The sequence below is a fragment of the Acinetobacter sp. LoGeW2-3 genome (assembly GCF_002688565.1).
Lineage (GTDB): Bacteria > Pseudomonadota > Gammaproteobacteria > Pseudomonadales > Moraxellaceae > Acinetobacter.
Window position 1 is genome coordinate 1,903,158 of record NZ_CP024011.1, and the last position, 227,171, is coordinate 2,130,328.

At 42.9% G+C, this 227,171-nt stretch carries 235 protein-coding genes, 10 tRNA genes, 1 other RNA gene and 1 riboswitch (2 of these 247 cut by a window edge); of the genes, 136 read left to right on the forward strand and 110 right to left on the reverse strand.

The features are described 5' to 3' along the window. From lipB to rpoD, 3 genes are all read right to left on the reverse strand, one after another. Window positions 1–657, reverse strand: the 5' portion of a protein-coding gene (lipB, locus tag BS636_RS09105; protein WP_099338465.1) for a lipoyl(octanoyl) transferase LipB. Its footprint begins 3 nt before the window's first position; the window shows 657 of its 660 coding nt (coding positions 1–657); it begins with the start codon at window positions 655–657; its stop codon lies off the left edge, out of view. Between the two features lie 157 nt (window positions 658–814). Next, the gene (locus BS636_RS09110) at window positions 815–1,102 is read right to left on the reverse strand and encodes a YbeD family protein (RefSeq protein WP_099338466.1); all 288 of its coding nucleotides are present in this window, start codon (window positions 1,100–1,102) and stop codon (window positions 815–817) included. A gap of 110 nt (window positions 1,103–1,212) precedes the next feature. Then, window positions 1,213–3,099, reverse strand: a complete 1,887-nt coding sequence (rpoD, locus tag BS636_RS09115; RefSeq protein ID WP_099338467.1) for an RNA polymerase sigma factor RpoD — start codon at window positions 3,097–3,099, stop codon at window positions 1,213–1,215. Between the two features lie 398 nt (window positions 3,100–3,497). Between rpoD and BS636_RS09120 the strand changes: the two genes are divergently transcribed. Together BS636_RS09120 and BS636_RS09125 are read left to right on the forward strand one after the other, a co-directional pair. Continuing rightward, window positions 3,498–3,704, forward strand: a complete 207-nt coding sequence (locus tag BS636_RS09120; protein WP_004814888.1) for a PA3496 family putative envelope integrity protein — start codon at window positions 3,498–3,500, stop codon at window positions 3,702–3,704. Window positions 3,705–3,776: 72 nt separating this feature from the next. Then, the gene (locus tag BS636_RS09125) at window positions 3,777–4,301 is read left to right on the forward strand and encodes a YecA family protein (RefSeq protein WP_099338468.1); all 525 of its coding nucleotides are present in this window, start codon (window positions 3,777–3,779) and stop codon (window positions 4,299–4,301) included. Between the two features lie 80 nt (window positions 4,302–4,381). On the opposite strand, the gene BS636_RS09130 is transcribed toward BS636_RS09125, so the two are convergent. From BS636_RS09130 to BS636_RS09150, 5 genes are all read right to left on the reverse strand, one after another. Beyond that, window positions 4,382–4,819 (reverse strand): ABZJ_00895 family protein, encoded by a 438-nt coding sequence (locus BS636_RS09130; protein WP_099338469.1) that lies wholly within the window; start codon window positions 4,817–4,819, stop codon window positions 4,382–4,384. Window positions 4,820–5,002: 183 nt separating this feature from the next. Then, complete coding sequence (locus BS636_RS09135) at window positions 5,003–5,425, reverse strand: ABZJ_00895 family protein (protein WP_099338470.1); 423 nt, start codon at window positions 5,423–5,425, stop codon at window positions 5,003–5,005. A gap of 29 nt (window positions 5,426–5,454) precedes the next feature. Further along, window positions 5,455–6,072 carry a DedA family protein gene (locus tag BS636_RS09140; RefSeq protein WP_099338471.1) on the reverse strand — a complete coding sequence of 206 codons (618 nt, stop codon included), beginning with the start codon at window positions 6,070–6,072 and terminating at the stop codon, window positions 5,455–5,457. Window positions 6,073–6,169: 97 nt separating this feature from the next. Next, complete coding sequence (locus BS636_RS09145) at window positions 6,170–6,448, reverse strand: FUSC family protein (RefSeq protein WP_099338472.1); 279 nt, start codon at window positions 6,446–6,448, stop codon at window positions 6,170–6,172. A gap of 207 nt (window positions 6,449–6,655) precedes the next feature. Further along, window positions 6,656–7,588, reverse strand: coding sequence for a rhodanese-related sulfurtransferase (locus BS636_RS09150; RefSeq protein WP_099338473.1), 933 nt, complete (start codon window positions 7,586–7,588; stop codon window positions 6,656–6,658). Window positions 7,589–7,776: 188 nt separating this feature from the next. Here BS636_RS09150 and BS636_RS09155 point away from each other — a divergent pair, with 188 nt between their 5' ends. Continuing rightward, window positions 7,777–8,265 carry a DUF1289 domain-containing protein gene (locus tag BS636_RS09155; protein WP_099338474.1) on the forward strand — a complete coding sequence of 163 codons (489 nt, stop codon included), beginning with the start codon at window positions 7,777–7,779 and terminating at the stop codon, window positions 8,263–8,265. Window positions 8,266–8,308: 43 nt separating this feature from the next. After that, entirely contained in the window at window positions 8,309–8,920 is a 612-nt protein-coding gene (locus BS636_RS09160) for a LysE family translocator (protein WP_099338475.1), read from the forward strand. Between the two features lie 59 nt (window positions 8,921–8,979). On the opposite strand, the gene ribB is transcribed toward BS636_RS09160, so the two are convergent. Next, window positions 8,980–9,639: a 3,4-dihydroxy-2-butanone-4-phosphate synthase gene (gene ribB / locus BS636_RS09165; protein WP_099338476.1), complete on the reverse strand. Its 660-nt coding sequence runs from the start codon at window positions 9,637–9,639 to the stop codon at window positions 8,980–8,982. Between the two features lie 106 nt (window positions 9,640–9,745). Further along, window positions 9,746–9,900: riboswitch (FMN riboswitch) on the reverse strand. 170 nt (window positions 9,901–10,070) lie between these two features. On the opposite strand from ribB, the gene BS636_RS09170 reads away from it, so the two are divergent. Further along, window positions 10,071–11,876, forward strand: coding sequence for a DUF2157 domain-containing protein (locus tag BS636_RS09170; protein WP_099338477.1), 1,806 nt, complete (start codon window positions 10,071–10,073; stop codon window positions 11,874–11,876). Beyond that, window positions 11,873–12,457 (forward strand): GDYXXLXY domain-containing protein, encoded by a 585-nt coding sequence (locus BS636_RS09175; protein WP_099338478.1) that lies wholly within the window; start codon window positions 11,873–11,875, stop codon window positions 12,455–12,457. The genes BS636_RS09170 and BS636_RS09175 overlap by 4 nt, the downstream gene beginning before the upstream one ends. A 72-nt stretch (window positions 12,458–12,529) precedes the next feature. Here BS636_RS09175 and panD read toward each other — a convergent pair whose 3' ends face one another. From panD to BS636_RS09230, 11 genes are all read right to left on the reverse strand, one after another. Next, window positions 12,530–12,910 (reverse strand): aspartate 1-decarboxylase, encoded by a 381-nt coding sequence (panD, locus tag BS636_RS09180; protein ID WP_099338479.1) that lies wholly within the window; start codon window positions 12,908–12,910, stop codon window positions 12,530–12,532. 143 nt (window positions 12,911–13,053) lie between these two features. Continuing rightward, entirely contained in the window at window positions 13,054–13,635 is a 582-nt protein-coding gene (gene pth, locus BS636_RS09185; protein WP_099338480.1) for an aminoacyl-tRNA hydrolase, read from the reverse strand. 19 nt (window positions 13,636–13,654) lie between these two features. Further along, complete coding sequence (gene rplY / locus BS636_RS09190) at window positions 13,655–13,951, reverse strand: 50S ribosomal protein L25 (RefSeq protein WP_099338481.1); 297 nt, start codon at window positions 13,949–13,951, stop codon at window positions 13,655–13,657. 99 nt (window positions 13,952–14,050) lie between these two features. Beyond that, the gene (locus tag BS636_RS09195; protein WP_099338482.1) at window positions 14,051–15,004 is read right to left on the reverse strand and encodes a ribose-phosphate pyrophosphokinase; all 954 of its coding nucleotides are present in this window, start codon (window positions 15,002–15,004) and stop codon (window positions 14,051–14,053) included. Window positions 15,005–15,040: 36 nt separating this feature from the next. Further along, window positions 15,041–15,115: transfer RNA gene (locus BS636_RS09200), tRNA-Gln, on the reverse strand. A gap of 91 nt (window positions 15,116–15,206) precedes the next feature. After that, a tRNA-Gln gene (locus BS636_RS09205) sits at window positions 15,207–15,281 on the reverse strand. Between the two features lie 18 nt (window positions 15,282–15,299). Next, window positions 15,300–15,374, reverse strand: a tRNA-Gln gene (locus tag BS636_RS09210). 26 nt (window positions 15,375–15,400) lie between these two features. Then, window positions 15,401–15,475 (reverse strand) — tRNA-Gln (locus tag BS636_RS09215). Then, window positions 15,474–16,304, reverse strand: coding sequence for a 4-(cytidine 5'-diphospho)-2-C-methyl-D-erythritol kinase (gene ispE, locus BS636_RS09220; protein ID WP_099338483.1), 831 nt, complete (start codon window positions 16,302–16,304; stop codon window positions 15,474–15,476). The genes BS636_RS09215 and ispE overlap by 2 nt, the downstream gene beginning before the upstream one ends. Before the next feature lie 22 nt (window positions 16,305–16,326). Then, window positions 16,327–16,908: a lipoprotein insertase outer membrane protein LolB gene (lolB, locus tag BS636_RS09225; RefSeq protein ID WP_099338484.1), complete on the reverse strand. Its 582-nt coding sequence runs from the start codon at window positions 16,906–16,908 to the stop codon at window positions 16,327–16,329. Window positions 16,909–16,915: 7 nt separating this feature from the next. Then, window positions 16,916–18,628, reverse strand: a complete 1,713-nt coding sequence (locus BS636_RS09230; protein ID WP_099339639.1) for a tetratricopeptide repeat protein — start codon at window positions 18,626–18,628, stop codon at window positions 16,916–16,918. 79 nt (window positions 18,629–18,707) lie between these two features. Here BS636_RS09230 and hemA point away from each other — a divergent pair, with 79 nt between their 5' ends. Next, complete coding sequence (hemA, locus tag BS636_RS09235; RefSeq protein ID WP_099338485.1) at window positions 18,708–19,991, forward strand: glutamyl-tRNA reductase; 1,284 nt, start codon at window positions 18,708–18,710, stop codon at window positions 19,989–19,991. A gap of 70 nt (window positions 19,992–20,061) precedes the next feature. Here hemA and BS636_RS09240 read toward each other — a convergent pair whose 3' ends face one another. Both BS636_RS09240 and BS636_RS09245 read right to left on the reverse strand, forming a co-directional pair. Beyond that, window positions 20,062–21,996, reverse strand: a complete 1,935-nt coding sequence (locus BS636_RS09240; RefSeq protein ID WP_099338486.1) for a DNA primase — start codon at window positions 21,994–21,996, stop codon at window positions 20,062–20,064. Window positions 21,997–22,212: 216 nt separating this feature from the next. Continuing rightward, window positions 22,213–23,202 (reverse strand): outer membrane protein assembly factor BamD, encoded by a 990-nt coding sequence (locus BS636_RS09245; protein WP_099338487.1) that lies wholly within the window; start codon window positions 23,200–23,202, stop codon window positions 22,213–22,215. A gap of 71 nt (window positions 23,203–23,273) precedes the next feature. Between BS636_RS09245 and rluD the strand changes: the two genes are divergently transcribed. Genes rluD through BS636_RS09260 form a run of 3 tightly spaced genes read left to right on the forward strand, consistent with a single transcriptional unit; the run spans window position 23,274 to window position 25,699 of the window. Then, window positions 23,274–24,326, forward strand: a complete 1,053-nt coding sequence (gene rluD, locus BS636_RS09250) for a 23S rRNA pseudouridine(1911/1915/1917) synthase RluD (RefSeq protein ID WP_099338488.1) — start codon at window positions 23,274–23,276, stop codon at window positions 24,324–24,326. Between the two features lie 40 nt (window positions 24,327–24,366). Further along, window positions 24,367–25,107, forward strand: a complete 741-nt coding sequence (gene pgeF, locus BS636_RS09255; RefSeq protein WP_099338489.1) for a peptidoglycan editing factor PgeF — start codon at window positions 24,367–24,369, stop codon at window positions 25,105–25,107. 40 nt (window positions 25,108–25,147) lie between these two features. Then, complete coding sequence (locus tag BS636_RS09260) at window positions 25,148–25,699, forward strand: flavodoxin family protein (RefSeq protein ID WP_099338490.1); 552 nt, start codon at window positions 25,148–25,150, stop codon at window positions 25,697–25,699. A 65-nt stretch (window positions 25,700–25,764) separates the two neighbouring features. Here BS636_RS09260 and smpB read toward each other — a convergent pair whose 3' ends face one another. Next, window positions 25,765–26,244, reverse strand: coding sequence for an SsrA-binding protein SmpB (gene smpB / locus BS636_RS09265; RefSeq protein WP_004891982.1), 480 nt, complete (start codon window positions 26,242–26,244; stop codon window positions 25,765–25,767). Window positions 26,245–26,382: 138 nt separating this feature from the next. Here smpB and coaD point away from each other — a divergent pair, with 138 nt between their 5' ends. From coaD to BS636_RS09290, 5 genes are all read left to right on the forward strand, one after another. Beyond that, window positions 26,383–26,874 carry a pantetheine-phosphate adenylyltransferase gene (gene coaD, locus BS636_RS09270; protein WP_099338491.1) on the forward strand — a complete coding sequence of 164 codons (492 nt, stop codon included), beginning with the start codon at window positions 26,383–26,385 and terminating at the stop codon, window positions 26,872–26,874. A gap of 1 nt (window position 26,875) precedes the next feature. Next, window positions 26,876–27,139, forward strand: a complete 264-nt coding sequence (locus tag BS636_RS09275) for a YfhL family 4Fe-4S dicluster ferredoxin (protein ID WP_099338492.1) — start codon at window positions 26,876–26,878, stop codon at window positions 27,137–27,139. A gap of 26 nt (window positions 27,140–27,165) precedes the next feature. Further along, an RNA gene (gene rnpB, locus BS636_RS09280) (RNase P RNA component class A) lies at window positions 27,166–27,543 on the forward strand. A 72-nt stretch (window positions 27,544–27,615) separates the two neighbouring features. Next, window positions 27,616–27,692 (forward strand) — tRNA-Met (locus tag BS636_RS09285). Window positions 27,693–27,791: 99 nt separating this feature from the next. Next, window positions 27,792–29,204 carry a KAP family P-loop NTPase fold protein gene (locus tag BS636_RS09290; RefSeq protein WP_099338493.1) on the forward strand — a complete coding sequence of 471 codons (1,413 nt, stop codon included), beginning with the start codon at window positions 27,792–27,794 and terminating at the stop codon, window positions 29,202–29,204. On the opposite strand, the gene BS636_RS09295 is transcribed toward BS636_RS09290, so the two are convergent. The 4 genes from BS636_RS09295 to carA all read right to left on the reverse strand — a co-directional run bounded on the left by BS636_RS09295 (window position 29,183) and on the right by carA (window position 35,022). Beyond that, complete coding sequence (locus tag BS636_RS09295; protein WP_099338494.1) at window positions 29,183–29,821, reverse strand: CatB-related O-acetyltransferase; 639 nt, start codon at window positions 29,819–29,821, stop codon at window positions 29,183–29,185. The genes BS636_RS09290 and BS636_RS09295 overlap by 22 nt on opposite strands. 240 nt (window positions 29,822–30,061) lie before the next feature. Next, entirely contained in the window at window positions 30,062–30,538 is a 477-nt protein-coding gene (greA, locus tag BS636_RS09300) for a transcription elongation factor GreA (protein WP_099338495.1), read from the reverse strand. A gap of 97 nt (window positions 30,539–30,635) precedes the next feature. Next, complete coding sequence (gene carB / locus BS636_RS09305; RefSeq protein ID WP_099338496.1) at window positions 30,636–33,866, reverse strand: carbamoyl-phosphate synthase large subunit; 3,231 nt, start codon at window positions 33,864–33,866, stop codon at window positions 30,636–30,638. Between the two features lie 13 nt (window positions 33,867–33,879). Continuing rightward, on the reverse strand, window positions 33,880–35,022 hold the full coding sequence (gene carA / locus BS636_RS09310) for a glutamine-hydrolyzing carbamoyl-phosphate synthase small subunit (protein WP_099338497.1): 1,143 nt from the start codon (window positions 35,020–35,022) through the stop codon (window positions 33,880–33,882). Between the two features lie 309 nt (window positions 35,023–35,331). Between carA and BS636_RS09315 the strand changes: the two genes are divergently transcribed. Together BS636_RS09315 and BS636_RS09320 are read left to right on the forward strand one after the other, a co-directional pair. Then, window positions 35,332–35,826, forward strand: a complete 495-nt coding sequence (locus BS636_RS09315) for a hypothetical protein (RefSeq protein ID WP_099338498.1) — start codon at window positions 35,332–35,334, stop codon at window positions 35,824–35,826. Window positions 35,827–35,924: 98 nt separating this feature from the next. Continuing rightward, the gene (locus BS636_RS09320; protein ID WP_099338499.1) at window positions 35,925–36,161 is read left to right on the forward strand and encodes a hypothetical protein; all 237 of its coding nucleotides are present in this window, start codon (window positions 35,925–35,927) and stop codon (window positions 36,159–36,161) included. Window positions 36,162–36,261: 100 nt separating this feature from the next. Here the strand turns inward: BS636_RS09320 and BS636_RS09325 are convergent, their stop codons facing one another. Continuing rightward, on the reverse strand, window positions 36,262–36,801 hold the full coding sequence (locus tag BS636_RS09325) for a DOMON-like domain-containing protein (protein WP_099338500.1): 540 nt from the start codon (window positions 36,799–36,801) through the stop codon (window positions 36,262–36,264). Between the two features lie 11 nt (window positions 36,802–36,812). Next, entirely contained in the window at window positions 36,813–37,136 is a 324-nt protein-coding gene (yhbY, locus tag BS636_RS09330) for a ribosome assembly RNA-binding protein YhbY (protein ID WP_099338501.1), read from the reverse strand. 196 nt (window positions 37,137–37,332) lie between these two features. Between yhbY and rlmE the strand changes: the two genes are divergently transcribed. The 5 genes from rlmE (at window position 37,333) to BS636_RS09355 (ending at window position 42,072) form a co-directional block, all read left to right on the forward strand. Beyond that, a complete protein-coding gene (rlmE, locus tag BS636_RS09335; protein WP_099338502.1) occupies window positions 37,333–37,983 on the forward strand; it encodes a 23S rRNA (uridine(2552)-2'-O)-methyltransferase RlmE in 651 nt (216 codons plus the stop codon). Window positions 37,984–38,113: 130 nt separating this feature from the next. Continuing rightward, complete coding sequence (ftsH, locus tag BS636_RS09340) at window positions 38,114–40,003, forward strand: ATP-dependent zinc metalloprotease FtsH (RefSeq protein WP_099339640.1); 1,890 nt, start codon at window positions 38,114–38,116, stop codon at window positions 40,001–40,003. A 107-nt stretch (window positions 40,004–40,110) separates the two neighbouring features. Then, window positions 40,111–40,722 carry a GNAT family N-acetyltransferase gene (locus tag BS636_RS09345; protein ID WP_099338503.1) on the forward strand — a complete coding sequence of 204 codons (612 nt, stop codon included), beginning with the start codon at window positions 40,111–40,113 and terminating at the stop codon, window positions 40,720–40,722. 76 nt (window positions 40,723–40,798) lie between these two features. Next, window positions 40,799–41,653 carry a dihydropteroate synthase gene (gene folP, locus BS636_RS09350; RefSeq protein ID WP_099338504.1) on the forward strand — a complete coding sequence of 285 codons (855 nt, stop codon included), beginning with the start codon at window positions 40,799–40,801 and terminating at the stop codon, window positions 41,651–41,653. A 104-nt stretch (window positions 41,654–41,757) separates the two neighbouring features. Continuing rightward, on the forward strand, window positions 41,758–42,072 hold the full coding sequence (locus BS636_RS09355; protein WP_099338505.1) for a DUF5713 family protein: 315 nt from the start codon (window positions 41,758–41,760) through the stop codon (window positions 42,070–42,072). A gap of 29 nt (window positions 42,073–42,101) precedes the next feature. Here the strand turns inward: BS636_RS09355 and BS636_RS09360 are convergent, their stop codons facing one another. The 3 genes from BS636_RS09360 to BS636_RS09370 all read right to left on the reverse strand — a co-directional run bounded on the left by BS636_RS09360 (window position 42,102) and on the right by BS636_RS09370 (window position 43,841). Continuing rightward, the gene (locus BS636_RS09360) at window positions 42,102–42,791 is read right to left on the reverse strand and encodes a hypothetical protein (protein ID WP_099338506.1); all 690 of its coding nucleotides are present in this window, start codon (window positions 42,789–42,791) and stop codon (window positions 42,102–42,104) included. Between the two features lie 92 nt (window positions 42,792–42,883). Further along, window positions 42,884–42,969: transfer RNA gene (locus BS636_RS09365), tRNA-Leu, on the reverse strand. 146 nt (window positions 42,970–43,115) lie between these two features. Next, entirely contained in the window at window positions 43,116–43,841 is a 726-nt protein-coding gene (locus BS636_RS09370; RefSeq protein WP_099338507.1) for a hypothetical protein, read from the reverse strand. Between the two features lie 174 nt (window positions 43,842–44,015). Between BS636_RS09370 and BS636_RS09375 the strand changes: the two genes are divergently transcribed. Beyond that, window positions 44,016–44,522 carry a hypothetical protein gene (locus tag BS636_RS09375; protein WP_099338508.1) on the forward strand — a complete coding sequence of 169 codons (507 nt, stop codon included), beginning with the start codon at window positions 44,016–44,018 and terminating at the stop codon, window positions 44,520–44,522. A 38-nt stretch (window positions 44,523–44,560) separates the two neighbouring features. On the opposite strand, the gene BS636_RS09380 is transcribed toward BS636_RS09375, so the two are convergent. From BS636_RS09380 to BS636_RS09390, 3 genes are all read right to left on the reverse strand, one after another. Further along, entirely contained in the window at window positions 44,561–44,839 is a 279-nt protein-coding gene (locus BS636_RS09380) for a hypothetical protein (RefSeq protein ID WP_099338509.1), read from the reverse strand. Window positions 44,840–44,885: 46 nt separating this feature from the next. Then, the gene (locus BS636_RS09385; protein ID WP_099338510.1) at window positions 44,886–46,211 is read right to left on the reverse strand and encodes a hemolysin family protein; all 1,326 of its coding nucleotides are present in this window, start codon (window positions 46,209–46,211) and stop codon (window positions 44,886–44,888) included. 127 nt (window positions 46,212–46,338) lie between these two features. Further along, on the reverse strand, window positions 46,339–47,328 hold the full coding sequence (locus BS636_RS09390; RefSeq protein WP_004814962.1) for a LysR family transcriptional regulator: 990 nt from the start codon (window positions 47,326–47,328) through the stop codon (window positions 46,339–46,341). 675 nt (window positions 47,329–48,003) lie between these two features. Here BS636_RS09390 and BS636_RS09395 point away from each other — a divergent pair. Beyond that, window positions 48,004–49,605 carry an isocitrate lyase gene (locus BS636_RS09395; RefSeq protein WP_099338511.1) on the forward strand — a complete coding sequence of 534 codons (1,602 nt, stop codon included), beginning with the start codon at window positions 48,004–48,006 and terminating at the stop codon, window positions 49,603–49,605. 61 nt (window positions 49,606–49,666) lie between these two features. On the opposite strand, the gene BS636_RS09400 is transcribed toward BS636_RS09395, so the two are convergent. Then, window positions 49,667–50,047 (reverse strand): diacylglycerol kinase, encoded by a 381-nt coding sequence (locus BS636_RS09400; protein ID WP_099338512.1) that lies wholly within the window; start codon window positions 50,045–50,047, stop codon window positions 49,667–49,669. Between the two features lie 274 nt (window positions 50,048–50,321). On the opposite strand from BS636_RS09400, the gene BS636_RS09405 reads away from it, so the two are divergent. The 3 genes from BS636_RS09405 (at window position 50,322) to BS636_RS09415 (ending at window position 55,557) form a co-directional block, all read left to right on the forward strand. Then, window positions 50,322–53,423, forward strand: coding sequence for a multidrug efflux RND transporter permease subunit (locus BS636_RS09405; RefSeq protein WP_099338513.1), 3,102 nt, complete (start codon window positions 50,322–50,324; stop codon window positions 53,421–53,423). A gap of 130 nt (window positions 53,424–53,553) precedes the next feature. Beyond that, window positions 53,554–54,882: a magnesium transporter gene (mgtE, locus tag BS636_RS09410; protein ID WP_099338514.1), complete on the forward strand. Its 1,329-nt coding sequence runs from the start codon at window positions 53,554–53,556 to the stop codon at window positions 54,880–54,882. An 81-nt stretch (window positions 54,883–54,963) separates the two neighbouring features. Next, window positions 54,964–55,557 (forward strand): DUF4112 domain-containing protein, encoded by a 594-nt coding sequence (locus tag BS636_RS09415; protein WP_099338515.1) that lies wholly within the window; start codon window positions 54,964–54,966, stop codon window positions 55,555–55,557. Window positions 55,558–55,626: 69 nt separating this feature from the next. Here the strand turns inward: BS636_RS09415 and htpX are convergent, their stop codons facing one another. Together htpX and BS636_RS09425 are read right to left on the reverse strand one after the other, a co-directional pair. After that, window positions 55,627–56,532, reverse strand: a complete 906-nt coding sequence (gene htpX, locus BS636_RS09420; RefSeq protein WP_099338516.1) for a protease HtpX — start codon at window positions 56,530–56,532, stop codon at window positions 55,627–55,629. A 173-nt stretch (window positions 56,533–56,705) separates the two neighbouring features. Further along, on the reverse strand, window positions 56,706–57,512 hold the full coding sequence (locus tag BS636_RS09425) for a lytic transglycosylase domain-containing protein (protein ID WP_171266006.1): 807 nt from the start codon (window positions 57,510–57,512) through the stop codon (window positions 56,706–56,708). A 559-nt stretch (window positions 57,513–58,071) separates the two neighbouring features. On the opposite strand from BS636_RS09425, the gene ttcA reads away from it, so the two are divergent. Together ttcA and BS636_RS09435 are read left to right on the forward strand one after the other, a co-directional pair. Further along, window positions 58,072–58,998 (forward strand): tRNA 2-thiocytidine(32) synthetase TtcA, encoded by a 927-nt coding sequence (gene ttcA, locus BS636_RS09430; RefSeq protein WP_099338518.1) that lies wholly within the window; start codon window positions 58,072–58,074, stop codon window positions 58,996–58,998. Between the two features lie 226 nt (window positions 58,999–59,224). Further along, entirely contained in the window at window positions 59,225–59,608 is a 384-nt protein-coding gene (locus BS636_RS09435; RefSeq protein WP_099338519.1) for an SCP2 sterol-binding domain-containing protein, read from the forward strand. Window positions 59,609–59,671: 63 nt separating this feature from the next. Here the strand turns inward: BS636_RS09435 and BS636_RS09440 are convergent, their stop codons facing one another. Then, window positions 59,672–60,787: a transglycosylase SLT domain-containing protein gene (locus BS636_RS09440; protein ID WP_099338520.1), complete on the reverse strand. Its 1,116-nt coding sequence runs from the start codon at window positions 60,785–60,787 to the stop codon at window positions 59,672–59,674. A gap of 367 nt (window positions 60,788–61,154) precedes the next feature. On the opposite strand from BS636_RS09440, the gene greB reads away from it, so the two are divergent. From greB to BS636_RS09455, 3 genes are all read left to right on the forward strand, one after another. Further along, on the forward strand, window positions 61,155–61,649 hold the full coding sequence (gene greB, locus BS636_RS09445; protein WP_099338521.1) for a transcription elongation factor GreB: 495 nt from the start codon (window positions 61,155–61,157) through the stop codon (window positions 61,647–61,649). 88 nt (window positions 61,650–61,737) lie between these two features. Further along, window positions 61,738–61,828 (forward strand) — tRNA-Ser (locus BS636_RS09450). Between the two features lie 239 nt (window positions 61,829–62,067). Then, window positions 62,068–62,158, forward strand: a tRNA-Ser gene (locus BS636_RS09455). Window positions 62,159–62,194: 36 nt separating this feature from the next. Here the strand turns inward: BS636_RS09455 and BS636_RS09460 are convergent. Next, a complete protein-coding gene (locus BS636_RS09460) occupies window positions 62,195–63,154 on the reverse strand; it encodes a LysR substrate-binding domain-containing protein (RefSeq protein ID WP_099338522.1) in 960 nt (319 codons plus the stop codon). 240 nt (window positions 63,155–63,394) lie between these two features. Here BS636_RS09460 and BS636_RS09465 point away from each other — a divergent pair, with 240 nt between their 5' ends. From BS636_RS09465 to epmA, 5 genes are all read left to right on the forward strand, one after another. Beyond that, on the forward strand, window positions 63,395–64,618 hold the full coding sequence (locus BS636_RS09465) for an acyl-CoA dehydrogenase (RefSeq protein ID WP_099338523.1): 1,224 nt from the start codon (window positions 63,395–63,397) through the stop codon (window positions 64,616–64,618). Window positions 64,619–64,849: 231 nt separating this feature from the next. Further along, entirely contained in the window at window positions 64,850–66,274 is a 1,425-nt protein-coding gene (locus BS636_RS09470; protein WP_099338524.1) for an MFS transporter, read from the forward strand. Between the two features lie 53 nt (window positions 66,275–66,327). Then, entirely contained in the window at window positions 66,328–67,566 is a 1,239-nt protein-coding gene (locus BS636_RS09475) for a CaiB/BaiF CoA transferase family protein (protein ID WP_099338525.1), read from the forward strand. A gap of 134 nt (window positions 67,567–67,700) precedes the next feature. Then, the gene (locus BS636_RS09480) at window positions 67,701–68,768 is read left to right on the forward strand and encodes a 4-phosphoerythronate dehydrogenase (protein WP_099338526.1); all 1,068 of its coding nucleotides are present in this window, start codon (window positions 67,701–67,703) and stop codon (window positions 68,766–68,768) included. Next, a complete protein-coding gene (gene epmA / locus BS636_RS09485) occupies window positions 68,765–69,739 on the forward strand; it encodes an EF-P lysine aminoacylase EpmA (RefSeq protein ID WP_099338527.1) in 975 nt (324 codons plus the stop codon). Before BS636_RS09480 ends, epmA begins: the two co-directional genes overlap by 4 nt. A 41-nt stretch (window positions 69,740–69,780) precedes the next feature. On the opposite strand, the gene BS636_RS09490 is transcribed toward epmA, so the two are convergent. The 7 genes from BS636_RS09490 to ahcY all read right to left on the reverse strand — a co-directional run bounded on the left by BS636_RS09490 (window position 69,781) and on the right by ahcY (window position 80,375). Next, window positions 69,781–70,221 carry a GNAT family N-acetyltransferase gene (locus BS636_RS09490; protein ID WP_099338528.1) on the reverse strand — a complete coding sequence of 147 codons (441 nt, stop codon included), beginning with the start codon at window positions 70,219–70,221 and terminating at the stop codon, window positions 69,781–69,783. A 160-nt stretch (window positions 70,222–70,381) separates the two neighbouring features. Continuing rightward, window positions 70,382–71,614, reverse strand: coding sequence for a multifunctional CCA addition/repair protein (locus BS636_RS09495; RefSeq protein WP_099338529.1), 1,233 nt, complete (start codon window positions 71,612–71,614; stop codon window positions 70,382–70,384). An 83-nt stretch (window positions 71,615–71,697) separates the two neighbouring features. Next, window positions 71,698–73,977 carry an NADP-dependent malic enzyme gene (locus BS636_RS09500; protein ID WP_099338530.1) on the reverse strand — a complete coding sequence of 760 codons (2,280 nt, stop codon included), beginning with the start codon at window positions 73,975–73,977 and terminating at the stop codon, window positions 71,698–71,700. Window positions 73,978–74,115: 138 nt separating this feature from the next. Next, complete coding sequence (locus BS636_RS09505) at window positions 74,116–76,992, reverse strand: EAL domain-containing protein (RefSeq protein WP_099338531.1); 2,877 nt, start codon at window positions 76,990–76,992, stop codon at window positions 74,116–74,118. Between the two features lie 194 nt (window positions 76,993–77,186). Next, window positions 77,187–77,897, reverse strand: a complete 711-nt coding sequence (locus tag BS636_RS09510; RefSeq protein WP_099338532.1) for a 16S rRNA (uracil(1498)-N(3))-methyltransferase — start codon at window positions 77,895–77,897, stop codon at window positions 77,187–77,189. Window positions 77,898–77,930: 33 nt separating this feature from the next. After that, window positions 77,931–78,767: a methylenetetrahydrofolate reductase [NAD(P)H] gene (gene metF, locus BS636_RS09515; RefSeq protein ID WP_099338533.1), complete on the reverse strand. Its 837-nt coding sequence runs from the start codon at window positions 78,765–78,767 to the stop codon at window positions 77,931–77,933. Between the two features lie 225 nt (window positions 78,768–78,992). Then, window positions 78,993–80,375 carry an adenosylhomocysteinase gene (gene ahcY, locus BS636_RS09520; protein ID WP_099338534.1) on the reverse strand — a complete coding sequence of 461 codons (1,383 nt, stop codon included), beginning with the start codon at window positions 80,373–80,375 and terminating at the stop codon, window positions 78,993–78,995. Between the two features lie 322 nt (window positions 80,376–80,697). Between ahcY and BS636_RS09525 the strand changes: the two genes are divergently transcribed. Beyond that, window positions 80,698–81,285, forward strand: coding sequence for a hypothetical protein (locus tag BS636_RS09525; protein WP_099338535.1), 588 nt, complete (start codon window positions 80,698–80,700; stop codon window positions 81,283–81,285). Window positions 81,286–81,316: 31 nt separating this feature from the next. Here the strand turns inward: BS636_RS09525 and BS636_RS09530 are convergent, their stop codons facing one another. The 3 genes from BS636_RS09530 to radA all read right to left on the reverse strand — a co-directional run bounded on the left by BS636_RS09530 (window position 81,317) and on the right by radA (window position 84,601). Further along, window positions 81,317–81,841, reverse strand: a complete 525-nt coding sequence (locus tag BS636_RS09530; RefSeq protein ID WP_099338536.1) for a tetratricopeptide repeat protein — start codon at window positions 81,839–81,841, stop codon at window positions 81,317–81,319. Window positions 81,842–82,082: 241 nt separating this feature from the next. Continuing rightward, on the reverse strand, window positions 82,083–83,093 hold the full coding sequence (locus BS636_RS09535) for a Tim44 domain-containing protein (protein ID WP_099338537.1): 1,011 nt from the start codon (window positions 83,091–83,093) through the stop codon (window positions 82,083–82,085). A 122-nt stretch (window positions 83,094–83,215) separates the two neighbouring features. Next, window positions 83,216–84,601: a DNA repair protein RadA gene (gene radA / locus BS636_RS09540; RefSeq protein WP_004815011.1), complete on the reverse strand. Its 1,386-nt coding sequence runs from the start codon at window positions 84,599–84,601 to the stop codon at window positions 83,216–83,218. A 187-nt stretch (window positions 84,602–84,788) separates the two neighbouring features. Between radA and BS636_RS09545 the strand changes: the two genes are divergently transcribed. Next, entirely contained in the window at window positions 84,789–85,217 is a 429-nt protein-coding gene (locus tag BS636_RS09545; RefSeq protein WP_099338538.1) for a hypothetical protein, read from the forward strand. 75 nt (window positions 85,218–85,292) lie between these two features. Here BS636_RS09545 and BS636_RS09550 read toward each other — a convergent pair whose 3' ends face one another. Beyond that, window positions 85,293–86,639 carry an alanine/glycine:cation symporter family protein gene (locus BS636_RS09550; protein WP_004815015.1) on the reverse strand — a complete coding sequence of 449 codons (1,347 nt, stop codon included), beginning with the start codon at window positions 86,637–86,639 and terminating at the stop codon, window positions 85,293–85,295. Between the two features lie 322 nt (window positions 86,640–86,961). Between BS636_RS09550 and BS636_RS09555 the strand changes: the two genes are divergently transcribed. The 7 genes from BS636_RS09555 (at window position 86,962) to BS636_RS09585 (ending at window position 93,065) form a co-directional block, all read left to right on the forward strand. Further along, window positions 86,962–88,365 carry an amino acid permease gene (locus BS636_RS09555; RefSeq protein WP_099338539.1) on the forward strand — a complete coding sequence of 468 codons (1,404 nt, stop codon included), beginning with the start codon at window positions 86,962–86,964 and terminating at the stop codon, window positions 88,363–88,365. 132 nt (window positions 88,366–88,497) lie between these two features. Continuing rightward, a complete protein-coding gene (gene lptM, locus BS636_RS09560; protein WP_099339641.1) occupies window positions 88,498–88,731 on the forward strand; it encodes an LPS translocon maturation chaperone LptM in 234 nt (77 codons plus the stop codon). A 24-nt stretch (window positions 88,732–88,755) separates the two neighbouring features. After that, entirely contained in the window at window positions 88,756–90,000 is a 1,245-nt protein-coding gene (gene lysA, locus BS636_RS09565) for a diaminopimelate decarboxylase (protein ID WP_099338540.1), read from the forward strand. Between the two features lie 12 nt (window positions 90,001–90,012). Continuing rightward, window positions 90,013–90,858 carry a diaminopimelate epimerase gene (gene dapF / locus BS636_RS09570; RefSeq protein ID WP_099338541.1) on the forward strand — a complete coding sequence of 282 codons (846 nt, stop codon included), beginning with the start codon at window positions 90,013–90,015 and terminating at the stop codon, window positions 90,856–90,858. An 88-nt stretch (window positions 90,859–90,946) separates the two neighbouring features. Then, complete coding sequence (locus tag BS636_RS09575; protein ID WP_099339642.1) at window positions 90,947–91,573, forward strand: alpha/beta fold hydrolase; 627 nt, start codon at window positions 90,947–90,949, stop codon at window positions 91,571–91,573. Continuing rightward, complete coding sequence (locus BS636_RS09580) at window positions 91,560–92,483, forward strand: tyrosine-type recombinase/integrase (protein WP_171266007.1); 924 nt, start codon at window positions 91,560–91,562, stop codon at window positions 92,481–92,483. Before BS636_RS09575 ends, BS636_RS09580 begins: the two co-directional genes overlap by 14 nt. A gap of 201 nt (window positions 92,484–92,684) precedes the next feature. After that, entirely contained in the window at window positions 92,685–93,065 is a 381-nt protein-coding gene (locus BS636_RS09585; RefSeq protein WP_099338543.1) for a hypothetical protein, read from the forward strand. Between the two features lie 55 nt (window positions 93,066–93,120). Here the strand turns inward: BS636_RS09585 and BS636_RS09590 are convergent, their stop codons facing one another. Next, a complete protein-coding gene (locus BS636_RS09590) occupies window positions 93,121–93,615 on the reverse strand; it encodes an Lrp/AsnC family transcriptional regulator (RefSeq protein WP_004815034.1) in 495 nt (164 codons plus the stop codon). 113 nt (window positions 93,616–93,728) lie between these two features. Between BS636_RS09590 and BS636_RS09595 the strand changes: the two genes are divergently transcribed. The 6 genes from BS636_RS09595 to BS636_RS09620 all read left to right on the forward strand — a co-directional run bounded on the left by BS636_RS09595 (window position 93,729) and on the right by BS636_RS09620 (window position 101,096). Beyond that, window positions 93,729–94,334 carry a LysE family translocator gene (locus tag BS636_RS09595; RefSeq protein ID WP_099338544.1) on the forward strand — a complete coding sequence of 202 codons (606 nt, stop codon included), beginning with the start codon at window positions 93,729–93,731 and terminating at the stop codon, window positions 94,332–94,334. Window positions 94,335–94,858: 524 nt separating this feature from the next. Then, window positions 94,859–95,611: an electron transfer flavoprotein subunit beta/FixA family protein gene (locus tag BS636_RS09600; protein ID WP_099338545.1), complete on the forward strand. Its 753-nt coding sequence runs from the start codon at window positions 94,859–94,861 to the stop codon at window positions 95,609–95,611. Between the two features lie 18 nt (window positions 95,612–95,629). Continuing rightward, window positions 95,630–96,562, forward strand: a complete 933-nt coding sequence (locus tag BS636_RS09605) for an electron transfer flavoprotein subunit alpha/FixB family protein (protein ID WP_099338546.1) — start codon at window positions 95,630–95,632, stop codon at window positions 96,560–96,562. A gap of 108 nt (window positions 96,563–96,670) precedes the next feature. Next, window positions 96,671–97,045 carry a hypothetical protein gene (locus BS636_RS09610; RefSeq protein ID WP_099338547.1) on the forward strand — a complete coding sequence of 125 codons (375 nt, stop codon included), beginning with the start codon at window positions 96,671–96,673 and terminating at the stop codon, window positions 97,043–97,045. Between the two features lie 588 nt (window positions 97,046–97,633). Next, on the forward strand, window positions 97,634–100,609 hold the full coding sequence (gene gyrA / locus BS636_RS09615) for a DNA gyrase subunit A (RefSeq protein ID WP_099338548.1): 2,976 nt from the start codon (window positions 97,634–97,636) through the stop codon (window positions 100,607–100,609). A 67-nt stretch (window positions 100,610–100,676) separates the two neighbouring features. Beyond that, window positions 100,677–101,096: a DUF4878 domain-containing protein gene (locus BS636_RS09620; RefSeq protein ID WP_171266081.1), complete on the forward strand. Its 420-nt coding sequence runs from the start codon at window positions 100,677–100,679 to the stop codon at window positions 101,094–101,096. A 25-nt stretch (window positions 101,097–101,121) separates the two neighbouring features. Here the strand turns inward: BS636_RS09620 and BS636_RS09625 are convergent, their stop codons facing one another. The 4 genes from BS636_RS09625 to BS636_RS09640 are packed head-to-tail and all read right to left on the reverse strand — an operon-like array spanning window position 101,122 to window position 105,903. Beyond that, window positions 101,122–102,216, reverse strand: a complete 1,095-nt coding sequence (locus tag BS636_RS09625; RefSeq protein ID WP_099338550.1) for an ABC transporter permease — start codon at window positions 102,214–102,216, stop codon at window positions 101,122–101,124. Then, complete coding sequence (locus tag BS636_RS09630; RefSeq protein WP_099338551.1) at window positions 102,213–103,343, reverse strand: ABC transporter permease; 1,131 nt, start codon at window positions 103,341–103,343, stop codon at window positions 102,213–102,215. Before BS636_RS09630 ends, BS636_RS09625 begins: the two co-directional genes overlap by 4 nt. Further along, window positions 103,343–104,428 (reverse strand): HlyD family secretion protein, encoded by a 1,086-nt coding sequence (locus BS636_RS09635; protein ID WP_099338552.1) that lies wholly within the window; start codon window positions 104,426–104,428, stop codon window positions 103,343–103,345. The genes BS636_RS09630 and BS636_RS09635 overlap by 1 nt, the downstream gene beginning before the upstream one ends. 11 nt (window positions 104,429–104,439) lie before the next feature. Continuing rightward, on the reverse strand, window positions 104,440–105,903 hold the full coding sequence (locus BS636_RS09640) for a TolC family protein (protein WP_099338553.1): 1,464 nt from the start codon (window positions 105,901–105,903) through the stop codon (window positions 104,440–104,442). Between the two features lie 460 nt (window positions 105,904–106,363). Here BS636_RS09640 and serC point away from each other — a divergent pair, with 460 nt between their 5' ends. Further along, window positions 106,364–107,446 (forward strand): 3-phosphoserine/phosphohydroxythreonine transaminase, encoded by a 1,083-nt coding sequence (gene serC / locus BS636_RS09645; protein ID WP_099338554.1) that lies wholly within the window; start codon window positions 106,364–106,366, stop codon window positions 107,444–107,446. Between the two features lie 608 nt (window positions 107,447–108,054). On the opposite strand, the gene BS636_RS09650 is transcribed toward serC, so the two are convergent. Continuing rightward, window positions 108,055–108,984, reverse strand: coding sequence for a hypothetical protein (locus tag BS636_RS09650; protein ID WP_099338555.1), 930 nt, complete (start codon window positions 108,982–108,984; stop codon window positions 108,055–108,057). Window positions 108,985–109,213: 229 nt separating this feature from the next. Between BS636_RS09650 and BS636_RS09655 the strand changes: the two genes are divergently transcribed. Beyond that, on the forward strand, window positions 109,214–109,717 hold the full coding sequence (locus BS636_RS09655; RefSeq protein WP_163165409.1) for a YaiI/YqxD family protein: 504 nt from the start codon (window positions 109,214–109,216) through the stop codon (window positions 109,715–109,717). 15 nt (window positions 109,718–109,732) lie between these two features. After that, window positions 109,733–110,635 (forward strand): DMT family transporter, encoded by a 903-nt coding sequence (locus tag BS636_RS09660; protein WP_099338556.1) that lies wholly within the window; start codon window positions 109,733–109,735, stop codon window positions 110,633–110,635. A gap of 10 nt (window positions 110,636–110,645) precedes the next feature. Here the strand turns inward: BS636_RS09660 and BS636_RS09665 are convergent, their stop codons facing one another. Beyond that, the gene (locus BS636_RS09665; RefSeq protein ID WP_048882442.1) at window positions 110,646–111,212 is read right to left on the reverse strand and encodes a PilZ domain-containing protein; all 567 of its coding nucleotides are present in this window, start codon (window positions 111,210–111,212) and stop codon (window positions 110,646–110,648) included. A 26-nt stretch (window positions 111,213–111,238) separates the two neighbouring features. On the opposite strand from BS636_RS09665, the gene BS636_RS09670 reads away from it, so the two are divergent. The 3 genes from BS636_RS09670 (at window position 111,239) to BS636_RS09680 (ending at window position 115,699) form a co-directional block, all read left to right on the forward strand. Beyond that, window positions 111,239–112,474 (forward strand): lipoprotein-releasing ABC transporter permease subunit, encoded by a 1,236-nt coding sequence (locus BS636_RS09670; protein ID WP_004815071.1) that lies wholly within the window; start codon window positions 111,239–111,241, stop codon window positions 112,472–112,474. Further along, window positions 112,467–113,150, forward strand: a complete 684-nt coding sequence (gene lolD, locus BS636_RS09675; RefSeq protein WP_099338557.1) for a lipoprotein-releasing ABC transporter ATP-binding protein LolD — start codon at window positions 112,467–112,469, stop codon at window positions 113,148–113,150. The genes BS636_RS09670 and lolD overlap by 8 nt, the downstream gene beginning before the upstream one ends. Window positions 113,151–113,245: 95 nt before the next feature. Further along, window positions 113,246–115,699 (forward strand): DNA internalization-related competence protein ComEC/Rec2, encoded by a 2,454-nt coding sequence (locus BS636_RS09680; RefSeq protein ID WP_099338558.1) that lies wholly within the window; start codon window positions 113,246–113,248, stop codon window positions 115,697–115,699. On the opposite strand, the gene BS636_RS09685 is transcribed toward BS636_RS09680, so the two are convergent. Further along, complete coding sequence (locus BS636_RS09685) at window positions 115,686–116,693, reverse strand: lysophospholipid acyltransferase family protein (RefSeq protein WP_099338559.1); 1,008 nt, start codon at window positions 116,691–116,693, stop codon at window positions 115,686–115,688. The two genes, BS636_RS09680 and BS636_RS09685, sit on opposite strands and share 14 nt — an antisense overlap. Window positions 116,694–116,819: 126 nt before the next feature. On the opposite strand from BS636_RS09685, the gene sppA reads away from it, so the two are divergent. Further along, window positions 116,820–117,842, forward strand: a complete 1,023-nt coding sequence (sppA, locus tag BS636_RS09690; RefSeq protein WP_099338560.1) for a signal peptide peptidase SppA — start codon at window positions 116,820–116,822, stop codon at window positions 117,840–117,842. Next, window positions 117,839–118,639 (forward strand): alpha/beta fold hydrolase, encoded by an 801-nt coding sequence (locus BS636_RS09695; protein WP_099338561.1) that lies wholly within the window; start codon window positions 117,839–117,841, stop codon window positions 118,637–118,639. Before sppA ends, BS636_RS09695 begins: the two co-directional genes overlap by 4 nt. Window positions 118,640–118,702: 63 nt before the next feature. On the opposite strand, the gene purN is transcribed toward BS636_RS09695, so the two are convergent. Both purN and purM read right to left on the reverse strand, forming a co-directional pair. Beyond that, window positions 118,703–119,332, reverse strand: coding sequence for a phosphoribosylglycinamide formyltransferase (purN, locus tag BS636_RS09700; RefSeq protein WP_099338562.1), 630 nt, complete (start codon window positions 119,330–119,332; stop codon window positions 118,703–118,705). A 4-nt stretch (window positions 119,333–119,336) separates the two neighbouring features. Beyond that, window positions 119,337–120,407, reverse strand: a complete 1,071-nt coding sequence (gene purM, locus BS636_RS09705; RefSeq protein ID WP_099338563.1) for a phosphoribosylformylglycinamidine cyclo-ligase — start codon at window positions 120,405–120,407, stop codon at window positions 119,337–119,339. Window positions 120,408–120,541: 134 nt separating this feature from the next. On the opposite strand from purM, the gene cxpE reads away from it, so the two are divergent. The 4 genes from cxpE to BS636_RS09725 all read left to right on the forward strand — a co-directional run bounded on the left by cxpE (window position 120,542) and on the right by BS636_RS09725 (window position 126,830). Continuing rightward, entirely contained in the window at window positions 120,542–121,774 is a 1,233-nt protein-coding gene (gene cxpE / locus BS636_RS09710; protein WP_099338564.1) for a chloramphenicol efflux transporter CxpE, read from the forward strand. A 2-nt stretch (window positions 121,775–121,776) separates the two neighbouring features. Further along, window positions 121,777–122,481, forward strand: coding sequence for a DnaA regulatory inactivator Hda (gene hda / locus BS636_RS09715; RefSeq protein WP_099338565.1), 705 nt, complete (start codon window positions 121,777–121,779; stop codon window positions 122,479–122,481). Window positions 122,482–122,596: 115 nt separating this feature from the next. Then, a complete protein-coding gene (rbtA, locus tag BS636_RS09720; RefSeq protein WP_099338566.1) occupies window positions 122,597–124,390 on the forward strand; it encodes a rhombotarget A in 1,794 nt (597 codons plus the stop codon). Between the two features lie 10 nt (window positions 124,391–124,400). Further along, on the forward strand, window positions 124,401–126,830 hold the full coding sequence (locus BS636_RS09725; protein ID WP_099338567.1) for a CSLREA domain-containing protein: 2,430 nt from the start codon (window positions 124,401–124,403) through the stop codon (window positions 126,828–126,830). A gap of 91 nt (window positions 126,831–126,921) precedes the next feature. Here the strand turns inward: BS636_RS09725 and BS636_RS09730 are convergent, their stop codons facing one another. The 5 genes from BS636_RS09730 to BS636_RS09750 form a co-directional block, all read right to left on the reverse strand. Next, on the reverse strand, window positions 126,922–127,320 hold the full coding sequence (locus BS636_RS09730; protein ID WP_099338568.1) for a DUF3106 domain-containing protein: 399 nt from the start codon (window positions 127,318–127,320) through the stop codon (window positions 126,922–126,924). Continuing rightward, window positions 127,310–127,627, reverse strand: coding sequence for a hypothetical protein (locus BS636_RS09735; protein ID WP_099338569.1), 318 nt, complete (start codon window positions 127,625–127,627; stop codon window positions 127,310–127,312). Before BS636_RS09735 ends, BS636_RS09730 begins: the two co-directional genes overlap by 11 nt. After that, window positions 127,624–128,238: an RNA polymerase sigma factor gene (locus BS636_RS09740; RefSeq protein WP_099338570.1), complete on the reverse strand. Its 615-nt coding sequence runs from the start codon at window positions 128,236–128,238 to the stop codon at window positions 127,624–127,626. The genes BS636_RS09735 and BS636_RS09740 overlap by 4 nt, the downstream gene beginning before the upstream one ends. A 168-nt stretch (window positions 128,239–128,406) precedes the next feature. Next, window positions 128,407–129,183, reverse strand: a complete 777-nt coding sequence (locus BS636_RS09745) for a TrmH family RNA methyltransferase (RefSeq protein ID WP_099338571.1) — start codon at window positions 129,181–129,183, stop codon at window positions 128,407–128,409. A gap of 50 nt (window positions 129,184–129,233) precedes the next feature. Continuing rightward, window positions 129,234–130,208 (reverse strand): class 1 fructose-bisphosphatase, encoded by a 975-nt coding sequence (locus tag BS636_RS09750; protein ID WP_099338572.1) that lies wholly within the window; start codon window positions 130,206–130,208, stop codon window positions 129,234–129,236. Window positions 130,209–130,389: 181 nt separating this feature from the next. Here BS636_RS09750 and BS636_RS09755 point away from each other — a divergent pair, with 181 nt between their 5' ends. Next, window positions 130,390–130,575 (forward strand): NF038105 family protein, encoded by a 186-nt coding sequence (locus BS636_RS09755; RefSeq protein ID WP_099338573.1) that lies wholly within the window; start codon window positions 130,390–130,392, stop codon window positions 130,573–130,575. A 78-nt stretch (window positions 130,576–130,653) separates the two neighbouring features. Here BS636_RS09755 and pal read toward each other — a convergent pair whose 3' ends face one another. From pal to BS636_RS09810, 11 genes are all read right to left on the reverse strand, one after another. Then, a complete protein-coding gene (pal, locus tag BS636_RS09760; protein ID WP_099338574.1) occupies window positions 130,654–131,226 on the reverse strand; it encodes a peptidoglycan-associated lipoprotein Pal in 573 nt (190 codons plus the stop codon). Window positions 131,227–131,266: 40 nt separating this feature from the next. Next, complete coding sequence (gene tolB, locus BS636_RS09765; RefSeq protein WP_171266082.1) at window positions 131,267–132,550, reverse strand: Tol-Pal system beta propeller repeat protein TolB; 1,284 nt, start codon at window positions 132,548–132,550, stop codon at window positions 131,267–131,269. A 204-nt stretch (window positions 132,551–132,754) separates the two neighbouring features. Continuing rightward, window positions 132,755–134,035 (reverse strand): cell envelope integrity protein TolA, encoded by a 1,281-nt coding sequence (gene tolA, locus BS636_RS09770; protein ID WP_099338576.1) that lies wholly within the window; start codon window positions 134,033–134,035, stop codon window positions 132,755–132,757. A 3-nt stretch (window positions 134,036–134,038) separates the two neighbouring features. After that, window positions 134,039–134,491, reverse strand: coding sequence for a protein TolR (tolR, locus tag BS636_RS09775; protein WP_099338577.1), 453 nt, complete (start codon window positions 134,489–134,491; stop codon window positions 134,039–134,041). Continuing rightward, window positions 134,491–135,189: a protein TolQ gene (tolQ, locus tag BS636_RS09780; protein WP_099338578.1), complete on the reverse strand. Its 699-nt coding sequence runs from the start codon at window positions 135,187–135,189 to the stop codon at window positions 134,491–134,493. Before tolQ ends, tolR begins: the two co-directional genes overlap by 1 nt. Before the next feature lie 27 nt (window positions 135,190–135,216). After that, on the reverse strand, window positions 135,217–135,624 hold the full coding sequence (gene ybgC, locus BS636_RS09785) for a tol-pal system-associated acyl-CoA thioesterase (protein WP_099338579.1): 408 nt from the start codon (window positions 135,622–135,624) through the stop codon (window positions 135,217–135,219). Window positions 135,625–135,848: 224 nt separating this feature from the next. Next, window positions 135,849–136,244 (reverse strand): hypothetical protein, encoded by a 396-nt coding sequence (locus BS636_RS09790; protein WP_099338580.1) that lies wholly within the window; start codon window positions 136,242–136,244, stop codon window positions 135,849–135,851. Window positions 136,245–136,724: 480 nt separating this feature from the next. Further along, on the reverse strand, window positions 136,725–137,114 hold the full coding sequence (locus tag BS636_RS09795; RefSeq protein ID WP_099338581.1) for a hypothetical protein: 390 nt from the start codon (window positions 137,112–137,114) through the stop codon (window positions 136,725–136,727). A gap of 49 nt (window positions 137,115–137,163) precedes the next feature. Next, a complete protein-coding gene (ruvB, locus tag BS636_RS09800) occupies window positions 137,164–138,171 on the reverse strand; it encodes a Holliday junction branch migration DNA helicase RuvB (RefSeq protein ID WP_099338582.1) in 1,008 nt (335 codons plus the stop codon). 222 nt (window positions 138,172–138,393) lie between these two features. Further along, complete coding sequence (gene ruvA / locus BS636_RS09805; RefSeq protein ID WP_099338583.1) at window positions 138,394–138,996, reverse strand: Holliday junction branch migration protein RuvA; 603 nt, start codon at window positions 138,994–138,996, stop codon at window positions 138,394–138,396. A gap of 117 nt (window positions 138,997–139,113) precedes the next feature. After that, window positions 139,114–140,454: a deoxyguanosinetriphosphate triphosphohydrolase gene (locus BS636_RS09810; RefSeq protein ID WP_099338584.1), complete on the reverse strand. Its 1,341-nt coding sequence runs from the start codon at window positions 140,452–140,454 to the stop codon at window positions 139,114–139,116. A gap of 506 nt (window positions 140,455–140,960) precedes the next feature. Between BS636_RS09810 and purL the strand changes: the two genes are divergently transcribed. The 3 genes from purL (at window position 140,961) to BS636_RS09825 (ending at window position 146,056) form a co-directional block, all read left to right on the forward strand. Next, the gene (gene purL, locus BS636_RS09820) at window positions 140,961–144,794 is read left to right on the forward strand and encodes a phosphoribosylformylglycinamidine synthase (protein ID WP_099338586.1); all 3,834 of its coding nucleotides are present in this window, start codon (window positions 140,961–140,963) and stop codon (window positions 144,792–144,794) included. A gap of 313 nt (window positions 144,795–145,107) precedes the next feature. Beyond that, window positions 145,108–145,233 carry a KGW motif small protein gene (locus tag BS636_RS16560; RefSeq protein ID WP_322871759.1) on the forward strand — a complete coding sequence of 42 codons (126 nt, stop codon included), beginning with the start codon at window positions 145,108–145,110 and terminating at the stop codon, window positions 145,231–145,233. 319 nt (window positions 145,234–145,552) lie between these two features. Next, window positions 145,553–146,056 (forward strand): hypothetical protein, encoded by a 504-nt coding sequence (locus BS636_RS09825; protein ID WP_099338587.1) that lies wholly within the window; start codon window positions 145,553–145,555, stop codon window positions 146,054–146,056. 32 nt (window positions 146,057–146,088) lie between these two features. Here BS636_RS09825 and BS636_RS09830 read toward each other — a convergent pair whose 3' ends face one another. Next, complete coding sequence (locus BS636_RS09830) at window positions 146,089–147,831, reverse strand: FAD-dependent monooxygenase (protein ID WP_099338588.1); 1,743 nt, start codon at window positions 147,829–147,831, stop codon at window positions 146,089–146,091. 171 nt (window positions 147,832–148,002) lie between these two features. Here BS636_RS09830 and BS636_RS09835 point away from each other — a divergent pair, with 171 nt between their 5' ends. From BS636_RS09835 to BS636_RS09845, 3 genes are all read left to right on the forward strand, one after another. Beyond that, entirely contained in the window at window positions 148,003–148,884 is an 882-nt protein-coding gene (locus tag BS636_RS09835; protein ID WP_099338589.1) for a LysR substrate-binding domain-containing protein, read from the forward strand. A 17-nt stretch (window positions 148,885–148,901) separates the two neighbouring features. Further along, on the forward strand, window positions 148,902–149,219 hold the full coding sequence (locus BS636_RS09840) for an NGG1p interacting factor NIF3 (protein WP_099338590.1): 318 nt from the start codon (window positions 148,902–148,904) through the stop codon (window positions 149,217–149,219). A gap of 148 nt (window positions 149,220–149,367) precedes the next feature. Continuing rightward, on the forward strand, window positions 149,368–150,837 hold the full coding sequence (locus BS636_RS09845) for a carotenoid oxygenase family protein (RefSeq protein WP_099338591.1): 1,470 nt from the start codon (window positions 149,368–149,370) through the stop codon (window positions 150,835–150,837). A gap of 239 nt (window positions 150,838–151,076) precedes the next feature. Here the strand turns inward: BS636_RS09845 and BS636_RS09850 are convergent, their stop codons facing one another. After that, on the reverse strand, window positions 151,077–151,871 hold the full coding sequence (locus BS636_RS09850) for a nitroreductase family protein (RefSeq protein WP_099338592.1): 795 nt from the start codon (window positions 151,869–151,871) through the stop codon (window positions 151,077–151,079). A gap of 73 nt (window positions 151,872–151,944) precedes the next feature. Continuing rightward, complete coding sequence (locus BS636_RS09855) at window positions 151,945–152,745, reverse strand: enoyl-CoA hydratase (RefSeq protein WP_099338593.1); 801 nt, start codon at window positions 152,743–152,745, stop codon at window positions 151,945–151,947. A 101-nt stretch (window positions 152,746–152,846) separates the two neighbouring features. Between BS636_RS09855 and BS636_RS09860 the strand changes: the two genes are divergently transcribed. Both BS636_RS09860 and BS636_RS09865 read left to right on the forward strand, forming a co-directional pair. Continuing rightward, window positions 152,847–153,416 (forward strand): nicotinate-nicotinamide nucleotide adenylyltransferase, encoded by a 570-nt coding sequence (locus BS636_RS09860; protein WP_099338594.1) that lies wholly within the window; start codon window positions 152,847–152,849, stop codon window positions 153,414–153,416. A gap of 47 nt (window positions 153,417–153,463) precedes the next feature. Beyond that, a complete protein-coding gene (locus BS636_RS09865) occupies window positions 153,464–154,024 on the forward strand; it encodes a YceI family protein (RefSeq protein WP_099339643.1) in 561 nt (186 codons plus the stop codon). 35 nt (window positions 154,025–154,059) lie between these two features. On the opposite strand, the gene BS636_RS09870 is transcribed toward BS636_RS09865, so the two are convergent. Further along, window positions 154,060–154,965, reverse strand: a complete 906-nt coding sequence (locus BS636_RS09870; protein ID WP_099338595.1) for a LysR family transcriptional regulator ArgP — start codon at window positions 154,963–154,965, stop codon at window positions 154,060–154,062. Window positions 154,966–155,073: 108 nt separating this feature from the next. Here BS636_RS09870 and BS636_RS09875 point away from each other — a divergent pair, with 108 nt between their 5' ends. Continuing rightward, window positions 155,074–155,679, forward strand: coding sequence for a LysE/ArgO family amino acid transporter (locus tag BS636_RS09875; protein ID WP_099338596.1), 606 nt, complete (start codon window positions 155,074–155,076; stop codon window positions 155,677–155,679). Between the two features lie 49 nt (window positions 155,680–155,728). Here BS636_RS09875 and BS636_RS09880 read toward each other — a convergent pair whose 3' ends face one another. The 5 genes from BS636_RS09880 to dapD all read right to left on the reverse strand — a co-directional run bounded on the left by BS636_RS09880 (window position 155,729) and on the right by dapD (window position 159,049). Next, window positions 155,729–156,187, reverse strand: coding sequence for a peroxiredoxin (locus BS636_RS09880; RefSeq protein WP_099338597.1), 459 nt, complete (start codon window positions 156,185–156,187; stop codon window positions 155,729–155,731). 82 nt (window positions 156,188–156,269) lie between these two features. Then, a complete protein-coding gene (locus BS636_RS09885; RefSeq protein ID WP_099338598.1) occupies window positions 156,270–156,677 on the reverse strand; it encodes a hypothetical protein in 408 nt (135 codons plus the stop codon). A 16-nt stretch (window positions 156,678–156,693) separates the two neighbouring features. Beyond that, window positions 156,694–157,362: a 7-cyano-7-deazaguanine synthase QueC gene (gene queC / locus BS636_RS09890; protein WP_099338599.1), complete on the reverse strand. Its 669-nt coding sequence runs from the start codon at window positions 157,360–157,362 to the stop codon at window positions 156,694–156,696. 30 nt (window positions 157,363–157,392) lie between these two features. After that, window positions 157,393–158,103, reverse strand: coding sequence for a 7-carboxy-7-deazaguanine synthase QueE (queE, locus tag BS636_RS09895; protein WP_099338600.1), 711 nt, complete (start codon window positions 158,101–158,103; stop codon window positions 157,393–157,395). Window positions 158,104–158,227: 124 nt separating this feature from the next. Beyond that, window positions 158,228–159,049, reverse strand: coding sequence for a 2,3,4,5-tetrahydropyridine-2,6-dicarboxylate N-succinyltransferase (dapD, locus tag BS636_RS09900; protein ID WP_099338601.1), 822 nt, complete (start codon window positions 159,047–159,049; stop codon window positions 158,228–158,230). A gap of 378 nt (window positions 159,050–159,427) precedes the next feature. Here dapD and carO point away from each other — a divergent pair, with 378 nt between their 5' ends. Then, on the forward strand, window positions 159,428–160,153 hold the full coding sequence (carO, locus tag BS636_RS09905; protein ID WP_099338602.1) for an ornithine uptake porin CarO: 726 nt from the start codon (window positions 159,428–159,430) through the stop codon (window positions 160,151–160,153). A gap of 309 nt (window positions 160,154–160,462) precedes the next feature. Here carO and BS636_RS09910 read toward each other — a convergent pair whose 3' ends face one another. From BS636_RS09910 to BS636_RS09940, 7 genes are all read right to left on the reverse strand, one after another. Continuing rightward, window positions 160,463–161,386: a CysB family HTH-type transcriptional regulator gene (locus BS636_RS09910; RefSeq protein ID WP_099338603.1), complete on the reverse strand. Its 924-nt coding sequence runs from the start codon at window positions 161,384–161,386 to the stop codon at window positions 160,463–160,465. 56 nt (window positions 161,387–161,442) lie between these two features. Continuing rightward, window positions 161,443–162,504: a sulfate/molybdate ABC transporter ATP-binding protein gene (locus BS636_RS09915; protein ID WP_099338604.1), complete on the reverse strand. Its 1,062-nt coding sequence runs from the start codon at window positions 162,502–162,504 to the stop codon at window positions 161,443–161,445. 11 nt (window positions 162,505–162,515) lie between these two features. Next, window positions 162,516–163,409: a sulfate ABC transporter permease subunit CysW gene (gene cysW, locus BS636_RS09920; RefSeq protein ID WP_099338605.1), complete on the reverse strand. Its 894-nt coding sequence runs from the start codon at window positions 163,407–163,409 to the stop codon at window positions 162,516–162,518. Further along, window positions 163,406–164,239, reverse strand: a complete 834-nt coding sequence (cysT, locus tag BS636_RS09925) for a sulfate ABC transporter permease subunit CysT (protein WP_099338606.1) — start codon at window positions 164,237–164,239, stop codon at window positions 163,406–163,408. The genes cysW and cysT overlap by 4 nt, the downstream gene beginning before the upstream one ends. An 86-nt stretch (window positions 164,240–164,325) precedes the next feature. Further along, a complete protein-coding gene (locus BS636_RS09930) occupies window positions 164,326–164,931 on the reverse strand; it encodes an RBBP9/YdeN family alpha/beta hydrolase (RefSeq protein WP_099338607.1) in 606 nt (201 codons plus the stop codon). Window positions 164,932–164,962: 31 nt separating this feature from the next. Beyond that, window positions 164,963–165,976, reverse strand: a complete 1,014-nt coding sequence (locus tag BS636_RS09935; protein ID WP_099338608.1) for a sulfate ABC transporter substrate-binding protein — start codon at window positions 165,974–165,976, stop codon at window positions 164,963–164,965. 177 nt (window positions 165,977–166,153) lie between these two features. Further along, window positions 166,154–167,161 carry a sulfate ABC transporter substrate-binding protein gene (locus BS636_RS09940; RefSeq protein ID WP_099338609.1) on the reverse strand — a complete coding sequence of 336 codons (1,008 nt, stop codon included), beginning with the start codon at window positions 167,159–167,161 and terminating at the stop codon, window positions 166,154–166,156. A 160-nt stretch (window positions 167,162–167,321) separates the two neighbouring features. On the opposite strand from BS636_RS09940, the gene pabC reads away from it, so the two are divergent. From pabC to BS636_RS09970, 6 genes are all read left to right on the forward strand, one after another. Then, entirely contained in the window at window positions 167,322–168,134 is an 813-nt protein-coding gene (pabC, locus tag BS636_RS09945) for an aminodeoxychorismate lyase (RefSeq protein WP_099338610.1), read from the forward strand. Between the two features lie 3 nt (window positions 168,135–168,137). Next, the gene (mltG, locus tag BS636_RS09950) at window positions 168,138–169,190 is read left to right on the forward strand and encodes an endolytic transglycosylase MltG (RefSeq protein WP_099338611.1); all 1,053 of its coding nucleotides are present in this window, start codon (window positions 168,138–168,140) and stop codon (window positions 169,188–169,190) included. Window positions 169,191–169,199: 9 nt separating this feature from the next. Continuing rightward, window positions 169,200–169,805 carry a dTMP kinase gene (gene tmk / locus BS636_RS09955; RefSeq protein WP_099338612.1) on the forward strand — a complete coding sequence of 202 codons (606 nt, stop codon included), beginning with the start codon at window positions 169,200–169,202 and terminating at the stop codon, window positions 169,803–169,805. 70 nt (window positions 169,806–169,875) lie between these two features. Then, window positions 169,876–170,298: a PaaI family thioesterase gene (locus BS636_RS09960; protein ID WP_099338613.1), complete on the forward strand. Its 423-nt coding sequence runs from the start codon at window positions 169,876–169,878 to the stop codon at window positions 170,296–170,298. 168 nt (window positions 170,299–170,466) lie between these two features. After that, window positions 170,467–171,432, forward strand: coding sequence for a hypothetical protein (locus BS636_RS09965; protein ID WP_099338614.1), 966 nt, complete (start codon window positions 170,467–170,469; stop codon window positions 171,430–171,432). A gap of 11 nt (window positions 171,433–171,443) precedes the next feature. After that, window positions 171,444–172,313, forward strand: coding sequence for a histone deacetylase (locus BS636_RS09970; RefSeq protein ID WP_099338615.1), 870 nt, complete (start codon window positions 171,444–171,446; stop codon window positions 172,311–172,313). A 40-nt stretch (window positions 172,314–172,353) separates the two neighbouring features. Here BS636_RS09970 and nadB read toward each other — a convergent pair whose 3' ends face one another. Then, window positions 172,354–173,997, reverse strand: coding sequence for an L-aspartate oxidase (gene nadB / locus BS636_RS09975; RefSeq protein WP_171266083.1), 1,644 nt, complete (start codon window positions 173,995–173,997; stop codon window positions 172,354–172,356). 229 nt (window positions 173,998–174,226) lie between these two features. On the opposite strand from nadB, the gene BS636_RS09980 reads away from it, so the two are divergent. The 11 genes from BS636_RS09980 to BS636_RS10030 all read left to right on the forward strand — a co-directional run bounded on the left by BS636_RS09980 (window position 174,227) and on the right by BS636_RS10030 (window position 183,508). Then, window positions 174,227–175,612, forward strand: a complete 1,386-nt coding sequence (locus tag BS636_RS09980) for a Do family serine endopeptidase (RefSeq protein ID WP_099338617.1) — start codon at window positions 174,227–174,229, stop codon at window positions 175,610–175,612. Between the two features lie 120 nt (window positions 175,613–175,732). Next, complete coding sequence (locus tag BS636_RS09985) at window positions 175,733–176,188, forward strand: acyl-CoA thioesterase (protein ID WP_416202895.1); 456 nt, start codon at window positions 175,733–175,735, stop codon at window positions 176,186–176,188. A gap of 225 nt (window positions 176,189–176,413) precedes the next feature. Further along, on the forward strand, window positions 176,414–178,231 hold the full coding sequence (gene lepA, locus BS636_RS09990) for a translation elongation factor 4 (protein WP_099338618.1): 1,818 nt from the start codon (window positions 176,414–176,416) through the stop codon (window positions 178,229–178,231). An 18-nt stretch (window positions 178,232–178,249) separates the two neighbouring features. Beyond that, window positions 178,250–179,077, forward strand: coding sequence for a signal peptidase I (gene lepB / locus BS636_RS09995; RefSeq protein ID WP_099338619.1), 828 nt, complete (start codon window positions 178,250–178,252; stop codon window positions 179,075–179,077). Window positions 179,078–179,104: 27 nt separating this feature from the next. Next, window positions 179,105–179,476 (forward strand): DUF4845 domain-containing protein, encoded by a 372-nt coding sequence (locus BS636_RS10000; protein WP_099338620.1) that lies wholly within the window; start codon window positions 179,105–179,107, stop codon window positions 179,474–179,476. Next, window positions 179,448–180,146: a ribonuclease III gene (rnc, locus tag BS636_RS10005; RefSeq protein WP_099338621.1), complete on the forward strand. Its 699-nt coding sequence runs from the start codon at window positions 179,448–179,450 to the stop codon at window positions 180,144–180,146. Before BS636_RS10000 ends, rnc begins: the two co-directional genes overlap by 29 nt. Continuing rightward, window positions 180,146–181,174 carry a GTPase Era gene (gene era / locus BS636_RS10010; protein ID WP_099338622.1) on the forward strand — a complete coding sequence of 343 codons (1,029 nt, stop codon included), beginning with the start codon at window positions 180,146–180,148 and terminating at the stop codon, window positions 181,172–181,174. Before rnc ends, era begins: the two co-directional genes overlap by 1 nt. A 17-nt stretch (window positions 181,175–181,191) precedes the next feature. Continuing rightward, window positions 181,192–181,380: an NF038104 family lipoprotein gene (locus BS636_RS10015; RefSeq protein WP_099338623.1), complete on the forward strand. Its 189-nt coding sequence runs from the start codon at window positions 181,192–181,194 to the stop codon at window positions 181,378–181,380. Between the two features lie 11 nt (window positions 181,381–181,391). Beyond that, window positions 181,392–182,102, forward strand: coding sequence for a DNA repair protein RecO (gene recO / locus BS636_RS10020; protein WP_099338624.1), 711 nt, complete (start codon window positions 181,392–181,394; stop codon window positions 182,100–182,102). Window positions 182,103–182,115: 13 nt separating this feature from the next. Beyond that, window positions 182,116–182,841 (forward strand): pyridoxine 5'-phosphate synthase, encoded by a 726-nt coding sequence (gene pdxJ / locus BS636_RS10025; RefSeq protein ID WP_099338625.1) that lies wholly within the window; start codon window positions 182,116–182,118, stop codon window positions 182,839–182,841. A gap of 13 nt (window positions 182,842–182,854) precedes the next feature. Continuing rightward, window positions 182,855–183,508 (forward strand): tRNA-(ms[2]io[6]A)-hydroxylase, encoded by a 654-nt coding sequence (locus BS636_RS10030; protein WP_099338626.1) that lies wholly within the window; start codon window positions 182,855–182,857, stop codon window positions 183,506–183,508. Between the two features lie 352 nt (window positions 183,509–183,860). Here the strand turns inward: BS636_RS10030 and BS636_RS10035 are convergent. Next, window positions 183,861–183,936: transfer RNA gene (locus BS636_RS10035), tRNA-Asn, on the reverse strand. A gap of 236 nt (window positions 183,937–184,172) precedes the next feature. Between BS636_RS10035 and BS636_RS10040 the strand changes: the two genes are divergently transcribed. After that, window positions 184,173–184,616 carry a hypothetical protein gene (locus BS636_RS10040; RefSeq protein WP_099338627.1) on the forward strand — a complete coding sequence of 148 codons (444 nt, stop codon included), beginning with the start codon at window positions 184,173–184,175 and terminating at the stop codon, window positions 184,614–184,616. 22 nt (window positions 184,617–184,638) lie between these two features. Here the strand turns inward: BS636_RS10040 and BS636_RS10045 are convergent, their stop codons facing one another. Next, complete coding sequence (locus tag BS636_RS10045; protein WP_099338628.1) at window positions 184,639–185,070, reverse strand: PaaI family thioesterase; 432 nt, start codon at window positions 185,068–185,070, stop codon at window positions 184,639–184,641. Window positions 185,071–185,223: 153 nt separating this feature from the next. On the opposite strand from BS636_RS10045, the gene BS636_RS10050 reads away from it, so the two are divergent. Continuing rightward, window positions 185,224–185,634, forward strand: coding sequence for a GFA family protein (locus tag BS636_RS10050; RefSeq protein WP_099338629.1), 411 nt, complete (start codon window positions 185,224–185,226; stop codon window positions 185,632–185,634). Window positions 185,635–185,760: 126 nt separating this feature from the next. Here BS636_RS10050 and BS636_RS10055 read toward each other — a convergent pair whose 3' ends face one another. Together BS636_RS10055 and map are read right to left on the reverse strand one after the other, a co-directional pair. Beyond that, window positions 185,761–186,996 (reverse strand): pyridoxal phosphate-dependent aminotransferase, encoded by a 1,236-nt coding sequence (locus tag BS636_RS10055; RefSeq protein ID WP_099338630.1) that lies wholly within the window; start codon window positions 186,994–186,996, stop codon window positions 185,761–185,763. Between the two features lie 254 nt (window positions 186,997–187,250). Continuing rightward, window positions 187,251–188,078: a type I methionyl aminopeptidase gene (map, locus tag BS636_RS10060; protein WP_099338631.1), complete on the reverse strand. Its 828-nt coding sequence runs from the start codon at window positions 188,076–188,078 to the stop codon at window positions 187,251–187,253. A 208-nt stretch (window positions 188,079–188,286) separates the two neighbouring features. On the opposite strand from map, the gene rpsB reads away from it, so the two are divergent. The 3 genes from rpsB (at window position 188,287) to BS636_RS10075 (ending at window position 190,638) form a co-directional block, all read left to right on the forward strand. Further along, complete coding sequence (gene rpsB / locus BS636_RS10065) at window positions 188,287–189,033, forward strand: 30S ribosomal protein S2 (RefSeq protein WP_004892292.1); 747 nt, start codon at window positions 188,287–188,289, stop codon at window positions 189,031–189,033. Window positions 189,034–189,174: 141 nt separating this feature from the next. Next, on the forward strand, window positions 189,175–190,050 hold the full coding sequence (tsf, locus tag BS636_RS10070; RefSeq protein ID WP_099338632.1) for a translation elongation factor Ts: 876 nt from the start codon (window positions 189,175–189,177) through the stop codon (window positions 190,048–190,050). A gap of 78 nt (window positions 190,051–190,128) precedes the next feature. Then, entirely contained in the window at window positions 190,129–190,638 is a 510-nt protein-coding gene (locus BS636_RS10075) for a DUF3465 domain-containing protein (RefSeq protein WP_099338633.1), read from the forward strand. Between the two features lie 33 nt (window positions 190,639–190,671). Here the strand turns inward: BS636_RS10075 and BS636_RS10080 are convergent, their stop codons facing one another. From BS636_RS10080 to BS636_RS10110, 7 genes are all read right to left on the reverse strand, one after another. After that, entirely contained in the window at window positions 190,672–191,127 is a 456-nt protein-coding gene (locus tag BS636_RS10080; RefSeq protein WP_099338634.1) for a DUF962 domain-containing protein, read from the reverse strand. A gap of 230 nt (window positions 191,128–191,357) precedes the next feature. Beyond that, on the reverse strand, window positions 191,358–191,969 hold the full coding sequence (locus tag BS636_RS10085; protein WP_099338635.1) for a septal ring lytic transglycosylase RlpA family protein: 612 nt from the start codon (window positions 191,967–191,969) through the stop codon (window positions 191,358–191,360). Window positions 191,970–192,257: 288 nt separating this feature from the next. Beyond that, on the reverse strand, window positions 192,258–193,259 hold the full coding sequence (gene mltB, locus BS636_RS10090; protein ID WP_099338636.1) for a lytic murein transglycosylase B: 1,002 nt from the start codon (window positions 193,257–193,259) through the stop codon (window positions 192,258–192,260). A gap of 295 nt (window positions 193,260–193,554) precedes the next feature. Next, entirely contained in the window at window positions 193,555–194,205 is a 651-nt protein-coding gene (locus tag BS636_RS10095) for a hypothetical protein (protein WP_099338637.1), read from the reverse strand. 19 nt (window positions 194,206–194,224) lie between these two features. Further along, the gene (gene queF / locus BS636_RS10100) at window positions 194,225–195,040 is read right to left on the reverse strand and encodes an NADPH-dependent 7-cyano-7-deazaguanine reductase QueF (protein ID WP_099338638.1); all 816 of its coding nucleotides are present in this window, start codon (window positions 195,038–195,040) and stop codon (window positions 194,225–194,227) included. Beyond that, entirely contained in the window at window positions 195,040–195,813 is a 774-nt protein-coding gene (locus BS636_RS10105; RefSeq protein ID WP_099338639.1) for an ABC transporter permease, read from the reverse strand. Before BS636_RS10105 ends, queF begins: the two co-directional genes overlap by 1 nt. Further along, window positions 195,810–196,745, reverse strand: coding sequence for an ABC transporter ATP-binding protein (locus BS636_RS10110; protein ID WP_099338640.1), 936 nt, complete (start codon window positions 196,743–196,745; stop codon window positions 195,810–195,812). The genes BS636_RS10105 and BS636_RS10110 overlap by 4 nt, the downstream gene beginning before the upstream one ends. Window positions 196,746–196,934: 189 nt before the next feature. On the opposite strand from BS636_RS10110, the gene BS636_RS10115 reads away from it, so the two are divergent. Next, window positions 196,935–197,010, forward strand: a tRNA-Arg gene (locus BS636_RS10115). A 657-nt stretch (window positions 197,011–197,667) separates the two neighbouring features. Beyond that, the gene (locus BS636_RS16565) at window positions 197,668–197,799 is read left to right on the forward strand and encodes a hypothetical protein (RefSeq protein WP_265735282.1); all 132 of its coding nucleotides are present in this window, start codon (window positions 197,668–197,670) and stop codon (window positions 197,797–197,799) included. Between the two features lie 79 nt (window positions 197,800–197,878). On the opposite strand, the gene BS636_RS10120 is transcribed toward BS636_RS16565, so the two are convergent. Both BS636_RS10120 and BS636_RS10125 read right to left on the reverse strand, forming a co-directional pair. Then, window positions 197,879–198,940, reverse strand: coding sequence for a phage portal protein (locus tag BS636_RS10120; protein ID WP_099338641.1), 1,062 nt, complete (start codon window positions 198,938–198,940; stop codon window positions 197,879–197,881). Further along, on the reverse strand, window positions 198,937–200,706 hold the full coding sequence (locus BS636_RS10125; RefSeq protein ID WP_099339645.1) for a terminase large subunit domain-containing protein: 1,770 nt from the start codon (window positions 200,704–200,706) through the stop codon (window positions 198,937–198,939). The genes BS636_RS10120 and BS636_RS10125 overlap by 4 nt, the downstream gene beginning before the upstream one ends. A gap of 185 nt (window positions 200,707–200,891) precedes the next feature. Here BS636_RS10125 and BS636_RS10130 point away from each other — a divergent pair, with 185 nt between their 5' ends. The 29 genes from BS636_RS10130 (at window position 200,892) to BS636_RS10265 (ending at window position 219,944) form a co-directional block, all read left to right on the forward strand. Further along, entirely contained in the window at window positions 200,892–201,740 is an 849-nt protein-coding gene (locus BS636_RS10130) for a GPO family capsid scaffolding protein (RefSeq protein ID WP_099338642.1), read from the forward strand. A gap of 43 nt (window positions 201,741–201,783) precedes the next feature. Beyond that, window positions 201,784–202,788, forward strand: coding sequence for a phage major capsid protein, P2 family (locus tag BS636_RS10135; RefSeq protein ID WP_099338643.1), 1,005 nt, complete (start codon window positions 201,784–201,786; stop codon window positions 202,786–202,788). A 4-nt stretch (window positions 202,789–202,792) separates the two neighbouring features. Next, window positions 202,793–203,629, forward strand: a complete 837-nt coding sequence (gpM, locus tag BS636_RS10140) for a phage terminase small subunit (protein ID WP_099338644.1) — start codon at window positions 202,793–202,795, stop codon at window positions 203,627–203,629. 120 nt (window positions 203,630–203,749) lie between these two features. Further along, a complete protein-coding gene (locus tag BS636_RS10145; RefSeq protein ID WP_099338645.1) occupies window positions 203,750–204,199 on the forward strand; it encodes a head completion/stabilization protein in 450 nt (149 codons plus the stop codon). After that, window positions 204,196–204,360, forward strand: coding sequence for a hypothetical protein (locus tag BS636_RS16295; RefSeq protein WP_171266009.1), 165 nt, complete (start codon window positions 204,196–204,198; stop codon window positions 204,358–204,360). The genes BS636_RS10145 and BS636_RS16295 overlap by 4 nt, the downstream gene beginning before the upstream one ends. Before the next feature lies 1 nt (window position 204,361). Continuing rightward, window positions 204,362–204,595 carry a hypothetical protein gene (locus BS636_RS10150; protein ID WP_099338646.1) on the forward strand — a complete coding sequence of 78 codons (234 nt, stop codon included), beginning with the start codon at window positions 204,362–204,364 and terminating at the stop codon, window positions 204,593–204,595. Window positions 204,596–204,600: 5 nt separating this feature from the next. Next, on the forward strand, window positions 204,601–204,813 hold the full coding sequence (locus BS636_RS10155; protein ID WP_099338647.1) for a tail protein X: 213 nt from the start codon (window positions 204,601–204,603) through the stop codon (window positions 204,811–204,813). Window positions 204,814–204,817: 4 nt separating this feature from the next. Next, complete coding sequence (locus BS636_RS10160; protein ID WP_099338648.1) at window positions 204,818–205,186, forward strand: putative holin; 369 nt, start codon at window positions 204,818–204,820, stop codon at window positions 205,184–205,186. After that, window positions 205,183–205,452, forward strand: a complete 270-nt coding sequence (locus BS636_RS10165) for a phage holin family protein (RefSeq protein ID WP_099338649.1) — start codon at window positions 205,183–205,185, stop codon at window positions 205,450–205,452. The genes BS636_RS10160 and BS636_RS10165 overlap by 4 nt, the downstream gene beginning before the upstream one ends. After that, window positions 205,449–206,303, forward strand: a complete 855-nt coding sequence (locus BS636_RS10170; protein ID WP_099338650.1) for an N-acetylmuramidase domain-containing protein — start codon at window positions 205,449–205,451, stop codon at window positions 206,301–206,303. The genes BS636_RS10165 and BS636_RS10170 overlap by 4 nt, the downstream gene beginning before the upstream one ends. Continuing rightward, complete coding sequence (locus BS636_RS10175) at window positions 206,300–206,722, forward strand: DUF2570 family protein (RefSeq protein ID WP_099338651.1); 423 nt, start codon at window positions 206,300–206,302, stop codon at window positions 206,720–206,722. The genes BS636_RS10170 and BS636_RS10175 overlap by 4 nt, the downstream gene beginning before the upstream one ends. Continuing rightward, window positions 206,634–206,858 carry an Rz1-like lysis system protein LysC gene (gene lysC, locus BS636_RS16630; protein ID WP_099338652.1) on the forward strand — a complete coding sequence of 75 codons (225 nt, stop codon included), beginning with the start codon at window positions 206,634–206,636 and terminating at the stop codon, window positions 206,856–206,858. The genes BS636_RS10175 and lysC overlap by 89 nt, the downstream gene beginning before the upstream one ends. Then, window positions 206,842–207,345 (forward strand): phage tail protein, encoded by a 504-nt coding sequence (locus tag BS636_RS10185; protein ID WP_099338653.1) that lies wholly within the window; start codon window positions 206,842–206,844, stop codon window positions 207,343–207,345. The genes lysC and BS636_RS10185 overlap by 17 nt, the downstream gene beginning before the upstream one ends. 3 nt (window positions 207,346–207,348) lie before the next feature. Further along, window positions 207,349–207,798 (forward strand): phage virion morphogenesis protein, encoded by a 450-nt coding sequence (locus tag BS636_RS10190; protein ID WP_099338654.1) that lies wholly within the window; start codon window positions 207,349–207,351, stop codon window positions 207,796–207,798. Between the two features lie 72 nt (window positions 207,799–207,870). Then, window positions 207,871–208,422, forward strand: coding sequence for a phage baseplate assembly protein V (locus tag BS636_RS10195; RefSeq protein WP_099338655.1), 552 nt, complete (start codon window positions 207,871–207,873; stop codon window positions 208,420–208,422). Then, on the forward strand, window positions 208,419–208,763 hold the full coding sequence (locus BS636_RS10200; RefSeq protein ID WP_099338656.1) for a GPW/gp25 family protein: 345 nt from the start codon (window positions 208,419–208,421) through the stop codon (window positions 208,761–208,763). The genes BS636_RS10195 and BS636_RS10200 overlap by 4 nt, the downstream gene beginning before the upstream one ends. Beyond that, a complete protein-coding gene (locus BS636_RS10205; RefSeq protein ID WP_099338657.1) occupies window positions 208,760–209,677 on the forward strand; it encodes a baseplate assembly protein in 918 nt (305 codons plus the stop codon). The genes BS636_RS10200 and BS636_RS10205 overlap by 4 nt, the downstream gene beginning before the upstream one ends. Next, complete coding sequence (locus tag BS636_RS10210) at window positions 209,674–210,204, forward strand: phage tail protein I (protein ID WP_099338658.1); 531 nt, start codon at window positions 209,674–209,676, stop codon at window positions 210,202–210,204. Before BS636_RS10205 ends, BS636_RS10210 begins: the two co-directional genes overlap by 4 nt. Beyond that, window positions 210,204–211,793, forward strand: a complete 1,590-nt coding sequence (locus BS636_RS10215) for a phage tail protein (protein WP_099338659.1) — start codon at window positions 210,204–210,206, stop codon at window positions 211,791–211,793. The genes BS636_RS10210 and BS636_RS10215 overlap by 1 nt, the downstream gene beginning before the upstream one ends. 8 nt (window positions 211,794–211,801) lie before the next feature. Then, complete coding sequence (locus tag BS636_RS10220; protein WP_099338660.1) at window positions 211,802–212,275, forward strand: hypothetical protein; 474 nt, start codon at window positions 211,802–211,804, stop codon at window positions 212,273–212,275. A gap of 115 nt (window positions 212,276–212,390) precedes the next feature. Beyond that, on the forward strand, window positions 212,391–213,563 hold the full coding sequence (locus tag BS636_RS10225) for a phage tail sheath protein (RefSeq protein ID WP_099338661.1): 1,173 nt from the start codon (window positions 212,391–212,393) through the stop codon (window positions 213,561–213,563). A gap of 12 nt (window positions 213,564–213,575) precedes the next feature. Next, complete coding sequence (locus BS636_RS10230) at window positions 213,576–214,091, forward strand: phage major tail tube protein (RefSeq protein WP_099338662.1); 516 nt, start codon at window positions 213,576–213,578, stop codon at window positions 214,089–214,091. 70 nt (window positions 214,092–214,161) lie between these two features. Further along, window positions 214,162–214,539 (forward strand): phage tail assembly protein, encoded by a 378-nt coding sequence (locus tag BS636_RS10235; RefSeq protein ID WP_099338663.1) that lies wholly within the window; start codon window positions 214,162–214,164, stop codon window positions 214,537–214,539. Window positions 214,540–214,598: 59 nt separating this feature from the next. Then, complete coding sequence (locus BS636_RS10240; RefSeq protein ID WP_253170007.1) at window positions 214,599–214,667, forward strand: GpE family phage tail protein; 69 nt, start codon at window positions 214,599–214,601, stop codon at window positions 214,665–214,667. Beyond that, a complete protein-coding gene (locus BS636_RS10245; RefSeq protein WP_099338665.1) occupies window positions 214,664–217,357 on the forward strand; it encodes a phage tail tape measure protein in 2,694 nt (897 codons plus the stop codon). The genes BS636_RS10240 and BS636_RS10245 overlap by 4 nt, the downstream gene beginning before the upstream one ends. Window positions 217,358–217,369: 12 nt before the next feature. After that, on the forward strand, window positions 217,370–217,795 hold the full coding sequence (locus tag BS636_RS10250; protein WP_099338666.1) for a phage tail protein: 426 nt from the start codon (window positions 217,370–217,372) through the stop codon (window positions 217,793–217,795). Then, complete coding sequence (locus tag BS636_RS10255; protein ID WP_099338667.1) at window positions 217,795–219,279, forward strand: contractile injection system protein, VgrG/Pvc8 family; 1,485 nt, start codon at window positions 217,795–217,797, stop codon at window positions 219,277–219,279. Before BS636_RS10250 ends, BS636_RS10255 begins: the two co-directional genes overlap by 1 nt. A gap of 130 nt (window positions 219,280–219,409) precedes the next feature. Further along, window positions 219,410–219,709, forward strand: a complete 300-nt coding sequence (locus BS636_RS10260; RefSeq protein ID WP_099338668.1) for an ogr/Delta-like zinc finger family protein — start codon at window positions 219,410–219,412, stop codon at window positions 219,707–219,709. Then, window positions 219,702–219,944, forward strand: coding sequence for a hypothetical protein (locus BS636_RS10265; protein ID WP_099338669.1), 243 nt, complete (start codon window positions 219,702–219,704; stop codon window positions 219,942–219,944). Before BS636_RS10260 ends, BS636_RS10265 begins: the two co-directional genes overlap by 8 nt. 41 nt (window positions 219,945–219,985) lie before the next feature. Here BS636_RS10265 and BS636_RS10270 read toward each other — a convergent pair whose 3' ends face one another. Further along, a complete protein-coding gene (locus tag BS636_RS10270; protein WP_150128996.1) occupies window positions 219,986–220,981 on the reverse strand; it encodes a hypothetical protein in 996 nt (331 codons plus the stop codon). Window positions 220,982–220,983: 2 nt separating this feature from the next. Further along, entirely contained in the window at window positions 220,984–221,712 is a 729-nt protein-coding gene (locus BS636_RS10275) for a hypothetical protein (protein WP_099338671.1), read from the reverse strand. 332 nt (window positions 221,713–222,044) lie between these two features. On the opposite strand from BS636_RS10275, the gene BS636_RS10280 reads away from it, so the two are divergent. Genes BS636_RS10280 through BS636_RS10290 form a run of 3 tightly spaced genes read left to right on the forward strand, consistent with a single transcriptional unit; the run spans window position 222,045 to window position 223,120 of the window. Beyond that, the gene (locus BS636_RS10280) at window positions 222,045–222,248 is read left to right on the forward strand and encodes a hypothetical protein (RefSeq protein ID WP_099338672.1); all 204 of its coding nucleotides are present in this window, start codon (window positions 222,045–222,047) and stop codon (window positions 222,246–222,248) included. Window positions 222,249–222,251: 3 nt separating this feature from the next. Then, on the forward strand, window positions 222,252–222,563 hold the full coding sequence (locus BS636_RS10285) for a hypothetical protein (protein WP_099338673.1): 312 nt from the start codon (window positions 222,252–222,254) through the stop codon (window positions 222,561–222,563). Beyond that, on the forward strand, window positions 222,560–223,120 hold the full coding sequence (locus tag BS636_RS10290) for a hypothetical protein (protein WP_099338674.1): 561 nt from the start codon (window positions 222,560–222,562) through the stop codon (window positions 223,118–223,120). The genes BS636_RS10285 and BS636_RS10290 overlap by 4 nt, the downstream gene beginning before the upstream one ends. Window positions 223,121–223,156: 36 nt before the next feature. On the opposite strand, the gene BS636_RS10295 is transcribed toward BS636_RS10290, so the two are convergent. Beyond that, window positions 223,157–223,513, reverse strand: coding sequence for a hypothetical protein (locus BS636_RS10295; RefSeq protein WP_099338675.1), 357 nt, complete (start codon window positions 223,511–223,513; stop codon window positions 223,157–223,159). A gap of 83 nt (window positions 223,514–223,596) precedes the next feature. On the opposite strand from BS636_RS10295, the gene BS636_RS10300 reads away from it, so the two are divergent. The 5 genes from BS636_RS10300 to BS636_RS10320 all read left to right on the forward strand — a co-directional run. After that, window positions 223,597–223,797: a ribbon-helix-helix domain-containing protein gene (locus tag BS636_RS10300; RefSeq protein ID WP_099338676.1), complete on the forward strand. Its 201-nt coding sequence runs from the start codon at window positions 223,597–223,599 to the stop codon at window positions 223,795–223,797. Window positions 223,798–223,803: 6 nt separating this feature from the next. Next, a complete protein-coding gene (locus BS636_RS10305) occupies window positions 223,804–224,040 on the forward strand; it encodes a hypothetical protein (RefSeq protein WP_099338677.1) in 237 nt (78 codons plus the stop codon). Window positions 224,041–224,045: 5 nt separating this feature from the next. Next, window positions 224,046–224,225 carry a hypothetical protein gene (locus BS636_RS10310; protein ID WP_099338678.1) on the forward strand — a complete coding sequence of 60 codons (180 nt, stop codon included), beginning with the start codon at window positions 224,046–224,048 and terminating at the stop codon, window positions 224,223–224,225. 13 nt (window positions 224,226–224,238) lie between these two features. Next, entirely contained in the window at window positions 224,239–226,956 is a 2,718-nt protein-coding gene (locus tag BS636_RS10315) for a toprim domain-containing protein (RefSeq protein ID WP_099338679.1), read from the forward strand. A 69-nt stretch (window positions 226,957–227,025) separates the two neighbouring features. Next, window positions 227,026–227,171, forward strand: partial view of a hypothetical protein gene (locus BS636_RS10320; RefSeq protein ID WP_099338680.1) — the 5' portion only. 109 nt of this gene lie beyond the right edge of the window; only the first 146 of its 255 coding nucleotides appear in the window; its start codon is at window positions 227,026–227,028; its stop codon lies beyond the right edge, outside the window.

A 227,171-nucleotide genomic window follows, 5' to 3' on the forward strand; every position in this document is an offset into this window, starting at 1 on the left:
TCTTTGCTCGACACTCACGTCCTTAAAGTAACCGCTGCTGGTTAAAGTTTCAATAATTTGCACACACAAGTCAGCAAATTTTGGCGGGTTACTCACCAGGTCATTAATCCGTACCATTTCCAGTCCAGCATAGCCACATGGGTTAATGGTATGGAAGCCGGTCAGGTCACAGTCAATATTTAAAGATAGGCCATGATAACTGCGACCTTTACGGATCTTAAAGCCGAGCGAACCAATCTTGCGTTCATTGACATAGACACCCGGTGCATCCGGTTTGGCATAGGCTTCAATGCCATACTTTTTGAGTAGCTCAATCATCAGGTTTTCGGCGTAGGAAACAAGGGTACGCACATTCCAACCGAGACGATTCAAGTCAAACATAAAATAAGCAACGAGTTGACCTGGGCCATGCCAAGTCACCTGACCACCGCGATCGGTCTGAATCACCGGAATATTGGATGGAATCAGGATATGTTCCGGCTTGCCCGCTTGGCCCTGAGTCAGTACATCATGATGCTGCAAAATCCACAGCTCATCCGGGGTGTTTTCATCACGGTTTTCAGTCAGGGCTTTCATTTCCAGAAAGCGGTCTTCGTAGGGAGTCAAGTCGTTATATTGACGAATAATCAGGGAAGGTTTTTGAACCGCATCTGTCACAGTGTGCGTCCTTGAAAAGATTAAAAAGTACTGTCAATAATTATAATGATTTCAAGCCGCGATGGGGGGCGTGATTCATAATAATTGTCTAGGACGAATTTTCAGGTATAAAAAAACACGCCCTAAAGCGTGTTTCTTATTTGTAGCCTGAGCTGTCTTAAAGCGCAGTCTTGATCAATGGGCAAGCAGCCAGATCAGCATAAACAGCGTGTACTTGTTCAAGTTCAAGAAAACGTAACTGTGCAGTAATCGAGTGATATTTACCAGTACGTGATGGAGTAATGCTTACGCTATCACCATCAAATTCAGGAAAGTGTTTGGTAAAAATATCAACCACAGCGGTCAGCAGCTCTTCGCCAGCCAAGCCAATGAGTTTGATCGGGTAATCCATCGGGAAAACCCAAAGATCTTCGCGGAGTTCACGAGATGGTGTACGGTCTAACATGTAGTCCCCCTATTCGAAACGCCTGCATGAGCGCAGGCGTTTGGGTCTGTCTGGATACCTAAATGGAGACTTTTAACTGAAATTCAAGTCTCCATCTATTGTATCAAATCTTAGTCATTTTCAAGGAATGAACGCAGGTGTTCAGAACGAGAAGGATGACGTAATTTACGCAATGCTTTCGCTTCAATCTGACGGATACGTTCACGAGTTACGTCGAACTGTTTACCTACTTCTTCCAAAGTATGATCCGTTGGCATATCGATACCGAAACGCATTTTCAGGACTTTCGCTTCACGTTCAGTCAAGTTTTCTAGGACTTCACGCGTCGCTTCTTTCAGACCTTCTGAAGTTGCAGCATCAACAGGAGAGGTGATGTTGCTGTCTTCAATGAAGTCACCCAAATGCGAATCTTCATCATCACCGATTGGAGTTTCCATCGAAATCGGTTCTTTCGCGATTTTAAGTACTTTACGAACCTTCACTTCGTCCATTTCCAGACGTTCGCCCAGTTCTTCCGGAGTAGGTTCACGACCCATTTCCTGAAGTAATTGACGAGATACACGGTTGATCTTGTTAATCGTTTCGATCATGTGTACTGGAATACGGATGGTACGTGCCTGATCCGCGATTGAACGGGTAATTGCCTGACGAATCCACCAGGTAGCATAAGTCGAGAACTTGTAACCACGACGGTATTCAAATTTATCAACCGCTTTCATCAGACCGATGTTACCTTCCTGAATCAGATCCAGGAACTGCAAGCCACGGTTGGTGTATTTTTTCGCAATCGAAATTACCAGACGTAAGTTCGCTTCCACCATTTCTTTCTTGGCACGACGTGCTTTCGCTTCACCCACCGCCATACGTTTAGCGATGTCTTTGATGTCACGAACTTTCAGATCAAGCTCTTTTTCGATGTCGGCAATTTTTTGCTGGAATGCCAACACGTCAGGACGTACTTTTTCTAAATAGCCTTTTTGATCAGCAGGTGCTTTCGCGATTTGCTCATCCAACCAGGCTGGATTCGATTCCTGACCTGGGAAAGAAGTACGGAACTGGGTACGATCCATACGACCACGACGCACTGCATAACGCATCACTTCACGTTCTGCACCACGGATCTGGTCATGTGTGCCACGAATCATTTCAGAAATGATATCGAACAGACGCGGTGTGAATTTGAACATCATGAACACAGTCGCCAAAGCTTGTAGTGCGTCTTCTGCTTCTTTGCTGTTGCGACCATGCTTTTCGATTACAGCTTTGGTATTTTTCCAGGCATCTGACAGTTCAGCAAAACGCACTTTAGCGATTTCTGGATCTGGACCTGAGTCACCTTCAGAATCGTCATCACTGTCAGACTCTTCTTCATCTTCCTCATCATCCAGTTTTACATCTTTGGTTGACTTGGTCGTTGCTTCTTCGTCTTCTTCGATTTCAGCGACTTCTTCCAGTACTTCTGGAATTTCTTCATCTGATTCAGGGTCTAGGTAACCTGACAGAAGGTCAGCAAGGCGGCGTTCGCCCGCTTCATAATCTTTGTATTCTTGGAGTACAACTTCTACAGCATTCGGCCAGTAAGCAATTGAGTGAAGAACGTCACGGATCCCTTCTTCAATACGTTTCGCAATGCTGATTTCGCCTTCACGCGTTAACAGTTCAACGGTACCCATTTCACGCATATACATACGCACAGGGTCAGTTGTACGACCTGGCTCATTTTCTACAGATGCAAGTACTGCTGCAGCTTCTTCTTCTGCAACTTCATCGGCAGCTTCTGCAGTGTCCTCAAACATCGTATCATCAGATTCAGGCGCGCGATCATGTACCGGAATGCCGACGTCATTCAGCATCTGAATGATATCTTCAATCTGTTCGCTTTCTGTGATCGAGTCTGGGAGATGATCGTTAACCTCAGCGAAGGTTAAATAACCTTGTTCTTTGCCTCGGCTAATCAGAGCCGCTACTTGTGAAGTAGGGGAAGTCATATCGCTCATCTTTGCTTACTCTTCGTTGAATCTGTGACAGTAAAAAATCGTACAGTAATGCACGACTTAAGCTCATTAAATTTAGTGAATAGCCTACATATTTCATCAGAATATTCAGCAGTGAAGCTGTCTGATAAAATATTTAAAATGAAATTCAGTAATTTAAGATGGGGATGAATTTGTTATTTTCAAGTCCAGCCCCGGCGTATCTGTAGTTGACCAAAAAATGTGTAGTCAAAAAACATAAGGACGCAGGGTGGATTATATCATGCCACACAATGTACTTAGAAAAAAAGCCCTATTTACAAATTTAAAATACTAAAATTTAAATAAAACTTGACAAGTTTTTTTAGGCAAGATAAATAGCGCTCAGGACCCTTTACATTTTTCACAATGAGGTAGTTTTAGTGTCTTCTACAGATTTTGAACTAGATGATAACTACGGTGATGATGATGTCAGCTTCGATGAGGCTTCTAGCAAGCTCAGCGCAAAAGAGTCGTTGGAAAAACGTCGTTTAATTGATGACTTGTTGACTCAACGCCGCCTTGAGCGCGAACTCAAAGATTTTGACTACGACTTCGACGATGACGATGACTTCGACGACGAAGATTAAGCAATTCGGATTTAGTGTGGCTTGAATAAATGCTATGCTAGGCCTTTCGGAATTTCTAAGTTTGGATATTAGATGAGTGCTTTAGATTTAGACCTGTTGAGTGACTATCTGGATGGCGACCAAAATGAGTATGGTCTGGATTTCGCAGCAACTCACGGTTTCCTGTGTGCGATTGCAGTAGGTCCGCAGTTTGACAAATGGCTGGATGAGCTTTTTGATAACAATCAGAAAAAAGTTCCAGCGGCAATCATCGAACAGGTTAAAGCATGGCTGGAGTCTATCCGTCAAAGTTTGGCCAATGAAGAAGGCATCACTTTCCCGTTTGCAATCGAGGAAGCGGATACCGAATCAAGTCTTGGTGACTGGAGCGTGGGCTTTGTTGATGCCATGTTCCTAAACGAAGAAGCATGGTTTGCAGAAGAATTTGAAGAACAACTGGTAGATTTAACCCTGCCAATCATGGTCTTCAGTGGAATTGATGAAGAAGACCCACAAATGGAAACTTTCCGTCGCAATGGCCAGTTAATGGACGAGCTTGCGGAAGAAATTCCAGAAAATCTGAATGAATTGTACCTGATGTATCACACACCAGATTAATTCTCCCCAATAAAAAAAGCACCTTCGGGTGCTTTTTTTATCTCTGCTTTTTATATTAAGTGCTTTGACCTAAACAGCGATTACTTCGCCTGCTTTTTAGCTTCCGGACCTTTAAGCGCACTTTTGCTCATCCAGCCGAAACATAAGGCAAGAACAACATATTGAATCGCTAAACCTAGTAGTAATACGATGACCCAGATGCCGACAGGTAAAGATTCCAGCATATCGAGGATGATTTCCCGTTCTTCTGAAATACCTAATATAGATAGGGATAGGATCAGGCTAATCAGTACGCTAATACCGATACAGCCCCACACTAACTGTTTTTTCTCGGTAGCAGTTGGCAGGCGCTGCTGATCTTGAACAAATTTGATTGCTGCTGCCGTACCTGCACCGAATAATGCCGGAATAGCTATACTGCTGCCTGGTAGGTCGATAAATATACTTAATCCGGCAACAATCAGAATTGCGACCAGATAAACCATGGTGAAATAGCCTAAATATTTTTTAATCATCATTCTTATCTCGAGTATGGTTTTTATTTTTGTTGCTTGTATGGTGAAGAAAGAGAAATGCTATACCAGCAAGTTTCCTTATTTTAATAATTTGATTAAATATTAATCAATATAAATAATTGAAAATATGAAGAATGTCACGTGAAGCATGAAGGGTTCACGTGACTTAGTTGAACTACACTGAATTTAAGCGTGTTTCTTTGGCAGTTTATCCAGGCTATAGCGGCTATAACCCTGATAGGCAATATGGAACAGGCCAGCATGTAAGGCAATCAAGGCAGCGACAATGAAGGAATTCGGACCGCGACCAGTATAGTTTATCCGGCGCAGAATCTCTTCAGTATAAGGATGCAACCAGATCATCACAAAGATAAAAATAAAGCCGAGGGTCATAGCGATAATGGTAGAACCCCAGACCAGTGTCTTCTTCTCTTCGGGAGTAGGTAAGCGCAATTCCTGATGTACAAAATGCCGAGCACTCAAGAAAGCCGCTGCAATGAGAGCAGGGATGAAGATAATGGCACCGAGGTTTAACCAGTACACAATCATACCAACCAAAACCAGCAAGGCAAAATAAACGGCTGCAAAATATTTAAGATAATGCGACATCGTTTTAGCCTCCTAAACAGGACTTATGTTCAGGATGGACGATTTTTGCGCTGATGTCTACGGTAGAGTACCCAGCCGATAATAATCGCTACAATTGCAATAATGATGTAACTGACCTTACTAAAAATCTGGTGCATCAGTTCCTGATTTTCACCAAAATAAAATCCGACACAAGCCAGGAAAGTGGTCCAGATTATTGTTCCCAAGCTGCTATAGAACATGAATTTCCAGAAAGGCATACGGCTCATTCCCGCAGGAATACTGATTAGAGAACGAACTGCTGGAATCATACGTCCAGCAAAAACAATACGATGGCCATACTGCTCGAACCATTCTAAGGATTTCTTCACATCATCAGATTTAATAAATAGATACTTACCATAGCGGTCGACAAATCTGAAAATCGATTCGTGGCTAAATTTATAACCAATCCAATAGAGTAAGGCGGCAGCAACCAGAGAACCAATACAGCCAGCAACGATTACACCAACCAGTATTAATTGGCCTTGGGAAGCGGAATAGCCCGCAGAGGGCATGATGATTTCAGAGGGAATAGGAGGGAAGACATTGTCGAGGAACATGAGCAGGGCAATGCCCCAATAGCCCAGCTGTTCCATAATAGAAATAATCCATTCAGTCAGATTCATAAGCAGCAGTTGATTGAAAATACTGCTTTTATCCTACGGAGTATTCCAGAATGGGTAAAGTATATAAATTGTACATGACTATTATTAACAATGCACATTAGCTATGCGTGAGGGTATAGATATAAACTCGACGTAGCAGATAGGCACTTAATACTGGCAATATACTTAATAATAAGAATTGAACGATACCAGTGTTGATATGATAGCCAATAAATAGCGCCAAGATCGCGCCAATGACAGTTCCCAGTACAACAATAAAAAGATGTGATTCATGTTCTAGCTGTTCCATGACTTCAACAGTCTGCTGCACTTTTACTGGTTCCTTGCGTTGAAATTGAACAATATTATCTTGATATTTTGCGTAGGATTTCGCCATTTTGTGTTCCTTTTCATATAAAAAATATATTTAGTAATTAAACACTTAGGTGGAAAAAATTATTACTGTATATAGATTATCAAGACTTTTTATTTTTAAACGGGATTCTTGGTAAAAGCGTGTTGATATTTTTATTTCGATTGTGAAGTTTATGTAAAAAAAAGCCCTCAAATGAGGGCTTTTATACATCTAGTTACATTCAATGCATTATAGACGTTTACGTTTTGCAGCCAGAATTTGTGATTGACGCATACGGAAACCTTCTTTTTGCTTCTCAGTCGTCTTGTCGATGCAATATACGCAAGATACACCATGCTCATAGCTTGGTAATGCTGCTTCTTCAGGTGTCAGTGGCCAGCCACATGCGTGACATTTGGTATTTTGACCTTCTTCCATACCGTGAGTGACAGCAGTACGGCCATCAAATACGAAACATTCCCCTTCCCATAGGCTTTCTTCTGGTGGAGTTTCTTCCAGGTATTTCAGAATACCGCCTTTCAGGTGATAAACCTCAGTAAAGCCTTCTTGAAGTAGTAGCGATGTTGATTTTTCACAGCGAATACCACCAGTACAGAACATAGCAATTTTCTTGTCTTTGTGTTGTTCCAGATTTTGCTTCACATATTCCGGGAATTCGCGGAAAGTTTCAGTTTTCGGGTCAATCGCACCTTTGAAGGTACCTGCTTTGTATTCGTAGTCATTACGGGTATCGACCAGAATTACATCATCACGTGCAATCAGTTCGTTCCATTCTTTAGGATCAAGGTAGTGACCAACTAGATCACGTGGCTTAACAGGTACACCTAAAGTCACGATTTCTTTTTTCAGTTTGATCTTCATTTTACGGAATGGTTTGTCAGAGCTGTGAGACTCTTTGTATTCCATTTCGTTGAAGCCTTCATCCAGAAGGAACTGATGTACTTTGTCGATGGCTTCACGGTTACCGGCAACGGTTCCGTTAATGCCTTCGCCTGCCACAATTAGAGTACCGCAAAGGTTGATGGTTTTTACCAGGTCAAGAAGACGTTGTTGCAGACCCTCAGGATCTTGAACTTCTTTGAATTGATAAAGTGCGGCAACAACCCAACCAGTCGTCGCTTGCTGTTCTACAGGTGCAAGCTGTTCTACAGTAGCGTTCATGGAATACTCCAACGTAGCATGATATTTGAAAGGCGCACATTTTAGCGTGATTTGCATGATTATGCGAGTAAAACCCATAGCATTTATATGGACTTCAATTCATGCAGGAGAGCGTGTATAGTCTTGCCCGACCCGGTATTATTGCAGACCTACCTGTGCTGAATTGATCAGCAATGTTGGAGTAAGTTTTGAGTTTAGATCGTCGTATTGCATCTTTAACCCCATGTGCAGGGCGTTGCTCGACCGTATTTGGTGATGCGGTATGTCGTGGTTGTCGCCGTTTTAACCATGAAGTGATTCAGTGGAATACTTATACAGCCGAACAGCATACCGCGGTATGGCAACGACTGGATGCACAGCTTGATCAGATTTTAGTCCCAATGCTACCACTGGCAGATGTAGCACATGTCGAAAAATTCGTATTGTCCAAGCGAGTGCGTTTGCGTAATGATGCCAGCAAAGGTCGTAAGCTCTACCATGCATTAAAACTGTGTGAAAAAAATCGTCACTTCACTGATGAAAGTGGCTTGGGTATTCATTACAAACAGGTGCGTCCGATCTGGGATGAGTTTGAACGTCGGGTACTAGCACTCGCCAAAGCCAGTTATGATTTGGCATTCCTGCGTGCCGATGGCATCAGCCAACATTTGATTCAGATGGAAGAAGAGGACGAATAAGTCCTCTTTTTTTATACTCGAAATTTAGGCAAGGAGAGATTAGGTGAATATTACAGAATATCTGCTGTACTGTCTGGCGGTAGTCATAATGATCGCGACACCGGGACCTGTGATGCTCCTCGTTGCCAGTGCAGGACTGAAAGGTGGCTATAAGCATGCCTTGCAGACCATTTTCGGGACTAACTTTGCCTCACTCGTTCTGATTGCCTTATCCATTCTTAGCCTAAAAGGCCTTTTGGTTGTTAATGAAAACTGGTTGAATAGCATCAAATTGCTTGGCTGTCTGTATATTACCTGGTTAGGCATTCAGATTTTTCGGGAAGTCTGGCAGGGGCAGGGAGTAACTGGACCGCAACGCTTGCAGCCAGTGCAGGGTGGCTTCCGAACAGGGTTTCTGGTAGGGATTTCCAATCCCAAAGATATTATTTTCTTTGCGGCATTTTTTCCGCAATTTATTGGTATTAGCCCAAATCTTGATCTAAGTCTGGTCATTCTAACGACCAGTTGGATTATTCTAGATTTTCTAACGCTATCACTGGTCTATCTAGGATTTCAGAGATTATCTCGTTCTCAGATTTATCCGCACTTGCTTGGGTTGTGTGGTTTGATCTTGCTTCTGGTTGCGCTGTACGGGATTTATTCTGTTCTTATTTGAATCAAAATACTGAACATAAAAAAATCCCGATCTTAAATCGGGATTTTTATCTTTATGTGTTAGATATTGTGTTGTTGACGGTAATGCACCAGTTCATCAATAGTGATCACAGTCAGTTGATGTGTCTGTGCATATGACAGCACCTGAATGCCAGAAGCCATAGTGCCATCCGGATTGGTCAGCTCACACAGTACGCCAGCAGGTTTTAAACCCGCCAGACGAGCAAGGTCAATGGTACCTTCGGTATGACCACGACGGGTCAGCACACCACCTTCACGGGCACGTAACGGAAATACATGGCCCGGACGGTTCAGGTCACTGGCAACAGCGCCATCTTTAATTGCTGCTTTAATTGTAGTCGTGCGGTCTTTGGCAGAAACACCAGTGGTCACACCTTCGGCAGCTTCGATAGTTACGGTAAATGCAGTTTTAAAGTGACTTGAGTTGTCTGCCACCATTGGTGGTAGTTCTAAGTGATCCGCCAGCTCATTGGTCAAGCATAAGCATACGATACCTGAACCATCGCGAATCATGCGGGCCATGGTTTCTACAGTCAGAGTCTCTGCTGCAATAATCAGATCCACTTCATTTTCACGGTCAAAATCATCCATGACTAGGACGGGTTTGCCTTGGCGGATGTCGTTAAGAGCCTGAAGGATGCGTTGTTCAGCAGGTGCGAGTGCAGAAAAGAAAATTTCGGGTTGAATCAAACTGGACATTGAAACGCTCACGTAAAGTAAAAGTACGATTGAACATTTCAGGACATAGTGAAAATAGGCTTATGGCAAAACAGTTTTATGCTTCACATAAAACATGCTGTACTGCTTTCGTCTTCTTTCATCCGGACTATACCGTCGGCTCTGGAGTCTCACCAGATCTGCAGATCAATCGAAATTGACTGCTCGTGGGCTGATTCAAGTCTTACTAGTAAGATTTGAAATTACCACCGGTGGGGAATCACACCCCGCCCTGAAGCGATGTAGGATCATTATAGTCCTGATTCTTAAAAGATGGGATAGATTGATTAGTCACGTATTTGCTGAATTTTAGATAAGTAAAACAGATAATCTGAATTGCTGTTGGTTTTAGCAAAAAACTAGAAACATGCTATCGTGCTAGCAAGAATAGAAATTAATCAATCATTCTAACAATGCATAAAACCGAGCTGATCCAAAACAATCAATTTTCACCATTACTATTCTGTCATGCAGAGGCACTGCGTTATTTAAAAGTCTTAGGACTGGCACTCATCGCGGTCAGCTTCCTGTATTTAATCGCAGCAAACTGGTGGATGTTACCGAAAATAATTCAATTAGCGATTCCGATGCTAATTTTACTCTGTAGCACAGCAACCAGTGTCTATGTAGGCCAACAGGAGTGGGTTAGACAAAGTCTGGATACCGTATCTGGACTGATGCTGGGCTTAAGTCTGGCGGTGATTGGGCAGATCTATCAGACTGGTGCGGACAGTTACCAGTTATTTCTGCTCTGGGCAGTATTGCTGTTGCCATGGCTGTATCGGCCCAATATTGGCATTTTTACGATGCTTGCTGTAGTCAGTCAGCTGGCACTGTATTTATATTTTAAGCAAAGTTTCTGGATGGTACGGGCAGAAGGACTGTATCTCTTAGGATTAAATCTGCTCACTGCGATAAGTTTTGCCTTTGCAATGCGCTATTACTCACTGCTGCGTTTCTTGCTTATTGCATTCATGATCGTGATTTCGATCAGTAGCATGATGCAGTTTACCCATCATTTTCAGCTGATCTATCTGGCCTCTTCAGTTGTTCTACCAGCAGGTACTGCATTTTATTTTTATAAAAAGCATCAGGCACTAGAAACTATTTTACTAATTGCAGGCTTGGCTGCCAGTTTGAGCCTATGGATGTTTGAACTGGTCGATGATCGTCTCACCAATTCTGCAGCTGGGCTATTTATACTGGCTGTCCTGATCTTTGGCTGGTTTGCCGCGATCAGTTTCGCATTAAAGAAAATCTTTCCACAAACTAAATTTTCCGTGATTCCGCTGGCACTCGGTGCCTGGATTGCTGGGATTATTCTGGCAGTGCTGTTACTAACCTATTGGAAAACTGTGTCGATTGTTCTGGGTTTAGTTTTTATCGGCATCGCTTGGAAATTGTTAAACCAGAAGACCTCAATATTTCTGCGTCAGTTTGCCTATTGCTTGTGGGTATGTGGTCAGGCTGCAGTATTAATTCATACAGAGCTACTCACGGATAGTCTGTTTGTAGTGTGGCTATTACAATTAATCATGCTGGCTCTGACTGTGATCAAACGGATGCACTGGTTCATTCTGACCTTACAGCTGCTGATTACACATGCTTTAGCAATTGTAGTTTTAGCCTTAGAAAATTCCTTTAAGCATGATGATATTGTAATCACGCTTGCCCTAAGCTTGAACTATGTCATTTTTATCGGGCTATTCCTAACAGCCCGATATTGGCAATCTTCGAATTATCAGAAAAGTATTCTGCTCTGGATGATTGCCATGCTGACAGGTTCAGCCGTGGTTCAATCTGTGACTGGGTTAGAGCACTGGCGGGGCATCGGGCAGATCAGTTTTGAGCAAGTTCTGCTGTTTTATATTCTTCCAAGCTTATTGTTACTGAGTTTAATTTGGCAAAACTGGCAGCAATTTAGTGAAAAATGGCTCTGGCTGATTCCTGCCTTTGGCGTTGTATTGATTCTGCTGGGCTATTTTGAGATTTTTATTATTATGCTGCTTATGGTATGGGCTGTGGTCTATCAGCAACGACTTATACAGGCACTTATCATTTTATTGCTGATTTTTTGGTTATGGATGCTGTATTACAATCTAGGCTTAAGCTTCATATTTAAAAGCATAAGTATCTTCATTTCCGGTCTGATGGTCTTGTTACTAGCCTATATTTTGAGGAAAATAAATCTACAACATGGAAGGAGGAAGCTGGTATGAAAAAGTTTCTTCCTTTGCATTTGGCTATTTTTAGTATCGCTTTATTCTGTGGCCTGGTTCTTCAACATGAATGGCATCTCCGTAACAGCCAAAGTATTTATGTGGAGCTTGCACCTGTCGATCCACGCTCGATCTTGCAAGGTGATTATATGGCACTGAATTATGAGCTACATTTTGAGGGTGATACTGAAGCCAAGCGCGTAGAAGAAAGTGGTTCACAAAATAAAAAAATTACAGCTTTAGAAAAGAGTATTCAGGATCAGGCACATCTTTTAAGTTATGTGCAACTGGATGATCAACGTCGTGTGATTCAAACCAGTTTGGATAAAAAGCATTTAAAGACTGGTCCAGAAACTTCTGCACGTTTGGTACTAAAGAATCCTTCTAACCGATTGCAAAATTTATATCCGGCAGCGAATAGCTTTATGTTCGCCGAAGGATTGGAGCTATGCTATCGCAACGCGAAATATGCCGAAATTAAAGTCAAAGAAAATGGACAGGCTTTATTGGCGGATCTGGTTGATCAGAACCTGAAATCTTTAAATTGCGAAAGCCAGAAAAAATGGGCGCAGGGTAGTTAATTTAGATCTATTTTTAAAAGTACTTTTCAATAAAAAAGCCCGCATGATTGCGGGCTTTTTAGAATCTTGGGCTTAAGCCACTTGAACAGGAATGCAGTTCGCTGTGTGGTTTACAGTATTGTCTGGATTCGCATAGACAAGGCGTGGTTTATGCGCATTGGCTTCAGCTTCAGTGAAATCACCGAAAGTCGCAATAATCATTAGATCGCCAACATCTGCTTGCAGCGCAGCGCCACCATTGACAGAAATGATGCCTGAACCTTCTTCACCGCGGATTGCATAAGTGGTAAAACGCTTACCATTCGTCACGTTCCACATATGAATTTCTTCATATTCGCGGATGCCTGCCAAATCCAGAAGAATACCGTCAATTGCACAAGAACCTTCATAATGTAATTCTGCTTGTGTTACGACACAACGGTGGATTTTAGCTTTTAATAAACGAGATAGCATGTAGCGTCTCCTTGGTGGACCTAAGAGTTTGATCTTATGGTTAAATCAGTCTGACTTGCTGTATTGTGAACAATCACGCAACCGCATTTTGCTCTGAAATGAGCAAGATGGCAAGAAAGATTGTTCAACAATTTATAGAATGATCAGTTTGGTTTGTAGGCATTGATTTGGTTCATGGCCTGTTGTACTTCGCCATTGACCAGCATCTTAATACGATTCATGGCATGTGCAATCGCGTCATCCATTAACGTCTGCTCACTGCTCGGTGCTTTACTTAGTACATGACCGGACACACGTTCTTTAGAACCTGGATGACCAATACCGATACGTAAGCGATGGAAGTTCGGACCGATGTGCGGCACGATATCGCGTAAACCATTGTGACCACCGTGACCACCGCCAGTTTTTAGGCGAATGATTCCTGGATTCATATCCAGTTCATCATGTGCGATCAGGATTGACTCAGGTGCAATGTTGTAGAATTTGGCAAAGGGAACAACACTTTTACCGACAAGGTTCATGAAGGTTGTTGGAAGAAGTAGACGGACGTCTTGACCTTCGATATTGCCTCGACCGCTAAATCCATTAAATTTTGGGTCTTTTTTGAGGGAAATGCCATATTGTTCTGCAAGGCGCTCCACGAACCAGAAGCCTGCATTATGGCGGGTTTGGGCATACTCAGAACCTGGGTTGCCCAAACCTACAATCAGTGAAATATTTGACACTAATTTACACCATCAACACTTATGCGCGTTTGAAGTCAGCGTGCATTGGAGTGTTTTTAGCTGGGTGACGTTGAAGCGCTTGGATTTTAACGCTTTCGATTTTACCGTCAACGTCGATTTCAATCACTTCTTCAAAGAAAGAATTGCTTTCTAAGAATTTAACAAGCTGACGAAGCTCAAGAGTAACAGCTACAGGAGCAGCTTCGCCACCGTAGATGATTGCAGGAACTTTCGCTTGAAGACGAAGGCGGCGGCTCGCACCTTTCCCTTGTACTGCTTCTTCACGTGCTGCTGCGTTTAATACGAAGTTTGCCATGATAGACATCCTATTTAAGTTTAAATGAACCAGACTTGCGACCAGTCCGGTGATAGAAAGCCCCGCCAAATGGCAGGGCTTTGGAAATTCAGCGCACTATTATAGATAAGAATCGAACATTGCGCTAATAGATTCTTCGTTGTTAATACGACGAATTGTTTCTGCAACCATGCTTGCTACAGAAACTTGGCGAATCTTACCAAGAGCTAAAGCTTCTTCTGAAAGCGGAATGGTGTCAGTGACAACCAATTCATCGATTACAGAATTCTTCAGATTTTCGAGTGCTTTACCAGACAATACTGGGTGAGTCGCGTAAGCAACAACTTTACGAGCACCGAAAGTTTTCAATGCATCAGCTGCTTTGCAAAGCGTACCCGCTGTATCCACCATGTCATCAACGATCACACAGTCGCGATCTTTCACATCACCAATCAAATGCATCACTTGTGATTCATTCGCTTTTTGACGACGCTTATCGATGATTGCCAGATCAATATCACCCATCTGTTTCGCAACAGCACGAGCACGTACTACACCACCAACGTCAGGAGAAACAACCATCAGGTTATGATGCTGTTGTTGACGTAAGTCAGCAAGCAATGCTGGAGTACCGTAGATGTTGTCTACAGGGATATCGAAGAAGCCTTGGATTTGGTCAGCGTGAAGGTCGATCATCACTACACGGTCAATACCCACAGTAGTTAGCATGTCTGCAACAACTTTTGCGGTAATCGGTACACGAGTAGAACGAGGACGACGGTCTTGACGAGCATAACCGAAGTAAGGAATAACGGCGGTAATACGACCAGCACTTGCACGACGTAGCGCGTCAGCCATTACTAGGACTTCCATCAGGTTGTCGTTAGTAGGTGCACAAGTAGGTTGTACGATAAATACGTCTTTACCACGTACATTCTCAGTGATTTCTACAGCGATTTCACCATCAGAAAAGGTAGAAACAGATGCAGCACCTAGAGGAATGTGTAAATGGCTTACGACTTTTTGAGCGAATTGTGGATGCGCGGTTCCACTAAAAACGACAAGATTGGGCATGAAGCACCCTTGGCGGTTAGAATATATGGGAATAGATGGCAGGGGTAGCTGGATTCGAACCAACGGATGGCGAGATCAAAACCCGCTGCCTTACCACTTGGCGATACCCCTAATGCGGCAGAACTTTAATATTTTTACGGTAATGTGTCAAGGTAAATTAACACTGTTACAGCAAAACCATGTTCTGTCTTTTTTGAGAAAATGGCAGGGGCGGCTGGATTCGAACCAACGGATGGCGAGATCAAAACCCGCTGCCTTACCACTTGGCGACGCCCCTAATTCGATGACTGTAAGATGGCAGGGGCGGCTGGATTCGAACCAACGGATGGCGAGATCAAAACCCGCTGCCTTACCACTTGGCGACGCCCCTAATACAGTACATCTACAGGTGAAAAATGGCAGGGGTAGCTGGATTCGAACCAACGGATGGCGAGATCAAAACCCGCTGCCTTACCACTTGGCGATACCCCTAACAAACTTTGAAATGACGTAATGGCGATTCTTGCAAACTGTTAACCAGATAAGATTTACATGGTGCATTTTCAAGAATGTCGGTTACATTCATATCTTCAGTTACTTCGATAAACACGCAGGCACCTGTACCTGTAAGCTTTGCAACACCGAACTGGTCGAGATATTGCATCGCCTCATCGACTTCAGGATATAGACTTCTTGCCAGTGGCTCAAAGTTATTTCCGAAATCAGATGGCGTTATCTGATAGGCGCAAAATTTAGAGCTCTTCGTGTCTCTTGTCAACGTTTTTTGTGAAAAAAGCAGTTGAGTGCTGATAAAACAGTCAGGTTTAAGCACAATGAACTGTTTTTGATCTAAGTCAATGAATGTTAAGTGTTCACCGATGCCTTCTGCCCATGCATTTCGGCCATGCACAAAAATCGGCACATCAGCACCAAGCTTCACACCCAGCTCGGCCAATTGCTCAATTTCCAGTCCGCAATCCCAAATTTGGTTCACCACAATCAGCGTGGTGGCAGCATTCGAAGAGCCGCCACCCAGTCCGGCACCCATCGGGATATTCTTTTCCAGACGAATTTTTAGACCAGAAAAGGCTTTTGCATACGGTTTAAGCATTTGCACCGCACAATAGATCAGGTTTTGTTCCAGATCAACTGACGCTAAACCTTCAATCTGAATCTGTTGATTCTCGGTTTGTTCGAACTCTAGCCAGTCACAGAGGTCAATCAGCTGGAAAATACTTTGCAGCTCATGATAGCCATTCGGTCTGCGACCGGTAATGTGGAGAAATAAATTCAGTTTGGACGGCGAAGGAACACGAATCATGGATGAACTTCAGTCAAATGCATTAACGATTTTGAATGACCATTGTAATACGGTTTTCACCGCCATTCCCAAGAGTCTGTTTTAAAATCAGGCGGTTTGGCAGGCGTGCTTGGTCTGCATAACTAAGATCTACTGTCCAGCCATCTTCAATAATCTGGCTGATGCGTTGAGTATCGTCTTTTTGCAGTTGGGCATTAGTAGTTGCTGGACGAGCCTGTACCCAATCCACCAAATGGGTAATCGGTGCTTGCCATCCGGTTGCGCGCTGCAGCAATTCTTCAGGTGTTGCGGCTTTAATCAAACCTGTTTTAGCACTATTCAGTGAGACTTGACCCGGTTGTCCAGAAATCTGGGTCTTGCCAACACCTAAAATGCCAGTCAGTTCGATATCAAACTGTTCCTGTTGTTGTGCCCAGGTAAAGAAGGCACTGCCGCTTTGTTGTGGCGTACGCACACCAATTTTGCCTTGGAGCTGAAATTCATTTTCTGCAGTTGGAATTGACGCGGTAGCAGGTTGTTTAGGTTGAGCGATTTGCTGACAACCAGTCAGAATCAAAGTGCCTGATGCAAGGAAACAGCAGGCCAGCTGGCTAAGCTTAGGCATAATAGAATTAACTCGTTTTCATTGGTGGTGATAACAATAACGAATGAAGCTGCTTTAATTCAGGATCATTCGGATAATTTTGTTGTAATTGTTTAAAGACTTGTTGGAATTTTTCAGTATCACCGTTCATGTACAGCGATCGAGCCAGACGTACACCAATTTTCGCATTCGGATTCAGGTTGTAGGCTTTTTCCCAGGCTAGGGCTGCGGTAGCGAAGTCATTTTGCTGATAACAGATAAAGCCGAAGGTATCTAGAATCGAGGCTTGTTCCGGGGCATATTCCAGTGCCTGTTCCACATAACGGCGCGCTTCTTCCAGACGACGGTTCTGCATGGCCAGTGTATAGGCGTAAGCATTCAGATAAGCCGGATTATTCGGTTCAATGTCGAGTAAGCGTTTTAACAACTGATCTAATAGAACACGATCCTGATGCGGATCAAGTAGTAATACTTGAGCATACACCAGCTCTGGATCTTCCGGCTGATTGTTACTGGCTTCTTCAAGTAGGTGCAGGGCAGCCTTTTTATTATCCATCTTCTTTAGAATATCTGCCTGAGCCAGATACAGGAAGCTGGCATGTTGCGGATAATTGACTCGTTCCTGGGTCAGGAAGCGCAAAGCATCATTCAGTTTATCCTGCTTGCTGAAAATCGTGATCATGTTACGTCTGGAAACGGTATACAGGCTGCCATCTACCAGGCGGTAATAGGCCTTAGCCGTTTCATAATGCTGTTTACGCTCGGCATTAATTGCCAAATAGTAATAGGCTTCATTCTGATACTGGTCGGAATAGCGCAGCTCTACTAGATACTTTTCTGCTTTCTCAAATTCTTCCAGGTCAATACTGGTCAGGCCTGCAATAAATAAGGCCTCTTCATGCGTAGGCCACTTTTTTAGAATAGTTTCCAGTTTTTGCAAGGCCAGTTTGGCTTCATTCAGCTTGATCAGGTATTTAACTTCCGCCAGACGCACTTCGATATTGTTGCGGTTTTTGCTGCTGGCTTTTTCATACCATTTTAAAGTCTGTTCTTCATTGCCTAAGGCCTGTAATAAATTGGCTTTCAGCAGAATATAACCTGTGGATCTAGGACGTTTCTTTAGGGCGCGATTGATCGTGGTGAGTGCCTGCTCAAACTGACCATTTTGAGCTTCTAGACCTGCAACAAGTACCAAAATAGACGGGTTATTTTTGGCTTTACTGGAACTGAGTGCCTGGATCAGATAATTTCGGTCTTCAGCATCTGTCGGGGCGATTCCTGCCAGAATTTCTTCCAGATCTGCACTGTCATCAATTTGCAGAATCTTGTCCAGCGTTTCTGCCGCCAGTTCATATTCATGGGCTTTTAAGGCGATATGTGCCAGATAGAACATCGCCGGAACATCTTGTGGTTCCTGAACCACCCAATGTGTCGAAATATCTAAAGCAGCACGCAGGTCATCATGCTCCAGCGCAACGTTCAATGCACGCTGTTTGACAGTAGTGGAATTACTCTTAATGGCGAGGACAGTATAGTTATGTAATGCAGTTGGAATGTCGTTGGATGCCAAAGCAAACTCGGCGATCATACTTTGTTTTATTGCTTCATAATTTGGGTTGGCATGGTAAACTGCTCCTGCTGCCTGAAGCTGGGCAGTGGAAGCCATGCTACCCACAAGTAAGAATGTGGTAGAATATTGCTTAATTGTATGGCCGTGACCACGGCTGTTGATATATCGCAATTTTTTCTTGATCCAAGTAATGCTTTTTATGACACCGATGTTGCACAATAGCATAAATTTAGCGAAATGATGACCTGATATGTCTTTCTTTGCATTGGGTGTCAACCATCAAACTGCCTCTGTAGAACTTCGTGAACAAGTCGCTTTTAATCCTGAAAAATTAAGTGCCTTGCTTGCTGAACAAAGCCAGCACCCTGAGCTAAATGACATGGTGGTGGTGTCTACATGTAACCGAACTGAGATCTACGCGATGTCGGACAATGTCGACATGGTGCTGAACTGGCTCGCCCAAAAAAATGGGGTCGATGTCAAGCAACTACAAAACCATGTTTATCGCTATGAGAATGCTCAGGCAGTCACTCATCTGATGCGTGTCGCCAGTGGTCTGGATTCGCTAATGCTGGGTGAACCACAAATTCTAGGTCAGGTAAAAACAGCTTTATCTTTAGCCAAAGAGGCTCATACCGTTTCGCAAAACCTGAACCGTATTTTTGAATATGCTTTCTATGCAGCCAAGCGTGTCCGTTCGGAAACTGCAGTCGGTAGTCATGCTGTATCCATGGGCTATGCTGTAGCTCAATTGGCTATTCAGGTCTTCTCTAAACCGGAAAAGCTAACGGTCATGATTGTGGCGGCAGGTGAGATGAATAGTCTGGTGGCGAAGCATCTGGCAGAGATGGGTGTCGGCAAGGTCATTATTTGCAATCGTACCCGTGCACGTGCTGAAAATCTGGCACAGGAAATTGCCCATCGTGTTGATGTCGAAATTATTGAATTTGATCAGCTGGCAGCAAATCTGCATCGTGCAGATGTGATTTCCAGCTGTACTGGTAGCCTGCATCAGGTGATTCACTTTGCTGATGTCAAAGCCGCCTTAAAGAAACGTCGTTATCAACAAATGCTATTGGTCGATCTGGCTGTACCACGTGATATTGATGCCAAGGTTGAAAAGCTGGATGGCGTTTATCTCTATGGTGTGGATGACCTGCAAAGCGTAATTGAAGAAAACCTGGCACAGCGTCGTCAGGCAGCAGTTGAAGCTGAAGTGATGGTCAATCAGCTGGCCACTGAACTGATTACCCAGCAAAAGGTTAATCTGGCAGGCGACACCATTCATGCCTATCGTGACTATGGTGAGCAGTTGCGAGAAGAGGAGTTGGCCCATGCCATGCAACGCATTGCCAAAGGGGATTTGGCTGCAGAAGTATTGGCAGATTTATCACATCGTCTCACCCAAAAGCTGTTACATCCCACCTCGATCGTGCTTCGTGAAGCAGCTAAAGCCGAAGATCCAAGCTGTTTTGAGATGGTGCAGACCACCTTGCATGATGTCATGGAAAAACGCCGTAAACCAAAGCACTAAGTATGTTCAAATCAATAAAAAATGGAGATTGTCGTGATCTCCATTTTTGTATTTGAGCAATAAGAAAAAATCAGTCTTCCAGCAGTGTCATGGTACGCTTGCGGTCAATCTCAAAAATCTGCAGTTTCAGATTCTTCATTTCTTCAATGCTGCTAAATTTCTTCGACTTAATCTTATGCTTTAAGCATTGATACTGCAGCTTGGTTGAAAAATCGGCTGCCAGCTTATCTGCCTGCTCAGGGGATGAGGTGTAGTCACTGACATTGGCATGTTGCAGGATATGCTGCAGCTCATGATGATGTGCGGCACAAGCACCGAGTACATAGTAAGTCGATAACTCTGGATCATCTGGCAGATCATCAAAAATCACATTCAGAATATTCAAAATTTTGTAAAGTAACTGATCCGGTGAAACCAAGGCACGTAATGGCTCAAAATGAATATATAGATAGGGATGATTGAGCAGAATCGCAATTACATATTCTTCAGCATCAATTTTGGTGCTGAAGCTTAAGCTAGCGTCATTATTGACCTTAGGTTGCCATTTACGGTTAAAGCCCAGTTTTTCCCTGAAGAACTGTTGCAGCAGATAGCGGTAAGAGCCTTGTTTTGGTAATAGCTCAGTCAGTTGACGCAGTTCCGCCATGACCTGACTCTTACCCTCCGGTGTGGTCACATCATGGTTTTGGGCAAGATGGGCAAAGACAAAGTCAGAGAGCAGCGGTGCCTGATCAAGCAAGCGGCGGAAGTTTTCAATGCCTTCACGACGGATCAGCGAGTCCGGATCATGATCGTTTGGCAGTACAAAGAATTTGAGTTCGCGACCATCATTGAGTAACGGAAGAGCGATCTCAAGGGTACGACGTGCTGCCTTCTGACCTGCAGCATCACCATCAAAAGCAATGGTAATGCGGTGATTCTGCTTAAACAGAATATTCAGATGTTCTGTATTACTGGCGGTACCGAGCGTTGCCACTGCACCATGAATGCCATATTGCTGTAAGGCAATCACATCCATGTAGCCTTCGACCATCAGCCAGTCTTGAGCTTTCTGCTTACGACCTTCATATAGGCCATACAGCAGCTGGTTCTTATGGAAAACTTCTGAATCCGGCGAGTTGATGTATTTTGGCTTGATCTCATCATTCAGCGCTCGACCACCAAAACCAACGACACGACCTTTCGGATCACGAATCGGGAAAATGACCCGATCGCGTAACAAGTCGAAATCACGACCATTGTCACTGGTACGAATTAACCCAAGAAGTTTTAAACCTTCAATATCTTGTGGGAAGGCTTTTTCCAGATGCTGCCAGTCTTCCGGTGCATAGCCTAAACGCCAGTAAGCAATTGTTTCAGCACTTAGGCCACGCTGACGGAAATACTGCTGTGCGCTGGCACTGTTTGGTAACTGACGTTCATAAAACTGTGCAATATTTTCCAGCAGGTCAAACAGGTTACCTTCCTGCGGTGCATCCTGCATCGGCATCTGCTCAAAAGAAGCAAATGGATCGCCGTAGTATTCCTGTTCAGGATTCTGAAACTCTGCAAAAGGATCGAAGCTAGAAACAGCTGCAGTATCACTGGCAGCTGCAGGTGCCTGATTCTGATTATTAGATGTATTGGTTGCAGGCTTTGGTGCAGGCGGTTTTGCTGCTGGTTTAGGCTTTGCAGCTTCACGCTTGTATTTAAGCTTGCTGGATTCCTGATTATCTTTAGGTAACTCAATCCCAGTCTGACTGGACAGGTCTTTCATCACTTCGATGAAATTGCGGTTGCCAATATCCATCAAAAAGCGGATGGCATTACCATTGGCCTGACAGCCAAAGCAGTGAAAATACTGCTTGTCACGATAAACGTGAAAAGAAGGAGATTTTTCCTGATGGAAAGGGCAACAGCCCGAATAAGTACGGCCAGTTTTTTTTAATTTCACGAATTGACCAATCACATCGACAATGTCGGTGCGATCGAGAATCTGATCAATCGTATGTTGAGGAATGGCCATGGCGTGCTAAGCTTCTCGTGCTGCTTGATATAAGCGCTAAATCATTGAAAAAATTAGGTGAGTCAAAAACTCGGCCTATCAATTAAATTGTATAAACCTTTTGTGTAATTTGTTCAAGAACTGTTCAGGGTGCTGTTGGTTTTAGCACAGCCGAAAATACAAAAGGGCAAGTATGATACCTTGCCCTTTATAAAAATGCACCTGAAACGCGGAGTGTTATTCCTCAGTTGCTTCAGGTTGCTCAGTTTCAGTGTTTTTCGGACGATCTAGCAAACCAAATGACATACGGTTGGTCAGACTACGTTCCTGTTTAGGCTCTGGAATATTGTCAGAACCAGCATAAGTACGCGCTTCCTTACCGAAGATCCCCAAGGTTGCACGGTTGAAGAAACTGCCTTCGCTACGCGCTGAACTTAAATTCACTGTACCGTCTGAATTGACCAGACTTGGATAGTTCAGTTTCAGCACTTCGATATATTGTTGTGAAGTGGCTTTATCACCTAGCTTGTCATAGCCATAGGCGATCGTTGCTAAAGCTTCTGGTGTTTGTGGCACTTGTGGGTAGTGTTCAATCACCCATTGCGCACGTTCAACCGCAGCAAGATAAGCCTTACGCTTGATATTAAAACGCGCTGCATTCATTTCATGCTCAGCCAGTTCTTCACCAATAAACTTCATACGCTGTGCAGCATCAACTGCATATTCGCTTGAAGGATAACGACGAATGAAATCGACAAAGTTTTGATAAGCTACTTTCAGATAGCTGACGTCACGGTGCGCTTGTTTCAGCTTGGTATAGCGCAGCAGACCATTATAGTTCTGCTCCATATTGGCTACACCACGTACATAGTAGGCATAGTCCACATTAGGATGTTGTGGGTTTAGACGGATGAAGCGGTCAGCCAATGCCACTGCACCTTCATAATCCTTTTGCTGGAATTTGACATAGATCAGTTCCAGTTGCGCCTGTGCTGCATATTGGCTGGTAGGGAAATAGGTTTCTAGACCTTCAAGCTGACGTGCAGCATCAGTATATTGCTTACGATCAAGTGCTTTTTGTGCTTTTTGAATATAAACCTGTTCGCTGGCTTCAGGGCCTTTATCCACGACGTCTTTTTTTGTTGGATTACTGCTACAGCCTACCATTGCCGATGCAACGCCTAACGTAATTGCAAGCATTGTCATTTTATAATGTGGTAGCGACATAAAAATTCCTCTGTTAATACGGGCAATGAGCTACAATTGCACTATTAAACCACTTTTGTCTGAATGAGCAAATGAGTCAAGCACAATCTTCCAATTCTAATTTCCCTGAAACTGATTTTAATTTACTTGAAGATTCTGAGGATGCAGATAACCATACTTCAGACACAACTGCAACACGTTTATCGTTGCAATTTCAAGTGGATGAAACCTATCTGGGCCAGCGTATCGATCAGGTTGCAGCGATCGTATGGAGCGATTTTTCCCGCGAGAAGCTGAAACAGTGGATCAAAGACGGGAACTTATTGGTCAATGGTCAACCTGTAAAACCTAAATATAAATGTGATGGTTTTGAAACGCTTACCTTAAATGTTGAGCTTGAGGCGCAGACCCGTAGCCTTCCTGAAGATATTCCGCTGGATATCGTCTATGAAGATGATGACATCATGGTGGTGAACAAACCACTGGGGATGGTGGTGCATCCGGGTGCGGGCAATAGCTCAGGTACTTTGGTGAATGCCTTATTGCATCACTATCCAAAATCAGCAGAATTGGCACGTGCCGGTCTGGTGCATCGTATCGATAAAGATACATCGGGTTTACTGGTTGTTGCAAAAAACCTTGAAGCACAATTCTCTTTAAGCCGTCAGCTTGAGAAAAAATCGGTATATCGTGTTTATGACCTGATTGTATATGGCAACATCATTGCTGGCGGTACCATTGATGAGCCGATCAAACGCCATCCAGTAGATCGCGTGAAAATGACGGTTCTTCCAGGCGGTAAAGATGCCGTAACGCATTACAACGTGAAAGAACGCTTCCAGCACTTTACTCGCGTTCAGGCACGTCTGGAAACAGGTCGTACCCATCAGATCCGTGTGCACTTTAGCTATATTGGCTATGGTCTGGTCGGTGATCAGGTGTATATGCCGCGTGTCCGTATGCCAGCTGGTGCTTCACAGTTACTTGAAGATACTTTACGTGGCTTTAAACGTCAGGCCCTGCATGCAGCGACTTTAGGTCTGAAACATCCACGTACTAAAGAAGAAATGACTTTCAATGCGCCGTGGCCAGAAGACTTCGCGAATTTAGTTGAAGTGCTGCGCAGCGAAAACAAGGCTTATTAATTTCTTCATTTCCAGCATTTGTCAGTAAAAGGGAAGAGACATGCAATTTGTACAAGGTTTGCCTCAAGGCGTTTATGTGGGTCAGACCCGTGTTCATCATGAACAGGTACAACCATCGGAGCAGCCAGAACTGGCAGGCTTTAACCTGGCATTGCATGTCAATGATGATCCATCACGTGTACAAAAACATCGCATCCAGTTGCTGAAGGATTTCCACCCTTATGGCGTGGATAAAATCACCTGGATGACGCAAACGCATAGCACCATTTGCCATACCATTAACGAAGAGATGCCATTTGAGGCATTGATTGGCGATGGTCTGGTCACACAGCGTAAAGCACATGCCTTGATGATGATGACCGCGGACTGTTTACCAGTGGTACTGGGTAATGCTGAATGTACAGAAGTTGCCAATCTGCATGCAGGCTGGCGTGGGCTGGCAGGTGGTATTGTGGAAAATACCCTTACTGCGATGCAAACGAAGCCAACCTGGGCATGGTTAGGTGCTGCGATCAGCCAACCGTGTTTTGAAATTGGTGCAGAAGTGAAAGAAGCATTCTGTTCAAAATATCCTGAACTGGACAGTGCCTTTCAAGCTGGTGAACAGGCAGGTAAGCACTATGCGGATTTGTATGCGATTGCGCGTTATATCTTGAATCAGCATGGTATTCAAACTGTGTTGGGCGGGGATCAGTGTTCGTATCGTCAGGCAGATGAGTACTTCTCCTATCGCCGTGAAGCCAAGACCGGACGTATGGCAACATTCGTGTTTATGGCTTGAAAATGTTAAACTTCACTGAAACCTTTGGCTTTTAATTGTTATGTCCCTATCTTCAAAAACGCTCGCGATTGTTTATCACAGTCCTTATGGACACACTGCCAAAGTTGCTCATTATATTGAACAGGGTGCACAGCAGGCAGGCGTTCAGGTTGCTTTGATGAATGTAGAGCAAGTGGACTGGGATGTGCTGGATGCCGCAGATGCTATCATTTTTGGCTGCCCGACCTATATGGGCAGTATCAGTGCTGCGATGAAGCTGTTTATTGAACAATCTTCTAAACGCTGGCTGGCGCGTGCATGGCAGGGCAAGCTGGCAGCGGCCTTTACCAATGGCGGTGGTCTCAGTGGTGACAAGCTGGCGGTACTGCAACAGATCAACCTGTTTGCCATGCAGCATGGTATGTTATGGGCAGGTTTGCCGTTGATGCCAACAGGGCGTAGCGTAACGGATCTAAACCGTATGTCGAGCTTCCTAGGTTTGATGACTCAATCTGATAATGCCCCGGTTGAGGTCACACCACCGGAAGGTGATTTGCAAACCGCAATATTATTCGGTGAGCATGTTGCCCAGACATTACACCGTTTGCATTAATAAAAGATTTTGAAATAAAAAAACCTCCATCAAATGGAGGTTTTTTTATAGGCATTATGTAACCATTATCGATGGAAAATACGCGCTTTATCGCGTTGCCAGTCGCGGTCTTTTTCAGTCGCACGCTTGTCGTGTAACTGTTTACCTTTCACTAAGGCAATTTCCAGCTTGGCATTTGGACCTTTCCAGTAACACGCTAGTGGCACGCATGAATAACCCTTCTGGTTAATTGCTCCCAGAAGTTTTTCAATTTCTCGGCGATTCAGCAACAGTTTACGGGTACGCGTCGCTTCAGGCACTACATGGGTAGAAGCACTCAAGAGTGGCTGAATCTGGGCACCAAACAGGAAAGCCTCGCCATTTTTAAAGGTGATATAGCTTTCTACAATGGTCATACGACCCGCACGCAAGGATTTTACTTCCCAGCCTTGTAATGAAAGTCCAGCTTCAAATTTTTCTTCAATAAAATAATCGTGACGGGCACGTTTGTTTAGCGCAATCGTTCCGCCGTTATTTTTTTTAACTACAATACTTGCTTTCGCCATAATCTGATACTTCCAAACTTGCTGCTATTGTACCGCAACTTTAATTGAGTTGAAGTTTTTAAATTGATGGAGTTTCTTCGCCAAAAAATCAAGATTTTGTTAAAATAGAAACTTACACAATAAACAGAGTACAAATGGATGACTAAAACTCGTGTAATTTATCCGGGGACCTTTGATCCGATCACCAATGGTCATATTGACCTAGTGAGTCGTGCAGCAAAGATGTTTGATGAAGTTGTGGTTGCAATTGCGATCGGTCATCATAAGAACCCGGTATTTAGTCTGGAAGAACGAGTTGAGCTGGCCCAAGCGTCATTGAGCCATTTGAACAATGTTGAATTTGTAGGATTTGACGGTCTGCTGGTGAATTTCTTCCGTGAGCAGAAAGCGACAGCAGTCTTGCGTGGCCTGCGTGCAGTGTCAGATTTTGAGTATGAATTTCAGTTGGCCAATATGAACCGCCAGTTGGATTCACAATTTGAAGCGGTGTTTTTAACGCCTTCAGAACAGTATTCCTTTATTTCATCCACTCTAGTGCGTGAAATTGCCCGCTTACGAGGGGATGTGACCAAGTTTGTTCCACCAAACGTGGTTGCAGCCTTCGAGCGTAAACTTCAACAAGGTTGGTAGAGTGTCTTTATATATCACCGATGAATGCATCAACTGTGATGTCTGTGAACCTGTATGCCCGAATGAGGCGATTTTCATGGGTGAGGTCATCTATGAAATTAACCCGAATCTATGTACAGAATGCGTTGGACATCACGACAAACCGCAGTGCCAGTTGTTCTGTCCTGTGGACTGTATCCCGCTTGATCCGGATCATGCCGAGACGCAGGAACAGCTGCAAGCCAAGTATGAAAAACTGACTGCTCAAAAAACAGCAAGCAAATAGTTCGTATATTTGATACTATGCGGCTCGAAGTGAGCTAGACGATCGCTGCTGTGGAGATCTCCGTGATTGAAGCAGGGGAGGAAAGTCCGGGCTTCATAGGGCAAGGTGCCAGGTAACGCCTGGGCGGCGTGAGCCGACGGAAAGTGCAGCAGAGAGTAGACCGCCTTCATTATGGTTCTGAGCAATCGGAATCGGAGGTAAGGGTGAAAGGGTGCGGTAAGAGCGCACCGCATGACTGGTAACAGTTCATGGCATGGTAAACCCCACCGGAAGCAAGACCAAATAGGGATCCTTTAGGCATGGCCCATGCTGGATCCGGGTAGGTCGCTTGAGCGTATAAGTGATTGTACGCCTAGAGGAATGATCGTTCTCGACAGAACCCGGCTTATCGGCTCACTTCACCAAATTTTGATCAATCAGCGCAATATGGGGTTGACGTTTTTTTTAGAAAAACTCATAATGCGCGCACAGTTTAAGGCTATGTAGCTCAGTTGGTTAGAGCACCGCACTCATAATGCGGGGGTCACAAGTTCAAGTCTCGTCATAGCCACCATATTCTGAAAAAACCCACTCCGATTGAGTGGGTTTTTTTATGCCCGTAAAAATTAAAATGATATGATGAGTGAAATGTAAACAACTGAATTAAATAAGAATGACTGCAGATCAGCTGAATTGGGCAAAAGACAATTTTGAAAATATAGAAAGAGCATGGGAAGGGGATCTTTGGGATAGAAAGCGTCTAGGATTACAATTAGAGCGTTATGTAGATCGTTTGCAATGTGGTGCTGTCTTAGCTCTGGATGCACGTTGGGGTGAAGGAAAAACATGGTTTGTACGCCATTGGACAAAGCATTTAGAAACGAAAGATCATAATGTGATTTATTTAGATGCCTTTGCAAATGATTACTTAGATGATCCATTTTTAGTTATCACGTCTGAAATTGCGAATGTTTTAAAAAAAGATAAGAGTACTAGCCGAAAAATTAATAAATTAATTCGTTTATCTGCCTTAGTTGGAACGGCATTATTGCCTTCTTTGCCTAAAGTTGCTTTGACACTTGGCTTGCATCTCGTTGGAGCAGGACTAATCAGTACTGCTTTACAACAAGGTTATGAAAGTGCAAAAGATGAAATTGAAAAATTATCGGATGAAGCAAGTGACCGAATAAAGGAAAGTATTCAGGAAAAGATGGCTAATCATGAAGCTGAAAAGAAAACTTTAATAGAGTTTAAAAGGCATTTAGCTGAAACCGTAGAAAAATTAGATAAGCCTTTAATTTTTATTATTGATGAACTTGATCGTTGCCGTCCTGATTTTTCAATTCGACTTATTGAAAGGATCAAACATTTTTTTGATATTAAAAAAATTGTTTTTGTTTTAGTTATGGATAAAACACAGTTTTCAAATGTTGTATGTCATAACTATGGATATGATAAAAAAATTGGTGAAGAGTATTTAGATAAGTTTATTGATTTTACAGTGGGATTAAATTCATTAGCTCCTGACTTGATGGATAATTTTAAAGTAAATATTCATAGTACCTTTGAAAATTTAGGAATAGATTTAAGTAATCAAAAACTTGATGGTTGCATAGAACATGTAGATTTCTATGCAAGAAAAAACAAATTATCAAAAAGAGCAATTGTGAAATTGGCGAGTCAATTTTCATTACTTTATTTAACTGATTTTGATAGTAATAAAAATCAGTTATTAATAATGTTTTTGTTAAATCCTACATTTCTTTTAAAAAGTAATACTTCTTTGGAATTGCTTGGAACTTTATTAGATCAAATGGATAATTATATTCAATCGAATAAAGATGATTTTGAAAAATACCATGGGGAAAATTATAGGGTTGATACCCATACTACAGTATTAATGAGGAAGGCAAATTTCTTTCACGATGAACTAGGAATCTTAATTTTTATTCAATTGGTTGAATATTATGAGCAGTTAGTTAACTCACAGAAAAGATTTACTGCTGTATCAGTCAGAAATCTTAGACCAACAAATAATACGGATTTTTATGGCGGATGGAAAAATTACATATTTGGAGGAATTTGATTTATTAAAAATGCTTCTAATAAATCAACATCATCCGTCTGTAACTGTTCACGCATTTTTAAAAATTGCTTTTCATCTAAGTCATAGAGCTTAAGCGAAAGCAGTTTTTCTATATCTTCTTTAGGGAAGCGGTATTTAATAACTTTTGCAGGTACGCCGCCAACTATGGCATAAGGGGGCACGTCTTTAGTGACGACAGCCCCTGTTGCTACTACAGCACCTTCACCTAGCTTTACACCTTGCATAATCATGGCACGTGAGCCAATCCAGCAGCCATCTCCAATGATCGTATCGCCAGCAGGCACAAAGCTACGTGTATCGAACGGAAATGCTGAAATCCAATCCGTGCGGTGCAATTGGTTGCCACCCATCATAATCACGCATTCTGCGCCAAAACAGACGAAATTACCGATATAGAGCTGATCGATCGGCTTCTCTGGTGTAGCTGACTTGTCATGTAGATAACGCACTACACAGCGTTCAAATCCTTGGTCCCAGTAAGCTGAGTAATAGCTGTAATTGCCCTTGATATGAATGTTCGGATTCTTCACCGTTTTCGAGATGAATTCGAACTCGCACCAGTGCTTTACAGGGGAATTGATCAGTTTCTCAGACATAGGATGGTTAGGATTGGGAGAGTGGAAGGATTATAGCAAAGTCCCCCTTTGAAAAAGGGGGATTTAGGGGGATTCTAATACTTAGATGGGAATCTTTTAAAAAATCGAAATTCATTATTATTGATGGGAGCCGTATCTAGTAGTAATCCCTCCCAACCTCCCCTTGAAAAAGGGAGGGATTGAAAAACTAAAAAACCCCTCAATAGAGGGGTCTTACAGCCTAAAATATCTTTTTAAAAATTAGATATATTCAACTTTTGAAATTTCGTATTCCACTTCGCCTTGCGGAGTTACGATTTTCACTTCATCGCCTTCATTTTTACCCAAAAGGCCACGTGCGATCGGAGAGTTCACAGAGATCTTGTTGATCTTAAAGTCGGCTTCGTCATCACCCACGATTTTGTAGGTTTTTTGTTCTTCAGTGTCCAGATTTTCAATGGTCACTGTCACGCCAAACACAACGCGACCGTTTTGCTCAAGCGCTTTAACATCAATAACCTGACAAGCACCCAGTTTACCTTCGATGTCCTGAATACGGCCTTCACAGAAGCCTTGTTGTTCACGTGCGGCATGGTACTCTGCGTTTTCCTTCAGATCTCCATGTTCACGTGCTTCAGCAATTGCAGCTGTAATACGTGGACGATCAACGGTTTTTAGTTGATGTAATTCTTTTTCCAAGGCAACTTTGCCTTCAGGAGTCATAGGATAACGTTGCATAGTTGTCCCTCAAATTTAGGTATGTAAGTAAAATACAAAGTGTATAAATGAAAAAAAGCCCGCCACCAAGAAGATGACGGGACTTCTTGGAAGCTAATTAGCCTTTAGTAAGGTCTTGCAGACGATACACATCCATCGGTAATTTAATTGCTAGAGCTTGGCATACTGCGTCCGCACCATTCAAGGTAGTTGTGTTATACACTTTACCTTGAAGCGCTGAACGACGGATCGAGAATGAATCTTCTTGCGCTTTTTTACCTTCAGTCGTGTTAATCACAAGGTGGATTTCGCCGTTTTTAATACGGTCCACAATGTTTGGACGACCTTCAGTCACTTTATTTACGCGTTCACATTCAAGACCAGCTGCGCTAATCACTTCAAATGTACCATCAGTTGCAAGAATCTTGAAGCCTAGGTCAATAAGTTGTTTCGCAATGCCTGCTGCACGTGGTTTATCAGAATCACGAACAGAGATAAATGCGTGTTTCACTTCACCTTCAGTTGGCAGACCAGGTAAACGTTCGTTTGCACCTAAAACGGCTTTATAGAACGCTTCACCAAATGTTTTACCAACACCCATCACTTCGCCTGTAGATTTCATTTCAGGGCCAAGGATTGGGTCAACGCCAGGGAACTTGTTGAATGGGAACACAGCTTCTTTTACAGAGAAGTGTTCAGGAATAATCTCTGAAGTGAATCCTTGGGATTCTAGAGATTGACCCGCCATACAACGCGCAGCCACTTTCGCTAAAGATTCGCCGATACACTTAGAAACGAATGGAACAGTACGAGAAGCACGTGGGTTCACTTCCAGGATGTATACGTCAGTACCTTTTACAGCAAACTGTACGTTCATCAGACCGATTACGCCAAGCTCTTTCGCCATAGCCACGGTTTGACGACGCATTTCGTCCTGAACGTCTTTAGATAAAGAGTAAGGAGGAATAGAACATGCAGAGTCACCTGAGTGAATACCTGCTTGTTCGATGTGCTGCATGATACCGCCGATCACAACGTCTTTACCGTCAGATACACAGTCCACGTCAACTTCAATTGCATCATCTAAGAAATGGTCAAGAAGAACAGGTGCTTCGTTAGAGGCTTGAACCGCATCACGTAGGTAGCGTTTAAGCTCTTCGTCGTTGTATACGATTTCCATCGCACGGCCACCAAGCACGTAAGACGGACGAACAACCAATGGATAGCCCACTTTCGATGCTTCGGCAATGCCTTCTTCAGCAGATTTAACAATGCTGTTGCTTGGTTGACGAAGTTGCAGACGTTGAATCATTTGTTGGAAACGTTCACGGTCTTCTGCACGGTCAATCGCATCTGGTGATGTACCGATAATTGGCGCACCAGCTTCTTCCAAAGCGCGAGCCAGTTTCAGCGGAGTTTGACCACCGTACTGAACGATAATGCCTTTAGGCTTCTCGATGCGTACGATTTCAAGTACATCTTCAAGTGTAATTGGTTCGAAGTACAAACGATCAGATGTATCGTAGTCGGTAGAAACAGTTTCAGGGTTACAGTTCACCATGATTGTTTCGTAACCGTCTTCACGCATTGCAAGTGCCGCATGTACACAGCAGTAATCGAACTCGATACCTTGACCAATACGGTTAGGACCACCACCGATGACCATGATCTTGTCGCGAGTTGATGGATTCGCTTCACACTCTTCATCGTAAGTTGAGTACATGTACGCTGTATCAGATTCGAATTCTGCAGCACATGTATCAACACGTTTGTAGACTGGCGTTACGCCCAGGTTCCAACGGTGTTTACGGAATTGTTTTTGTGAAATACCCATCAGGTTCGCGATGCGAAGGTCAGATAAACCTTTACGTTTGAACGCACGGATATTGTCAGCGTTCAAGTCACCGAAACCTAAAGATTTGATCTGGTTTTCAGTTTTGATGATGTCTTCGATCTGGATCAGGAACCAGCGGTCGATGTTAGTCGCAGCAAATACTTCGTCTAAAGTGAAACCGTGACGGAATGCATCGCCCACGTACCAGATACGCTCAGGACCTGGAACTTTAAGTTCTTGAAGGATTTTTTCGCGTGCGCCTTCAGTACCTACTTCGATTTTTTCGTCGAAGCCAGAAGCACCCACTTCAAGACCACGAAGCGCTTTTTGCATAGACTCTTGGAAGTTACGGCCAATAGCCATCACTTCACCTACAGATTTCATCTGAGTCGTCAAAGTTGCGTCAGCTTGTGGGAATTTCTCGAAGTTGAAACGAGGAATCTTGGTAACTACGTAGTCAATCGCAGGTTCGAATGATGCAGGAGTTGTACCGCCAGTGATGTCATTTTTCAGTTCATCAAGGGTGTAACCCACTGCAAGTTTCGCAGCGATTTTCGCAATTGGGAAACCGGTTGCTTTAGACGCAAGCGCAGATGAACGAGAAACACGGGGGTTCATCTCGATCACAACCATACGGCCATCTTTCGGGTTGATACCGAACTGAACGTTCGAACCACCAGTTTCAACACCAATCTCACGAAGTACAGCTAAAGACGCGTTACGAAGTAACTGGAATTCTTTGTCTGTAAGCGTTTGCGCAGGTGCAACAGTGATTGAGTCACCTGTGTGCACGCCCATTGGGTCAAAGTTTTCAATCGTACATACGATGATACAGTTGTCATTTTTGTCACGAACAACTTCCATCTCGTACTCTTTCCAACCAATCAATGATTCATCAATCAATAACTGTTTCGTTGGAGAAAGATCGAAACCGCGTTCACAGATTTCAATGAATTCTTCTTTGTTATACGCGATACCGCCGCCTGAACCACCCATGGTGAATGATGGGCGGATAATTACAGGGAAACCGAAGCGTGCTTGGATTTCTAAAGCTTCTTCCATTGACTCTGCAATGTCGGCTTTTGGACATTCAAGACCAATTTTACGCATTGCTTGGTCGAACAGTTTACGGTCTTCAGCTTTTTCAATCGCTTCTTTAGTCGCACCGATCAATTCAACATTGTATTTTTCTAAAATGCCGTGCTCATCAAGGGCAAGGGCACAGTTCAATGCAGTTTGACCACCCATTGTAGGAAGAACTGCGTCTGGGCGTTCTTTCTCAATGATTGCTGCAACAGTTTGCCAGGTAATCGGTTCGATATACGTCGCATCTGCCATTGCAGGGTCAGTCATAATGGTCGCTGGGTTAGAGTTCACCAAAATAACACGGTAGCCTTCTTCACGAAGAGCTTTACACGCTTGCGCGCCTGAATAGTCAAACTCACACGCCTGACCAATCACAATAGGACCAGCACCGATAATTAAGATGCTTTTAATGTCTGTACGTTTAGCCATGATGCTTCCTTAATTACTTCTTAGATGCTTCGATAAGTTCGATGAAATGATCGAACAATGGTGCGCAGTCATGTGGACCAGGGCTTGCTTCAGGGTGACCCTGGAAGCTGAACGCAGGTTTGTCTGTACGATGAATCCCTTGCAGGGTTTGGTCGAACAGTGATTTGTGCGTAGCTTTAAGGTTTGCAGGAAGTGTTTCTGCATCCACTGCGAAGCCGTGGTTTTGAGAAGTAATCATCACTGTACCAGTTTCAATGTTCTGTACAGGATGGTTGGCACCGTGGTGACCATGAGGCATTTTCACAGTCTGAGCACCGCTTGCAAGCGCAAGAATCTGGTGACCCAAGCAAATACCAAATACTGGTACGTTGCGAGCATCTTCAACAATTGTTTTTACAGCTTCAATTGCGTAGTCACATGCAGCTGGATCGCCAGGGCCGTTCGATAGGAACACGCCATCTGGATTCATTGCAAGTACGTCAGCAGCAGGAGTTTGCGCAGGTACCACAGTCAATTTACAACCGCGGTCTGCGAGCATACGCAAGATGTTGGTTTTGACACCGTAATCGTATGCAACAACATGGAATTTAAATTCTGGTTGAGCGAAGCCTTTACCTAAAGTCCATGAACCTTCAGTCCATTCAAAACCTTCAGGGTCACAGCATTCTTTTGCAAGGTCTAAACCATTCAACCCACCGAATGCGCGTGCTTTTTCAAGTGCTTCTTCTTCAGTGATGTTTTCGCCTGCAAGGATACAACCGTTTTGTGCACCTTTATCACGCAAAATTCGAGTTAATCGTCGCGTGTCGATGTCAGCAATAGCCACTACATTGTGCTGTTCTAGATATTCACCTAGTGATTGTTCAGCACGGAAGTTACTGTGTAATAAAGGAAGGTCACGGATAATTAAACCGTTCGCCCATACTTTATGAATACGACCTGATTCTGCGTCTTCTTCGTTGCAACCAGTATTACCGATATGTGGGTAAGTCAAAGTCACAAGCTGCTGTGCATAACTTGGATCAGTCAAAATTTCTTGATAGCCAGTCATGGCAGTGTTGAAAACGACTTCACCAGTCGTACAACCCGATGCGCCAATCGAAGTACCTTTAAAGATAGTTCCGTCGGCAAGGGCTAAAATTGCTGGGGTGCTCAAACCAAAGCTCCTGAAATTTAGGCTGTAAAAAAGCGAGTAGACGAAAAAAAAGGAAGGCTAATAATTAAACCTACCCTCCTATGTCTGCTCGCTTGAACTTAACACGGCATTATACGCAGGAACACCTGTTAAGTCCAATGGCTTTGCTGCAAAAGTATGAGATAAATGGCTTGCTTTTTGCTTGAAAGTCTGTTTCGTGATCAATGTTAAAAAATGTAACCATTTAATAATTGTCAGACAAATCAAGTCTTAAATTTTATCGAATTTAATAATATGAAATCGTCAAAACATAACTTAAAGGCAAAAGACATGGCTACAACAACTAAAACTACAACATCTAAAAAAAATCTAAATGTCGTTGTCACTGAATCTGCCGAGCAGCTTGAAAAAGCAGCAGTAGAGGCCAAAGAACAGGTGGCTGAAACGCTTACTGAAAGTAAAGAAAATATTGAAGCTGAAGTGAAGAAACTGAGCAATACAGTGACTGAGCAGTTGACTCAATTCAAGCAGGATTTGCTACAGCGTATCGACACCCTGAAAGGCCAGTTGTTTGGTTCACAAAATAAAGAGTTGAATGAACTGACCAGCTTTATTAAAACCGAATTTACTGCAGTGATTGATGACCTGTCAAAACTCGGTAAAGAACTTAAAGAAGATGTGACCCAGATTTCAACTAAGCATAAGGATCATCTGGCAGATACCTTGAAACGCTCTAAAGACAGCACGATTGAAGTTTTGAAAAAAGTGAAACCCGTCGTTGTAAAAGGAGAAACCGAAGAAAAAGAAACTGATCTAAAAAGTTAATAAGTAATAAAACAAAAAAACAGCCGAGGGGGAGCGCATCAGTTCTCCTTTCGTGTTGGACGCAACACTGACTCATAAAACAAAAATAGGGGGTCATGATGCAACATCATCTTATAGCGGCAATATTACTACTCGCCTTGATCATGGTTTTGAATCTTGAAACCTGGAAAAGCCGTCTAGCTTATCTTGCCATGGTCATACTGAGTCTAAGTTGTCTCAGTGTTTTACAGGCCGCAGTTTCCATTATTGCGATTACTACAATTCTAATCTTTTATGCTGCTGTGGCGGCAGTACAGAGCAATGCAAGACTACATCACAAAAAACTAAATCACTAAAAACCGACCTTTAACTTAAGACAAAATAAAAACGTGAGACCGATGAGCCTCACGTTTTTTATATTTCGTCACCTGTAGGTCACAGGACAGGATTTAAATCCTAGAACACATGCAACCAGTCACGTTTATTGTGAAAGTCTGCCTGAGGACTACTATGCTGCATCGCATAGTATTGATCACCTTGAGAGGTTTTCAATACAGCAGACAGGCCAAGGAACAGATCAGACCATTTCAGCTTGTTCGTCGCCATGAAATCGGTCAGATCCAGACTGACATTGAGTCCATAATGGGTACGCTTGAGCTGATTCAGATCGATATCATAAGCCGGTTGTGGCGGCATTTCTTCCGGGTAACGGTATTCTTCAAACTGATAAGCCTGCCAGGCTTGAGAAGGAGAGAGATTAATCTCACGATAAAAATCTTCGTCCTTTACCCCAATAAAAATTTCGTAACACGTCTGTTCCCAGAGGAAATCCTGACGAGGATGTGCTGCGACCAGTTCAGGCCAAAGCACATACTGGTTCGGATCGCGTAGCCAAAAACCCACATTTAAAGTGCATGAGCCTTGTTGTTCAATCGCCCCGACCAGCGAGATCGCCTGAAAACGACGATCAAATGCATTCAGTTCGTAACTAGCCATAGATCCTGAACTTAGTTAGACAAGTGCGCAAAGCGAACAAGGTTAGACAGTTTTTGGTTTTGTTTCGGCGCTTTCTTGTAAAGCAACGCGATTTTACCAATAGTTTGTACGATTTCAGCACCAGTCGCTTCAACGATCTCGGTGATCAGAACGGCACGTGCTTCACGATCTTCAGCTACAACTTTCACTTTAATCAGTTCGTGGTCGTTCAGCGCACGTTCAAGTTCTTCGATCACGCTTTCAGTCAGGCCTTTGTCACCAAGCATTACCACTGGGTTTAATGCATGTCCGATTTGACGTAAACGTTTACGTTCCTGAATAGATAAAGACGCCATGAGAGATAACCTGATTTTTAAAACGGCTTAGTATAGCAAAAGCAATAAACAAACGCTTTAAATTCTCAGGAAATAATCGGCGCGATCACATAAAAAATCCAACCAACTGCCTTAGATTTAGATACAGATCAATACTGCAAATCCTATGTTTTTCACGTACAATTAAATATTGGAAGTTTTTTTTATTTAGAGAGTTATGGCAACACGCATTACCAACCAGAAGTTATCCAAAAGTAGTCGTGCGTGGATGAGAGAGCATCTCGATGACTTTTATGTGAAGAAAGCGCAAAAAGAAGGTTATCGGGCACGTGCTGCGTATAAACTTCTTGAGATTCAAGAAAAATACGGCATTATCAAACCAGGCATGACAGTTGTCGATCTGGGTGCAGCGCCAGGAAGCTGGTCACAAATCGCTGGAAAACTGGTCGGTTCTAAAGGTTTGGTGATCGCATCAGATATTCTAGAAATGGATGCACTGCCAGATGTGACCTTCCTGCAAGGTGACTTCCGTGAGCAGGAAGTGTTCGATAAATTGTTAAATATTTTAGATGGACGTACGGTAGACGTTGTAATTTCCGATATGGCCCCCAATACATCAGGTAATAAGGCTGTAGATCAACCGCGTCAGATCTATCTCTGTGAACTGGCACTGGACTTTGCCAATAAGGTTCTAGGTCCGAAAGGTCAGTTTGTCGTTAAAGTCTTTCAGGGCACTGGCTTTGATGAATTCCGTAAGGAAGTGGTCAATAGTTTTGATGTTCTGAAAACGGTAAAACCTGCTGCATCGCGTGCTCGCTCGAAAGAAGTCTTTCTGGTGGGGCAGGGGCGCAAGAAGGCTTTGAAATAAAGTCTACTTGCCAACACGCTAAAAATTGTGCATTTTGTACGTTTTTAATAATTGCAAGTTGAACATAACTTGGAAATTAAGGTCACCCGTGAGGGCATGATCAAATTAGATTGGAATGGGAAATAAAGCTTTGAGCGATCTTTTTAAGAATGCCGTATTGTGGCTCGTGATACTGGGTGTGCTGGTGCTCATCTTCAGCAACGTCAGTGATCGCAATCAGCCGACAACAATGAACTATTCAGAGTTCGTTGCAGCGGTGAATGACGGCCAGATTAAGCAAGTGACAATAGATGGCGAAAGAATTCGTGGTGAGAAATCAAACGGTTCAGAGTTTGAAAGTATTCGCCCGGCAGTTCAGGATCCTGAGCTGATGCCAAATCTCATCAAGAACAACGTGGTGGTTGAAGGTACTGCACCGCAACGCCAAGGCTTGTTGATGCAGTTGCTGATCGCAAGTTTCCCTGTGCTTTTAATCATTTTGTTATTCATGTTCTTTATGCGCAACATGGGTGGCGGTGCAGGTGGCAAGAACGGCCCGATGAGCTTCGGTAAGTCGAAGGCGAAAATGCTGTCTGAAGACCAGATTAAAGTGACCTTCACCGATGTTGCTGGCTGTGATGAAGCAAAACAGGAAGTGGTCGAAATCGTAGACTTCCTGAAAGATCCTGCAAAATTCAAACGTCTGGGTGCGACTATTCCTAAGGGCGTCCTGATGGTTGGTCCTCCAGGTACAGGTAAAACCCTGCTTGCAAAAGCCATTGCGGGTGAAGCCAAAGTTCCATTCTTCAGTATTTCCGGTTCTGACTTCGTAGAAATGTTCGTGGGTGTCGGTGCATCTCGTGTACGTGACATGTTTGAACAGGCGAAACGCCATGCGCCATGTATCATCTTCATCGATGAGATTGATGCGGTTGGTCGTCACCGTGGTTCAGGTACAGGTGGTGGTCATGATGAACGTGAACAGACACTGAACCAGATGCTGGTTGAGATGGACGGTTTCGAAGGCAACGAAGGTATTATCGTAATCGCGGCGACTAACCGTGCTGATGTACTGGATAAAGCTTTACTTCGTCCAGGCCGTTTCGACCGTCAAGTGATGGTTGGCTTACCAGACATTAAAGGTCGTGAGCAAATCCTGAATGTCCACTTGAAGAAACTACCTTCTACCACTGGCGTGGATGTGAAAGTTCTTGCTCGTGGTACGCCTGGATTCTCTGGTGCGCAGTTGGCAAACCTTGTGAACGAAGCAGCGTTATTCGCGGCACGTCGTAACAAGAACACTGTCGACATGCATGACTTTGAAGATGCCAAAGACAAGTTGTACATGGGTCCTGAACGTAAATCGATGGTACTTCGTGAAGAAGAACGTCGTGCTACGGCTTACCATGAAGCAGGTCATGCGATTGTTGCTGAAATGCTGCCAGGTACAGACCCTGTGCATAAAGTAACGATTATGCCGCGTGGTTGGGCATTGGGTGTAACCTGGCAGTTGCCTGAGTTTGACCAGACCAGCCATTACAAAGACAAAATGTTAAATGACATTTCGATCTTGTTCGGTGGTCGTATCGCAGAAGAAATCTTCATTAACCAAATGTCGACTGGTGCGTCAAATGACTTCGAACGTGCAACTAAAGTGGCACGTGCGATGGTGACCAAATACGGTATGTCTGACAAGTTAGGCGTAATGGTCTATGAAGATGATTCTCAGCAATCCTTCATGGGCAGTATTGGCAGCCGTACAATTTCTGAAGCAACTCAACAACAGGTTGATGCTGAAGTACGTCGTATCATTGATGAGCAATACAAAGTGGCGCGTGACATCCTGGAAAATAACAAGGATATCGCGCATGCCATGGTGAAAGCGTTGATGGAATGGGAAACAATCGACCGCGAGCAAATCCGTGACATCATGGAAGGTCGTGAGCCGAACCCACCTAAGGTATACGTTTCAGACAATCCTGTGATTGATGTTACGCCAACCGATGGTCCAATGACTCCTCCGCCATTGCCAGCCAACTAAGCTGAAAATAAAAAACCACCTTCGGGTGGTTTTTTTATGGCAATGATTTAGATTGTTTTGGCTGGATGCTATATTCAGCCTAGAAAAATCAAAGAGCTAAAATAAAAATGAAGATGCCAGTTTTAGAATCCAATATTTATCAGTTACGTTTAGAGCCGCTGACATGGGAACATTATGCAGATTTAGAAGCTGCGTGTGCTGAAGGGGATTTGGGTGAGGATCTGTATAATTCTGTGCCTTACTTAAGCAAATTAAAACCATATGTGCAGCAGGCTTTAGATCAACAGGTTCAGGGGTCAAGAATGGCCTTTGCTGTGATCGATTTAATATCTGGTCGAGCCATTGGCACGACTAGCTATCATGACATCAAACCTGAAATCCCACGCTTTTATATTGGCTATACCTGGTATGCAAAGCGCTATCAGCGTACTTATGTAAATCGGGTCTGTAAATATCTCTTGTTAAGCCACGCTTTTGAGCAGCTGGATGCTCAGGTAGTAGGCTTCCGGACGGATCATCTGAATCTAAGAAGTCAGAAAGCCATTGAAGCACTGGGTGCGAAACGGGATGGTATCATTCGCTGTCATATGTTGCGTAAAGATGGCCAAACAGTTCGGGATAGTTATATCTATAGTATTTTAAAAAGTGAATGGGCGGATGTGAAATCGCAACTGCAATCCAAGCTGATGCAATACTCCAATAAGCAGTTTGAAATCTAATTCTGAATAGATTCAGCTTTGCTTTATCTCGCTATCCATACGACAATACGCGGGTTATTGGATTTAGGATGAAAACATGCAGCTGATGCCTTTGTTACCACGCTTATGGACATTTGGACACTTAAAACTGGATTTATCTCAACCGCATGTGATGGGAATTTTAAACGTTACTCCAGATTCCTTTAGTGATGGTGGTCAGCATAATTCCAAAGATGCTGCAATAGCACGCGCTTTGGAGATGATTGCTGAAGGCGCAACTGTAATCGATGTGGGTGGTGAATCAACGCGTCCAGGTGCATCGGTAGTCGAAGTTGAAGAAGAAATTCGCCGTGTGGTCCCAGTAGTTGAGGAATTAGCTAAACATAATGTCGTGATCTCTATTGATACCTCTCAGCCAGAAGTGATTAAAGCTGCAGTCAAAGCAGGGGCGCATATCTGGAATGATGTTCGTGCTTTAACCCGACCGAATGCTTTGGAGACCGCAGCAGAACTCAATATTCCGGTGATCATCATGCATATGCGTGGTGAACCCACCACCATGAATAATCTAGATCAATATGAAGATGTGACCACAGATGTAATTGCCGAGTTGAGTCAGCGGGTACAAGATGCATTGGATGCTGGTGTGAGAATTGAAAACATCATGATTGATCCTGGTTTTGGTTTTGCTAAAAATGCGGAACAGAATCTAAAATTATTGAATGAATTTTATAAACTGAATGAACTGGGCTACCCAATCCTGTCGGCGCTGTCACGTAAACGCTTTATTGGACAGGCATTAGGTGGGGCAGAAGCCATAGATCGCGCAGTGGGTTCAGTGTCAGCACATCTTCTGAGTATTCAACAAGGAGCCTGCATGGTACGCGCACATGATGTCAAAGCGACTGCAGATGCGATTAAGGTCTGGAAAGCAATGCAAACTGCAGTTTAATGATGTATTGATTTTCATGCTAAGCGTTGTGCTGTTTGGCTTTTAAGCGGCAATGTGGTATATAGGGCACGCTTAACTTTTAATATTGTTTTAGAGTGCCTGTAATGTTTGCAGATTTACTTCTCCCAATGTTCGATGATGAATATTATCCCGATATTCTGGTTGCTGAAGTAAAGCAGCATATCGAACGCTTTGCCAAAAAGGTGGCGAAATCTGGTTTATCTGAGTATGAGATTTATCAGTTTGCCAATGCGACTGTAGCAGAAATCAATGAAATGAAGCCGCAGTTTGAAGACCTGGATTCCTCACTGGATGATACCGCAGCAGATTATATTGCTGAGGCGATGATGATGGTGGTACAGGATCAAGGATACTTCGAAGTTGAAATGGAAGAACTGGTCGCCACCCGAGAATGGTAAGAAAAAAGCCCTGTAAAACAGGGCTTTTTTTAATGGTCTAAAAATGCGTCTTTAAAATTTTTATAATGAATTTCATCTAGCAGTTTCTGCTCTTCCTGCATACAGCGTTGATGCAATTCCAGATAATACTTTTTTAAATCCTTTTGCAGTGGCACCGGTTCAGGCGCTTTGCTCTGCGACTGTTGATAAGACCAGTAAGCCAATTGACGGATATGCTGCAAACGGACCAGCAGGGTACTGCGGGTAGAATTTCTAAAACACGGTTCAATTAAAACCGGGACAAAACCGCTGAAGGCAAGTAGGCCTAAGCAAGGCAAAGCAATGAACACTGAGTGGTAGTATTGAAAGTTGATCAGCGACAGGACAGCAATCAGGGTTTGAATATATAAACAGGATTGCAAGCGCTTTGCATAGCGTGCAGAACTGTATTTGGCCTGAAACTGGGCACGCCAGATATAAGGATAGAGCATGCTGATGAGTACGACCGTACCTGCACTAATGGCCTGATTCTTTGAATCCATAAAGTCAGGATAAAAAGGTAAGGAGAAGCACAAACAGCAGAATGCTGTAATCAGCATCAAAATACCAATACGCAAATATAAATACAGATCAACAGGTTGATTCAAATATTTATACCGACTGTAGCTGAGTCTGCAAAAGAAGGCATCAGGATGGCGTAACTGTAATTTGGCTAGATCGAAAGAGCGGGGTGCGGACATGGGGAAGCACACTCTATTTAGAAAATTCAGGCACAAAAAAACCAGCGGATGGCTGGGATTCTGCATTTGCACCATTTTAAGCTGAGTCAAAATGGTGCCCGAGGCCAGACTCGAACTGGCACGCTTTGTGGGCGGGGGATTTTAAATCCCCTGTGTCTACCGATTTCACCACTCGGGCATGCGCGCCATCATAGATGAGCAGCGAGAACTTGGCAAGATGATTTCTTATTATTTGTTTTATTTTTCCTCAATTTTATGAGTTAAATTTTAAAAGTGATGAAACTGAACTTATTTAGAATTTCAAATCTTAATTAAAGCTTTGATTTACAGTACTTCGTCCAGATAACTGTCCACGTCGATATGTTTGATGCGTTTGCAGTACTGATGTTCAGACTTGAATAACTGGCTATACAGATCAGCATAGCGATTCAGCTGACGTTTGAGCACTTCGTATTCAGGACTTTTTGCAGAGGTTATATACAGTTTCAATCGGGTTTTCAGGCTTTGCTTATACGCCCAGAAACAGACACGACGCAGTTGATGCAGCTGATAGTATTCATCATCCTGACTGTTTTGGCGAAACAGGTTTTCCTTATAGAAACGCACAAAGCCAAAACTCACACCAAAAAACAGGAGTGCCCACATCACAAACTGGCTCTGTAAAAACTCAATATTTAAGGCAGACAAAACCACGACTGCTGCAAGCTTGACCGGACTATGTCTTAATAACTGATAAAGCGAATGCGAAGAATGCCGAATCTGTTTGATGATCAAGGGAATGACCAGCATCAGAAACAGTAGAATCGCCAAAATGGCATAGGCATGCGCTTGAAAGTTACTAATCTCAAAATTACTCAATAAGATGTCTTTCAATACAAAGCTGATTGGAATAAAGATCATGCTTGCCAAGAGCCAGGGAATAAACTCACGACGGTCATCCAGTACGCCTCTAGTCTTAATCTGGCTATAAAACAGGTAATTGTGCTTAAACGCCGCCGGATAGAGCAGCTGAAGTTGCTGAAGCAGCACATTGACTTGTTGGTTTTGCATGTAGAGGTCGAGCAGGGTGATAAATCGGTAAGATTACTATAGAGCAAATTACTGAATTTTGCCGAAAAATTGCAAAGCACAATTAAATCATCTCGTGAATCACAGGATTTTGGTTTTTTGCCCGGGAATTATGCGAAAATACCCCATTGTAAATATTATTTGTAAGGGCAGTTCATGACTGATCAATCTCCTGAGACTTTAAGCGACATCGAAATTCTGGACCTGTTACAGGCCATGAAAAATGATGAATTAGATACCGAAGCGAAAGAAGCTATTCGTCAGGGTGGTAAAGCGGGTCGTCAGGAAGCGCATAAACAGGCGTTGGTTGAATTGCATCAGTCATTTGAAGCGAAATTTGTTGAAGCGGTGTCTATCGCCCTTCATCTGAATGAAGCACAGATTAAAAAGATCCGTTATAAGAAAGACCGTATTCGTATTTTAAAAGCGTGTGGTATTGATTACCTGGCGATTGATGGTGCGGAAACAGCATTTGTATTGGCACAAATTGCACAAGCAATTGTGCGTGAAGATGCAATTGTGACCCACGACCTGCATAATATTTTCCCATTCTGGAAAGAAGGTTGGCCAATGGTACAGTTCGATAATGCTTATAAAATTCTGGAAGATGATATCCACATTCACTATCAAGCGGTACTAGATGCATTGATCGGTAAGCATTAAGAAAGTCCTTAAAAAAAGCACCCAATAGGGTGCTTTTTTTAATCTCTATAGATAAGGGAAATCAGCCAGCTGATCGGCATGATAAAAACACGCCACCAGGTAAATAGGGGCCAGAGCAGATAGTTCCCCCAGGTTAAGGTGGAATCAAAACCACGCCGTCTGCGTTCATGCGGATAGGGAATTAAAATTACCGTGAATACCAGAAGGCCTATCCCTGCCAGCAATAAAATCGGATTCTGTTCCCGCATAAAAAAGAAATACAGCAGGTAGATTCCTGAATAAAAACCAAGGCAAGCCAGCAAGGCAGAAAAATTCATCAGCATCCCTTTTTATTTTTATGATTTTAAAAAAAGAAGAATCAGATTAATCTGATTCTTCCTCAGTAGTATTCTTATTTGGTTCCAGTAGACGGGTCACCAGCAACTGGTCAATTTTGAAATGATCGACATCGACGACTTCAAATTTATAACCTGCATGAATTACGATATCCGCCGGACGTGGAATCTTACGCAGTTTGTACATCATAAAACCAGCCAAGGTTTCATAATTTTCTTCTTCCGGCATCTCATCAATGCCTAGCGCATGCTTCATATCTTCAATTGGCGTACTGCCTTCGATCAGCCATGAATCGGCATCACGTTTAAAGATCTGCTGATCTTCTTCCATAGGCGTTACCCAGTCACCCATCACAGTAATCATGATGTCAGACAGTGTAATCACACCGACAACCAGTGCATATTCATTAATCACCACCGCGAACTTTTCTTTGCTAGAACGAAAACGATCGAGTAGCTCAGATAAGGTCAAGGTATCTGGAATCATCAACACATTACGAATAGTTGATTCATTCAGCTGATTGATTTTCTGGTTATTCAGAATACGAACCAGAATATCCTTGGCATCGACATAGCCAATGACCTGGTCAATATTTTCATTACACACCAGGAATTTGGAATAAGGATATTGTGCCAGTTTTTGACGAATACTGTCTTCAGCTTCAGTCAAGGTAAAGAAGATGACATTTTCACGAGTCGTCATGCTGGAAGGAACGTTACGTTCTTCAAGCTCAAACACGTTTTCAATAAAGTGATGTTCCTGCTTTTGGAGTACGCCAGCCTGTGCGCCGGCATCCATCACCGCAGAAATATCTGCAAAGGTAATATTGTCGTCACGGATCGTGTTGACTTTAAATAAGCGGAACAGCAAGTTCGCAATGGCATTGATTACCCAAGCCAATGGCTTGCAGATTTTGATAAACACTTGAATCGGGTTGATAACTGAAACCGAAATTTTTTCCGGTGCAATCATAGCCAGGCGTTTCGGCATCAGATCGGCAAATAGAATAAATAACGAAGTTACCAATGTGAAAGATAGAGCAAAACTGATGTTCTGGGTCCAAGGACCATCATGTACACGAGATACAAATGCAGCGATATAAGGACGGAAGGCGCCTTCACCTAGAATACCGCCGAGAATAGCGACAGCATTTAAGCCAATTTGGGAGGCAGCAAAAAAGTCTGCTGAGTTTTCCTGTAAATCCAGCACTTTCTGGGCACGGAGGTCGCCTGACTCAGCCAAAATTTTAAGTTTGACCTTGCGGGCACCTGCAAGTGCGATTTCAGTCAGTGATAAAAAACCAGCCCCCGCGATGAGTATTAAGATAATCACGATGTTTTGAAAGAGGCTCACGTAATCCACCTGTGGATTGATATTATCTTGGAATATTTTTAACACAAAAAAGGACTTGAGGTGTAAAAACAGATCTCAAGTCCTTACAGTATAAGCTTAAAAAATAAGAATTTATTCGAAATTCAAATTAATAGGGTGAAAATTGCGAATTATTCTGCATAAATTCACGATTCTCTTCTTCAATCATCTGACGCGCCACATACAGAATTAGCTGACGTAACCAGCGATGCGCCGGATGATGATGCAGCAATGGACACCAAGCCATCTTCAATTCAAATTCTGGAATATAGAACGGTGGATCTTTTAGCAGCAAGTTATGGTTCTTGGCCTGTAAGCGGGCGATACGGGTTGGCAACGTAGCAACCAGATCCACATTCGATGCAAGAAGTCCCGGCATTTGATAATGTCGGGTAAACACCGAAATCTTACGCTTTTGACCAATACGTTCCAGTGCCTGATCAATCCAGCCGAGCCCAGCCTGTTTCTCAGGATTAACCCCGAAACCTACGCCCATGCCGGTTTTAGATACCCAGATATGCTGTGCATCTAGATAGCTTTTCAGGTTCAGATTGCCAGCAGCAGGGTGCTTATTATTTAGCAGACAAGAAAAGCTGTCACGCCAAACCAGGACCTGGTGGAAACTTTGTGGAATTTCATTGAACCGGTTGATTGCCAGGTCGACCTTACCTTGTTCCATGTCGCGATACGACACATCACTTGGGGTCAGGAAATCCAGAACCACATTCGGCGCTTCCGAACGGAGTGCTTTTACTAGGCGTGGTACCAGTGTGGCTTCAGCATAATCTGAAGTCATGATGCGAAAGACGCGATTGGAGGTATAAGGACGGAACTCGGTACGGGGTTCCAGAATCATGGATAGATCAGACAGAGCATCGCGAATACGTGGTTGCAGTTCCAGTGCGCGTTCAGTCGGTGTCATTCCTTCAGAAGAACGGATCAAGAGGGGATCATTAAATAAATTGCGCAGACGACGCAAAATGTTACTCATGGCCGGCTGGGTAACGCCCAGTTGCTCAGCTGCACGTGTAACATTTTTTTCGCGAAGAAGTACATCAAGATAAATTAATAGATTGAGATCGACCCGCTCCAGATTCATAAAAAAAATACCGAAAATAAAATCATGAAATTATAGTGATTATGCCATAAGTACTGCGGCTTGTGTATGTGGCTGATGAAAAAAAAGCCACCGATTTTGCAGCAATTTTTATTCATTTTTAGCAGAGGGAGCTCATAAATCAAGTCTGAATTTTGTCTGTCAATTCGGTCAATTACAGGGTCAAACTGGATGCCTATTTTTAGCTAAAATCAGGTAGGTGAAGAAGGAGGTCAGACTAAGAAGTAGGTTAGGAATAAATGGTGGATAAATTGTGTGAATTATAAAGTTATGCGTGAATTTGGTTTTCCCAAAATATAGTAAAAGATTGGCAAAAAAGATCAAAAAAACCAGCTTACCAAGCGAGTCAAGACTTAAGTCTAATGAATATTTTATGTCCAGATTGCCGAAGTTTTAGACAGAAATAAATTTCGAAAATTTAAAAATAAAATATTAAATACAGTAACTTATAGAAACTTGATTAATATATAATTAGACTTTCATCTACATATTTTTTAAATAAATAATGATAATTCGTTCAGAATATTGGATTAATTTTTTTATTGCATCTAATCTCTAACCATCGCAACGAGCTGACTAAAATCTAAACAAAGTTTTGAGGGTCTGGTTTTAGAACAACGTTGCAGAAAAATCCTAATATTATTACAGGAATATATCATGACTACATATCAAACAGCGATTGATGCAATCCGCGAATTAAAAGCGAAGTTCGGCAACACTTGGGCAGACATCAGTCCTGAAGATGCTGCGCGTATGCAACTTCAGAACCGTTTCAAAACAGGTTTAGACATTGCAAAATACACAGCAGCGATTATGCGTCGTGATATGGCTGCTTATGATGCTGACTCTAGCAAATACACTCAATCACTAGGCTGCTGGCACGGTTTTATCGCACAGCAAAAAATGATTGCGAACAAAAAATATTTCGGTACTACTGAACGTCGCTACATTTACCTTTCTGGTTGGATGGTTGCAGCTCTTCGCTCAGAATTCGGTCCACTTCCTGACCAATCTATGCACGAAAAAACTTCTGTTCCTGCATTGATCGAAGAAATCTACACTTTCTTACGTCAAGCTGACGCGAAAGAATTGAACGATCTTTTCCGTTCACTTAAAAAAGCTCAAGAAGCTGGTGACACTGCTAAAGCTGCTGAAATCACTTCACAAATCGACAACTTCCAAACTCACGTCGTGCCAATCATTGCGGACATCGACGCTGGTTTCGGTAACGAAGAAGCTACTTACTTACTAGCTAAGAAAATGATCGAAGCGGGTGCTTGTGCACTTCAAATCGAAAACCAGGTTTCTGACGCGAAACAATGTGGTCACCAAGCTGGTAAAGTAACTGTTCCACACGAAGACTTCATCGCGAAAATCCACGCGCTTCGCTATGCATTCCTTGAAATGGGTCTTGACGACGGTATCATCGTTGCACGTACTGACTCTGAAGGCGCTGACTTGACTCAAAAAATCCCAGTGGTTAAAGAGCCAGGTGACATCGCTTCTCAATACATCAGCTACTTAGACACTCAAGAAATTGACATCTCTGAAGCGACTGAAGACGAAATCCTGATCAAACGTGATGGTAAACTTCACCGTCCAAAACGTCTTGCTTCTGGCTTGTACCAGTTCCGTGAAGGCACTCAAATCGACCGCGTTGTACTTGACTGTGTAACTAGCCTGCAAAACGGTGCTGACCTTCTTTGGATCGAAACTGCGACTCCAAACGTAGCTGAAATCGCTCACATGGTTAACCGTGTACGTGAAGTTGTGCCAAATGCGAAACTTGTTTACAACAACTCTCCATCGTTCAACTGGACTTTAAACTTCCGTCAACAAGCGTACGACCGTTGGGTTGCTGAAGGTAAAGACGTATCTGCATACGACCGTGCTAAACTCATGAGCGCTGAGTACGACAACACTGAATTAGCTGCTGAAGCTGACGAAAAAGTTCGTACATTCCAAGCAGATGCTTCTCGTGAAGCGGGTGTATTCCACCACTTGATCACTCTGCCTACTTACCACACAGCTGCTCTTTCTACTCACGAGCTTGCTCAAGGTTACTTCGGTTCTGAAGGTATGTTGGCTTATGTTGCTGGCGTTCAACGTAAAGAAATCCGCGGCGGTATCGCTTGTGTGAAACACCAAGCAATGGCTGGTTCTGACATTGGTGATGACCACAAAGAAATCTTCGCTGGTGACAACGCGCTTAAAGCGGGTGACGATGCGAAAAACACAATGAACCAATTCTCTGCATAAGCACCGAATCGATTCTAGAAAAACCCTGCGCAAGCAGGGTTTTTTTATTTTTGTAATTAAATTAATGTAAAAGAATAATTGCCCAAGTAAAGAAGATGATTGCTAAAGCAACAAACTGAGCTGCACTGCCCATATCTTTGGCATTTTTAGAAAGTTCATGTCTTTCTAAAGAAATTCGATCAACTACAGCTTCAATCGCTGAATTAAATAGTTCTACGATCAAAGCGAGTAAACATACAGCAATCATTAATGCTTGTTCAAATGCATTCACGTCTAAGAAAAATGAGACTGGAATGAGAATGCTATTAATCAGTACAATTTGTCGAAATGCTGCTTCATTAAGATATGCAGCTTTAAAGCCGGATAAGGAATATCCAGTGGCATTGGTAATACGTTTAAAACCGCTTTTACCCTTAAAGGGTGATAATGGAGATTGAGTCATAGTTTTCTTTTAATTATAACTAGAGCCAGTAAGGCATTTTTTATTATATGGAAGATTATTGTACGTTAAAAAAATACATTTGAGAGTAAAAAACGATCATTCAACAAATTCATGCTTTTACTTCAGCCTACATATTTTCTTCACGAATTATATTTGTACGTATTTTTATGTGAGAATGACTTGTGTTTAGGTACTATCTCAATGAATATCCATACAGCTGATTCAGTTGTAAAACTCAACCTAAAATTCATCAAATTCAAAGTGATTCAGACCTATGCTGTCTAAGTTTTTTATTCATCGACCTATTTTTGCAGGCGTACTGGCCATTGTAGTGATGGCGATCGGATTGTTTGCGGTCATGAATTTACCTGTAGAACGCTATCCGGATATTGCGCCACCACGTGTCACCGTATCTGCAACCTATTCAGGTGCATCTGCCGAAACGGTAGAAGAGAGCGTGACTCAGGTACTGGAACAGCAGATTAAAGGTATTGATCACTTACTGTATTTTAGTTCCAGCAGCGATTCCTCTGGACGTAGCCGGATCAATATTAGCTTTGAAAATGGTACCGATCCGGACACAGCTCAGGTACAGGTACAGAATGCGATTAATGGCGTATTGAACCGTCTCCCAGAAGATGTACAGCGCCAAGGTGTAAATGTATTTAAGTCGCTGGGTGACACACATATGGTCATCAGCCTGTATGATGAATCCGGGCGCAGTGACAATATTGCCTTGTCCGATTATTTGATGACCCATCTGGAACAGGATATTTCCCGGATTGAAGGTATTGGTGAAGTCGATGTGTTTGGCTCGCAATATGCCATGCGCATCTGGCTGAATCCGTTGAAGCTGAAACAGTACAACCTGATGCCAAGCGATGTTCGTGCATCCATTGAATCACAGAATACACAAGTAGCAGCCGGTGCAGTTGGTGATCTGCCTACAGTCGATGATCAGTATCTGAATGCCAAAGTGACTTCGGGTACGCGGCTCAGAACTGTAGAAGAATTTGAAAATATCATTGTGAAGTCTGCCCGGGATGGCAGCTTTATCTATTTAAAAGATGTGGCGCGTGTCGAACTCGGTGCGGAAAATTATCAGTCCTATAGTACCAATAATGGTTATGCATCTGCAGGTTTGGCAATCTCACTGGCTTCCGGTGCCAATGCCATCGCAACTTCAGAACGGATCAAAGCTGAAATTGCACGTTTATCTAATCAGTTGCCCAATGGCTATAAGATTGCCTATCCACGTGATAACACCCCATTTGTTCAGGAATCGATTAAAGAAGTCGTTAAAACGCTGATTGAAGCGATTATCCTCGTCATTGTGGTGATGTTTATCTTCCTGCAAAACTGGCGTGCCACCCTGATTCCCGCAGTGACGGTGCCCGTTGTACTGCTCGGTACCATGGCGATCCTGTATGCGATAGGCATGAGTATCAATACGTTGACTTTATTCGCTTTGGTGCTCGCCATTGGCTTACTGGTCGATGATGCGATTGTCGTTGTAGAAAATGTCGAGCGTTTAATGCATGAAAAACAGCTAACTGCAAAAGAAGCAGCGCTGGAATCGATGCAGGAAATCAGCGGGGCACTGGTCGGGATTACGTTGGTGCTGACAGCAGTATTTATTCCCATGGCATTTTTTGGTGGATCTACGGGGGTCATTTACCGACAGTTTTCAATTACGCTGGTTGCTGCGATGTCATTATCATTGATGGTGGCTCTCATCCTGACACCGGCATTGTGTGCGCTGATTCTAAAACCAAATCCGAATCCAGCTCGCTGGGCGCAGTGGTTTAACCATAAGCTGGAAAATATTAAACAGCGTTATTTGAAACTTTCTCAAGTCACCTTGCAACATAAAGCAGTCTGCTTAATCTTATTTGTTGGCTTAATCGGGGTATTTGGCCTGTTCTATAAAGCCTTACCTACCAGTTTCCTACCGAGTGAAGACCAAGGTACGCTGAGTATTCAGGTACGCTTGCAGGAAGGTGCGCCACTGAAAAATACGGTGGCAACCGGGGAAAAGATTCGTGAATATTTCCTGGAGCAGGAAAAAGACAATATCAATCTGGTGATGATGCGTTATGGCCGTAATTTCTCCGGGACTGGTCAAAATCTGGCGACAGGCTTTGTGGCACTCAAACATTGGGACGATCGTCCGGGTGAGGAAAATACGGCACAAGCCATTCGTGAACGTGCGTTAAAGCATTTCCGAGGTTTTAAAGATGCACAGGTCAATATCAATATGCCGGCTTCAGTCAGTGGCCTAGGACAAACTGATGGTCTGGATTTCTGGATCCGTGATGTAGAAGGTAATGGCCGACAATATCTGGAACAGCAATTTAAAGAACTGGAAGAAAAAACCAAGCAATATTCAACTTTTGAAAACCTAGGCAAGCGTTCTAATCCAGAGAAGGCTGAACTCAAGGTTAATATTGACCAGAAACAGGCCATGGCTAATGGGCTGACCCAATCTGCGATTAACAGTACCCTTTCTGCCGCTTGGGGCGGGAATTATGTGAATGACTTCATTGACCGTGGTCGGATTAAACGGGTAATGATGCAGGGCGATGCTGAATTCCGTTCCAAACCTGAAGATCTGGCAATGTGGCATGTGCGTAATGACCAGAATCAGATGGTGCCATTCAGTAACTTCTCAACAGTAGACTGGAGTGGCGGGCCGGAAGTGGTCAATCGCTTTATGGGTTATACCGCGCTACAAATGGAAGCGGATGTCACCAAAGATACCAGCACCGGTGAAGCGATGCAGGATGTAGAAGCTCTGGTAGCGGATCAAAAAGGTATTGATGTGACCTGGAGTGGATTGTCCTTCGAAGAAAAACAATCCAGTAATCAGGCAATCTGGTTATATACCATTTCAATTGGCTTTATCTTCCTATGTCTGGCTGCATTGTATGAAAGCTGGACGATTCCAACTGCGGTGATGTCTGCAATTCCTCTTGGTATTGGCGGGAATATTATCTTCAGTTATTTCACAGGTTTCCCTAATGATATTTATTTCCAGATCGCCTTGCTGACGACGATTGGCCTATCCTGTAAAAACGCGATTTTGATTGTCGAATTTGCTGCATTGGCTGAACAGCATGGTAAATCTGTTGTTGCAGCAGCACTGGAAGGTGCAAGCTTGCGTCTACGCCCAATTTTGATGACCTCTTTGGCCTTTGGTGCCGGGATTCTGCCACTGGTTTTTGCCTTTGGTGCAGGTGCGGTCAGTCGTCAGGAAATCGGAGTCAGTGTACTGGGTGGGGTGATCTTTGGAACGGTACTGGTTCTGATCTTTATTCCATTTATGTATGTGATGATTCGTAGCCTGTTTCAAAAGAAAAAGCAGGAACTGAATTAAGCTTCTGATTAGCTAATTTTAAACTTAGAGATAAAATGAATAAATAAATGTCATGCTTCACCTAGGTAGGGCATGATAAATATGAAATAAAATTTTAAGAAACAAATAATAAGAGGGTAGTAGCGCGCAGATGGATCAGCAAGTTGAACAGGTACGTGAATTACTAAAGCTGCATCAAGCAGGTGCGGATCAGCATCTAGCACAATTGAATATTGCCGACCAAGCCAGGCTATTAGCTGAACTTAAACCAGAAGAACGGCAGCATCACTTTGAGCAGCTGCAGCGCCCGGTAGAGGTGTTTGAATACTTGCCGCTGCAGCAACAGCTTCAGCTCACCGCATCACTCTCCCTCGATGAACTAGTGGCTTTACTGGATGCAATGCATTCAGATGATTTTATTGACCTGTATAAACAGCTACCGTTATCCGTACAGCAGCAATTGCTAAGCAAGTTATCGCCACAGTCGAATCAGGTGCTTAAAGCACTGCATGCCTATCCGGAGGAAACAGCCGGTGCGCTGATGAGTTCGGATTATTTAACCCTTCCGCCTGAACTCAGCATGAATGAAGCGATCGAAACGCTACGTGACATCGCCGGAAATCATGACACGCTATACCTGATCTATATTGTAGATGTGCTACAACATTTACTGGGCGTGATTTCTTTGCGTCAAATTATTCAGGCATCACCCAACGCGACTATTGCCGAAGTCATGACCAAAGATGTGATTTATGGCACGGTGGATGAGGATCAGGAAGAGATCGCGCGTACCCTGGCTTATTATGACTTTATTGCCTTGCCGATTGTCGATGCTTCACAGAAGCTGGTCGGGATTGTCACCTATGATGATGCCATGGATATTGCCGAGGCTGAGAGCACTGAAGACTTCCTGAAAGCTGGTGCTGTGTCACCCCTAGATCAGCACAGTATCAAGACAGTACCAATTCTATCCTTATATAAGAAGCGAGTGTTCTGGCTGGTACTACTGGTGTTTGGTAGTTTGCTTTCCAGCTTTGGGATTGCTAAATATGAAGACATTATTGCCCAACATATCGTCTTGGTGTTTTTCCTGCCACTACTGGTCGGGAGTGGCGGGAATGCCGGTTCGCAGTCCTCAACTTTGATGGTTCGCGCACTCGCTACAGGTGATGTGCAGTTTAAGGACTGGTTCCATTTAATTGGACGCGAATCTCTGGTGGCGCTCTGTCTTGGTTTAACCATGGCCTGTGCAGTTTCGATCCTCGGTTATATTCGGGGTGATCTGATGGTTGCTGTCGTGCTTGCCATCAGTATGACCGGGATTGTACTGCTTGGCTGCCTGATTGGTATGAGCCTGCCTTTTATCTTGAATAAACTGAAACTGGATCCTGCCAGCGCTTCAGCGCCGTTGGTGACATCGATTTGTGATGCCAGTGGCGTAGTGGTGTATTTATTTGTAGCATCCCGACTTTTGTTTTAAGTTAATAAAATTGCACTATATTTTTGCCAAGAAACTGGGTTAGGCTGAATATCATTATAAAATGATAAACGGGTTGTTCCAATGATTGAGACAGGCAACAGCAACTCTCGTAAATTGACACAACAGGAAGTGATTCGACTGGAACGTGATCTGGCCAAGTTTGCCAATATGATGGACTCAGTAGTTCGGATTCCTTTTACCAAACAGGGTATTGGTGCTGATGCTGCATTGGGTACCGTGCCTGTGGCTGGGGATATCGCTGGCTTTGCATTGACCTGTTATGCCATCTACAAAGCACGTCAAATTGGCGTGCCTCAATCTAAACTGAATACTGTCATCAAACTGGCCGCAATGGACGCCGTGGTCGGCTTTATTCCTGTTGCTGGAACGATTTTCGATATCTTTATCCGTCCTAGCCGTAAGGCATTAGACATTGTGCATGATCATATCCGCGAGGAATATCAGATCCACACCGATCGGCATGTGGTGCATCCTTTTCTACACGAGAAACTAGAACAGAAACAGCAGCAATCTGCATTCTGGCGCAATCCTGTGGTGGCTTGGCTGTGGATTCATATTCCAGATATTTTGGGAACCATCTTCCTGATTTTGTTTGTACTGGCGATTGGCTGGGGTGGGATGGCACTGTATCAATGGATTAGCCCATCTTCCTAAGCACGAAAAATCAAACAAAAGAAAAGCCTCCATCAGGAGGCCTTTCGGTATAGCGTTGTGCTCAACGGATTAAGGACAATCAAGCTGATGCAAAGCGGCTACACGTTGTTCAATCGTTGGATGTGTCTGGAACAATGCAGCCAAACTGAAACCTTGTTCTTGACCTGCCGAAATTGCGAAAGCTTTCATCTCTTTAGGCATCGCATCTGGCAATTCAGATTCCGCCTGTAAGCGTAACAGCGCAGAAATCATCGCCTGTTTACCCGCTAAACGTGCACCGGCTTCATCGGCACGGTATTCACGGTGACGCGAGAACCACATCACGATCGCAGATGCCAGGATACCGAATACGATATCAAGCACAATGGTAATCACGAAGAATGCAATCCCGGGTGCTTCGCCATCTTCACGGCCGAATACGTTACGGTCGATGAAATCACCAGCAACACGGGCAAAGAACATCACGAAGGCGTTGACCACCCCCTGAATCAGGGCAAGTGTCACCATATCGCCATTGGCAACGTGACCAATTTCATGGGCAAGTACGGCACGCAATTCATCTTTATTCATGCGTTCTAGCAAGCCTGTAGAAACAGACACCAGCGCATCGTTTTTGTTCCAGCCAGTCGCAAAAGCATTCGACTGGTAAGATGGGAAAATACCCACTTCTGGCATTTTAATACCAGCGCGCTGAGATAGCTGTGCTACTTCCTGTAATAACCATGCTTCAGCCTGGTTACGAGGAGCATTCGGATCAATCAGTTCAGTACCGGTAGATTTTTTCGCCATCCATTTAGACATAAATAGTGAGATTAAAGAACCCACCATACCGAACACAAAACAGATCACTAGCAGGTTGCCTAGATTCAAGCCACCCGCGCCATGGTAACTACCGACACCGAAGAGTGACAAGATAATGCCAGCTACAACCAGTACCGCGAGGTTGGTTAGCAAAAACAAACCAATCCGCATCATTGAGAAATCCTCTTATTATAGAAAAATAATCTGATTAGCAAATTACAATCATTATCCTCAATATGAGGGGAAATGACTCAGATTTCAAGAATAAAAATAGTAAATTACTCAGAATTTACCCCTCTCACTATCATCAGCCAAAACCTAGGATGAATGATGGAGAGGAGGGATATTTAATCGTTGATATAGATTCTGGCCGATGCAGTCGCATGCGCGGTGGCATAAGAACCTGCAGGCGCATCAGTAAAGCTGCCATCGGCATTGGCAATGATCTGGCGCTGATAGTTATGCGCTTTAATCGTGGGAGCTGCCGGTGCATGATAATTGGCAGAGCTGGCCAAAACCTTGGCAGTTTCAACCGGTGCAGCGGCGGCAGTCAGATTAACCCCATTGGAATAGAGGTTGTGATAACGACTAGTGACACGGCGTACATAGTCCTGCGTTTCACGGAAGGGAGGAATACCCCCATATTTGCTGACATTGCCTTCACCCGCGTTATAGCCCGCCAGAGCTAGAGAGGTATTACCATTAAAGCGTTTCATTAACCAGGCCAGATATTTGGCACCTGCCATAATGTTCTGATGCGGATCATAAGCATTAGATACATTAAAGCGGCGTGCAGTAGCCGGCATCAGCTGCATCAGCCCTTGTGCGCCGACTGGAGAGCGGGCATGTACATTAAAGCCGGATTCGGTATGCATCACTGCTTTAATCAGACCTTCAGAAACACCATGCGTTTGTGCAGCCTGTTTAATAATGGAATCAAAGGCATTTTTATTTTTGCTATAGCTTGGCAAGACCGAAGCTTCACTTGAGCCCCAGTTGCTATAGCTATGAATGTTACTGTCCGGGTAATAGGTCTTTTTTTCTACTTTGAGATTACTGTAGCGACCTTTATTATTCGTCAGCAGGGTGACACCATTGCTATCTTTCATTTGATAGATCGTCTGACCTGCATGTGAAAAAGCAGTAGTTCCCATCAAAATATAAAGACAACTTAGTACAGAAGTCCTCTTAAACCACAAATATTTCTTCATTGTAAGTATATGTATTGAACATTTGTCCCCAAAACTTACTACAGAGTTTAACAAAATTTACTGCAATGAAAAGTGATGAGCGACGCATTTATAAACAAGTTTGTAAATGCAAGTCCCTAATGTTGAAGAACTAACCAAAAAAAATATTTATTTTTTTTTAATATGATGTTCTTGACACACTTAAGGCGTTGATTTTATTTATAAAATAAATTGGTTAAAAAATGATCAATTTAAATAGAACCCTTATTTTTGGGGACGATAAAGCTGTCAAGTGGTTTTAAATCCACAAAGTTATCCACAGGTTTTGTGGAAAACTGTGGAAAAGTCCAAAACGTAAGCATCCTGGATAAAAAATGAACTGTTTCGTTCAATTTATCAATCTAAATAAAACATGAAAATTAGAGTATTAGCTCGGTAACAGGAAAATAAATTCTTTTGATGCGAGAAGCACCCGAATCGGATAAAATTGCGCGGTATTTTTATTTATGGGTTATTCTCGTCTATGTACTCGCCAGTTGAATCCGAACAGGGATTTAATTTCAAACCGGAATTGCCAACAAGCTCTGCTTATTACCGTTTGTTGAAAAAGCTTCGCCGTCAGGTCGGACACGCTATTCGTGACTTTAAAATGATCGAAGATGGCGACAAGGTCATGGTGTGTATTTCTGGTGGTAAAGACAGCTATACCTTGTTAGATATCATGCTGCAGTTCAAGCGCATCGCACCGATCAACTTTGAAGTGGTTGCGGTGAACCTGGACCAGAAGCAGCCCGGCTTCCCTGAAGATGTGCTGCCACGTTATCTTGAAGAAAATAACATTCCATATTACATCCTTGAAAAAGACACTTACAGTATCACCAAGAAGTTGACGCCTGAAGGTAAGACTTACTGTGCCGTTTGTTCGCGTCTGCGCCGTGGTTCGCTGTATGGCTTTGCCCAAGAAATCGGTGCGACTAAGGTTGCGCTGGGTCACCACCGTGATGACATCCTGGCTACGTTCTTCCTGAACCTGTTCCATGGTGGTAGCTTAAAAGCAATGCCACCTAAACTGCTTTCTTCAGACAAGAAGAACATCCTGATCCGTCCACTGGCTTATGTGGAAGAGAAGGACATCATCAAGTATGCCGAGATGCGTCAGTTCCCGATTATTCCATGTAACCTGTGTGGTTCTCAGGAAAACCTGCAACGTGCCATTATTAATGACATGCTGCGTGACTGGGACAAAGCGCATCCTAAACGTCTACACAGCATTTTTGGTGCGCTACAAAACGTGTCGCCATCACAATTGGCAGACCGTGAACTGTTTGACTTTGAAGCGCTCGACAGCCAACGTGAATTCGACTTTAAAGGTTCATGCTCAACTGAAGAAGCCGTAGAAGGCGAAAGCAAGCGTATTAATATGGTCAACCTCGGTTTTGCCGCAGACTAAGACCTTTTTGGTGGGCATTCAAACAGCTTGAATGCCCGCTAAGCCTTATAATGCAAGGTTTTATACATAAATATAGAAATATCATCACAAAAATTGAACGCTGCGTACAAAATTCGATAGCCATTTTCTAAATGATCGTGATATAACAATCTGCAAGCGCAATAGCGTCAACAATGATGTTGTCTGGATAGACGACACACACGAACTAATAAATTGAGGAAAGATCATGCCTGCTTTTTTAACTGATGATTGGTTTTCAACTGTAGAAACACTGACTGCTCAAGCAGGTGACTTAAACCTGGCACCAGCACTTGCGAATCTTGCAATCAATCTGGTTGTTACAGACGCTACAGGTAATACTGAATTGTCTTTAGATGGTGGAGCGATCAAGAAAGGCTTGTCTTCAAATGCGAAGACTACGCTGAACATGGACGCAGAAACACTGCGTAAAGTATTCCTTGAGTTTGATATGGCTGCTGCAATGCAAGCGTTCATGACGGGTAAAATCAAGGTTCAGGGCGATATGTCTCAGCTGATGGCGTTGCAAACTGCAAAACCAAGTCAAGAGCAAAAAGATCTGTTCAAGAAAGTACTTGAGCAGACAACCTGATCAGTTGTACCTGAATAAAAAAAGCTTACCCTTGGGTAAGCTTTTTTTTATGGCTGGAACATTTTAGATGTTCACAAGCTCTGAACTTTTGATCTGTTCCAGATAAGAGCGCACACGGGTCACGTACTGTAATGCTTGGCGGTAACGACCATTGCTGGCTTTATTACGTTCCAGATAGCTATACAGGTTCACCCAGTTATCTGGATCCTTGCCCTGGTTACGGATACTGTTCTGAATTTTCTGAACTGCACCTGGTCCCATATTATAAGCAACCAAGGCGTACCAGTTACGGTCTGGCATAGGAATATGCTCAAAACGTGACAGCATCTGGTCATAGTATCTGGCACCGCCTTCAATACTCTGAGCAGGATCGGTACGGTTACTCACGCCCATCGCTTTTGCGGTTGAGCTTGTCAGCATCATCAGACCACGGACACCGGTCGGGGACACGGAGTTTGGCTTGAGATATGATTCCTGGTAGCCGATCGCGGCGAGCAGGTGCCAGTCCAGACCGTACTGCTGAGCAGATCTCTGGAAGCTGGCTTTGTAAATGGGGAGGCGCTGGCTAAGATCCTGATGGATATTATCCTTGAAATGCTCTTCGACTACATTCTGATTGTAAAAGGAAGCGAGCTGATTGATTGCGCCGCTTTGCTTGCTGTTACATACGAAATTACTTGCAGTCTGGCTTAATGGATCATTGGCTGATTTGAACACCCAGTTTAGGTTGGCATTCAGGCCTTTAGATGATAAGGCACTGCCATCACCACAGGTTGCAGAGAACGAGGTCAGTTTACGACCTTCAATGCTGCTGATGCTGGTCGTAGTCATTGCCATATTGGCTTTACCTTGAGCAACCATTTTCAGCGCAGTGGCATCATCAGCAACGGTTTTAAAATCCAGTTTTACATTCATGTCTTTGGCATAGTTACGAACCAGGTCATAACCAAAACCATGCAGGTGACCACCATCTTCAAATACTGTGGTCGGGCTCTTTACAGCAACGACAGTAAGCTTGTTGCTGTTGACGACACTGTCAAACTGATGTGCCGTTGTCTTACTTGCATTGATAGCGTGGAATGGAACAAGCGCAGTGCTCAATGCAAGAATTTTTACAGGGAGAGAGGAAAATAAAGATCTTAGGCAAAGCCTCGACCCAGAAGATGAACTACTGTGCATGTTGTCTCCGCTACAAGTAATTTATGCCCTCGAAAGTTTTAGGCAAAAGAAACCACAGAACTTTCTTAAAGTTGATAAATTCAATTAGGGTTGGGCAGTCATGACGTCATTCAAAATGACTTGGGATTAAACGGGAATGTGTAGAAAAACTACACAGAATAAAAAATAAACAAAGTGAATCAGATGTGCGCATGGTAATGATCAAAAAATAGATTGTCAAATTTTGTACTCAAAAATGTTTAAAAATGTAATTTAAGTGTTTAAAATCATTAAGGAATTTTTTTAGTATTATTTTCTCTTCAGAAAATAGCCAATAAAATAGGCTAGTTAGCAAGGAAAATGTTGTCATGAGTGGTGTGAGAAAGCGATGAAATCCAATTTGATTACCCGTGGTGGGCATGACAAATTAGTGGCAGAACTTAAATATCTGTGGCATGAAGAACGGCCGGAAATTACCAAAAAAGTGAACTGGGCAGCCAGCCTCGGTGACCGTTCGGAGAACGCTGATTACCAGTATAATAAGCAGTTGTTACGCAAGATCGACCGCCGTGTACGTTACTTGGGCAAGCGTCTGGAAGAGCTACGGATCATTGACTTTTCGCCTGAGCAGGAGGGGAAAGTTTACTTCGGTGCGTGGGTCGAAATTGAAAATGAAGCAGGGGAGCAAAAGACCTTACGTATTGTCGGTGTCGATGAAATTTATGATCATCATCCACAGCATATTTCGATTGATTCACCCATGGCACGTGCGTTGCTCGGCAAGCAGGTTGATGACGAAGCAGAAGTGATGACGCCGTCGGGTAAGAAAGTCTGGTTCATCAATACCATTCGTTATGAAAAGCCTGAAAATTCAGCAAATTGATCGAATTGATTTTATTTTGTTCATTTGAAAGCTAAATTTTATAAAAATATTTGCCAAGCTGGATTTTTATTTATATGATGGCGCCCATGGAAGCGTGGCAGAGCGGTTTAATGCACCGGTCTTGAAAACCGACGAGGGCTTATACCCCTCCGTGAGTTCGAATCTCACCGCTTCCGCCAGATTTGCAAAACCCCAGTCGAATGACTGGGGTTTTTTTATATTTATGATTTTTCATAGTAGTGATTTTATTTAGCCAGTATCATGAATTTATTCGGTTTAATTTTTCTTGCAGATTCATGTCCAAAGATTTTGCTTAAGAAAACACCCGGCTGAAATTTAGCTGCTTGAACGGATTTTTTAATAAGTTTTGCGAAAATTTATTGCCAAGAAACAGAAATATTTATATGATGGCGCCCATGGAAGCGTGGCAGAGCGGTTTAATGCACCGGTCTTGAAAACCGACGAGGGCTTATACCCCTCCGTGAGTTCGAATCTCACCGCTTCCGCCAGATTTGCAAAACCCCAGTCGAATGACTGGGGTTTTTTTATGAGCTCTCAGATTGAGTCTGAATGGGGTCTTGTTGCAGTTCTTCTTTCATCCAGTTTACAAATCTGGCAATCAGCGTGGAATGTTCATTATCGGCATGAATCAGGTGATAGGCCCGGCGTCGTTCCAGCTTCTGATCGGAAATTTTCACCAGTTCTCCATTGGCAAGTTCTGTTTCAATCAGCATCTGCGGAATCAAGGCCATGCCCATGCCATGTTTGGCTGCAACAGCTAGCATGGAAAATAGTTCATGCCGCTGTCCACCCAAAGGATTGGGATGTTTGATCTGATGCAATTCAAACCAGTCCTGCCAGATCGTAGGGCGTGTTGTCTGTTGTAAAAGAGGTAGCTGTAATAATTGTTCAGCACTTAGTATTAAATGTGGTGTATCTGCTTTTACGTTCATCTTTAAATGTGCTTTGATGAAGCCGGGTGAACATACGGCTACTACATCCTCATGCATCAGGAAATGACTGGTAATTCCGGGCCACTGTGCGACCTGTTCTGGTGTGCCCGCATAAATGGCAGCATCAAAGATATTTTCATGAAACAGGAAGGGGCGGGTGCTGGTTTCCAAATGCACGGTAATTTCTGGATGACGTTGCTGGAAACGATGTAGCTTTGGTAACAGCCACCGGGTTGCAAAAGTTGGAACGACCCCCAGTTTAAGTGTACCGCCTTGACCTTTATGTTGAATGACATCCAATGTGGCTTGTTCCAGACTCATCAATAAAGGTTTAATACTTTCATAATACTGTTGACCTGCTGCGGTCAGTTCTACACCATGACGGGTACGGCTAAATAACTGGACTTCAAGTAATTCTTCTAGATGCTGGATCTGACGCGAGACTGCACTTTGCGTTAGAAATAGCTCCTGTGCCGCATGGGTATAACTGGCATGGCGTGCTGCAGATTCGAAGCACATTAAGCTCTGGGTAGAAGGGATTTTCCGGCGCACAATTTCCTCCCTGAAAATGTTGTCTTATCACAAAATGACATATTTAACTTAAACCCATATACAACTTTGGTCTACAGCTTTGAATTAATCAGACTGCAATGCTTATTTATTAAAGGTTTATATCTCAGTTATGCAATTTACGCATATCTGCATGCTAAATACTCGTTTGAAAGCCCTTTGATACAGTCCTAGGATCGAATTACAAGATCGAGAACAATAGACAGTTAAGCAGAGGATGCTATGAATCAAATGGTCAATACAAAAAAAGCCCACAGAACCTATTTCGACTGGAAAGATCCATTTTTGCTGGAGCAGCAACTGACAGAAGAAGAGCGCATGATTATGCGATCGGCACGTGCTTATTGTCAGGGGAAACTTCAACCACGTGTTCTGGAGCAGTTCCGTCATGAAAAAACTGACGCAACAATTTTCCGTGAGATGGGTGAACTTGGCTTACTGGGACCAACGATTCCAGAGCAGTACGGTGGTGCAGGTCTAAACTATGTCAGCTATGGTCTGATTGCTCGTGAAGTTGAACGTGTTGATTCTGGTTACCGTTCAATGGCCAGTGTGCAAAGCTCTCTGGTGATGGTACCAATCAATGAATTTGGTTCTGAAGAACAAAAGCAGAAATATTTACCGAAACTTGCTTCAGGTGAATACATTGGCTGTTTCGGTCTGACTGAACCGGATCATGGTTCTGATCCAGGTAGCATGATTACTCGTGCTAAAAAAGTGGATGGTGGTTACCGTCTGACTGGCGCGAAAATGTGGATTACCAACAGCCCGATCGCCGATGTATTTGTAGTATGGGCGAAAGAAGTTTCTCCTGAAGGCAATGTTGGTGATATTCGTGGCTTTATTCTGGAAAAAGGCTGGGAAGGGCTTTCTGCACCAGCGATTCACGGTAAGGTCGGTCTGCGTGCTTCAATTACCGGTGAAATTGTGATGGACAACGTGTTTGTACCAGAAGAAAACGCTTTCCCGGAAATTCGTGGCTTGCGTGGTCCATTTACCTGTCTGAATAGCGCACGTTACGGTATTGCCTGGGGAGCAATGGGGGCTGCTGAATTCTGCTGGCATACAGCACATCAATACACCATGGATCGTAAACAGTTTGGTCGTCCATTGGCTGCAAACCAGTTGATCCAAAAGAAACTGGCAGATATGCAAACTGAAATCGCTTTAGGTCTGCAAGTAGCATTACGTTTTGGTCGTATGAAAGATGAAGGTATTGCTTCAGTAGAAGGAACTTCACTGATTAAACGTAACAACTGTGGTAAAGCACTGGATATTGCTCGTGTTGCCCGTGACATGATGGGTGGTAACGGTATTTCGGATGAATTTGGTGTTGCACGTCATCTGGTGAATTTAGAAGTGGTAAACACTTATGAAGGAACCCATGATGTACATGCCTTGATTCTCGGCCGTGCCCAGACCGGTATTGCCGCTTTTTCTAACTAATTCATTTTTATAAATCTGGGATGCTCAGGGTTGAGCATCCTTAGGGGGTTTTGTCCCTAAAAAATTACTCAACAACATAAATAAAGGATTCATCGTGAAGCTTTCCTGTAATTCTCAGTATTAATCAGCAGAAGTTCAAAAAAGATGTAGGCAGAAAAAGAATAAAGAACGCTGCTGTAAAACTGAAGACAGAGGAATGTCGATGACTCATTTGGGAAAATGAGGTAATACATGAACAACGGAAATCAAAATAGTATTCATCAGGATGCTGTCGCCTTGGGCTTAAAGTTGCCGAAGAACGTCGGCACGACCCATCGCATTCATGCGCATACCTGGAAACTGGCATTTATTTTCGCATTCGTCTCACTCGTGATTGACGGTGTGGACATTATGCTGTTGTCCTTTAGCTTGACCAGTTTGAAGGCAGAATTTGGCCTGACCTCGTTTCAGGCCGGGATGTTGGGTAGCTCGTCATTGGCCGGAATGGCACTTGGCGGCATTACCGGTGGTTGGGCCTGCGACAAGTTTGGTCGGGTGAAAACCATTGCCTGGTCGGTAGTGTTTTTCTCGATCATGACCTGTATCTTGGGTTTCACCCAAAGCTATGAACAGTTCATGGTGCTACGTTTCATTGGTGCATTCGGCTTGGGCTCACTTTACATGGCTTGTAATACCTTGATGGCGGAATATGTGCCGACCAAATACCGTACTACAGTGTTAGGTACGCTACAGACTGGTCAAACCGTTGGTTATATCGTGGCGACTTTAATGGCGGGTGCGATTATTCCAGATCATGGATGGCGTATGCTGTTCTACGTGACGATTATTCCTGCCGCTTTTGCATTAGTGTTTATGCGTTTCGTTCCAGAGCCAGCATCTTGGCAGGAAGCAAAAATTGAACAGGCTAAACGTAAAGCATTGAACCTTGAAATTCCTGAAGCGATTGTGACTGCGCAACAACCATCTGAAAGCATTTATAAGCGTATCTTTGGTCATCAGTCTCATCGCCGTATGTTCCTGTTGTGGATGAGCACTGCTGCATTCCTGCAGTTCGGTTATTACGGTGTCAATAACTGGATGCCAACCTATTTAGAAACTGAACTGAATATGAATTTCAAGGCCTTAACGGGCTATATGGTGGGTGCTTATACCGCCATGATTCTGGGTAAGATTCTTGCCGGTTATGCAGCAGATAAATTTGGACGCCGAATTACCTTTGTATTTGGTACGGTCAGTACCGCGGCTTTCCTACCAATCATCATTTTCTATAACACCCCAACCAATATTGCCTATTTATTGATTACTTTTGGTTTCCTTTACGGTATCCCATACGGTGTCAATGCTACTTATATGGCTGAGACTTTCTCGACTGATGTACGCGGTACGGCGATTGGTGGTGCTTATAACATGGGCCGTCTAGGTGCTGCGATTGCACCTGCAACCATTGGTTTTATTGCAGCAGGTGGCTCCTTCACTATGGCATTTATTGTCATGGGAACTGCCTACTTCATTGCCGGTGTGATTCCAGGACTCTTTATCTGTGAGCGTCAATACGATCCACAACAGTCTAGCTTGGTGAAAACAGCAGAACATAACGACTCAGCCGAACCAGTGGCTGAGCAGAAAATAACCCGCCCAGCCACTGCAAGTCAGTAATCATCAAATTTATAAAGGCCGGGAGTTTCCCGGCCCACAAAAAAGGATTGAGCATGAGTGCATTAAAAGGAATACGCGTACTGGATTTAAGCCGAGTGCTAGCAGGACCATGGTGTGGACAGATTCTAGCGGATCTGGGGGCTGAAGTGATTAAGATTGAACGTCCTGGTGTGGGAGATGATACCCGTATGTGGGGACCGCCGTGGATGAAAACGCCAGCTGGTGAAAATACCCGTGAGGCGGGTTATTTTCAGTGTGCCAATCGCAACAAATATTCGGTCACTGTAGATATCGCATCTGCTCAAGGACAGGAACTCATCCGGGATATTGCCAAAACTGCCGATGTGGTGATTGAAAACTATAAAGTAGGTGCATTAGCGCGCTATGGCCTGGATTATGAAAGCTTAAAAGCCATTAATCCGAAACTGGTGTATTGCTCCATTACCGGTTTTGGTCAGAATGGGCCACGTGCCGAAGAGCCGGGCTATGACTTTATTATTCAAGGCATGTCTGGTCTGATGAGCATTACGGGGGAAGCAGATGATGTTCCGGGCGGTGGTGCACAGAAGGTCGGTGTGGCTGTTGTTGATATTCAAACCGGGCTATATGCGACCATTGCCATTCAGGCGGCTTTGTTGGCGCGCCATCATACCGGCAAGGGTCAATATATTGATATGTCCTTGCTGGATGTGCAGGTGGCAGCATTAGCCAATCAGGGTATGAACTATCTAACTTCAGGCACGGCACCAAAACGCATGGGGAATAATCACCCCAATATTGTGCCGTATCAAACCTTTAAGGCTAAAGATAAGGAATTTATTATTGCCTGTGGCAATGATAAGCAGTTTAGAGATTTGTGCATCGCTATTGAGCTGCCTGAACTTTTGCAAGATGAAAAATTCCAGCGCAATCAGGATCGGGTGAAGCATCGCGATGAACTGATTCCTTTATTGTCAGAATATTTTCTCGCAAAGAATGCCAAAGACTGGGTCGATGCCATTCATGCGGTCAAGGTTCCTGTCGGTGTGATTAACTCGATTGAAGATGCCCTGAATGAGCCTCAAGTTGCTGCACGGGAAATGCTGGTAGATCTGCCACATCCTTTAAATGTGCAGTTTAAAATGATTGGTTCACCGATCAAGCTGTCGGATACGCCAGTACAATATCGTCATGCACCGCCAAAACTCGGACAACATACCCAGCAGATTCTGTCCCAGTTCCGAAGTCCTGAAGAAATTGCCATGCTAAATGCGCAAGGTATTATTGATAACGTTGTGTCTGTAGCTTCCTAAGCAGCATTCTTTCCATTTAAACCGAAGCCAGTCTTCGGTTTTTAATGACTGAAGAAAATAGAAGTCTATATAACTGAATGGTCATCAGCAGCATCACGCGTTAAGATAATGACATTATGTAGTTGGAAGGCATTATGAAAATTGTCGCAGATGAAAATCTGGCATTTACTGATTATTTCTTTGCAGAATTTGCCGAGATTCAGCACCGTGCAGGCCGTACGCTGACAGCAACGGATGTACAGGATGCAGATGCCTTATTGGTGCGTTCAGTAACTAAAGTAAATTCACCACTACTACAGGGCAGCCAGGTCAAGTTTGTTGGCAGTGCGACCATTGGTACCGATCATCTGGATATTGCTGCACTTGAACAGCAGGGGATTGCCTGGAGTAATGCAGCAGGCTGTAATGCACAGGCTGTGGCTGAATATGTGATTACGGCTCTATTAACATTGCGTCCAGCATTGTTAGATGCAGGCTCCACTTTTACTTTAGGTATTATTGGTCTGGGAAATGTCGGTAGCCGATTAGCTTATATGGCAGGCCTACTCGGCTGGCGTGTGATCGGTTGTGATCCTTTTGTACAACGGGACAATATTGAACAGGTTGATTTGCAAAGCTTATTGGCGCAATCCGATGCCATCAGTATTCATGTGCCGCTGACCCAGCAGGGTGAACATCCAACTTATCGCATGATCAATGCTGATGCTTTTGCACAAATGAAGCCTGAAACGATCTTAATCAATTCTGCGCGTGGGCCAGTTGTTGAAGAAGCGGCTTTAATCGCGGATAGTAAGGTAACTCAGCGTCAGGTGGTGCTGGATGTATTTGAGCATGAACCGGTAATTTCTGCTGAAGTATTGGACCTGGTGAGTTTAGTTACACCGCATATTGCCGGTTATAGCTTAGAAGGTAAGGCTCGTGGTACGCAAATGATCTATGAAGCCTTCTGTCGTCATTTTGGCTATGAGATTAGTAAGCAATTTGAAAGCCAATTGCCAGAATGTGTACAATATTTTGCAGATCAGGATTTAAAAGCAGCTTTAAAACAGCATCTTGGTGAAATTTACGATATCCAGCGTGATGACATGAATCTACGGGCCTGCTTAAAAAACGGTAAAGTCGATCAGCAGGCTTTTGATCATTTACGCAAGACTTATCCTTTACGTCGTGAATGGGCGGCGCATGGAGGGCCAAAAGCGTGACGATTGCTTATCAACCGACCTGTGATTTAAAAGCCATGCGTGCACGCGCTACCTTATATACACAGCTACGTCAGTTCTTTGCCGAGCGTGATGTACTGGAAGTAGAAACCCCGATTTTGTCACAAGCGGGTGTGACTGATGTGCATCTGGCATCTGTGCAGGCACAGCGTCATGTACTGGGTAAGCTTAGTACCCATTATCTGCAAACTTCTCCTGAATTCGCGATGAAACGTCTACTGGCGAGTGGCAGTGGTCCAATTTATCAGATCTGCAAAGTGTTTCGTGATGATGAACATGGCCGTAAGCACAACAGCGAATTCACCATGCTGGAATGGTATCGTCCGGGCTTCAGTCTAAAAGACCTGATGTTCGAAGTGTCTGACTTACTTAATGTGGTGCTAAAAGCCCGATTTGGTGAGGTTCGTCCGACCATCTTGAGTTATAAACATGCCTTTATGGATCGACTGGATCTGAATCCCTTGCAGGCGACTTTGCAGGAATTAAAAGATTGTTGCCGTCGTGTCGGCTTAAATCTCGATCTGGGGCAGGATCGTCTGGCTTATATTGACCTGTTGTTTTCACATATGGTGGAACCAAGCTTAGGATTTGATACCGCTGTATTTTTAACAGATTTTCCGCCTGAATTGGCGTCCTTGGCAAAAACTAAAGTCGATGAAGATGGAGAACTAGTTGCAGCGCGTTTTGAACTGTATATCGAAGGGCTGGAATTGGCTAATGCTTATGATGAGCTGATCGATGCGAAGGTATTGCGTTCACGCTTTGAAGCCGATAATGCTGAACGTGCATCGCTTGGTTTGCATGTCATGCCAATCGATGAATATCTGCTGGCGGCTTTACCGAATATGCCGGAATGTTCAGGTATTGCTTTAGGGGTAGATCGCTTATTGATGATTGCCACCAACCAGATGAAGCTGGAAAAAGTGATTACTTTCCCGGCAGATATTTCCTGATCATTCTTTTATCTAATCAGCCTACTATAGCAGTGGGCTGATTAATTCAGATATTTTCGAAAACCAATACTGTAAGCATCAAAACCTAAGCTTTGATAGAAAGCATGCGCAGATAAACGTTCCTCACGATTGCCGCTATTCACCTGTATCAATTTCAAACCACGCTGTTTGGCTAAATCTTCAATCGCTGCAATGAGTCGTTTACCTACACCTTGTCCGCGATAAGCCTCATCCACCACAAAAGCCTGAATCCGTAAATATCCCTCATCAAATTCCCAGCTATATTCCTGAATTAAACCAGCATAGCCAATCACACGTTGTTCATGTTCAACCACAAGCGTCTGATAATTTGGATCCTGATGAATGTTTTGCCAGCGCTGCTGAATATTCTCTAGAGTTGTGGGATAGCCGAGTTGGGCTGTGAGGTCATGGATTGCATACAAGTCCTGTTCAAGTTGCAAAGGACGAATCAGAAAAGTCATAGTTTTTATCAGAATGAAAGCTAAGAAAATAATAACCAGATTTTAAGTATAGGACGATGCAGATGAATTCTAATAATTTTGCATATGGATATGGGGAAGTAGAATAAAAGTACTTTAGAGGAAAATATACATAAAGAAGAAAGCTCCCTCGGGAGCTTTCTTAAATCAGGGCGGTATGACGTTCTTTGAGTTCACCTAAAGCATGAATACGACGTTCAATCAGCATCTCGCCAATATCCGGGCCTTGAATATCGGTTGGCAAATCTTGCGCCTTGATGCCACGAACCACTTGCATGGCTTCTAATACATATTGCGCTTGGGGATAGGCACGATCTTCCAGACCTAAACGACCACGTGAATCACATTCGCAAGCTTGCACAAAAGCTTCTACACGTTCTGGACGACGTAATACGTCCAGACGCTGTAACAGACGCCATAAAGTTCCTGGTTTCAGATTCAGTGCCTGATGGCATTTTAAGTGTTCTTTACACACAGCAATCGCTAACTGTTTGGTATAAGTGGGCACTTTTAGGCGTTCACATAGCTCAGTCACGGGCTGTACGCCACGTTCCTCATGCATGATGTGACGTGGCAATTCCTCCGCTGGCGTTAAGGCTTTACCCAGGTCATGTACCAGAACAGCAAAACGTACATCTAGATTATAGTTCTGGCGGCAGGCTTGCTGTAGTGACATCATGGTATGAATACCACAGTCAATTTCCGGATGATATTCAGGGCGTTGCGGAATACCAAACAGGGCATCAATCTCTGGAAACAGTACTTTTAATGCACCACAGCTGCGTAGTACTTCGAAATAAACATCAGCATTGGATTCCAGCAGGGCGCGGGATGTTTCTTTCCAGACCCGTTCCGGTGTGAGTGTATTTAATTCGCCTGACTCAGTCAGTTGACGCATTAAATCCAGTGTTTCCTCGGCAATACGAAAGCCCATGGCATGATAACGCGCAGCAAAGCGAGCCACACGTAATACACGAAGTGGATCTTCAATAAAAGCATCAGAAACATGACGTAGAACACGGTCAGCAAGATCTTTTTGACCATTATAGGGATCATGCACATGACCAGCTTCATCCATGGCAATGGCATTAATGGTCAGGTCACGGCGAATCAAATCTTCTTCAAGTGTTACGCTGCTATCGGTATGAAATTCAAAACCATGATAACCCGTACCGGATTTCCGTTCAGTACGCGCTAATGCATATTCTTCTTTTGTTTCAGGATGCAAAAATACAGGGAAATCCTTCCCAACTGGTTGATAGCCCATGTTGAGCATTTGATTGGGACTCGCGCCCACAACCACATAATCTTTTTCGTGATAGGGGTGTCCGAGCAAATGATCTCGAACTGCGCCGCCTACTAAATAAACTTGCATGAAAAAACCTCTATTCTTAGAAGCATCATGCTACAGAATAGAGGTTTTCTCAAGTCAAGAAACTCGGCGTTCGCCGCGTTTGCTTATAGGGCGTCTTGTTCCGCTTGTTGGATTTCTGCAACAGTCAGAGCAGTCATATTCACAACACGGCGTGTGGTCGCGGTCGGAGTTAAAATATGAACTGGTTTCGCTGCACCAAGTAAAATTGGACCAATCGTCACATTGTTACCAGATGTTGCTTTTAACAGGTTAAACGAAATGTTGGCTGCATCTAGATTTGGCATGATCAACAGGTTCGCAGCACCTTTGAAGCGCGAGTTCGGGTAAGCAAATTGGCGGATATTTTCGTCCAATGCTGCATCACCATGCATTTCGCCTTCAACTTCCAGTTCAGGTGCAATCTCAGACAGAATGTCATAAACCTTACGCATTTTCTGTGCACTTGCATCGTGCTGATCAGAACCGAAGCTAGAGTGAGAAAGCAGAGCAACGCGTGGTGTAATACCGAAACGGCGTACTTCTTCAGCGGCCAAAATCGTCATCTCTGCCAATTGTTCAGCAGTTGGATTACGGTTGATGTAAGTATCTGCGATAAACAGGTTACGCTCTTCCAGCATTAATGCGTTCAGAGTAAAGAAGGTGTTATGACCTTCCTGTTTACCGATAACATTACTCACAAAGTCCAGGTGAATGTCATAGCTTGAGTAAGTACCACATAACATACCATCGGCCATGCCATGACGTACCAGCATCGCAGCGATCAGAGTAGAGCGGCGACGTGCTTCACGTTGCGCATATTCAGGCGTAACACCTTTACGCTTCATGATGTTGTAGTAATCATCTGCAAATTTTTCGTAGTCAGGGTTCTTTTCCTGATCCACAATCGTGATGTTCACACCATCTTCAAGACGTAAACCAAGTTTCTTGATATTGGCTTCGATAATTGCAGGGCGGCCCACCAGAATCGGTTTTGCCAAGCCTTCATCTACTGCAATTTGTGCAGCACGAAGTACACGCAGATCTTCGCCTTCTGCATAAGCAATACGTTTCGGATCTGTTTTTGCCTGTGCGAAGATTGGTTTCATCATGAAGGCTGAGTTGTAAACAAACTCAGACAGACGTTGACGGTACGCCGAGAAATCCTGAATTGGACGAGTCGCTACACCAGAATCCATCGCAGCTTGTGCAACTGCAGGCGCAATTTCCAGAATCAGACGTTGATCCAGTGGACCAGGAATCAGGTAATCACGGCCGAAAGAAGCTGATTTTTCACCATAAGATGCAGCATCTGCCTCTACATGCGCCATACGTGCAATCGCGTGTACGCAGGCAATTTTCATTTCTTCATTAATAGTCGTTGCACCAACGTCTAATGCACCACGGAAGATATACGGGAAGCACAGTGCGTTGTTCACCTGGTTTGGATAATCTGAACGGCCAGTTGCCATGATCACGTCTGAACGTGCTTCATGTGCATGTTCTGGCAGAATTTCTGGATCTGGGTTGGCAAGGGCAAAGATGATTGGATCTTTGGCCATTTTCTTAACCATATCCTGAGTCAAGATACCAGCTGCAGACAGACCGAGGAACATGTCAGCGCCGTCCATCACATCAGCAAGCTGAGTACCTTCGATGTCTTGCACATATGCTTTTTTAGATTCGTCCAGACCTTCACGTTTAGTCGTTAACAGACCACGTGAATCCGCAACGATGATGTTTTCTTTCTTCGCGCCCAAAGCACAAAGCAGATTTAAACATGACAATGCAGCAGCACCGGCGCCTGAAGCAACAATTTTGATGTCTTCAATTTTTTTGCCGTTTAGGAGCAAAGCATTGAGCAGGGCAGAACCTACAATGATCGAAGTACCGTGCTGGTCATCGTGGAACACCGGAATGTTCATGCGTTCACGCAGTTTTTGCTCAATGTAGAAGCATTCTGGTGCCTTGATATCTTCAAGGTTAATACCACCAAAAGTTGGTTCTAATGCAGCAACGATATCAACAATTTTATCGGGATCATTTTCTGCGATTTCGATATCGAATACGTCGACGCCTGCAAATTTCTTGAACAGTACGCCTTTACCTTCCATTACTGGTTTAGACGCTAAAGGACCAATGTTACCCAGGCCAAGAACCGCGGTACCATTGCTCACTACCGCAACCAGGTTACCGCGCGCTGTGTAAAGTGCTGCAGTAGATGGATCACGTTCAATCTCAAGACAAGGTGCAGCCACACCTGGTGAATAAGCTAAAGCTAGATCACGCTGGTTGACGAGTTGTTTGCTTGGAGTGACGCTGATTTTGCCGGGGGTAGGAAATTCGTGGTAGTACAGTGCCTGTTGTTTTAAAGATTGTTCGTCCATTAGTCTCTCGATGTATCAATTATTACCCAATTGCAGGTAACTTAACCGCGGAATACATGAGAATATATCACTAGTTGTGCGCTTAGCCCAGCCAAACGCACCCGATTTTTGCATAAATAATTGGTCTTAGGTCTGTATTTATACCTGATAGCTATAAGTCTCAGGTGTTATATTTTGTTCAAGAAATTCGGTCGCTTGCTGTTCAGGAAGCGGTTTGGAAAACAGATAGCCCTGAGCAATATCACAACCGAGTTGACGCAGGAAATTCAGCTGCTGATCTGTCTCAATACCTTCAGCCACCACTTTCATTCCCATCGCTTTACCCATGGCGACCATGGCACTGACAATGGCATCCTGTTTGGCTTCACCAATTTTAGATACAAAGCTGCGGTCGATCTTCAGAATATCGATTGGGAACTCTGCCAGATAAGACAGAGAAGAATAACCGGTACCAAAGTCATCCAGTGAAATGTTGATGTCACGTTCCTTGATTTGATTCAGCACATTCATCACGGTTTCAGAATTTTCCACCAATGAAGATTCAGTGATTTCCAGTTCTAGACTGGCACCAGAAATACAGTTCAGTTTGATCGCTTCATCCAGATCATCTAGTAACTGGCCGCGACGTAATTGCTGCGCGACGATATTCACCGAAACACAGATATTATGGAAACCCTGGTCATTCCATTTACGGATCTGTTTTGCGGTTTGCTGAATCACCAGTTGACCGATTTCAGAGATCATACTGGTCTGTTCTGCCAGTGGAATAAACATCCCCGGCGGAATAATGCCTTTTTCTGGATGATTCCAGCGGATTAAGGCTTCAAAGCCATAGATATGCTGATCATTGAAATTGATCTTCGGCTGATAGTAAACGATCAATTCACCATTCTGAATGGCTTTACGCAGATCACGTTCAATGAAGATGCCTTGTTCCAGTAGGGCAGTATTTTCACTGGAATAGAAACGAATGGTATTACCACCAAGATTCTTGGCTTCACTCAGCGCCTGCTCAGCGCAGTTATTCAGATAATCCAGCTGACGGCCATGATCAGGATAGAAAGCCACGCCCATGGAGAGGGTAATTTCATAGTCCTGGCCAAAGACATTGAATGGCTGGCTAAAGGCTTTCGCAATATGGTCGCAATGTTCCTGTACGGATGGGCGGATATGCGAGATTTCATACAGAATGGCAAAATCATCACCATTCAAATGCGCAACAAACATGGCTTCAGCATTAGTCAAACGTAAGCGCTGCGCCACTTGACGGAGCAACTCGTCACCGCCGTTGTTGCTTAGATATTCATTCAATGGACGGAAACGGTCGATATTCAAACGAATCACTGCCATTTGCTTGATTGAATCTTTTTGAGTGACCAGATACTGATGCAGTTGATAGTTGTAGTAGAAGCGATTCGGTAAATCCGTCAGGGTGTCGTAATTTTCCAGATAAGACAGACGCTGTTCCTGAAGCTTACGTTCAGTTAGATCGGATACAATCCCGATATAGTGGGTGATCCGGCCTTCATCATCCATGATGGCATTAATGTGTAGCCATAGCGGCATCTCTTTGCCAGACAGGAACTTCTCGCTGAGTTCGCCATCAAAAGAGCCAATCTTCATCACCTGTTTGATGATATTGGCGTGTATGCTGCGCTGCTGAGATTTGGTATTAGCCGTAATATCAAACAGGTGCTTGCCCAGAATATCTTGGCGTTCAAAACCGGAGAGCTGCTCGAAGAATGGATTGACTTCAATATAGCTCAGCTCTTCATTCAGGATAAAGATACCTTCCGCCGCTTGTTCTAATACGCTGGCTGCGAGTTTTAGGCCTTCCTGTGAATTACGCTCTTGCTGAATATCGCGGCGAATACCGACCATGCGCACAGGCTTATTGGTTTTTGGATCACGGCTGATGACACGACCGATATCATGAACCCAGCCCCATACCCCTTGGGTATTCTGGATACGGTAGGTGGCTTCATAACGTTCTACCTGACCGCGTAGGTGCTGTTTCATCATATCTTTGAAATGATTCAAGTCATCTGGATGGATCAGATGATGTAGTTGTGCCTGATGCTCACCAGAACTACGCTGAATTTTATCTTGTGTATGCGTAGTCAGGGTAATGGTTCGGTCTTTAATGTTCCAGTCCCAAGGGCGGATCCCAGCAATCTCATGCGCCAGTTCCAGATTTTGATGCTGATCCTGCAACGCACGGTTAATCTGCTCAATATCATAAGTACGTTCACGTACTTTCTGTTCTAGTAGCTGATTATTCAGCTGTAACTGTAATTCAATATCTTTGGATTTGTTTACTTCAGTCTGCAACTGTTTGCACAGTTCGTCGGTCCAGGAAACTTGTTGTTCAGCATTGGTTACTAATAAATTATTCTGCGCATACAGGCGTGAAGTACGTTGATGAATACGGTAAGTGCTATTAGCACAGAGTAAAATGACAATGACAGAGAAATTCAGTACCAGGCCGAAAAATGGGTTAACCGATGAATATTCTGTAATTTGAAGATAGAAAAATGGGACCAAAGATGGCAAGAAGACCAGACAGAAATAACTCAGCTTTTGAGTTAAATAGGTGAGACCAAAGGCCTGAGTTACCATTACCAGCAATCCAGTCAGAGTCAATGCTTCGATGAGCTCAAAAGATGGATTCACAAGTGGCAGGTGTACATATAGGGTAAAAATCCCGGCAGAAATACAGATGCCGACCAGTAGGCACTGGATCTGTAGCCAGCGATGTGCATTTTCTAACTTAAATTCGTTCGGTTTAAAGTAGATGGTACTAATCAGCCAGCACATGCAGACCACCATCTCGGTCAGAATAAACCACAGGTTGAGGTAGCTGTCCGCTGGATGATAATGCAATTGGTAAATACAGAAGATATAAAGACATACCAGCAGGATACTGATTAAAAAGTATCGACTGTGACGGATCGTATTCACGATTTGCGCACTGTTTAGATGCTGCTGAATATAATCATCCTGATTATGAATCATTATTTAGATGCCTTTAATCTACAAAAGGGTGGTACTGCATTGTTTTTATTAAGTCCTTTAAAAAGTAACTTTTATCATTTGATAGGTCATTCATTTTTATCTTATTAAGACTAAAGTGCCCGTATATAAAAATCAATCAAAAGCACCACAAATTTTTACAAATGCGATGAATTAAAATTGATCGTTGAGAGAGATTAAAATTTGTAGTTCAAAATCGATAATGCTACGACAGGTGCAGTCTCGGTACGTAAGACGCGTTCACCAATACACCAATTTACAAATCCTTGAGCATTCGCCACAGAAATTTCAGCTTCACTGAGGCCGCCCTCCGGACCAATCAGGAGTGCCAGTTCAGATGTTGCATCTTGAAGAACATCGACTTCATCTTTGTTCGGTGCCAATACTAACTTGGTTTGAGGAAGTTCACTTTGCAACCAGTTTTCTAGTGACATAGGGGGGAGAATTTTGGGAACAATATTTAGACCACATTGTTCGCAGGCTGCAATAGCAACACCTTGCCAGTGATCTAGTTTCTTTTGATCGCGATCGTATTTCAGACGCATTTCACAGCGTTCAGAGGTGAGGAGCTGAATTTCTGAAACACCGAGTTCAACCGCTTTTTGAATCGCATAATCCATGCGGTCGCCTTTACTCATCACTTGACCGAGCAGAGCTTTGAATTTTGGCGTGCGATTGGCTGGATTAAAGCAATTCACTCGTACAGCAGCTGACTTTTTGGCAACTTCGACCAGTTCAACTTCATATTCGCCACCTTGCCCATTAAATAAGGTGGCTTTTTCGCCTACTTGAGCACGTAACACTTTAACCCAGTGATGAAACACTGTTTCAGTCAGCTCAACGGTGGTCTCTACTGCTAAATCAGCTTCAATAAAAAAACGCGGCATTAAAGTGTTACTCTCAAATAGTTCAACGATGACTTAAGCCAGACCGAGGTCAAGCACAAGTTGGCGAGTTGGATCAGTGGTATTCATGGTGTAGAAGTGCAGGCTTGGAGCACCGCCAGCAATCAGGCGTTCACAGAATTTCACCACAACTTCATGACCGAAAGCTTTAATACTGGCAGTATCGTCGCCATAAGTTGCCAGTTGCTTACGAATCCAGCGCGGAATTTCCGCACCCGTACCATCTGCGAAGCGAATCAGGTTGCTGGCATTGGTAATCGGCATGATGCCCGGCGCAACTGGAATATCAATTCCTGCTTTCTGAATGCGGTCTACAAAGTAGAAGTAAGCATCTGGATTAAAGAAGAATTGAGTTAGCGCAGCATTGGCACCAGCATTAACTTTATCAACAAAGTGCTGAATGTCTTTATCAAAGCTTTCTGCTTGTGGATGCATTTCCGGATAAGCGGCAACTTCGATATGGAAGTGGTCACCTGAATGTTCACGGATAAAGCGAACCAGATCCTGTGCATAAGGCAACTCACCCAGGCCAACCTGACCAGATGGTAAGTCACCACGCAACGCTACAATACGGTCAATCCCTTGAGATTTATACAGATCAAGCAGCTCAGCAATACGAGCTTTGTCATCGCCGATGCAAGACAGGTGAGGGGCAACAGGTGTGCCTTTACCATTAAAGTCATTGATCGTAGATAAGGTGCGTTCGCGTGTTGAACCACCCGCCCCATAAGTCACAGAAAAGAATTCTGGATTCAGCAGTTGTAATTCTTGGTGTACGGTTTTGAGCTTTTCCGCACCCGCATCAGTTTTGGTCGGGAAAAACTCAAAAGAAATTGGAATCTGTTTTGACATGTTCAAATCCTTTTTATAAATACTTTTTACTTATCACCCTCTCCCTGACCTCTCCCAAAGGGAGAGGAGAATTCATTACTGAATTATGCAGGGTTTAAGCCCATATTTTTTTCACTTGAAGTCATTAAAACTTCATTGAAAATAATTTGGATGGTCACCCTCTCTTACGCTTGTTTTAAAGCAATGCTTAAAACAAGCTCAGGGAGAGGGATGGGGTGAGGGGTATTAATATTTATAAGCGTCAGATTTAAACGGACCTTCAACAGGTACACCTAGGTAATCTGCCTGTTCTGGCGTCAATTGAGTCAGAACACCACCGAAACCTGCAACCATTGCAGCAGCAACTTCTTCATCTAGTTTCTTAGGAAGTAGTTCTACACGAATCGCCGCTTGTTTTTGGTCTTCTGGAAGATCAGCAAATTTCTCAGCGAACAAGTGCATTTGACCTAGAACCTGGTTCGCAAAAGAACCGTCCATAACACGTGAAGGGTGACCCGTTGCATTACCCAAATTCACTAGACGACCTTCAGAAAGAAGGATCAGGTAATCGTTTTCATTTTCTGAACGATACACTTGGTGTACTTGAGGTTTAACTTCAACCCATTTGTAACCACGTAGGTAGTTGGTATCGATTTCAGTGTCAAAGTGACCGATGTTACAAACCACTGCGCCAGCTTTCAGTGTATCTAGCATCGCAGCGTCACATACGTGGTAGTTACCAGTTGTAGTCACGATCAGGTCAGTATTTTGAAGAAGATCAACGTTCACATCTTCTTTTTTGCCAGTTTGAACGCCGTTTTTGTACGGAGAAACAACTTCGTAGCCGTCCATACAAGCTTGCATTGCACAGATTGGATCGATTTCTGATACACGTACGATCATGCCTTCTTGACGAAGAGACTGAGCAGAACCTTTACCTACGTCACCATAACCAATTACAAGTGCACGACGGCCAGATAAAAGCATATCTGTACCGCGTTTGATCGCATCATTTAGAGAGTGACGGCAACCGTATTTGTTGTCGTTTTTAGATTTAGTTACTGAATCGTTTACGTTGATTGCAGGAACTTTAAGTGAACCGTCTTTCCACATTTCAAGAAGACGCGCTACACCAGTCGTGGTTTCTTCAGTAATACCGTGGATTTTCGCAATCAGTTCAGGATATTTTTCGTGAACAACAGCAGTCAAGTCACCGCCATCATCCAGAATCATGTTGGCATCCCAAGGTGTGCCATTGACATTGATCTGTTGTTCAAGACACCACATGTATTCTTCTTCTGTTTCGCCTTTCCAAGCAAATACAGGAATACCGCGCGCAGCGATTGCAGCAGCAGCGTGATCTTGAGTAGAGAAGATATTACAAGAAGTCCAACGAACTTCTGCGCCCAATTCAACCAGAGTTTCGATTAAAACTGCAGTTTGAATGGTCATGTGGATACAGCCAAGGATTTTGGCACCAGCAAGTGGTTTAGCAGCTGAGTAACGTTTACGCAGACCCATGAGGGCTGGCATTTCAGCTTCGGCAAGTTTGATTTCTTTACGGCCGTAATCAGCAAGTGAAATATCGGCAACTTTATAATCTGTAAATGAAGCAGTAACCGCGTTCATCAGGATCTCCTAGGAAAAAATAGATTGGATCGTTCTGTTCGCGGATGCCGTTGTTGGTCTACCTAGAAAAAGATAGACCGATCGTCGAGCCTGGCGCTTTTACATTTCGTACCTGTAAAACGTCGCAGCATCCCTCGACTAGCGGGGTATTGTACTTGGATTTGATTTGAGTTCCAATGTTAAATTGATCAGATAAAGATCAATGTCATAATATGAATTGATATTTCATGAAGATGCGCTAAATAAGGTGCTATTTTAAAATCGGTCATCGGGCTCAAATTTTGTATTTGAGGCAATTCAAAACAATAATGAATAAAGAACAATGCAAAATAGCTATGCCATTATTTTGATAATTTTCGGGCTTGGATTACTGATTCGCGAAATATTTAGGTATCGCGAGTGGCAGTATTTTCTCAATGAAGGCGTATTGCTAGATAGTCAAGTGGTCGCCATCGAACGGAAAAACTATTCATCTCGACCAAATCGCAATGTCCGAAATGAAGCAGTGCTTGAATATCATTGTCAGGGCTATAAACGCCGGTTTCATAGTAAATTTGATGTGAAGATGTTCAATGTACAGATTGGTGATCAGCAAAAGATCCATGTTATTCAGCATTATCCCAATTTAGCTCGAACCAATTTGGATATTGCATTAAAGCCGGTCAAAATAATTGGTTTTGCGACATTCGGCTGCTTAATTTTGACTTGGGGATGTTTCAAGCTTGATTTCAATCAGTTTGGTTCTAATCCGCAAAGCTGGACCATCTTTGAATATGCTTACGCCATCATTATTTTAGGATTTGTACTGATAATGAGTGTGTGTGCTCTCAGGTTGTTCCAGTCGCTTCAATATTCCGATCCATATGATCCGCAGCGACGTTATAAAGATAATGCTGGAATTGTAGATTGAAAAAAAACTCATCATTTGATGGGTTTTTTATTTATTCTATTTCTTGTTCAATTTCATCTGCTTTCTGGGTCCAATAATCTGCCTGTATATCGTCAGCTATAACACCAAGACCATTGGCATAAATAAAGGCAAGGTCACGCATGGCCTGTACTTCACCCCATTCAGCAGCTTGCTTTACAAGTGCAATGGATTTTTCGACATCTTTTTCTACTACATCTCCACGACGGTAAAAACCAGCCAGTTCTAAAGTCGCTGCAGGGTGTTTCTCGAAATTAGCTTTGCTCAACCAGTAATAGGCTAACTCAAAGTGAGCTTTAGAATCTTCAGGATCATCCTCGGCGATTTCCTTGGCATACACTGTATAGCCTTCACCTAGCCAGTACATGGCTTCAACCAGACCACCATTGGCAGCTTTTAATGCCCATTCTTCAGCCAGAATAATGTCATCTTCATGCTCGCTGTGCATATATAGTTCGGCAAGCTCAAATTGTGCTTCGGCATTGCCTGCCAGTGCGCGATTTGCCAAAGTGGCAGGGGGAGAAACACGCTCAGTCATGTCAAAATCTCAAATATCTTTGTATCTAGCTTAAAAGGTTCAAAATAAAAAAGCCAATCCGAAGACTGGCTTTTGTATAAAGGTAGACTGATCGCGCTGAAAACAGGCGAATTAAGCTATTTCTCTGGAAATGACAATAAAGCCAATAGGAAACATAGAAGAATAGATTTTTTATTTTTTAAAGATCCAGAAAGCAAAACAGCGACTCAAGAGCCGCTGTTTTATTGAAAATAATGAAGTCTTAGTTTTCTTGCTGAATACCAGCAACCAACCAGTCCTGGTTAGAACCCGCAGGCTTCACAAAGTGCCAAACTTCAGCAAATGGCTGTGGCAGGCTGTTCAGATCTTCACTGACTGTACCAGTGAAACGTACGCTCACCACGTATTGGCCATTTTCATTTGATGAGTCTACAACCATGGCATTCAGGTTAGAGAACTCAGCAACGTCCTGATCCTGATTTGCCATAATGTCGTTATACATTGACTGGTAAAGGTCAGGGGTCAGGTAACGCTTAATTTCTGTAATGTTACTTGCCGTATTCATAGACTGAATGTGGTTAAAACGCTGACGTGCAACACGTAAGAACGTAGCAGGTTCAGTTCCATCAGGAAGCTGGCTACCACTGTTGGTATATGCAGTACCAAACGGTGCGCTCGCTGGTGCTGAACCAAATGGCGCATTGTTGGTTGGTGCATTACCACCTACATTTTGACCAAAGATATTGGTGTTATCACCACCACGAGGTGTAGCAGGTGTTTGACCAAATGGTGCTGATTGACCAGCACCACTGTTTGGCGCAAATGGATTGCTAGAAGCTACTTTTTTTTTTGCACCCATCTTACGGAAAATGAAGAAGGCAACAGCTGCAGCAAGCAAGATCCAGATCCAGCCTGGGATACCGCCTTGTTCCTCTTGCTGTTGAGCAGCTTGAGCTTCAGAAGCAGCTTGTGCATCTTTGTCATCAGCCAGTGCATTAGCTGCGACAGCACCAATTGCAGCACCTGCTACACCCGCTGCAACCATACCACCAACACCAGAACCAGATTTCTGCTGAGTTGCTGCACCTGCAGTCGGAGCCTGTTGTGCAGGAGCTGCCTGACGGGGTTGCTGATAAGTCTGAGTCGGCGCAGCAGAACGTTGCATACCATGGCTTTTACCACCACCGGCACGTTTTGCTTCAGCAGCTAGAGGCGCAACCAGTAATGCTGCAGTCAAGAAACCCGCGATCAAACCGCGCTGTCGAACTTCCATTCAGTTTTCCTATGTAAAAAATATATTTGAACACTCTATTTATATAGGCTTTACATGGAATTTCAATCAAAAAACTGTATTTTTTTTACCGAAATTCCAAACTGAGTGCTATAAATTGAATCCTACAGTTCATCACTCAAAGTCATTGCTTCACTGAGGGCTTCATGCAGACGGGCAACCGCAATAAAGCGTACGCCCGGAATTTCTTTCTGCGGGGCATTGGCACGCGGCAGGATAATATATTTAAAACCATGCTTGATGGCTTCTTTGAGACGCTCCTGACCATTGGGTACTGGACGGATTTCTCCTGATAGACCAACTTCACCAAACACAGCCAGTTGCTGCGGCAGAGCTTTACCACGGATACTCGATGCACAGGCAAGTAGAACGGCCAGATCAGAACCCGTTTCAGTAATCTTTAAACCACCGACGATATTGACATAGACATCCTGACCAGAGGTTTGTACGCCGCCATGACGATGCATTACGGCTAACAGCATATTCAGACGGTTTTGTTCCAGACCTAACGCTACACGACGCGGTTGACCATGCGCATCATCGACCAGTGCCTGAACTTCAACTAGCAGCGGACGTGTACCTTCGCGGCTGATCATCACAATTGAACCCGGAATCGCCTCATCATAACGACTCAGAAAAATGGCAGACGGGTTGGAGACTTCACGCAAGCCCTTATCGGTCATACCGAATACACCAAGTTCATTCACCGCACCAAATCGGTTTTTTACCGCACGGATCATTCGATAACGCGAATCTGACTGACCTTCAAAATATAGAACGCAGTCCACCATATGTTCCAGCACACGCGGACCTGCGAGTGCACCTTCTTTGGTGACATGGCCGACAATAAACAAGGCAGTTCCGCTATTTTTGGCAAAACGGGTCAGGAGCGCTGCTGATTCACGAATCTGTGATACACCACCCGGTGCAGACTGCAAGGTTTCAGTATAAAGCGTTTGAATCGAGTCGAGGATTGCAACCGCTGGTCGTTCCTGTGCCAGTACTTCACAAATGCGTTCCACACAGGTTTCTGCCATAACTTTAAGATGTTCAGTTGGCAAGTCTAGACGCTGGGCCCGTAATGCCACCTGTGATAAAGATTCTTCACCTGTCACATAGAGTGCGGAACTGTTACCCGCGGCCATATGTGTGGCGGTTTGTAGCAGAATAGTCGATTTACCAATCCCCGGATCACCACCAATCAACACAACGGAACCTGTCACCAGACCACCACCCAGAACCCGGTCGAATTCTCCAATTCCGGTCGGCATGCGACTTTCATGTGAAACGGAAACTTTATTAAGCGTGGTAATCGCAGCGGCCTGACCAGCATAACCGCCAATTTTAGGCTGGGCACGATGAGTCACCGCAGGTGCAATGTTGACTTCCAGCAAGCTGTTCCACTCACCACATTCAGCGCACTGACCAGACCATTTAGGATGGTCTGCACCACATTGCTCACAACGATAGACACTTTTTGCTTTAGCCATAGTTTCCGAAAAACAAGATTGGGAATAGGGCTACAGCATAGCGGTGAATGCCACTGAAAACCAAGATCTTCACCTGAAAAATTCGCTGTTTTACGTCAGCGTGTGACGTATCTGCATCTGCTACTCTACATGAGCATCAAATACACCCTATAATGACCTTAATCATCACGGGAACAGGAAACCAAACATGCCACAACATATGCAACATATTGATGCAATCGCACGTGAAAAAGACCGTGATGTATTATTTGTACATTTTGAAAATTATGAACATGAAAATGCAGATGCTGACTCCTATCACCTGCGCCAGAATCTGATGGAGTGGCTGGAGCAACGCCAAATTGCTTTTGCACCATGTATGGGGATTGAACAACCCGGTGTGATTGAAAGCTATTCAGGTGATCTTTATATCGATGTGCCATTTGATGAAGCCAACCCAATCTATCAAATGCTGAGTGACCATCTGGAAGATAGCGAAGGAGAAATGAAAATTCCTGGCGTACTATTTTTTGTTTTATCTTTGGAAACTGCGCTTGAGATTAAAGCAGATCGTGAGGAATTTCTGAATCTTAATCAAAATCATGATGACGATGAATTTTCAGGTCGTCTGAACTGATTTTGTTTAGAACACTGGGACCGTAAAAAAAAGCCACTTTTACAGTGGCTTTTTTCTTTAGGGCTTTAGATTATATTAATAAAGCTCACCAGATTTGCGTCGGGCAATAAAGTCTTTCGATTCTTTGGCAATCACACCTGAAAGCAGTAACAAGCCGATCAAGTTTGGAATCGCCATCAGACCGTTGAAAGTATCGGCAAATAGCCAGACCAGATCTAGTGTAGCTATACAGCCAATGAATACGGTAGCAATGTAAATAATGCGATAAGGCAAAACAAACTTTTCACCTAAGAGATAAGTCGCACATTTTTCGCCGTAGTAGCTCCAGCCCAGAATAGTGGAGTAGGCAAAGAAGATAATGCCGAAGGTCACGACCCAACCACCAACGCCCGGTAACAGTTTGTCGAATACACCGATAGTCAGTACCGCACCAGTTTGACCACCAAAATCATTGCCAGCCATGATAAAGCCCATCACCAGCACAATACCGGTAATCGAACAGACAATAATGGTATCAATAAAAGTACCTGTCATCGATACCAGACCCTGACGAGCCGGGTGATCCGTTTTTGCTGCAGCAGCAGCAATCGGTGCTGAACCCATACCGGCTTCATTCGAGAATACACCACGTGCCACACCGTAGCGAATCGCTGCACCAATAGCGCCACCAACTGCTGCTTCACCGGTGAATGCATAGGTAAAGATCATTTTCAGGGCAGGGCCAACCAGCTCCAGATTGTTAAAAATAATGATCAGACCGCCCGCGACATAACCAATCGCCATGATCGGTACAATAAAGGAAGAAGCTCTGGCAATGGATTTAATCCCGCCTAGAATCACCAGTGCAGAAAAGGCTGTGATGATCACGCCTGTAATCCAGGTTTCCAGACCAAAACCATTTTCAACGGCCAGTGCTACAGTATTAGACTGTACCGAGCTGCCGATCCCGAAAGAGGCAACAGCACCAAAAAATGCGAAAATTAAGGCTAGCCATTTCCATTTCAGGCCGCGTTCGATGTAATACATCGGACCGCCAGACATTTCACCTTTCTCATTTTTTACCCGGTATTTTACCGCCAGAACGCCTTCGCCATATTTGGTCGCCATACCGAACAGGGCAGTCATCCACATCCAGAAAACTGCACCTGGGCCACCCAAGACACAGGCAGTTGCCACGCCTGCAATATTACCGGTACCAATGGTGGCAGAAAGGGCGGTCATGAGTGAGCTAAACTGGGAAATATCGCCTTCGTGGGAAGGGTGTTTGCCAAAAACCTGTTTAAAGGCCAGTGGCAACATACGGAATTGCCAGAAAAGTAATCGGAAAGTAAGGAATACGCCAGTACCGACAATCAGTACCAGCATATATGGACCCCAGACCCAACCACTGAGGGTTTCCATGATGCTTTGTAAATTTTGCATAAAGTTCTTCTTATTCGTCCTGAGTATCAGTTTAAAGTTCACTTAATTTTAATCAAGCAAATGACATGCCAGACGTGCTCATCCTCAGCACTATTCACGACATTTTTATAGGTTTATTTTTTACACAGTTTTTGAAGTTTTACAACAAATATGCTGGAAAATTATCTATAGCTTCTACGACTAAAGAGTATTTATTTTCTATATAAGAAAAATAAATTAACTTTTAAGATTAGGCGGAAAATACAAATGATGCGAATTTTCTTTTTGTATTCCCCCTTTTTTGCGGTAATTTGTCGCGATTAGACATCGAAGTTGAAAAATAATGTCAGGTCATCAAACTGGTTCGTCGTCCGAAAACGGCGAGCTGCAGCGTAGTTTATCCAATCGACACCTGCAGCTGATTGCGATTGGAGGTGCTATTGGTACCGGCCTGTTTATGGGCTCTGGTAAAACCATTAGTTTGGCAGGACCTTCGATCCTGGTGATCTATATGATCATTGGTTTCATGGTATTTCTCGTGATGCGTGCATTGGGCGAGTTACTGCTATCAAATTTACAATATAAGTCATTCATCGATTTCACGACGGATTTGATCGGACCTTGGGCCGGCTATTTTGTCGGGTGGACTTACTGGCTGTGCTGGATCACCATTGGTATCGCTGATCTGTCCGCAATTATCTATTATTTACAGTTCTTTAATAATGGTCTCCCATTTACCCCGGGCGAAGGGGTGCTGATCAGTATTGCCTCCATTGTCTTTATCATGGGGTTAAACTTGGCAACGGTAAAACTGTTTGGTGAGATGGAGTTCTGGTTTGCCCTGATCAAGATCATCGCTATCATCGTGCTGATTGGTGTCGGTCTGTGGATGATCTTCACTGGCTTTGCCAACGATGCCGGTACGGTCGCGTCCTTTGCCCATATCTGGGATCATGGTGGTTTATTCCCAACAGGTACTATGGGCTTCCTGGCTGGTTTCCAGATTGCGATCTTTGCCTTCGTGGGTGTAGAGTTGGTCGGTACCACGGCTGCAGAAACTAAGGATCCAGAGCGTAACTTACCAAAAGCAGTGAACTCGATTCCGATCCGTATCATTATTTTCTATGTACTTGCTCTGATTATTGTGATGTCAGTAACGCCATGGGATCAGATTAATCCAAGCGTTTCTCCGTTCGTAAACCTGTTTAGCCAGGCAGGCATTGCCGCAGCTGCGATCATCATGAACTTAGTGGTGCTGTCATCGGTGATGTCATCCATGAACAGTGGTGTGTTCTCAACCAGCCGTATGCTGTTCGGTCTGTCCCGTGAAGAACAGGCTCCAAAAGCGTTTGGTCGTCTGAACTCGCGTGCGGTCCCAGCCAATGCACTTTATTTCTCTGCAGTATGTTTACTGTTAGGCGCAGCATTGCAGTATTTCGTGCCGAATACGGTTGAAGCCTTTACTCTGGCGACGACTTTATCGACCATTCTATTTATCTGTGTATGGCTGATGATCATCTGGAGTTACATGATCTATTACCGTACCCGTCCAGAGCTACATGCGAAATCAGTATTTAAGCTACCTGGTGGTTTATTTACCTGCTGGATCGTGATCATTTTCTTTGTTGGTATGATTGGCGTGTTATCTCTGGAAGATGATACTCGTCGTGCACTAATGGTTAGTCCAATCTGGTTTATTCTGTTGATTCTGGGCTATTTAGGCTTCTATAAACAGAAACATAAATAATCCATATCAATAAAAACGTCAGCGATCTGCTGGCGTTTTTTTTTGTCTAAAGATACTCTCTAGCGTTTAACGCTTTGGTCATGGCGAATGATCGCGTTATACTTCATCGAAACTATTCAATTAGGTGGTCAGATGCGCCAAGTCATTTGCTACATCAGTATCTTAGCAACAGGTCTTGCTCTTGCAGGTTGTGGTCAGTCGGGTGCTTTGCACTTGCCGAATGATCCGGATTACGACAAGCGTGCCAAGTATCTGCTCTATAAAAATACCGAAGCTGAGTCTAAAACTTCCGATGAAGAACGAGATGCACCTGTGCAACAACAGTTTGCTGCACCCGAAGCCTCAGATTCAACCCCTACACCTTAACGCTTTCAAAGAAAGGATACCTTCATGAGTTTCACCCGCATTAATGGGGTATTGCATGCCGAGCAATGTTCACTACAACAGCTGGCACAGCAATTTGGCACACCACTCTATGTTTATTCAAAAGCGACTTTTGAAAAGCATTATCTAGACATGGACCGTGCATTTGACTTTATCGATCATCAGATCTGTTTTGCCGTAAAGTCAAACTCCAATCTTGCGGTATTGAATGTACTGGCAAAGCAGGGTGCTGGCTTTGACATCGTGACTGGTGGTGAACTGGCACGTGTGCTGAAAGCGGGTGGTGAACCTTCGAAAATCGTATTCTCAGGTTTAGGTAAATCTGAAGCAGATATCAAGAAAGCATTAGAAGTCGGTATTGCCTGCTTTAATGTGGAATCTTATGCCGAGCTAGACCGTATTCAGAAAGTGGCAGCAGAGCTTGGTGTTAAAGCACCGATTTCTTTGCGTGTGAATCCAGACGTGGATGCCAAAACGCATCCATATATTTCAACTGGTCTGAAAGAAAACAAGTTTGGTATTCCATCCGATAGCGTATTTGAAACTTATCAATATGCAGCATCGTTGCCAAACCTTGAAGTGGTTGGGATCGACTGCCATATCGGTTCACAGCTGACTGAAACCCAGCCATTTGTCGATGCACTGGATCGTGTCATCGTGATGATTGATCAGTTGAAAGAACTTGGTATCAACCTTAAACATATTGATATCGGTGGTGGTCTGGGTGTGACGTATAAAGATGAGACACCGCCATCTGTTCAAGAATATGCCAATGCGTTACGTCCTGCTTTGGAAAAACTGGGCCTGAAGGTGTATATGGAACCGGGACGTAGTATTTCTGCGAATGCGGGTGTGTTGCTGACCAAAGTAGATTTGTTGAAACCGACTAATCACCGTAACTTTGCCATCATTGATGCGGCGATGAACGACCTGATTCGTCCAGTTTTATATGAAGCCTGGATGGACATTCAGTCTGTAACGCCGCGTACGGATGTCGAAACCAAAGAATGGGACGTGGTTGGCGCGATCTGTGAAACTGGCGATTTCTTGGGTAAAGAACGTGAGCTTGCGATCAAGGAAAATGACGTGCTGGCAGTGCTGGGCGCGGGTGCATACGGCTTTGTCATGAGTTCAAACTATAATAGCCGTGGCCGTGCTGCTGAAGTGATGGTCAATGGCGATCAGGCGCATCTGATTCGCGAACGTGAAACAATCGAATCATTGTGGGAACGTGAGCGTTTATTGCCTTAAGGAGACTAAATAATGTTACTTGAATTTACCAAGATGCATGGTCTGGGCAATGACTTTATGGTGGTTGATCTGATCAGCCAGCGTGCTTACCTGGATACCCTGACCATTCAACGTTTAGCGAATCGTAATTTTGGTATTGGTTTTGACCAGCTACTGATTGTAGAACCACCTGACGTACCGAGTGCTGACTTTAAATACCGTATTTTCAATGCCGATGGTTCTGAAGTAGAGCAGTGCGGTAATGGCGTGCGTTGCTTTGCCCGTTTTGTGCATGAACGTCAGTTGACTACTAAAACTAAGATCAAAGTACAGACCAAATCCGGCATTGTGGAACCTGAATTGGGTGCCAATGGCTGGGTACGTGTGAATATGGGTTATCCAAAATTCCTGCCACAGGAAATTCCATTCCTGGCAGATGAGCCGGAAAACCTATATGACATTGATCTGGCTGATGGTGAGAAGCTGACCATTGATGTGGTCAACATGGGCAATCCACATGCGGTAACAGTCGTGTCGGATGTGATCAATGCTGATGTCGCACGTATTGGTCCACAAGTGGAATCACATGAGCGTTTCCCTGCGCGTGTCAATGCTGGGTTTATGCAGATCATTGATGAAAAACATGCACGTTTACGTGTCTATGAGCGTGGTGTTGGTGAAACACTGGCCTGTGGTACGGGCGCCTGTGCTGCTGCCGTTTCAGGCATGCGCCGTGGCCTGCTTGCCAACAATGTCGAGATTGAACTGGCTGGCGGTAAGCTGCAGATCGAATGGAAAGAAGGCGATGTGGTCTGGATGACTGGACCAACCGCGACCGTTTACGAAGGTCGATTGGACTTACGCTATTTCCAAAGCTAATTCAAACTGAATACTTAAAAAGCACCATTCCAGAATGGTGCTTTTTTTATGCTAGGATAGCTTGTATATATATTCCAAAATGACTGAAATGAATCAGCTTGTATTTCTGCCTGGAGCATCAGGAAGCCGGAATTTCTGGCAACCATTGATTACATCTCTGCAGCCTAAACATTATCAGGTACTGGCTTATCCCGGTTTTGATGGGGTAGAGGCACATCCGGATATTCAGAATCTTGGAGGTTTACAGCAGTATCTATCAACTCAGATAGCAGATGACTCGATCCTGGTTGCGCAATCGATGGGCGGGGTGCTTGCTGCTGGATCAGCCTTGACCCAGCCAGAACAAGTGAAAGCACTGGTCTTGATCGCCACTTCAGGCGGATTAAACCTGCAAGGATTTGGCTGTGCGGACTGGCGAACTGATTACCGTGAGCAATATTCGCAAGTGCCAGACTGGTTTGTTACAGATCAAACAGTATTTTCAGCAGAGCAATTAGCGCAAATTAAAGTACCCGTATTATTAATTTGGGGAGATCAGGATCCTTTAAGTACTGTTGCGGTTGGGCAATATCTGTCAAACGTTTTTGGGAATGCACTATTGCATGTAATTCAAGATGCAGATCATCAGTTTGCATCTTCTCATGCTGAGCAGGTGAGTAAGCTCATACAATCCTTCTTCGAAAAATTAAAGGATGTTGAACATGCATCCCAATGAATTATTACTGATCTGGCTGAAAGAACGGGAAATTCAGAACCAGTCCAAACATACCTTACAAGCTTATGAGCGTGATGTTTCCGACTTTCTGAATTTTTGTCAGCGGAATGCTTTAGCACTTGCTGATGTTGAATCGACTGATTTGCGCCAGTTTATGGCGGAAAAGGTCGAGCAACAGGGCCTAAGTTCCAGCAGTTTACAACGTTTACTTTCAGCAATTCGTCAGTTTATGAAATGGGCCGAACAGGCACAGCATCTCAGCTTTAATCCGGCAGATGACTTTCAGTTGAAAAGACAATCGCGTCCTTTACCCGGTATGGTCGACATTGAAACCATTAACCAGATTCTGGATCAGCCCGAACCTGAAGGTGAAGTGCAGCAGCAGATGTGGAAACGCGATAAGGCAATTCTGGAGCTGCTTTATTCCAGTGGATTACGTTTGGCTGAAGTGCAAGGTCTAAGAATTAAAGATATCGATTTCAACCGTCAACTGCTTCGAATTACGGGTAAAGGGAATAAAACCCGTATTGTGCCATTTGGTTCCAAGGCCAAAGACAGCGTCATGGCCTGGTTGCAAATTTATCCTCTATGGAATGGCGACTTTGTGCCAGAAGCAAATGTTTTTATTACCCAGAAAGGGAATCTACTAGGAGCAAGACAGATTGAAAACCGGGTCAAGTTGCAGGCGCAACGTGCAGGCGTTAATGTTGACTTGCATCCGCATTTGCTGCGTCATTGTTTTGCCAGTCATATGTTGTCGAATAGCCGGGACTTACGTGCTGTGCAGGAAATGCTAGGACATAATAATCTGACCACAACCCAGATTTATACGCATGTCGATTTTGATCATCTAGCACAGATTTATGATCAGGCGCATCCACGGGCACAACATAAACCTGAAAATTCTTAAGAAATCACCTGAAAAAATACAAGTTGGCATAAAACTTTCATAAAGAATATTTATGATGAGAGAAATGGAATGACTGTGGAGAATATTTCACCATGGTCTTATTCGCGAGAAGCTTAAATTCAGGTATAAAAAAAGAATAAAATTTAAGCTGAAAAAATAGGGTATGGCTGAAAGAGTTCAGCCTGACAGGACTGGAAGCATATGGGCACAGAGATTATTGTAGATATACAACAAAAATATGATCAGTTGAGCGAGGCTCAACAGGAAATTTTTGCAGGTTATGGTTTACGCCAGATCAAACATTTTGTAGAAATCAGCCTGCCAAATATTGAGGCATCTTTACCAGAAGGTGCACATGTGCAGGGAATTAATACAGATGGCAAGGTTCAAGCTTATAATCCTGATACTCATGAATACTATATCTGGATTTCAGACTTGCAATGGCAAGCGACCACACGTGCAACCAAAGCGGTAGATTTGAAAGAAGATGCGATCGAAATCTGGAAAATCTTTGATTTAAAATCTTATGAACTGATTGATCTCAGTCATGTGCACCGCGACTTTCTGGAAAGTCGCGTTTAAGACTGATTGTGAATAAAAAAGGACGATATTTATCGTCCTTTCTATTTTGCCAATTTTAAAGGTCATCCAACGGCAGCTGAAAACTCTGCTTGATAATCTGGCTGGGTAAATCTGTTTTGACGCTGGTAATGCCATTCTTCTTGGTCAGATGCGTGGACTGGAACTTACGATAACTTTCCAGATCTGGTACCACGACTTTTAGCATCGCATCACATTCACCCAAAATAATATAGCACTCCATGACTTGCGGTAATTCCTTCATCGCTTCAATAAAGGTATCAATAGTTTCAGCATCCTGACCCACCAGCCAGATACGAGAAAATAAAATCAGCTGAAAGCCAATTTTTTGCTGATCCACGATAGTAGTATAGCTTTGAATTACGCCGGCATCTTCAAGCAGTTTGACCCGGCGCAAGCAGGAAGAAGGCGAAAGACCAATTTCCCTTGCCAGATCGTTATTCTGAATCCGGCCATTGGCTTGCAAGTGCTGAATGATATTTTTATCAATACGATCGAGTTTTACTCGAATAGACTTGGAAGATATCTTCATAAAATAGAATAATATTCTAAAAATAAGACTTATTATAAAATAAATTGAAAGCCTATTTTGTAAAAAATCGCAGATACTAATTTCACTTTCCGACATGTAACAAGGAAAAGGAAATGTCTGTATTTGCACTCTTTGCACTGACCGTGCTCCCCCTAATTTTTACACCTGGACCAGATATGCTATTTATCCTGTCTCAAGTGATGGGTAAAGATGCAAAAGCAGGCATGATGGCAACTGTAGGGGTGTGCTCAGGTTATTTGGTGCATTCAATTTTGGTGGCACTGGGGATTGCAGCAATCATTGTTTCTTTCCCAATTTTGTTTGAGACCATTCGCTGGTTAGGGATAGCTTATCTATTATTTCTGGCATTTAGTCTGGTTAAATCGGTATTCAGTAAAAATAAGCTGACCATTGAAAAGAAAACATCCAGCAATCCGGTAAAAAAAGGTTTCTTTACTGCACTACTGAATCCAAAAGGCATGCTAATTTACTTTGCGATTCTGCCGCAATTTATAGATAAAAGCGGAAACACAGTCAGCCAAGGTTTGATTCTTTCTTTTATCTTTATTGGAATGATCTTTGTGGTGTACTGTGCCTTGAGCCTTTTGTTTGCCCGACTGATCCGTTCGACTGAGATTGATGAGCGTAAGCAAAAATGGATTGATGGCACTTCTGGCGGTTTGCTGGCGCTTGCTGCATCATGGCTCATCATTAATTAATGAGCCATAAGATCTACATAAATTCCTATTAAAAGCACGCATTGCAAGCGTGCTTTTTTCATCTATTTTCTTATAAAAATTATTTCTTGATATTTCATTGCTCTATTTATAAAGAGGGAATTTTAACCGGATCTGGAGGATTTAATCGAATCTTTTACCATATGTCAGAAATGACAAATTCGGATAAGAGTAATTTGTATTCTTTCCACCCATGGCGACATGAAATGCAATTAAATTCTATAAAATAGATCAAATCTTTTGATGTGCTTAATCAAATAAAAAGATATTAAAAATCAACAGTTAAATTTTAAATAAAATGATTGGAATTTGTTCTGGATAAATGTCAAATCTTGAAATGTGAACGCGACGTTCAAGGAAAATTACGTTTTTTACACCCTATTGTTGAATTGTGACTTGACCGAAATGCCGAACGCATTGCAAGATAGGGCACCTAAAAAAATTTAAGTGAAGAGTTATTCTAACTTTTCTAAATATTTACATTTGCTAAAACAGCCGAGGATTACATGAAGGCTCTTGTTGCTGTAAAACGTGTGGTTGATGCCAACGTTAAAGTTCGTGTTAAACCGGACAACAGTGGTGTTGACTTAACAAACGTTAAAATGTCAATTAACCCATTCTGTGAAATCGCAGTGGAAGAAGCGGTTCGTTTAAAAGAAAAAGGAACTGTTTCAGAAATCGTTGTTGTTTCTATTGGTCCTAAAGAAGCTCAAGAACAAATCCGTTCTTCTATGGCTCTTGGTGCTGACCGCGGTATCCTAGTTGAAGCTGATGACAGCCAATTAGGTGCTCTTGAAGTAGCAAAAATTCTTAAAGGCGTTGTTGACGCTGAACAACCACAATTGATCCTTCTTGGTAAACAAGCAATTGATGACGACTCTAACCAGGTTGGGCAGATGCTTGGTGCACTTTTAGGTGCAGGCCAAGGTACTTTCGCTTCTGAAGTGAAAGTTGAAGGCGACAAAGTACAAGTGACTCGTGAAATCGACGGTGGTTTACAAACTGTTGAATTGAACCTGCCAGCAATCATTACCACTGACTTACGTTTGAACGAGCCACGTTATGCTGCTCTTCCAAACATCATGAAAGCGCGTAAAAAACCGCTTGATACTAAGTCTCCTGCAGATTTCGGGGTTACCACTACAACTAAACTGAAAACAGTGAAAGTTGAATCTCCTGCAGAGCGTAAAGCTGGCGTACAAGTGAAATCTGTAGACGAACTTGTAGAAAAATTGAAAAACGAAGCGAAAGTGATCTAATACAGAAGGATAAAAATCATGAGTATTTTAGTTATCGCTGAGCACGACAACAAAGCATTAAACGCTGCTACTTTAAACGTTGTTGCTGCGGCGCAAAAAATCGGTGGTGATATCACTGTATTAGTTGCTGGTTCTGGCGCTCAAGCAGTTGCTGATCAAGCAGCTAAAGTTGCGGGCGTAAGCAAAGTATTGCTTGCTGACGACGCTGCTTATGCAAACCAATTGGCTGAAAACGTTGCTAAATTAGTTGCAGAATTAGGTAAAGGCTACAGCCACATCCTTGCTGCTTCTACAACAACTGGCAAAAACATTCTGCCACGTGCAGCTGCTTTGCTAGACGTAAGCATGATCACTGACGTGATTGCGGTTGATTCTGCAAATACATTCAAGCGTCCAATCTACGCAGGTAACGCGATTGCAACTGTAGAATCTTCTGAATCAGTTGTAGTTGCAACTGTTCGTGGTACTGCATTTGATCCAGTTGCTGCTGAAGGTGGTTCAGCTGCGGTTGAAGCTGCTACCGCGACTGGTGATGCTGGTATTTCTAAGTTCATTAATGAAGAAATCGTTAAATCTGAACGTCCTGAATTAACAGCTGCTCGTATCGTTGTTTCTGGTGGTCGTGGTGTTGGTTCTGGTGAAAACTACCATAAAATCCTTGATCCACTAGCAGACAAACTTGGTGCAGCTCAAGGTGCATCTCGTGCCGCAGTTGATGCTGGTTTCGTTCCTAACGATATGCAGGTTGGTCAAACTGGTAAGATCGTTGCACCTGACCTGTACATCGCTGTAGGTATCTCTGGTGCGATCCAGCACTTGGCAGGTATGAAAGAGTCTAAAGTGATCGTTGCAATCAACAAAGACGAAGAAGCACCAATTAATGCAGTAGCTGACTACTGGTTAGTAGGTGACTTGAACACTGTTATTCCAGAATTAGTATCTAAAGTCTAATTCCTGAATACAGTTTAAAAGACGCTCTTGTGCAGGCAATGAAAGCAATGCTTTCTTGCTCTGTCCAGGGGCGTTTTTTTATTTATAATGAAAATAAGGAAAATAATAATGAAAGTTTTGATGTTGTCTCTATATCAGCCTTTAATTGAAAATGCCCGGTTTTATCGATTGTTTTGTTCGACTCTAATGCTATTCATTCTTGCTGTATTAGCTTATTTGATAGTCTTAATGCAGATCGCTGGACTGTGGTTTATTTTTGCTGCTTGTAGTGTTGCAGGGCTTATCTATCTGATCTATTTGAACACGCTGTCAGATGCCAAGGTGCTTGCAAAAGCAGAGCAATGGATCGAACTCGATAACCAGCGCTTTCAAAACAGTGCGTATGGTATACAAGGCGATGCACTGATGGTATTGGTGCTTATTTTTCCTTTTGTATTATCTACATGGTTATTGTATGGGTGGTCTAAATTATTTAAAAAATGAGCATTAAAATTTGAATAATGATTAGAAAGTTGGTTTGAAAATAAAAATAAGATGTGTTGCTTTTGACACTTGATAAGATAGGTATCAAGCTAGCTTTAGAAGATTTAAAAGTAATGCTAATAATCTATTTTAATTTGCTTGGCAGCTTAACGACGTTTCCCTATGAACTATGATGATCTAATGCCCTGATTTATGCTGGTAATGCTGATTGTCATTTGGTTTTCGATTGCTTTGCCGTTGATGCAGCAAGATTTTCACACAGAAAAATCGTCTTGGTATGCTTGATCAGCATGGAAAAACTGCGGATTCAGCACAAGATATTTCCATTCATAAAATGCGATAAATCAAGCTCAGAATGAACCGCTGTGTGCAGCGGTTTTTTTATGCGTTAAAAATTGTGAAGTGGTTAAAATTTCTACTAAAAATCCTTTGGATAGTTAGGTCTGAAACGGCTTAATTTAACCTGATTTATGCTATACTGTCCGACTGAATTTTAAATATTGGTTCAGCGTTTTTTGAACCAATTTATAGCTGGATTTACGACATATAAATACAGGCTAAACAGAGCCTGTAGAATAAGGAGTATGCATGAGCGTATCGGAAATTAGACCGATTGCCATTGAGGATGAACTTAAAAGCTCATATCTCGATTATGCGATGAGCGTGATTGTGTCACGTGCATTGCCAGATGTACGAGATGGTTTAAAACCGGTTCATCGTCGTGTGCTTTTCGCAATGCACGAATTAGGCAATGACTATAACAAAGCATATAAAAAATCTGCACGTGTAGTCGGTGACGTAATCGGTAAATATCACCCGCATGGTGATTCTGCCGTTTATGAAACCATTGTCCGTATGGCACAGGACTTTAGCTTGCGTTACCAGTTGGTAGATGGCCAAGGTAACTTTGGTTCTGTCGATGGCGATAGTGCAGCGGCAATGCGTTATACCGAAGTGCGTATGCGTAAGCTGACCCATGAGCTCCTTGCTGATCTTGAAAAAGATACTGTGGAATGGGAAGACAACTACGACGGTTCTGAGCGTATTCCTCAAGTCATGCCAACGCGTGTACCGAACTTGCTCATTAACGGTGTTGCCGGTATTGCGGTAGGTATGGCGACCAACATGGCACCGCATAACATGACTGAAGTCATTAATGCCTGCCTGGCTTATGCCAATGATCCAAATATCAGCATTGAAGGGCTGATGGAACACATCTCTGGTCCAGACTTCCCTACAGGCGGCATTATCTACGGTAAATCTGGCATCGTGGATGCCTATCGTACCGGTAAAGGCCGTTTGCATATTCGTGGTAAATACCACATCGAAGAAGATGCAAAATCTGGCCGTACCACAATTGTGTTCACTGAAATTCCTTATCAGGTCAACAAAGCGAAAACGATTGAACGTATCGCTGAGTTGGTAAAAGAGAAAAAACTCGAAGGGATCTCTGAACTTCGTGACGAATCTGATAAAGAAGGGATGCGTATTGCGATTGACCTGAAGCGTGGTGAAAACGCTGAAGTGATCGTGAATAACCTGTTCCAGAATACCCAGTTAGAAAACTCTTTCAGCATCAACATGGTCTGCCTGGACAATGGCCAGCCGAAGTTGATGAACCTGAAAGACATCATTGCGGCGTTCATCCGTCACCGTCAAGAAGTGGTAACACGTCGTACTATGTTCGAACTGCGCAAAGCGCGTGAACGTGGCCATATCTTGGAAGGTTTGACAGTTGCGTTAGCCAACATCGACCAGATCATTGAAACCATCAAGACTTCTGCAAACCCAACTGAAGCGCGTGAGCGTTTACAGGCAGGTGAGTGGGCAGCAGGTGGTGTTGCAGCGTTGCTTGAAAAAGCAGGTGCGGTTTCTGTACGTCCTGACGAAATTGAAGGCGAAGATCCAAACCGTCCGTTCGGTATTGATGGCGATGTATATCGCTTATCACCGACACAAGTTAATGCGATCATGGAACTTCGTCTGCATCGCTTAACTGGCCTTGAGCAAGATAAGCTGCAAGCTGAATATTCTGAAATTCTTGCGCAAATCGCTGAATACACTGCCATCTTAAATGACTTTAATTTATTGATGAACGTGATTCGTGAAGAACTTGCATTGATTCTTCAGCAATATGGCGATGCTCGTAAGACTGATATCGTTGAATCTCGTATCGACTTCTCTCGTGAAGATCTGATTCCTGAAGAGCAAATGGTTCTGACCGTTTCAAAAACTGGTTATGCGAAAACTCAACCATTGTCTGACTACGCTGCTCAACGTCGTGGCGGTCGTGGTAAGTCTGCAACCAGCATGAAAGAAGACGATTACATCCAGCATATGGTGGTCACTTCGAACCATGCAACTGTACTCTGCTTCACTAATGTCGGTAAGGTTTACCGTCTGAAAGTCTACGAAGTGCCACAAGCATCTCGTGGTGCCAAAGGTCGTCCAATGGTGAACTTGTTGCCGCTGGATGACAACGAAACCATTACTGCAATCTTGCCAGTAATTGATGCACCGAAGAAATTCAAAGAACGTTTGGCTGATTTCAAAGCATTTGTAAAAGCCAATGCTGCACAGCTACAAAGTAATGAAGTGATCAATAGTCACTTTGCTGCGCTAGAAGCTGCACTTGCTGAATCTGAAGATGGGGCAGATGACATTTCTGATGCACTTCGTGTTCAGTTGAAAGAACTTGGCTTAGCGCTTTCTACGACTGATCTTGATGATGACATCATTAATGACTTCGCACAGCAAGCAGAAGCTGTTCGTAAGAACTTCTATGTGTTTATGGCAACCGAGTACGGTACGATTAAACGTGTAGAACTGGAACAATTCTCGAATGTTCGTTCAAACGGTTTACGTGCGATTGAACTGAATGGCGATGACACCTTAATTGGTGTTGCGATTACTGATGGTGAACAGCAAATCATGTTGTTCTCGAACGAAGGTAAAGCCATCCGTTTCGCAGAAACTGATGTACGTTCAATGGGTCGTTCAGCCAAAGGTGTACGCGGTATGCGCGTAACGATTGGTGCTTCTCAAGTTGAAGATACAGAAGATGCAGATGTTGAATCTGATGATGAAGATGCAACTGAAGCAAACTTCATTAGCCGTATCGTCTCTCTAGTCGTTGTACCTGAAACCGGTGAAGTGCTGTGTGCATCTGCAAACGGTTATGGTAAACGTACCCCAGTCGATGACTTCCCAACTAAAAAACGTGGCGGTAAAGGTGTGATTGCGATCAAGACCTCTGAACGTAACGGTGAGCTGGTGGGTGCAGTTGCAATTGACGCTTCTAAAGAGCTGATGCTGATTTCTGATGGCGGTACTTTAGTGCGTACTCGCGCATCTGAAGTGGCACAAACTGGCCGTAATGCACAAGGTGTTCGTCTGATCCGTCTGGCTGAAGATGAAAAACTGGTTGGCGTAGAAGCGATTGAAGCCGTTGAAGATGAAGAATTAGAATTGTTGGAAGAGACAGAAGTTTCTGAAGATAATCTGGCTGAAACTCCTAATGCTGTAGATGCAGCGCAGGATGACGAGAATAAAGCTGAAGACTAAGTCTTTACTTCTTATAAAAAGGGCGCTTCGGCGTCCTTTTTTACAGATTTTACTGGGAATGACCATGATGAAAACTAAATTGATGTTACTGGCTGGGTTATCCGTTCTTGCTGGGTGTAGTAATAATGCTAAGCAAGTCCCTGATCCAAGTGCAGCACAAGTGCAGGCGGCGGAAATCGCCTATAAAGATCTCCGTGATGGTAAGTATGAAGAATTTTTGAGTTATCTAGATCCGAAGCTACAGCAATATTTTCAGGAAAATCAGAAAACCATGAAGAAGTTTTCACATTCCATTCCTGAAGGTGAATACAAGTCTAAGACCTTAATGGTTAAAACTTTTGTCGAAGGAACTGGTAAGCTAAGCGAGTATAAGGTGAGCTATGAAATTGCTTACCCTAACAATCTGGTGCAATACGATGTCAGCTTTGATAAGCCAAATGGCAGCGCTAAAATTCAGAACTTTTATATTCGCGTGTATGGGGAATAAGCATTTAGCTGAACGGAGTTAAAGCTTATTTAATACGAGGACGTAAGCGATAATAGCCTAAGCTAAAGCAAACGATCCCAACAATCAGCAGATAGGTGAGTTTTCCTAAAACCATGCTGGTCGGTACACCCATCTGATTCAGCTGGATAAACATCTGTACGATCTGTGTCGAAGGCAATGCCTGTCCTAAAATTTGCATCCAAGCCGGCATGGCAGCATGAGGCCAGGCGACCCCGGATAGCATAAATAAGGGGATCGAGGTAAACACGATAACGTGTCCGGCACGTTCTGGCATATCCAGAAAGCTGGCAAATAGGGTCGTAATACCAATCATGCAGAATACAAAGATTGGTACAGCCAGCAGCATGCCCCAGAAATTTCCACCACGGGGATAATCAAAATACCAGAAGGTAAAACCAAACAGGTAATAACACCCCAGACAACCAATAGTCAGAATCGCCAGACTAATTCCAAATAAACTGGTTAAATTAATCATTTGTTTATTTTCCCGATATAGTGCAATCAACATGCTGAGTCCCAGAAAAATAGTCTGATGAATAATCAGTGGTGCAACAGCCGGAAACACATAGCTGCCATAGCCAGAAAGTGTATTAAAGAGTGGAATCTGGTGAATGGACAGGGCAGGAGAGAAGTGTGAAATCTCGCTAAAGCGTTCTGCATATTCACTTAAGGTATTTTCCACTGAAGAGACCAAGCCCAAACCAATCTGTTTGGTAATTAAAAAGTTAGCAGCACTTAAGTATAACCCAATTCCACCATTTTCGCCGTGCCGGATGGATTGTGAAAGGTTGTCTGGTAATAACAAGATTCCATCTGCTTTCTGAGATTCTACCCATTGTTTGGCCTCAGCAAAGTTCCCGGTGATTGCCTTGATCTGGACATTCGGGCTTTGGCTGACATGACTGATAATACTATTGGTTAAAGCGCTTTGTTCTTCATCGACAATAATGATCGGCAAGGCTTCTGCCTGTTCAGCCTTATACGCTGTGGGATAGAAAAAGCTGTAAAAAAGTACAGATAGAATCAACGTGGTAAAGATACTAGTATTGCTGACAATATCTTTAAAGGTTTTGCAGTACGTTGTCCAGAGTGCTTTCATGTCGGCACTCCTTTCGCTATTTTCTTTAAAAATACATAGGCCAATACAGCATAAAGCACCACATAGGCAGTCAGTATGAGGATTGGCTGAACCGAAAGATATAGTGGACTACCAATCACCCATTGCTCCGTCTGTAATTTGGCATAAGGCGTATAAGGAATAATGTTGGCCCAGAATTGAGTAAATAATGGGGCATTATTGAGAGGTAAAGTAACACCAGCAAAGCTGAGAGAAGAACCGCCATAGACTGCCAGTAATCCAAATGATTTGGTCAGGTCCTGCGTTGCGAGTACTACAGCACTACTGATAAAGGCATAAGCACTATAGAACAGTATTTGTGCCAATAGAATCAGCCATAATGAACCGGCAATAAACCATCCGCGGAATTCCACCATCCATAACATCCAAGCCCAAGTCCATAGGCAGAAAATTGTGATATAGACCAGATTTTTAGAGAGCAAGGCTGACCAGAGATTTTGTCGGTTAATCCAGTCATTGAAAGTATGTCGTTTTAATTCCTGTCCTACAGCGAAAGCCACACAGCAACATAGTAATAAATGCAGAATAGCCGGAACCATATAAGGTTCCAGATAAAATTCATAATTTAGTTGTGGGTTATACAGTGGGGAGATTTTAATATTTGGTGTCGGTGCATCCAGATACGGTAGAGTATTTCCTAAATACTGTTTACCGGTAAATTCAGCCATCGCCTGTAGCGTGCTTAATAACATGGCAGAAGAAATGGTATTGCCAATACTGAAATAGCTCTGATTAAAAGCAATACTGATTTCAGCATCCTGAGCTTTCACTAATCTTTGTTCTGCGCCCGCAGGAATATGGATATAACCCCAGACTTTATTCTGATTCAGCAGTTTCTCTACTTCAATAGTCTGATCAGAAACGGTATGTACCTGCAGGGTATGATTTAGTGATAAATGATCATGAATCTTGTTACTCAGACTACTTTGATCCTGATCAATAATCGCGATCGGCAAATGATCAGGCTTACCGTGAGCAAACATGCTGCCGAGTAAAATCAAAATGCAGGCAGGGGCTAGCAGAACCAAGGCCAGATCCCATTTTTCCTTGAGTAAATAGCACAGTTCGCGCCGGATGCCTGCCCACATTATTTTGCAGACTCTTTCAGCGTAAACAGCACACTCATACCAACTTTCAGTTCAGGAATTGAAGTTGCTGGTACTAGATGAACTTTGAAACTACGAACATCATAGCCGCCGGTTTGGCGTGTGGTTTTGATGGTGGCAAATTCACCTTCAGCACTGATACTTTTAACTTTAAATATCGCAGTTTTATTGAGTGCCGGGATAAAGCCTTCAAGCTGCTTTTGTTCACCTAGAGAAGTATATTGATCTTCACGGATATTCAGGCTGATCCAGCGTTCTGCCGAAATCAGGCTGACCACTGGAACTGCAGTTGCAACCAGTTCAGAGAGATTGCCATAGGTTTTAGATACGGTGCCATCAATTGGTGCCAGTAATTCAGTTTCTGCTTCTAGTGCGTTGGCTTCAGCCACTGCGGCACGGGCAATTTCCACCTGAGCATCTGCTGAACTTTTCTGTTCTGGGGTACTGCCACGATTGGCACGGGAATATTGTTGATAGGCAGCTTCTGTCATCTGCGCCGCAGATTGTGAAGCCGCATACAGTTCATCTCGGCGCTGACGGGAGATTACACCTTCCTTAAACAGATTAGCGCCACGATGATATGAAGTTTTAGCCAGCTGTTCCTGTGCTTTAAGCGATTGCCAGTTGGCATACAGTGAAGCGACATTTTCTTCTTGTGCTCCGCGTTCAGCTGTCGATTGCAGGGCTAAGGCAGACTGCAAGCTTGCCAAAGCCTGCTGCTTTTTCGCTTCTATTTCAGGACTATATAACTTGACCAGCACCTGACCTTGCTTGACTTCATCGCCTTCCTGCACATAGATCTTTTCAATCCGGCTCGGCACTTTGGTCGCGACCTGAACTGTTTCTGCCTCAACCCGACCTTGCAGCTCGATGTCTTTGGGTTGATAGGTTTTCCATAAGCCAAAACCAATCAAAACTAGGATGACAGGAATCAAACCTAGCAACAGATATTTCTTGTTAGACTTTTTCTGTTTTGTTTCGGCAGGACTTTCTGTGTGTGGCTCAACCTCATTCATTTCTGAAGCCGCTTCATTAACAGGATGTTCTGGCTTTTGCTCATCAGTCATGTTTAGCTCCATTAACGAATATAGTGGGTATTGGCATGTTGCATATAATCTGGAAATTCAGTAATTGAACCATGACTTTGCAATAAAGTGGCAAGGGACATGACATATTTATAGGCATTCAGAGCCATCTCAGCTTTTAGGCTGCTTAGCATATTTTGCGCATCAATGACCTGAGTTGCAGTGCCAACATCTTCCTTAAAAGATAGTTCCTGAATCCGTAGATTTTCTTGTGCTACTTTCAGATTCTGTTGCAGTAACAGATCACTTTGCTGCGCACTAGCTGCTTCACTAAATGATTTATAAATCAGGTTCTCAATTTCCTGCTGGGTACGTGCTGTCATCAGTTCAGCAGCATAGCGTTTTAGTTCAGCTGCCTGAATATTCTTGTTTTTATCAATACCTGAAAACAGGTTATAGCGTGCTGCGACACCGACAATCCAGTTCTGATGCTCATCCAGGCTGTACTCACCAAAGGCAAAGACATTCGGTCTTTTTGTTGCCTGTTGCGCTTTGACATTGGCTTTGGCTAGCTTAGTATCCATCTGCATTTTTTTGATCAGCGGGGAGTTCTGGTTAAAACTGCTGAGCAGGATATTCACATTTTGCGGTTCAGCACGATTTACAAATAAGGGCGTACTTAGCTCGGTAATATTACTATCCTGTAGCAGATTATTTAGCTGGAACAGGGCAGCATTCAGATTCGCCTGGGTATTTTGCTGTGTTCGATCGGCGTTATTGCGTGCCACTTCAAACTGCATGCGCTGACCTTTGCTAATAAATCCTTGCTGTTCCATTTTCAGGGCATTACGGTAATGCTGCTGCATGGCATTGGAATTAGAACGTGCAGCTTCCAAAAGCTGTTTTTGCAGTTGTACATTAAAATAAGCCTGAATCAGTTCAAAACGTTGCGTGTCCTGCTGTTGCTGATTGCTTAGTTCACTGCGTCCGGCCTGAATACTGGCTATTTCCTTTGCACTGCTGGTCAGTCCACCAGTATAAAGTGGCATCATCACTGAAACAGTCGGGCGAATAACTTCATCTCTCAGGACGACATTAGATGAATCTGGAATTAAGCCGACACCGTCCTGAATAGGTTGCTTCAGACCTTCTTTAAGCGGATCAGCAATATTCTGATCTAAATTAAATTCATCAATTTTATTATTTAAGCCATTGGTCAGTGACTGCTCAAGGTTATTTTTAACAGCGCCTAAAGGAATATCCAATTCATTACGAAAGGCATAAGCCCGGACATTTAGATCAACCCGTGGCAAACCGATACCTTTAACTGCTTCTGCTTCAAGTTTTGCAGCCTGTTCCAGATTCTGGAAAGCCTGGCTGCTATAGGAACGTTGCAGCAATTGTCGTTCTGCATCCTGAAAGCTGATGCTTTGCGCATAGGCAAAGCTGCCATACATCATGGATGCAAGCACAGACAGACCCCAGTAGATACATCGTTTATTTTTCTTCATATTCATAAAGTGGAGATGTAAAAGTCACATTAAATCAGTTTTATGGACATTATAAATCAAGTGCTTGCAGATAAGGGGACAGTAAAGTTGTAGTAGTGTTGTAATCCATATAAATAGAAATCTATAGTATCCAACTTTAGGGCTCTACTGATTCAAATGAGTCTTGAGCTAAGAACAATATCTTGAAGTCATTCATTATTTAATTCTTGTTCAAATTATGTGATGACTCAAAGGAACTAACAACTTTTGCATGACCTAGGACAGACTTATTTCTTCTGAATGATTTCCTGTAAATGAAATCACTGAGTTAGGCAATAAATATATAACTAATTCAAATTATCCCTCGAATCTACATTGATTTTTTGACTCTATCTTCACTCCTAGATAGAAATAATTTTGTGCAAGCTAAGCCGAGATATGGTTAAATGCCATCATTTTATTGTGTTTCACTCTGAAAGGAAAAATCATGCGCGCGTACAACTTCTGTGCTGGTCCTGCTGCATTACCTACTGCCGTTCTTGAAAAAGCTCAAGCTGAAATGCTCGACTGGCAGGGCAAGGGTCTTTCGATCATGGAAATGAGCCACCGTAGTGCAGACTACGTCGCGGTTGCTGAGAAAGCAGAAGCAGACCTACGCAAACTCATGAACATTCCTGAGAACTATAAAGTATTGTTCGTTCAGGGTGGTGCATCGCTACAGTTCTCTGCAATTCCATTGAACTTGCTCGGTAAAAATAACAAAGCTGACTATATCCATACTGGTATCTGGTCTGAAAAAGCACTAAAAGAAGCAAAACGCTATGGTGACATCAATGTCATTGAAGCAGGTACTAAAACTGCTGACGGTAAATTAGCGATTACTGAGCAAAGTACCTGGAACCTGTCAGATGATGCTGCTTATGTGCACTATGCAGATAACGAAACGATTGGTGGCCTGCAATTTGCCCATATTCCTGAAACTGACAAGCCATTGGTGTGTGATTTCTCTTCAAGCATTTTATCTGCGCCAATCGATGTAACTAAATTTGGCCTGATCTATGCCGGTGCACAAAAGAATATTGGTCCTGCTGGTCTGACGCTGGTCATTATCCGTGAAGATCTATTGGATCAAGCGAAACCGGAAATTCCAAGCATCCTGAAATATGCAGATCAAGCGAAAAACGGCTCTATGGTGAACACTCCATCAACTTATGCCTGGTACCTGTCAGGTCTGGTATTTGAATGGTTGTTAGAGCAGGGCGGTGTAGACGCAATTTATAAAGCTAACCTCGCAAAAGCTGAACTGCTGTATGGTTATATCGACTCTAGCGATTTCTATGCAAACCCGATTGCCAAAGAAAACCGTTCAATGATGAACGTGCCATTTACTTTGGCGAAACCTGAACTGGAAAAACAGTTCCTGAAAGAAGCTGAAGAAAATCATCTGTTGAACCTTGCAGGTCACCGTTCAGTAGGTGGTATGCGTGCAAGTATCTACAATGCGGTTCCGCTTGAAGGTGTTCAGGCACTGGTAAAATTCATGGATGAGTTTGCAAAACGCAATGCTTAAATCCAGCATGCAAAAAACCCAGCTCAGGCTGGGTTTTTTTATCTTCCGATTCTGAAAATTAAAACACGAAAAGATGAAGTAGAAAGGCGCAGATCAGCATGCCCAAGGCAAAAAACAAGCATGACATCATGTCAATGTCATAGCTCGAGCGAAGATGATGCTCGACTTGATGTAAATTTTCTTCCTGTACGATTTTCATAGATATTATTGTCCGATCTATTTATCGTTAATTACTATTTGTTATGAGCCTTTTTATCATAAAAAATTGGTTAAATAAAGTACATTCTTAATTTAACTGCATAAAATTATTATTTTTTTATCCATTAAATAAATCTATTTATTTAATCCTGCGAAAGCAAGAGTCACTGTTTACAGGGTATTGCCAATATCATAAATAATATTCGTTATTTTAAAAATGAATTTATTTGAATTTAAAATTGTGGATAAGTGATTAATTTGTGAATTTATAAAGTGTATTTAGAAGAGTAAATTGTGGATAAAATAACCAGCTCAATAAAAATCATTAATGAAAATCTTTATTTAAAAAAAACAGGAGATATTCAACGGATGTGAATATTTCCTGTTTTTGAATTTAAACTGTAAAATTTTTAGGCTTTGCTATAAATGTTGGCCTGAATCCACAGGTTGCCACGGATATATTGCCCGATGCTAAAGTCTTTATGTGCTGGATTGCGCGTAGCAACACGGAGCAGGGTGGCAGGACGACCTTCATCATGAATCAGGGTGACATCATAAAGCGTGTATTCCTGATCCATAAATTGCATTGAAGTCTTACCGACAATATTGCCCTGGAACCAGGCTTCATCTTCCTGACCAATGGTTTCACCATAGAGGTAAGCCACCATTTTAGAGAAATCTACAGTAACCGGAGCTTTATCATCTTCAGATTTAGGTTCCCACGCATCAATCTGTTCCTGCAGATTTTCTGGTGCAACGCCATTGTTGGCTGCCAGAATATCATTCAGCGCACGGTGATGTTTGATTGAAGCCGGATCATCGACAATCAGATGTTCATGTTCTGCTACAGGCTCGAGTTCATAAGCCCAGGCATTCAGATTCACCAGATAATTTTGATCTTTATCATATTGTGTATGATTGACGCTATACAGGCTGTCAAACGCATACACAATATTGTTCAGACCCAGATTCAGGCGTAAGACCGCTTGAGTATTGGACTTGCAGCTGATAATCCGTTCAATTTGTGCCTTTACTTTATAAGGACTGTCGAAGCATGGAAAGGCAGTTTTGACTGCTTTGGGTTTATTGCTTTCCACCTCAATGATCTGGCTTAACTGCACAGTGGCCTTGCTCGGACCCTGAATCAGCCAGGTGTTTTCATCCATATCGCATTCTTGTTTGCAGAGACCCATCGGCATGACCGGGGTATCAAGTGCCTGAGTTAACCACTTCGGTACATCGGTACCTGGATTGTCTGTAAGGAGATTCCAGTGTTCAACATGACTACCGAAGTTTTGATCATCGATAATGATGATCTCAGGACTGTTTGAATTTTTCATATGCACAATTGATCTGGGATTGCTTATTTATAGTTAATCGAGGGTCATTCTGATTTTTCAAGTCAATCAGATGAATTTTAAAATTAAATTGCCATCAGATTCTTGTCAATTCTTATTCGCAGTCCAGAGATTAGCATAATTTTAATCGTCCAAAGGGCGTACGAAACGTCATCATATCAAAAGGGTATAAAGAAAAACGGAACGATGAGCACTGCATTTGCTAGAATAGATGACATTTATTTCTATCCCGGACCCATGCGTGTTGCCATTCAAACTTTGGGTAGATGCCGATGCATTACCCCGTATTCTTAAAGATGTCATTATTCGCGCTTCAGACCGTTATCAGCTTGAAGTGACCTTTGTAGCAAACCAGCCTGTAGGGATCACTCCTTCAATTCGTATTAACTCGATTCAAGCACTCAGTGGTGCCGATGCGGCAGATCAGGAAATTGTAGATCGCATGAATGAACATGACATCGTGATTACCCAGGATATTCCGCTGGCGGCACAAGTCATTGAAAAAGGTGGTATTGCCATTCATCCACGAGGTGAAATCTATACCACGGCCAATGTCAAGGCGCGTCTGCATTTGCGTGATTTTATGGATACGCTGCGTGGCGCAGGGGTACAAACTGGCGGACCGCCACCAATTTCTGAGCGTGATAAACGCGAGTTTTCCAGTTCACTCGATCAAACCATTCAAAAGCAAAAGCGTAAAACAGCTGCAAAATAACGAGAAAATTTTCAAATGCCCAAACAAAGTAACCTGATGGTAACCTATGCCTTACTGGTTTTCATCTGGTCCACCACACCACTAGCAATTGTCTGGAGTGTGGAAGATCTGCATCCAATGTGGGCATTGGCAATCCGGTTCTTCCTGGCTCTGCCTTTGGCTTTGGGACTACTTTGGCTGTTTAAAACCCGGTTACCATTTGATCGTGTTTCCTTGCACAGCTATCTGGCAGGGGCCTGCAGTTTTATCGGCTCGCAGACCTTTACCTATTGGTCTACAGATTATCTTAGCTCCGGTATCATTGCCCTGATGTTTGGTCTTTCACCTGTGATTTCCGGCCTGATTGGGCGCTTCATATTTGGGATGCATCTTTCTCTCAATCAATGGCTAGGGATGACAATTGCCTTAACAGGACTTTCCATCATTTGTCTGGGGGATGCAGATCAGCATCTTCAACCAGTCGGGATTGTGATTGCGCTAATTGGTGTACTGGTTTATTGCATGTCTATGTATTGGGTGAAAAAGATTAATGCGCCAATTGACCCGATGGCACAGGCAGCAGGCTCGATTGGCTTGTCAGTAATTTTCTCTATCGGTATGCTGCCTTTTATCTGGCAATATGCACCCACTGCCATGCCACATGCCAAGAGCCTATTTGGATTAGGGTATGCCGTGATAATGGCTTCGCTGATTGCGATGTTCTGTTATTTTAAACTGGTGCAGAAGATCAAACCGACTACCTTGTCGCTTACCAATGTATTGACACCGATGTTGGCACTAATGATAGGCGCTTTACTGAATAATGAAAAATTGCCCCTCATTGCTTTGGTGGGGGTCGTAATTTTATTGTCTGGTCTTGTTGTATATTTCCTGAAAGAAATTCGGGCGAGCATTCAGGCCCGTCATAAAAAGCAATAATTTAGTCAGATTATTGAATTTCGTAAGCTTTCACACATTCACTAATTTTTGCCCGGTCCTGTGGATGTAGAGTAATGAAATAAGCCCCAGTGCGGAATTGGCCATTATCTTCGGCACGGCTATAAACCACTTGCGCTGTCGCTGCAATATGGAAGAAATTCTCTGGATGGCTTAAGGTCAGGTGAATATAGGTGCCTTCCTTGATGAGATGTTTACTAAAAAAGCTTAAGCCAGACTCGGAAAAGTTCACATCTTCAGGAACAGGTAACATGCTCTGTACAATTGAATCGTATAAAGACCCGGTGATCAGGTTTAATTTTTGGTTAAATAAGGATAAGATTCGAGCAATTTGTTGATCTTTTTCAGCTAATTGTTCTAATTCGTAGTTGAGTGCATGATCAAATTGATCTAACTCAGCAAGTAGTAGAAAATAGCGGGGCAATACGAAATTAGCATCGTAAGGATCATTTAAGGCTACATCATCGGAAATAATCTGATAATTAATTCGTAAGGCAGCATCGATGCGTGACATGACACGTCTTTCAGTAACTCCATGCTGATGCTGTAAATTTTCCATAATTTATTACCTCGGACTAGATGGTTATGTTCAAACCAATCTCGCTGTACATAGGGTTGAAATATACTCGCGCACGGCGCAGTAACCACTTTATTTCTTTTATCGCTTTAGTCTCTATGATCGGCCTCACGCTTGGTGTGGCAGTCCTCATTACTGTACTGTCTGTAATGAACGGTTTTGATCGAGAATTAAAAAATCGTGTCTTAGGAATGATACCTCAAGCCACTGTTTCTTCAACACAAATTTTAACAAATTGGCCTGAACTTGCAAAAAAAATCGAACAACATGAACATGTTCAAGGTGTTGCTCCATTTACCCAGTTACAGGGAATGTTGACTGCGCAAGGCCAAGTTGCCGGGATCATGGTCACAGGAATTGAACCAGATTATGAAAAGAATGTTTCTATCATTCAAAATCATATGGTTGAAGGCAGTATCGATCAGCTGAAAAAAGGCGAGTTCGGAATTGTGCTGGGCAAGCAGATGGCAGACTCAATGGGGGTCGGTTTAAACGACAGTATTACCCTGGTATTACCGGAAGCCACGCCGTCACCTGCTGGTGTAGTGCCACGCTTTAAGCGCTTTAATGTGGTCGGAATATTCAGTATTGGTGCAGAAGTGGATTCAATGATGGGCTATATCGCCCTGAATGATGCGGCAACTTTGCTGCGTCTGCCAGATGGTGCACAAGGGATCCGCATGAAGCTGGATGATATCTTCCTTGCACCGCAAGTTTCACGTGATATTGTCATGAATTTGCCAGCAAACTTCTACGCATCTGACTGGACTTATACTCACGGTAACCTGTTTAGTGCCATTCAGATGGAAAAGGCAATGGTGAGCTTGCTACTGTTCCTGATTGTCTTGGTCGCAGCGTTTAATATTGTCTCCTCTCTGGTGATGGTGGTAACTGACAAGAAATCGGATATTGCTATTTTACGTACCTTGGGTGCTTCACCTGCAACCATTACCAAAATCTTTATGGTGCAGGGCACTGTCATTGGTGTGATTGGTACCTGTGCGGGCGCAATTCTGGGTATTATTGCTGCAACCAGTATTAGTAGTCTGGTGGGCTGGCTAAACAATACCTTGGGTCTGCATATGTTTGATGCCTACTTCATTAACTACTTGCCATCTTATCTACGCTGGCAGGATGTAGTGCTGATTGTCGTGTTGTCATTAGTCTTAAGTTTTGTAGCAACAATCTATCCTGCGCTACGTGCAGCGAAGATTCAGCCTGCGGAGGCATTGCGTTATGAGTAATATCATTCTAGATGCCCAGAATATTCAAAAATCTTTTACCGATGGTAAGTCTACAGTTGAAGTGATTCGTGGTCTTTCTTTGCAGGTACAGGCGGGTGAATTTGTTTCAATCGTTGGTTCAAGTGGGTCAGGTAAAAGTACTTTGCTACATGTGCTTGGTGGTTTAGATCGTCCAACTTCGGGTCACGTGATGGTGAACGGCCAGCGTTTTGATACGCTGTCTGAAGCTGAGCGAGGTTATGTGCGTAATGAGCACTTAGGCTTTGTCTATCAGTTCCACCACCTTCTGCCTGAGTTTACTGCACTTGAAAATGTCGCGATGCCACTGATGCTACGTAAGGGCAGCAAATTCAAGGAAGTAAAACAACAAGCTGAATATCTGCTGGAACGTGTGGGCTTAAGTCATCGTTTAACCCATAAACCGGGCGAGCTGTCTGGTGGTGAACGCCAGCGTGTGGCCATGGCGCGTGCCTTGGTGGGGAAACCAAAACTGATGATGGCCGATGAACCGACCGGGAATCTGGATCGTAAAACTGCGGTAAAAATATTTGAGCTACTGACCGAATTACGTCAGGAGTTCAATATGGCCATGCTGATCGTAACCCATGATGAGCAATTGGCTCAGTCAGCAGACCGTATTCTGCATATGCAAGATGGTTTATGGGTGAATGGCTGATATTCTTGTAAAAATATTGGAATAATCCTCTTTGATTGAAGCTCACTCCGGTGGGCTTTATTATTGCGCCTAGAATAACAATAAAAAGAAAAATCATGCTGCAATGGCTATGTGTGGGCTGGATTCTTGGTCTGACAACGATGGGGTGGAGTAAGACTGAATACCAGTTATCAGCAGGATCAGTTTGCCTGATGATGCTGTTATGGCTGCTGATCTATCGGGTAATCCACTCAAAACTTCATCAGGCTTATCTACGTGTTATTTGTATTACATTTTCTATTGGGTTGAGCTTTTTACTCGGGCAGGGCTTTGCTAATCATGCACTCGATCAGCGATTACAATTCATCGAGAAGGAAGTAGAGCAGCGAGAAGTCATCGTTTATATCTCCCGGCTGAATAAAATAAATACCAATAGCATTCAGCAGCCATTACAGATATTACAAGCTGATGGAACAACGGTGCAGTGGCTAAGTTCACTGAAACCAGAAGGACCGGTGCAGACCGCATTTAATACTTCAAAGAAGCTTGCATTAGGTCAGTATTATCGACTCACAGGTGAAATACGTCCGGTACATGCCTATGCCACGCCGGGTGCATTTGATGTGGAGAAATGGTATCTCGAGCAAAACCTGATGGCTGGATTCCGGATCCAGCAGATCCAGCCTTTAACTCAGCAAGAGGTCTATGCACTCGGTTTTACCCAGCATTTACGCCAACAGCAAAGTTTAAGGTTTCAGTTTCTCCTTTGGATTGAGCAAAAACGTCTGGAACTCAGAGCATTTATTTATCAGCAACCGATACATAATAAAGGACTCATGCTCGCTTTGCTAACAGGCGATGAAAGCTTACTGGATCCGGCAATTGAACAGCAGTTTCGCCGTTTCGGTATGAGTCATTTATTGGCAATATCCGGGCCGCATGTGGTGATTTTTGCCCTGATATTCTGTGCAAGTTTACAGTTTTTGACAGCTAGGCTTTTTCCAAATCTCTATCTTAAATGGCCGAGACAGTATTACTTGAGTGTACCTTTTCTGCTGTGTGTATTGCTGTACTGTGCCTTTGTAGGTTTCGAAATCCCGGCACTACGAACTTTATTGATCTGTGTGATTATTACGGCCAGTATCTGGTTGAGGCAGTACGTACAACCCTTGAAATTACTGATCTTAAGTGCAGCAATATTACTGTTACTGGATTCTTTTAGTATTTTGTCTGCCGCTTTCTGGTTGTCTTATGGCGCCTGTTTTGTCTTGCTGCGAATTTATCAGACCATACAACGGCAACCACACGGAGAGGTTCAGAATCTGAAACAACGTCTGTATTTTGGCCTTAAAGTTTTAATTGAATCGCAGTGGAAAATTTTTGTCGCACTATTTCCATTAATGATTCTTTTCTTTAAACAGCTGGCCTGGATTGCGCCATTAAGCAACTTGTTTGCCATTCCCTGGATTGGTCTGCTGATTGTCCCGCTCGATATTATCGCAGCTTTGTTTTTCTTTATCGCAGAACCTTTGGCTGCACTGATTTTTCAAATCAATGATCTTATGATCAGTATATTGCTTGGATTTTTAAATCTATTAGATTCTATTTTTTCACCTGAACTGATCCCGGTCGCCATGACTCCATGGTTACTGGTGTTGAGTGTTATTGTTCTTCTCATTCTTTTTATGCCGCAAGGAGCTGTACCTAAATCATGGGCAGCGTGTGGTTTGTTACCTATTATGACAATACCGCTATCTCATTCTCCATTCCAGTTGCATGTGCTGGATGTGGGGCAGGGGCAATCTATCTTTATCCGTCAAGGCCAACACAACATGATGATTGATACGGGTGGTAATTATGACGAAAGCCGTTTCAGTGTCGGTGAGCAGATCATTCTTCCGTTTTTATCTGTACAGGGTATTTCCAAACTTGATCAGCTGATTCTGACTCATCTGGATCAGGATCATAGTGGTGCTTATATGCATATCCGCAATCAGCTGAAAGTGAAAGAGCTTATGGCCAGTGAGCAGCCTGAACTGAATGAAAGTACTCAATTTAAACTATGTCAGCAAGGACAGACCTGGAACTGGAATGAACAGGTTTATTTTCAGGTGTTATCACCGCAGTCACATTCACTTAATCAGTCCACAGCCAATAAGAATGAAAATTCCTGTGTCATCCATATACAGGTCAAAGATGCCTGGCCTTATCAGCATTTTCTACTGATGGGCGATGCAGGCTGGGAAACTGAGTTTCAGCTACTGAAAAATTATCCAAATTTAAAAGTGGATGTATTGGTCTTGGGACATCATGGCAGTCAACATAGTTCAGCGTATCAGTTTTTACAGCATTACCGTCCTAAACTAGCAATCGCTTCTGCTGGACGATTTAATCGTTATGGACATCCGAGTCAACTTACTCGAGCACGATTACAGGCTTTGAATATTCCTTTACTGAGTACACCAGAGCACGGAAGCCTTGAGTTTCAACTTAAAGACAAACAGATACAGCTTGCATCTTATCGATCCAAATATAAATGGCTACAACGAGAAACATTTAAGATTCAATAGCAATAGTAGTATTCGAGGTTTGTATGGTTTCTGCTGCAAGTTTTGCCTGTTCGTCCTGATAAGTCTGACGCAGATCATTAATTTTAGCCAGCGCTTCATCGTGGGGAATATGGTATATGTCGCCAAGAGAATGATGTGCTTTAAATCTTTTATAGCTCCAATGATAGTGTTCCGGGTAATGATGAATCAGTTCTTCCATTTTACGGAAAATGATTTCGGTGCCCTGATTCGGGGTAGAGCTATAAATCTCCTCATTCAGCGGTTCTATAAACATGTCAAAATCACCATTCTCGTTGCGCATGGCATAGAGAAACAGACATTTAGCCTTAGTTTTCTGAATCAATTTGGCTGTGAGATTGCTGGAGCTGAGGGGAACACCAAAGAAAGGGATATATTCTCCACCTACATTTGGGGTATGATCGGGCAAAATTACAGTAGTCCCACCTTGCTTTAAAGCTTTAAAAATCTGACGGACACCGGTTTCATCCGTCGGTAGTAAAGTAGCTTGTTCACGACTACGTGCTTCACGCACAAATTCATCCGCAGCGGGGTCTTTGACTGGCTTATACATAATGCTCATCTGCGTATACTGGGCGATATAAGCATTCATGATTTCCCAAGTACCAAAATGCGGCACGATCAGTACCAGTCCTTTATCAGCTGAAAGTGCTTCCTTAAGCAGGTGTTCACCTTCTACACGATGGATACGCTGAATATTTTTTTTATTATCCGAACCCCAAATATTAAAGAACTCAAAATAAGAGATCAATTCATTACGGATTGCAGCACGTGTCACTCTTTCACGTTCTTGTTCTGAAAGTTCAGGTAACGTGATTTTTAGATTGAATCGAATCTGTTCAGAAGTTTTAGAAGTCTTTAGTAAATTTACAATGCCTGCAAGACTGCCTGCCATGAATCGCATGACTGGGAGCGGAAGTCGGCTGACAAATTTAAGCAAACCATAAGTGGAATTCTTTGAGCTTGGTGCAGACATTGAAGTTAAGTGAATCACAAATAAGGAGTAATAGAAATTTATTATAGGATAAAACTATCCATTTAGACAGAATTACCTAAATCGGTGTATATAATGGGCACAATATAATTATGTGTTGGATTGTTTATGTCCGATTGGCCACCAAAACCTGAAAATCAAATACAAAATACACCACAACCTCAGCAACCGACAGGACCTGAGTGGAAACTGCTAGAAAAAGCGGTACTTGCCTCTGTAGAAGAACAGCGCCGTGCACGCCGTTGGGGGATTTTCTTTAAATTTCTAACCTTTGCTTATTTATTGTTTATTATCCTTGCCATGGGCAAAAGCTGTAGTACAGCATCTACCGATGCAACTAAAAGCTCAGGTGAGCATCTGGCTGTGGTGGATATCATTGGCACGATTGCATCAGACAAGCAAAGTGTGAACAGTAATAACACCATTAAGTCGCTGAAGAAAGCCTATGCAAGTAAGCAAGCTAAGGCTGTCGTTCTGAATATCAATTCTCCAGGTGGTTCACCAGTACAGTCTGATGAAATCTGGCAGGAAATTCAGTACCTGAAAAAACAGTATCCTCAGAAAAAACTTTATGCTGTGATTGGTGATACTGGGGCTTCCGGTGCTTATTATATTGCTTCTGCTGCAGATGAAATCATTGTTAATCCATCAAGCTTAGTGGGTTCTATTGGTGTAATTATGCCGAACTATGGCGTAAATAACCTGATGCAAAAACTGGGTGTGGAAGACCGTACCATGACCTCGGGTGAAAATAAGGCACTGCTTTCGATGACTCAGCCAGTTGATGCAGCGCAGAAAGCTCACGTTCAAGGTGTACTCGATAATGTGCATGGTCATTTTATTAATGCTGTAAAGCAGGGGCGTGGAGCTAAATTAAAATCGACTGATCCTGCGATCTTCTCTGGTCTATTCTGGACCGGTGAACAGGCGGTGAAATTGGGTATTGCTGACCGTACCGGCAGTTTGCAAACACTGAAACGTGAGCTGAAAACTGATAAAGCCTTGAACTACACCGTTGAATATAGTCCATTTGAGTCTATCTTAGGCCGTATGGGAGCTTCATTGGGTGAAGGCATTGCAACTTCAGTTGCACATAAACTTAGTACAGAAAGCCAAGCCAAACTGCAATGAAGCCAATAATTCATTTTGCGCACGCCAATGGCGTGCCTTCTCGTGTTTATCAGAAACTGTTTGATGGCTTAAAGGGTGATTTCGAGATCATCTATGTGCCTTTATTAGGTCCAGATAAGCGCTATCCAATCGATAATCATTGGAATAGCCTAACTCAGCAGGTTGCAGACAGTATTATCCGCCAAGCCAAAGGACGACCAGTCATTGGTTTGGGGCATTCATTGGGTTCAGTACTGACTTTTCAGGCAGCATTAAAACAGCCGGAATTGTTTAGTCAAGTGATTATGCTTGATCCTCCCATGATTATGGGGAAAGAGGGTTTTGCCTTACATATTGCCAAGTTACTAAAGCTTAAAAGTCTGGATAAAATGTCTCCAGCAGGTTTATCTAAACGCCGTCGTGATCATTGGGAATCGCGTGAACAGGCGGCAGAGTTATTGAGACCGAAAGGCTTATATCAGGATTTTGATCCGGACTGTTTTCAATCCTATATCGTTCATGCTTTAAAGGATGACCCAGTACGGGGTGGAGTTGAGCTCACTATTCCAAAAATGGATGAGGTGAATATCTTCCGTACTAATCCATCTTTATGGTGGCTACCGCAGGCAAAGCTAAAAGTACCTGCTCAACTAGTCGTTGCTGAAAAGGGACCATTTTTAGCACGTAAGTTTCCACAAAAAGTACAGAAAAAATTCGGCATTCCTTTTGAGATTTTCAAAGGGGGGCATATGTTCCCGCTAGAACGGCCTTTAGAGGTCGCTGAGCTGGTCAAGAAGCTGATTCAAAAGCAAGCTTAAGGCTGATTCTTTTTCAAATAAAAAAACGCATCCGAGGATGCGTTTTTTTATGCAGTGTATTTTTTATACTTTGCAGAATTGAACTGGTTCCTGCATCAACTGACCGCGATACATCACACCGGTAGCAGTATGCTGAATCGTACCAGTACAGATCCATTCTACTACTTGCGGATAAATCAGATGTTCCAGCACATGTACGCGCTGGGCTAAAGTGTGCGTTGTATCTTGATGAGATACTTTTAACACACCCTGAGCCAATGCCTGACCGGCATCCAGTTCAGCTGTCACATAATGTACGGTACAACCATGCAAGGTATCGCCAGTGTCCAGTACCCGTTGATGGGTATGCATGCCTTTATAATTTGGCAGTAGAGAGGGGTGGATGTTCAGCATTTTCCCTTCCCAAGCTTTAACAAATTTTTCACTTAAAATTCGCATAAAGCCTGCAAGAACTACCAAATCTGCTTTCCAATCTAACAGTTGCTGATGCATAATATCATCAAAAGCTTCACGATTCGGATACTGCTTGTGTTCAATTACCGCAGTCTGAATTCCAGCTTTTTGCGCACGTGCTAAAGCATAGGCTTCAGGCTTGTTGGAAATTACCCCGACAATTCGCCCTGAAAGATTGGCATCAATCAAGGCTTGCAGGTTAGATCCACTGCCTGAAACAAGAACAGCAATTTTAATCATGCGATTATGCGAAGATCACACGGATTTTTTCGTCAGCGCCTTCAACAGACTCGACATTATCGATAATGTGACCCATGGTCCAAGCTTTTTCGCCAAGGTTGTTTAGTACTTCTACAGTTTTGTCTGCATCAACTGCATCAACAGCAAGTACCATGCCCACGCCACAGTTAAATGTACGATACATTTCAAACTGTTCTACACCGCCTTCGCGTTGAAGAAGTTTGAATAGTTCAGGCCATTCCCATGAAGACTCATTAATTACTGCTTGAGCGCCATTTGGAAGTACTCGAGGTAAGTTGCCTGGTAAACCACCACCAGTGATGTGTGCCATCGCATGCACATCGACCTGTTTAAGCAATTCAAGAATCGGTTTTACGTAAATGCGTGTTGGTTCCATTGCTATGTCAGCAAGTGGACGACCATCGATGATTTGGTCTAAATCAACATTTTTCACGTCAAGAATTTTACGAAGAAGCGAGTAACCGTTTGAGTGTGCACCTGAAGATGCAACACCAACTAAAACATCGCCTGCTTTAACTTTAGAGCCATCAATAATTTTGCTTTGCTCAACAACACCTACACAGAAACCTGCAAGGTCGTAGTCTTCACCTTCATACATACCTGGCATTTCAGCAGTTTCACCACCGACCAATGCACAACCAGCAAGTTCACAGCCAGCACCGATACCAGTAACAACATTTGCTGCGACATCAACATTCAGGTGACCAGTTGCATAATAATCTAGGAAGAACAGTGGTTCAGCACCACAAACGAGAAGGTCGTTTACACACATTGCCACCAAATCCTGACCAATTGTGTCATGACGGTTTAAATTCAATGCTAAACGTAATTTTGTACCAACACCATCAGTGCCAGATACGAGAACAGGTTCTTCATAACCTTTAGGGATTTTACAAAGTGCACCAAAGCCACCAAGACCGCCCATAACTTCAGGACGTTTAGTGCGCTTAGCGACGGACTTGATTCGGTCGACTAACGCGTCTCCCGCTTCAATATCGACACCTGCATCTTTGTAGCTTAAACCAGTGTTTGGGGTAGAAGTTGAGTTGCTCATAATGAAGTCTCCGCATTCGCGGCGCTGATTATACCCGAATATACGAAACTCTTATGTTATTTATGTCCTAAAATGCTATCTTTATTCAAATATTTTACTTTTTATAATGATTAATAGAGAAAAGGCAAGACTTTATGGTAGATCGTACCTTACGTCGCATTTTTATCTTGGCTGGTATCGCCTTGATTCTTTGGGTGTTATATCTGCTTAAGCCTGTTGTGGTTCCATTTGTCGGCGCATTTTTTATCGCCTATCTTTTTAGCCCTTTGGTTGAACGTTTTCACCGTATTGGTTTGCCGCGCTGGCTCTCTATCAGTATCGTTTTTATCGGGATTGGGGTGGTAGTGACGCTTGCCATGTGGTACTTGGTACCATTGGTATGGAAACAGTTGATGTATGCCCGTGACAGTATTCCTGCGGGAATCCACTGGGTCAATTACACCTTCCTGCCATGGCTGTCTAATACCTTTAATCTGGTTCCAATGGAAATTGATACCAATCAGATTTCTACTGTAGTCATGGATTATGTTCAGACTAATTATAGTGCAGACAGCATTCAGGCAATGGCCTTAAAATTGGCACAATCTGGGATCAGCTTTATTCAAATTGGTGGAACCATTGTTCTTGTCCCGATTATTGCTTTCTATTTCCTGCTTGACTGGGATCGCATGCTCGATAGTCTGCGTCGACTGATTCCACGCCCGTATGAGCGTAGTACATTAGAAGTTGTGGGTGAATGTCACGAAGTTTTAGGTGCATTTGTAAAAGGACAATTTCTGGTGATGGTTTTGCTAGGGGTCGTTTATGCAGTGGGTTTACAGCTGATTGGCCTAGAAATCGGTTTGATCATCGGGATGATCGCTGGCTTGTGCAGTATTATCCCGTATCTAGGTTTTGCAGTTGGCATTATTGCCGCGGTAGTTGCTACGTTATTCCAGTTTGGGATTGACTGGTGGCAGCTGGTGCTGGTGGGTATTGTGTTCATGGTGGGGCAGGCTGTAGAAGGCTATATTCTGCAGCCCTTCCTGCTTGGCGATAAAATTGGCTTGTCACCAGTCGCAGTGGTATTTGCCGTATTAGCGGGTGCTCAATTAGCAGGATTCTTAGGTATGCTGATTGCCTTACCCGTGGCAGCAGTGATTGTGGTATTGCTGCGTCATGCGCGTGAGCTCTATGAAAAAAGTGCACTCTATGATAATAAGACAATCATTGTTCAAAATGCTTCAACCAACTCTATCAGTATTGAAACCTCTGATGTGGATGTAGATATCGACCTGAAAACACCACAAGAGAAAGCACTGCAAGCTGATGAAAAATCGAGTAAGATTAAACAAACCCAGCTTAAAGATGGAGAGGCCAAAAAATAGATATGCGTCAATTGCAACTTGATATTGAACCCCAACTTGATGCTCGAATTAGTGATTTTTCGGGTCCAGGATGGGGACATGTAATTGATGCAGTTCGCCAGCTCCATGCAGGTCTGATCAATCGTTTTTATGTTTATGGTGGTGCTGGAACAGGTAAGAGTCATCTGCTTTCTGCAATCTGTGATTCCTATCTTGAGGTGGGGAAAACAGCTATTCAAGTTTCTTTGCTAGAACTTTTGGATGCACCGACCGAAGCTATTACTTCGCTTGACCGTTATGATCTTGTGGCTTTAGATGATATTGAAGCCATTAGTGGAGTCCCACACTGGCAAAAGGCAGTTTTTCACTTAATTAATTACAATAATGAGGGTGGTGGTCAGCTGGTCTTTTCTTCGCGTTATGCACCGATTGAACTCAAACTGGAACTACCAGATTTACAGTCGCGTTTGACTCAAGCAGTAAGTACCCGTGTTCCCAATGGTAGCCTCTATGCTGACCGTTTTGCCTTGGTATCATCAGTATTGGACAGACGTGGAATTCATCTGGATCAGCAAATTTTCGATTACCTTTTAAGTCATGGTCCACATCAGACTTCGGTACTTTTGCAGACACTTGAGCAGATTATTCAACTTTTAAAAGGGGAAAAACTCAAAGTGAGTAATGCTAATCTGAGACAGATTTATGCTTTAATTGACGAATATCGATAAATAATAAAAATTCTTGAGTAATTAATCAAGTTGTGACAGATTAGAGCAAAATAATTCAAATATCGCTAGGATGATGCGATTTTTAGAATAAATAAAAAAATAACAGGAGAAGGTCATGCTCAAGAAGAGCTTAGGCATTGGTTTGCTATGCATGATGGGGCATGCTTACGGTGCTGACATTGTTGTTACCACTACTGAAGATATCGTCAAGGATGATAAAGAATGTTCACTTCGTGAAGCCATTGAATATGTGAACCGCGGTTTAGTCAAGAAAGGTTATATGGGCTGTGGCGGGGAAAATTCAACAGCAAATATTCTACTTACAGATAAAAATACTTACAGCCTTAATAAACATGTAGAAATTAAAAAATCTCTAAATATTAAATCAGTTGATGAGGATAGTAACGTAGTTACTGACCGTAACCGTGTTCAAGGCCTACATAATGCTCGCATTAAGATGAATGGAAAGGACAATATTTTCCGTATTCTGAGTGGGGATGATTTTGTCTCAGCTACATTTAAAGAGCTTGATTTAGAGGGCTGTGCACAATTGAATTGTGCACTTGAAGGGGGGCTGGTCTACAACAAAGGTAAGGCAACATTTGAGTTTTCAAAATTAACTCAAGGCAATGCATCTAAAGGCGGGGCGATTTATAATGCAGGTATCTTTGGAAATTACGTCGGTACTGTTGAAATTCGAAACAGTTTGATGATTGAAAATGAAGCAACGGAGGGTGCAGTACTCTTTAGTGAACATCCGAGCTTTTCAATTCAACAAAGTGTCATACGTAAGAATAAAACCATAGCATCGAATAGTGTAAATATATTCACTAAAGCTCCATTCACAGCTTCAACGTCTGAAGATTTACAGGCGGGTACAGCACGTATCGTTAGCAGTACTTTGGTTCAAAATACAGGAAGTGTTTTAAATCTTGTAGATGGTATTATCGCGAATAATCTTACAATTGTTGATAATCAAGGTACAGGTGTAATTTTACAAGCACCATTCGCTAAAGCATATTTGGCAAATAGCATTATCTTAAAAAATCGTCAGGATTGTACTATTGGGAATGATAAGTCTTTAATACAAAATAACTTAACCAGTGCAAGTTGTGGTAATGGCATTGATGATGCACCTAACCAGATCTATAAAGGAGTGCAATTGATTGCGACCAAAGATGGTAGTAGTCAAGGAAGCTGTTTAAGTTTAAGAGATAATAAACTTTCAGAATTGTGTCCATTTGAAACAGCTGAAAATACATTTTTAGGTTATATGCGTCCTCGTATCTTATTAAATTACGGGACAATTAATGGATCACCTATTGTAAATACAGGTGTTCCAAAAGTATCAGAAAATACATTGTCTTGTGAGTCTGCGGATCAACGAGGTACGAATCGCTCCTTTAATAATGAAGAGTGTGATCGCGGTGCGATTGAAATTACAGTCCCAACTTCAGGCCAGCTGACAGGTCAGGATTTAAAAGCAGGAGAAACTGCTAAATTTTCTATTGCAAAATTTTTAGGTGATAGTGATCTAATTCCTAAGGAAGAATGTAATAGCATTATTGGCAAGAATCCTAATAATGAGCCGTGGCAAGATGGCTGTATGCGTATTGTACAGACCAAAACCCCATCTAAAGGTTCAACACAAATTGATATTCATGGCAATTTAATCTACACGCCAGATTCTGCTTGGCATGGTGCAGATATTTTTGAAGTTCAAGTTGTCACCAGTTCTACACGCTTTAATGTCTCAAAACCCTATTTACCAATTACAACCCAAATTGTGCAAGAACCTGATAATAAAATGGAAGATAAAGCAGTAAAAACATCAGGTGGTTCACTGGGCTTATTTGGAATTCTTGGATTAATAAGCTTAATTGGCTTACGTCGTTTGCGTAAAGATTAAGGACAATACAATGCAAAATTATAAAAAAGGAATATTGGCGCTTGCAGTTGTTTCAGCGATGAGCTTGATGGCTGCCGAAGATAAAACAATTCGGGTAACGACATTAGCGGATGAAGATGGGGAAAATGCCAGTGAGTGTTCTTTACGTGAGGCGATTAAAACAGCAAAATTAGACAAATCTTACGGAGGCTGTAATGTTGGACGTACCCTTCGTTTAGATGGAAGTGCGCCTGACCAAATTCAGCTGAAGGCGGGTACTTATAAAATAGATCGTGAACTTGTGGTTGAATCTGCAATTCATATTTATGGTGAAAATGTATTCAACTATACAGAGCGTAGTCCGATTACCTTGCTTTATCCTAAAAAGGAAGCATTAAAAACAGTTATTGATGCGCAAGGAAAGTCCCGTATTTTTAATACTGTTGAAAGCCAAGCAGCTCTAAATATTCATCATGTCTCTATGCGAAATGGAAATGCAGTCAAAGACTCCAATATAGTAAATAGTGGCAATGGTGGTGCTTTATATGTTGCAGGGCCACTCGGTATTTACAGCAGTGAAATTATAGGTTCATCCGCCGATGTGAATGGTGGTGCTATATATGCGATTGGTCAGAATGGACAAAAGACAGTTAGCATTGATGACAGTCGCATTGAAAAAAATAAAGCACGACAATTTGGTAGTGTGTTTGCAATGGACTGTAATGCCAATTTAGCAAATGCAGAAGTAGGGCTACAGGTTTCTAATTCAAGTCTCATCCGTAATGGTTCTACATCAGATCAAAGTATTTTCGACTTCTGTGGTTATGCTACGGGTAGTTTCTTAAATTCGACTATTGCCCAGAACCAGACAGGCGGTTATGTATTTAACTTTGTGAATAGATCCAACCGGGCTTTGCACTCAAGCTCGAGTTTAAGTTTAAGTAGTAATACCATCGTTGAGAATACTGCAAAATCAGTATTACTCTATGACAATATTGGTGCAAAGCTATTAAGCTATAACGTGTTAGCCTATAACCAAGGCAAATCTTGTGAATATGCCTTAAATGATGGGAAGCCTAGCTTAGATCAAAATATCCTTTTTGCACATGTACAGAATGCTTTTGATTTAAAAGGTAGTTCTCAATGTGTGTTACCAGAACGTTCGAAAGATCAGACCGAAGCACAGCTGATTGATTTATCCTCAGTCAGCATGAGTAGTGTGCTAAGTAAATTCTTAGAGCCCGCCGTAGATAATCGTTATCTTGGTATTTATTATCCTCGTGATAATAAAACTGCGAATGATTTGGTTGATGTGAAAGGCGAAGGTTGTGAAGCAACAGATCAACGTGGTATTAGCCGAGATATTGGGATGACTGTCCGTTTAAGCCCAGATCAGGTCAATAGCTGTGAAATTGGTGCGGTTGAAATACGAAATTTGATGGCAGGTGATGTTGAAGACTTAAAAAATTCATCACATGTTGAACTCATGGATTTTTATCAGTCTAATATTGATGAATTGGAAGAATTAATTGAAGATCAAAATACACCTAAAGAAGAATTGGCAGGATTAAAAGAGGAGCTAAAGGAGTATCAGGATCTCAAATCCTTTACGGAGAAGTTCCAAAAATATCGTGCAATCTATATTGATCCGTTTAAACAGTCGACTTTACAAGAAACTTTGGATGGTTCAAGCATTGTAGTTACAGCATTAAATGCTTCAAATTATAATGTAACGACCAAAGTTCTTGGTGTAGGTGTTCTTGTAGGTGAAGGGAGTTCTCTGGACGTAGATGGTAATAAGAATGATCCTGCGTTGAAGTGTGAATGGATTGCGGGCCTTGATCGCATTATGATGTATCGCACGGATGGCAAAGTTACCAGCGCAACCGATCAGGAATTCTGTGCTTATACCTTAGTTAATAAAAATACCAATGCGAAAAGTTCAGGTGTTCTTGCTGCATCTTTTGTCAACATTGCACCGATTGCAAAAAATGATTTTTACAAGATTAGCCCTGATAGTGGTTTAACGATTACAGTTAATCCTTTAGAAAATGACAGTGATGAAGGGGATGGTGATCGTAGCACAGCACAAGGAAAGCCAGCCTTTTATAAAGACACAGATGGTAAGGAAATTCCAATCCGTATTGTTAGTTTACCTTCTGGTGTAACTTTGAAGGCTGAGCGTGAAGGGCCATGTCCTGATGACTATCAGCGAGAAACTTGCTATGGCGGCAAGCTTACTTTTAGTGTAAATAATAACCTGAGCCAGTTTAGCTATAGCATGGATTATAATGTCTTTGATGCAGATGAAATGATGTCAAACACAGCAACAATTGTATTAGAGAATACTGTGAAAAATACCAATACTTCATCAAGTGGGGGAGGCTCACTTGGAGTCTGGGGATTATTCGGATTATTCGGACTAGCAGCCTACCGTTCCCGTCGTTTATTCAAAAGTTAAAACGTTATAGAAACAATTAAAAAAGCCTCAATTGAGGCTTTTTTAATATCTTTTATTTTGATGATAATTTTAATTGCTAAGATTGGGAGATTTAGTTCTCAGCGACGATCAAATGTTTATTGAAATATTCTTCACGGATGGCTGGGCGTTGTTCAGGTGTTGCTTTTTGCATACGGGAAGCCAACTCTTTACGCTCATGAGAACTCATTTTTTGCCAGGTTTCACGCATCTTTTGTTTTTCAGCTTCAGGCAATTGGGTAAACCAGTCCATGCGCTGTTGTAGACTTACACTTTGCTCTGCAGGAAGCTCTTTTAAGCTTTGATAACGCTTAATCAAAGCGACCTGTTCAGCGTCAGACAGACTATTCCAGGTCTCATTCACCTGCGTATCTGCATCTTTGGAAAAAATCCAAAAACGTTCGAAGCCGGCAAAGCTGGTTTGTAAAAAGCCGAAAGCACAAAAAGCGAGTGCTAGTTTTTTAGCTGCCATGTGGAACTTTGTCCTCACCTAAAACCATTAACATTTCCAAGTCTTCGACCATTTGTGGTGAAAGCTTAGGTACGGAAACTACCTGGGTTTGGGGTTCCTCATGAGTAGCAACATTCGGTAAAACAACTATTCCTGCAATGGCTGCTGCAAGTGCAAAGCCTGACATTTTCAGGAATGCAAAACGTGAATGCTTGGATTCCTGAATTTCTTCAAGAACGCGGTTCATCACAACAGGTTTGTCCTTATGCTGCTGTGCAATACCATCAAGTTTGGAAGTTACTTTTTTTAAGAAATCATCTTGATTCATTCGGATGACCCTCCCAGAAATGGATTTAAGTGTGCAAGTGAGGCACGTAGACCTTGGATTGCACGATGATAGTGTGTTTTTACACTGCCTTCGCTGCAGTTCATGATCTGTGCTGTAGTATGCGTATCGAAGCCTTCCCATGCACGAAGCATGAAAGCCTGCTGTTGACGGACAGGCAATTGGGCTATGGCTTGCTGAATTTCTTCAGCAGTAACGGCTTGATCCAGAAAATCTAAGGGTGATGGAGTCGCTTCATCGACCACATCATTGAGTTCGGAGTCATCGTCATCCAGCTGAACTTTTTTGAAAAATGAAAATGGCTGGCTACGACGTGCTTCTTTACGTCGCCAGTCCTGTAGCTTGTTATTTAAAATGGTGTAGAACAGGGGATACCATTCTTCAGTGGATCTATCTGCATAGGATTTATGCAGGGAAATAAACGCTTCCTGCACCAGATCCATGGCAATGCCATGCTGGCCTTGGGTTGCACTTTCCATCATCACCAATGCACGACCTGTGACGTCTTGCATAAAATTCTTCAGGCGTGACTCAGCTGTACTCTTTAGAGTACTGGCATCTTGTGACTGAAGCTGTTTTGGCGCTAAATCCATAGAGATGGAAAATCCTGTCATTGGATACCCACCATTATTTTCAAGTACATGTCTATATAACGTTGAAAATAATGGTTTGGTTGACATTACACTTGATTATTTTTTCTAGTGTAATCTATTTTTTATGCAGGTCGCTGAGAAATAATATAAAGTAACTTAACTGTGCGGTTAGATCCGTTGACGAACCATTTCAAAGAAACAGATTGAGCCTGCAATAGCAACATTCAGTGATTCCTGACCACCTGGCTGAGGAATAGTAACCGCTTCGGCATGTTGCAAGGCATAGTCAGAAACGCCTTGACCTTCATTACCCAGAATCCATACACATGCTTTTTTAAGGTCTTTGCTATAAAGACTTTCTGAACGGTGTGAGCTGGTCACATACACAGGAATTTTAAACTGAGTTAGCACATCTTCTAAATTGATATTTTCAAAACATTGTAATGAGAAGTGCGCACCCATACCTGCACGTAATACACGTGGAGACCAAAGCGAAGCAGAACCTTTTGTACAAATGATCTGATCAATTCCTGCCGCTGCAGCCGAGCGTAGCAATGTGCCGACATTGCCTGGATCCTGAACGTTTTCAAGGATTAAAGTATCGGCTTTAAAATCGACAGCTTCACGATTGATTGGAATATCTACAATTGCCATGCAGGCAATTGAAGTTCCTAAAATGCTTAAATCTTTATATAAAGATTCACCAATAACAAAAACCATACCCGTGTATTTTTGCAGAATGACATCAAAATCTGGATGCTGCAGGGCATGTTCGGTAGTGAAAATAGAATTAATTTTCTTACTTTCATGAAGCCATGCAAGACACAGGTGTGTGCCTTCAAGCACAGTTTGTCCTTGTTTTTTTCGATAAGTATTCTGTTCAATCAAGCCACGTAGATGCTTAATTTTAGGATTGTCTTTGGATTCAAGGAAGATAGTTGGCATGGGAGAAAAGTCCACGGCAGTTAGTAGAACTCCAACTGCCGTTTTTAATATTAGTTATGGTAGCTAGTTACAAGATCAACTTCGTTTTTCGAACCGATGATCACAGGAACACGCTGATGTAATTCAGTTGGCTGGATATCAAGAATGCGGACACGACCTGTAGTAGATGCGCCACCTGCCTGTTCCATCAACATACTCATTGGGTTTGCTTCGTACATCAGACGTAGACGGCCCGCTTTTTTCGGATCTTTGAGATCGTATGGGTACATGAAAATACCACTACGGCACAGGATACGGTGAATATCACCCACCATACATGCAACCCAGCGCATATTGAAATCTTTCTCACGAGGACCAGTTTTACCTGCAAGCAATTCATCGATATAACGTTTTACTGGAGCTTCCCAATGACGTTGGTTTGATGCATTAATTGCATATTCTTTAGTATCTGCAGCAACCTGAATATCTTCAATGGTCAGCAGGAATTCTTGAGTTTCTGGATCGAAAGTGAAGAATACAGTACCTGCACCTACAGTCAGTGCCATCATGGTAGACGGGCCATACAATACATAACCTGCAGCAACCTGGTTCACACCCGCTTGCATAAAGTCTTCTGCCTGAGTTACGGCATTTTTAGCAGGTAAAATCGAGAAGATGGTTCCGACACACATATTGATGTCGATGTTGCTTGAACCATCAAGTGGATCGAACAATACCAGGAATTGACCATTTTCCTGAGCAGGGGTGAACTCGTCCAACTCTTCAGAAGCCAGACCACCTACGTTTGGATGTACTTTTAATGTATTAATCAGATAATCATTAGAAATGACATCAAGTTTTTTTTGTTCTTCGCCTTGAACGTTTTCATGCTGAGCACTGCCCAATACGCCAGCCAATGCACCTTTTTGCAGTGCTTGATCAATTGTCTTACATGTATTTGCAATTGTTTCAATCACTTGTGCAAGTTCAGGTGTGAGATTCCCAGTTTTTTTCTGTAAAAATTGGGAAAGGCTTAGGTAAGACATGTCAGGAAAACTCCGAATAAAAATTTATCAGAATGATAAAAATGTAATTGGGCTATATTTTAGATGAGAACGAGCTAAAAGAAAAATTAAACTGAGACTATTTGCTATGATTTTACACTTGCAAGTCCGCTAGAAAATGCTATGTTGATTAAAAGGAAAACATAGGTTCAGGAGCACAAATATGACAACATTAAAGTTTGATGCGACTCCTACGCCGAGCGAAGCCATTAATTTAGATGAAATTTCTGAAGATAAGATGAAGGAAGCCTGGAAGGCTTATGAGGCTAAGCCGGAGTATAAAGAGTTCAATAAACACGACATGATTGAGTCGATGCAACATCCAGAGGATGAAGCAGCTCAGCCCTAAATTATTTTCCGCATTCAAAAAAAGCACTCATCAATGAGTGCTTTTTTATTTGCAGAACTGAAAATAGTTCAGGCAGTTTTATTTGAGTAGTGGCGGAACCGCTTCATAGTTAATTTCTACACGGCGGTTTTCTTTCCAGGCATTTTCGTCATGGCCTGGATTCACTGGCATTTCTTTACCATAGCTCACCGCTTCAAGCTGGCCTGCATTCACGCCAGAAGTCACCAGGAAACTTTCAACTGCTTTGGCACGACGTTCACCAAGTGCCATGTTGTATTCACGGGTACCACGTTCATCGGTATGACCTGTCAGGGCAACACGCGAATTGGCATTTGCCATTAGGAATTGTGCATGTGCTTGCAGGGTAAGGAGATCGTCATTTGACAGCTCGCTGCTGTCATAGTCGAAGTGCACCACACGTTTTGCTAGATAAGCTTTATTTTCAGCAGTTACACCTTTAGAAGATGCACCAGCCATACTTTGTGCGTTCAGTGCAGCATCTTCGCTCAGACCTTGCGTATCAACAGTCGTTGCGGAACCTGCGCCAAGTTCACCAGTTTGTATTTGTGTTGCAGGTTTACGGCTGGCGCAGCCAGTCATTACCAGTGCGGCAGCCAGTAAAGGAAGTGCGAATAATTGTACTTTTTTCATCTTCATCTCCATGAAGTTTTGAGTATGTTGAAGCAATGGATTATTTAGGTGCCCAAGCTGGTTCACGAACCTCGCCTTGTTCACTTGGTAGGTTCATACGGAAACGACCGTCAAGTGACATAATCGACAGCAGTCCACGTGAACCTTCACGCGTTGCATAGACCACCATCTGACCGTTTGGTGAGAAACTTGGTGATTCATCCAGACTTGTAGGCGTCAAGATATTATTCACACCTGAATTCAAGTCTTGAATGGCAACTTTGTAATTGCTACCGCTTGGACGATGCACCAAGGCCAGTTTTTTACCATCCGCACTTAAAGTACCACGGGCATTGAAGGCACCGCGGAAGGTAATACGCTTGGTTGCACTATTAGAAAAATCATAACGATAGATCTGTGGTGAACCACCGCGGTCAGAAGTGAAAATGAAAGATTTGCCATCTGGTGCATAACGCGCTTCAGTATCAATCGCTGAGTCATTGGTCAGGCGTTTTAGCTGGCGAGTTTCCAGATTCATTTCATAGATTTCAGGATTGCCATGCATCGATGCGGTGAACAGCATGCTGTTGCCATCTGGTGAGAAGCTCGGTGCACCATTCAGGCCACGGAAGCTGGCTAATTTTTCACGTTGACCCGTTGCAAGATTCTGTAGATAAATAGCAGGGCGCTTGGTTTCAAATGAAACATAGGCAATCTTTTTCGCATCCGGTGTCCAGGCTGGAGACAGGATTGGATCACGTGAAGTCAGAATGGTTTTCGGCTGTTCACCATCAGTATCGGCAATTTGCAGGGTATAACGCTGATCAGGTGTTGCAGGATTACGCAATACATAGGCAATACGACCACTAAAATCACCCGGAATACCAGTTAACGCCTGGAAAATAGCATCACTGATCATATGTCCAGCCTGACGGGTACGTGAAGCAGGTACAGTCAATAGTTCATTCAGTAGATACTGTTTTTTCTCAATATCGTAGAGTTGATACTGAATTTCATAAGAACCATCTGCATTGGTCTTGGATGAGCCTGTCACGACATAAGGCACACCTGCAGCCGCCCAAGCATCCGCATTCGGATTATTCAGGGTTGCTGTCGCAGGCAGGTTTTTTGAAGCGCTGGTAAACTTACCTGAACGGTTCAGGTCATTTTCCACAATCGGATAGATGCTCTGATCCTGACTGAATGGCACAATCGCAATCTTTGGAGCTGCTTCAGGTGCCTTGGTAATTTCAAGATGCAGTTGCGCCTGTGATTGTGTTGCAGTCACTGCGCCCAGAGCAGTGAATATGGCAAGGCTGAGTAGGTGTTTGCGCGTTTTTCCCATCATTCGTTATTTACTCAAATCAACGGATTTATTGTGAATATGATTGCGTTACATCATCGCATGAATTTGACTGAATGAAACTACCCAGCGATGATCAAACTGTTATAACACTGTGAAAAGTGAATATTATTTTGCCGCTTTTTGCTGAAGTTTAACTTAAAAAAATAAAAGCCATAACTGTTTTGCAGATTATGGCTTAAACTTTTATTGTGCAGTGAAGGTAGAGGTAAAACTTCGTGCTTCACGGCGTGCATCTGGGTCAGATGGCATCGGGTATGGTGCAGCTGAACGTACTGCTGCTTCCACACTGGCTTTCATGTCAGGATCACTGGCATTCACGATCACAGAAACCACTGAACCGCTGTCACTGAGTGTGACTCGGGCAGTCGCTTTCTGACCGGAAGAACCAGCAGGCGTATCCCAGGCACGCTTGATCTTATTCTCAAAGTCACGTTTTGCTGTAGATGCAATTCGTTTCGCTTCAGCTTTTTTCTGCGCGGCTTCTTCTGCAGCGTGTTTAGCTGCGGAAGCTTTTGCTTCAGCTTCAGCTTCTGCATGTGCTTTGGCTTCGGCATCAGCCTTACGTTTCGCTTCAGCATCGGCCTGCGATTTTGCATTGGCTTCAGCCTTACGTTTTGCATCAGCATCTGCTTTGGCTTTTGCATCGGCAGCAGCTTTATTTTTCGCAGCTGCATCCGCTTTTACTTTGGCATCCGCCTCGGCTTTGTTTTTAGCAGCAGCGTCTGCTTTAGCTTTCGCGGCAGCATCAGCCTTACGTTTCGCTTCGGCATCAGCTTTCGCTTTTGCATCAGCGGCTGCTTTATTTTTCGCAGCAGCATCGGCTTTTGCCTTGGCTGCAGCTTCAGCCTTGGCTTTCGCCTGTGCATCCGCTTGCTGTTTAGCCGCTAAGTCAGCTCGCTTTTGTGCTTCAAGTTTTGCCTTTTCTGCAGCAGCAGCTTTTTGCTGAGCCTGCTGTTCTGCGCGGCGGGCAGCTTCCTGTTCAGCTTTTGATTTATTTGCAGCCTCGGCTTTTGCTTTAGCAGCCGCTGCCTTGGCCTGTTCTGCAGCCTCAGCACGTTTTGCGGCTTCTGCTGCCTGCTGTTCAGCTTTACGCTGTGCTGCTTCTGCAGCTTTCGCTTCTTGTGCTGCTTTCTGAGTATCTACTTTTGGCGCAGGTGGCGTTGCAGGGGGTACAACTGGCGGAGAAGCATTTGGAATAACCGGTGCTTCAACTGTAGGCTCTGCAGTTTGTGTGATCTGTTCTGCGACATTTTCATGAGCAGTTTCATCAAACTCAGTTTCTTCACGCGTGACCGGTTTCAGGTCTTCAGGATTAACCAGTACGGTTTTAATCTGTTTTGGTGGTTCTGGCGGCTTACTCATACCCAGATAAAGTAATCCTACCACAGCGACTGCATGGACTCCAATCGTGAATCCAATCGCAAGCGCTTTCTGTTTAGAGGGTGGCTTTTTAAAATCTTTCATAAATTACTTTATAGGTGCGGTAAGCAAGCCGACTTGAGTCAGACCGGCATCCTGTAGGGCAGACATGAGTTGCATGACTTCACCATAAGGACGTGACTGACTACCGTTAATGAGTACACTGAACTGTTTATTATTTGATTGAGCTTCATTTTGTGCATTGGTTAGCAAAGTTTTTAGCTCGTTCAAAGTCAGTATTTCATCATTATGATTTTTATCGTTTAGTTTTAAAGAGCCATCTTCCATTAAAGAAACAATGGGTGGGTTTGCATCATCCAATTGAATGGGGTTGTTGTTGGCTTGAGGTAAGTCAACTTTAACGCCAGTCGTGATCATCGGTGCCGTCACCATAAAAATCACTAAAAGTACTAACATCACGTCAATATAAGGCACGACGTTCATGTCACTTTTCAGTGGTTTTTTAATACGCTCAAAGCGTCCTGAACGTTGAATTGCCATTAGTCATTGTCCTGAGGCTGGCCAAGTGACTGACGTTGTAATAGGGCGATCATTTCTTCTGCGAACAGGGCACGATCCGAATAAAGCGCTTCACCTTTAGCGGTGTAATGGTTGAATGCCAATACCGCTGGAATTGCGGCAAACAGACCGATTGCAGTCGCAATCAATGCTTCAGCAATACCCGGAGCTACAGTCGCCAATGTAACTTGATCTACATCTGCTAAGCCAATGAATGCATTCATGATGCCCCAAACGGTACCGAACAAACCGACATAAGGTGCAACTGAACCAATACTCGCCAAGGCTCCTAAGCCATTTTCCAGGCCACCTTGATCGCGGCTTAAACCGACACGCAGAATACGTTCAGTACCTTCAATCGACTGAGTGGTAGAAGCATTGCGTTTTTTCAGTTTTAGAAACTCGCCTAAGCCTTGATAGAAGATATCTTCCAGACCGGTACGTTTAGAGTTTAGCTGGGCATTGTTATAGAGGGTATTCAGCTCAGCGCCAGACCAGAAGATTTTCTGAAAATGTTCATCTTCGGCCTGGGCTTTTTTGTAGCCCATGTAAAGCTTGGCAATCAGATACCAGCTATACAGGGATGCCAGTAAAAGAGACAGCATAACCAGTTGTACAACAGGGCTTGCTTGTAAAATAAGATCTGATACTTGTAGGGATGATGCTAACTCAGTTGCCATAGTGTTTACATGTGCCAATTCATTTTTTTAATCTTGTTCCAATTCTTGTCGAATCAGGTCGCGTATTTCATCAGGTAGGCGACGTGGACGCATATCAGCGCCGATACAGGCCAGCTCTACCTCACCCGATGCAAGCATGATTTCACCACGATAAATATTCTGTTGCAATACAAAAGATGAAGCTTTAAGTGAAATTACACTCGCAGTGACGGTAATTAAGTCATCCATCAGAATTGGGCGTGAATATTTCACGTTAATCTTGTGTACAACAAAGTTGTAATCTTTTTGATGCCAGTAATGGCTGATGCCTGATGCACGCAGCCATTCGGTACGTGTACGTTCCATAAAGCGAATATGATTGGCGTGATAGACAATGCCACCCGCATCTGTGTCTTCAATATAAACGCGGATATTGAATTCAAATTTATTCGCCATAATGCTTTTCCATTGGTTTTACATGCAGATTAGTGCTGATTTCTGCACCTAATTTTGAGCTTAGAATTTGCCCAAATTAGGCTACAAGTCAAGTGATATCAGGCTGGGCAGTTTAGCATACTGGCTTTTTTGACCAATGGCACAAGATTTCAAAGACGTGAGAAATTTTGCCTATTACACACGTTATGGAAAAGAATATTAACAACCAAAACTGATTAATTCATTTAAACAGTCCGGCATTGCACTGGATGGTTGTCACGGTCGCCTTTAAAGAAAATCGATTGTGTATCACGATTAATAGAAAGCACATAATTTTGACTGCTTTGAGGATAATCTCGATCAACCCAGCGAATTTGAGGAAGTTGAAGCAGAGATTGAGCGTTAATGTATACCGTCGAGGCTTCGTCATTCCAGCAGGAATTTTCGGCGCAAATCGAAACATATTTATGATTATTGACCGAGATTCTTAATTTATCAGGGGAAGAGCTAGAGTAATTTTGACTGCAATTTTGATGCTGGCAAAGACTTTGCAAGATTGCATTGTTGCACTCCCAGACATCTTTGGCTGATGTATGGAGTGGAAATAAGACGATGCTTATTGCCATTAATACTGTCTTCATGAGTGTATCCTCATAAAAGTGTTTTTTATTCTTAACTCATTTTTATCTAAGAAATATTTTTTTAAGGCTATTATTTGATTTTTTATTTAAATGAATTAAGGCTTATATTTTGAGTGTGGAATTTCAATCACCATGTGATGAAGATCTTGAAATTCTTATGCTCTTATTAAAATTTAAATCATAATTTTTTATTATCTAGGATTGTTTGAGGTTAAATGTGTTAAACACAGTAAGGAATTAAGAGTGTTTGTAATAGAAATAACTATTAGAAAAAATTATTTTTAATTAATATTTAAATTAATTTTTAATGGATTTATATTGTTAATATAAAAACTATAAATTTATGATTTTGATTTTATAGAGGGTAGATAGAGTGGGTAGCATTGTATGAGAGGTTGAAAATAACTTTTAAAATACTGCGTATTATAAAAATGCATTTAAATACTTTTATTGAATACCTTTAATAAAGGTATTTTCTATTTAAATTTCTTCTGATTTACAGATAAGAGGGAGAATAAATCCTGAACCTAATAAGCTGCCTACTTTCTCAGTTTTATCTATAGAAATAGAAAATTTTTCATCTCTTACTTCATCATTATTCCAAACGAGTTGTTGAGTGAAATAATGATCAAAAGTTTTTGATTGGGTGTATTTTGTTTTTCCGCTCCAGCAACCTGAATAAGCACAAATATTGATTTCTTGATTATTGCTAATGTGTATATCAAAAGGCGTAAATTGTTCAGTTTGGACCTGACAATTTTGCTCAGTACATGAAATCTCAGCATACTTATTGGTGCATTGCCAAGATGTTTGAGCATAAGGGGCAGAGCAGAGTAATGCTAAGGTTAATAGTAGAAGACTATTTTTCATTTGATATACACATTTATCTAAGAGAAGGGAGTATTTTCTCCCTTCAATATTATTTATCTTTCGGCTCAGGCGGCGTCATTCCAAACTGTAAATAGGCCATATTGGTTGCAATACGACCGCGCGCAGTCCGCATCACATAACCTTGTTGAATCAGGTAGGGTTCAATCACATCTTCCAAAGTACCTGAATCTTCAGCCATTGCAGCAGCTAAAGCCTCAACACCCGCAGGACCACCGTCAAAACGTTCAAGCAGCATACTGAGGTAACGACGGTCTAAAGTATCTAAACCATCTTTATCGACTTTCAACATATCCAAAGCACGTTGCGCCATGTCCTGATTCACTTCACCTGTGCCTTTGACTTGCGCATAATCACGTACACGACGCAGCAAACGGTTGGCAATACGCGGTGTACCACGTGAACGACGAGCGATTTCTTTCGCACCATCTTCGGTCATTGGGACATCCATGAGGCTGGCAGAACGTTTCACGATGTGAGTGAGGTCATCAACGGAATAGAATTCTAGACGTTGTACGATCCCGAAACGGTCACGTAATGGAGAAGTCAGCAGACCGGCACGTGTGGTTGCAGCTACTAAAGTAAACGGTGGTAAATCCAGTTTAATAGAACGGGCAGCAGGACCTTCACCAATCATGATATCCAGTTGGTAATCTTCCATCGCTGGATACAAGATTTCTTCGATCACTGGGGATAGACGGTGAATCTCATCAATAAACAGCACGTCGCCTTCTTCCAGGTTGGTCAGCATTGCTGCCAGATCGCCAGCACGTTCCAATACTGGACCAGAAGTGGACTTTAAGTTACCGCCCATTTCGCGGGCAATAATATTTGCCAATGTGGTTTTACCTAGACCAGGAGGGCCAAAGATCAGGGTGTGATCGAGGGCTTCTTCACGGCCACGCGCTGCACCAATGAAGATTTCCATCTGTTCACGGACCACAGGTTGACCGATATAGTCATCGAGGGAAGTTGGACGGATGGCACGATCAAAGTGATCTTCGGGTTTTTCAGAACCACTGATGAGACGGTCTTGCATATCTTTTGAGTTAATCTCTATGGTTTATTTGAGGTGAATAAAGTCATAGCCTCAAAACGCACTTGGAATTTCTATGCCATTGTGTAGGCATGCTCTTACTTTTGATAGGGCAAAAGTAACAAAACCCTTTGCAGAAATAATGGCACATCCTATGCCATATTTCTGCGGCAGCATCCATGCTGCCTTCTACTATCCATTTTTCAATGAGCGTTGATATACGTCTTAACGATTCATTGACTTTAATGCTGCACGGATAATGTCGCTGGCTTCAGTAAAGTCACCTTTGGCAGCATTGACCAGTTTCTGTGCTTCAGCCGGTTTATAACCTAAAGACTGTAATGCTGCTTCAGCTTCAGCCACAGCTGAATTGCCCATAAACTGGATTTGTGGAGCTGTGGAATTGGTTGGCGCTGTGCCAGCCGACATCGCTTTAAAGCGATCACGCAGTTCGATCATGAGGCGTTCAGCAGTTTTTTTGCCCACACCCGGCACTTTAACCAAGGTATTTATATCTTCATTTTCAACGGTATGAATCAGCATTTCTACACTTAAGGTAGAGAGAATGCCAAGTGCCATTTTCGGACCAACACCGTTGACCTTTAATAAAGTGCGGAAAATGGTTTTTTCTTGAGCATTTAAGAAACCATAAAGTAACTGGGCATCTTCACGAACTGCTAAATGCGTCCAAAGGGTAATTTTCTGACCTTTTTGCAGCTGGCAAAAAGTAGTTAGTGGTGTATCAATTTCATAACCTACGCCATTTACATTTAATAAAACAGTCGGTGCTTCCAGCGCCAGCACTTCACCAATCAGACATCCAATCATTTTTTATAAATACTCAATTTCAATACGGGCATAGTAGTCAGCATTTGTCTTAAAGGCAAAATACTGCAGTTCAAAATTCGTAGATTTGCTGAGATTATCAGCAAAACTTTCACCTAATTAAAGTAATCCTGCCTTATTACCATGAAGTTCTTGCGCCAGGTTATAAGCCTGATGGTCGGATAGCTTGGAAATAATATCAAGCACCTGCATGATATTGTCATAATGGTCTGCATGGAACTGGGCGCCGGAACGATTCAGAATCGCCATCAGACGTTGTTCCTTAAAACTTAGATTTTTGTGCGGTGTGGTCAGTGGGATAAAAGCATCCAGAATGGTTTGCAGGCTTTGATGGGCAATAATTTCTAGTCCCGCTTTTTGTGGATGCTCAAAGATTTTATCGCGCGCAAGTTCTTTGGCACGGTTAATCCCGATTTCAATATCTGAACTGCAATAACCCAGCAATGAACCTTTGAGCTGACCCATTAAGATTTCCTGCTGATGATGGGCAAACGCCGTGGTGACTTCAGCGACTAGACGTTTCATTACCCGACCACGCAGAGCAGCAATCTTCTGTTGCCAAGTAGTATCCGGCATGCTGATCTCGGAAGGCGTGCCATAATCACCTAGCAGATTCAGGAATACTGGTTCAACTTCGGCGTAACTCAGCATATTCAGGCTGATACCATCTTCCAGATCAATCAGGGCATAGCAAATGTCATCCGCAGCTTCGAGCAGATAGGTCAGAGGATGACGACAGTAGCGATATTCACCCAACTGAATCAAACCAAGCTGTTCAGTAATTTCTTTAAGAATCTCTTTTTCTGACTGATAGCAACCGAATTTTGGACGACGGCTGGCCGGCGTATTACCTGTCGGATCGATGGTCTGCGATAGCCATGGATACTTTAAATAAGCACCCAGCGTGGCAAAGGTGAGACGCATACCACCATCATTGGGATGATAGTCAATCTTGGTCAGCAGGCGCAGACCTTGGGCATTGCCTTCAAACTGACGAACATCGGCTTCCTGTTCTGGACTTAGGTTTTTCAGGAAATCAGTATGTGAAGCATCATCAAACCATTCACGGATCGCGTATTCACCTGCATGACCAAAAGGCGGGTTGCCAATATCATGCGCCAGACAAGCCGCCTGGATAATCGCACCGACATCGGCTGGTGAAATCCAAGGCGGTAACTGATCTTTAATTTTTTCTGCCGCTAGCATACCCAATGAACGGCCAATACAGGACACTTCCAGTGAATGCGTTAGACGGGTATGAATGCCATCATGCTGTGTAAGTGGATGTACTTGGGTTTTACGGTTCAGCTGGCGGAAACTTTGCGAAAAGATAATGCGGTCATAGTCCTTATGAAATGGACTGCGCGCCAGTTCAGAACTTTGTTTTTTGCTGCCAATACGGACAGTGGAGAGTAATTCCAGCCAACGCATTTGAGTCATTTATCATTATTCAATCAATTCTTTAACGCATGATGCCAAAAATGGAGATAAAAATATATGGAGTTGCGACATAAGTTGCCGTCTTAAAGTGAAATAAGAATAGGGCGTTTTTTAAAAGATAATTTTAATATTGAAGTGCCTCAAGAGAGGACCAGAAATATTTATTTTCAAATATAAAGGGATTTTTAAAGATCTTTAGCGCACTAAAAACTAAGAAAAAGGCTTTCCATCAAGATAAATTTGTTGTTGAAAAATAATACAACTTTGCGAGTAAAAATAAAACTTTAGCGGTTTTGATTTTTCTGCAAGAAAATGTGTTAATCTAATCGACTACATTAAATTTTTTTAACTGAAAATAAAAGTAATATTTTAAAAATCTAGATAGTTTAGCGGTCAGATTTATCAATTCCTCACTAGCTGATTCCCGTATTTCACAGTAGAATATGCGCTCTCTCAAGTCACATTGTGGCATGGTCGCTCGATCATCCCGTGGAGCCAAAATCAGCATGTTTATCGTTGCCGGTGCACCTGCACATTCTTCTTTTAAGAAAACTCAACTACTTTCGCGTTTGTCGTCAATTAGTTCTGTTCAATCACTAGAAAGTCAATTCGTTTATCTTTTTGACCAAGCGCTCAACGAGCAACAACAGCAATCCGCTTTACAGCTTCTCAACGATGGTCAATCATTTGAACTGCGCCAAGCTGCAAGTGATGAAATCCAGATTCTTGTAACACCGCGTGTCGGCACGATTTCGCCGTGGTCGTCGAAAGCGACAGATATTTTCAAGAATTGTAATACACCGGTTCATCGTCTTGAACGCGGTGTTTTGTTTACTTTGAAGGGCATAAAAGAGCTTTCTAAAGAACAATTACAGGTGTTGCACGACCGCATGACTGAAAGCGTTTTCAATGCGATTGAAGATGCTGCTGCACTATTCACTGAAACTGCACCAAAACCTTTGAACTCGATTGATATTCTGGGTCAAGGTAAAGAAGCTTTAGTAAAAGCCAATAATGAGTTTGGTTTTGCGTTATCTGAACAGGAAATTGATTACCTGACAGAGGCGTTCACTAAATTGGGTCGTAACCCGAACGACATCGAACTGATGATGTTTGCTCAGGCAAACTCTGAACACTGCCGTCACAAAATCTTCGGTTCTGAATGGACGATTGATGGTGAAGTTCAGCCATTGTCATTGTTCCAAATGATCAAGAACACTTATAAAGAATCACCTACAGATGTCTTGTCAGCATATAAAGACAACGCATCGGTGATTGTTGGTTTTGATACGCAACGTTTCTACCCAACCAAAGAAGACAACGGTCATCAGGTTTATAAATATAAGAGCCAGGCTGCTCACATCCTGATGAAAGTGGAAACACACAACCACCCAACAGCAATTGCACCATTTGCCGGTGCTGCCACAGGTTCAGGCGGTGAGATCCGTGATGAAGGCGCGACTGGTCGTGGTGGTAAACCAAAAGCTGGTTTAACTGGTTTTACCGTATCTAACCTGAATATTCCTGGCTTTGAACAGCCTTGGGAAGAAAATTACGGCAAACCATCGCGTATGGCATCGCCACTTCAAATCATGATTGAAGGTCCATTGGGTGGTGCAGCGTTTAACAACGAATTTGGTCGTCCAGCCTTAAATGGTTACTTCCGTACTTTCGAACAAAATGTCAATGGTGAAGTGAAAGGCTTCCATAAGCCAATCATGATCGCAGGCGGTTACGGTAACATCCGTTCAGACCATGTAGAAAAAGATGCGATTCAACCAGGTGATCTACTGATCGTTCTTGGTGGTCCAGCCATGCTAATTGGTCTGGGCGGTGGTGCAGCATCTTCTGTAGACAGCGGTAAACTCGGTGAAAACCTGGACTTCGCTTCTGTACAACGTGAAAACCCGGAAATGGAACGCCGTTGCCAAGAAGTGATCGACACTTGCTGGCGCATGGAAGATGAAAACCCAATCGTATCTGTGCATGATGTCGGTGCGGGTGGTATTTCAAACGCGATGCCAGAACTTGTAAACGATCACGAGTTAGGTGCAGTACTTGATCTTCGTAAGATCCCATCGCTTGAGCCAGGCATGTCGCCAATGGAAATCTGGTCAAATGAAGCGCAAGAGCGTTATGTGCTTGCGATTCGTCCAGAATCTCTACCGTTATTCGAATCAATCTGTGCGCGTGAACGTTGTCCGTTTGCAGTACTGGGTGAAGCAACTGAAGCACGTCATCTGACTGTTGAAGATCCATTGTTCGGCAACAAACCAGTGGATATGCCAATGCAAGTGATGCTTGGTGGTACACCACGTATGAGCCGTTCATATGAAACTGCTCCGCGTAAAGGCGATGACTTTGATGCATCTAAAGTGACTGATCTGAAAGATGCGATTTATCGCGTGATCAAGAACCCGACTGTGGCATCTAAATCATTCCTGATCACTATTGGTGACCGTTCGATTACTGGTATGGTGGCACGTGACCAGATGGTTGGCCCATGGCAGGTTCCTGTAGCCGATGCTGCGGTAACTACGACTAGCCTTGTAGGTTACACAGGTGAAGCAATGGCCATGGGTGAACGTCCACCAGTGGCATTGTTAAACCCAGCTGCATCTGCACGTTTATCTGTAGCTGAATCGATCTCGAACATCATGTCTGCGAAGATTGATCAGATCAGCGATATCAAACTGTCTGCGAACTGGATGGCTGCTGCTGGTCAACCGGGCGAAGACCAGGCCTTGTTCGAGGGCGTAAAAGCCATCGGTATGGAAATGTGTCCAGCACTGGGTATCGCCATTCCTGTTGGTAAAGACTCGCTTTCAATGCGCACCACCTGGAATGACGAAGGTGAAAACAAGTCTGTGACTTCTCCAATGTCAGGCGTGATCACTGCATTTGCACCTGTAACTGATGTTCGTAAGACATTAACCCCTGAACTGAAAAATATTGAGTCTGTACTGGTTCGTATTGATCTGTCTAAAGGTCAGTTCCGTCTAGGCGGTTCGATCCTGGCTCAAGTGTATAAAGCCATCGGTTCTGTGACTCCTGATGTTGATAGCTTCGATGACTTCAAAGCATTCTTCGCACTGGTTCAAGACTGGAACAACCGTGGTCTGATCAAGGCTTACCATGACATCGGTGATGGTGGTTTATTAGCGACTGTTGCGGAAATGATGTTTGCTGCACGTCTAGGCGTGGCACTAGAAGATCAATCAGTTGAAGCATTATTTGCTGAAGAAATCGGTGCAGTTCTGCAAATCGCGAAAGCGGATTGGGAAGCTCTACAAGCAGAAATTGCTACTTCTACTCTGAAAGAAGCGATTTCAGTTGTAGGTACAGTGAATAACTCTGACCAGTTATCTGTAAATGGTCTGGTACTTGAACGTGCTGACCTGCAAGTAGCTTGGACTGAAGTTTCTCATCAAATTCAGCGTCTGCGTGACAACGTAGAAACTGCAGATCAAGAATTTGCATTAGTTACTGATAAATCACACAAAGGTTTAATTGCTCAACCGACATTTGATCTGAACGAGCAAATCGAAGCACCGTACATTAACTCACGTCGTCCAAATATGGCGATTCTGCGTGAGCAGGGTGTGAATGGTCATGTAGAAATGGCAGCAGCATTCGATAAAGTCGGCTTCAATACAATTGACGTACATATGAGTGACTTGCTTGCTGGCCGTATCAGCCTGGATGACTTCGAAGGTCTGGTCACTTGTGGTGGCTTCTCTTACGGTGACGTATTGGGCGCAGGCGGTGGCTGGGCGAAATCAGTATTGTTCAATCAGCAACTTCGTGACCAGTTCGAGAAATTCTTTAACCGTCAGGAAACCTTCTCTCTGGGGATCTGTAATGGTTGTCAGATGTTGTCTCAATTGGCTCCACTGATTCCAGGTGCAGATGCTTGGCCTCGTTTCCATCGCAACAAGTCAGAAGTATTTGAAGCACGTAGCGTCAATGTTCGTGTAGAGAAATCTCATTCTGTATTGCTAGAAGGTATGGAAGGTTCAATTCTTCCAATCGCTGTGGCACATGGTGAAGGTCGTGTAGTTGCATCAGCTGAAAGCATTGCTGCATTGAATGCTAACAATCAGGTGATCATGCGCTATGTCGATAGCCAGGGTAATGCGACTGAGCAATATCCATTGAACCCAAATGGTTCGCCTGAAGGGATCTCTGGTGTAACTTCGAAAGATGGTCGTGCGACTATCCTGATGCCACACCCTGAGCGTAACTTCCGTGCGATCCAGCACTCTTGGAAACCAGAAGACTGGGATCAGGACGGTGCATGGTTACGTATGTTCCGTAATGCACGTAAATTCATTGGCTAATCTGATTTGGCTTGAAAAAAGGGTCGCAGCAGCGGCCCTTTTTTATAATTTGAACTTATGGGAAGTTAGTAAAACTAGAAAAATCATTTACTTTTGTTTAGACTAGCTTCATCAATTGCCACCAGTGGGTGGCTTTTTGCTTTTTAAGCAGTTTGAAACATTTATTTAATTTTCTCCCGCTGAACTGGTTTAGATTTTGCTTTTATATCTGCATAGAAGTGATATTGTGTAAATAATGCGCAATATTTATGCACTTTAAAGGAAAGATGGTATAGATCAGTTCAGTATCAATACTCAAGAATGAGGTGATGACATGGCTAAAACACTCAGAATAATGGATAGAACAGAATTACGTCAGAAAGGTTGGTGGTTATTTGGTTTTGTTGTTGGCCTACAGGTACTGTTCTTGATAGGTAGTTATTTGCTACAGGGTTCTTGAGCATCAGATTTAAAAAAGCCACCGAGAGGTGGCTTTTTATATTTAGAGGATACAAGGATTTACTTTTGACGGGGCAAAAGTAACAAAACCCCTCTGTCAGACTGATGGGACGTCCTTGTCCCACAGTCTGACAGGCGACATCCATGTCGCTGGGCATATAGTTATATTTAGTCTTTAAAACTACTCTCGTTAAAAGTGGGGATGCTAAAAGTTTATGGATCTAAAATTTTGCAGGATAAATTAGAAAGATAATTCTCTTTTAAAACCAAAATTTACTAATATCATATAAATGATTTTCAATTTTAAATGGAATGAGACTATGGAAAAGTCAACACAATATGGTTTGCCCCCAATGGTTGGGGAAATTAGTTCAAATGGTGTTGAATGGAAGAGGATGACAGGTCTCAAATATGAACAGTTAGGTTACTTTTTATCATGTCATTTGATCATTGAACATTATATTGATGAGTATTTAAAAATTAGATATGAAGATTTAGAATGGACTAATGCGAAACTTTCTTTTAATAGCAAATTAGCTCTAATTTCCAATTTTTTGAATCACGGTAAATATAAAGACTGCATTTCGACAATAAAATATATGAATAGTTTAAGAAATAAGGTGAGCCATAGAGTTGGCTTTCAAATAACTATTGAGGATCTGCAACCTTTAGTAAAATATCTAAAAACAATTTATGAAAATCAAAAAGAGGTTTCAGATAATATATTTGAAATTTTAGATGAATTTACTAGTATGGTTTGTGTCTCTTTTGCTGGGAGTATTAGTAGGCATGCTAGAAAAGTAGAATATTATCAGAATAAATAAAGACCACCTTGCGGTGATCTTTTCTCGGATTCCTAAACGATCAACTGAACTTGCTTTAACACCGCTTTTAGCGTATTTACATAATCAAACTGATCATTACTACTGTCCTGATAACGCCAAGCGACATAACCATCCGGACGAACCAGAACTGCCCCCGATTCATGGATTTCAGATTTAGCATTCCAGGTACCATAGACATCACGGTAGTCACGTGAACCAATCTGAATTACATCCAGATAAGGCAGATTCAATGATTCAGATGCCTGTTTCCAGCCTTTACCTGATAAACCTGTGAGCAGGGTAAAACGGCCTTTACCTGTAATATCCAAAGTTGATTGCTTTTGACCATTAGCATTGATTAACCAGGTATGTGGTACTTTGGCACCTGGACGCGTGGTTGCTTGCAGATATAACTGCTGATCACGTTCAAATCTTTCAGGCTCAGATTCACTGATGACTGCATTCGATGTATAGCGTTGATTCAGCTCTACGCCTTGAGCATTAAACTCATAGTTTTTGACAGCTAATGCTTTAAATAGTTTCTGGCGAATTTCAGCACCTTGCTCATCTTCCGCAAAAATTCGTTCTAACATCTGCTTTTGAGTCGTGATGCCATGATCGAAACCAAAAACTTCTTTCAGGTATTTATAATCAAAACGCGATTGATTGGCACGTGCGACAATTTGCTTACCTATAGGTGCACGTTCAGCTGTATAAGAATCGAGTAGGGACGGTGCTGCCCAGCCTTTGACTGCATAGGCCAGTTTCCAGCCTAGGTTAAAAGCATCCTGCATACAGGTATTAGAACCTAAACCACTGGATGGTGGATGACGGTGTACCGCATCACCGCCACAGAACACACGGCCTTTAGAATATTCAGTTGCCCAGGTCTGGTTTACATACCAGTAGGACAATTTCTGGATCTCGACTTCTTCGACTTCAGCACCGACAAAGGCATTCAGACGGGCACGAACCTGTTCTTCAGTGACTTGTGGCTCACCTTTGGAAATGTCAAAACCCCAACCCATAATCCATTCATTCCAAGGTGTAATAGCACGTAATAGTCCCATACCCAAGTCGCCAAAGCTGGCTTCAGGATTGACGATCCATTGCAGAATGGCAGGGCGGTGCTGTACGTACTTGGTCAGGTCAGCTTTAAATGTCACATACACTGTGCCCGCACGTGCCATCACGCCTTCAAGCGGTAAATCAAGCTGTTCCAGTACACGTGACTTGGCACCATCCATACCCACCAGATATTTGGCTCTTAAATTGAATTCAGTATTGGTAATTCGGTTCAGGAAGGTCGCAATTACACCATTTTCATCTTGCACATGCGACAGGTATTCAGTGTTGAAATTATAAATCGCGCCACGCTCGCCAGCATTTTTCACCAGTAATGCTTCCATTTTCGGCTGAATCAGATCGACCAATGGACATGGACTGCCTTTAAGATAATCGCCATGACGTTCATCACCAGTACCCCAAGCACTCATACGGGCAATTTCTTCACCGACCAGACTTGTAGTAATCAGGCTTTCACCCATCTGATCCCAAGGCGTGGCAATTTCCTTGACCTGTTCTTCAATCCCAAGATCACGCAATACTTCCATGGCACGCTGGTTAGTGATATGCGCACGTGGACTATTTGCCAACCAGCTAAACTGGGTAAAGAGCTGGACCTTTACACCATAGTTCGCCAAGGCTAAGCCCAAGGTTGAACCAGCAGGACCAGTACCAATAACCAGAACATCAGTGTCATAATGCTGTGTCATACAAGACTCCATGTATATGAGTGAAGATTGGGCAAAAATATTTCGTAATGAAGTCTAGTTAAACAATATGCGCTTATATACGAGTATTCATATAAACTATCTAACTATTCTTATTTTCAATACTTCGATTCAGCTCGTAAGATATCGGCTTTTTCGGCAAGCAGGCAGGCTATGGAACTTCGACATTTACGTTATTTTATTACCGTGGCGCAGGAGCAGAGTTTCACTAGGGCTGCTGAAAAACTGTTTACGGCTCAACCCTCTTTAAGCCAGCAGATTAAAGATCTGGAGCAGGAAGTTGGCGTTAACCTGTTTGAACGTTCTTCACGGAAAATACAGTTAACCGATGAAGGCAGAGCCTTTTTAGCCTATGCAGAAAAAGCTCTGGAAAATGCCAAATTGGCCGTTGCATCAGCACGACAGGTGGCCCAGCAGAAAAATAACCAGATTCATATTGGTTTTCTGAATGTTGCCGAACTAAAAGTCATGCCACATATTTTGGCAAAGCTGAAAAAGACCATACCAGATTTAAAAATTCATCTTCATAGCCTGTTCTGTCTGGAACAGCTTCAACGTCTAAAAAATGCCGAACTAGATCTAAGTATTACCCGTTTTCAGATGGATCATCCGGATTTTGAAAATATCCATTTATTGACGGAACAAATTCACTTGGTTGCAGCCAAGCATTTGCACCCAACCGATCGGGTACTAAAATTACAGGAACTGAAAAATCATACGATTATTATGTGTGATCAGAATGCATCACCCGTATTTTATGAAAGACTCAATGCATTGATGTCTTTTGATCAGCTAAAGCACGATCAGGTGTTGTGGGCGACCAATGTGCTACAGCATATTAACCTGATCAATATGGGCATGGGTTTTAGCTTTGCTCCCGATTATTTATTACGTTTCCTGAATGATGAAGTGAAAGTGATTCAGACAGATCGACCTTTACCCCAGGTAGAACTATATGCAACATTTAACAAGAACTCTCAAAATCCAGCATTGAATATTATTACTCAAGCCCTTAACAATAAAGTAAATGCTTGAAAAAATTGTAGGGATATATGCTTAAACTAATTTATTACGTACCAGATGAACATCTAGAAAAAACCAAGCAGGCTGTATTTGCAACAGGTGCCGGTGGTATTGGAGATTATGCCGAGTGTGCCTGGCAGGTTTTGGGAAAAGGCCAGTTTAAACCATTAAAAGGTGCTGATCCTTTTATTGGAGAAGTGGGTGAACTGGAAGAAGTTGAAGAATGGCGCGTGGAAATGATTGTCCCGGATGAAAAGGCGGTAGAAGTCGCCAAAGCCTTAAAAGGAAGCCATCCTTATGAAGAGCCAGCTTTTGAGTTTATTCAGCTACTGGATATCAAAGTCTAAAGTCGAAATATTATCTACAATCTATTTCATCTCGGCACGTTCACTTTAGCGCGCCGTCAGTCTACATTTAAAAAACAGTCAAACTGCTTTTGTTATTATAAGATTTGCCATAACGCTCCAAATAAAAAATACAATAAGGGAAATAACAATGCAGTGGCCAAAACCGCTGAGCAGCATGCTCAAAAGTACGCTCAGTAAATCCATTCAATATGGTGCAGAAATTCTGCATAACCGTATTCCATATTCTCATGATAATCCTTATCTGGACGGTATATTTGCACCGCAGCGTCAGGAGCATTTTTCGACCCAACTTAAGGTAGAAGGGCAGATTCCGGTAGAGCTGGATGGTGCCCTGATGCGGATTGGCCCAAATCCAATCATGGTTAAAAATCCGAGAAATTATCACTGGTTTACAGGTGATGGCATGATCCATGCTTTGAGGCTAAAAGGTGGTGAAGCCCATTGGTATAAAAGCAGTTATGTCGGTGCTGCCAGCGTTCAGAAGAAACTGCATCGACCACTGATTCCAGGTAAAACACGCGGTGTCGCTGATGCTGTAAATACTAATGTCATTAATTTTGCAGGAAAGATCTGGGCATTGGTCGAAGCAGGTGCTTATCCGATTGAAGTCAATAGCGAACTGGAATCAAAACGCCATCATTTGTTTGAAAATGAAAAGGACCTACCATTTACAGCCCATCCGCATGTTGATCCTGAAACAGGTGATATTCATGCAGTTTGTTATGATGCTTTAAGTCAAAATAAAGTTTTTTATTTGCATATAGATTCGTACGGTAAGCTGAAACATCACGTCGAGATTCCAGTGAAACATGGTCCGATGATTCATGACTGTGCCATTACTAAATCTCAGGTGTTGATTCTGGATCTGAATGTCAATTTCTCGGTTCGCAGTGCTTTAGCAGGCTCGATGCTGCCATATCAATGGAATTCAAAACGACAGGCACGTATTGGCGTATTGCCTTTTGGCGGTAAGGCCACTGATATTCGCTGGTATGAGATTGATCCTTGTTTTATTTTTCATACCGTGAATGCTTATGACTTAAATACGGGCGATATAGTGATGGATGCAGTCGTGCACTCTCAAGCCTTGGTTAGCTCGATTCAGGGACCGATTGAGGATCATGAGATTCGTCTGGAGCGTTTTATCTTCGAACAAGGCACAGGGAAAGTTACGCGGACGGTCTTGTCGAATGTTAAGCAGGAATTCCCTCGGATCAATGAAGCCTATACCGGGAGGCAGTACCGTTATATTTATAGTATTTCCTTTGGTGAGTTTGATGATCCTACTCATATTCGTAGCAATACGGTGATGTGTTTTAATTTAAGAACTCGAACGACAGAAAGTTATTCCTTTGGTGAAAACTGGGTCACAGGTGAGGCGATTTTTGTCCCACGTGAAGATGCTCAAGCGGAAAATGATGGCTGGCTAATGTCTTATGTACATGCTTTAGATTGTAGTCCATCCAAAGTGGTGATTTTGGATGCTCAGCATATTACTGAAGGGCCGATTGCTACGATTCATTTGCCGGTTCGAGTGCCAGTTGGGTTTCATTGTAACTGGATTAATTATCGGAAATTAAGAGCAAATTATTCTTAAATTAATAAGGTAAGAATTTTAAAAATTCTGTAGTTACTAAAATGGCATAGCCTCATAAAGTATGAGAAGTTTTAATATTAGTTCGTAGACTGAGGTTACTTTGAGAGATGAGGAATATATGCCGTAAGGTAACCAAAATCTTTTGTTAGGCAGAAGATTCATCCATGAATCTCTGCCTAACGGCGACATCCATGTCGCCAATCATATAGCAGATAAAAGATTTAAATTTTAAATGCTGCTTAAACCTTTTGAATAAACAACTCACGATCAAAACGATATTGCGGGAAGAACACACCATCTTTCGCACGTTCACCTGCACCAATGACCATCACTGGATATTGCTGATCATTCAGATCCAGAATTTCACGAACCATAGGCTCATCAAAACCTTCCATCATACAGCTGTCAAAACCATAGGCACGTAAAGCCAGTACCAGGTTCTCACAGGCCAGCGCCGTAGTCTTAGTAGCCCAAAGTTTGGCATCAGCAGGACTAAATGCAGAAACCGGCATTTGCTTATCGAGTGTACGTGCGACTTTGAAAGCAACTTTCTTGAAGTTACCAAAGGCATTCAAATAACCGGTCTTGTAGTTGTATGGAATGTACTTATAGTACTTTTTAATTGCTGGTGGCGCTTCAGGGAATGGAAACTCGGTAATATTCAATTTCGCCATTTCATCAATACGGTCGGTACGTGCTACACAGACAATTAATTCAGACGCTGTTTTAGCAGCCAGCTGGCTCATACAGGCTTTGACCAAACGCTTTTTCTTGGATGGGTTTTGCACCACATAGAAAGTCCAAGGTTGCAGATTAGATGAGTTTGGTGCCAGCAGTGCGAGATCTAGACAATTATCCAGTACTTCGGCTGGAATGGGCTTCTTGGTAAATTTACGCACTGAACGGCGACTTTCGATGACCTTACGGAAATTATCTACATCAATGTCCTGAGGAGCAGGTTCGTAATAACGTTTCTTTTCAGGATTGGCACTATCGGTTGTTTGTGAAGTCGTTTGGGAGTTTTCATTAGTCATAAGCTAGATTCTTTCAAAAAAATAAAAGATTGAGGCAGTCTAAACTGCCTCAATTAAAAGATAAGTTTCAGAATTAGTTGAATTGTGTGAAATCAGGTTTCCGTTTTTGCATAAACGCCTGTACGGCTTCTGTCATTTCAGGTGAACCGACACGCTTCATAAAGATCTCAGCTTCATCATCAATACACTCGATAATTTCAGCCAGATTATGCTTCATCAGCGCTTTAGTCTGTTTGATAGAGGCAAGTGGTAAAGCAGCCAAAGTTTGTGCCTGTTTCTGTGCGGTAACATACACATCTTCTTCAATACTATTCACCAAACCAGCACTCAGTGCTTTTTCACTATTAAATCTTTGAGCTGTCAGTAGCAGTTCAGCGGCTTTGTGATAGCCAGCCTGTTGTACTAGCAGCTTGCTAGAAGCACCTTCAGGCGACAGACCCAGACTGACGAATGGAATCTGGAACAGGGCAGTATTGTCACTATAAACCAGATCAGCATGCAGCAGAATCGTTACCCCGATCCCAATCGCAACACCACGAACGGCAGCAATTAAAGGCTTGGAAAATTTTGCAGCAGACTTCAACAGGACAAAAGGAGGGGTATCGCCAGCCTTACCTTGTAGAGGCGTCTGAATAAACTTCATGAAGTCCTGCATGTCATTGCCGGCACTAAAGTCTGCGTCTTGACCACGTAGAATCACCACACGAACACTGTTGTCCTGATCCGCTTCATCCAGCGCCTGGGCTATCCATAGATATAACTCGCCGTAGAGGGCATTTTTAGCTTCAGGGCGATTAATGGCTAAGGTCAGTACGCCATTATCTAAATTCGCATTTAAATGCTGATGCGGTTGTTGAATACAGCTCAGTGTCATCGTACTATCCTTGCTTTATTAATATGAATTTATTGACGCTTATTATGTCGTAAAAATTTCTATACGGCATAACTGATGCGTTCATAAAAGTTAGATGTGCTATGAAATATAAATTTGATTATCTGGTTTTTATTGGTCGTTTCCAGCCATTTCATCTGGCGCATATGCAAACCATTAAAATTGCTTTGCAGCAAAGCCAGCAGGTGATTTTGGCGCTAGGATCAGCGCAGCACGAACGTAATATCAAAAACCCTTTTCTAGCCGCTGAACGTGAAGAAATGATCCTATCGAATTTTTCCGAAGCAGATCAAAAGCGCATTAAATTCGTACATGTGATTGATGTCTACAATGATGAAAAATGGCAAAAACTGGTGAAATTACTGGTTGCTGAAGTAGCAGAGTTAAATGCTAAAGTTGGTCTGATTGGTCACTTTAAAGATGAATCTTCTTACTATTTAAAACTGTTCCCGGAATGGGAAATGGTGGAACTAGATAGTTTGGTCGGTGCCATATCCGCAACTCCATTACGTGAAGCGTATTATCGCGGTGAAGTGATAGAATCAGCCTTTCCTTTGGGAACCAGTGAGTTTTTACATAAGTTTAAAAATACTGAGATTTATCAACAATTGGCACACAAGTTTGAAACCAATGATAAAACCAATCTGAACTAAATCTGTTTTAAGGTGATGAGTTCATTTGATTGTTAGGAAACAACATGATGAATCTAATCCTAAAAAATATAATCTATGCAGGATGCCTTTCAGTAGCATGTATGTCGGCAGCTTATGCCAGCTGGAGCTTGACGCCTAAAAGTAATATAGGTTTTAGCATCAATTCATTAGGTTTGACTGTGGTGAAAGGGAATTTTCAGCAGTTCAAAGCGACCATGCAGTTTGATTCACAAAAACCAGAACAGGCCTCAACTGAATTTACCATGCAGGTAGATAGCTTGGAGGTGTCCAAGCCAAGCCTGAAGAATATGATTATGGGTGAGGATTTGTTTGATGCTTCACGTTACAAAACTGTAAATTTTAAAAGTACCCAGTTTAAGCCAAATGGAACTAACCGTTATCAGGTATTGGGTAATCTGACCTTGCGTGGTGTAACGCGTCCGGTGGTATTTGACACCACATTAACACCAAATAAAAGCAATCCTAATCTACTCGATGTGAAATCAACCACCGTGATTAACCGTTCAGATTTCGGTATGAAAAAAGCGACTGCTGGTGTGGGTGAAAAGGTCAATATTCATCTGACTGGACAGTGGAAAGCCTCATAATTTAGCTTTTCATTTCTTGGGATATGGCAAGCAGCCTAGCCTGAAACAGGATAATTTAAATGCTGTTCTGCCTGTTCCAAAATAACTTGCGTAAGTTGTTTTAAGGCTGGAGACTGCTGTTTCCAGTGATGCCAATATAGCTTCACATCTGTTCTGCATTCGGGAAGAATTTCTACCAGTCTATTTTGCTGTATTCGATCAGCAATCTGATAATCAGGTACCAGTCCATAACCCAACCCGGCAAAGACTGCTTCGGCAAAAGCAGTTGAAGAGGGAATATAATGAAATGGATAGCTTTGCTGTGTTAAGCCAAAGTACTTCAATAAGACATCGCTATGCAGCTGATCCTGACCGTTATAAATAATTGCAGGTGCCTTCCGCAGTGATTCACGATGGATACCTTGGCTAAACCAACGCTGAATAAATGCAGGTGTTGCCACCATTCTATAATTCATCGTACCAATTAACAGCGCCTGACAGCCTTTCATGGCTTGAGCCTGTGAACTGATGCAGGCGTTCACTTTTCCAGTTTCCAAGAGCATATGGGTCTGACTTTGATCCGCAACTTGGAATCTCAGACTGATATTCTCTTTCAGTAAAACTCCAGACAGAGTAGGTAGTAACCATGTCGCCAATGAATCGGCATTAGTCGCAATATGCAGTACATTAAATTCGTCAGCATCTAAACCATAAAATTGCTGTAACAGTTGCTGTTCACGTAAACGCTGTTGTTGTAGGTGTTCCATCAATGTCTGTCCGGCACGGGTAACCTTACAGGGACGTTCGCGTAAGATCAGCACTTGCCCTAAGGCTTTCTCTAGACTTTGTACTCTTAAGGTCACTGCTGAAGCCGTGACATTTAGTATTTTGGCTGCTGCATCAAAACTTTGAGATTCAGCCACTGCCAGAAAGGCATCACAATATTTGGAATTAAGTGACATATATTGCCTAAGAATATTTTAGTTAAGTTTATATTTTCTTAATTATATTTAATTTACAAGTGGAAACAGCATAATTGCGCATATCTGAATTTAAGAAAGATTTGCACAATGTGGAATGCTTATCTACAAGGTGTGTTTATGGGCTTTAGCCTGATCCTTGCCATTGGAGCACAAAATACCTTTGTATTAAAACAAGGACTGAAACAGCAGCATGTATTCTGGGTCTGTCTGATCTGTGCATTATCAGATGCCATTCTGATTGCGCTGGGGGTACTTGGCTTTGGTCACTGGATTCAGCAGCATGACGTGTTTACCCAATTAGCTCGCTATGCTGGCGCACTATTCTTACTAGTCTATGGTGTAATACATTTGAAACAGGCTATACAAGCAGGGCAGTCTCTACAGATTCTGCAAGAGAATTCAGTCAATTCCTTAATCAAAACCTGTCTGACCTGTCTGGGTTTTACCTGGTTAAATCCGCATGTCTATCTGGATACGGTGGTGCTATTAGGTTCTATTTCGGTCAAGTTTCATGACATGAAAGCCTATTTTGCTTTGGGTAGTATGACTGCTTCATTCTTATTCTTTTTTAGCTTGGGCTATGGAGCAAAGCTATTATTGCGTGTGTTTAAAAGTCCACGTGCCTGGCAGATTCTGGATGTACTGATTGCAATAGTAATGTGGGGAATTGCATTATCCCTGATCTTTGCTTGATCCATAAAAAATGAGCCCTGAATGGACTCATTTTTATTAAAAAAAGATTTTAATCAGCTTGTAGCGCTTTTAGATCTTCTAAAACCTGTTCAGCATGACCGGCTGCTTTTACCTTACGATATTCTTTGACCAGTTTGCCATTATGGAAAATGAAAGTAGAGCGCTCAATGCCCATCACTTTTTTGCCATACATATTCTTTTCTTTGATCACGTCAAAGTGCTTACAAAGCACTTCTTCTTTATCACTGATCAGGTTAATGCTCAGATTTTGCTTTTCTGTAAAGTTTTGATGTGCTTTCACTGAATCACGTGATACACCTAGAATTGCCGTATTTAGTGCATCGAATTGGTCTTTTAGGCAAGAAAAGCCTACAGCCTGAGTGGTACAGCCCGGAGTCGAGTCTTTAGGATAGAAATAAATAATCAACCATTCTGCATTACATTGAGCCAGGTTGATTTCACCTGTGGTAGTTGGGAAAGCATGGTCAAGCAAGCTGATTTCAGACATAAAAAACTCCATTGCTGTTGTAATTTTTACAAAAAAATAAGCCACATTATAGTGGCTTATTTATGCAAAGAATAATTAGAAATTATTTCTTGGCAGCAGCAGCTTTTTGAGCCTGTTCAGTTAAAGTTTTTAATTTACCTGTTAACTGAGGACCAAAACATGCCTGCAAGTCTTTATTTTGTTTTTGCACAAAAGCTAAAGTTGCTGGGCTTTTCTTCTGGTTAATAGTGCTTTGGATTTCCCATTTTTGTGCATTGGTTAATTTACCATCTGCTTCAACCGCACAAGTACAGTATTTGCTCACTTCAGAACTGGTCAGCTGTTTGCCTTTACCAGTTTCTTCTTTACAAACATTGATCAGAGCAGCTTTAACATTGGTGCTTTTGTAAGCATTTTGCAGTTTGCTATCATCTGCTTGAGCAGTAGTTGCAAACATAGCAGCGGCTGAAACTAAAGCTGAAAGAACAATATTTGACTTAAAATTTTTCATAAACCCTACCTTGTTATTACGGTATATAACGTGTCGGATCTTCAACACCAGCATCTGCAAAACCTTGTTTACGCAGACGACAGCTGTCGCATGTACCACAGGCACGTCCTTGGTCATCTGCCTGGTAGCAAGATACCGTTTGGCTATAGTCTACGCCATGATCAAGGCCTAAGCGAATGATATTTGCTTTGGATAAATGTAACAGAGGTGTTTCAAATTTGAGTGGTTTACCTTCTACGCCGACCTTGGTCGCAAGACGAGCCATATTGGCAAAGGCTTCAATAAATTCAGGACGACAGTCAGGATAACCAGAATAATCAACAGCATTAATCCCGATCACAATCGCTTCTGCACCAAAAACTTCAGCTGCAGCCAGGGCATAAGATAGGAAAATAGTATTACGTGCAGGGACATAAGTGATAGGAATACCTTCCTGGAGTTGATCAGGCACATCGATACTGTGATCAGTCAGGGCAGAGCCACCCAAATTCCCTAGGTCAATATTGATGACACGATGTTCAACACCAGCACGCGCTGTCAAAGCTCTTGCAGCATCAAGTTCTGTAGTTGAACGTTGCCCATACATAAAACTTAAGGCAATACATTCATAGCGTGCCTGCGCCCAGGCTAAACACGTGGTTGAGTCTAATCCGCCAGATAACAATACAATGGCACGAGGGCGCATAACTAAATCTCCAAAATATTTGATAAATAATTAACGACCAGTTTCATCATTCCACAGCAATTTATGTAACTGTAGCTGGAAGCGAACAGGGAGATGGTCTTCTAAAATCCATTGAGCCAGATCACGTGCCAGTTGCGGCATACGCGCTGTCCCTTTTTCAACTTCAAACGCAGGTGAGAACCAGACCGTACTAACTTTTTCATTCAGTTGGTACTGTTCTACCTGCTGTCTAGACCATTCATAGTCTTCACGATTACAGATCACGAACTTGATCTGATCGTGTTGGCTTAAATGGTCGAGATTGGAAAGCAAATTTCGTGCAACTTCACCAGAAGTTGGGGTTTTTAAGTCTAATACTTTTGACACACGAGGGTCTACCTTAGAAACATCCAGTGCTCCGCTGGTTTCTAAGGAAACTTCACAGCCTGCATCGGCCAGACGTTGCATCAATGGTAGTGCGTTCGGTTGTGCCAGTGGTTCACCACCAGTCACACAGATATAAGGTGTTTTAAAGTTGACTGCGGTTTGAATAATTTCATCTAAGGATTTACGTTCACCACCTTCAAACGAATAGGTGGTATCGCAATAAGTACAACGCAGTGGACAACCGGTCAGACGGATAAAAACCGTAGGCAGACCTGCGGTATTAGCTTCACCTTGTAATGAATAAAAGATCTCCGTGATGCGTAAACCCGCAGACGGATCAGAAACAGGGATAGCGGAAGATCGAAGCGTACTCATAACAAAATTAACCAGGGAAGAAAGAACAGGGTATAAAAATAAAAATCCCTACGATCATGACTGACCGTAGAGACGAAGAGCGACTAAAGCTCTGAGGAACATTAAGTTCCTAAAAAGTTAAGACTTAGTCTTCACGTAACAGATCGTTCAAGCTAGTTTTCGCACGAGTTTTTGCGTCAACTTTTTTCACGATCACAGCAGCATACAGGCTGTATTTACCGCATTTAGAAGGAAGGCTACCAGATACAACTACAGAGCCTGCAGGTACACGGCCGTAGTGGATTTCACCAGTTTCACGGTCATAAATCTTGGTAGACTGACCAATGAATACGCCCATAGAAATCACAGAACCTTCTTCTACGATCACGCCTTCTACGATTTCAGAACGTGCACCGATGAAGCAGTTGTCCTCAATGATGGTTGGGTTGGCTTGAAGTGGCTCAAGAACACCACCGATGCCTACACCACCTGACAGGTGAACGTTTTTACCAATTTGGGCACATGAACCTACAGTTGCCCATGTATCAACCATGGTGCCTTCGTCAACATAAGCACCGATGTTCACATAAGATGGCATCAATACTACGTTTTTCGCTTGGAAAGAACCTTTACGAGCTACAGCAGGTGGTACAACACGTACACCAGCAGCTTTAAACTGTTCTTCAGTCCAGTCGCCAAATTTAGTATCTACTTTGTCATAGAAGCGAAGATCACATGCTTCCATTGGTTTGTTGTCATTCAGTTTGAAAGATAACAATACAGCTTTCTTAATCCATTGATGAACAACCCATTCACCATCGATTTTTTCAGCTACACGTAGAGAGCCATTGTCCAGGCCAGCAATTACTTCCTCAACTGCTTGACGAACTTCAGCAGGACAATCCGCTGCTGTGAAATTCGCACGGTCTTCAAACGCTTGTTCAATGATTGTTGAAAGCTGAGACATGATCTTCCTTCCAGAAAAAAAATTTCCAAGATTTTACACTATATTGAGCAAAGATTAGATGGAAAACATAACTTATAGTGAAATTAATTCCTACGAATTATGGAGAAAAGTGATGTGTCAAGTTTCATTTAAAAATTAATGAATATTTTCATTTATATAGTGCATGATTTAGGCAATATTCAGAAAATTCTCATTAAAAGCATCTAATTAGGATAGGTGTGCAAAAAACCTCATGAAAATCATATAAAAGGCATCAAATGTATCAAAAGTTTACATAAACTCAGCAAAACTTGAATAAAGAGTGATCAGATTGTGAATTAAGATGCAGGCATAACGAAGAGTAAAAACGTTAAAAATAATTTTTTTGAGGAGACACAGATGAAAACTTTTGCTAAATATTTTGCGCTGTCGGTACTTGCTGCGGCAACCACCTCCGTCATGGCAGCCGATGAAGTCATTGTAACCGATGAAGGTGTGGCTGAATTCTCTTTCTTTAAACCAGCATCTGTTCGTGCTGAGATCGGTACGACTGGTTATGGGGGTGCAATCTCATGGAGTGCGAATCCCTATGTAGGTGTAACCTTAGGTTATAACGGTGGTGAGATTTCCTGGTCAGATGATTTATCAGTTAATGGCACAACATATGACTTGGATATGGATAACAATCTTACATATTTAAATGCTGAAATCCGTCCATGGGCGAACTGGTTCTATATGGCTGCTGGCGTGGCTTATATTGATAATGAGTATGGCCTACGTGGACGTCCTGGTACGGATGGTGAAATCAGAATCGATGGTTCAACATTTGGTGCAGATGTAGGGGATGTGGTAGGTAATTTATCTTATAAAAACAATATAGCACCTTATATCGGCATTGGGTTCTCCCCAGCAATTACCAACCGTTGGGGAGTATTTGGTGAAATTGGTGCATATTATAACGGTAACCCTACTGTAGATTTATATAATACAGGCAGTCAGGATGCAGTAAGTGTAAATGGTCGTCCAATTACAGATGCGATTGATGAAGAGAGAGATAAAATTCGTAATGATAATAAATATGAATGGTTACCAGTAGCGAAGCTAGGCGTTAGCTTCCGCTTCTAATCCTATATTCATAAAAAAACGAGCTCCGGCTCGTTTTTGTTATTTCTATTAATAAATCATTAGCTTAATTTATGTATCTAATTTTACTTTAATAAATCAAGTTATAAATTTGAAAGGTTCTTAATATGCAGATATTAAAGCTATGCTTTCCATGCAAAGACAGCAGTGTATTATTAGGAAAATCATGTATGTTATTGAATAATAAATTATTTTATAATTTTCCGATGTTTGATTTTTTAATATATTTACTTGAACTAGATATAAAAAAGAGGCTCAAAAGCCTCTTTTCATCTATTTATACTTGATGGATTAGTCATCCGGATAAGCCACTTTTTTAAGGGCTCTAATGTCTGCATCTGGAGAGCAAAGCGAGATAAATTCGTAACCATAACCGCGTAATAAATGGCCTTTACGTACCGCAATCCACGTCGTATTTACGCCAAAAATATCAGTTTTAATCTGTTTTAAGCGATAGTCACGTTCTGGATCGTATGCCACATCATTGACAATACCGACACCCATATTCAGTTCCACATAGGTTTTGATTACATCAGCATCCAGTGCAGACATCACGATATCAACATCGAAACCAGCTTCCTCAAAGGCAGTATCAATTTTTGAACGGCCTGTGAAACCACCGTGATAGGTAATGATTGGATAATTGGCCAGATCTTCGATACGGATATTATCTTTCTTGGTCAGCGGGTGATTCTGAGGCGTAATAATACTGTGTTGCCAGTTATAGTACGGTACGCTCGCCAAGTTATCTTCAGTGGTTAATGCTTCAGTCGCAATTCCAATATCCGCTTCACCTTGAAGCAGCATTTGTGTAATTTCAACAGGGCTTGCCTGTTGCAGAATCAGGTGAACTTTAGGGAATTCTTTTTTGAACTGGTTCACGATTGGTGGTAATACATAACGTGCCTGAGTATGCGTCGTTGCAATGGTTAATGTCCCTTCATCAACCTTGTTAAAGTCATCTGCCAGACGTTTGATATTGTCTGCATCAACTAACATGCGTTCTACAATGCCGAGCAGTGCCTGACCAGGTTCAGTTAGACCCAATAAACGCTTACCCTTACGGATGAACAGCTGTACACCCAGTTCATCTTCCAGGTCTTTAATATGCTTACTCACACCCGATTGTGAGGTATAAAGCGCTGCAGACGCTTCAGTTAAATTAAAGTTTTGCCGAACAGTTTCTCGAATAATTCTTAATTGTTGGAAATTCATAATTCTATATACCCTATAAGCGGATGGGGCTGAATTTGGCCCCATCTGAATGTGTCTTAAGCGACCTGATTTGCAAATAAATGCAGGTTAAGCGGGCTTAACCATACGGTCTGATTCGGTCGGAATTGATGCGCACGAGCTTCTTCCGGTGTTAATGAAATTTCAATCAGGTTACCCTGACGGTCATTCAGTTCCGCAACAACTTTGCCGGCGATCCATAATTCACGAATAAAGGTGGCTTGAATTGCATTGTCCTGTGGTTGCGCTGAGATACGCAGTTCATCAGGGCGAGCGAAGACAATCACGTCACCTTGTGGATGCTGTTGTGCTGCATCAAATTGAATGCGATCTTCACCCAGCTGAATGATGCCGCCATTATTCTGACCTTCGAAACGGTTGGCTTGACCGAGGAAGTCGAATACGAATGGGGTTTTTGGTGTTTCATATACTTCACGTGGTGAACCAATCTGTTCGACATTACCTTTGTTCATGACCACGATCTGATCGGCAACTTCCAGTGCTTCTTCCTGATCGTGCGTTACAAAAATCGAAGTGATATGCAATTCATCATGTAGGGTACGTAACCAGCGACGCAATTCTTTACGTACTTTGGCATCTAGTGCACCAAATGGTTCATCCAGTAGCAGTACACGTGGTTCAACTGCTAGAGCACGAGCAAGTGCAATACGTTGACGTTGACCACCCGATAATTGAGCAGGATAGCGGTCTGCCAGGAAGCCGAGTTGTACCAGGTCAAGCAGACGCGTTACGCGTTTCTTGATTTCCGCTTCCGATGGACGGGTAGAACGTGGACGCACACGCAGACCAAACGCCACGTTGTCATATACAGTCATATGACGGAATAGCGCATAGTGCTGGAAGACGAAACCAACTTCACGTTCACGCACGTGGGTATTGGTCGCATCTTGGCCTTCCAGAATAACTTGACCGCCGTCTGCAGATTCAAGCCCGGCAATGATACGCAGCAGGGTAGTTTTACCACAGCCTGATGGGCCAAGAAGTGCTACAAGCTGACCATCTGGGAAATCCAGAGAAATGTTTTTCAGTGCATGGAATGCACCAAAGTGTTTTTCAATATTTTTAACTTGAATACTCATGTGGGCATTCCTTAAGAAACTGTTGATTCATCATTACGTTTGTTCTGTTTTTCCTGGCGCAGTTCTACCCAGGTTTTAAGCACCAAGGTCACAATTGCGAGGAGAGCCAGGAGTGAAGACACAGCAAACGCAGCACTGAAGGTATATTCGTTATAGAGAATTTCGACGTGTAATGGCAGGGTGTTGGTCTCACCACGAATATGACCAGATACTACCGATACTGCACCGAATTCACCCATGGCACGTGCATTACACAGAATCACGCCATAGATCAGACCCCATTTGATATTTGGCAGGGTCACTTTCCAGAAGGTTTGCCAGCCTGATGCACCGAGTACAATCGCAGCTTCTTCTTCTTCGGTACCTTGTGCTTCCATTAAAGGAATCAATTCACGTGCTACGAATGGTACGGTAATAAACACAGTCGCTAATACAATCGCAGGTACGGCATACAGGATCTTGATGTCATTATCCATCAACCAGCTGCCCATCCAGCCTTGAGTACCAAAAATCAGTACCAGCATCAGACCTGCGATTACCGGCGAAACCGAGAATGGCATATCAATAATCGTGGTCAGGATCGATTTACCTGGGAAGTTAAACTTCGCTACTGACCAAGCTGCAGCTACACCAAACACGACGTTGAGCGGTACTGCAATGACAGCTGTTAGCAATGTCAATTTGACAGCAGATAATGTGTCTGGATGAACCAAGGCTTGTGCATATACGCCGACACCTTGCTTGAATGCTTCTACAAAGACCAATACCAGTGGCAAGATCAGGCAGCTCAAGAAGAAAATCAGTGCAATGGTAATCAGGGTATAACGTACCCAAGTCGGTTCACGTGTCGCATCACGGGATTGCAGCTTTTCAGCAAGTGCATTGCTGTTGGTATTTAAACTCATCGTGCAGTTCTCCCTGTGCGACGGCTAGCCCAAGCTTGTAATAAGTTAATCAGGAATAACATCACAAATGAAATCAAAAGCATCACGACAGCAATCGTAGTTGCGCCAGCATAGTCATATTCTTCCAGACGGGAGATAATCATCAGTGGTGCAATTTCCGTTTTAAACGGCTGGTTACCGGCAATGAAAATTACTGAACCGTATTCACCTACACCACGTGCAAATGCCAGAGCAAAACCTGTAATTAATGCAGGCAGCAGAATCGGGAAAATGACTTTGGTCACGATTTGGAAACGGTTTGCCCCGAGTGCAGAAGCAGCTTCTTCAAGTTCAGTTTCCAGATCAGACAATACTGGCTGAACTGTACGGACTACAAATGGAATACCAATAAAGATTAGTGCCAGCGTAATACCCAACGGGGTATAAGCCACTTGAATGCCTAATGGTTCCAGATACTGACCGATCCAGCCTGTTGGTGCATAGAGTGAAGTTAATGCAATACCAGCAACGGCAGTAGGTAATGCAAATGGTAAATCGACCAAAGCATCGACAATACGTTTGCCTGGGAAGCTATAACGTACCAGACACCAAGCCAGTAACAGACCAAACACCACATTGATCAGGGCTGCCATAATGGCAGCACTAAAGCTCAGCTGAAGTGATTTGAGAATACGTTCAGAGCTTAAGATTTCCCATAAACCTTCCCAACCAATGCCGAGCGACTTGATGAAGACGGCAGACAATGGAATAAGAACGATTAATGACAAATACGCTAGGGTAAAGCCTAGAGATAGACCAAATCCTGGCAGCACTCGGGATCGCTGCGACATGATTACTCCTCAAAAGAGAGAATGCTAATTGAATACAACCAGCGAATATTAAAAATGAAATTTGCGACAAGCATAATTTGCGACATCTAAAATGCAAATTTAAAAAAATACTTGCTTTCATCAGTATTACTGATATGTTGCATCGACATCTCTGAATTTAGATATTGTTTAATCTCAGGGAAGGGGCCGAAGCCCGAAGCAACATTGACATGACCGACTGCCCCCAAATTGACCGGCTTGATTTTCCAGGATTTGGCAAAATCATGTGCATCTTCGAAACTGAGCCAAGGATCATTTTCACTGATCAACATGACGGTTGGAACCTGAAGCTTGATCTGATGGAAATACGCGCTGTAATCCACTTGGCTATCACGTGCAAAGCCATTTTCACCAAAACGGGACGGATTGGCCGGAGCCACCAGAACCAGCTTTTTAATTTTTCGACATAATTCTGGATGCTGGTCAAGTACTGCAAGACTGGTCAGGCAGCCAAAGCTGTGTGCCACGATTTCAATATCATCTTCAATCTGCTGTACAGATTTTACAAACTGCGCTACCCAGGTACTGAGTACCGGATGATTCCAGTCCTGCTGTTGAACACGAGAGCATTGCATCAGGCCACGTTGCAACCAGGATTGCCAGTGATTATGTTCACTGCCACCAACACCTGGAACAATGAGGGTATGTATCATGCGAATGCTCCTTGTCTGTTCAATGCGAAACTTATTTCGCTGTATTCGCTTTTACGATTTGATCGAAAACGCCGCCATTTTCAAAGTGAGCTTTTTGCACTTTATCCCAACCACCAAATTCCTGATCAATGGTCACAAGTTTTAATGGCTTAAATACTTTGCTGTATTTCGCTAGTACTTTTTCATTACGTGGGCGGTAGAAGTTACGTGCTGAAATTTCTTGACCCAATGGTGAGTACAGGAAGTTCAGGTAACCTTGCGCAAGATATTTGTTGCCTTTTTTCGCTACTGTTTTTTCTACAATCGCCACTGGTGGCTCAGCCAGAATAGATAGTGAAGGCGTTACGATTTCGAATTTGCCTGGTTGTTCACGAATGGCTAAATGTGCTTCGTTTTCCCAAGCCAGTAATACGTCACCGATACCGCGTTCAGCAAAAGTTGTGGTTGAACCACGTGCGCCAGAATCGAGTACTTTAGTTTGTTTATAGATTTTGCGAACGAATTCTTGTGCTTTGGCATCATTACCACCTGGTAAGTGTTTTGCATAAGCCCAAGCAGCTAAATAGTTCCAGCGTGCACCACCCGAAGTTTTTGGATTTGGTGTGATAATCGCAACATTTGGTTTAACCAGATCACCCCAATCCTTAATATTCTTTGGATTGCCTTTACGCACCAGGAATACGATGGTTGACGTATAAGGTGTCGAGTTTTGTGGTAGTTTTTTCTGCCAGTCAGCAGGAAGTAATTTCGCTTTTTCTGCAATGACATCGATATCGGCAGCCAGTGCTAAAGTCACCACATCTGCTTCAAGACCATCGATTACAGCACGAGCTTGTTTGCCTGAACCACCATGTGATTGTTTAAAGTTAATGGTTTGACCTGTACGGCTTTTCCAGTATTTACCAAATTCTTTGTTTACATCTTCATAGAGTTCACGCGTCGGATCATAAGAAACATTCAGAAAGTCACGCGCTGCTGCACCAAAAGAAGTTGCTGAAATAATAGCAGCCAGAACCCCGATTTTTAATTTTGTTGAAATGCTCATGTGAACCTCAAACTCTTACACGTTTTGTAACATGAGTGAAGAATAAACCTATTCTTTATGCATAAAAAATAATTAAAAATGAATTTTATATGAAAATAAAAGATAAGTAATTAGGTAAGTACCTGAAACAAGAATGGCCTTATTCAATAAGGCCATTTTTTATGCATTTATAAGTAATTATTTTGCACTATTCGCTTTTACGATCTGGTCAAAGATACCGCCATTGTCAAAGTGTTGTTTCTGAACTTTGGTCCAGCCGCCAAATTCTTTATCGATTGTCACCAGTTTCAGTGATTTAAATACATTGCTATATTGTTTTAACACTGTTGCATTACGTGGGCGATAGAAGTTCTTCGCTGCAACTGTTTGACCTGCAGGTGAGTACAGGTAGTTCAAGTAAGCTTTAGCCAGATTTTCATTGCCATCTTTCTTGGCATTTTTCTCTACAATTGCGACTGGTGGTTCAGCCAGAATAGAAAGAGAAGGCGTGATGATCTCGAACTTGCCCGGCTGTTCGCGAATCGCTAAATGCGCTTCATTTTCCCAAGCAAGCAATACGTCACCGATACCACGCTCAGCGAATGTAGTCGTTGCACCACGTGCACCTGAATCCAGTACTTTGGTTTGTTTATAGATCTGACGCACGAAGTCTTGTGCTTTAGCATCGTTACCACCTGGTTGGTGTTTTGCCCATGCCCAAGCTGCTAGGTAGTTCCAGCGCGCGCCACCAGAGGTTTTAGGGTTTGGTGTAATGATGTCTACACCTGGTTTCACCAGATCGCCCCAGTCCTTAATGCCTTTCGGGTTGCCTTTTTTAACGAGGAAGACAATTGTTGAGGTATATGGCGTCGAGTTTTGTGGAAATTTCTTCTGCCAGTCTTTTGGTAACAGACCACGTGCAGCAATTTCATCAATATCTGCTGCCAAAGCCAGGGTAACTACGTCTGCATCTAGACCATCAATGACTGCGCGAGCTTGTTTGCCTGAACCGCCATGTGATTGTTTAAAATTAATATCTTGGCCAGTAGATTTTTTCCAGTAAGCACTGAATTCTTTGTTAAAGTTGTCGTACAATTCGCGAGTTGGGTCATAGGATACGTTTAAGAAATCCTTTGCAGACACGCTAAATGCAGTTGCTGAAATCAGTGCTGCGAGTACCCCGATTTTTAATTTACGGATGTTCATATTTGCCTCAAGTGTTCTTGGTTTTTGTTGAATGAGGCAAGAATAGCTGGAGTTTTTTTGCATAAAAAATAATTAAAAAAGAATTTTATGTGAGTAAAACAGATATATGGATGGTGTATAGCTTTGCCTGCTGTCGCATCCGCCTGAGAGGTGAAAAATTATGTTGTGTTTTAAAAATGCACAACAAGTCAGTCAGATAGATTTGCTTGATCGCGCCTTTCATTATGGCGATGGTTGCTTTACGACAGCTCGAATTCATAATAACCGTATTGAGCTGCTGGAACGGCATTTATCTCGTCTGCATATAAGCAGTCAAAAAATGCAGCTACAAGCGGACTTAAGCCAGATTGATGCAACGCTGCAAGAATTATATAAATTAGAGTCTAGCTTAAACGGCACTTTGAAAATTATCCTGAGCCGAGGCATTGGCCAGCGCGGCTATAGCCTGCCAGATCATCCAGCAGATGTTTGGGTATATTACTATCCGCAAATGCTTCAAGAACATCATTTTGAGCAGATTGAAAGTGGGGTACTCAATACTGCACTTGGCTTATGTATGCCGCAGTTAGTGGGCTTGAAAACCCTGAACCGTTTAGAACAGGTCATGCTGAAACAGGAAGCAGACCAACAAGGCTGGAGCGAAGCACTGGTCTGTGATGTACAGGGTGAAATTGTCGAAGGGGTGAGCAGTAATTGTTTTTTAAGGATAAACAATACATGGATTACCCCAGAACTTCGCTATAATGGCGTCAGCGGGGTGATGCGTGCCGAGATTCTGGCGCGTATGCTGCAGCAAGGTATTGTTTGCGAACGGCGCAGTTTGGATATGAGTGAGATAGCTTCTATTCAGAGCCTGTTCTTCTGCAATGCACTCAGCCCTATGAAAATTGTTACTCAATTTGAACAGAAAACGCTGGATACAGATGCCTGTATTGAGTTATTTCATCGTCTTCATTTACATCAGATCATTTAAAATATGTCCGCCAGCAAATCTACACGAAAAAAGAAAAATAAAGCAAAATCAGCTTTTCCAATGAAAGGTGTATTGGTCGTTGTACTGGGTCTTGTGTTGATCCTAGCCGTAATTCTCAAAAGCAGCTTGTTTAAAGATTATCCGGTTCAAGGTGAAAAACAGATGCTGGCGATCAGTGCTGGGGATACCTATTCCGGTTTCATCGACCGTCTTGCCAAAGAAAGTCATGTCAGCTTCCCGATTCTGCTGAAAATCTATCAGCGCTTTATCATTCATGACACGATGAAAGCGGGTGTTTATGAAGTGACTGAGGGTATGAGTATCCGTCAAGTTCTGGAAATGATTTCCAACTCTGAAAATGCTCAAATGAACCGTATTCTGGTGATTGAAGGTACGACCTTTAAACAGCTGGTTGAGACATTGAAGAAAGATGAGCTGGTCACGAAAGAAGTAGTGAATCTGCCAACTGATCAATTACTAAAAGAACTTAATATTCCATTTAATCATCCGGAAGGCCTGTTTGCACCAAATACCTATTTCTTTGCCAAAGGTGAAACTGACCGTAAGATTCTGACCGATCTACATCGTCATCAGATACAGGCGCTCGACGAAGCCTGGAATAATCGTGCCAATGATCTTCCATATCAGAATAAGTATGAAGCACTAATTATGGCTTCGATTATTGAGAAAGAGACCAGTCTAGACAGCGAATTGGAGCAGGTGTCTGGTGTATTTGTACGCCGTTTGAAAATCGGCATGCGTCTGCAGACCGATCCAACCGTGATTTACGGTATGGGTGATAATTACACAGGCAATATTACCCGTCAGGACCTACGTACTCCAACGCCTTATAACACTTACACCATGGCTGGCCTACCACCAACACCAATTGCCTTACCAAGTAAGAAAGCCATTGAAGCAGCCATGCATCCGGATAATTCCCAAAATATCTATTTTGTTGCAACCGGGAATGGCGGGCATAAGTTCAGCAGTAATCTGCAAGATCACAATAGAGCAGTGCAGGAATATCTCTCTGTTTTACGTTCAAAAAATTAAGGAGTGAGCATGTTTATCAGCTTTGAAGGCACTGAAGGTGTAGGGAAAACCACGCTCATTCGTCGTATCTATGATGATTTTATTGCACAGGACAAAGAAGTCGTACTGACTCGTGAACCGGGTGGCACACCGATGGCTGAGCAGATCCGCTCGTTATTGCTGGCTGTGAATCATGAAGAAGCGATGTGTAATGACACAGAGTTATTACTGATGTATGCTGCACGCGCTCAGCATCTGGCACAAGTGATTCTTCCAGCACTCGAAGCAGGTAAAATTGTATTGTGTGACCGTTTTACTGATGCGAGTTTTGCCTATCAATGTGCAGGGCGCGGACTCAGTGAAGATAAACTGAATTTACTGAATGATAACTTTGTAGCGCGTATGCCAGATGTTACTTTCTGGTTAGATGCACCGATTGAACTAGGTATGAATCGTGCTCGTGAACGTGGTGCACTAGATCGTTTTGAACAGGAGAAAGTCTCTTTCTTTGAAAAGGTTAGGGCGGGTTATGAAACGCTGTGGCAACGTCATCCGCAACGTATGAAGCGTCTTGATGCGACGCAAACACCGGAACAGGTTTTTGTCCAAGCTATGACGGAATTACAGGCTGTCTGAGTAGTCAGATTTAAATCACTTTAATTCTCTAAAAATCTTCTATATTGCTTTCAATATGGAAGATTTTTTTATGAAAAGTACCATTGAACAGATTCAGCAATTTTTAGAAGCCGAGTTTCCGCAAAGCCTAGAGTATTGTGAAGTCATCGATGTCCAGCCACAGGCCTCAACCGTTCGTTACCGTGTGAGTAACAGTCAGTTGCGCCCAGGCGGGACCATTTCTGGACCGACTATTATGACTATCGCAGACTTTTGTTTGTATGTTGCGATTCTGGGAGAAATTGGACTGGTGGGTTTAGCTGTGACCACCAATATTAATATTAATTTTCTGCGTAAACCGAATGGACAACGTAATTTGATTGGTGAATGTCGTCTGATCAAGGTTGGAAAAGCGCTCATTGTTGGGGAAGTCTGGGTCTATTCTGAGGGCGTGGAAGAACCTGTTGCCCACATTACCGGAACCTACGCGATTCCACCTAAATCAGTATCTTAATCACATAAAATAAAAGAACCGTATATTGTATCAATAATAATGAAAAATATGTGGATTCAATAATTTATCGTTTAGTTATAATTTATCCAGCTGATTTCGGAATCGCTATACAAAATCTTTTCCTGCACAAATAATGAGGCAAAACTTGCCGGAAGATTGGGGGGATCAATGGCGACCGCAGATCATGAAGTTGTGCAGCTGTTTCAGCAGAAGCTGCATCCACTTGCTGGAAAACTGGTAGAGATGCTTAATGAGCATTATTCTCATCAGACTGAACGCCGTGGTTGTGGCTATACTCAGGCCACACGTGTACTCGCAGAATATATCAATACTGTACGCGAATCGCAGGAATTTCAGGATCTCAAATTATTTGATGACTTTAATCACAAAGCACTGAAATCTATTCTAGATCAGCAGGGTTTGTATGATCTGCAACTGAATTCTTGGCGCAATCTGGATTTGAATATTCAGCTCAATCAGTTTATCAGCACCGCTGTAGATAGCGATTTCAAGCAATGTGTAATGCAAGTTCAAGAACAGCAAAAGGTTCTACGTAGTATTCAAGAGCAGGCACAACTGGAAGAAAGCAAGCTGCTTTGTGCCATGATTGAAGATGTGATCTTGCCAAAGACAGCAGTTGATACGGACTTGGTAGAGCTACGCAAAACTGTAGAGAAGCCAAAAGTTGGTTCATGTCCAATGGCGGAAAATTTCTTTTTGAAAATTGCCCACCATCGGGTGCTGCGTGGCGGCGAGATTAATATTTTTGTGGATCATCAGAATCGCCCATTACTTCTCGAAAAATTGAATATGGGCGATAACCATTCCTGTATCAGTCTGGTGCCGCTATTGATGAATGGTGTGCGTCTGCCAGCGGGTTCCTTGTTTTCGGTGGATTATGACCGTGACACCATACAGAACAAACAGCCGAACAAGAAGTATAAGGGCTTTGTGATCCCTTATGATGAGATTGCGGGATTCTGGTTCCTGCGTCTGACCACACTGGCTGTGTCACCGCAGAATCGTAAGCGTGCTTTCAGTACCCATTTTCAGCAGCAAGTGGACAATGGTTTGTACAGTCCAGGTACGACTGAGCTGCAACAATTGTTCGACGTCGCGCAAGCACAGCTCTAAGGCCATTTCATATGCTTGATGTTTGTTATTCGCCTGACTATTTTGCGCATACGCATACCAATAGCATGGAAAAACTCGCCGCAGTGGCTGAGGCATTGAAGTCTTGGTCGAGCATCCATTTCCATGAACCTGAAGATTTGGATCTGGACCTGCTCAAGCAATTGCATGATCCGAACTATGTAGAGGCATTTCTGACTGGAACGCCTGAAAAACTGGCTACCTTTGCTGGTTTTAAGCCGTGGAATGAACAGCTTCGGAATGCGGTACTGAAAATTAATTCAGGTCAGATTTTGGCAGCTGAACTGGCCTGGCAGCATGGTATCTCCGCTAATATTGCTCAAGGCTTTCATCATGCAGTTTATGAATATGGTGGTGCTTTTTGTACCTTGAATGGTTTGGCTTTGGTGGCGCAAAAGTTTTCAGATAAGCGTATCTTTGTGCTGGATTGTGACCAGCATGGGGGGAATGGCACAGCAGAATTTACCCGCCGTCTGGATAACCTGTTTAGCTTTAGTATTTTTGGTTTGCCTTTTGGCTGTCCAAGCTATGAACGTGCAGTGACACGGCATATTCATAAGGATCAAGGTAATTTTAATGAATACAGCCAAGCGATTCATGAAGGCTTTGAACAGGCCTTGGCTTGGAAAGCTGATCTGATTATTTACCAGGCGGGGATGGATTGCCATCAAGATGATCCTTTTGGATCTTCCTGGCTGACCACTGAATTGCTGCAACAGCGTGAAGAGCTAGTATTTAGTCTGGCTAAAAAGCATCACATTCCCATGATGTTCGTATTGGCAGGTGGCTATCAAAACTTGGAGCAGTTGGTTCAGATTCACCTGAAAACTTTTGAAGCTGCGGTAAAAATTTATAGCACATAAAAAACCGGATCTGATGATCCGGTTTTTTATGATTCAATGCTTAAACTTCAGCAGTATTGACCAAAGGTTGTTCTACTTCAAAGCTTGGTGGAATCAAGACAGTTTTACGCAACTCTGGTAGTAGGTCTGGATAGTCTAAGGTAAAGTGCAGACCGCGGGATTCCTTACGCTGCATAGCACAACGCACAATCATCTCTGATACTAGTACTAGATTACGCAGTTCAATCAGGTTTTTACTAACCTGATAATCTTGATAATACTCGGTGATTTCTTTTTTTAGCATCTCGATGCGGTGCAGGGCACGTTCCAGACGCTTGGTGGTACGCACGATACCGACATAATTCCACATGGTCTGACGCAGCTCATCCCAGTTTTGCAGAATGACGACATCTTCGTCCGGATTGGTGACCTGCGAATCATCCCAGGCAGGTACTTCAGAAGCAGCTTGCTCATCTTTAAAGTTTTCCTGAATATGCTTGGCCGCACTCATGCCATAAACAAAGCATTCTAAAAGTGAGTTACTGGCCATACGGTTAGCACCATGCAAACCGGTATAAGAAGTTTCACCAATCGCATAAAGACCCGCAATATCGGTCTGACTGTTTTCATCTACAACCACACCACCACAGGTATAGTGTGCTGCTGGAACCACCGGAATCATTTCCTTGGTGATATCGATGCCCAGTTCAAGCAGACGTGCATACAGGGTTGGGAAGTGCTCTTTGACAAAGGCTTCATTTTTGTGAGTGATGTCCAGCCAGACATGACGGATACCGAGACGTTTAATCTCATAGTCAATCGCACGCGCCACGATATCACGTGGTGCCAGTTCTGCACGTTCATCAAAACGCAGCATGAAACGTTCACCATCCGGTAAACGTAAGTATGCACCTTCACCACGCATGGCTTCAGTAATCAGGAAGGAACGTGCTTGTGGGTGATACAAACAGGTTGGGTGGAACTGGTTAAATTCCATATTGGCTACGCGACAGCCCGCACGATAAGCCATGGCAATCCCATCACCTGTCGCGATATCTGGATTGGAGGTATATAGATAAGCTTTCATCGCACCGCCACAGGCAAGGGCTGTAAATGGTGCCAGAAAAGTATGCACCTGTTCGGTTTTTTCATCTAAGGCATATAAACCGAGTGCACGGTTTTCGCCGGCATGACCAAGTTTTTTCGAGCAGATCAGGTCAATGGCAATATAATTTTCAAAAATATGAATATTCTGCTTTTCTTGAGCACGCTGTACCAACGTAGTTGAGATTGCGCGTCCTGTAGCATCGGCTGCATGAATAATACGACGTTGAGAGTGACCACCTTCACGGGTCAAATGCAATTGTTCCTGTTCATCCAGAGTGAACTGCACCCCATGCTTGAGCAGGAAATCGACCGAAGGCTTGCCGCCTTCAACAGTCTGCTTGACCGCCTCCATTTCACATAGCTGCGCCCCAGCTACCATGGTGTCATCAATATGTTGTTCAAGAGAATCTGTTTCATCAAGTACCGCTGCCACACCCCCTTGGGCATAAAAAGTACTTGCATCCGTAAGCGTTGATTTGGCTAAAACCGCAATATTAAAATGTTCTGGTAGAGATAAGGCTAAACTTAAACCGGCGCCGCCGCTGCCCACAATAATCACATCAAAATGATGTGTCGTGTGTAAATTAGACATGACAATTCAGCTAACTGAAAAAAGTTCGGTTATCACAGCGCTTTTTTGTACAAAAGGCAAGCATTTATCTGCTCATAAATTTATGAAAAAAAGTAATGAAAGCTAAAACTTAAAGACCTTTTAAAAGGCATAATGCCCATACTTAAAATAAGAACATTTTGTTACTTAAAAATTGTATCGTTTGTGATAAAACTTTTTTAAAAAAGATTTATCAATCATTTGAGTGAATAAATATATGAAAATCTTGGATGTTAAACATGGAATATTTGCAGCAACATTGACGATGACTGCATTGCAGGCGGGGGCAGCCACTCCAGTTGATTTTTCAAATCTGGTTGCACAAGTCAGCCCGGCAGTGGTCAGTGTCAATGTTGTTAAAAAGATGTCCGAAGAAGAACTCTTACAACAACAAATTCCAGATATTTTGCGCCGTTTCTTCGGTAATCAGGTGGTGATTCCTCAACCTCGCGCACCTCAGGAAAAGACGGGTTATGGCAGTGCCTTCTTTATCAGTAAAGATGGTTATCTGCTAACCAACCATCATGTCATTGAAAACGCGTCCAAGGTAACCATTACCTTAAATGACCGTCGTGAGATTGATGCGACTGTGGTTGGTAGTGATGAACGTACTGATGTGGCTTTACTGAAAGTGACAGGAGCCGGTTTCCCAGAATTACGTACGGGTGATGTGGAGCGTTTACGTGTCGGTGAGCCTGTACTTGCCATTGGTTCTCCATTTGGTTTTGACTATTCAGCTTCTGCCGGGATTGTCAGTGCCAAGATGCGGAACATGATGGGGGAAACAGCAGTACCTTTCATCCAGACTGACGTGGCACTCAACCCAGGTAACTCTGGTGGGCCATTGTTCAACCAGCATGGTGAAGTGGTCGGGGTGAACTCACGTATTTTTAGTGGTACTGGCGGTTATATGGGTCTATCGTTCTCTATTCCAATTGATGTAGCGATGGAAGTGGCAGACCAATTGAAACGCAATGGTAAAGTCACCCGTTCTTATCTGGGCGTAAGTCTGCAGGATATTGACCGCAACCTGGCAGAATCTTACAAGTTGTCTAAGCCGGAAGGTTCGCTAGTAACCCAGATTGCACCAAACTCACCAGCGGCTAAAGCTGGCTTACAGGCAGGGGATGTAATTCTTAAATATAACGGCACCAATATTTCCCGTACCAGCGAGTTACTGAACTATCTCAACCGTTCTGCACCAAAACAGCAGATCCAGCTAGAAGTACTACGTGATGATAAGCGCCGTAATATCAATGCGACTTTAAGTACAGCGCCAGATGATACGCCAGCGAATGCCAGCAATCAGGCGCAACCGAATAAGGGACCAGTGATTGGAGTAACGATCCGTAATCTAACACCGAATGAAATGAGTAGTCTGGATATCAAAGGTGGCGTGGTGATTCAGGATGTCCGTCCTGGTGGAATCGCAGCACAGGCCCGTATTATGCCAAATGATGTGGTGACTAATATTAATGGCAAGACTGTTTTGAATAGCAACCAGTTTGTGGAAACTGTATCTGAATTGAATAAAGGCAGCGTGGCGCGGGTAACGCTGATCCGTCAAGGACAGCGCGTCATCGTGGGTATGCGCGTCTCGTAAACGTATCTTCATGTGAAAAAACCGTCTGTACTCAGGCGGTTTTTTAATATTTGGCAATTTACCCTACGAATAAATTCTGTAGACTCTAAGGCGCTAAATGATCTAAAGGATAAGAGACGCGTGAAGGGTATTTTTGACCTAAAGTTAACGGTAAAACCAGAACATATTGATATTTTAGGACATGTAAATAACGTAGTTTACGTGCAGTGGATGCAGGATGTGGCAACCGCACACATCGAACGGATCGGTTTGGGTCTACAGCAATATCTGGAACTGAAACATGCCATGGTTGCAGTAGAGCATCATGTGCAGTATCGCAAAGCTGCATTTGAAGGGGATGAACTGATTCTGCGTACCTGGCTGAATGACATCAATGCGCTTTATTCATTTCGTCAATATGCATTCTATCGTCCAGCTGATCAGACACTGTTATTCACTGGAAGTACGCAATGGGCCTGTGTGGAGATTGCCACTGGTCGTCTGAAGCGGATGTCGCCGACATTTACTCAGGCCTCTCAACCCTTAACAGCAGATATCAATCCTTTGGATTTTAGTCAGTTGTATCTGGCAGATTAAATATCAGCGTTGGAGCTGATTTGTTTGGATATCTGGATAAATTGCTCTGATCTTGGCAGAACATGAATAGAGTGCTTTCATCACAGGCTGACTAGTAGATTGCGCCTGGAAAATATAATTCTTTTTCTGTAACTGCATTCTGCTATAATCCTCGGCAATTTCTATTCGGCTTTTGTTGTGCAATCCCTTTATATTGCATGGCGCGTTTTTTTCTCAAGGTAGCCCATGGCGCAAGCTAAAAAATCTGTTGATATTAAAAACATTCGTAACTTCTCGATTATTGCGCATATTGACCACGGTAAATCGACCTTGGCGGATCGATTCATTCAAACCTGTGGTGGTTTGCAGGATCGTGAAATGCAGGCTCAAGTTCTTGATTCTATGGAACTTGAACGCGAACGTGGGATTACCATTAAAGCGGCATCGGTGACCTTGTACTATACACACCCGAATGGTCAGGAATATCAGCTAAACTTCATTGATACGCCGGGACACGTGGACTTCTCTTATGAAGTATCGCGTTCGCTTGCAGCGTGTGAAGGTGCACTACTGGTTGTAGATGCAGCACAGGGTGTGGAAGCACAGTCTGTTGCCAACTGCTATACCGCGATTGAGCAAGGCTTGGAAGTACTGCCAGTTCTGAACAAGATCGACTTGCCACAGGCTGAACCTGAACGTGTAATTCAGGAAATTGAAGACATTATTGGTATTGAAGCAACTGAAGCACCGACCTGTTCTGCAAAAACAGGCTTAGGTATTGAAGGTGTGCTTGAAACGCTGGTGAATGTGATTCCTGCGCCAACTGGTGATCGCGATGCACCACTGCAAGCATTGATTATCGACTCATGGTTCGATAATTACCTCGGCGTAGTGTCTCTGGTTCGTGTGAAACAGGGTCGTGTGCGTAAAGGCGATAAAATGTTGATGAAATCAACAGGCCAAACACACATTATCACTTCAGTCGGTATCTTTAATCCAAAACATACTGAAACCGATATTCTTGAAGCGGGTGAAGTTGGCTTTGTGATTGCGGGTATTAAAGACATCTTTGGTGCGCCAGTCGGTGATACAATCACATTAGCCTCAACCCCTGATGTTGAAGTATTGCCAGGTTTCAAAAAGGTAAAACCACAGGTTTATGCGGGTCTATTCCCGATTGATGCCAGTGACTTTGAACCGTTCCGTGAAGCGCTGCACAAATTACAGATTAACGACTCTGCTTTGTTCTTTGAACCTGAAAGTTCGGATGCACTGGGCTTTGGTTTCCGTTGTGGTTTCCTGGGTATGCTGCACATGGAGATCGTACAAGAGCGTTTAGAGCGTGAATATGATCTGGATCTGATTTCATCTGCACCGACTGTAATTTATGAAGCGGTGATGAAAAATGGTCAAACAATCTACGTCGATAGCCCGTCAAAAATGCCTGATGGTTCAACTGTAGAAGACCTGCGTGAGCCGATTGCAGAATGTCATATCCTGGTGCCGCAAGAATACCTGGGTAATGTCATGACCTTGTGTGTTGAGCGCCGTGGTGTGCAAAAAGACATGAAGTTCATGGCGAACCAGGTGTCGATTACTTTTGAAATTCCAATGGCTGAAGTGGTCATGGACTTCTTTGACAAGTTGAAGTCTTGCTCACGTGGTTTTGCATCACTGGACTATAACTTTGTCCGTTTTGAAAGCTCATCATTAGTTAAAGTTGATGTCCTGATCAATGGTGAAAAAGTGGATGCTTTGGCGATGATCTGTCACCGTCAGGATGCACGTCACCGTGGTATTGCATTGGTTGAGAAGATGAAAGATCTGATTCCACGTCAGATGTTTGATGTGGCGATTCAGGCAGCTATCGGTGCGCAAATTATTGCCCGTTCTACTGTAAAAGCGATGCGTAAAAACGTATTAGCAAAATGTTATGGTGGTGACGTGTCACGTAAGAAGAAACTTCTTGCGAAACAGAAAGAAGGTAAGAAACGTATGAAACAGGTGGGTAGTGTTGAAATCCCACAAGAAGCGTTCTTAGCAGTATTAAAAGTCGAACGCTAATATAAGGATAATAAGCTCATGGATTTTGATTTTAATTTGATTCTTGTTCCTGCTACGCTGTTTTTTATTGCAGTCTGGCTGCTTGATAAGTTTGTCCTGAAACAACGACAGACCCAAGGCAAGGGCAATGAAAATTTTATCATTACCTGGGCTTATGACTTCTGGCCAGTGCTGACTGTTGTGCTGGTGTTGCGTTCATTTTTGTATGAACCTTTTAATATTCCATCTGATTCCATGGTGCCAACTTTGGAAACAGGTGACTTCATTCTGGTAAATAAATTCGACTACGGTGTGCGTCTCCCAATCGTCAATAGCAAGATTATTGATACTGGCAGGCCAGAACGTGGTGAAGTTGCGGTCTTCCGTTATCCGCCACAACCTGGCATCAGCTATATCAAGCGTATTGTAGGTTTACCAGGGGATCATATTGTTTATGATCATGGTCAACTGATTATTAATGGTGAAAAAGTCGCTAAAGTTCCAGTGGAATTTAGCCGTGAAAAAGACCGTTTAGATACGCCTGAATCAATCTACCATAAAGAGACTTTGGGTGAACATACCTTTACCATGCGTGAGCTTGAAGGGGTGAATGTGGCTCGTCAGGCGCCATTTATCAACTTTGTAGAAAATGGTAAATATTCAGGTGAAAATGGTTTATATTGGGAAGTAAAAGTTCCAGAAGGTCAGTATTTTGCGATGGGGGATAATCGCGATCAGAGTGCTGACAGTCGCTTCTGGGGATTTGTTCCGGAAGAAAATTTAACCGGTCGCGCATTCTATGTCTGGATGCATAAAGAACCAGGCTTTAAATTACCTTCGTTCAGTCGAAACGGAACAATTGATTAATTTATTGTGTCAATTGGGAAAATAAAAATGAGACATCAACAAGGTGCATCGTATATTGCAATATTGTTTGCAATTATGGGGTTTGCTTTTTTGGCAAAAATCGCAATTGCGGTATGGGGACCGTATTTCGATGATCGAGTGGTGGACGGACAAATTGAGGAGTTGTTAAAAACAGCTCCTGCCAATATCACTCCAGAGAAATTTAGTTCTGACCTGTCCAAGCGTTTAGAGATGAATAATATTCGTGATTTTGATATCAAACAGAATGTTATTCTCGACAATGCACAAGCGATGGTCGTAAGAAAAAATTATGAAGTTCGTAAGAATTTCCTAATGAATATCGATTTAGTGATGAAGTTTGAGAAAGAGTTTGATCAAAGCACAGTCAAAGCTAAATGATGAACGTCTTGCCAAACGGATCGGCTATCAGTTTAAACAGGCTGATTTGCTGAAACTGGCATTGACTCATCGTTCAGTCAGTCATAAACACAACTACGAGCGCCTGGAATTTCTGGGCGATTCGCTTTTAGGGATGATCATTGCGAATTATCTCTTCACTGCTTACCCGCACGAAAATGAAGGTCGTCTAACGCGTATGCGTGCGACTTTAGTTCGTCAGGAAGCATTGGGGAAAATTGCCAATGATCTGAAACTCAGTCAGAACCTGATCCTTAGTACGGGTGAGCTGAAGTCGGGTGGACACCATCGTGAGTCTATTCTGGCAGATACAGTTGAGGCGATCATTGGTGCAATCTATGTGGATTGTGGTGATCTTAAGGTTCTAGAAGCCATTGTGTTAAAATGGTACGAGCCGTATTTAGACCATATTGAGCCGACGGATCAGTTAAAAGATCCAAAATCGCGCCTGCAAGAGTATTTACAAGCACGTAAAAAGCCTCTCCCGGTTTACGAGGTTGTAGATATTCAGGGTGATGCCCCGAACCAGCACTTCAAAGTAGAGTGTCGGGTTGAGGACTTACAAGTCTTGATAGGCGAGGGTTCAAGTCGCCGTTTCGCTGAACAAGCAGTTGCAGCGGAAATTTTAAAACTATTGGAGCATAAGTCTTAATGACTACTCATTCCGATCACATTGATGCTGATCACGAGTCGCCAAGCGACAACACAGACCTTATTAGTCAATTCTTTAGTGCTCAAGGCACTGAAATCCCTTCGGACTACCGTAGTGGCTTCGTGGCTATTGTGGGCCGTCCGAACGTGGGTAAATCAACCTTGATGAACCACCTGTTGGGCCAGAAACTTTCGATTACTTCACGTAAGCCACAAACCACACGTCACAAGATTGTAGGGATTGATTCGCGTGAAAAATCTCAGGCGGTATTTGTGGATACACCGGGGATGCACAAGAAAGAAGTACGTGCCATCAATAAAATGATGAACCGTGCAGCGCATTCTGCATTGCGTGATGTGAATTTGGTTCTATTTGTCGTAGATGCACAGAAATGGACGCCAAATGATGAGTTGGTACTGGAAAAACTGCAAAATGCAGATATGCCAGTGATTCTGGTAATCAACAAGCTGGATACGTTTGAGAACAAGAATCAGGCATTACCATTGATTCAAGAGCGTGCCAAGCTGATGAATTTTGCGGAAATCGTACCGGTATCTGCACTGCGTGGTGCGAATCTTGAACATCTACGTGACACGATTGCCAAGTATCTGCCATTCCAGCCACCGCTATATTCACTGGATCAGGTCACTGACCGTTCAGAGCGTTTCCTTGCTTCTGAAATTATCCGTGAAAAAATCATGCGTCAGCTGGGTGAAGAACTGCCATATGACTTAACTGTTCAGATCGAATCTTTTAAAACTGAAGAGCCGACCTTGAATGAAAAAACCGGTCGTATGAAAGCGGCATGTACTTATATCGATGCGACGATTTTTGTTGATCGCCCTGGCCAGAAAGCCATTGTGATTGGTGAAAAAGGTGCCAAGCTGAAAAAAATCGGCATGGACGCACGTGTCGATATGGAAAAAATGTTCGAACAGAAAATCATGCTGACGCTTTGGGTGAAAGTCAAAGGCGGCTGGTCTGATGATGAGCGAGCACTCAAAAGTTTAGGTTATAGCGACATTTAAGTAGTATAGGAACGGTTATGATGAAATTTTTAGCAGTCGCTGCATGTGTTTTATTCTTGCAGGGCTGTATTCATAAAGTCGTGACCGTTCCTGTCAAAGTCGCCTATAAAACCACAAAGTACGCGGTCAAAGGCACCGCGGCTGTTGTGGGGGCCGCCATTCCTGATGGGGATGACGAAGATGATCATAAAAAGAAAAAAGATTAAAGCAGTGGTTTATGCGTAATGAAGTGCTGCATGGATATCTGATCCATCACCGAAAATATCGTGATCGCAGCCATATTGTGTATTTATTTACCCGTGAATACGGCCGTATTGATGGGATTCTCAGACAAACCCCACCACCGCAATATCAGCCCATTAGTCTGCAAGCGTCTGGTAAATCAGAACTGAAAAACTTTACTAAACTAGAAATAGTCAATCAGCCAATTTTTTTCTTTGGCGATGCTTTCTTTTCTGGCTTTTATCTCAATGAAATTCTGCTGCGCTTATGCCCACTTGAAGTAGAAATGCCGCAAACCTTTGCCAAATATGGCGAAACCTTAACGGCTTTGCAAAACTTGTCTGCTCAGCAAGATCCAAATACTTATCTGAAACAGATTCTACGTCAGTTTGAGTATGTACTACTTGAAGAACTTGGTTATGCGCTTGATTTTTCAGTGGATGCGAATCAGATAGAAATCAATCCGCAGCAACAGTATTATTTTCAGCTCAATGATGGCTTTATGCCGACTGCCAAAGAAAGCCGTGCAACGGTATCTGGCCAGCAGATTTTAACCATGCAGCACTATGAAAATGGTGGGGATTTTAATCCAGAACAGTTACAATTACTGACGAAGCTTTATCGACAGGTGATTAGCGCCTTACTGGGCGATCGACCACTGAAAAGTCGACAATTGTGGATCCAAAATTCTCAATCTCAATCGTAGTTAGGAAAACATTATGGCTGCATTACTTGGTGTCAATATTGACCATGTCGCAACTTTAAGACAAGCACGTGGTACGACGTACCCAGACCCAGTCAATGCTGCATTGATCTGCGAACAGGCGGGTGCAGAGGGCATTACCTTGCACTTGCGTGAAGACCGTCGTCACATTCAGGATGATGATGTACGTCGTATGCGTCCAGTATTAAAAACTCATATGAATCTGGAAATGGCAGTGACTGATGAAATGGTTGCTTTCGCCAAAGAGATTCAGCCACATCATGTTTGCTTTGTGCCAGAGAAACGTCAAGAAGTCACCACTGAAGGTGGTCTGGATGTGGTCGGTCATTTTGAAGATGTGAAAAAAGCCACTCAAGAACTGACTGCAATTGGTTGTGATGTGTCTTTATTTATTGATGCAGTCATTGCTCAGATTGATGCTGCTGTGGCTTGCGGTGCACCAACGATTGAGTTGCATACCGGTGCTTATGCCGATGCTGAAACGCCAGAAGCTCAGCAAGTGGAGTTAGAGCGCATTATCAAAGGCGCTGAATATGCGGCTTCTAAAGGTCTAGTGGTCAATGCTGGTCATGGTTTGAATCTTGACAATGTCACTCCAATTGCTGCAATTCCACAAATTCATGAATTAAATATTGGTCACTCGATTATTGCTGATGCAGTTTTTGTTGGACTGGCGCAAGCTGTACAACAAATGAAGGCTGTAATTAAAGCTGCACGTTAAGATTAAGAAATTTATGTCGAATATTGATTATGATGAACTCATGAAGCCAGTCATTGGCTTCTTGGGTTGTGAAACGCCTAAAGCCTGGCTGGACGAAGCTTTGCAGAATCTGGATATCCTGATGCAGGATCATGCTAACTGTGAGAAGAAAGCAGCGAGTACTGCAATGAACCTGATGTTTCGCTATAGTTTCTTTGTAGATCTACAGGTAAAACTGGCACAGTTAGTCCGTGAAGAAATGCTTCATTATGAACAAGTACTGGAATTCATGAACAAGCGTGGTCAGCAATGGGCGGGGCTCAGTGCAGGACGTTATGCAGGTGGCTTACGCAAAGAAATCCGTACCTATGAGCCAGAAGCACTGATTGATGTGCTGGTGATTGGTGCCTTTGTAGAAGCACGCTCTTGTGAGCGTTTCTATGCGCTCGCACCGCTGGTCGATGAAGAATTAGGGCGTTACTACCGTTATTTATTGAAATCCGAATCTCGCCATTATGAGGACTATTTAGCCTTAGCGATGGATGTGGCAAAAGAAGCGAAGCTGAAAAATCCAAAAGAGGATATTCAGAGCCGTATTGAACATATTCGTGAAGTGGAAAAGAATCTGATTTTAAGTCCAGATGAAATGTTCCGTTTCCATAGTGGTGTACCGGCTAAAGCGGCTTAAAACATACTTTAAAAAATCCTCCAAATTGGGGGATTTTTTTATAATTGTGGAAAGTCTGGCAGAATCCTGTGAAACTAGGGATTTAAAATAGCCTAAGCAAAATTTGAACCTTTAATAAGATACTAATTATTGAAGAGGGGGTAAAGAAAAGTTAAATATTAATTACCAGTAAATCTATCCTTGCTGGATATGAGAAATCACTCAAAAATAATTAAAGCAATTTCATTGAATTGCGATCATTTTAAATTTATAAACGAATGGGGGAGGATTAAAAGATGAAAAGTTTTTATTTTGATAAGAAATTACAGCAATAAAAAAGCCCAAGTCTTAAATGTTTGGGCTTTCTTGAATTTGGCTCTCCCACCTGGGCTCGAACCAGGGACCTGCGGATTAACAGTCCGTCGCTCTACCGACTGAGCTATGGGAGAATCTGAATGCGATTATAGAGGGATTTTGACAGGGGTCAAGCAAAAACTTCTATATTTATTGCAAATCTAGTTTGTCTGATTTTAATTTAAACAATCAAATGCAAATTTCAAAAAAAGCTTGTCAGCCTATAAGTGAGTTGCTAAATTAAAAAAATAAAGTCGTTTGACCAGATGGTCAAACAGTGTGGATTTAAACCTACTTGCCAGCACAAAAATGGCTAAACCGGAGAAAGCGAATGAATACGCTCACTATCCCCCAAATTTTCTCTCAACTGTCTTTTTATCAAGAAAACTACCTCGATATTATCCAGGACGCGACCCAGTATTTTACCCCTGTTGCTGATGCAAAAATCCGTTTATGGCCTTTAGCTGCTAAACAGTTGTACTTAGGTGATTTGCTACAATTATGGTTTGCAGAAAAATGGTTGGTAGAACAAGAACGTCAATTTAGCTTCGAAGTATTTCTAAATGCACCAGAACCACAACCGAAAGATCTCTATATTTACGCGATTTCAGGCAATTTATTGACTGGCTCAAATCAGTCTAGGGTTTGGCAAGCATCTGTTGAGCAGATTCAATCACTCAGCGTAGCCAATGTCTCTAAACATTATTTTGAATATCAAGCATTGACTCAACCGCAACTTGTGAAAGCGCCACAGACCAAGTGGGGCGTGCTTTAAGCATTCCTTAAAGTGAGATGATTTAGCGGAAAATCATACAGGTCGCAGTCGCATGGGCATAAATGCGACCTTCGTCATCCAGAATTTGACCTTCGGAAATACCTAGATTTTTACTGAGATTAATTGATTTTCCGACCGCTTTCAGTTCCTGGTTATGAGGAATCGGACGACACATTTTTACATTTAGATCAATCGTGCCATAACCGACACCGGCTTCAAGTAAAGTATGAATTGCGCAGCCCGTTACAGTATCTAAAACAGTTGCTGCAAAACCGCCGTGTACGCCGCCCATAGGATTTAAATGGCGTTCATCTGCTTTAACAAGGAAGGTGACATGACCGAGTTCGACTTCACTAGGTGACATGGGAATGGTGGTTGCCATAGAAGGCATGGGCAGGTTGCCTTTACACATCTCTTGCATAATCTGTAAACCTGAAAGATTCTTAATATTCATTGCCTGTCCTTGTCGTTTTAGATTCTGGATTGATCTTTAAATTCTAGATGGGTGGAGATTCAAGCAGTAATTAAAAATTGTATGATCGGTGTATGCAGGGTTTTTACCTTGGTTTAACTATAAATATAAGAATAAGACCAATGAGGAATGCTCATGAAAGCAAGATGTCTATGCGGTGCGACGCAGTTTGAAGTGCAACTCAGAAACCATGAAGTTGCTGCCTGCCATTGCTCAATGTGCTGCCGCCAGACGGGTGGACCATTAATGTCGATTGATATAGAAGATATTAACTTTATCGACCAGCAGCATTTATCTGTATTTAAATCCTCAGAATGGGCGGAACGCGGTTTCTGTGGTGCGTGCGGCACTTTTATTTTCTGGCGAACCATAGATCATTCGTTTGCCAATATTAATGTATTTACTTTAGATGAATTGCCTGAGGATCTGGATTTCAATCTGGAAATTTATGTAGATCACCAGCCAGAATTTTATGCATTTAATAACCACACCAAGAAAATGACCGAAGCTGAAGTGATCGAGATGTTTAGCTCTGACAACTCATAATTTTAATTTGAGAATATGAAATTTAAGATAAAGAATTTGAAATGATTTAAAAGAAATAAAAGAAATAAAAGAAAAACCCGCGATCAACGCGGGTTTTTTACTTAAAAACTTAGGAAAGTCTTTATATTATTGAGCAGCTTTTTCAGCTTCGATAGAAGCAATCGCAGCATCAACGCCTTCGATTGAATCAGCAGCTTTCTTGATACGTGCAAGTGCATCTACAAGTACTTCGTCAGCAGTTGCGTAAGAGATACGCATGAAGCCGCCTAGACCGAATGCATCACCAGGAACCACTGCAACACCAGTTTCTTCCAGTAACCAAGCAGAAAATTCTGTGCAAGATTTAAGACCTTTCGCACGAATCAATGGTTTGATGTTTGCGTATGCATAGAATGCACCGTCAGCAGGTAGGCAAGAGATACCTTTGATGTCATTCAGGCCATTCACAACTAGGTCGTGACGACGTTTGAATGCTTCAACCATAGGTACAAGTACGTCTTGAGGACCATTCAATGCAGCTTCTGCAGCAACTTGTGAAATAGAAGTTGGGTTAGAAGTTGATTGAGACTGGATTTTTTTCATCGCACCGATGAGTTTAGCAGGACCCGCTGCGTAGCCGATACGCCAGCCAGTCATTGCATAGGCTTTAGATACACCATTCAATACGATTGTACGGTCGTAAAGGTCTGGAGCAACAGTTGCGATGTTGTAGAACTCGTCATCCCAACGGATTGGTTCGTACATATCATCAGATGCGATCAATACTTCTGGGTATTTACGCAGTACTGCAGCCAAAGCTTCAAGTTCAGCTTTAGTGTAGATCATGCCTGTAGGGTTAGAAGGACTGTTGAGTACAACTAGACGAGTTTTGTCAGTGATTGCAGCTTCTAATTGTTCAGGAGTGATTTTGAAACGTTGTTCTTCACCACATTTCACAATTACAGGAACACCTTCAGCGATGATTACCATGTCAGGGTAGCTTACCCAGAATGGTGCAGGGATGATCACTTCATCACCTTTGTTTAACAAAGCAAGTGCCAAGTTAAAGAAAGACTGTTTACCACCACAAGAAACCAAGATCTGGTTCGCTGCATAGTCAAGGTTATTGTCACGTTTTAATTTAGCAATAATTGCTTTTTTAAGACCTGGCGTACCGTCAACAGCGGTGTATTTGGTGAAACCGTTGTTAATCGCTGCAATTGCTGCATCTTTGATGTGTTGTGGTGTATCAAAATCTGGTTCACCTGCACCCAAGCCAATTACGTTATGACCAGCAGCTTTAAGCTCAGCAGCTTTGTTAGTCACAGCTAGCGTTGGGGACGGTTTGATGGCATTTACACGATCAGAGAGACGTACGTCCACGGCAGTATTCCTTCTTATAGGGATTAAAAAATAAAAAGCACAATATCTTAGCCTATATTGGTGCATATTGGGCAAAAGAATTTATAAAACTTTACGGAAAAAGTGTTGTAGTGGCTGAAGTTTATCTTGAACTTCGATGCTGGATTGCAGTCACTGAAGGCATTCCAACCACATTAGAAATCCGTAAAATACGTGAAATATAAAATAAAAAAGGCTACCTGAGGGTAACCTTTTTTGTGCACTTCCTGTAAGCCTTATGCTGTAAAACGTGACAAATCTTCTTCAGGACGGGCAGTCAGCACTTCTACGCCATTTTTTGTTACCAAAAGAGTGTGCTCATATTGAGCAGACAATTTGTGGTCTTTGGTCACAACAGTCCACTTGTCACCAAGCAGTTTGGTTTGCCACACACCTGCATTGACCATTGGCTCAATGGTAAAAGTCATACCTTCTTCAAGGATCATGCCGGTATTCGGCTGACCATAGTGCAAAACTTGTGGTTCGTCATGGAAAGTGGTGCCGATGCCGTGGCCACAGTATTCACGTACAACGCTAAAACGTTCAAATTCCACATATTTTTGGATCGCATGGCCAATATCACCCATGGTTGCACCTGGTTTAACCACTGCAATACCGCGATACATCGCTTCTTGCGCGACTTTGCATAGACGGTTAGCCAAAATCGAAGTCTCACCACCGATGATATACATCATGTTGGTATCACCATGGAAACCATCTTTGATCACAGTCACGTCGATGTTCAGAATATCGCCTTTTTTCAGGATCTTGCCTTCAGATGGGATGCCGTGGCATACCACATGGTTTACAGATGTGCAGATTGTATGTTGGAAAGCAGGGCGACCTGGCGCTGCGCCATAGCCTAAACATGCTGGAATCGCGTCCTGTACATTTATAATATAGTCATGACAAATCGTATCCAATTCAAGCGTCGAAACACCCGGTTTGATATGCGGTTTGATCATATCCAAAACTTCTGCAGCCAGTCGTCCAGCTACGCGCATCTTTTCGATATCTTCAGCGGATTTAATTAAACGACGGGGAGCTTGATAAGTAGTGTTCATGATCTCTAAAAACTTTTGGAAATTTGTGTGCGACTATGGTATAAATAGCCGCCCATTTTATCAAATGCTTTTTCGTGAATATATTTGCGTAGCTTGATGAATGGTGTATTAAAAATCCGCACATATATCGTCACATTACTCTGGGTGCCCGCAAGGGTGGAGAATGCGGATATATGGAGGCCTAACCCAAATCTTTAAGGTAAAGAAAATGGCAGATTACAACGTAAGCATGCGCGACCTTCTACAAGCTGGCGCGCACTTTGGTCACCAAACTCGTTTCTGGAACCCAAAAATGCGTCAATACATCTTTGGCGCACGTAACAAAATTCACATCATCAACCTTGAGCACACTGTTCCTGCGTTAAATGATGCTTTGAACTTTGCTAACCAATTGGCTAGCAAAAAGAACAAAGTTTTGTTCGTTGGTACTAAACGTGCAGCTTCTGCAATCATCCGTGAACAAGCTCAACGCGCTGGTCAACCATATGTTGATCACCGTTGGTTAGGTGGTATGTTGACTAACTGGAAAACTCTTCGTCAGTCAATCAACCGTCTAAAAGACCTTCAAACTCAATCTCAAGATGGTACTTTCGCTAAGCTTACTAAACGTGAAGCTCTTGAGCGTACTCGTGAGATGGAAAAACTTGAACGCGGTCTTGGCGGCGTTAAAAACATGGGTGGTTTACCTGACGCATTATTCGTAATCGACGTTGATCACGAAGCAATTGCAATCAAAGAAGCTAAAAACCTTGGTATTCCTGTAATCGGTATCGTTGATACAAACTCTAACCCAGACAACGTAGACTACGTTATTCCGGGTAACGATGATGCGATCCGTGCAGTTACTCTTTATGCTTCTGCTATGGCTGATGCGATTCTTGCTGGTAAAGAATATGCTCAATCACAAGCAAATGCACAAGCTAAAGCAGAAGAAGCTCCAGCTTCTGAGGCTTAATGCGTTAGACGCTAGCTTGTCATTTTTGCGACACGTGATGGTGGCAAAGTAAGCGTCGTGTATGCAGGCGGCCCATGAGAATCCTCTGGGCCGTTTCTGTTCTATAAAGAATTCATTTTCTACCGTATTTAGGAGATAAACATGACTGCAGTTACAGCAAGCATGGTTAAAGAATTGCGTGATCGTACAGGTCTAGCAATGATGGAATGTAAAAAAGCTTTGACAGAAGCTGGTGGTGACATCGAACTTGCGATTGATAACCTTCGTAAATCTGGTCAAGCAAAAGCAGCTAAAAAAGCGGGTAACATCGCTGCTGATGGCGCGATCACTATCGTTCAGGAAGGTAACAAAGCAATCCTTTTAGAAGTAAACTGTCAAACTGACTTCGTTGCTAAAGACGAAAACTTTGCTGGTTTCTCTGCTAAAGTTGCTGCTGCTGCTCTTGCTGCTGGCGAAACTGATGCTGCTAAAATCGCTGAACTTAAACTTGAAGATGGCGCTACTGTTGAAGAAGCTCGTATCGCGCTTGTTCAAAAAATTGGTGAAAACATCCAAGTACGTCGTGCGAAAATTGTTGAAGGTGAAAACCTTGCAGTTTACAAACACGGTCTTCGTATCGGTGTTGTTGTGTCTTACACAGGTGATGACGCGACTGGTAAAGGTATTGCAATGCACGTTGCTGCGTTCAACCCAGTTGCAGTTTCTGCTGAACAAGTTCCAGCTGAGCTAATCGCGAAAGAAAAAGAAATCGCTGAAGCGAAAGCGCTTGAATCTGGTAAACCAGCAAACATCGTTGAGAAAATGGTTGTAGGTTCTGTTGAGAAATACCTGAACGAAGTTGTTCTTGAGCGTCAACAATACGTTATCGACAACGACAAAAAAGTTGCTGAAATCCTTAAATCAACTGGTACTACAGTTGCTCAATTCACTCGCTTCGAAGTGGGTGAAGGCATCGAGAAGAAAGCTGAGCTTTCTTTCGCTGAAGAAGTTGCTGCTGCTCAGGCTGCTGCACAATAATTCGGTAACGAATTAGAAAAAAGCCCCATTTGATGGGGCTTTTTTTGTGCTTAAATAAGTACTTATCAGGGAGGAGCTATGGCAAATAAAACAAATATGGGAATTGGGGCAGTCATCGCACTTCTGGTTGCTGCCTATTTAGGACTAGATCTATCTGAGTCCAAGCAACAGACTAATACTTTTGCACCTGCACAGGAAAGCACTGAACAACGAAACCAACAGTCTAATCGTTCAAGTCGTAGTACGGTAGATACTGATGTTGCACGAATTCAACAGGCTTATCAGCAAAGACAAAGTGATATTCAAGTTCAGGGTGCTGGTGAAGTGATTGCTGTATTAGAAGATGATAATGAAGGCTCTCGTCATCAGAAATTTATTTTAGAACTAGAAAATGGTCATACTGTATTGGTAGCTCATAATATCGATCTGGCGCTACGAATCGACAATATCCAGATAGGTGATCAGGTCGAATTTTATGGTGAATATGAATATAGCGACAAGGGCGGAGTGATTCATTGGACCCATCATGATCCAAACCGTAAACATGTCGATGGCTGGCTAAAATATCAAGGAAGAACCTATCAATAAGGTTCTTCCAATTGAATAAATCGAACAATAGCGCTAAATGCGCTTCATTTCGCTTATCTGGCGACTTTTCCAAAAAGGAAGTACTTTGCCTAAATAGGCATCCATGCACCAAATCGGGCCAATGAGAAGGAATTGAAGGTCTTTAAAGAACGAAGGCTTTTTTCCTTCCACTTTATGACCATAAAACTGACCGATCCAGGCAAAAACAAACAGCCCGATATAAAAACCGGCACCCACTGGCAGAATCCAGATCAACCAGGCCATGACTAAAGTCAGCGCTGCCATGGCAACCGCCAATACAATATCTAGACGGGTATAGAAAACCATTGCCAGGACCAACAATAATGCAGTCAGTAACGCACTGAAGTGGGCAATAATTCCAATAATAGAAAAATAGATGGTGGGAACACAGACCCAGTGGATCAGTTTGTTGGTTTTGTTCTGATGGCTTTCGCTGTATTCGTCAAACCATTCCGTAACAGTTTTCATTTTCCACTCCCGGTTCTTCTATTTATTTAAAATATAAAGCAGAACGGGGTAGTGGTCAAAATTCACTCGTCAGGAAGTCAGCGTACTGGAAAATGACCAATAGACGAGCAGAGCGGATAAGAGCAGTAACAGCACAGCTGAAATAAGTTCAAATTTAAGCACAATGAATAGTCCATAAAAAAAGCCACATGATCTGTGGCTTCTAGTCAAATGCGTTAATAAGCTAAATCTTAAGAGTTCGGCCCTTGTACGCGCTCGATACTGACTTTAGCAGTACCGGCATTGGTGATGCCAATTTGCTTCGCTGCACCATAAGATAAATCAAGAACACGGTTACCATGGAATGGACCACGGTCATTAACTTTCACGACCACACTCTTGCCATTGTTCTTGTTGGTCACACGAATGTAACAGTTCAATGGCAGGCTACGGTGAGCTGCAGTCATACCATTCATGTCGAAAGTTTCACCGCTAGCCGTTTTACGACCATGGAACTGACGACCATACCAAGACGCTGTACCGGTCTGGCTGAATTTACGAACGGTGTTGGAAGCAACTGTGTTCAGTTTTTCAATCACTGAAGGCTCTTCTTCAGGGATTTCAATTTTTGCTGCAATCGTTTCACGACGAACTTTATCGCCAGAACGCTCAGTGATTGAAAGGCTGCTTAAATTTGTAAAGTTTGAATTGAAGCTTTGAGCTTCACGATTCAGAACACGTGTCGCAACACGTGAACGGTCATGATCGTTGTTCAACGATGATGACTGGACCAATTCTGCCTGCGACTGCGTTAGCGTAACGGTCGTGGCAATGGCCATTAAGTATTTGATTGAAGAATGCATCGAATCAACTCCTAGCAGCGGGTTCAAAAGGTTAATCTAAAGTGCTGAAAAACCAAGTAAACGAGCCTGATATTTAACTTATGCAACTACACTTGACGAAATGGATAATATTCATGCGGGCAATAGCCTGTCTAGTCTTTAATTAAAATAGTCTTGAAAAGCACACAAAATAAACAATAAGTGGTTAAAAAATGATCAAAAATGTAACAAGATATGAAAAAAGTCCAGAATTTGAACTATTTTCCATAAAAAATTGTTGACTTTTGTGTCTTGCGTTAAAAAAGAGCCTTATCGGCTCACGATTTCTGTACCTAACAACCACAAAGCAGTCGCGTACATTCGGCTGCGATTATAGGTGGTAATCACCTGAAAATTTGGATAAGTAATGTAGTAAATCGATCCATAATTTTCTTGCAATTGAATGACATTGACCAAATCCAGATCGTCAATTTTTACGATCGGATTCATCGGACTAATACCTTGAGTTTTTAATACACCATATGGTGTAGGTTGGGCCAGATCTTTGGCAATCACCGTATCCGGATTTGAACCGGTATAACGGGCAGGAAAGGCGATTGGCTGATTACGCTGCCAACCATGATTAGCCAGATAATTGGCAATAGAACCAATGGCATCGGCTGCTGAATTGCGCAGGTCAATATGACCATTGCCATCATAGTCCACACCGAACTTGGTGATGTTACTTGGCATGAATTGCGGATAACCCACCGCACCTGCATAAGAACCCACTACAGATGATGTTGAAATGCCATCCTTATAGGACCATGCAATCAATGCAGAAAGCTCATCCTGGAAGTATTCATTGCGGCGGTCCCCATTAAATGCAAGGGTAGCGAGTGCATCACGGGTAATAAAAGAGCCTTTATTGCTGCCAAAACCGGTTTCTACCCCCAGAATTCCGAGAATAATCGCCTGTGGTACACCAAACTGCTGTTCAGCACGATTCAGGGTATCCGCATACTGCTGTTTAAAGCGTACCCCACGCTGAATAGTACTCTCAGCCAGGAAATTGGTTTTGTAGCTATACCACGGTTTAGATTCGCCTGGACGGCTCATGATGCTCAGTACATTGGGCAAATTACGTGTGCCATTCATGGACCAGTCAATCTGTTCACTGCTTAAACCATACTGTTGCATGGTTTTGATTTTAAAAGCGGAATAAGAAGGATGGGCCTGGAAATCATTGGCTTGGCTAAGGCCACTAAAACTTAGTGCAGCGAGTACTAGAGAAAGTTGTTTAAGTTTTTTATAAAAATGTGGTTTTAACATCTGACAGTGATTTCCAATTTCATGAATGAGTTGGCAATAGGGCATGCTGCAGTTCTATTTATGCCTGAAAAAAGAGGCAAAAAAAATCAATAAAATCTTGTAAACAGAACACAATTGCTCAGAACCATTAAAGATAACATTGACTGGATAATGACATCCAATTGCTTTGACAAAAAAAGACAAAGCATGGTTATTTTTGACGCATTTTTCCTGTGAATATGGATTTACTGTAACAAGCTATTTCATAGGCAATAAAAAAGCCTGACATCAGTCAGGCTTTTTTTATCAACTTATATTAAGGATAGAACAAAGTATCGTGGTATTCCGCCATTGCCTTTAGCTCATCCTTGTTCAATTTCAGGATGATTTTATCTGTAGCAATGTTAACTGCCTTAATCACCGCAGAAGCGCCGATATCGGCAGCCTTACGTTTAATCATGCCCAGATCCAGGGTTTTATTGAAATCGACCATGAAATGACGCACAGTCGCTTCGCCAAACTCTTTATAGAGATTGCTTAGTGTCTGTTTATCGATGTCATTCCCAGCTTTCACCTCAGCAAATTGATGCTTCAGATTGGTTACCAGATTAGCTTCCAGAGATTCACCGATGCGGAAGTTGCCTTCAGGATCCTTAAACAGACTGCGTTCAGAAAAGGCAATGGATTCACGGACCACATCATTGGAAGCTTTACCCAATAACTGTTTGAGTAAAACTGCCACGGTGGACTTTATATATCCCGCCAATTTTTCCGCAGTTTCACGCTTATCACTTGCCGGGAACTTGCGTACAAGTTCGGTCAAAATGGCATCGATGATCTCATCATTGATCATCAATGCCGTCTTGTCACGAAGTGGATACAGCGGTTCGCTGGAGTTTTTATTTTTCTGTGCAGTCTGAATTGTATTTAAAAGTTCTGCTGAAGGAATAAATCCAAAAAAAGGCATCGCTAAACCTCAATGTTTTTTATTGTCGCGCTAAACGAATAGGGCGAGGCATCCATGTAATGTCCGATACACGACAAGGGTTGATATCCAATCCACCACGGCGTGTATAGGTCGCATATACCATCAACTTTTCAGGTTTCAGATTTTGCCAGATATCGGCAAACATCTGTTCCACACATTGTTCGTGGAAACCGTTATGCTGACGGTAAGAAATAATATAAGCCAAAATACTCTTATAACAAGGTTTCTTACCTTGATAGCGTATAAATACTGTACCCCAGTCCGGTTGTCCAGTGACTGGGCAGTTACTTCTTAATAAATGTGAATAAAGCTGAACTTCGACCTGTTCATCGCTTTCATGATCCAGTGCTAATAACGTCGCATCAGGATGATTTTCCAGACGTTCTGGAGTTAAGTCATCCAGACAAATGCCTTCCGGCTTGGAAATGTCCAGATCATCGACATGGAATAGATCTAACTTCACATCGGCTTCAGCAGCTTTGGAAAGATCTTGTTCTACAGTCGTAATAAAAGCTTGTTTAGACTCAAACTTGGCAAAGTTCAGGCTGTTGAAATACAGCTTAAGAGATTTAGATTCAATCAAGTTAGGAGAAGATGCCGGTAAGGTCATGCGGCCAATCGCCACTTGGGGCACACCGGTAGCATTTAACCAGGAAATTTCAAAAATATGCCACCAGTCTTTGCCTTGTTGAATGGCTTCAACATGGGCATATTTTTCACGCGCAGGCGCACGTGAGATGGGGTACAGAATCTCCGGTTGATATTCTGTTGGATAGTTGGTGTCTTTACCAAGAAGAGAATGTTCTACACTCATTATTCACGCATTCCTGAACCACGAGACAATAAATAGTAAGCAATACCGTATAACACAGCACACCAGAAGGTAATCACAGCCAATGAAATAGACACATTGACATCGCTATGACCTAAAATGCCGAAACGGAATGCATTCACCATATAGACGATCGGGTTAACTAAAGAGAGATTTTGCCAAAAAGGGCTTAAGACGCTGATGGCATAGAATACACCACCTAAATAAGTCAAGGGAGTTAGCACAAAAGTCGGGATAATCGAGATGTCATCAAAAGATTTGGCATAGACCGCATTGATAAAGCCGCCCAATGAAAACAGTAGTGAGGTCACCAGTACTGTATATATAGTCACGAACCAGTTGGTAATATATAAGTCAGTAAAAAACAGACTCATGCTGGTCACAATAATGGCTACTAAGATGCCACGGGCCACACCGCCTAAAACATAACCCCAAAGGATTGCATGTAGTGGTACCGGACTCATGATTAGTTCTTCAATGCTCTTTTGGAATTTAGAGCTAAAGAAACTGGAAGATACGTTGGCATAACTATTGGTAATCACCGCCATCATAATCAGGCCGGGCACAATAAACTGCATATAACTAAAGCCGCCCATTTCACCAATACGTGAACCAACCAGATTACCAAAGATCACGAAATATAAAGTCATGGTAATCGCAGGTGGCAGTAATGTCTGCGGCCAGATCCGCATAAAACGACGAATTTCTTTATGAATAATAGTATAGAGAGCAACACCAAGTTGATTTAAATTCATTGCGCAGCTCCATCGAGGTTTTTCTCAACCATTTTCACAAACAATTCTTCAAGACGATTGGATTTATTACGCATACTACGCACTTTAATATTTTGCGATTCCAGTAACTGGAACAGATCATTCATGCTGTGCGCCTTATCCAAGGTGATTTCTAAGGTCACAGGATCAACCAGATTAAACTTCACACCAATAATGTCGAGATGAAGTGGTTCAATCGGCTCAGCCAAATCAAAGATAAAAGATTCTTCATTCAGCTGATTCAAGAAATTCTTCATGGTGGTATCTTCTTTGATCACACCACGGTCAATGATCGCAATCCGGCGGCACAGCATTTCTGCTTCTTCCAGATAATGTGTGGTGAGAATAATCGAAGTCCCTTTATTATTCATCTCATTCAGGAAGTCCCACATCGAGCGACGCAGCTCAATATCGACACCTGCGGTGGGTTCATCGAGAATGAGAAGCTTAGGTTCATGCATCATGGCGCGGGCAATCATTAGACGACGTTTCATCCCGCCAGAGAGCATACGTGCTTGTGTAGAGCGTTTTTCCCACAATCCCAGTTTATTCAAATATTCTTCAGCACGTTCTTGGGCAATCTTCTTTGGAATACCGTAATAACCTGCTTGAGTCACCAGAATGTCAAATGTCTTCTCAAACTGGGCAAAGTTAAATTCTTGGGGTACCACGCCTAAACATTGTTTGGCTTCAGAAGGGTGGGTATCCAGGTTGTGACCGAAAATCTCAACAGTTCCAGAGGTCTTTTTTGTTAATGAACTAATGATGCTGATAGTCGTTGACTTACCTGCACCATTCGGACCGAGCAGGGCATAAAACTCACCCTCTGGTACATCCAGATTAATACCTTTTAATGCTTGAAAGCCATTTCGATAGGTCTTTGACAAATCCCTTAAGGTCAATGCATCAGTCATGGAGATCTCAAATGGTGAAAAATTGAGATATTGTGAGTGATCTGCATAAATAAGCCAAGTGATTGAGTGGGAATTCTTTTATAAAGGTGTGAGAAGATTGTTCAAAGCATAGACACTAAAATCACTGACTTATATATAGTTGTTTACCTTATGCGATTTTTTGTTATGATGTGCGCACTCCTCATATAAGCGCTCATAGCTCAACTGGATAGAGTACAGGTCTCCGAAGCCTGTGGCGTGGGTTCGAGTCCCGCTGGGCGCACCAGATTCTTATATCTATAAAGAAGATCAGTAATAAGTAATTAACTGATTTTTAAAGGGAATGAAGATATATCCCTGTTTATAGAGAACACTTTAATTTACGTGTTAATGACTGATTTATTCCCAAATCATTCCCACGTAAAGAATGAAAAACGAGTGAAAAACATCAAAAACCCTTTATTTGAGAATCCTAAAAAATAAATAGGGGGTATATGTTTTTTGAGGTAATAAAGTAATATTTTTATATAAACATAATTAATTCAATAGCTTGCATCGGTTTTAAAAAGTAATAAATAAGTAATATCAAGGTAATAAATTACTGTGTAAAAAAGTGATTTTTATTTATTTATGTATTTAATAAAATCAATAACTTATAAAATATTACTTCAAAAATTACAAAAAATTACCTTTAAAAGTAATGTGTTTAATTATTTAAATTCAGTCACTTGCAAATACTTATTACTTTATTACTTCAATCGTTATCCACTATCTAGAAAAGACATTTTTATATCCTGATTGGCTTTGAAAGTTTCTCTTGATGTGCTTGAAATGAGGTCGGTGAAATATTTGTTTTGGCTTTTTTTGAAAGATCGTATTTTGTAGTGAAATGCAGTATCAAAAATTTAGCCTAAGCTTTGAAAGATAGTAATAACGACATGCCTTGGCTTTATTTTCCGTTTTGCTTGGCTCTGCAGTAAATCAGCCACATTTAGAGCGGGCAGGTGGGGTGGGGCAACTGCGCGGGGCTGGGGTGCTGGTGGTACAGTTGGGAATTCTTCTCATTTATGCTTAATCCAATAAAAAAGCCTGCAATTGCAGGCTTTATATTAATTTTGGTTCCCTTATTAATGAGGGTACCAACATCTATAAATTTATTTCGATTGAATCAATCCATATTCTTTGAACTTAATCACTTCATCACCGGCCCATTCATTGAACTGAAGTAGACGTGATTGAAGAGGGGTAATTTCATTGTGATAAAAAACTTCAGTCGCAGATTTGATATCACCGAAGCCACCGGCATTGTTGGGTACAATTCCCATGAGCTGTGGCGGGATCCGAAGAGCAGCAAGTGTGTCATCACGAGTAATGGATTTAATATTTGTGAAATCATCCTTAGCTGCAATCTCTGAAGTTGGAATAACTTGGATACCATCCTTCTTACCATTTGGACTGTAATAAAAAAGATTGCGGAAGTTTCCTGGCCCCTTACTTTCTTTCAATGCAGTACGCAGGGCGGTGATGTCATTTGGATCACTGGCTGGGTCATTCACGTATAAGATAAAACCGGCATGAGAACCATTGTTGTAATACTTGCGTCTGAATAAAGTCGCTGATTCATTTAGCCAGGCACTTTGTAAAGCAGACATATACTCTGGAGTTCCATAAATTTCCTGATCAATATCCGTTTCTCGAATATGACAAATACGGTCTTGAGCAAATTCATATTCTTCATAGCCACGATGGCCATGGTTTAAATAGAAGTACTGTCCTTTATGTTCTCCAGCACGGGTGTACTTTGCCAATGCTGGCTTAAACTCAATTGTATTTTTGAGTCTTGAACGTACATCCTCAACATAAGTATTCCCACACCAGATAAAGTCTAAAGCAATTTGTTCAAATGCTTTACGGCTTAAACGGGTATGTGGAATAAATAAATTGGCCAAAAAGTTTCGTTTAAAAATAATTCCACTACTCAAGTAGGGCGTGGATTTCCAGCTTTTAGATAATCCTTCCAGGCTCACTTGAGGTTCATACCAGCGACCATTGAACCAGCATTCCATATAATTTGATAAATCATGGCCATCCAAAACTGGTACCGCATCACCAAATGAAAATGCTTCGGTTTTTTGTGGAATAGATTGCTGTAAAGGTTGAGGTAAAAAGTTTAATGCTGTGTTCATCAAACTTTTAGCTGTTGAAAAAGGATTCATGAATAAATCTCCAATACGGAAGTGTTTGTTTCTGTAATACCAGCCAATGGTTCGTTATAGATCGCATGCATAAGTGCCCATGCAAGATCCGCATGGCCTATTTCTTCTGAACGTCCGGCTGTGAAAGTGATTTGTGTTTGGCTTGCAGTCATTGTTTTTTTGATACTCATTAATGACTGGGTCAGGTCTTTGTCGCCTGCGTCATATTCAAGACGGCCATTACGGATGACATCTAAGGTTTTATAGACGAGCTGAGCCTTAACTTCTGGTGAATATTTAAAGGCATGAACAGCAGGGAAGAATTGACGAACCAATTCAGCAACACCAACACCCATGCCCGTCGTATCGATACCTATATAAGTGACGTTATAGCGCTTAGTGATATTTCGGATGTGTTCAGCTTGCTGGGCAAAGTCATCACCTTTAAATTGATGACGTTCCAATACTCGGAACTTGCCCCCGGCTACAGCTGGTGGTGCAAGTACAATAAGACCGGCATTGTCACCACTTAAAGCCGGATCGTATCCAACCCAGACAGGTTTGTTTGCAAATGGACGTGTATGCCAGACTTTGAAATCTGACCAAAGCTCCAAACTGTCCACCATACAATGCATAAGCATATTGAGTGGGAACATGCTCTGACCATCATCCACAAACTCGCACATCAATAAGTTTTGGAAGTCTTCTGCAGAGTATTCAAATCGAAGGTCATCAATATTGAATAGATCACATCCACCTTCTTCAGCATCCAGGATCGTGACAATCTGACGCCAGATTTTGTCTTCACATTTACGCCCTTTTTTCAGGGAATCATGTGAAACATCGATGGTGACCTGTTTATCCTTTGGACGTCCTTTATTGAATCGAGCACCAGTCCAGAATCCGTAGGCTTCATGGGTAATGGTGGACGGAGTTGAAAAGTAGGTCTTACGCCACTTTTTATGCAAGGCCATTGCCGATGCAACTTTTTCCAGTTCATTGAAACCATGCGTCCAGAAAAATTCATCGAAATAAAAATTACCGTGATGGCCCTGAGCAGTACGATAGTTTGTTCCCAGGAACAAAAGTTCTGCACCATTGGAAAGAACAATCGGATCCCCAGTAAGTTCCACACCACAGACATCGGCAGCAAAGGCCTTAATGTAATGCTTGAAAATATGTGCCTGGGCTTTGGAAGCAGATAGGAAAATCTGATTTCGACCAGTTTTTAAAGCATCAATCAGTGCTTCCCTGGCAAAGTAATAAGTCGCACCAATCTGACGACTTTTTAAAATTGCACGTGAACGTTGATCGCCTGCACGGTACCAGGTCCATTGGTATTCAAATAAGTTTTCCTCAAACGCCAGAACCAGTTCTTCAATCTGTTCTTCAGTAAAGTGATTTGGAACTTTTTTGCGTGGGGCAGAGTTACGTTTGCGGATCTCCGGATTCAGATCGGCTTCGGATCCATCATTGCGATACTTTTCAATCCGGGCGAATTCTTTATATGCCCGCATCAACATATCAATTTCTTTAATGTCGCCCGATGTCTTTTTATTTTTTAGGATGAGCACCATTAGGCGAACCGTCAGGGCATTCTCAACACGGTTTTCGGGTTTCTCTTTTTCCCAGTCTTCGCGTGTTTTCCATGCCTGGACAGTTCGCTCATTTTCATTGAGGACTTCTGCAATATCGACAATTTTCCACCCAAGCCAATACAAAAACTTGGCTTTGAGTTTGTTGTCCATAATCAGGTGCAAATTTGCTATAGGGGATAAGTCATTCATTGCCATTTGCTGTTTGCTTTAATGTGCAAACATTGGCAGTACAAGGCTTAATTATCAGTCGAGCCTATTTGTATATGGCTTATATACAAGCCCCTTTAATTGCAGTGCATGCGCCAGATTGCCCATTCTGCACCTATTCAAAATCGTGATTTTTATCCGTTCCTGATTAACAAATAGGTTTGCAAATGAGCAAAGACAACAAAGACAAGAAATACAAATCGAAATGGTTTCGTATTGCTGTAGCTGGTGACACAACCGACGGTCGCGAGATCCAGGCTGATTGGATCATCCAAATGGCACAAAACTATAATCCAGATACTTATGGTGCTCGCATCAATATTGAGCATTTCCGTAGTATTTATCCGGGCAGTGTGTTTGGTGCCTATGGCGATGTCCTGGCATTAAAAACTGAGAAAGTCACCATCGATGGTGAAGAAAAAGATGCGCTATTTGCTCAGATTGAACCGACGCAAAGCCTGATTGAGCTGAACAAGCAAAAGCAAAAAGTTTATACATCCATTGAAGTAGATGAAAACTTTGCCAATAAAGGTACTGCATACTTGATCGGGCTTGCTGTAACGGATAGCCCAGCATCACTCGGTACCGAAATGCTTCAGTTTGCAGCGGGTGCCAAAATCAATCCATTGGCCGACAAAAAGCAACGTCCAGAAAACCTGTTTACTGCAGCTCAAGAAGTCACTCTTGAATTTGAAGAAGTGAAAGAGCCGCAATCCTATTCCGCAGGTGTTATTGAAAAAGTAAAACAGCTTTTCTCAAAACAAGAAAAACCCGAGAAAAAGCCTGCGGAATCTTTCTCCGAACAGGAACAAGCCATTATTGAAATCGCTCAGGAAACAGCAAACCAAGGTCAAGCTGTTTCAAAACTTGAGAATGATTTCAATACCTTAAATACCGAGCATGAGCAGCTCAAACAAGACTTCAATGAATTGAAAAGCAAGCTGGACAGTGAACCGGATACTGACCCACGTCCTAAATCTGGCAATTCTAATTTCAATGAAGTTGTTGATTGCTAATTCAGTTCGTTAGCCCTTACCAGCATTAAAAAGAGTACACATCATGCGTAACGAAACACGTTTTAAATATAACGCTGCCATGAAGCAGCTGGCTAAATTGAACAACGTTGAAAAAGTTTCTCAAAAGTTCAATGTTGAGCCATCAGTTCAACAAAAACTGGAAGATAAAATCCAGTTGTCTTCTGCATTCCTACAGAAAATTAATATTTTTGTGGTACCAGAACAGTCTGGTGCAGCTGTAGGCCTGGGCATTTCACGTCCGATTGCATCGCGTACCAATACAGGTACCACTGACCGCCAAGCTGTAGATCCATCATCTATGGACCAGCGTTTCTATTTCTGTCGTCAAACCAACTTTGATACAGCGATTAAATACGCAAAATTGGACCAATGGGCGAAGTTCAAAGATTTCTATGCACGTTTCTCTGGTCAAATCCAAAAACGCCAAGGCCTTGACCGTATCATGATCGGTTTCAACGGTACATCTTATGCAGCGACCACAGACATTGTTGCCAATCCGAAATTGCAGGATGTGAATAAAGGCTGGCTGCAAAAAATGCGTGAAGAAAATGCTGCACGTGTTATGTCATCCGGTGATGTTGATGGAAAAATTACCATTGGCGCAACGGGTGATTATCACAATGTCGATGCCTTGGTCATGGATATGGTCAGTGAACTGATTGATGAAGTGCACCAGGACAATCCTGATCTGGTTGTACTGTGTAACCGTAAAACGGTTTCAGACAAGTACTTCCCACTGGTCAACAAAGACCAGGATAACTCTGAAAAACTGGCAGCAGATATCATTATCAGCCAGAAACGTATGGGTAACCTGCCTGTTTATGCGGTGCCATTCTTCCCTGAAGGTACCATCCTTGTGACCACTTTCGACAACCTGTCAATTTACGTTCAGGAAGGTGCTCGTCGTCGTACTGTCATCGACAACCCGAAACGTGACCAGATCGAAAACTATGAATCTTCAAACGAAGATTACTACATCGAAGATCTAGGCCTTGCTGCATTAGCAGAAAACATCGAATCGGTGTAAGCCTATGTCATTAGCACGTCGACATTTCCAAAAACATAGTGCTAAAGCAGCAGCCGAAACGGCTGCTGAGTTCGGCACCATGCAAGAGCAATCATTTTATGAATTGCAACTTGCCCAGCTTAACAATGACCGCCATCGCTTAAAGCAGATTCAATCTACTGAAGCGAAAATCCAGCTTAAAAAAGCATTGGTACCAACCTATCTGCCATATGTAGACGGAATTATTGAAGCCAATAAATCGGTTCAAGATGTCGTATTTATGACGGTTTTGGTGTGGTGTATCGATGTTGAAAACTATGCCAAAGCATTAGAAATGGCTGAGTTTGCACTCGTGCATAACATGATCATGCCAGACCGCTTTGAACGTAAAACTGCAACTTTAGTGACTGAAGAAATTGCAAATGCATTTTTGAAGAAGCTGAAAACTAATGCAGATATTGATATTGAAGTACTGCAGCAGCTTGAACAGCTTGCCCTCAATACAGAGTTTGAAGAAAAACTCCCGGATATGCCTGATCAAGTCAAAGAAAAACTCCCGGATATGCCTGATCAAGTCAAAGCAAAACTTCTGGTTGCATTAGGTAAAGCGACGATCAAGCAAATCCAAAGCAAAGATGAACCAAGTCAGTCAGACATTGAGTTCGCTCAAGAGGCCCAGGCATATTTGGAACGAGCCATTGAGCTGGACGACAAATGTGGTGGCAAACAGGACTTAAAAAACATGGAAACATTGTTGAAAAAGTTCCCGCCACAAACACCAAAACAGGCTGAACCTTTGCTCAATGCAGATGGTTCGCAACTCGTAGATGATCAAGGCAACTTGTCATTCAAACCGACCTAACCGAGTGCCCACGCACCGCATGGGCGAACAATGGTGATGTCATTACAATGTAATACACATTAAGCCCATTGTTCCCACCCATGCACTAAATATTCAATAAAAACAAAGGCAGGGGACAGAATGGGATTTGTTGCAAATGGCAATAGTACACCAAGCCAGATCGTCATCAAGAGTGACTCGTTTTATCCGAATGTTGATTTGGATCACATCCGTGAAATCGTCAGAATCGATGGAGCAGTCACAAATGCCCGACTCCAGCAAGCCATCATTGAAGAAGTGATCGATGTAAATCGACTGCTGAAAAGTTTAAAAGACAAAGCAGCTCAACTCTCCGATTTATCAACCTCTGAAATTAATGACCAGCCTGAAACGGATTATCTGTATATGTCAGCTGTGGCCAATGGTGTCGCAGCCAAGATTAATGAGAATTATCGCAATTATGACAGTTCCAATTCAGGGGCAAAAAAAGCTGAGCAAGCAGAACTCACTGTGGATGATTACCGTCGAAACAAGCAGTGGGCAATTCTTCAATTATTAGGTGAAAACCATACTGTGGTGGAACTGATATGAGAAATATAAAAGGCCTTTTAGCTGCAGCAGCTGCTGCATTTGGTATTAAAGCAATGGATTTTAATGAAGGATGTGATCTTAAGTTCCACCCTTCCCAAAATAAGCCAAACCGTATCAGCCAAAAGAAACGTCGGTTAAACCAGCGTCGCAGAGGTAAATGATATGAAAATGAATATCTCTTCAATCGAAAAACATCAACGTTCACATAGCTATAACTTTGGTCAAAAGGAATTAGAGCAGCTTGCTTTAAAAACTGTTGCCAAAGAGCTAGGCCTGGATCTGACACAGAACAATTTAAAAGTTGAAGTCTCGCTATCTTCGCAATCCGGTGGAATTAATCCAACGACCTATTCTTGCAAAGTACTGATCACTGAAAACCTGGATTGCAAGGAATAAAGCGAATGGCCAAAACCATCAATGCCCTGCAAAACGACACAGTCGATGCGATCTGCTGGAGGGAATACGGCAGAAGTTCCGGAGTGGTGGAAAAAGTACTTGAAGCCAATCCAGGCATTGCTGCGTATGGCCCATTTCTTCCTATGGGGACTGAAGTCATTCTGCCAGATCTAGAAACACCACAACAAATTAAACAAACCATCCAGCTATGGGACTAAAAAAATGGCAGAACCAACTACAACCGCAACAATCGCTGGATTAAGCACATTTGCATTTCTACCGTTCGTAAACGGGGATGCAATGCTGGGAGCAGTACTCGGTGCAGCTTTCATCGCAACTTTTGAAAAGGATCTCACCGCTTTTCAACGTATCCGCAATATGTTGCTGGCAACCGGCATTGGTTATATCAGTGCACCGCTTATTACAGAACACACATTTTTAAAAACAGATGCCGTTGCAGCACTGATCACATCAACCGTTTGTTTATTTGTCCTGGTCAAAGTGATGGACTGGGTCAAAGCAGCAAAGCTGTCAGACCTTTTAACAAAAATAACTGACATCCTGAACATCTTCAAAGGTGGTAAATCATGATCGAATTTCTCTTTCAAGCCATTGCCGTAATTGCATATGTAATTTGCGGCTTCCGCATTGCTGCATTCAGCCATGGTGGTGATTTCCACCGTGGTTATTCCTTCCTGGCAGCAATCCTCATCGCATCGTTTTTAGGACAATGCATTCATATCCTGTTCTTTAAAGATCCAGTCACGGTATGGGACGCGATTTTCGCAGTACTGCTTGCGATCATCATTATGCGAACCAAAGGTAATGTGGCCAAACTGATCTGGAGTCCATCATGATTATTAAATTTGGTGCACGTGGTGATGCTGTCATCAGCATTCAAAAGCAGCTCATCAGCTTAGGGTTCAAAGGTAAAGATGGTAAAGCCTTAAAACCTGATGGTGACTTTGGTGCAAATACTGAATATGCAGTACTGCAGTTTCAAAAAAGCGTAGGTATTCTGGCCGATGGTAAAGTCGGTGATAAAACCCGGGCAGCACTGGCTGGTCAAAGCGTTTCCAAGTTTTTAAAAGACAGTGACTACACAGCAGCTGCAAAACGTCTGAAAGTCTCTGAACTGGCCATTCGTGTCTTTGGTGCAACTGAAGGTCGTGGTGTCGGCTTCCTGAAAAATGGCAAGGCCAAAATCCTTTTTGAACGTCACCGCATGTATCACTACCTGGTGCAGCTCAAAGGTAAAACCTTTGCCAATGCTCAAATGAAGCAGTATCCAAATCTGGTGAACACTGCAACCGGTGGATATAAAGGCGATGCAGCAGAATATACCCGGTTAAGCCTGGCAAAAAATATCTGTGCTGAAGCAGCACTCATGTCATGCAGCTGGGGGCAGTTCCAGATCATGGGCGAAAACTGGAAAGTATTAGGTTATAGCTCGGTCTTTGAATTTGTAGATCAGATGCAGGCCAATGAATCCTTACAACTGGAAGCATTTATCCGTTTCATTGAATGGAAAACCGGTACCGTAAATGGCAAAAAGATCGCTTTGATTGATGCGCTGCGTGCTGAGAATTGGGAAGCTGTATTCACGCTGTACAACGGACCAAATTATAAAAAATTAGGCTACCAGGCGAAGTTCCAGAAAGAATGGGATCACCTTGAACCGATCTATGGGGAGAAAAAAGCAGCATGAATGCTTTAATTTTCGATCCAGTCACCAAGTTGGTCATCGTTTTACTCATTGCCTTGGCGTTGGTTTTTGGGATCAAGCATTACAACGGCCTGAATCAAAAAGTCGGACAGCTGGAAACCCAGCTTACTGAAAAGCAGCAGCTGATTGACACCCAAAACAGCAATATTGCCGACATTAAAGAGCAGATCACCAGCCAGGCGCAGGCCATTGCTGACTTGCAAAAAGCCCAGGATGAACTGCAGCTGAATTCAGAACAACGAAAAATCAATATAAAAGAGATTTTGAATCATGATCAGGATGCTAAAACTTGGGCTAGTCAGCCTGTGCCCGATGCTATTCGTAGCATGTTCAGTAACACCGGCACCGCAAACGCAAACACAGTCCAATCCGCTTTATCCAGTACTGACCCGGTGCAATAAGCCTTTATTAAATATTCAAACCAATGAAGATTTAATTTTTGCATTAGAAACCACCGAACTGGCCAGGGCACTTTGTGCTGCAAAAGTCGATTCAGTCATTCAGATCCAGGAACAGCAATATGAAAAAGCCCGATAGCCTTCGTAGTCATATCCTTGCTGCAGTCAAAGAACTGCAGCGAGATCCTGAACGTATGCTGATTTTTACCGACAAAGGTAATGTGCGTTGCACCGGTGCAAATGGGCTTTCATTTGAGTATGTCTATGACCTGAATTTTATCCTGACGGAGTTTGCTGGGGAGCTTGATGCGGTCATGATTCCTTTATTAGACTGGGTACGCGTCAATCAGTCTGAATTGCTTATGAATCTGGAAAAAAGTAAAGAAGCCTTCAAGTTCGAGACTGTCATTTTGGACAATGGTACTGTAGATCTGTCTCTGACTTTCCCCGTGACTGAACGCGTCATTGTAAAGCGTCAGGATGATGGCACGTTAAATATTACTTTCCCAGATGAACCTCAGTATGAAACTGCTTTAGATTCTCAACCTATGCAGCTTATTGATAATCGAACCGGTGAAGTACTCGCAGCCTGGACTTCAGCATCAACTGAACAGCAGGATTGGTAAATTATGGCCAATCTGGAATTACTGACAGAACATCTGGGTGTCATGCTGCAAAAACTCAGTGAGGCTGAACGACGCAAGCTGGAAATGAGTATTGGCCGTAAGATCCGGGCATCCCAAAAAACGCGTATTACCAGACAGAAAAATCCGGATGGCAGTGCCTTTGTTCCAAGAAAGAAACGCCTGCGTGACAAGAAAAATAAAATCAAAAACAAAATGTTCAATGTCATCAAAAATGCCAAATACATGCGCGTGCAAAGAACTGCACAGGGTATGGCCATTGGCTTTACTGGCCGTATTGCTTTTATCGCCCGGGTACACCAGTTTGGCTTGGTGGATAAAGTAGATCGGGACGGCCCAAGCGTGAAATACGACAGCCGTGAGCTGCTTGGCTTTACCGAAGAAGAAATCAAAATGATTGAAGCCGATGTGCTGGAGCATCTGGCAGCAAAATAAAATCATTTGTATATAGCGCATATACAAGCCACATCAAATGCAATCCAAAATCATCTGCAACACGATTGCAGCATGAGCGCAGAACTACATCGACGCCTTGAAAACCTGATTCGATTCGGAACCATCAAGGCTATATATCCTGATCAACCTTTTACGACAGTCACCGTCACTATTGGCGCGATTACGACTGGGAAACTTCGTTTTCTGACATTAAGAGCAGGCAAAACCAAGACCTGGGATCCACCAAGTGTGGGGGAGGAGGTCATGGTTTTGAGTCCGTCCGGCGTACTTGAAATGGGCGTGGCCATTGCTGGCTTTAATAATCAGGACAATCCGTCACCATCCGATGACCCAAATAAAACCATCCGGATTTTTGAAGATGGCTGCCTTCTTTCCTATGACACAAAAACCCATCACCTGGATGCTGTTTTGCCAGAAGGTGGCACCTGCAATGTGACCGCCGATGTTCAAATCACTGGAAAACTGCATGTCACAGAAACCATTACTGCCGGTGACAACATTTCCACCGTTGCCGATGTTCTCGCTGGTGATATCAGCTTGACGAAACACAGAACATCAGGCGTTAAAGCCGGAAGTGAAGAATCAGGAGGCCCAATTCCATGATGTCCCGCTATAACGGATCAGAACTGACTGAACTTGAACACATTCGGCAGTCATTAGAAGACATTGCCACCACGCCTATTGGTTCCCGGCTCATGCGTCGCGAGTACGGTACCTTACTGGCCAGCCTGATGGACCAGCCGATCGGCCAAGCCCTGTATTTAAAAATTTACAGCACTTTATACAGTGCCTATGTGCGCTGGGAAGATCGTATCGAAATCAGCCAGATTAGCGTGGCAGAGCTGAATAAAGGGCAATTGATTTTAGATGTCATCGGCTTTTTAAAAACAAATGGTAATGAGGTCAACATGTCAATTCCAGTTAAATTAGGTGCCGTCTCATGAGTACAGTCGACTTTTCACAGTTACCGGTTCCTAACCTGATTCAGGAATTAGACTACGAACGTATTTTGAGTGAGCGTAAAGAAAAATTTATTGCCCTGTATCCTGAATCTGAACAGGAAAAATGGCGCAATGTCCTTAGTCGTGAATCAGATCCGATCGTCAAACTGCTTGAAGAAAATGCTTATCTGGAGCTGCATTATCAGAACAAATGCAATGCCGATGCCCGGGCATTGCTACTTGCTTATGCTGAAGGCCCAGACCTGGACCATTTGGCTTTAACCGAATATGGCTTGGTCCGTTTGCTGGTTACACCTGCAGATAATTCTGTTATTCCACCGCTGCCTGCAGTTTATGAATCAGATGAACGTTTAAAAGAACGTTGTCTTTTACAGTACGACGGTATGAATACCGCTGGTTCATCAAATGCCTACAGATTTTTCACATTAAGTGCAGATGGCAGGGTACATGGCATCAAGGTTTATTCACATATTGATAACCCATATCTACTGGATATTGTCATTTCACAGGTGGATAGCGAAACAGGAGAAGCTTCCCAGGAACTGATTGATATTGTACAGGCTGCTTTAGATCCTGATCTTGTCCGTCCTGTTTGTGACCGTCCAACGGTCAAATCCAGCATTGCAACTGATTACCAGATTTCAGCCCGACTGTTTGTCGGTAAAAATGCCGAGGATTCGCTTTTACTGGAAGCAGCCAATCTCAGACTCGAAAGTTATATCCAAAAATCAAAAAAGAATGGATCAAGCATACGGTTATCTGCAATTTATGCTGCATTGCATGTAGATGGCATCAGTCGTGTCGTAATTGATGAACCTGCTGCAGATATCGAAATTGATATCTACCATCACCCATTTTGTACTGCAAAAAGCATCAGTATTGGGGGGACAGAGTGAAAACTTTATTGGCTCCCAACTCAACTTTATTAGAAAGGAATCTGGCTGAAGTCTCGAAGGATGCATTTGAGCTACCTTCAATCCGTGTCGTCAAAAATATTGATGAAGTACCTTCAGAATTTCTTCCATTTCTTGCTTATCAGAAGTCAGTGGATTACTGGGATGCCAACTGGCAAGACCAATTGAAACGAGAAGTGATTAAGTCATCACGTGATCAACACAAAATCAAAGGGACAACAGCCGCAATTAAACAAGCGTTAGAGCCATTTGGTTATGAAGTCAACCTGATTGAATGGTGGCAAGCACAGCCGAATCTGACACCAGGAACGTTTAATTTAGAGCTAAACGTGATTGGTAAAAGTTTAAATGCTGAAACATACAGTGAAATTAATCGACTCGTTTCTGAATCGAAAGCTGCATCACGGCATTTAGCCAATCTAACAGTCACAATTAATCCAATTTTAACGATACGAAATCTGCTCGTTCACCAAACAGCAATCACGTTTACAAGTCATCCGAGGTCATAATGGCTGAATACTATAATGTCACAACGAATCTTGGCGATGCTGAAATAGCGAATGCTATCGCCACTAATACAAAACTAGATATTACTCACGTGGCTTTTGGTGATGGTAACGGTTCAGTACCAACCCCAAATAAGGCACGAACATCTTTAGTACGTGAAGTACACCGTCAGGCCGTTACTAAATATGAGAGACACAAAACCAATGCAAATTGGATTGTGATCGAAACAATTATCCCGTCCAATGTCGGGGGGTTTACCATTCGTGAAATGGGTGTAATTGCTAACGGAAAATTAATTTCCCATGGTAGTCATGCACCATTTGAGAAAGTCGAAGACCCGTCCGGCGTTTCTGAATATCGACTCAAATTCACACAGAATATAACTGATGGTTCGGTAGTCGAAATAATGTTAGATGAATCTCTAATCTATGCTTCACAAGCATGGGTTGAAGAAAACTTCATTAAACGCATAGACATTATTGATAATTTAACAACAAACGAACCAGCGAAACCCGTTTCAGCAAAGCAAGCAAAAGTTTTGCAAGATAATAAACTGGATAAAAATGCTAATGCTGCTAGTGCATCAAAGCTTGAAACATCGCGTCAGGTATCGTTCTCAGGAGCGGCGACTGGCTCATTTAATTTTGACGGCTCCACTGGCACATCTTGCACCTTAACCTTGGCAAATTCAGGAGTTACGGCTGGGACTTACGGAACAACTTTAAAAGTTCCTGTGATTACGGTAAATGCTAAAGGGCTGATTACAACGGTTACAACGCAGGATATTCCATCCGCATCCACATCTGTGAAAGGTCTTGTTCAGCTAAGCAATGCTTTAAACAGTACAAGCACAGTACAAGCGTTAACGGCTGCACAAGGTAAAAAGCTCCAAGATGAGAAGTTAGATAAGTCAGGCGGGACGGTTACCGGTGGGCTTAATATTAATATTGATGCCGATGGCGGGTTGAGTGTAAACGCAGGAGGGACGACTCAGGCTCAGGTTCGTGTTTCCAATTCAATTCACAATGGCATGTTACAAGCATCTGTGGGTGGAAACTTTGGTCTCTATGATACAACCTTTGGGAAATGGATTGTTCACGCAAGATCTTCTGGTGATGTAGAGCTAAATGGCAATGCAGCATCCGCGACCAATTGCAGCCGTTCAATTGCAGCTGGAAACGGCCTAAGCGGCGGCGGTGAGTTGAATGCAAACCGCACACTAACACTTGGAACACCGGGGACTATAACAGCTTCGACAGGGAATGCTGTTAGCGCTTCAAGTCATACACATGATTTAAATATTGACGGCTTCTTTCAAGCCGCAAAATCAGCGAACGGCTATCAACGATTTCCGGGTGGTTTGATTTTGCAGTGGGGTACTGCAAATAGTGATAGCACTAGCGGTACAGTAACCATGCCTATCGCTTTCCCGAATGAAACTTTATTTGGTCTTGTCGGTGAAACTAAATCTGATACATCTGGGCCAACTTTTAATTTTGCTTGGGTTAGAGGAACAACAACTAAATCAACACTAGGCTGGCAATCTACAGGTAATCCGGGTTTATTTTCGTGGTTCGCCATCGGTTATTAGGAGAAAAAATGATTAAATTTAGTGAACAAGAACAGGCGTTTTTCGATACCGACTTGCTTTACGCGGAATTACCTACTGATCTGGTAGAGGTAAGTGAAGAACAGCATTCACTTTTGCTTGAAAAGATTAATCAAGGCTGTCATGTTTTTAAAAATCTAAATGTGTCAGAGCCGCCGCCAAGTCCGTTCCATGAATGGCAAAGCAATAAATGGATCGACCTACGTACACCAGAAGAAATAGCATCTTATAATCGCTCCCTATTACCCAAACTATCTAAACGCCAATTTGCTTTATACTTATACGATCACGATATGTATGATCAAGTGATGCAAGCGATTGAAGCAAATCCACGATTCAAAATTGAATACGATTCTGTTTCTGATATTGAGCGACTTAGCCCAACCGTAGCAGAAATAACTTTATTACTTGGCTGGACAGAAGAGCAAGTCGATCAAATGTGGGAACAAGCACTAGCACTTTAAAACCTAACGCGATCATTTGTATATAACGCATATACAAGCCCATCTAATCGCAATTAAAAAGCCATTTTGTAAGCCTGTGAGCTGTATATAAAACAACAGATCACAGGCTAATTTTATGGCTACAGATTCATATCATCACGGTGTCCGGGTTCATGAACTCAATGAAGGCACCCGTCCTATCCGAACTGTTTCAACCGCAGTTATTGGCTTAGTGGCAACTGCAGAAGATGCAGATGCAGATGCCTTACCATTGAATACCCCAGTCCTTGCCACAGACATTAAAACCGCTTTAGACAAAGCCGGAACGCAAGGTACTTTGGCACGTTCATTACAGGCCATTGCCGATCAGACCAATGCTGTCACTGTCATTGTCCGTGTAGACACCAAAGAAACCGAAGCAGAGCAGACTTCAGCCCTTATTGGTGGCGTTGAAAATGGCCGTTATACCGGCATGAAAGCCCTGCTTGCAGCTGAGCAAAACCTGAAAGTCCGTCCACGCATTCTGGGTGTTCCAGGACTTGATTCGGCACCAGTGGCAGCTGGACTTGTGTCACTTGCTGAAAAGCTACGTGCGTTTAGTTACCTGTCAGCATATGACTGTGAAACCAAAGAAGATGCAGCTGCTTATCGTGAATCAATCGGTGCACGCGAAGCCATGCTCATCTGGCCAGACTTCCTGGGCTGGGACACAGTCAAATCAGAAACTGTCACTTTTGATGCAACAGCTCGAGCACTCGGTCTGCGTGCAAAAATCGACAATGACACTGGCTGGCATAAAACCCTGTCCAACGTAGCAGTCAATGGTGTTACCGGTATTTCAAAAGACGTGTTCTGGCAACTGCAAAGCATGGACACCGATGCTGGCTATCTCAACCAGAACGATATCACCACCTTAATCCAAAGCGACGGCTTCCGTTTCTGGGGTTCACGTACCTGTTCAGCAGATCCGCTCTTTGCCTTTGAAAACTACACCCGTACTGCACAAGTCATTGCCGATACCATGGCAGAAGGGCACATGTGGGCAGTCGACAAGCCGCTTCATCCAAGCCTGGCGCGTGACATCGTCGAAGGTATCAATGCCAAATTCCGTGACCTGAAAGGTCAGGGCTACATCATTGATGGTCAATGCTGGTTCGATCCTTCAGCGAACTCAAAAGAATCGCTCAAATCTGGCCGTTTAATGCTGGATTACGACTTTACTCCAGTACCGCCACTTGAAGACTTAACCCTACGTCAACGCATTACAGACAAGTACCTGGCTGATTTTGCGTCTCGTATGAATGCATAAGGAAAAAAGCACATGGCTTTACCTAAAAAACTAAAAATGATGGACCTGTTTAACGAAGGTAATTCATACCTTGGCCAGACAGGTGAAGTCACCATTCCAAAACTGGTTCGTAAGTTTGAAGACTGGCGTGGTGGTGGTATGAACGGCAACGTCAAGATCGATCTTGGCCTTGGCGATGACATCACCGAGTTCAACTGGAAGCTTGGCGGTATCGATGCACTGATCATTGAACAGTTTGGCGCAGCTACAGTCGGTGCAAACATGCTTCGTTTTGCCGGGTCATACCAGCAGGATGATACAGGCCAAACATCTGCAGTCGAAATTGTAGTACGTGGTCGTCATGAAGAAATCGACTTCGGCAACCAGAAAGCAGGGGACGATACAGAAACCTCTGTGAAGACAGTCTGGTCTTACTACAAGCTCAGTATCGATAACGTCGTCAAAGTCGAAATCGATATCCCGAACATGATTGAAATCGTCAACGGTGTAGATCTGTTAGAAAAACACCGCGCCAATATTGGTCACTAGTTTTCCTGCTCTTCTGTAGTTTCGTACTGCAGAAGGTTTTTTTATTTAAATTTTCTTCAAGGAATATGCAATGCAATCTCAAGAACAAACACCAGCTCAAGAACTGACAGCAGATCAAATTGAGAATCAGAAACTGATTACCCCAAACCCGGACATTCAGATTGTAGACCTGGATGAACCCATCAAAATTGGCAATACCGAATTCACGCAAATCGAAGTGCGTAAGCCAAGCGTGCCGGCACTGCGCAAGATCCGCATCTCTGAAATTTTAAATGGTGATGTGAACTCCATTTGCACCATCTTGCCTTTGTGTACCACACCAACACTGTCACAAGGCTTGCTCAACAGCGGTGCAGTTGAACCTGCAGATATCGTTCAGCTCGGTGCAGCGGTGATCTATTTTTTGCAACCGAAATCAGTGCGTGCGGAACTGTCACTCCAACAGTAGAAGACGCCATTGCCAATATTGCGGTGGTCTTTAACTGGCCACCGCAAACCTATGAAAACATGTCTCTTACAGAACTGATGCAATGGCATCAAAAAGCCATTGAACGAAATGGATCAGATGCCGAATGAAATCGTTAAGACTTGAAGTAATTTTTGGGGCAAAGAACAAGTTAAGCCCCGCTTTAAAAGTCATTGTGGGCAGCAGTAATGCTGCCAGCAAGGCCTTAAAAAAAACAAATGACCAGCTCAAAGACCTGGAACGCCAGCAAAACAAAATTGCGACCTTTAGAAAGCTCAAAGACGACGTTAAACAGGCCACAGTCGAACTCGACAAAACCAACCGCAAAATTGCATCGTTCAAGCAACAACTCGCAGTCAATCCCAATGCAAAATTATCGGCTGAACTAAAAAAAGCCGAGGCTGAAGCACGTCGTTTAAATAAGGTGGTGACAGAAGGCAAGCCCAAGCTGATGGCCTTGCGCCAGGAGCTGAATCAGGCCGGATTAAAGTCAACCAACCTGGCACAGCACCAGCAGGAGCTGAAAAACAAGATTCATGGTACCAATACTGAAATTGACAAGCAGAAACAACGCCTGCAGAACCTGAACCGCATCCAGCAAAGCACACAGAAAACAGCATCCAATGTCAGAACAGCAGCCATGTATGGCGCTGGTGCAGCTGCAACCGGTGTAGGTGCCATGTACTCCATGCGTAAGCCGATTGATGAAACCAAACACATGGACGTTGAAGAAAACCGGATCGCATCATTAGGACTGGGCAAAGAAGCCACCAAAGAAGCCATTCAGTATGCCAAGGCCATGAAAACCTTTGGTACTTCAACACTGGATAACCTGCAACTGGTCCGTGATGGCGTAACAGCCTTTGCCGATGTCCACCATGCCCAGATGGTGGCACCAACACTGGCTAAAATGAAATTTGCCAATGAAGCCATGTATGGCGATAGCGGAGCAGAAAATGAAAAGAAATTCATGGATATGCTCAAAGTTATCGAAATGCGTAACGGCTTAAAGAGCGAAAAAGCCTTCCAGGAACAGGCCAATATTATTCAGCAGGTCATTACTGCCACCGGTGGACGTGTCCAGGCTGAAGAATGGCTCAACGTGATCAAGACCGGTGGTATTGCTGCCAAAGGCATCGACAATAAGGCCTTTTACTACAAACTGGAACCACTGGTACAGGAAATGGGGGGCTTCCGTGTCGGTACCGCCATGATGTCTGCTTATCAGAACGTCTATCAGGGCCGTACTACCAAACGCGCAGCGAATAACTTGATGAATCTTGGTCTGATTGAAGATCCAAGTAAGCTGAAGCACGATAAATCTGGCCAGATTTCCTTCCTGGATGTCGGAGCTATCAAAGGCGCAGCGCTATTCAAAAAAGACCAGTTCGCATGGATGGAGCAGGTACTGGTACCGCAATTAAAGTCCAAAGGCATTACCAAAGAAGGCGACATTATCGACGCAATGGGTAGTATCTTTACTAACCGTACTGCATCTAACCTGTTTGCACAGATGTATATGCAACGTGACCAGATCCACAAGAATGCCAAGTTAAATGCCGGTGCAGACAATATTGACCAGTTGAACAGCAAAGCCATGGGTACCACCACCGGTAAAGAAATCGAAGCCAAGGCAAAACTGCATGATGCTTATCTGAAGTTTGGTACCACCATTCTGCCAATCTATACCAGTGCTATTGAAACAGCGACCAGTGCCTTGCAAGGCTTTAATGGCTGGATGGAACGCAATCCAAGACTGGCCAAAATGTTAGGTGTCGGTTTAATCGCGATTGCCACCAGCCTGATCGTAATTGGTGGGGCACTTGCAGTCTTTTCACCACTGATCCTGGGTATGCTCATCCTAAGACTGATCATGGCATCCTTTACTGGTACCACTGCCGTATTTACTCGTGCCTTTTCACTCTTACCGAGCATTTTTAATATTGTGAAAGTAGCGTTTATGGGGCTGGGCAGAATCTTTATGTGGGTAGGACGGCTCATGCTGACAAACCCAATTTTACTGGCCATTACAGCAATAGCTGTAGCTGCCTATCTGATCTATAAAAACTGGGAACCTATTTCTGGGTTCTTCAGTGATTTATGGACCAAAATAACCGGTATTTTTGCGCCTGTAGGGGCATGGTTCGGAGCACGAATTACCGAAGCCAAAACAGCCTTTTCAGGTGGCATTCAAGGTATGAGTGCACTCATCTTGAACTGGTCACCCATCGGACTGTTCTATGCAGCCTTTGCCAAGGTCATGAGCTGGTTCGGAATTGAGCTTCCGTCCAAGTTTACTGGCTTTGGGGGCATGATCATTAATGGCCTGATTAATGGTATTAAAGCCGGCTTTGAAAAGCTCAAGGGACTTTGGGCTTCCATTAACGCCTATATGCCTTCATTCATGCAAAAAAGCATGGACATCCACAGTCCATCCCGTGTCATGGCAGGGCTGGGTGGTCACATCATGAGTGGTTTAGGAGTCGGTCTACAAAACGGCTTCCCGGATCTCAAGGCCAGATTTGCAGACGTTGTCGGAATTTTCAGTCCGAATACTTCAGACGTCATGCAGAAAATTAACGTTGCACCGGCACTGGCCAAAATCAGATCGTCCCATGCCCAACCTGCAGCAGCTGGCGGTGGTGCTGTCACCATTCAGGGCGACACCATCACCATGCACATTCATGCCCAGCCGGGCCAGTCCGTACAGCAGCTTGCCCAGATGGTTGCCAATGTCCTGGATCAGCGTGATCGTCAAAAAATGCAACGCGCACGTGACCGTTACCAGGACTCAGAATAAGGAAAATACACAATGATGATGATCTTCGGCATGTTTGTGTTTTCAATACCAACAGCCACCTATCAAAGCCTGCAGCGTAGCACCAACTGGCGACATGCCAGCAATTCACGTGTCGGAGCTGCACCGGCATACCAGTTTACCGGCCCAGGGGAAGATACCATTACCCTGGACGGCTCTATTGTTCCGGAGTTTGGATCTCAACTGTCCCTGACTGCATTACGTCTAATGGGCAACACCGGTAAATCATTTCCGCTCATTGCGGGAAATGGCAAAATTTATGGCATGTGGAAGCTGGATTCAGTTGATGAAACCCAGACTTACTTTTTCAGCAACGGTAAACCGCGTAAAGTCGAATTCAGTCTGAAACTGAGCAAGACCAAGTCTGCAGGTTCACTGGTGTCTGGCGTATTGGGTGCAGTAGCGGAGAAATTGTTCTAATGAATATTGTCTCTGCTATCACAGATAAACTGGAGGACAGCTATCCTCACGCCATTTTCAAGCTGCAGATTGAAGGCAAGGATATTCGCCAGGAAGCCATTGAAAGCCTGATGAGTCTGGTCATCACAGATAACCGTGGTATGGAATCAGATTCACTTGAATTACAGTTTTCAGACCATGACGGCACGCTCAAAATTCCACCCAAAGGCGTCAATATCCAGGTCTGGCTTGGCTGGAGCAATGAAGGTCTGGTCTATAAAGGCCAATATAAAGTAAAGGAACTGGAACATAGCGGTGCCCCGGATGTACTAACCATCCGTGCCACCAGTGCCGATCTGAAGGCTGGACTCAAGCAGAAAAAGGAACGCAGCTTTAATGACGTGACGCTTTCAGAAATTCTGCAGGCCATTGCCTTTACCCATGAACTCGATTTAAAGGTGCACGATTCTCTAGCTCAGCGAAAGATTATTCACCTGGTGCAAAACGAATCCGATGCCAACCTTTTGACCCGGCTGGCCGATGAACACGATGCCATTGCAGCCGTCAAAAATGGCATGCTCGTATTTATGCCAAAAGGGATAGCACAAACTGTATCTGGACAGGACTTGCCGACCTATCTCATTACTCGGGATCAAGGCGACCAGCATCGCTATAGTGACTGCGATGGTGGAGATGAAATCACTGCAGTCCGTGCCTGGTACTACGATTCTGGCCAGGCAAAAAAACTTGAAGTCGTGTATGGCGATGCCAGCAACCAGAACATTAAGGAACTGCGTCATATTCACCAGGACAAACAGTCCGCGACCTTGGCAGCCAAAGCCAAGCTGGCAGAACTCAAACGTTCAACCTTAACTTTCAATTACACCTTGGCAAAGGGTAAACCCGACATCATTCCGGAAATGACCTTTGTCTTTGATGGCTTAAAAGAGCATATCGATGATATTTTCTGGCTCGGGACTAGAATCGTACATACTTTGGATGCAGACAACGGCTATACCACTGCTATAGAGCTGGAAGTCTTCTGTCCGGATGCTGACGATGTAGCAGAACTGTTTGAAGATCAGTTCGAAGCGGAAAAAGACAAGAAATGGACTGGCGTGGTGGTCTATTACCAGTCCGGCAGTAAGGCGGTACCACTGACCAAAGGTGATCAGTCCAATCCAAAACACTTCACTTATCTGTATATCAACAAGGCAGCAGCCCAAGCCAGGCTAGACCGTGAGTATGCCTTGCTGGATACCGAAACAGGCAAGTTTTCAGCGCACAACGAACTGGAAGTGAAGCCTTACACCGGCTTAAAAACCTTTTACAGCCTGGACAAAGGTAAAACACGGCATGTACTGACCAAAGGAGACCAGTCCAACCCGAAAGTACTGGACCGGCTTTATAAAACCAAGCTGGCTGCAGAAAAGGCACTGGAACGTGAGTATCCACGCCTGAATGCCAAAAAAGACATGCTACAGCAGGTCAAGCTAGATCATTAATACATAACCTGGCACGTGATTTTTGTTGCGTGCCATTAATAAAAAAATGTTATAAAAAAGACAACATTTCTAACAAATATTTATTCTTTTGTATAAAATAGAACAAATATTTGTATTAAAAGGGATAACAATGACTGAGCCGGCTTTATCACATAAAACAACGGCAAGACCTCAGCTCCTTTGTCCTCATTGCAAGGCAGCAAACCTTCAAATTCGTTCCAGTATCCAGGAACACATCCTGTTAAAAACCTTATTTTTACAATGTCGCAATGTTCATTGTGGTTTTACTGGTCGTGGAAATATCGAAATAACACATGAAATCTCACCCAGTGCCATTCCCGATTGCAATGTAAAACTGAGAACCTTTAAAGAGCTGACTTCACGCCAGGCAGCAAATGATGATTCAGTTGAGAATCAAAATAATGAGTGAAAATCTACATCCTGAACAATTATTTGAACTTTTCTATCAGGATCTCACTCCGGATATGAACCCTCCAGGCATGGTCAAGCATCGATCCGAAGGTATGTTTATGTGGTGGCGTGAAAGATTTATGAATGCACTGAATGGAATTGAAGAACCAATGGCATTAAGAAGCTGGGCAGAAGCACCGCAAATGTGGCTAAAGGGCTATAAGCGGGGAACGCAAGGGAATAATCCAGAATAATAAAAAGGTCGCATATAGCGACCTTTTTAATTCCATAGACTTCAAGACATATAGGACCTTTGTCCCAATGTTTTATCGACCAAAGCCAGATAATAATCTTCCTCTACATAGTTATTTAATTTTCTCATAAGTCGATATTTTAATATGAATTCTTTAATTCGTACCTCATCAAAAGAAATAAAAAACATTGCAATCATTTCATTAAAACTTTGATAGGAAATAAAAATTTCTATAGCTGTCTTTGTAATATCTAAATGCTGATGTTGTTCAATAAAACTAAGAATAAAATTAATATATTCAAAAACTTCATTACTTAATAATTTGTATTGGTTTAGTTTATGAGCATAGGCACTTTTTAAAATAATTATATTCTCTAACTCATCATTATTTGCTGAATCAATAAGCTCAGTGCTTAAATATATCGCTCTTAATTCATGCAGAATGTTTATATTAAAGTGTCTAAAAACATTATCTCCATGAGTTGAACCACCTAAACTTAATGTGTCAATTTTTCTTTGCTTTTCGTCTAAAAACTTAAACAATAGAGTATAAAAATTCTGGACTTTCGCATCATAAAGCTGTTGTTCGTTTAATTTTGCCTGCTGTTCAGTAATTTCTCTTTGCTTATCCGCAATCGCATTACTTTCCTTAATTTCATTCCTTTGTGCTTCGAGTTCCTGACGCTGTGCTTGTAGCTCCTGGCGTTGCATAAACAGGGAAATAATCAGAATCGCAAAAGCTAAACCACTAAATAGGGTATTCAGTGATCCATAGCTATCCCCATAAGTACCGTACTGATCCCCAATGTTCTGAAATTTGCTCTTTTCTTCTGCTACAGATTCAGAACTGGTCGGTTCAGTAGTGAGCATGGCATCAAAGGTGTAAGGGATCACCATTTGAACTGACTTTTGCTGGGGTGCATCATCCATATACTGCATAAATCGCGGATAGCTAATCCAGAGGATGAATATGAGGGTAATTGCACCGAGAATACCCAAAAGCTCTTTATATGAATTATTAGGAGTTGGACTACTCATTATCATTCCCCAACAGGCGAAACACCCACCCACAGACCGGTAATTTCATTGGCTAAGGCGTAATATTCAACATCACCAATTACTTTTTTATGGCTATTTTCTTCTTTCCCAATATTCTTTAAAGCAGCAGTGATCAATTTTACCAATTCATTACCCGCTTCTGTTCCAGGACTAATGACTTGAGCAGTAATTCCGCTCATGATTAGTAAATCCATCATCGCTTTTTCAGATTCTTCTGTCCCACCGACAGTGAAAATTAATTCTCTTAAAGAACCGTCTTTATTAACTGTTCCTGTTAAACCGACATATTGAGTGAACATGATCTGGAAGGTATCTCTAACACTGCCTTCTTTAATATCAAACTCAGCCACAGGTCGAATGGTCTCGATATCTAGAGCTTTAAGCTGGGCATTGAATTTCTGTCTGAACTGTTCCGGGGTCATGCCCAGATTGGCTTCAACTTTAACCGGCTGAACTTCTTTTTCAGCGACTTCAGGCTGGGCTGCATTTTGTGCAGCTGGAGCTGCTGCTTGACTATCTGTGTTGTCTACTTCTGGTGCAAATACTCCAACCAAAGCCAGAAAGACAAAGTTCAGGGCCAAACCATAAAGTAGAATCTTGCCTCGTGATAAGGCAGGTTTAGATTTGAACTGTGTAAGTGAAGGTTTAATTAAAAAAACAATAGTCCCGATTGAAGCAATCAAAAAGAGTAAAGCGAATAAAGTAGCCACAATAATCCTTGTTTATTCATAAATTTATAAAAAATAGCGCATCACTATATTGACATAGCAGCACACTATCGAGCAATATGTAACTACGCAGCAAAATCTGCGTACAGGCGTGAGAACCTGTTTTAACCTACAAGCGCATAAAATATCGTCGCTTAAGCGACTATTTTTTTGCCTAAAAAGTCTGATCGGCTATACTCGTTATGGTAGATCGGGCAGGGCAGTCTTTGACTGGCCGTACTTGTAGGACGGTATTCTCACCCCTGTTCGGTCTGCCACCATTCCGTGAGAAGAATGGCGGTAGGTTTAAAACCAAACCTACAAGGAATTTAGTCATGAAAAGACAGATTCAAGTCCGCACCCGCGTACCTGCACAAATCACTCCGGCTCCTGAGCACACGCCTATCCATGATATGGGTGCTTATTTCAAACGCCAAAAACAACGCAAACTTGCCCATTTCCGTAAAAACTGTATCGACACCCTGTCTCTCTGCTTTGCCACTGTAACGACTTTCTCCCTGTTATTTTTGGGGGAATAAGTCATGCCAAACAGCTTAAAACAACAAGTGGTACAGCTCTTCCAGGAACTGCAGCCACAATTTAATCCGCAACAAAAAACAGTCATGGTCAAAGTCATGAATGAGCTGCTTAGCCAGAACGATTTATTAGTTGAGCTGCAGCATGCAGACCAGATCCTGCAGAATTGCATCAACGCCATGACCGACAACCAGCGCTTTAAGGTAGGGCAGCAAAACTGTGCTCAAGGCCTGGCACACGGATGGGCTTTTCGCACAGAACAGCGTAAGCAGCTGATCGCCCGTGCCCAGCGCATACAGGGAGCAGCATCCGCATGAATGAAAATATTATTCCCTATGTGCCCCTGGAACCACGTGTATTGGCCAAAACAGAAAAAAGCCGGATTGTGTGTCAGCAGCTTTTCCACATCATCGACCAGTCAGTGCAGGCGCAAATTACCTTCAACCATGACACGGAAAAAGGACGTTTATCCATTAGCCCGGACCAGATCAATGATCTGTTGCAGGAATTATCAAAAAGTGAGCAGTTAAGTAAGACTATTGATATAGAAGTATTAAAAACTTCGCTAAATGATCTTATTTATCCTATGTTTATGGGAGAGCATACAATTACCAGCCCCATCTGGAACGGAACAAGTGTCCGAGTCTGGCAATTTCAATTAAATCAAATTGCTAATAGGGTAAATATGGAAATCTCACAAAACGAAGCAGAATTAATACTTGATAGTTCAATTAGTGCGCTACGCATCTGGAGACAGTCACTCGAAGCTGCACCAGGTAATAGAGATGTCACGTATCAAACTTCAGATCTTGTTTATAAATTGCTGGATTTAGAACATAAGCTGCAACAGGTACAAACCAGGTTAGAGAAGTAACAGAGAAGCCCACTTTTAAAAGTGGGCTTTTTACTTTTAGCCATTTTTATTCTCGGCATCCAGGCTCATCACACGGCATAAGTTCAGCAAAGCTTCCTGGCTTTCTGGCTTAATCTGTCTATAGGCCTTCAGCAAAAGGCTTTCTTCACTGGTCAGTCCACTAAAGTCCGGATCAATGCCCAACAACACATAACGGATATCAATGCCTTGCTCATGCAGTTTAGTCAGGTACACCCACTGATCCGGCACCTTGTTACGCACATAGTTGCCCAGGGTATTTTCATGTGCACCAATGTCACGACTCAGTGACTTTGCCTTTAATCCATTTCTTTCTAATTCTTCTTTGAATCTTACCGATATTTCTGTAGCTAATTTTTCTGCATTTTCGGACATATATTTAACCTTTAGGCATTGAAAGAACAAATATTTATGCTATAGTGATTCGTAGCACATCACTATAACCGTAAGAATACTGTATGAGTACATCAAATTCACCTCAAAATCGACCGAGAGCTAAAAAGATCACCGGTGGACGTGTTCGTTGCATCGTTTATTTGCCTAAGGATGAAGTCGAATCAATCGACCAGATTGCCGACAGTACCGACACCAGTCGCTCTAGCATCATTGCCCAGGCGTATTACGCAGGCAAACAAACTTCAGAAAAAAATAAGGAGTAATGCTTTATGTCTTCAATGCGGAAACAAAAACGTATTAATCGTTACAACATCAACCTTACCGATTCGGAGTCTGACCTGTTTATCGCTGTCTCAAATCTTACTGGCGTAAATATCGGTGTCATTCTTCGCCAACTTGCTTTGAAACAGGCCCTTGCAACGCTGATCGCTGAAGATGTTCAAGAGGAATTTAATCTGGATAACTACTTGAATAAAGGCGCATCAGATCACCTTTCTAGGAGCTGAACCGAATGCCAATTCAAGAAGTGACCTTGACTGATCAAGAAAAACAAATTGTTGAAGAAGTCCAGACCATGCTGGGCCTATCCAGCATCGAAGAAACTCTCGAACACCTGACCAGAGCGCGAACTCAGGAAATGCTTGCAAAACTGGCAGGGCAAGAACTTAAAAGTAAACGGCATTTGTTTTAGGAAGTTTATATAAATGATGTTCCCGGAAACTCAAACTTTAGTTGTCGAACGCTTGATACAAGAGTTTGAATTTAAAGAACGTGGTGACAAGCTACGTCAAGGCAAATGCCCAACCTGTTCCCATAAGGAAGCGTGGACCAGCCTTGAATCACCTTGGGTGATTCATTGCCCACGCAATAACAAATGTGGCGAACAAACCTATATCCGTGATCTGTATCCGGATCTGTTTGAAAAGTGGGAAAAACGCTTCAAGCCGACTCAGGAAAATCCAACCAAAACTGTGGATGCTTACCTGGTAGAAGGTCGTGGCCTGCCTATCGACCAGCTCAAAGGTCTGTATTCTCAGGAATACTATAAAGACTTTGAATCGAATATCGGCTCTACCACCTTACGTTTTCCCATTACCGATGAAAACGGCAATCATGGCTGGTGGCAACGTATCCTAGATGAACAGGGTGTTTTACCAAAAACCATGTTCAAAAAAGGCTGGAAGTCACAAGGGCATTCATGGCTGACACCGAATACCAACTACATCGAATCCAAAGAAATCTGGATTACCGAAGGCATCTTCGACACGATTGCATTGTGGTTATCAGGGATCACCAGCTTTAGCTGCTTATCTGCAGGTCATGGCTATTACCCGTCTATATTTTTAAACCACATCAAACAGAAGTGTGCAGAACATAATCTGCCTTTACCCAAGCTGGTATGGGCATTTGATAATGACAAAGCAGGCTATGACGGTATTTTTCACAATATCGAAAAAGCCACTGCCGATGGTTTTGAATGTGAAGCTGCACTGCCACCAGCTGGCCGTAAAAAGCAGGACTGGAATGATCTTTATAAACAGGATCGTCTTAAGTTTAGCGACCTTGAAACCTATAAATACTATGGCGCCTTGCTGATTGCAGAAAAACCTGTGGATAAAGCCATACTTATCTACAAGCGCAATGGCACTAAAACTTTTCCTTTTGATTTCAGCAATCAGGTGTTCTGGTTCAAGTTAGATAACGACAAGTACGACGAGTACATGAAAGATATTAACTTTGAAGATAAGGATAAAAATGAAGACTGGTTAGAGGAAGAAAAGGAAAAGGCACAGGCAGAACGTCGTGAAGCAGCCCTACAGGCGGCAGCCAATGTCACCAAAATCATTAACTGCAAGCCGACTGCATTGTATTACCAGTACAGTGAAGAAACGGATGAAGCTTGGTATTACTTCAATATCGACTTTCCACGTAGCCAGAAGCCTGTAAAGAACACTTTCACCGGTTCACAGCTGGCAGCGGCATCCGAGTTTAAAAAACGTTTGCTGGCCGTTGCACCAGGCGTGGTTTACACCGGAAGTGGCAACCAGCTTGACCGTTTACTGCAGGACTGGATTGAAGACATTAAACGGGTTCAGCTCATTAACTATGTCGGCTATCACAGCGACTTAAAAACCTATGTACTGGGTGAATTGGCTTATCAAAACGGCAAACAGTTCAAAATTAACAATGAAGACTATTTTGAGCTGCCTAAGAACATCAACCTTAAAAGCCGTGCACCATTTACTTTGGACATCAATGCAAAACAGGCTGAATACCAGAATGCATGGACCAAAGACCTGATTGATGCATACGGTGTAAAGGGACTGATTGCGCTGACCACGTTTTTTGGCAGCTTGTATGCCCAGCAGATCCGTCAGACACACAAGTCCTTTCCATTTGTAGAAATCGTCGGGGAACCGGGGACAGGTAAATCTACTTTGCTGCAGTTTTTATGGAAACTGTTTGGCCGTATCAATTATGAAGGTGTGGATCCGACTAAAACTTCAAAAGCGGGTCTGACACGTACATTTAGACAGGTTTCAAACTTACCAGTGATTCTGATCGAATCAGATCGCCAGGGTGAAAGCGCATCGAAACAGTTCAACTGGGATATGTGCAAAACCTTGTATGACGGTGGTTCACTGGGGGCGCAAGGGGTGAAAAATGGCGGTAATGAAACCTATGAACCGCCTTTTATGGGGACATTGATCATCAGCCAGAATGCACCGGTTCTGGCATCAGAAGCCATCATGGGACGTATTATTCATGTTGGATTTGTAAAGGATCAGCTCACTAAAGACAGCCTGTATGCATCGCGCAGACTTTCAAAGTATGAACATGAGCATGTGAGCCAGTTTATTTTGCAGTGTTTAAACAAAGAAAAAGCAGTCCTGGAGAGCTATAACCTCTGTCTGCAAAAGCATGATGCATTTTTACACCAGGAACAATTCAACATTCAAAGTTCGCGTGTCGTGCATAACCATGCCCAGCTCATGGCCTTATTCGATGCCATGTGTCAGCACGTGATTGAAGTACCAGTACAGATTCAGAAACAGGTGCATGCTGAATTACTGAACATGGCCCAAAACCGCGACAAGATCCTGAAGTCAGATTCAGTCCTGGTTCAAAACTTCTGGAACACGGTGGAAGAAATGGAAGACGCCATTCCGAAGGTGGAGCATGCAGAAAGCGTGGTCAATCACTCAGCAAAATCAGACTTGTTCGCCATCAACTTTGCCCATTTATACAAGGTCGCAGCGGATTATCGCTACTCATTGCCAGAGGTAAATGAACTGCAAAATGCCTTACGTCACAGCATGCATTACCGCTTTATAGAAGCCAATAAAGCCATTCAAAGCAAGATCACCAGCTCAACCAAACGCTGCTGGATCTTTGAAAAGCCATCGGCAAACCGAGATTAATTTTTTAGGCGCACAGCCAGAGCTGCAACTCGAAGCTGTGCTTACATCAAGTCGTTGGAGAACGAAACAATGCAACACGATTCTAACCCACAACATGCTCCGGCAGAAACTTCTGTTTCAAATGCTGTACTTACGCCAGAGCTGATCCATCTGAACTTTTTCAAAATGAAAAGGACTCATCCGCATGTGCATTTCAAGCGTAAGGCGCATTTCAA

What these genes read in the sequence shown, in the direction of transcription:
- rplY (WP_099338481.1), bottom strand. Translation starts at nt 13,951, where the DNA reads ATGGCAAACTTCGTATTAAACGCAGCAGCACGTGAAGAAGCAGTACAA.
- BS636_RS09325 (WP_099338500.1), bottom strand. Translation starts at nt 36,801, where the DNA reads ATGGCTAGTTACGAACTGAATGCATTTGATCGTCGTTTTCAGGCGATC.
- ttcA (WP_099338518.1), top strand. Translation starts at nt 58,072, where the DNA reads ATGTACTCGCCAGTTGAATCCGAACAGGGATTTAATTTCAAACCGGAA.
- mgtE (WP_099338514.1), top strand. Translation starts at nt 53,554, where the DNA reads ATGGATCAGCAAGTTGAACAGGTACGTGAATTACTAAAGCTGCATCAA.
- tolB (WP_171266082.1), bottom strand. Translation starts at nt 132,550, where the DNA reads ATGGGAAAAACGCGCAAACACCTACTCAGCCTTGCCATATTCACTGCT.
- BS636_RS09595 (WP_099338544.1), top strand. Translation starts at nt 93,729, where the DNA reads ATGTCTGTATTTGCACTCTTTGCACTGACCGTGCTCCCCCTAATTTTT.
- lolB (WP_099338484.1), bottom strand. Translation starts at nt 16,908, where the DNA reads ATGCCTAAGCTTAGCCAGCTGGCCTGCTGTTTCCTTGCATCAGGCACT.
- mltG (WP_099338611.1), top strand. Translation starts at nt 168,138, where the DNA reads ATGTCCGCCAGCAAATCTACACGAAAAAAGAAAAATAAAGCAAAATCA.
- BS636_RS09745 (WP_099338571.1), bottom strand. Translation starts at nt 129,183, where the DNA reads ATGCCAACTATCTTCCTTGAATCCAAAGACAATCCTAAAATTAAGCAT.
- BS636_RS10200 (WP_099338656.1), top strand. Translation starts at nt 208,419, where the DNA reads ATGATGTCCCGCTATAACGGATCAGAACTGACTGAACTTGAACACATT.
- hda (WP_099338565.1), top strand. Translation starts at nt 121,777, where the DNA reads ATGCGTCAATTGCAACTTGATATTGAACCCCAACTTGATGCTCGAATT.
- BS636_RS09980 (WP_099338617.1), top strand. Translation starts at nt 174,227, where the DNA reads ATGAAAATCTTGGATGTTAAACATGGAATATTTGCAGCAACATTGACG.
- BS636_RS09735 (WP_099338569.1), bottom strand. Translation starts at nt 127,627, where the DNA reads ATGAATCAAGATGATTTCTTAAAAAAAGTAACTTCCAAACTTGATGGT.
- BS636_RS10245 (WP_099338665.1), top strand. Translation starts at nt 214,664, where the DNA reads ATGAAATCGTTAAGACTTGAAGTAATTTTTGGGGCAAAGAACAAGTTA.
- yhbY (WP_099338501.1), bottom strand. Translation starts at nt 37,136, where the DNA reads ATGGCGTCTTTATCTATTCAGGAACGTAAACGTTTACGTCAAATCGGA.
- ybgC (WP_099338579.1), bottom strand. Translation starts at nt 135,624, where the DNA reads ATGGCGAATAAATTTGAATTCAATATCCGCGTTTATATTGAAGACACA.
- BS636_RS09525 (WP_099338535.1), top strand. Translation starts at nt 80,698, where the DNA reads ATGCAAAATAGCTATGCCATTATTTTGATAATTTTCGGGCTTGGATTA.
- BS636_RS09500 (WP_099338530.1), bottom strand. Translation starts at nt 73,977, where the DNA reads ATGGACGAACAATCTTTAAAACAACAGGCACTGTACTACCACGAATTT.
- BS636_RS10315 (WP_099338679.1), top strand. Translation starts at nt 224,239, where the DNA reads ATGATGTTCCCGGAAACTCAAACTTTAGTTGTCGAACGCTTGATACAA.
- BS636_RS10220 (WP_099338660.1), top strand. Translation starts at nt 211,802, where the DNA reads ATGATTAAATTTAGTGAACAAGAACAGGCGTTTTTCGATACCGACTTG.
- cxpE (WP_099338564.1), top strand. Translation starts at nt 120,542, where the DNA reads ATGGTAGATCGTACCTTACGTCGCATTTTTATCTTGGCTGGTATCGCC.
- BS636_RS10250 (WP_099338666.1), top strand. Translation starts at nt 217,370, where the DNA reads ATGATGATGATCTTCGGCATGTTTGTGTTTTCAATACCAACAGCCACC.
- BS636_RS09835 (WP_099338589.1), top strand. Translation starts at nt 148,003, where the DNA reads ATGGAACTTCGACATTTACGTTATTTTATTACCGTGGCGCAGGAGCAG.
- BS636_RS10085 (WP_099338635.1), bottom strand. Translation starts at nt 191,969, where the DNA reads ATGCATTCTTCAATCAAATACTTAATGGCCATTGCCACGACCGTTACG.
- lepA (WP_099338618.1), top strand. Translation starts at nt 176,414, where the DNA reads ATGGCGCAAGCTAAAAAATCTGTTGATATTAAAAACATTCGTAACTTC.
- lptM (WP_099339641.1), top strand. Translation starts at nt 88,498, where the DNA reads ATGCGCCAAGTCATTTGCTACATCAGTATCTTAGCAACAGGTCTTGCT.
- BS636_RS09935 (WP_099338608.1), bottom strand. Translation starts at nt 165,976, where the DNA reads ATGAGCATTTCAACAAAATTAAAAATCGGGGTTCTGGCTGCTATTATT.
- BS636_RS09425 (WP_171266006.1), bottom strand. Translation starts at nt 57,512, where the DNA reads ATGGGAACTACTGCTTTTTCACATGCAGGTCAGACGATCTATCAAATG.
- dapF (WP_099338541.1), top strand. Translation starts at nt 90,013, where the DNA reads ATGTTACTTGAATTTACCAAGATGCATGGTCTGGGCAATGACTTTATG.
- BS636_RS09855 (WP_099338593.1), bottom strand. Translation starts at nt 152,745, where the DNA reads ATGACACTGAGCTGTATTCAACAACCGCATCAGCATTTAAATGCGAAT.
- lepB (WP_099338619.1), top strand. Translation starts at nt 178,250, where the DNA reads ATGGATTTTGATTTTAATTTGATTCTTGTTCCTGCTACGCTGTTTTTT.
- pabC (WP_099338610.1), top strand. Translation starts at nt 167,322, where the DNA reads ATGTTGTGTTTTAAAAATGCACAACAAGTCAGTCAGATAGATTTGCTT.
- BS636_RS10260 (WP_099338668.1), top strand. Translation starts at nt 219,410, where the DNA reads ATGACTGAGCCGGCTTTATCACATAAAACAACGGCAAGACCTCAGCTC.
- BS636_RS09480 (WP_099338526.1), top strand. Translation starts at nt 67,701, where the DNA reads ATGAAAATTGTCGCAGATGAAAATCTGGCATTTACTGATTATTTCTTT.
- BS636_RS10235 (WP_099338663.1), top strand. Translation starts at nt 214,162, where the DNA reads ATGCAATCTCAAGAACAAACACCAGCTCAAGAACTGACAGCAGATCAA.
- BS636_RS10130 (WP_099338642.1), top strand. Translation starts at nt 200,892, where the DNA reads ATGAGCAAAGACAACAAAGACAAGAAATACAAATCGAAATGGTTTCGT.
- BS636_RS10120 (WP_099338641.1), bottom strand. Translation starts at nt 198,940, where the DNA reads ATGAATCCTTTTTCAACAGCTAAAAGTTTGATGAACACAGCATTAAAC.
- BS636_RS09440 (WP_099338520.1), bottom strand. Translation starts at nt 60,787, where the DNA reads ATGCACAGTAGTTCATCTTCTGGGTCGAGGCTTTGCCTAAGATCTTTA.
- tolR (WP_099338577.1), bottom strand. Translation starts at nt 134,491, where the DNA reads ATGGCAATTCAACGTTCAGGACGCTTTGAGCGTATTAAAAAACCACTG.
- BS636_RS10270 (WP_150128996.1), bottom strand. Translation starts at nt 220,981, where the DNA reads ATGAGTAGTCCAACTCCTAATAATTCATATAAAGAGCTTTTGGGTATT.
- BS636_RS09610 (WP_099338547.1), top strand. Translation starts at nt 96,671, where the DNA reads ATGAAAGTTTTGATGTTGTCTCTATATCAGCCTTTAATTGAAAATGCC.
- metF (WP_099338533.1), bottom strand. Translation starts at nt 78,767, where the DNA reads ATGTCAAAACAGATTCCAATTTCTTTTGAGTTTTTCCCGACCAAAACT.
- BS636_RS09635 (WP_099338552.1), bottom strand. Translation starts at nt 104,428, where the DNA reads ATGACTGATGAGCAAAAGCCAGAACATCCTGTTAATGAAGCGGCTTCA.
- BS636_RS09355 (WP_099338505.1), top strand. Translation starts at nt 41,758, where the DNA reads ATGTTTGCAGATTTACTTCTCCCAATGTTCGATGATGAATATTATCCC.
- BS636_RS09240 (WP_099338486.1), bottom strand. Translation starts at nt 21,996, where the DNA reads ATGGCCATTCCTCAACATACGATTGATCAGATTCTCGATCGCACCGAC.
- BS636_RS10310 (WP_099338678.1), top strand. Translation starts at nt 224,046, where the DNA reads ATGCCAATTCAAGAAGTGACCTTGACTGATCAAGAAAAACAAATTGTT.
- BS636_RS09795 (WP_099338581.1), bottom strand. Translation starts at nt 137,114, where the DNA reads ATGAAAAATAGTCTTCTACTATTAACCTTAGCATTACTCTGCTCTGCC.
- ruvB (WP_099338582.1), bottom strand. Translation starts at nt 138,171, where the DNA reads ATGCAAGACCGTCTCATCAGTGGTTCTGAAAAACCCGAAGATCACTTT.
- BS636_RS10265 (WP_099338669.1), top strand. Translation starts at nt 219,702, where the DNA reads ATGAGTGAAAATCTACATCCTGAACAATTATTTGAACTTTTCTATCAG.
- greA (WP_099338495.1), bottom strand. Translation starts at nt 30,538, where the DNA reads ATGCAACGTTATCCTATGACTCCTGAAGGCAAAGTTGCCTTGGAAAAA.
- BS636_RS10075 (WP_099338633.1), top strand. Translation starts at nt 190,129, where the DNA reads ATGGCAAATAAAACAAATATGGGAATTGGGGCAGTCATCGCACTTCTG.
- tolQ (WP_099338578.1), bottom strand. Translation starts at nt 135,189, where the DNA reads ATGGCAACTGAGTTAGCATCATCCCTACAAGTATCAGATCTTATTTTA.
- ispE (WP_099338483.1), bottom strand. Translation starts at nt 16,304, where the DNA reads ATGATTCGTGTTCCTTCGCCGTCCAAACTGAATTTATTTCTCCACATT.
- BS636_RS09175 (WP_099338478.1), top strand. Translation starts at nt 11,873, where the DNA reads ATGAAAAAGTTTCTTCCTTTGCATTTGGCTATTTTTAGTATCGCTTTA.
- BS636_RS10255 (WP_099338667.1), top strand. Translation starts at nt 217,795, where the DNA reads ATGAATATTGTCTCTGCTATCACAGATAAACTGGAGGACAGCTATCCT.
- BS636_RS09400 (WP_099338512.1), bottom strand. Translation starts at nt 50,047, where the DNA reads ATGACTCAATCTCCATTATCACCCTTTAAGGGTAAAAGCGGTTTTAAA.
- era (WP_099338622.1), top strand. Translation starts at nt 180,146, where the DNA reads ATGACTACTCATTCCGATCACATTGATGCTGATCACGAGTCGCCAAGC.
- BS636_RS09730 (WP_099338568.1), bottom strand. Translation starts at nt 127,320, where the DNA reads ATGGCAGCTAAAAAACTAGCACTCGCTTTTTGTGCTTTCGGCTTTTTA.
- lolD (WP_099338557.1), top strand. Translation starts at nt 112,467, where the DNA reads ATGAGTAATATCATTCTAGATGCCCAGAATATTCAAAAATCTTTTACC.
- BS636_RS10305 (WP_099338677.1), top strand. Translation starts at nt 223,804, where the DNA reads ATGTCTTCAATGCGGAAACAAAAACGTATTAATCGTTACAACATCAAC.
- BS636_RS16295 (WP_171266009.1), top strand. Translation starts at nt 204,196, where the DNA reads ATGAGAAATATAAAAGGCCTTTTAGCTGCAGCAGCTGCTGCATTTGGT.
- BS636_RS09860 (WP_099338594.1), top strand. Translation starts at nt 152,847, where the DNA reads ATGAAATATAAATTTGATTATCTGGTTTTTATTGGTCGTTTCCAGCCA.
- BS636_RS09545 (WP_099338538.1), top strand. Translation starts at nt 84,789, where the DNA reads ATGCCACAACATATGCAACATATTGATGCAATCGCACGTGAAAAAGAC.
- BS636_RS10105 (WP_099338639.1), bottom strand. Translation starts at nt 195,813, where the DNA reads ATGAATTTAAATCAACTTGGTGTTGCTCTCTATACTATTATTCATAAA.
- BS636_RS09315 (WP_099338498.1), top strand. Translation starts at nt 35,332, where the DNA reads ATGGCTACAACAACTAAAACTACAACATCTAAAAAAAATCTAAATGTC.
- BS636_RS10290 (WP_099338674.1), top strand. Translation starts at nt 222,560, where the DNA reads ATGAATGAAAATATTATTCCCTATGTGCCCCTGGAACCACGTGTATTG.
- BS636_RS09245 (WP_099338487.1), bottom strand. Translation starts at nt 23,202, where the DNA reads ATGTCGCTACCACATTATAAAATGACAATGCTTGCAATTACGTTAGGC.
- BS636_RS10145 (WP_099338645.1), top strand. Translation starts at nt 203,750, where the DNA reads ATGGGATTTGTTGCAAATGGCAATAGTACACCAAGCCAGATCGTCATC.
- BS636_RS10165 (WP_099338649.1), top strand. Translation starts at nt 205,183, where the DNA reads ATGATCGAATTTCTCTTTCAAGCCATTGCCGTAATTGCATATGTAATT.
- BS636_RS10135 (WP_099338643.1), top strand. Translation starts at nt 201,784, where the DNA reads ATGCGTAACGAAACACGTTTTAAATATAACGCTGCCATGAAGCAGCTG.
- BS636_RS09530 (WP_099338536.1), bottom strand. Translation starts at nt 81,841, where the DNA reads ATGACTGAGCGTGTTTCTCCCCCTGCCACTTTGGCAAATCGCGCACTG.
- BS636_RS10040 (WP_099338627.1), top strand. Translation starts at nt 184,173, where the DNA reads ATGAATACGCTCACTATCCCCCAAATTTTCTCTCAACTGTCTTTTTAT.
- BS636_RS10150 (WP_099338646.1), top strand. Translation starts at nt 204,362, where the DNA reads ATGAAAATGAATATCTCTTCAATCGAAAAACATCAACGTTCACATAGC.
- BS636_RS09875 (WP_099338596.1), top strand. Translation starts at nt 155,074, where the DNA reads ATGTGGAATGCTTATCTACAAGGTGTGTTTATGGGCTTTAGCCTGATC.
- BS636_RS09375 (WP_099338508.1), top strand. Translation starts at nt 44,016, where the DNA reads ATGACTGATCAATCTCCTGAGACTTTAAGCGACATCGAAATTCTGGAC.
- BS636_RS10080 (WP_099338634.1), bottom strand. Translation starts at nt 191,127, where the DNA reads ATGAAAACTGTTACGGAATGGTTTGACGAATACAGCGAAAGCCATCAG.
- purM (WP_099338563.1), bottom strand. Translation starts at nt 120,407, where the DNA reads ATGAGCAACTCAACTTCTACCCCAAACACTGGTTTAAGCTACAAAGAT.
- pgeF (WP_099338489.1), top strand. Translation starts at nt 24,367, where the DNA reads ATGCAATTTGTACAAGGTTTGCCTCAAGGCGTTTATGTGGGTCAGACC.
- BS636_RS09685 (WP_099338559.1), bottom strand. Translation starts at nt 116,693, where the DNA reads ATGTCTGCACCAAGCTCAAAGAATTCCACTTATGGTTTGCTTAAATTT.
- BS636_RS10205 (WP_099338657.1), top strand. Translation starts at nt 208,760, where the DNA reads ATGAGTACAGTCGACTTTTCACAGTTACCGGTTCCTAACCTGATTCAG.
- BS636_RS10225 (WP_099338661.1), top strand. Translation starts at nt 212,391, where the DNA reads ATGGCTACAGATTCATATCATCACGGTGTCCGGGTTCATGAACTCAAT.
- BS636_RS09620 (WP_171266081.1), top strand. Translation starts at nt 100,677, where the DNA reads ATGAAAACTAAATTGATGTTACTGGCTGGGTTATCCGTTCTTGCTGGG.
- pal (WP_099338574.1), bottom strand. Translation starts at nt 131,226, where the DNA reads ATGAAAAAAGTACAATTATTCGCACTTCCTTTACTGGCTGCCGCACTG.
- BS636_RS10170 (WP_099338650.1), top strand. Translation starts at nt 205,449, where the DNA reads ATGATTATTAAATTTGGTGCACGTGGTGATGCTGTCATCAGCATTCAA.
- BS636_RS09380 (WP_099338509.1), bottom strand. Translation starts at nt 44,839, where the DNA reads ATGAATTTTTCTGCCTTGCTGGCTTGCCTTGGTTTTTATTCAGGAATC.
- BS636_RS09680 (WP_099338558.1), top strand. Translation starts at nt 113,246, where the DNA reads ATGCTGCAATGGCTATGTGTGGGCTGGATTCTTGGTCTGACAACGATG.
- BS636_RS10045 (WP_099338628.1), bottom strand. Translation starts at nt 185,070, where the DNA reads ATGAATATTAAGAATCTTTCAGGTTTACAGATTATGCAAGAGATGTGT.
- tsf (WP_099338632.1), top strand. Translation starts at nt 189,175, where the DNA reads ATGACTGCAGTTACAGCAAGCATGGTTAAAGAATTGCGTGATCGTACA.
- BS636_RS09495 (WP_099338529.1), bottom strand. Translation starts at nt 71,614, where the DNA reads ATGCAAGTTTATTTAGTAGGCGGCGCAGTTCGAGATCATTTGCTCGGA.
- BS636_RS09585 (WP_099338543.1), top strand. Translation starts at nt 92,685, where the DNA reads ATGGGCACAGAGATTATTGTAGATATACAACAAAAATATGATCAGTTG.
- rpoD (WP_099338467.1), bottom strand. Translation starts at nt 3,099, where the DNA reads ATGAGCGATATGACTTCCCCTACTTCACAAGTAGCGGCTCTGATTAGC.
- BS636_RS09320 (WP_099338499.1), top strand. Translation starts at nt 35,925, where the DNA reads ATGCAACATCATCTTATAGCGGCAATATTACTACTCGCCTTGATCATG.
- BS636_RS09915 (WP_099338604.1), bottom strand. Translation starts at nt 162,504, where the DNA reads ATGAGTATTCAAGTTAAAAATATTGAAAAACACTTTGGTGCATTCCAT.
- htpX (WP_099338516.1), bottom strand. Translation starts at nt 56,532, where the DNA reads ATGATGCGGATTGGTTTGTTTTTGCTAACCAACCTCGCGGTACTGGTT.
- BS636_RS09740 (WP_099338570.1), bottom strand. Translation starts at nt 128,238, where the DNA reads ATGGATTTAGCGCCAAAACAGCTTCAGTCACAAGATGCCAGTACTCTA.
- BS636_RS09590 (WP_004815034.1), bottom strand. Translation starts at nt 93,615, where the DNA reads ATGAAGATATCTTCCAAGTCTATTCGAGTAAAACTCGATCGTATTGAT.
- BS636_RS09600 (WP_099338545.1), top strand. Translation starts at nt 94,859, where the DNA reads ATGAAGGCTCTTGTTGCTGTAAAACGTGTGGTTGATGCCAACGTTAAA.
- BS636_RS09605 (WP_099338546.1), top strand. Translation starts at nt 95,630, where the DNA reads ATGAGTATTTTAGTTATCGCTGAGCACGACAACAAAGCATTAAACGCT.
- panD (WP_099338479.1), bottom strand. Translation starts at nt 12,910, where the DNA reads ATGCTATCTCGTTTATTAAAAGCTAAAATCCACCGTTGTGTCGTAACA.
- BS636_RS10175 (WP_099338651.1), top strand. Translation starts at nt 206,300, where the DNA reads ATGAATGCTTTAATTTTCGATCCAGTCACCAAGTTGGTCATCGTTTTA.
- BS636_RS09505 (WP_099338531.1), bottom strand. Translation starts at nt 76,992, where the DNA reads ATGATTCATAATCAGGATGATTATATTCAGCAGCATCTAAACAGTGCG.
- mltB (WP_099338636.1), bottom strand. Translation starts at nt 193,259, where the DNA reads ATGTTAAAACCACATTTTTATAAAAAACTTAAACAACTTTCTCTAGTA.
- BS636_RS10110 (WP_099338640.1), bottom strand. Translation starts at nt 196,745, where the DNA reads ATGACTGATGCATTGACCTTAAGGGATTTGTCAAAGACCTATCGAAAT.
- BS636_RS09630 (WP_099338551.1), bottom strand. Translation starts at nt 103,343, where the DNA reads ATGTGGGCAGGCATCCGGCGCGAACTGTGCTATTTACTCAAGGAAAAA.
- BS636_RS09290 (WP_099338493.1), top strand. Translation starts at nt 27,792, where the DNA reads ATGACTGCAGATCAGCTGAATTGGGCAAAAGACAATTTTGAAAATATA.
- BS636_RS09880 (WP_099338597.1), bottom strand. Translation starts at nt 156,187, where the DNA reads ATGTCTGAAATCAGCTTGCTTGACCATGCTTTCCCAACTACCACAGGT.
- BS636_RS10190 (WP_099338654.1), top strand. Translation starts at nt 207,349, where the DNA reads ATGGCCAATCTGGAATTACTGACAGAACATCTGGGTGTCATGCTGCAA.
- BS636_RS09170 (WP_099338477.1), top strand. Translation starts at nt 10,071, where the DNA reads ATGCATAAAACCGAGCTGATCCAAAACAATCAATTTTCACCATTACTA.
- BS636_RS09465 (WP_099338523.1), top strand. Translation starts at nt 63,395, where the DNA reads ATGAATCAAATGGTCAATACAAAAAAAGCCCACAGAACCTATTTCGAC.
- BS636_RS09110 (WP_099338466.1), bottom strand. Translation starts at nt 1,102, where the DNA reads ATGTTAGACCGTACACCATCTCGTGAACTCCGCGAAGATCTTTGGGTT.
- BS636_RS09405 (WP_099338513.1), top strand. Translation starts at nt 50,322, where the DNA reads ATGCTGTCTAAGTTTTTTATTCATCGACCTATTTTTGCAGGCGTACTG.
- BS636_RS09960 (WP_099338613.1), top strand. Translation starts at nt 169,876, where the DNA reads ATGAAAAGTACCATTGAACAGATTCAGCAATTTTTAGAAGCCGAGTTT.
- BS636_RS09345 (WP_099338503.1), top strand. Translation starts at nt 40,111, where the DNA reads ATGAAGATGCCAGTTTTAGAATCCAATATTTATCAGTTACGTTTAGAG.
- BS636_RS09790 (WP_099338580.1), bottom strand. Translation starts at nt 136,244, where the DNA reads ATGAAGACAGTATTAATGGCAATAAGCATCGTCTTATTTCCACTCCAT.
- BS636_RS09195 (WP_099338482.1), bottom strand. Translation starts at nt 15,004, where the DNA reads ATGCCCAATCTTGTCGTTTTTAGTGGAACCGCGCATCCACAATTCGCT.
- BS636_RS09395 (WP_099338511.1), top strand. Translation starts at nt 48,004, where the DNA reads ATGACTACATATCAAACAGCGATTGATGCAATCCGCGAATTAAAAGCG.
- BS636_RS09580 (WP_171266007.1), top strand. Translation starts at nt 91,560, where the DNA reads ATGCATCCCAATGAATTATTACTGATCTGGCTGAAAGAACGGGAAATT.
- BS636_RS10280 (WP_099338672.1), top strand. Translation starts at nt 222,045, where the DNA reads ATGAAAAGACAGATTCAAGTCCGCACCCGCGTACCTGCACAAATCACT.
- BS636_RS09510 (WP_099338532.1), bottom strand. Translation starts at nt 77,897, where the DNA reads ATGCCGCGTTTTTTTATTGAAGCTGATTTAGCAGTAGAGACCACCGTT.
- BS636_RS09970 (WP_099338615.1), top strand. Translation starts at nt 171,444, where the DNA reads ATGCTTGATGTTTGTTATTCGCCTGACTATTTTGCGCATACGCATACC.
- BS636_RS09625 (WP_099338550.1), bottom strand. Translation starts at nt 102,216, where the DNA reads ATGAAAGCACTCTGGACAACGTACTGCAAAACCTTTAAAGATATTGTC.
- rluD (WP_099338488.1), top strand. Translation starts at nt 23,274, where the DNA reads ATGAGTCAAGCACAATCTTCCAATTCTAATTTCCCTGAAACTGATTTT.
- BS636_RS09475 (WP_099338525.1), top strand. Translation starts at nt 66,328, where the DNA reads ATGAGTGCATTAAAAGGAATACGCGTACTGGATTTAAGCCGAGTGCTA.
- BS636_RS09665 (WP_048882442.1), bottom strand. Translation starts at nt 111,212, where the DNA reads ATGGAAAATTTACAGCATCAGCATGGAGTTACTGAAAGACGTGTCATG.
- BS636_RS09750 (WP_099338572.1), bottom strand. Translation starts at nt 130,208, where the DNA reads ATGTCTTACCTAAGCCTTTCCCAATTTTTACAGAAAAAAACTGGGAAT.
- BS636_RS09140 (WP_099338471.1), bottom strand. Translation starts at nt 6,072, where the DNA reads ATGAATCTGACTGAATGGATTATTTCTATTATGGAACAGCTGGGCTAT.
- BS636_RS09435 (WP_099338519.1), top strand. Translation starts at nt 59,225, where the DNA reads ATGCCTGCTTTTTTAACTGATGATTGGTTTTCAACTGTAGAAACACTG.
- BS636_RS09150 (WP_099338473.1), bottom strand. Translation starts at nt 7,588, where the DNA reads ATGAACGCTACTGTAGAACAGCTTGCACCTGTAGAACAGCAAGCGACG.
- BS636_RS09830 (WP_099338588.1), bottom strand. Translation starts at nt 147,831, where the DNA reads ATGACACAGCATTATGACACTGATGTTCTGGTTATTGGTACTGGTCCT.
- tmk (WP_099338612.1), top strand. Translation starts at nt 169,200, where the DNA reads ATGTTTATCAGCTTTGAAGGCACTGAAGGTGTAGGGAAAACCACGCTC.
- pdxJ (WP_099338625.1), top strand. Translation starts at nt 182,116, where the DNA reads ATGGCTGCATTACTTGGTGTCAATATTGACCATGTCGCAACTTTAAGA.
- BS636_RS10295 (WP_099338675.1), bottom strand. Translation starts at nt 223,513, where the DNA reads ATGTCCGAAAATGCAGAAAAATTAGCTACAGAAATATCGGTAAGATTC.
- cysW (WP_099338605.1), bottom strand. Translation starts at nt 163,409, where the DNA reads ATGAGTTTAAATACCAACAGCAATGCACTTGCTGAAAAGCTGCAATCC.
- BS636_RS09940 (WP_099338609.1), bottom strand. Translation starts at nt 167,161, where the DNA reads ATGAACATCCGTAAATTAAAAATCGGGGTACTCGCAGCACTGATTTCA.
- BS636_RS10125 (WP_099339645.1), bottom strand. Translation starts at nt 200,706, where the DNA reads ATGAATGACTTATCCCCTATAGCAAATTTGCACCTGATTATGGACAAC.
- radA (WP_004815011.1), bottom strand. Translation starts at nt 84,601, where the DNA reads ATGGCTAAAGCAAAAAGTGTCTATCGTTGTGAGCAATGTGGTGCAGAC.
- smpB (WP_004891982.1), bottom strand. Translation starts at nt 26,244, where the DNA reads ATGGCGAAAGCAAGTATTGTAGTTAAAAAAAATAACGGCGGAACGATT.
- lysA (WP_099338540.1), top strand. Translation starts at nt 88,756, where the DNA reads ATGAGTTTCACCCGCATTAATGGGGTATTGCATGCCGAGCAATGTTCA.
- BS636_RS09825 (WP_099338587.1), top strand. Translation starts at nt 145,553, where the DNA reads ATGGAAAAGTCAACACAATATGGTTTGCCCCCAATGGTTGGGGAAATT.
- BS636_RS09260 (WP_099338490.1), top strand. Translation starts at nt 25,148, where the DNA reads ATGTCCCTATCTTCAAAAACGCTCGCGATTGTTTATCACAGTCCTTAT.
- recO (WP_099338624.1), top strand. Translation starts at nt 181,392, where the DNA reads ATGCGTAATGAAGTGCTGCATGGATATCTGATCCATCACCGAAAATAT.
- BS636_RS09555 (WP_099338539.1), top strand. Translation starts at nt 86,962, where the DNA reads ATGTCAGGTCATCAAACTGGTTCGTCGTCCGAAAACGGCGAGCTGCAG.
- BS636_RS09810 (WP_099338584.1), bottom strand. Translation starts at nt 140,454, where the DNA reads ATGACTCAAATGCGTTGGCTGGAATTACTCTCCACTGTCCGTATTGGC.
- BS636_RS10030 (WP_099338626.1), top strand. Translation starts at nt 182,855, where the DNA reads ATGTCGAATATTGATTATGATGAACTCATGAAGCCAGTCATTGGCTTC.
- BS636_RS09470 (WP_099338524.1), top strand. Translation starts at nt 64,850, where the DNA reads ATGAACAACGGAAATCAAAATAGTATTCATCAGGATGCTGTCGCCTTG.
- ahcY (WP_099338534.1), bottom strand. Translation starts at nt 80,375, where the DNA reads ATGAACGCGGTTACTGCTTCATTTACAGATTATAAAGTTGCCGATATT.
- BS636_RS10050 (WP_099338629.1), top strand. Translation starts at nt 185,224, where the DNA reads ATGAAAGCAAGATGTCTATGCGGTGCGACGCAGTTTGAAGTGCAACTC.
- serC (WP_099338554.1), top strand. Translation starts at nt 106,364, where the DNA reads ATGCGCGCGTACAACTTCTGTGCTGGTCCTGCTGCATTACCTACTGCC.
- gyrA (WP_099338548.1), top strand. Translation starts at nt 97,634, where the DNA reads ATGAGCGTATCGGAAATTAGACCGATTGCCATTGAGGATGAACTTAAA.
- BS636_RS09655 (WP_163165409.1), top strand. Translation starts at nt 109,214, where the DNA reads ATGACATTTATTTCTATCCCGGACCCATGCGTGTTGCCATTCAAACTT.
- BS636_RS16560 (WP_322871759.1), top strand. Translation starts at nt 145,108, where the DNA reads ATGGCTAAAACACTCAGAATAATGGATAGAACAGAATTACGTCAGAAA.
- BS636_RS10155 (WP_099338647.1), top strand. Translation starts at nt 204,601, where the DNA reads ATGGCCAAAACCATCAATGCCCTGCAAAACGACACAGTCGATGCGATC.
- BS636_RS09930 (WP_099338607.1), bottom strand. Translation starts at nt 164,931, where the DNA reads ATGATACATACCCTCATTGTTCCAGGTGTTGGTGGCAGTGAACATAAT.
- map (WP_099338631.1), bottom strand. Translation starts at nt 188,078, where the DNA reads ATGAACACTACTTATCAAGCTCCCCGTCGTTTAATTAAATCCGCTGAA.
- BS636_RS09125 (WP_099338468.1), top strand. Translation starts at nt 3,777, where the DNA reads ATGAGTGCTTTAGATTTAGACCTGTTGAGTGACTATCTGGATGGCGAC.
- BS636_RS09650 (WP_099338555.1), bottom strand. Translation starts at nt 108,984, where the DNA reads ATGAAAAATTCAAACAGTCCTGAGATCATCATTATCGATGATCAAAAC.
- sppA (WP_099338560.1), top strand. Translation starts at nt 116,820, where the DNA reads ATGTCCGATTGGCCACCAAAACCTGAAAATCAAATACAAAATACACCA.
- BS636_RS09865 (WP_099339643.1), top strand. Translation starts at nt 153,464, where the DNA reads ATGAATCTAATCCTAAAAAATATAATCTATGCAGGATGCCTTTCAGTA.
- BS636_RS09885 (WP_099338598.1), bottom strand. Translation starts at nt 156,677, where the DNA reads ATGAAAAATTTTAAGTCAAATATTGTTCTTTCAGCTTTAGTTTCAGCC.
- BS636_RS09135 (WP_099338470.1), bottom strand. Translation starts at nt 5,425, where the DNA reads ATGTCGCATTATCTTAAATATTTTGCAGCCGTTTATTTTGCCTTGCTG.
- BS636_RS09850 (WP_099338592.1), bottom strand. Translation starts at nt 151,871, where the DNA reads ATGACTAATGAAAACTCCCAAACGACTTCACAAACAACCGATAGTGCC.
- BS636_RS09725 (WP_099338567.1), top strand. Translation starts at nt 124,401, where the DNA reads ATGCAAAATTATAAAAAAGGAATATTGGCGCTTGCAGTTGTTTCAGCG.
- BS636_RS09640 (WP_099338553.1), bottom strand. Translation starts at nt 105,903, where the DNA reads ATGAATATGAAGAAAAATAAACGATGTATCTACTGGGGTCTGTCTGTG.
- hemA (WP_099338485.1), top strand. Translation starts at nt 18,708, where the DNA reads ATGTCTTTCTTTGCATTGGGTGTCAACCATCAAACTGCCTCTGTAGAA.
- BS636_RS09670 (WP_004815071.1), top strand. Translation starts at nt 111,239, where the DNA reads ATGTTCAAACCAATCTCGCTGTACATAGGGTTGAAATATACTCGCGCA.
- BS636_RS10215 (WP_099338659.1), top strand. Translation starts at nt 210,204, where the DNA reads ATGGCTGAATACTATAATGTCACAACGAATCTTGGCGATGCTGAAATA.
- BS636_RS10195 (WP_099338655.1), top strand. Translation starts at nt 207,871, where the DNA reads ATGAGCGCAGAACTACATCGACGCCTTGAAAACCTGATTCGATTCGGA.
- carO (WP_099338602.1), top strand. Translation starts at nt 159,428, where the DNA reads ATGAAAACTTTTGCTAAATATTTTGCGCTGTCGGTACTTGCTGCGGCA.
- carB (WP_099338496.1), bottom strand. Translation starts at nt 33,866, where the DNA reads ATGGCTAAACGTACAGACATTAAAAGCATCTTAATTATCGGTGCTGGT.
- BS636_RS09360 (WP_099338506.1), bottom strand. Translation starts at nt 42,791, where the DNA reads ATGTCCGCACCCCGCTCTTTCGATCTAGCCAAATTACAGTTACGCCAT.
- ribB (WP_099338476.1), bottom strand. Translation starts at nt 9,639, where the DNA reads ATGTCCAGTTTGATTCAACCCGAAATTTTCTTTTCTGCACTCGCACCT.
- BS636_RS09390 (WP_004814962.1), bottom strand. Translation starts at nt 47,328, where the DNA reads ATGAATCTGGAGCGGGTCGATCTCAATCTATTAATTTATCTTGATGTA.
- purL (WP_099338586.1), top strand. Translation starts at nt 140,961, where the DNA reads ATGTTTATCGTTGCCGGTGCACCTGCACATTCTTCTTTTAAGAAAACT.
- queC (WP_099338599.1), bottom strand. Translation starts at nt 157,362, where the DNA reads ATGCGCCCTCGTGCCATTGTATTGTTATCTGGCGGATTAGACTCAACC.
- BS636_RS09130 (WP_099338469.1), bottom strand. Translation starts at nt 4,819, where the DNA reads ATGATGATTAAAAAATATTTAGGCTATTTCACCATGGTTTATCTGGTC.
- BS636_RS09575 (WP_099339642.1), top strand. Translation starts at nt 90,947, where the DNA reads ATGAATCAGCTTGTATTTCTGCCTGGAGCATCAGGAAGCCGGAATTTC.
- BS636_RS10160 (WP_099338648.1), top strand. Translation starts at nt 204,818, where the DNA reads ATGGCAGAACCAACTACAACCGCAACAATCGCTGGATTAAGCACATTT.
- lysC (WP_099338652.1), top strand. Translation starts at nt 206,634, where the DNA reads ATGCTATTCGTAGCATGTTCAGTAACACCGGCACCGCAAACGCAAACA.
- BS636_RS10015 (WP_099338623.1), top strand. Translation starts at nt 181,192, where the DNA reads ATGATGAAATTTTTAGCAGTCGCTGCATGTGTTTTATTCTTGCAGGGC.
- rlmE (WP_099338502.1), top strand. Translation starts at nt 37,333, where the DNA reads ATGGCAACACGCATTACCAACCAGAAGTTATCCAAAAGTAGTCGTGCG.
- BS636_RS09965 (WP_099338614.1), top strand. Translation starts at nt 170,467, where the DNA reads ATGGCGACCGCAGATCATGAAGTTGTGCAGCTGTTTCAGCAGAAGCTG.
- rpsB (WP_004892292.1), top strand. Translation starts at nt 188,287, where the DNA reads ATGGCAGATTACAACGTAAGCATGCGCGACCTTCTACAAGCTGGCGCG.
- BS636_RS10230 (WP_099338662.1), top strand. Translation starts at nt 213,576, where the DNA reads ATGGCTTTACCTAAAAAACTAAAAATGATGGACCTGTTTAACGAAGGT.
- BS636_RS09840 (WP_099338590.1), top strand. Translation starts at nt 148,902, where the DNA reads ATGCTTAAACTAATTTATTACGTACCAGATGAACATCTAGAAAAAACC.
- BS636_RS09845 (WP_099338591.1), top strand. Translation starts at nt 149,368, where the DNA reads ATGCAGTGGCCAAAACCGCTGAGCAGCATGCTCAAAAGTACGCTCAGT.
- coaD (WP_099338491.1), top strand. Translation starts at nt 26,383, where the DNA reads ATGACTAAAACTCGTGTAATTTATCCGGGGACCTTTGATCCGATCACC.
- BS636_RS09550 (WP_004815015.1), bottom strand. Translation starts at nt 86,639, where the DNA reads ATGCAAAATTTACAAAGCATCATGGAAACCCTCAGTGGTTGGGTCTGG.
- BS636_RS09415 (WP_099338515.1), top strand. Translation starts at nt 54,964, where the DNA reads ATGATTGAGACAGGCAACAGCAACTCTCGTAAATTGACACAACAGGAA.
- BS636_RS09490 (WP_099338528.1), bottom strand. Translation starts at nt 70,221, where the DNA reads ATGACTTTTCTGATTCGTCCTTTGCAACTTGAACAGGACTTGTATGCA.
- rbtA (WP_099338566.1), top strand. Translation starts at nt 122,597, where the DNA reads ATGCTCAAGAAGAGCTTAGGCATTGGTTTGCTATGCATGATGGGGCAT.
- BS636_RS10000 (WP_099338620.1), top strand. Translation starts at nt 179,105, where the DNA reads ATGAGACATCAACAAGGTGCATCGTATATTGCAATATTGTTTGCAATT.
- BS636_RS09755 (WP_099338573.1), top strand. Translation starts at nt 130,390, where the DNA reads ATGACAACATTAAAGTTTGATGCGACTCCTACGCCGAGCGAAGCCATT.
- BS636_RS09695 (WP_099338561.1), top strand. Translation starts at nt 117,839, where the DNA reads ATGAAGCCAATAATTCATTTTGCGCACGCCAATGGCGTGCCTTCTCGT.
- ruvA (WP_099338583.1), bottom strand. Translation starts at nt 138,996, where the DNA reads ATGATTGGATGTCTGATTGGTGAAGTGCTGGCGCTGGAAGCACCGACT.
- BS636_RS09660 (WP_099338556.1), top strand. Translation starts at nt 109,733, where the DNA reads ATGCCCAAACAAAGTAACCTGATGGTAACCTATGCCTTACTGGTTTTC.
- purN (WP_099338562.1), bottom strand. Translation starts at nt 119,332, where the DNA reads ATGATTAAAATTGCTGTTCTTGTTTCAGGCAGTGGATCTAACCTGCAA.
- BS636_RS10285 (WP_099338673.1), top strand. Translation starts at nt 222,252, where the DNA reads ATGCCAAACAGCTTAAAACAACAAGTGGTACAGCTCTTCCAGGAACTG.
- BS636_RS10185 (WP_099338653.1), top strand. Translation starts at nt 206,842, where the DNA reads ATGAAAAAGCCCGATAGCCTTCGTAGTCATATCCTTGCTGCAGTCAAA.
- greB (WP_099338521.1), top strand. Translation starts at nt 61,155, where the DNA reads ATGAAATCCAATTTGATTACCCGTGGTGGGCATGACAAATTAGTGGCA.
- tolA (WP_099338576.1), bottom strand. Translation starts at nt 134,035, where the DNA reads ATGAAAGATTTTAAAAAGCCACCCTCTAAACAGAAAGCGCTTGCGATT.
- BS636_RS09370 (WP_099338507.1), bottom strand. Translation starts at nt 43,841, where the DNA reads ATGCAAAACCAACAAGTCAATGTGCTGCTTCAGCAACTTCAGCTGCTC.
- BS636_RS10300 (WP_099338676.1), top strand. Translation starts at nt 223,597, where the DNA reads ATGAGTACATCAAATTCACCTCAAAATCGACCGAGAGCTAAAAAGATC.
- queF (WP_099338638.1), bottom strand. Translation starts at nt 195,040, where the DNA reads ATGAGTGTAGAACATTCTCTTCTTGGTAAAGACACCAACTATCCAACA.
- queE (WP_099338600.1), bottom strand. Translation starts at nt 158,103, where the DNA reads ATGAGTACGCTTCGATCTTCCGCTATCCCTGTTTCTGATCCGTCTGCG.
- BS636_RS09910 (WP_099338603.1), bottom strand. Translation starts at nt 161,386, where the DNA reads ATGAATTTCCAACAATTAAGAATTATTCGAGAAACTGTTCGGCAAAAC.
- folP (WP_099338504.1), top strand. Translation starts at nt 40,799, where the DNA reads ATGCAGCTGATGCCTTTGTTACCACGCTTATGGACATTTGGACACTTA.
- BS636_RS09535 (WP_099338537.1), bottom strand. Translation starts at nt 83,093, where the DNA reads ATGGAAGTTCGACAGCGCGGTTTGATCGCGGGTTTCTTGACTGCAGCA.
- BS636_RS09295 (WP_099338494.1), bottom strand. Translation starts at nt 29,821, where the DNA reads ATGTCTGAGAAACTGATCAATTCCCCTGTAAAGCACTGGTGCGAGTTC.
- BS636_RS10095 (WP_099338637.1), bottom strand. Translation starts at nt 194,205, where the DNA reads ATGCCTTTTTTTGGATTTATTCCTTCAGCAGAACTTTTAAATACAATT.
- BS636_RS09145 (WP_099338472.1), bottom strand. Translation starts at nt 6,448, where the DNA reads ATGGCGAAATCCTACGCAAAATATCAAGATAATATTGTTCAATTTCAA.
- dapD (WP_099338601.1), bottom strand. Translation starts at nt 159,049, where the DNA reads ATGTCTCAGCTTTCAACAATCATTGAACAAGCGTTTGAAGACCGTGCG.
- gpM (WP_099338644.1), top strand. Translation starts at nt 202,793, where the DNA reads ATGTCATTAGCACGTCGACATTTCCAAAAACATAGTGCTAAAGCAGCA.
- cysT (WP_099338606.1), bottom strand. Translation starts at nt 164,239, where the DNA reads ATGTCGCAGCGATCCCGAGTGCTGCCAGGATTTGGTCTATCTCTAGGC.
- BS636_RS09870 (WP_099338595.1), bottom strand. Translation starts at nt 154,965, where the DNA reads ATGTCACTTAATTCCAAATATTGTGATGCCTTTCTGGCAGTGGCTGAA.